Raw genomic sequence first — 222,519 nt, 5'->3', positions numbered from 1 at the left:
CTTCTGCGCGTTCTGCAGGCCGGCGGGCAGCGCGATGCCGCACACGCTGCCGGTGGCCTGGTAGTCCTTCCAGCCGCTGCCGGCCAGGTAGCCGCGCACCACGGCTTCGACCAGGATCGGCTTGAGGCGCTTGACCACCACGGCGCGGCCCCTGACCTGCTCGACCTCGGCCGGGCTCACCACGCTTTCGGCGGTCACGCCGGTCTCGTGGTTCGGCACGATGTGGGCCAGCTTCTTGAACCAGAAATTGGCCATCTGGTTGAGCACGCGGCCCTTGCCGGGAATCGGCTCGCCCAGGATGACGTCGAACGCGGACAGGCGGTCGGAGGTGACGATCAGCAGCTTGTCGTCGCCGACGGCGTAGTTGTCGCGGACCTTGCCGTGGCCGAGCAGCGGCAGCGAAGTGATGGAGGACTGATAAAGGGCGTTGGACATGGTGGTTCCGATAAAACGCGGCGCCAGGCGCGCGGCCTGGAAAAGCGTCGTCCCCGGCGGCCCCCGCGCCGGGGACCCGGCTGGAGACGCAGGGCATACGTTGGCGCCGCCGGCACGCCGGCGGCGCGGACTGCAATTTACTGCACGACCTGCGCGAGCGCGCCCGACTTGTACTGCTGGGCGATCGCGTCGAGCGAGACCGGCTTGATCTTCGAGGCCTGGCCTTCGCAGCCGAACGCGACGTAGCGCGCCTTGCACACCAGCTTGGCCGCTTCGCGGGCCGGCTTGAGGTATTCGCGCGGGTCGAACTTGCTCGGGTTCTCGGCGAAGAAGCGGCGGATCGCGCCGGTCATGGCCAGGCGGATGTCGGTGTCGATGTTGATCTTGCGCACGCCGAACTTGATCGCTTCCTGGATTTCCTCGACCGGCACGCCGTAGGTTTCCTTCATGTCGCCGCCGAACTTGCGGATTTCCTCGAGCAGTTCCTGCGGCACCGAGGACGAGCCGTGCATCACCAGGTGGGTGTTGGGGATGCGCGCGTGGATTTCCTTGATGCGGTCGATCGCCAGGATGTCGCCGGTGGGCTTGCGCGTGAACTTGTAGGCGCCGTGCGAGGTGCCGATGGCGATGGCCAGCGCGTCGAGCTGGGTGGCCTTGACGAAGTCGGCGGCCTGCTCGGGGTCGGTCAGCAGCATGGAGTGGTCGAGCTTGCCTTCGGCGCCGATGCCGTCTTCCTCGCCGGCCTCGCCGGTCTCGAGCGAGCCCAGGCAGCCGAGCTCGCCTTCGACGGTCACGCCGATGGCGTGCGAGAGCTGCACCACCTTGCGGGTCACGTCGATGTTGTATTCATAGTCGGACGGGGTCTTGCCGTCTTCGCGCAGCGAGCCGTCCATCATCACCGAGGAAAAGCCCAGGTCGATGGCGGCCTGGCAGACCGCCGGCGACTGGCCGTGGTCCTGGTGCATCACCACCGGGATGTGCGGGTAGGCCTCCACCGCGGCTTCGATCAGGTGGCGCAGGAAGTGCTCGCCCGCGTACTTGCGCGCGCCGGCCGAGGCCTGCATGATCACCGGCGCGTTGACTTCGTCGGCGGCCTGCATGATGGCCTGGACCTGCTCCAGGTTGTTGACGTTGAAGGCCGGCAGGCCGTAGCCGTTTTCGGCGGCGTGGTCGAGCAGCTGGCGCATCGATACGAGTGGCATGTCAAAACTCCTAAAGAAAAAATGGGGTGTCTCGGTATTTCGCTCGGTTCTTCGTATTCGTATTGTCGCGGGCGCCCGCCTGCCCTTCCGCTCGGCAAGACACAGACCCCGGCATCAGGCGCCGACCCTGACGATCTTCAGCGTGTTGGTGCCGCCGGGCTGGCCCATCGGCTCGCCGATGGTGAGCACGATGAAGTCGCCGCGCTGCACCACGCCGCGCGCCAGCAGCAGCTCCTCGGCCTGCTCCAGCGCGGTGTCGCGGTCGGTGCTGGCTTCCAGCGGCAGCGCCACCACGTTGCGGTAGAGCTGCATCTTGCGCTGCGAGGCCAGGTTGGGCGTCATGGCGTAGATCGGCACGTGGATGCGGTGCCGGCTCATCCACAGCGCGGTGGCGCCGGAATCGGTCAGCGCGGCGATGGCCTTCACCTGCAAATGATAGGCGGTGAACAGCGCACCCATCGCGATCGACTGGTCGATGCGGGCGAAGGTCTGGTTGAGGAAATCGGTGTCGAGCTGCACCACCTCGGATTTCTCGGCTTCCACGCACACCGCGGCCATCGCCTCCACGGTTTCCACGGGGTAGCGCCCGGCGGCGGTCTCGGCCGACAGCATCACGGCGTCGGTGCCGTCCAGCACGGCGTTGGCCACGTCCGAGACCTCGGCGCGCGTCGGCACCGGGTTGACGATCATGCTCTCCATCATCTGGGTGGCGGTAATGGTCAGCTTGTTGGCCTCGCGCGCGAGCCGGATCATGCGCTTCTGCAGCGCCGGCACCGCGGCGTTGCCCACTTCCACGGCGAGGTCGCCGCGCGCCACCATGATGCCGTCGCACGCCTGCAGGATCTCTTCCAGCACGCCCGGGCGGATCGCCTCGGCGCGCTCGATCTTGGCGATCATGCGGGTCTTGTGCTGGTGCGGCTGGCCGGCCACGGCGGCCAGCTGGCGCGCCATTTCCATGTCGGTGGCGTTCTTGGGGAAGCTCACCGCCACGTAGTCCGCGCCCAGCGCCATCGCGGTCTTGATGTCGTCCATGTCCTTGGCGGTCAGCGCCGGCGCCGACAGGCCGCCGCCCTGGCGGTTGATGCCCTTGTTGTTGGACAGCTCGCCGCCGATCTTCACGGTGGTGAAGATCTCGTGGCCGAACACGCGCTCGACCACCAGCACGATCAGGCCGTCGTTGAGCAGCAGCAGGTCGCCCGGGCCGACGTCGCGCGGCAGGTCTTCGTAGTCGAGGCCGGCGCGCTCCTGGTTGCCGAGCGCGCAGGTCGCGTCGAGGACGAACGGATCGCCGGCCTTGAGCGTGATCTTGCCCTGCTCGAACTTGCCCACGCGGATCTTGGGGCCCTGCAGATCGGCCATGATGGCGACCTCGCGCCCGCACGCCTGGGCCGCCTCGCGCACCAGGCGGGCGCGCTCGAGATGGTCCTGGGCCGTGCCGTGGGAGAAGTTCAGGCGCACCACGTCCACGCCCGCCGCGATCATGCGCGTGAGCACCTCCAGCGTGCTGGAGGCGGGGCCGATGGTGGCGACGATCTTGGTCGAGCGGGTCATGAACACTGTTTCCTTGGCTTGTGGCCGGCCCGGTCCGGTGGCCGCGCGGTCCAGCATGGTCGGGCCGCCGGCGCCATCTCGTGGATGGGCACCGGCGGCGTCATCACAGGCGCCGCGCGGCGCGCGGCGCGTGCCGGCTCAGCCTGCCGCGCGCTGCTCCAGCACTTCGAAGGCCGGCAGCTTCTTGCCTTCGAGGAATTCCAGGAACGCGCCGCCGCCGGTGGAGATGTAGCCCACGCGGTCGGCGATGTTGTACTTGGCGATGGCCGCCAGCGTGTCGCCGCCGCCGGCGATGGAGAACGCCTTCGACTCGGCGATGGCGCCGGCCAGCACCTTCGTGCCGTTGCCGAACTGGTCGAACTCGAACACGCCGACCGGGCCGTTCCACACGATGGTGCCGGCGGCCTTGAGCTGCCCGGCCAGCATCTGCGCGGTCTTCGGGCCGATGTCCAGGATCATGTCGTCGTCGGCCACGTCCGCGGCGTCCTTGACGGTGGCCGCGGCGGTGGCGCTGAATGCCTTGGCGCACACCACGTCGACGGGAATGGGCACCGAGGCGCCGCGCGCGGCCATCAGCTCGATGATGGCGCGCGCGTCGGCCACCAGGTCCGGCTCGGCCAGCGACTTGCCGATCTTCAGGCCGGCGGCCAGCATGAAGGTGTTGGCGATGCCGCCGCCGACGACCAGATTGTCGACCTTGTCGGCCAGCGTCTTGAGAATGGTCAGCTTGGTCGAGACCTTGGAGCCGGCGACGATGGCCACCAGCGGGCGCGCCGGCTGGCCCAGCGCCTTGCCCAGCGCGTCGATCTCGGCCGCCAGCAGCGGGCCGGCGCAGGCCACCGGCGCGTACTTGGCGATGCCGTGCGTGGTGGCCTCGGCGCGGTGGGCGGTGCCGAACGCGTCGTTGACGTAGACGTCGCACAGCCGCGCCATCTTCTGCGCGAGTTCGTCGCTGTTCTTCTTCTCGCCCTTGTTGACGCGGCAGTTTTCCAGCAGCACCACTTCGCCGGGCTTGACCTGGCTGACCTCGCCGGTGCCGTCGACCCAGTTCTGCACGAGCCTGACCGGCTTGCCCAGCAGTTCGGACAGGCGCGCGGCCACCGGCGCCAGCGAATCCTCGGGCTTGAACTCGCCCTCGGTCGGGCGGCCCAGGTGCGAAGTCACCATCACCGCGGCGCCGGCGGCCAGGCAGGCCTCGATGGCCGGCACCGAGGCGCGGATGCGGGTGTCTTCGGTGATGTGGCCGGCGTCATCCTGGGGCACGTTCAGGTCGGCGCGGATAAAGACACGCTTGCCGGCGATTTTGCCTTGGGAGATGAGATCGGAAAGACGCAGGACAGAGGTCATGGCGATGTGGAAGAGAGCGAAAATCGGGGAAATTCGGCATTTTACCTGAACGCAACTACCGTTTTGCGCGTTTTGGGCGCCGTCTTACCCAACCTCCGGGTTAGCCGCCGATCACAACCGGAGGCAAAGCTGCCGCATCCCCGCGACATCCCCCCTGAACGGGGGGTGAAAGATTCGCCGGCTGTCTCGTAACCTGCGCCACAGCGTGCATTGTCTCTACAAAGGGGCACGCGAAGACCAAGCCAGAGGCCCGCGATACCAGGCAAAGCCAGGCAATATCAGACGGGACCCACGGCACCAGGCCGGACGCGCTTTCGGGAAGCGGCGCCGGCGCCACACGGCACATGCCGTTGTCGCGATGCGGGGGTAATCATGAACGAGGACATGCACGGGGCAATCCGTGGCTTGTACGAAGGCATTCTCGACGCGCAGGCCTGGCAGCGCAGCCTGCACACCATCAGCAGCTTCGCCGGCTGCGCGCATGCGTCGATGATCGTGCGCGACACCGACCGCGACCTGATGACCGTCAGCGAGATGGTGCGGCCCGTGCACGAACTGCTCGCCGCCTACGAAGGCGAATTCCACGAGATCGACCCGGGCAAGCTGTTCGCGCAGAAGCTCTCGCCCGGGCAGTGGTACATCGACGCGCGCGACTTCGGCGAAGGCGCCATGCGGCGCAGCCCGTTCTACCGCGACTTCTTCCACCGCTTCGACCTGTGCTCCTACGCCGCCTGCCTGGTCGAGCGGCAGCCGCACTACGAAGTGTATTTCGCCCTGCAGCGCTCGTTCTCGCAGGGCGTGTTCACCGAGGCCGACACGCGCGCGCTGGACTGGGCGCTGCCCCACATGCGCACCGCGATGGCGATGCGCGACCGCACGCTCGGGCTGACCATGCAGGCCCGGTTGTCGGCGCAGGTGCTGGAGCGCGTGTCGTTCGGCCTGATCGCCTTCTCGGCCGAGCGGCAGGTGCTGCTGAGCAACGCCCTCGGCGAGCGCTGGGTGCGGCGGCTCGACCCCGCCGGCAAGGCCAGCGAATGGCAGCTCGGCCGCCCGCTGGCCGACATGGTGGCCGCCGCCTGCGCCGCGCACAGCCCGCAGCCGGCCCAGGCGGCGCTGGCGCGCCACCCCGACGGCGCCAGCGCGCAGGTGATCGTGCTGCCGCTGCCGCCGTCGCACCGCTTCGCGCTGCCGTGGCAGAAGCCGGCGGCGCTGGTGGTGATCCATGAAGACGGCGCGTCGGCCGCGCACCTGCCCGGGCTGCTGCGCGACCTCTACGGACTGACGCCGGCCGAGATCCGGCTCGCCGCCCTGCTGGCCACCGGCATGGGCCTGCCCGAAGCCAGCGAGCGCCTGCGCGTGCGCCACGAGACCGCGCGCAGCCAGCTCAAGGCGGTATTCCTCAAGACCGGCACCGGCACCCAGGCGCGCCTGGCGCGGCTGCTGACCCGGCTGGGCGCGGCGCTCGGGCCGGGGCCGGAAGCCGGTGGCGGCGACAGCGGCGACAGCGGCAAGCCGGACTGACCGGCCCCCGGCGGGGCTCAGGCGAACAGGCGCAGGCCCGTGTACACCGCCATCCCGGCCGCGATCATGCCGACCATGCGCCGCGTCAGCAGGTAGAACCCCAGCGCCACCGCGCCGGCCACCAGCTTGAAGTTGCCCGGCGCCACCGAGAAATGCCCCTGCCACGTCATCAGGTCCGGCAGGATGATGGCCGCCAGCGCGGCCGCCGGCGCATAGCGCAGCGCGCGCTGGAGGCGGTCCGGCACGCTCACGCGCTCGCCCGCCATCAGGAACAGCGCGCGCGTGACGATCGTCACCAGCGCCATGCCGGCCAGCGCGACCCAGATCTGGAAATGGCTCATGCGCGGTCCTCCGCCGAAGGCGCCGCGCCGGCACGCCCGGCCCCGGCATTGCGCCGGCGGATGCCGCGCAAGGTGGCGCGCGCCGCCAGCTCGTCGCTGGCCATGCCCGCGGCGATCGCCCCCACCACCGCCGCCACCAGCCCGAGCCGGTAAGGCAGGTCGAAGCACAGCAGCGCCAGCGTGGCCGCCACCGCGACCGCCAGCAGCGTCGAGCGCGAGCCGATGGTGGACACCATCACCGGGATCAGCGCCATCGTGCCGGCCAGCGCCAGCCCCCAGCTGTCCGGAAACGCGCTGGCCAGCACGATGCCGACGATGGACGAGACCTGCCACATGACGAAGTTGGTCAGCGCCATGCCCCAGAAATACCCTTCCTTGCCCGGCTCGTAGCCCGGCGTGGCATAGCGCTGCATGAAATAGACGAAGTGCAGGTCGCCGTTGAACGACCCCAGCAGCGTGCGGCGCCACAGCGGCAGATGGCTGAAATGCGGCTGCAGCCCCGCGCTGAAGATCACGAAGCGCAGGTTGACGACGGCCGCCGTCAGCCAGATCGTCCATAGCGGCAAACCCGCCGCGAACAGCGGCAGCACCGCCAGCTGCGCCGACCCCGCGTAGACCAGCAGCGACATGCCGATGGCCTCCGGCACCGTCATGACCGACTTGCTCATCGCCACGCCCGTCACCAGCCCCCACGAAAACACCGCCGGCAAGGAAGGCGCGAAATGACGCGCGCCATCGACGAAACCCGCCCGTTCGGCCGGATCGAAACGCTGCCAGGCACGCTGCAGCGCCTGGGGAGACTGGAAGGTCATGATGCGAGGGATGGATGGGGCGGCTGCGCCGGGCAGGCAAGCCCGCGCAGGCAAGCGGCCATTATAGAGCCACCCCGCACCCTCGTAAGCATCCGCTTAACAGGAATAAGGCAGGAGCAAAACAGGGAAAAGACAAGGGAAAGACAAGAAAAGACAGGCAAACCCCAGGATTCCCGGCGCGCCCCACGGCAAAGCGAAGCGAGCCGTGGAGGGGGTCAGGTCCCGTATGCGGCGCCTCGCCGGCGGACCTGGAAGAGCGGAGAAGAGGGGCGCATGTCTGAGGATCGCCTTGAGGCGATCCGAGTTTGCGCCCCGGCCGCTCTTCCAGGTTCGACGGCGAGGGGGTGTCGCCGCATCCGGGTCGCCTTTTTTGCCTACTTTCTTGGCGAGACAAGAAAGTAGGTCGCCTCCCCGCAGGGGAGGTGAAACCGCCGTTGACGTTGAAGGGGAAAAACGCCAGCCAGCACCAACCAAATCAATCGATCGAAGCCCCCACACTCTTCACCACCCCCGCCCACTTCTTCCGGTCCGCCTTCACCGTCTCCCGGAACTGCTCCACGGTCTCGACGCGCGGCGAATTCCCCGCCTCGATCAGCTTCTGCCGGATCGCCGGCGTTTCCAGCGCCACCTTGACCGCGTCGTTGATCTTCTTGCTGATCTTCGGATCGAGCCCCTTCGGCCCGAAGAAACCGAACCAGATGGTGCTGTTGAAGCCCGCCAGGCCGCTCTCGGCGATGGTCGGCACTTCCGGGATCACCGCCACGCGGCCCTTGGTGGTCACGCCGAGCAGGCGCACCTTGCCGGCGCGGTATTGCGGCAGCACGCTCTGCACCTGGTTGAAGATGCAGCAGACCTCGCCCTTGAGCACGGCCTGCAGCGCGTCGGGGCCGCCCTTGTACGGCACGTGCACCATGTCCAGCCCGGCGCGCGCGTTGAACTCGGCGAAGGCCAGGTGCGTGCCGGTGCCGTTGCCGGTGGAGGCGTAGTTGTACTTGCCGGGGTTGGCCTTGACCTTCTCGATGAATTCCTTGACCGACTTCACGTCGATCACGGCCGGGTTCACGGTCAGCACGTTGGAGACCTCGACCAGCGGCGCCACCGGCGTGAAGTCGGCCTCGGCGTCGAACGGCAGGCTCTTGTACAGCGCCGGGTTGATGCCGTGGGTGGCGGCGGTGCCGAGCAGCAGCGTGTAGCCGTCGGGCTTGGCGTGGGCCACCACTTCGGAGGCCACGTTGCCGCCGGCGCCGGGCCGGTAGTCATAGATGATGGTGGTCTTGAGCGACTTCTGCAGCGACTCCTGCAGCGTGCGGCCGACCATGTCCACGCCCGAGCCGGCGGTGAAGCCCATCAGGATGGTGATCGGCTGGTTCGGCCATGCCGCGCCCTGGGCGCGGGCCGGCGCCGAAAGTGTGGAAACGGCGCAGATCGCCGCCAGCGCGCCGAGACCGGCGGCCAGGCGCGAAGCGCGGGTGCTGAATGGGAAGCGGCGGGAAGCAATGCGGAACATGGGGGGCACCGTCGGAAAAAAGGATCGCGGGAGTTCAGGGCGAAGCAAGGCTGGGGCCAGGGGCGCGCGGCCGGGGTCTGCGCCCCGGGCCAGGACAGCAAGATACCAACGATCCGCCGCATCACCAACGATCCAGATCGCTTGAAGGTATGCCATGTTGGCATAAGCAGACATGACGTACCGGGCCGCGCCGCGGGCCGGCTCAACGGCGCAGCAGCCCCACCAGTTCGTCGATGTCGGGCAGCGCCGCGGTGCCGTCCATCGCCGCGCCGCCCTCCTCGCCGGCTTCCAGGATGCCGTCGGCCAGCGCGCGCTTGCCGTGGTGCAGCGTGAGGATGCGCTCCTCGATGGTGCCGGCGCTGATCAGGCGGTACACCGTGACCGGGCGCTGCTGGCCGATGCGGTGCGCGCGCCCCATCGCCTGGTCCTCGGCGGCGGGGTTCCACCACGGGTCGGCGATGACGACGTAGTCGGCCGCGGTCAGGTTGAGGCCGAAGCCGCCGGCCTTCAGGCTGATCAGGAAGACGTCGCCCTCGCCGGCCTGGAAGGCCGCCACGCGCCGGGTGCGCTCGGCCGCCGGGGTGGCGCCGTCGAGGTATTGCCAGGCCAGCCCGGCGCGCTCCAGGCCGTCGCGCAGCAGTTGCAGGAAATCGACGAACTGGCTGAACACCAGCGTCTTGTGGCCGTTGGCGGCCAGCTCGCCGGCCAGTTGCACGAACGCGCGCAGCTTGGCGCCGTCCTGCCCGGGATTCCCGAGGTCCAGCTCCGGCGTGACCAGGCGCGCGTCGCAGGCCGCGCGGCGCAGCCGCATCAGTTGCGCCAGCACGTGGATGCGCGCATCGGGGGCCGGCTGGCCTTTCAGCTGGCCCTTCCCGGCGCCGCGCGCCGGCGCGGCCACCGCGGCCTCGGCCTCGGCCAGCGCCTGGCGGCGCAGCGCCTCGTAGTGGGCGGCCTCCACCGCGTCGGGCTCCACGCGCAGGACCAGCTCGGTGCGCGGCGGCAGCTCGTCGAGCACCTGGGCCTTGGTCCGGCGCAGCACGAACGGCGCGATCATGCGGCGCAGCCGCAGCGCGGCCTCGCGCACGCCGTTGCGCTCGACGGGCACGGCGAAATGCTCGTTGAAGCGCGCCAGCGAGCCGAGCAGGCCGGGATTGCAGAAGCGCATGATGGACCACAGCTCGGCCAGCCGGTTCTCGACCGGCGTGCCGGACAGCGCCATGCGGAAGCCGGCCTTGAGCGCGAAGATGGCCTGCGCGCGCCGCGCGGCGGCGTTCTTGAACGACTGCGCCTCGTCGGCCACCACGGTATGCCATTCGCGCTGGCAGAACGCGGCGCGCGCCTGCAGCAGCAGCGTGTAGGTGACAATCACCACGTCGAACGGGCCGGCCTGCGCCAGCAGCGCCCCGCGCTCGCCTTCGGCGGTGTTCTCGCCATACAGATGCACGCGCAGCGTGGGCGCGAAGCGGCGCGCCTCCTCGGCCCAGTTGCCGCACACCGAGGTCGGCGCGACCACCAGCGCGGCGCCGCCGGGGGCGCGTGCCAGCATCACGGCCAGCGCCTGCAGGGTCTTGCCCAGCCCCATGTCGTCGGCCAGGCAGGCGCCGAAGCCGGCCTCGGCCAGCGACATGGCCCAGCGGTAGCCGTCTTCCTGGTAGGGCCGCAGCTCGGCCGCCAGGTTGGCGGGCAGCGCGGCCAGGCTGGCGCGCGCGCCGCGCAGGCGCCGCGCGCGCTCGCGGAAATGGCTGTCGGGGTCGACGCCGGCGCCGGCCAGCACGTCGTCCAGCCAGGGCGCGGCCATCAGCGGCACCTGGATGCCGTCGCGCGCGCCGTGCGCCACGCTGGCGAGGTCGCGCAGCCGCGCGCGCAGGCTGCGCGTGAGCGCCACGTAGACGCCCTGCCCCATCGGCATGAAGCGCCCGGCGTGGCTGGCGGCCCAGGCCAGCAGCTCGCCGAGCTGCACCACCAGCCCTTCGGCCACGCGCAGCTCGCCGACCAGCTTGAACCAGGCGCTTTCGGTCTCGATGCGCACCGCCAGCTGGGCGATGTCGGCGCCGGTCACGCGCACTTCCTTGCCGCGCGGCCATTCCAGCGCCTGCACGCCGGCCAGCCCGGGCAATGCCTCGACCACCGACAGCGCCTCTTCGGGGTCGGTCAGGGTCCAGTCGTATTCGCCGCTGTCGGGCGCGCGCGGCACCAGGAAGGGCAGCGCGTCGAACACCTCGGCCACGTTGGCGAGCTCGGCGGCGAGGTCGCGCTGGGTGGCGAGCGACTCGCCCCGCACCGCGGCCATCAGCCGCTCGCGCCCGCCGCCCGGCGCCAGGCGCGGGCCCAGCGGCCCCAGCGGCGTCACCACCAGGCGCAGCGCGAGGCCCTCGCCGAGCGGCGCCAGCTCGGCGCGCAGGCGGCTTTCGGTCTCGAGCTCGCGCGTGCCGCCGCCGAGGTCGGAATGCACCTGGAAATGCCCCGACAGCGCGCGCAGCGTGGCGTCGAGCTGGCCCTGCGCCTCGGCCGGCACGGCCAGCCCGTCGGCGATCAGTTGCGCGGCGCCCTGCTGCGCCGGCGTGAGGCGGATCACGCGCAGGCGCTGCGAGCCTTCGCGCAGCACGGTGATCTGGCGCAGCGCCTCGGCCTCGGCGCGGCTGCCGGCCGGCAGGAAGCTGTCCAGCGCCGGCGCCTCGCGCAGCGGCGGCGACACGCGCAGGGTGTAGCGCGTGCGGTCGCGCACCACCTCCAGCGTGGGCGCGCCTTCTACCACCTCGAGGGTCTGCTCGGGCGCCTGCGCCAGCACCACGCCCGGATGGCCGACCAGCGCCAGCACGGCGGCGGCGCGGTCGAGCACGTAGCGGCGGCGCGAGGACTGGTCGCGCCGGATCGCGCGCGCCACGCGGGCGTCCCACGGCTCGAGCCGGTCGTCTTCGGCCAGCTTCGCCAGCGGCAGCGGGCGCGGCTTGTTCCAGCCGCGCGGGCCGCGCGCCTGCTCGAGCGGCTCGATGGTGCCGACCGCGCCGTCGGCGTCCAGCGTCACCGCCCACAGCAGGCGGCTGGCGCTGGCGCCGTCGGGCGCGCGCGTCTCGCCGGCCAGCGCCTGCAGCGCGTCGAGCGCCAGCCGCCAGCTTTCGCGGCGCTGGCCGGCGAAGAAGTGCGCGGGCACCGGCTCCCCGTCCGCCAGCGCCACGGCGCCGTCCAGTTGCCGGCCGAGCCAGTCCATGCCGCAGGCCTGCAGCCGCTCGCGCAGGCCGGCCACGGCGCGGACGCGCTCGGCTTCGGGCTGGCGGCGCCCGCTGGCCGGCACGCCGTCGCCGAGCCACGCGCGCAGCAGCACGCGCCAGAACTGCGCCAGCGGCGGCACCTCGGGCGCCAGCGCGAAGGCGGCTTCGTCCAGCCGCGCGTCGCCGCGCTGCGCGTCGAGCGCGTGGACCCACAAGCCCCAGCGCCCGCGCGCCGCCGGCGTGCGCGTGCCGGCTTCCGCCTGGCAGAAGCGGCGCGCGCGCTCCAGGTGGACGGGCGCGCGCTGCGCCAGCAGCGCCAGCGGGTAGAACGGCGCCAGCGCGGGGCCCAGCAGCCCGGCGCGCTCGCCGGTCTCGGCGCGGATCTGCCTGAGCGCCGCCTCGAAGCCGGCCTGGGCGCCGGGCCAGTCGCCTTGCTGCAGGCGCGCGAGCGCGCGCTGCGCCAGGTCGTCGCCGCTGCCGCCGCTGGCCGGGATCAGCGCCAGCGCGCCGGGCGCGTCGCCGGCGAACAGCAGGCCCTGGGCCAGCGCGCCGCGGATGTGCGGCGGCACCGCCGGCGCATCGGCCCGCGCGCAGGCCAGCGCGTAATCGAGGCAAGGCCGCAGGCGCGGGTCCCAGTCGTAGAACAGCACGTCCAGCCCGGCCAGCACGATGTGCCAGCGGTAGGGCAGCGCCACGCGGTCCAGCAGCCGCGCGTCGCCGGCCGCCAGCAGGGCGTCGACCAGCGCCCGCGCCTGCCCGGCGCGGTCGCCGGCCAGCATCAGCAGGGGCTCGACGACCTGCTCCGGCGCGCCGGAGAACAGCGCGTCGCGCAGCAGCGCGGTCAGCGGATCGGCGTGGGGCGTGGCGGGAGGAAACGAAGGCGGCATGGGTACGGCAGCGGACACAATGTGACGATTTTAAGCCGCACCGGCGCCGCGACCGCGTTGGCACCGGGGGTCCCGGGGTTTACAATGTCGCTTTTGTATTGCTGACGACGCACACGGAGAAAACCATGTCGATGGCGGATCGCGACGGAAAAATCTGGATGGATGGCAAGTTGATCGAATGGCGCGACGCCAAGATCCACGTGCTCACCCATACCCTGCACTACGGCATGGGCGTGTTCGAGGGGGTGCGCGCGTACAAGACGCCGGACGGCACCGCGATCTTCCGCCTCAAGGAACACACCCGCCGCCTGTTCAACTCCGCCAAGATCTTCCAGATGGCGATGCCGTTCGACGAGGCCACGCTGGCGCAGGCGCAGCGCGAGGTGGTCAAGGCCAACCAGCTCGAATCCTGCTACATCCGCCCGCTGGTGTGGATCGGCTCGGAAAAGCTCGGCGTGTCGGCCAAGGGCAACACCATCCACGTGGCCATCGCCGCGTGGCCGTGGGGCGCCTACCTGGGCGAGGAAGGCATGGAGCGCGGCATCCGCGTCAAGACCTCCTCGTTCACGCGCCACCACGTCAACGTCTCGCTGGTGCGCGCCAAGGCCAGCGGCTACTACATCAACTCGATCCTGGCCAACCAGGAAGCCACCAGCCTCGGCTACGACGAGGCGCTGCTGCTCGACACCGAGGGCTACGTCAGCGAAGGCTCCGGCGAGAACGTGTTCGTGGTGCGCGACGGCGTGATCTACACGCCCGACCTGGCCTCGTGCCTGGACGGCATCACGCGCGACGCCATCCTCACCATCGCGCGCGACCTCGGCATCCCGGTGCGCGAGAAGCGCATCACGCGCGACGAGGTCTACTGCGCCGACGAAGCCTTCTTCACCGGCACCGCGGCCGAAGTCACGCCGATCCGCGAGCTCGACGACCGCATCATCGGCGAAGGCCGCCGCGGCCCCGTCACCAAGCGCGTGCAGGACGCCTTCTTCGCCGCCGTGGGCGGCACCAGCGAGCAGTACAAGCGCTGGCTGACGCTGGTCTGAGCGCGGCCACGCAAGCCTGCCGCGGACGCACCGAACCCAGCCGCCGGGCCAGCGCCCGGCGCCCCCTGTTCCCCACAAGACCAACACCATCCTCGCAAGACCATGACGCAAACCGCCTCCGTAATCGAAATCGGCGCAGAAGACCTTCCGCTGCACTGCCCCACCGGCAACACGCCCGCCTGGAACTACCATCCGCGCGTTTTCCTCGACGTGGTGGACACCGGCGAAGTGAAGTGCCCGTATTGCGGCACCGTCTACAAGCTCAAGGCAGGCACCGTCATCAAGGGCCACCACTGACGCACTCCACGCCTGACCGCACCGTCCCGATGCTCCGGCCCGCCTCCAGGCGCGCCGGAGCGTTGGCGTGCGCGGCGCGCGCGGCCGGCCTGCCCGCCGGCACCGTCAGCGCCTGCATCACGCCTTTCTTTCCGGCAGCGCCCCATCCATGAAAAAAGCCCTCGTCATCGCCCCCAACTGGATCGGCGACGCCCTGATGGCGCAGCCGCTCTTCTCGCTCATGAAGGCGCGCCATCCGCGCCTGCTGATCGACGCCCTCGCCCCCAAATGGGTGGCGCCGGTGCTGGCGCGCATGCCCGAGATCAACCAGGTGTTCCCGAGCGAGCTGGCGCACGGCAAGCTGCAGCTCTCGGCGCGGCTGATGTTCGCGCAGCAGCTCAAGAACGAAGGCTACGACGCCGCCTACGTGCTGCCCAACTCGCTCAAGTCGGCGCTGATCCCGTGGCTGGCCGGCATTCCGCTGCGCGTCGGCTACCGCGGCGAGGCGCGCTTCGGCATGCTCAACATCCGCCACGCCAACCCGCCGCGCGACCAGCGCCCGCCGATGGTCGAGCACTACGCGCGGCTGGCGCTCAAGCCCGGCGCGCGCCTGCCCGAGGACCTGCCCGAGCCGCGCCTGCGCACCGACCCGGCACGCATGGCCAAGACCGCCGAGCGCTTCGGCATCCCGCCCGGCACGCGCCTGATCGCGTTCTGCCCGGGCGCCGAGTTTGGCCCGGCCAAGCGCTGGCCGGCCGCGCACTTCGCCGAGCTGGCGCAGATGCTCAAGCGCTCGTTCCCCTACGCGCAGATGGTCACGCTGGGCTCGCCCAAGGACGCGGAGATCGCCGCCGAGATCGTCGCCGGCGCGCCGTTCGTGCGCAACCTGTGCGGCCAGACCTCGCTGGACGACGCCGTGGACCTGCTGGCGCTGGCCGAGGGCGCGGTCTGCAACGACTCCGGCCTGATGCACGTCACCGCGGCGCTGAACCGGCCGCAGGTGGCGGTGTTCGGCTCGAGCGACCCGCGCCACACGCCCCCGCTGTCGCAGGCTGCTAGTATCATGTGGCTGCAGCTCGAATGCAGCCCTTGCTTCAAGCGCGAGTGTCCCCTGGGCCACTTGCGATGCCTGAAAGACATCGAGCCGGAAATGGTGTTCGTGGAGCTGCGCAAGCTCCTGCACCGCGCCTGACGCACCAGCCCGACGCACCTGATGCCGGCCCCCAAGTCCGTGTCGATCCGGCCAACGAATCCCTGAGCCCTGTCACCATGCCTCGTTTTGCCCGCCTGTTCGATTCCGCCGAAGACATTGTCGAAGCCTTTCGCGAAGCCATGAAACTGCGCGACGCGGACGGCGCGCTGCGCCTGTGGCTGGACGAGGACTCGGTCACCTGCGTGATGCCGGACGGCCAGCGCCTGATCGGCCACGAGCAGCTGCGCCAGGCATTCGCCCAGTTGCTCGACCTGCAGCCGGTGCTGATCGACGTGATCGAGACCAGCAGTCACGCCTCGCTCGGCGTGGCCATCTTCGACGTGACCGAGGCGCTGCGCTTCGGCGGCGACCGCGTCGAGGCGGACCTGTACGTGCACACCACCTACGTGCTGATGCAGAACCACGAAGGCTGGCGCCTGGCCCATATCCACTGCAGCCCGGCCAACGCCGCGCAGGTCGCCGCCGTCAGCACGGCACCGGGGCAGGCGCTGCACTAGCCGTGCCCGGCAGCATGAACGCATCCGGCGCGAAGGCATTCGGCGGCGGCCGCCGCATGCCTTGGTGGCTGTCCGGCGGCCACGCCCAGACCATCATCCCGGCGCGCTTCACCCGGCGCCCGCGCGCGGCCTTCCGGCGCGAGCGCTGGAGCGCGCCCGACGGCGACTTCATCGACCTCGACTGGACCACCCACGCGGTCACGCCCGGCACGCCGCTGCTGGTGATGTTCCACGGCCTGGAAGGCAATTCCGGCAGCCACTACGCGCAGGCCATGATGCACGCGCTGGCCGCGCGCGGCTGGCAGGGCGTGGTGCCGCATTTCCGCGGCTGCTCGGGCGAGCTCAACCTGGCGCCGCGCTTCTACCACTCCGGCGACGCGCAGGAGATCCGCTGGATCCTGGAGCGGCTGCGCCGCGAATACTGCGCGCACGGGCGCAGGCTGCTGGCGGTGGGCATCTCGCTGGGCGGCAACGCGCTGCTGCGCTACCTGGGCGAGGAAGGCGGCGGCGCGCGCTTCGTCGATGCGGCCGCCTCGGTGTCGGCGCCGCTCGACCTGGCCGGCGGCGGCGCGGCGCTGTCGCAGGGCTTCAACATGCTCTACACGCGCATGTTCCTGCAGACGCTCAAGCGCAAGTCGCTCGACAAGCTGCGCCAGTATCCCGGCCTGTTCGACCGCGCCGCCATGCTGGCCAGCCGCGACCTGTACGCCTTCGACAATATCGTGACCGCGCCGCTGCACGGCTTCCGCGACACCGACGACTACTGGGCGCGCGCCTCCAGCAAGCCGGTGCTCGGCGCCATCGCCGTGCCCACGCTGGTGCTCAACGCGCGCAACGATCCCTTCCTGCCGGCGCGCTACCTGCCCGGCCCCGCCGACGTCGGCGCGCAGGTCCGGCTGGAGCAGCCGGCGCACGGCGGTCACGTCGGCTTCATGACGCCGCGCGAAGATCTGCTGCGGGCCTTGCCGGTGCTGCCGTATGCTGGCCATATCGAGTGGCTGCCGGCGCGCATCCTGCAATTCTTCGACAGCGTGGCATAGCCCCGCGGCCGGCGAGGCGGCCCGCCGCGAGGCGCGCCACAGAGGAGACAAAGATCATGGACGAGACAGTCAAGCAAGCGATGGCCCGCTGGCCCAACGTACCCAACTGCTACGGCTGGCTGGCGCTGGACCGGCGCGGGCAATGGCGCATGCGCAACGAGTACGCCCAGCAGCACGGCCTGTCCGGCGACCCGATCCGGCACGAGGCGCTGGTCGCCTTCATCGAGCGCAACTACCAGCGCGACGAGCGCGGCGCCTGGTACTTCCAGAACGGGCCGCAGCGCGTGTTCGTGGCGCTGGCCTACGCCCCGTGGATCGTGCGGCTGCACCAGGGCCGGCTGCACACCACCACCGGCCGCGCGTTCGCGCTGCGCGGCTGCCTTGCCGACGAGCAGGGCAACGTGGTGCTGACCGGAGAGATCGAGGCAAGCGAGGCGGAAGGCGGCGGCGGCATCGCGGCCGCGCTGCTGCACGACCATGACCTCGACGCCTTCAGCAGCGCCTGCACCTGGCATGGCGAGGCCTGCGGCGGCGATCTCGGCGTGTTCCACTTCGACGGCGCCGACGTGCCGATCGAGCCGGTCGCGCAGGACGAAGTGCCGGTCCGCTACGGCTTCGTGCGCCAGCCGGCGCCGCCGGCGGGCGAAGCGGCGGCCTGAGTGACCTCCTGAACGGCCGCCTGAACGGCCGCCCGAACCGCGGCCGCGGCTAGTTCGGCATGCCCTTGTTGTCCTGCTTTTCCTCGCGGAACTGCCGCTCGAGCTGGTGCAGCCGCGCGTCCACCTCGGACAGCGTGTAGAAATCCCCGTCGCCAGCCTTGCGCGCGATCTGCAACTGCTCGATGGCGGCCTGGTAGGCGCCGTCGATGGCGTATTTCTCGGCCAGCGCCTGGTGCTGCTGCACGCGCCGGCCCTGGCCCGCGTAGGCGCGCGCCAGCATGTCCCACCACTCGGCGCGCGAGATGTCCTCGCGCGTGCGCTCGCGCAGGAAGGCCACCGCCTGGTCCAGCCGCCCCGCCCCCAGCAAGGTCGCCGCGTAGCTCACCGCCACCGCGTGCGAGAGCGGGAACGCCCTCATCGACGCCGCGGCCTGGTTGAGCGCATCCTGCGGCCGGCCCTGCGCGCGTGCCAGCTCGATCGCCATCACGTCCAGCATGGGGCTGCCGGAGGTCGCGCCGGGAATGGTGCCGTAGAGCCGGCGCGCCTCCGCCAGCGACTGCTCGGCGGCGGCGTTGCGGCCCAGGCGCTGGTCGGCGAAGGCCATGCCGTAGTACAGCGCCGGCACGCGCGCCGGCGCCGCCGAGGGCAGTTGCGCCTGCAGCGCGGCGCGCACGTTCTGCAGGTCGCTCGGCGTGGTTTCCTGGATGATGCGCGAGCGCACGCGCGCGAACTCGTATTCGGGCGTGCTGCCGACGTGGCGCACCGCCACGTGGCTGACGCGGTCCTGCATGTCGGCGATGCGCTCCGAGGTCAGCGGGTGGGTGCGCACATAGGCCGGCACCGAGTTCTCCGAGATGCCCATCACGCGCTGCAGGCGCTTGAAGAAGTCCGGCATACCCTGCGGGTCGAAGCCCGCCGCGGTCATGATCTGGAAGCCCACGCGGTCGGCCTCGCGCTCGGCCCCGCGCGAGAACGACAACTGGTTGGCGACCGCCGCCGCCTGCCCGCCCATCGCCAGCGCCGAGGCCGCGTCGCCGCTCTTGGTGGCGGCCAGCCCGGCCAGCACCATCGACGCCAGCGAGATCCACATCGACTGGTCCTGCGAGGTGATGCCGCGCGCGATGTGCCGCTGCATCACGTGGCCGATTTCGTGGCCCAGCACCGAGGCCAGCTCCGACTCGGTCTCCGACTGCACCAGCAGGCCGGTATGCACGCCGATATAGCCGCCGGGCAGCGCGAAGGCGTTGATGGTGCGGTCGCGCACCGCGAACAGCTCGAAGCCGGTGGCGAAGGTGCCCGAGCCGGTCGAGCCCGAGATGTTCTGCCGGCGCGCCGCCTGCACCAGGCGGTAGCCGAGCGCGTTCAGGTAGTCGGCCAGCAGCGGGTCGACCACGTAGTCCGGGTCGCGCCGGATGTCGCGCATGATGTGCTCGCCCAGGCGCCGCTCCATGTCGGGCGTCAGCGATGCCGTGGAAGGGTCGCCGAGGTCGGGCAGCTGCACGCCGCTGCCCTCCACCACGGTGTTGTTGGTGCGCAGCCCAAACTCGGACTTCTGCCCCGCCTTCACGCTGCGGTTCAGGTTGTCGTAGACCTGGTCGCTGCTGTCGCCGCCATAGACGGCGTCGGCGGCCGTGCGCGCCGGATCGTTGAGCAGCGCGCGCTGCTGCGGCCACGCGGGCAGGGCCACCGTCAGCGCCAGCAGCGCCGCGAGCGAGCGGCGCGCCAGGCTAGCCGAAGCGCGGGAAATGCGGGAAGCGGCGGCGCGGGCATGCCGCGGATGCATCCCAGGCGATGTCGGGCAGGCCTGTCGGGCGGGCGAGGAGAGCGCTCCGCGGAGCGTTGGATTCTTGCGCATCTTGCTATGATAGCGGCCTCCGGAAACCATTCCCATCGGGCGCGCCCAAGGCGGGCCCGACAGGTCCCCGATGCCGCCCAGGCCGCGCGCCAACTGGCGCGGCGGGCCTACGGCCAGTCCCCGGCATTGCCGCAACTCCCCTTCGATTCCCGCCCACGCCATGAGCCAGCTCACCCACTTCGATTCCGCCGGACAAGCCCATATGGTCGACGTCGGCGCCAAGGCGCACAGCCACCGCGCGGCCCTCGCCACCGGCACCATCACCATGCTGCCGGCCACCTTCGCGCTGGTGCGGGACGGCAACGCCAGGAAGGGCGACGTGCTCGGCATCGCCCGCGTGGCCGCCATCATGGCCACCAAGCGCACCTCCGACCTGATTCCGCTGTGCCATCCGCTGGCGCTCACCAAGGTGGCGGTGGACTTCGCCCTCGACGAGGCGGCCTCCGCCGTGCGCTGCACGGTGCGCGCCGAAACCCACGGCCAGACCGGCGTGGAAATGGAAGCGCTGACCGGCGTGCAGGTGGCGCTGCTGACCATCTACGACATGTGCAAGGCGGTGGACCGGGGGATGGTGATGGGCAACGTGAAGCTGCTGGAAAAGCATGGCGGGAAGTCGGGGGATTGGGTGGCGGGCGGTTGAAGCGCGCCGGAACACGGTCCGACGCGTGGGATCACTCCCGCGCCGGCCATGTATCGTATCCGTTGCGTGCGCGTCTGGTTTTCTTACCGTGCATGACACGGTCTTACGGCCCGTGCCATTCCGCTGTAACAAGCGTAACGCCGCATTTCGCCAGCCGCGAGGCACGCGCCACATCGGGAAAATTGGTATTCAATGCAGTCAGGGAGCGCTGTTGTGCTACCCGCGGGGCGCGGCCCCGCATCAATCCAAGGTGAGCAAGATGAACGGGCGTAGGGTTGGCCAGATAGTGCTGGTGTTGGCGGCGCTGGGTGCGAGCGGAGCCGCTTTGGCGGCCCGCGGCGGCGGGTGGCACGGCGGCGGCGGATGGCATGGGCATGGGGGAGGATGGCACGGCGGGTGGCATGGCAACGTGGGGGTCGTGATCGGCCCCGGTTTTGGCTATGGCTACGGCTGGGGCTACCCGTATCCGTACTACGCTCCGCCGTATTACTACCCGCCGGTGGTCGCGGTGCCGTCGGCGCCGCCGCAATACATCGAGCAGGGCCAGGACGGCCCGGTCGACATGGGAGGCGGCGCGGGTGCCGCCGCGCCGGCGCCCGAGCAGGCGTTCTGGTACCACTGCAGCCAGCCGGACGGCTACTACCCGTACATCAAGGCGTGCCCGGGCGGCTGGCAGAAGGTCCCCGCCCAGCCCCCGGCCTGACGCGATGCCGCTGTGGCATGCGACGACGCGCGGCACCGCCGGTGGCCGCGCGAGACGATTTGTTGACCAGTATCGAGGTACCCAGATGAAAGCGTTCACCCGCCCGGGCCTGTGCAGGCGGCCCGTTCTGCTGGCTTTGCCCCTGGCCGCGCTGGCGCTGGCCGGCTGCGCCGTGATGCCCAGCGGCCCGAGCGTGATGGTGCTGCCGGGCACGGGCAAGAATTTCGACCAGTTCCGGGCCGACGACTATAGCTGCCGCCAGTTCGCCTTCGGGCAGGTCGGCGGCGTCACCGCCAACCAGGCCGCCACCGGCAGCGCGCTCGGCAGCGCGGCCGTCGGCACCGCGCTCGGCGCGGCCGCCGGTGCGGCGTTCAACGGCGGCTCCGGCGCGGCCGTGGGCGCCGGCGTGGGCCTGCTGACGGGCGCCGCGGTCGGCGCGGGCAATGCGCAGGCGTCCGGCTACGGCAGCCAGCGCCGCTACGACGCGGCCTACGTGCAGTGCATGTACGCCAGCGGCCACCGCGTGCCGGTCTATGGCCAGATGATGTCCTCGTCCCCGCGGCCGCCGGCGCCAACCTACTACTATCCGCCTCCGCCGCCGGGCTACGCGCCCCCGCCGCAGTAAGCGGCGCCTGGCCGCCACGCTGGTCCCCGCATCCCGCGCACGCGCCGGCCCCGAGGCCGGCCGCGGCGCGGGATGCGTCTATGCGGGGCCATCCTCTGCATCGCCTTCCGCATCATGGGCCGGCGCCGGGCCGGGCCACGCCTTGCTGCGCGCCTCGACCCAGTCGCAGAATTCCCGCGGCCGCGCGGCCGCGTCCACGCCGGCGCAGGCACGCGCCACCTCGGCGAACTGCCGGGCCTCGTCGCCGGCGTAATAGAAGCGCAGGCGCTCGAGCCACGCACGGCCCTGCGCGGGGTCGCCGGTCAGCGCGAGCAGCCACGCGGTGCGCGCGATCAGCGTCGGCGTGGGCAGCAGGTGGACCGCGGCGATATGCGGGCCGAGCAGTTGCGCGGCGTTGGCCGCGGTGATGACCGCATCCTCGGCCGCGTCGGACTCGGCCGCCTGGCGGAACCAGCGCTGCGGCATGGGCAGCGCGGCCCGGTGCCCGGCGTGCGCATACTCGCGCGCCTCGGCGCGGCGGAAGTCCATCCACATGGTCGCGAGCACGGTGGCGGACACACCGGCGAAGACCAGGCCCGCCAGCACCGCCGCCGCGCGCGGCAGCCGCGCATGGCCGAAGCCGGACGGCTCCAGCCAGCCCAGCATGAAGCAGAACGGCAGCAAGAAATACAGGTAGTGCAGCGGGTACTCCAGCATCGAATGCGCGCCCAGCATCGCCAGCCACGTCAGCACGAGGACGGTCTGCGCGCGCTCCGGCGCGTCGCCGCGCCACAAGCGCCGGTAGACCACGCGGCCCAGCCACGCCAGCAGCGACAGCAAGGCGCCGGCCGCGCCCACGATGCCGGTCTTGGCCAGCAGGTCCAGCACGGCGTTGTGGGCATGCAGCGACATCTCCACCCTGACCCCGACCTGCGCCATCTGCTGGAACTGCGCCCAGCCGAACTCGCCCCAGCCCACACCGAGCCACGGATGCGCGCGGAACATCGCCCACGCGTGCGCCCACAGCGCGCCGCGCGCCGAAAGCTGGTCGGCGCCCTGCAACTGCGCCACCGTGTCGAACAACCGCCAGCCCATCGCCTGACCCGCGCTCTTGATCGCGGGCTGCAGGACCAGCAGCATCGCCACCATCGCCACCGCGGCGAACACCAGCCCGGCCGGGCGGCGCATCGGGTTGGGCCCGCGCTGCCGCACGCCAGCGCCGGCGCCCTGCCCCCACGCCAGCCACGCCGCCACCAGCGCATAAGCCGCGGCCAGACCCACGTGCAGCACGCCCGTGCGCGAACCCGACAGCACGATGCCGCTCTCCAGCAGCAGCACCGCCGCCAGCCACGCCGGCGCGCGCAGCCAGCCGCGCGCGGCCAGCCACACCGCCGCCGCCAGCGCCAGCCCCTCGACCGTGGCCTGGTGATTGGGCTGGTTCAGGTTGCCCCACAGGCGACGGTTGTCATCGTAGAAATAGGTCGACACCAGCCCGAACGTATCCGGCTCCAGGCCGAAGACCTGCACCCACTGCGCCAGCGTGCCCAGCAGCCCGGCCACCAGCCACGCGGTGGCCAGCGTATCGGCCAGCGCCTGCCGCTCCTGCGCGGACGCCGCCCGGCCCTGCCGCCACGCCGCCCACATCACCGCGGCGGCCAGCGCCAGCGTCAGCTCGGTGATCAGCCGGCTACCGGGAACATCGGCCATGCCAACGAGGCCCTGCGCAATGCCGGTGGCGATGAGCCAGAGCGGGAAGAGGATGATCCAGGGGAATCGGGCCGGCTCCGCCCGACCGGCGAGGCCGCCGGCCTGCCGGGGCGTCACGGCCCCCAGCACGATCACGGCAAGCGCGAACAACAGCGCGGCAGTCCATTCGCCATAGAAGGTGGCAAGCGGAAGCGTGTGCCGCGAGACCAGCAGGGGCACGACGAGCGCGGCGGCGAGGAAACTGAGGGGAATGGCTGACCGGGAGGGCAGCATGCGGGTGCCTTGTTATGCCGGGTTGGCAAAAGGCGGATGATAGCTTGGGGGATGGGAAAAGAAAAAGCGCCCCAGGGGGCGCTTCGCTATCTCACTACGAATTGGTTAGATCTTGGGGCGATATTGCGCATCCAGCGTTGACGCTGCGCCAATCGACCAAGTGGCAGCACCGACATCGAAGCTCCCCGTCAGGACCAATGTCTTACCCGCCAGATTCTTGGGAACATTCGAAGCAGCGGCCGCATATGTGATCGTGACATCCGCGGTCTGCGGCGTGGCACCCACGGCGCTGGTTCCCTTGACCCCCACCTTCAAGACCAGGGGGCTGGTGATAGCGGTGTCCACCGGAACGCCCAGCGCGGCGGCACCGGCAGCCGTGGTGCTGTCTGCAGTGCTGATATCACCGTTGGAAGCTGCAAGTGCAATGGCCGTCTTAATCGGACCGGCCAAGCTCAGGCCTTCCGTCGCCTTTGCCTTGATGGTGTAATCCTGATACTGCGGAATCGCAATCGCCGCCAGGATACCGATGATCGCAACCACGATCATCAGTTCGATCAGCGTAAAGCCCTTCTGGACACGGCGGCCCAGTTTCTTCAGTTGAACCCGTTGTTGCATGATTGACCCCTCGAAGGAATTTTGGATACAAATAGAAACATCTTGTTTCATGTGATGCTGCACAATCTTTAGCAGTTTGCGTGCCAGCCCGGCGCCCCTTGAACTCTCGTTGGCAGGTGACAATTTTCGCCACTTCAGAGCACTCCTAGCTTTGACAGCGCGCAAATTTTGTCACTTGCGATGACGCAGACAGTCAGTAAACCGAGGGTTTCGCTTAATTCAGTACGAAAGCACACTGAATTCACAACCAGATTCCTGTCTCGGAAAACGCAACGGGCGGCTCCAGGGCCGCCCGTCCCGCGGTGCGACAAGAGCACCGCCCCGCCTGATCGCGATCCCGCCCCTGCGAGCGGGACCGGCATCAGGCCGTCACGCCGGCTGCGCCGCGCGCTTCTGCATCAGCTTGCCGATCACCACCACCAGCGCGGCGCCGACGATGCCGAACACCAGGTGTGCGTGCGGCACGTGCATTTCGAACCAGGCGGAGTCGACCGGATCGCTCACCAGCATTTCGCCGGCGAGGTAGCCCAGCAGCGCGGCGCCCAGCACGATGATGATGGGGAAGCGGTCCATGACCTTGAGCAGGATGGTGCTGCCGAACACGATCAGCGGGATGGACAGGCCCAGGCCCAGCACCAGCAGCATCAGCTGGCTGCCTTCCGGCCCCTTCTGGGCGGCGGCGGCCACGGCAACCACGTTGTCGAGCGACATCACGAGGTCGGCGATCAGGATGGTGCGGATCGCGGCCCAGATATTTTCCTTGGCGGCGTGGCCTTCTTCCTCGTCGTCGCCGGTCAGCAGTTGCACGCCGATGTAGACCAGCAGCGCGGCGCCGACGATCTTGAGGTACGGCAGGCTCAGCAGCTTGACCGCAGCCACGGTCAGGATCACGCGCATGACGATGGCGGCGGCGCTGCCCCAGAAGATCGCTTTCTTCTGCTGCGCGGGCGGCAGGTTGCGCGAGGCGAGCGCGATCACCACGGCGTTGTCGCCGGAGAGCACGATGTTGGTCAGGATGATGGATCCCAGCGCGATCCAGAATGCGGTGGAGGACAACAATTCCACGGTAAAGCTCCTCGAGTTTCTTGAATTATGGTTCGAACGCCGCATGGCGACGGGCGATGCGCAACCGATGATGTTCAGCCAACGACAAAATTCGGATGTCTGATTTTTCAGACATGAGATTTACCGTATCAAGCTTTCGATTCGGTTTCAATCGCCTTCCCGCCCGCCTCGGGAGATACCCTAGGTTCCTGGCGTCCCAGAATGACGCGCCCCCGCACGAAGGCGGGGGCATCGGTGGCCAGCGGCGCGGCTGCCCTGGGGCAACCGCGCGCCGGCCCGGTAATTCTCCCGCCCTCGCGGGCGGGATTCACCAGACAGCGGCGATTACAGGATCGACTTGAGCAGGCGGCCCATTTCCGACGGATTCTTGGTGACCTTGATGCCGCAGGCTTCCATGATTTCCAGCTTGGCCTGCGCCGTGTCGGCACCGCCCGAGATCAGCGCGCCGGCGTGGCCCATGCGCTTGCCCGGAGGCGCGGTCACGCCAGCGATGAAGCCGACCACCGGCTTCTTCATGTTGTCCTTGATCCATTGCGCGGCGTTGGCTTCGTCCGGACCGCCGATTTCGCCGATCATGACCACGGCGTCCGTTTCGGGATCGTCGTTGAACATCTTCATGATGTCGATGTGCTTCAGGCCATTGATGGGGTCGCCACCGATGCCCACTGCCGACGACTGGCCCAGGCCCAGCGCGGTCAGCTGGCCCACGGCTTCATAGGTCAGCGTGCCCGAGCGCGACACCACGCCGATGCGGCCCTTGCGGTGGATGTGGCCCGGCATGATGCCGATCTTGATTTCGTCCGGCGTGATCAGGCCAGGGCAGTTCGGTCCGAGCAGCAAGGTCTTCTTGTTGCCCTTACGCATCTTGTCCTTGAGCTCCATCATGTCGCGCACGGGGATGCCTTCGGTGATGCAGACCACCAGGTCCAGGTCGGCGTCGACGGCTTCCCAGATCGCGGCGGCGGCGCCCGCGGGCGGCACGTAGATCACGGAAACGGTGGCGCCGGTGGAGTCCTTGGCGTCCTTCACGCTGGCGTAGATGGGAATGCCTTCGAAGTCTTCGCCGGCCTTCTTCGGGTTCACGCCCGCCACGAAGGCGTTCTTGCCGTTGGCGTAGTCGCGGCAGCCACGTGTGTGGAACTGGCCGGTCTTGCCGGTGATGCCCTGGGTGATGACCTTGGTGTCTTTGTTGATCAGAATCGACATGCTGTAATCCTTTGCTTGGCTCGTAGCAGCGCGGGGCCAGGCCCGGCGCGCCGCTCGCGTTCGCGTTTTGTTGGCGTTCGTGCGTCTTGGCTTACTTGCCCGCGGCCGCGGCCACCACCTTCTGGGCGGCCTCTTCCATGGTGTCGGCAGCGATGATGGGCAGGCCCGAGTCGGCCAGCATCTTCTTGCCGATCTCTTCGTTGGTGCCCTTCATGCGCACGACCAGCGGCACGGACAGCGACACGGCCTTGGAAGCAGCGATCACGCCCTCGGCGATCACGTCGCAGCGCATGATGCCGCCGAAGATGTTGACCAGGATGGCCTTCAGGTTCGGGTTCTTCAGCATCAGCTTGAAGGCTTCGGTCACCTTCTCGGTGGTGGCGCCGCCGCCCACGTCGAGGAAGTTGGCCGGCTCGCCGCCGAACAGCTTGATGGTGTCCATCGTGGCCATCGCCAGGCCGGCGCCGTTCACCAGGCAGCCGATGTTGCCGTCCAGCGAGATGTAGGCCAGGTCGAACTTGGAGGCTTCGATTTCGTTGGCGTCTTCTTCGTCCAGGTCGCGGTAGGCGACGATTTCCGGGTGGCGGAACAGGGCGTTGGAGTCGAAATTGAACTTGGCGTCGAGCGCGATCACCTTGCCGTCGCCGGTCAGGATCAGCGGGTTGATTTCCGCCAGCGATGCGTCGGTTTCCCAGAACGCCTTGTACAGGCCTTGCAGGGCCTGGCGGGCTTGCGCCACGCTCGCGTCGGGCACGCCGATCTTGCGCGCGATGTCGTCGGCATCGGCGTCGGCCAGGCCGGTGGCCGGGTCGATGATCAGGGTGTGGATCTTTTCCGGGGTGTGGGCAGCGACTTCCTCGATGTCCATGCCGCCTTCGCTGGAGGCCATCAGGGCCACCTTCTGCGATACGCGGTCCACCACCAGCGAAACGTACAGTTCCTTCTTGATGTCAGCGCCTTCTTCGATCAGCAGGCGGTTGACCTTCTTGCCTTCCGGGCCGGTCTGGTGCGTGACCAGGGTCATGCCGAGGATGTTGGTGGCGTAGGTCTTGACCTCGTCGATGCTCTTGGCCACCTTCACGCCGCCGCCCTTGCCGCGACCGCCCGCGTGGATCTGCGCCTTGACGACCCAGACCGGGCCGCCCAGTTGCTCAGCAGCCTTCAGGGCCTCTTCGACCGAGAACGCGGGGATGCCGCGCGGAACCGGCACATTGTATTTGCGCAGGATTTCCTTGCCTTGGTACTCATGGATATTCATGCGTGTTTCCTTTCGGGTAGGCGTAAAAGTGTGGAGATGGAATCTCGGCGTTTTGCAGGCCGTGCGGCTTAGCCGGAGGTGCCGGTGAGCCTGCGGGAGTCGGCGCCGCCGTCGGCGGCGGCGAGCGCCTCCGCTGGCTGCGCCGCCGGGATCGGGGACCCTTCGGCCCTGATCCTCGGCTTCGGCTGGTGACCATACCAGCGCGGGTAAAACTGGCGCACCACCTCACCTTCGAAATGCAGGGCATGGCAGCCGTGCAACTGGTAAGGCGGTTCGGGATTGGTGTCTTCGGTGCCGGCGTCGCGGATGTTGAAGACGTCGCCGGCGAAAGCCTGGATCGCGGTGGTCGGCAACACGCCGGCCAGCTCGGTCAGGTGGGTGCAGCCGGCCACGCCCGACAGGCGCTCGCGCACCGCCTTGCGGAAACCCTTCATCAGGTTCAGGCCGATCAGCTTGCGGTAGGCCGGGCCGATGGTGTCGCACTGGCCGGGATACGGCACCCAGTCGGAGCACGCCTCGGCGTCCACCACGTTCATGCGCAGGTCGATGGTGACGCGCAGCCACAGGTCGTGCAGCGGCTGGCCGACCGGGCGCACGCCGCCGCCGGCCAGCGGAATGTCGCGCGGCTTGGTGTCGGTCAGGCGCGCCTCGATGTCCCACAGGCCATCGTCCCTAAGATAGGCCTCGGCCGTGATGGCACGGCGATGGCGCAGGGAACGGTTGACGGGCGGGGAAAGCGGCATAACACCAGGCTGGAGCGGGGGAACAGGCGGCTAATGGATATGACCAGGAACGGCTTAACAGACACGACTCAGAACGACTCAGGACGGCTGGGCCGGGAAACCGCAGGATTTTAACATGCCGCACAAGTTTGACCGGGAACAAACTGTGCGGAGTGCCGTTGCCGGCGATTGTCGTCCCGCGGATGGCCTGCTGCGGTGCGGGAATGCGCGGCGCAAGGCGCTCGGGCGGCGCTCGGGCGACGGGCGGAACGGATGCCGGGCGCGGTGAATACGCCTACTGCCAAAGCAGGTATGCGCCCCGTGCCGGTGCATGGCAGCGTCGCGGCGGCACCCTCCGTGCTGCGGTCGCACAACGCCGCGCGCGGCGTCAGTCGCTACCGTCCAGCCACTCGTCGGCGCCCTTGATAATCTGGCTCACCACGGCGCGGGAGAAGCCGCGGGCCACCAGGAAGCGGATCTGCTTTGCCCGTTCCTCGGGCGTGGCCGGCGGCGCGCCGAAGCGCTTCTGCCAGACCGCGCGGCCGCGCTCCAGTTCGGAATCGCGCAGGCGCTCCTGCAGATCCGCCAACTGGTCGCCGCCAAGCTGGTGGGTGCGCGCTTCCTGCATGACCCGGGCCGCGCCGTAGCGGCTGGCGCGGCGGTGCACCAGGCTGTCGACGAAGCGCGCGTTGGACAGCCAGTTCTCGCGCTCGAGCGCATCCAGCAATTGCTCGAGCGCCTCGGGCGATTCCGCATGGGGAGCCAGCTTGCGGGCCAGCTCCACCCGGCTGTGCTCGCGGCGCGACAGGTAGCCGACCGCGCGGGCCTTCAGCGAAAGGGGAGGACGAGTGGCCATGAAAGAATGCGGCGCGATGGGAAGCGGCGCGAATGCAACGGTGGAATGTATCTGCCTGGCGCGGCGCCGAACCGGCGACGGCAAGCAAGCGACGACTGACAAGCAACAACCGGCAAACAACGGCGGGCAAGCAATAGCCGGCAACCGCCAGCAATCGCGGCCACCGGCGAGTTGCGGCCGCGGAATGCACACCGGGGCGGCGCGTGCCAATGCACGCGCCGCCCCGGCCGGGATCAAGCGAAATCAGGCGAGATCGAACAAAACAGCAGGCAAGAAAACGGACGAGAAAGCCCGCGAAATCGACGGACCACCGACCGCCGGAGCCAGGCTCAACTCCAGCCGGCCCCGATGGCCCTCCGATGCCCTCAACGCGCCCCGCCCGGCCCCGCTCAGCTCGCGTCGGCCGTCACCGCGGCGGCCGGCGTGCCGTTCATCAGTGCCACGCCCAGCGTCTCGCGCACCTTGTTCTCGATCTCGTCGGCGATGTCGGGATTCTCGCGCAGGTATTCGCGCGCGTTGTCCTTGCCCTGGCCGATCTTCTCGCCCTTGTAGCTGTACCAGGCACCCGACTTCTCGACGATCTTGGCGTCCACGCCGAGGTCGATGATCTCGCCCTGGCGCGAAATGCCCTGGCCGTAGAGGATGTCGAAGAACGCCTCGCGGAACGGCGGCGAGACCTTGTTCTTGACCACCTTGACCTTGGTTTCGTTGCCGATCACGTCGTCGCCCTTCTTGATCGAGCCGATGCGACGGATGTCCAGGCGCACCGAGGCGTAGAACTTGAGGGCATTGCCGCCGGTAGTGGTCTCGGGCGAGCCGAACATCACGCCGATCTTCATGCGGATCTGGTTGATGAAGATCACCAGGCAGTTGGTACGCTTGATGGTGCCGGTCAGCTTGCGCAGCGCCTGACTCATCAGGCGGGCCTGCAGGCCCGGCAGCGAGTCGCCCATCTCGCCTTCGATTTCGGCCTTGGGCACCAGTGCCGCCACCGAGTCGATCACGATCAGGTCGACCGAGCCCGAGCGCACCAGCGCGTCGGTGATTTCCAGGGCCTGCTCGCCGGTGTCCGGCTGGGAGATCAGCAGGTCGCCCACGTTGACGCCGAGCTTGCCGGCGTAGTTGACGTCGAGCGCGTGCTCGGCGTCGATGAACGCGCAGGTGCCGCCCAGCTTCTGCATCTCGGCCACCACCTGCAGCGTCAGCGTGGTCTTGCCCGACGATTCCGGACCGTAGATCTCCACCACGCGGCCGCGCGGCAGGCCGCCCACGCCCAGCGCGATGTCCAGGCCCAGCGAACCGGTGGACACGACCTGGATGTCCTGGTCGATTTCGGCTTCGCCCAGTTTCATGATCGAGCCCTTGCCGAACTGCTTCTCGATCTGGGCCAGCGCGGCCGCCAGCGCCTTCTGCTTTTCGGCGCTTACGCCAGCACCCGCCTTCTTGCCGTCATCCATGGTCGTCCTTCCGTCAATGGTGTATAAATAGGCCGCATGTGGCGCGCTGCCTGCTTTTGCGGGCTTGCGCCCGCCCCGCCGCCCGCCCCGGTACGCGACCCGCCCGTGGCATCGGCGCGCAGCATGAGAGGCGGCGGAAAAATCCGGTAAATGCCGGCCGCGCACAATGCGACCGGAACAAGCGGGTACTGTATAAAAAAACAGTATGCTTGGCAAGCCCTGCCCGCACCGCCGGCGACACCCGGTGGCAAAGGGGCGACAAAGCCGAGCCTGGGTGGAGACAACCATGCGTATTCTGATCGCTGAAGATGACGACGTGCTGGCCGACGGCCTGACGCGCTCCCTGCGCCACTCCGGCTATGCCGTCGACCACGTGGCCAGCGGGATGGAGGCCGATTCGGCGCTGTCCACCCAGACCTTCGACCTGCTCATCCTCGATCTCGGCCTGCCGCGCCTGCCCGGCCTGGAGGTGCTCAAGCGCCTGCGCGCGCGCGGCGCCATGCTGCCGGTGCTGATCCTGACCGCCGCCGACGGCGTGGACGAGCGCGTCAAGGGGCTGGACCTCGGCGCCGACGACTACATGGCCAAGCCGTTCGCGCTGTCCGAGCTGGAAGCGCGCGTGCGCGCGCTGGTGCGGCGCGGCGCCGGCGGCGGCGCCACGCTAACGCACCACGGCCCGCTGGCCTTCGACCAGGTCGGCCGCATCGCCTACCTGAACGAAGAGATGCTGGACCTCTCCGCGCGCGAGGTGGGCCTGCTGGAAATCCTGCTGACCCGCACCGGGCGGCTGGTCTCGAAGGAACAACTGGTGGACCACCTGTGCGAATGGGGCGAGGAAGTCAGCAACAACGCCATCGAAGTCTACGTGCACCGGCTGCGCAAGAAGATCGAGGTGGGCGGCATCCGCATCGCCACGGTGCGCGGCCTGGGCTATTGCCTGGAGAAATACCAGGCCGCCGCGGTGCACGGCTAGCCGGCCGGGAGACCTCGCCTATCCTGCCGCCCGCCCCGCGTCGCTCTTCCGGCCTGCCCGCCACGGACCACCCGAACCCTTCCCCATGAGCCTGCTGCGACTGCCCCGGCGGCGCGCGCGGGCCGCCCGGCCCGCCACGCCGCCTCCCGACTCCGCCGCGCCCGATGCCAGTCCTGGCGACGAAGCGCTGGCCGAGGCGCTGCCCCATCTGGAGGACAGCGCCGGCCACCCGTCGCCGCGCTCGCTGTTCGGCGAGATCCTGGACTGGATGCTGGCGCCGCTGCTGCTGCTCTGGCCGATGAGCATCGCCGTGACCTACCTGGTGGCCAAGTCGATCGCCAACGGGCCGTTCGACCGCTCGCTGGAGGCCAGCGCCATCGTGCTCTCGCAGCAGGTGCGCGAGGTCAACGGGCGCGTCACGCTGCAGCTGCCGCTGTCCGCGCGCGAGATCCTGCGCGCCGACGAGAGCGACAACATCTACTACCAGGTGGTCGGCACGCACGGCGAGTTCGTCGCCGGCGACAACGACCTGCCGCTGCCCAGCGAGGAAGACCGCGGCCACGCCGGGCTGGTGTCGCTGCGCGACGACCGCGTGGCCGGCAACGACGTGCGCGTGGCCTATACCTATGTCGACCTCAAGCACGGCAGCGACACCCAGCCGGTGCTGGTGCAGGTCGGCGAAACGCTGGACAAGCGCGCGCGCCTGGCCAATGAAATCATCAAGGGCGTGATCCTGCCGCAGTTCGTGATCCTGCCGCTGGCGGTGGTGCTGGTGTGGTTCGGCCTCACGCGCGGGCTGGCGCCGCTGAACGCGATCCAGCAGCGCATCCGCGCGCGCAACCCCGGCGACACCAGCCCCATCGACGAGCACGCCGCGCCGCAGGAGATCACGCCGCTGGTGGCGTCCTTCAACGACCTGCTCGCGCGCCTGGACATGTCGGTGCAGACGCAGAAGCGCTTCATCGCCGATGCCGCGCACCAGATGAAGACGCCGCTGGCCGGCCTGCGCATGCAGGCCGAACTGGCCCAGCGCGAGCAGACGCCGGAGGAATTGCGCAAGTCGCTGGCGCAGATCGCCGGCAGCTCCGAGCGCACCGCCCACCTGGTCACGCAGCTGCTGTCGCTGGCGCGCATGGAGAACCTCGCCGGCGCCGGCAGCATGGCGCCGCTGGACCTGGGCGCGCTCGCGCGCGAGGTGGTCAAGGACTGGCTGCCGCAGGCGTGGGCGCGCCGCATCGATCTCGGCGTCGACGCCGACGATCATCCCGTCATGGTGCAGGGCAACCGCCTGATGCTCACCGAGATGCTCAACAACCTGATCGACAACGCGATCCGCTACACGCCCGCCGGCGGCCATGCCACCGTGCGCGTGCGCGCCGACGCGTTCGAGCCGTTCGCCTACCTCGAGGTGGAAGACACCGGCCCCGGCATTCCGGTGGCCGAGCGCGAACGCGTGATGGAGCGCTTCTACCGCGTGCTGGGCACGCAGACCCAGGGCAGCGGCCTGGGCCTGGCCATCGTGCGCGAGATCGTGCAGCAGCACGGCGGCGACGTCGCCATCGTCGACAACGTCTACCAGACCGAGCCGCGCCTGGCCGGGGCGTGCTTCCGCGTCACGCTGCGCCGGCCCGTCGCTGGGGATGCCGCATGAGCGATACCGGCCAGTCGCCCGTCGAGCCTGCGGCGCACGTTCCGCCCATCTCGCCTGTTCAGCCTACGCCGCCCATGCCGGCCGGCCAGCCCTCTCCTGCCGCGCGCCGCGCATGGCGCCACAACCTGCGCTGGATCGCCGTGCTGCTGACGATCTGGTTCGTGGTCACGTTCGTGGTCGCCTGGTTCGCGCGCGAGCTGCGCTTCGACTTCTTCGGCTGGCCGTTCTCGTTCTGGGTCGGCGCGCAGGGCGCGCTGGTGGTCTACGTGCTGATGGCGGCGCTCTACGCATGGCGCATGAACCTGACGGCCGACGAAAGCGATGACGGAACCGCCACCCCGGCCGTGCCCCGCGATCGCGGCCAGGATGCTGCATAGCAGGAAAACCGCGGCCGCCGCGCCCAGTGCGGAAGCGGCCCGCCGACAAGGCCGCAAGGCATCGCGCCGCAGCAATCGCGGCGCGTTTTTTTGCCTAGCGTATACCCCGAGCGTTTAGTGGCGAACGGGGCGGAAATTGTCAGAACGCAGTAAGTTTCGCCTCCCACAATCCATTGAACTTCGGTGGCTGTGCTGTGTCCGCGCCACGCGTGCCCGCTGCCCACCCGAACGATTCCGATCTCAAAACGGAGGAGACAATGGCTAACGCGCAGAACGTAGCGATGCCCGGCGGCAGCGCCCAGGGTTCGGCAATGACAGCCGAAGAGAAGAAGGTGATTTTCGCCTCCTCTCTCGGCACGGTATTCGAGTGGTACGACTTTTATCTCTACGGTTCGCTGGCGGCCATCATCGCCAAGCAGTTCTTTGCCGGACTGGACCCCACCGCGGCGTTCATCTTCGCGCTGCTGGCCTTCGCCGCCGGCTTCATCGTGCGGCCGTTCGGCGCGCTGGTGTTCGGCCGCCTCGGCGACATGATCGGGCGCAAGTACACCTTCCTCGTGACCATCCTGATCATGGGTTCGTCGACCTTCATCGTGGGCCTGCTGCCGGGCTTCACCACGATCGGGTGGGCGGCGCCGATCATCCTGATCGCGCTGCGCATGCTGCAGGGCCTGGCGCTCGGCGGCGAGTACGGCGGCGCGGCCACCTACGTGGCCGAGCATGCCCCGCACGGCAAGCGCGGCGCGTACACGGCATGGATCCAGACCACCGCCACGCTCGGCCTGTTCCTGTCGCTGATCGTGATCCTGCTGTGCCGCAACCTGACCGGCGCGGCCTTCGACGACTGGGGCTGGCGCATTCCGTTCCTGGTCTCGATCCTGCTGCTCGCGGTATCGGTCTACATCCGCCTGTCGATGAACGAATCGCCGGCGTTCCAGAAGATGAAGGCCGAAGGCAAGACCTCCAAGGCGCCGCTGACCGAAGCGTTCGCCCAATGGCGCAACCTCAAGATCGTGATCCTGGCGCTGGTGGGCCTGACCGCCGGCCAGGCCGTGGTCTGGTACACCGGCCAGTTCTACTCGCTGTTCTTCCTGACCCAGGTGCTCAAGGTCGACGCCACCACCGCCAACCTGCTGATCGCGGGCGCGCTGGTGATCGGCACGCCGTTCTTCATCTTCTTCGGCTCGCTGTCCGACAAGATCGGCCGCAAGTGGATCATCATGGCCGGCTGCGCGCTGGCGATGCTGACCTACTTCCCGCTGTTCAAGGCGCTCACCCACTACGCCAACCCGGCGCTGGAACGCGCGCAGCAGACCGCGCAGATCGTCGTCACCGCCGATCCCAAGCAGTGCTCGTTCCAGGGCAGCCCGATCGCCCGCGAGATCGATTTCCGCAGCTCCTGCGACATCGTCAAGCGGACCCTGGCGCAAGCCTCCGCCAGCTATGAAGTGGTGGAAGCCCCGGCCGGCACGGTGGCCTCGGTGAAGATCGGCGACAAGCAGATCGACGCCTTCAACGCCTCGCTGGATACCGCCGGCCACAGCTTCGACGACGCCAGCAAGAAGCAGATCGCCGCGTTCAAGAAGGAAGTGGGCAGCTCGATGGCCTCGGCCGGCTACCCGACCAAGGCCGACCCGGCGCAAATGAACACCATCATGGTGCTGGTGGTCCTCGTCATCCTCGTCATCTACGTGACGATGGTGTACGGCCCGATCGCCGCCATGCTGGTGGAGATGTTCCCGACCCGCATCCGCTACACCTCGATGTCGCTGCCGTATCACATCGGCAACGGCTGGTTCGGCGGCCTGCTGCCCACCATCTCCTTCGCGCTGGTGGCGCAGAACGGCAACATCTACTACGGCCTCTGGTACCCGATCATCATCGCCGGCGTGACGCTGGTCCTCGGCTCCCTGTTCGTGCGGGAAACCAAGGACCTCGACATCTACGCCAACGACTGAACGGACCTCGCGCATACGCGGCCAGCAGGCTGCAGGAATACGCAGGCAAGACTGACCCGGTAATCAGTCGCTCCAGCCTGCGGGCCGCAAGGTCCGCCGGCTTTTTTTTGCGCACACGGCCTACGCGGCCCGCGGCGGCGTCCTGAAACTTTTTCAGGGAAGGTGTTGACAGCGTTGAAAGCCCAGGTATAATTTCGGTCTTCAACGGCGAATTAGCTCAGTCGGTTAGAGCGACGGAATCATAATCCGCAGGTCCGGGGTTCGAGTCCCTGATTCGCCACCAGTATTTGAAAAGGGTTTCCAGGCAACTGGAAGCCCTTTTTTCTTGTCTGCGATTTGCCTGCGGTTGCGCAAAACCGATTCTCGGCATAGCACTGCCGGCACGTCCTCGCCGAGTGCGGCCCAATCCCAGCCCACAGCGCCAGTTCGGCCGGCACCGCGTTCCGTCCTGAACAAGGCTGGCACTTTCCCCGCGGTGATGAGGGAGCCCATACGCAGCACCCTGCGCTTGAACACGTCGCCAAGCATCCTCCCCCCTCGATCATCCAACCAACGAAACAAACCAACTTCCCATTGACAATAAATAGATGACCGACTATCTTAAAATCCGTCCTAACCCATAGCACGATCCACCATGCCAAGACCCGCCAATCCCGAAGTCCGTTCCCGCCTGCTGGCCGCCGGGCGCGACGTGGTGCTCGAGCTGGGCTTCAACGGCTGCGGCGTGCAGGACATCACGGCCGCGGCCGAGGTGCCGAAGGGCTCGTTCTACAACTACTTCGACAGCAAGGAGTCATTTGCCGGCGAGATCCTCGAAGGCTACTGGCTGTCGATCGAGGCCAGGCACGGGCCGCTGCTGTACGATGCGCGCGTCCGGCCGCTCGAGCGCGTTGCGCGGTTCTTCCACGCCTTGTCCGAGGACCACCGCCGCCATGATTTCACGCTGGGCTGCCTGATCGGCAACCTGTCGCTGGAGCTGTCGAACAACAGCGCGGAAACGCGGCAGGTATTGTCCGGCGTGCTGGGCCGCTGGGAAAGCGCGCTGGGCGCCTGCCTGCGCGAAGCGCAGGAGCGCGGCGATCTGGCGGCCGGGCAGGATCCGGACGCGCTCGCGGCGATTCTCGTCGAAGGCTTCGAAGGTGCGGTGATGCGCGGCAAGGTCGAGCGCAGCGGCGCGGCGCTCGCGCGTTTCGAGAGCCTTGTCCTGCCGCGCCTGCTGCGCTGATTTTTTTTCCGCTTTTTATAAACCGACTGGTCACTTATAAAAGAGACCGGCCGCATCCGGCGGGAGCCGCCCGCCAGTCCCCGAAGCACCAACCCATCCCGAGCACAGAGGAATGTCATGACCCAGCAAAGCAACTCCGACGCGAACCAGCAGGCCGCGGCCAGCCCCTACGCCGATCCGGCGAACCCCGCCTTGCCGGCGACCGGCTTCAGGCTGGACCTCACCAAGGCCGCGCTGGTGGTGGTCGATCCCCAGAACGACTTCCTGAGCCCGCAGGGCGCAACCTGGTCGATGGTCGGCGCCAGCATCACGGAGAACGACACGGTGGCCAACATCGGCCGGTTGTTCCAGGCCGCCAAGGCCGCCGCGATCACGGTCGCCGTGTCGCCGCACTACTACTATCCCCAGGACCACGAATGGCATTTCGGCGGCCCTCTGGAGAAGGTCATGCACAGCATCGGCATGTTCGACCGCAAGGGCTCGCTCACCGTGGACGAGTTCGAGGGTTCCGGCGCCGACTTCCTCGAGGAATACAAGCCCTACATCCTCGACGGCAAGACCGTCATCGCCTCGCCGCACAAGGTCTATGGCCCGGAGACCAACGATCTCGTGCTGCAGTTGCGCAAGAAAGGCGTCTCGCAGGTCATCCTGGCCGGCATGGCAGCCAACATGTGCATCGAGTCGCATCTGCGCGAACTGATCGAACAGGGCTTCGAGGTCGCCGTGGTCCGGGACGCCACCGCCGGCCCGCGCCTGCCCGACGGGGACGGCTATCTGGCCGCCATCATCAACTACCGGTTCCTCGCGCACGCGCTGTGGACGACCCGGGAAGCGGTGGCGCAACTCGCGTAGCGCGGCCGGGAGCGGCACGGCGCGCCGTGCCGCTCCCGACGGCGCCTCTCCTCCATCGCAAACGCCTCCGCGAACGCCTTCGCAAACGCAGGCCGGACCCCATGCCGCATATTCCCAGCCGATACGGTCATTTCGTCTTTGGCGTTCTCCAGTCGGGACTGACCTGCGCGATCGCCGCGGCCATCGCGAACCTGCCCTTCGTCGCTGAAGGCACCTTCATCGGTCACTGGCTGCGCTCGTGGGCCATGTCGTGGCTGGTCATGCTGCCGGTCGTCGTGTTGGCGGCGCCCGTCATCCGCCGCGCCGTGGAGCGCATCACCCGGCCGGAGCGATAGCGATGGCGGCAGCGCGGCGCAAGCGTGGAAACACGCGGGCGTGCCTGATCGCTTTCCCTAGCTGCCGTGGCGAATCTCCGCCGCTACACTGGTCCCGCTCATTCGACACAAGCGCCCGACCGGAAGAGTTGGAGGAGAAACCCGCCAAGAGGATGCACCAGAAAGAGCCGCTTCGAGTCCGCCGCACGGGCTCTTTTTTTTTGCCCTCAGTCCGGCACCACCGCCGTGACTTCGATCTCCACCTTGGCGCGGTCCTCGATCAGCGCCGAGACCTCCACCGCGGTCATGGCCGCGTTGAAGCTGCCGATGATCTCGCGGAAGGCCTTGCCGATCTCCGGGTAGGCGGCCACGTAGGCGCGCTTGTCGGTGACGTACCAGGTCATGCGCACGATGTGCTCGGGGCGGGCGTCGCCGGCCGCGAGCACCGCGACGATGTTCGACAGCGCCTGGCGCACCTGCCCCGCGAGATCGTCGGTGTGGAACACGCCGTCGGCATCCCAGCCGATCATGCCGGCCACGAACACCGTGCGGCCGCGCGCGGATACGCCGTTGGCGTAGCCGCGTGGGCGCGGCCAGCCGGGAGGAAGGAGGACTTGCATGACGGTTGGCTCCAGGTCGGTTGGGTTCTGGTCGGTTGCCTGACGGTCAAGCCCGCGCTCATTGCGGCCCGTGCAGCTTGAAGCGCTGCAGCTTGCCGGTCTGCGTGCGCGGCAGCTTGTCGGTGAATTCGACGGCGCGCGGGTATTTGTAGGGCGCCACGGTCTGCTTGACGAAGTCCTGCAGCGCCTTCGCCATCGCCGCGTCGCCGGCCTGCCCCGGGCGCAGCACGACGAAGGCCTTGACGATCTGGCCGCGCTCGCCGTCGGGCACGCCGATCACCGCGCACTCGGCCACGGCCGGATGCAGGATCAGCGCGTCCTCCACCTCGGGCGCGGCGATGTTGTAGCCGGCCGAGACGATCATGTCGTCGGCGCGTGCCTGGTAGAAGAAATAGCCGTCGGCATCCATCAGGTAGGCGTCGCCGGTGAGGTTCCAGCCATCGCGCACGTAGTCGCGCTGGCGCGCGTCGGCCAGGTAGCGGCATCCGGTCGGACCCTGCACGGCAAGCTGGCCCACGGTGCCCGGCGGCACTTCGCGGCCGTCGGCGTCCACCACCCTGGCGCGGTAGCCTGGCACCGGCTTGCCGGTGGCGCCCGGGCGCGCGCCGCACTCGTCGTGCGAGATGAAGATGTGCAGCATCTCGGTCGCGCCGATGCCGTCGATCAGCTCGATGCCGGTGGCCTCCTTCCACAGCGCGCGCGTGGCCGCCGGCAGGACCTCGCCGGCCGACACGCATTTGCGCAATGGCGTGCGCCGCACCTCGATGCTGCGCGCGGCCAGCGTGCGGTAGGACGTGGGCGCGGTGAACAGCACGGTGGCGCCGAATTCGCCGATGCCGTCCAGCAGTTGCGGCGGGCTGGCCTTCTCCAGCAGCACCGTGGAGGCGCCCAGCGACATCGGGAACAGCACCAGCCCGCCCAGGCCGAAGGTGAACGCCAGCGGCGGGCTGCCGATGAAGACGTCGTCCTCGTTCGCGCGCAGCACGTGGCGCGGCCAGCAGGCGCAGATGGCCATGACGTCGCGGTGGTAATGCATGGTCGCCTTGGGCACGCCGGTGGTGCCCGAGGTGAAGCCGAAGATGCAGGTGTCGTCGGCCGCGGTGTCGACGTTGTCGAAATGCGGCGAGGCGCGCTCCATCGCCGCTTCCAGGCTGTCCGGCCCGTCGTAGTTGAAATGGCGGATCTGGCGCAGCGCCGGCGCGTCGAGCGCGGTCAGGCGCAGCTCGGCGGCCAGCGCCGCGTCGCACAGCGCGTGCGTGACGCGGCCGATCGCGGCGATGGCCTTGAGCTCCTTGGCGCGCAGCAGCGGCATGGTGGCCACCGCGATGCCGCCGGCCTTCATCACCGCGAACCAGCACGCCACCAGCATGGGGTTGTTGGGCGCGCGCAGCAGCACGCGGTTGCCCGGCACCAGCCCCATGTCGCGCACCAGCACGTTGGCGATGCGGTTGGCCTTGTCCCGCAGCTCGGCGTAGGTCCACGCCAGCCCCGGCGCGCGGATGCAGATGCGCTCGCCGCGGCCCTGCCCGACGTGCCGGTCGAGCAGCTCGGTGGCGCAGTTCAGGCGCTCGCCGAACTGCAGCTCGGGCAGCTCGAACCGGTACGCCGGCTGGAGTTCGGCCGGCGGCAGGTTGTCGCGGGCGAACGTGTCGACGTGGGCGCTGTCGGCCATGTCGCGGTCTCCTCGGTGCGGTGTGGATGGTCGCCGTGCGTCAGTTCGCCGAAGCGGCTTTCTCGCGCGCGAAGTTCGCCTCCATCTGGGCCTTGGCCGAGCGGTACTGGCGCGGCCAGTCCACCGGCGCGTAGCCGATCTTGGCCGCCTCGGTCAGCGTCCACGCCGGGTTGGCCAGGTGCGGGCGCGCCACCGCGCACAGGTCGGCGCGGCCCGCGGCGAGGATGCTGTTGGCGTGGTCGGCTTCGCTGATGGCGCCCACGGCGATGGTCGGGATGCCCGCTTCCTGGCGGATGCGGTCGGCGAACGGCGTCTGGAACATGCGGCCGTAGACCGGCTTCTCCTTCTTGCTGACCTGGCCCGAGGAGCAGTCGATCATGTCGGCGCCCGCGGCCTTGAACGCGCGCGCGATCTCCACCGCGTCGTCCGGTGTGATGCCGCCCTCGACCCAGTCGTGCGCGGAGATGCGCACCGACATCGGCTTGTCCTGCGGCCACGCGGCGCGCACCGCGGCGAACACCTCGAGCGGATAGCGCAGGCGGTTGGCCAGGCTGCCGCCGTATTCGTCGGTGCGGTGGTTGGTCAGCGGCGAAATGAAGCCCGACAGCAGGTAGCCGTGCGCGCAATGCAGCTCGAGCCAGTCCACGCCGATCTCCGCCGCGGCCTTGGCCGCGTTGACGAACTGCGCCTTGACTTCGTCCATGTCGCGCCGGGTCATCTCGCGCGCGGTCTGGCTCACGCCTTCGAGATACTGCTGCGGCGAGGCCGCCATCACCGGCCAGTTGCCGGACGCCAGCGGCTGGTCGATGCCGTCCCAGGCCGCGCGCGTCGACGCCTTGGCGCCGGCATGGCCGATCTGCATGGCGAACTTCGCGTCGGTGCTGGCATGGATCCACGAGACGATGCGCTGCCACGCCGCCTGCTGCCGCGGCGTGTACATGCCCGGGCATCCCGGCGTGATGCGGCCCTCGGCGCTGACGCAGGTCATCTCGGCGAACACCAGCCCGGCGCCGCCCATCGCGCGCGCGCCCAGGTGCACGAGGTGATAGTCGCCGGGCTCGCCGTCCACGGCCGAGTACTGCGCCATCGGCGAGACCACGATGCGGTTCTTGAGCGTGACCCCGCGCACCGTGTACGGCGTGAACATCGGCGGCGGCGGCGCGCTGCCGTCGGCCACCGGCACGCCCGCGCGCCGCGCCAGCCAGCGCTCGTAGCCTTCCAGCCACGGCTGGTCGCGCAGGCGCAGGTTCTCGTGGCTGATGCGCTGGCTGCGCGTGAGCATGGAGTACATGAACTGCGGCGGCTCGAACTGGTCGCAGTAGCGCTCGCCGCAGACCTCGAACCATTCCATCGCGTTCCACGCCGCGTTCTGCAGGCGCAGCGTCTCGATGCGGCGCGCTTCCTGGTAGCGCGTGAGCACGGCCTCGATCTGGTCGGGGCTGTCGCCGAGCAGGCGGAACTGCCGGGTCAGCTCGATGGCGTCCTCGAAGGCGAGCTTGGTGCCCGAGCCGATGGCGAAGTGCGCGGTGTGCACGGCGTCGCCCATCAGCACCACGTGGCTGCCGTGCGCATTGCGCAGCCACCACTGTTCGCACACCACGCGCTGGAAGTTGAGCCACGCCGAGCCGCGCAGGTGGCGCGCGTTGGTCATCAGCGGGGCGCCCTTGAGGTTGGCGGCGAACAGCTTCTCGCAGAAGGCGATCGACTGTTCCTGGTCGGCCTTGTCCAGCCCGTGCGCGAGCCACACGTGCTCGGGGCATTCGACGATGAAGGTGGTGGTCTTGTCGTCGAACTTGTAGATGTGCGCCTGGAACCAGCCGTGCTCGGTCTTCTCGAACAGGAAGGTGAAGGCGTCGTACAGCTTGTGCGTGCCCAGCCAGATATAGCGGTTGGGCCGCACCACCACGTCGGGCCGGAAGGTCCCGGCGTACTTGTCGCGGACGCGGGAATTGATGCCGTCGCTGGCGATGACGAGATCGGCGTCGGGATAGTCGGTGTCGGAGTCGGCCTCGGTCTCGAACACCAGCTTCACGCCAAGCTGCTCGCAGCGCTCCTGCAGGATGTTGAGCAGCTTCTTGCGGCCGATGCCGACGAAGCCGTGCCCGCCCGAGCGGATCACCTGGCCCTTGAATTCCAGCTCGATGTCGTCCCAGTGGTTGAAGGCCTGCTGGATCGCGTCGGCCGTGACGGGGTCCCAGCGGCGCATGTTGTCCATCGTGGCGTCCGAGAACACCACCCCCCAGCCGAAGGTGTCATAAGGCTTGTTGCGCTCCACCACCACGATCTCGTGCCGCGGGTTCTGCTGCTTCATGAGCAGCGCGAAATACAGGCCCGCCGGGCCGCCGCCGATGCAAACGATCTTCATCACCAGGTCTCCTTGAGCTTGCGCTCGTCCGTTGCGCTGTTCCGGCCGCTGTTCCGGCATCCGGCCATTCAGCTGTTCCGTTATCGTGGGGCGCAATTTAATTTAGATCTATATAGTTTATATGTCAAGTAATTATGCGGACGCGGTCCCCGGCGGGATGAGGAGGAGATGCAGGAAGAAGCGCGGGAAGGCAGTCGGGTGCCGCCCGACCGCGGCGCGGGAAATGGCCGGCCAGCCACGTGGCGCGGCGGACGGAACGATCCGCGCCGCCGCGCCATGTGCGCCCTGCCCGTCCCGTCAGTCCGGCCGCGCCTGCTCGAAGGCCTGCCGCAATTGCGCCGCCAGCCGCATCAGGTGCGGCCTGAGCTCGCGGCTGGCCGCCGCCACGCCGGCGCGCGTGGAGGTGCTGACGTTGAGCACGTGGAGCGGATAGTGGCCAAGCTGCATCGGCGTGGACAGCGCCACCACCTCGGGCTGCCAGCCGGCGGCGCACCAGCCGTGCCGCTGCACGTGGTCGATGGCCTCGAGGATCTCCGCTTCCAGCTCGGGCCAGTGCGCGGAGAAGCGCTGGCGGAACTGCCGCATCAGCGCCTCGCGCTCATGCGCGGGCGCGGCCGCCAGCCAGGCGCGGCCCAGCGAGGTCAGCGCGATGGGCACGCGCTGGCCCGTCACCACGTTGCGCAGCGACACCTTGCGGCTGTAGCGGATCGATTCCAGGTAGACCATCTCGTCCTGGTCGGCCATCGCCAGCCCGACGTTGATGTGCTCGGCCTGCGCCAGCTCGCGCATCAGCGGCGCGGCCAGCTGCAGCACGGTGGAGCCGGTGCGCATGGCGTGCGCCAGGCTCAGCACCGGCGCGCCGAGGCGGTAGGCGCGCAGGTCGGGGTCGTATTGCAGGAAGCCGGTCTCGACCAGGCTTTGCGTCAGGCGGCTGACGGTGGAGCGCGCCAGCCCGGTGCGCTCGGCCAGCTCGCCGTTGCCGAGCACCTCGGAGCCGGGCCGGAACGCGCGCAGCAGCGCGATGCCGCGCTCCAGCGAGCGGTTGGCAAGCTGGCTGGCAGGCCGCCCGCGCGCGCGGCTGCTTGCATCCTCCGAATCCACTGCGGCCTCCGATGGCATGGGGCGCCGCATTTCCGCTGGACGGAAATGCGGCGCCGAGGGCAGCAGTCTGGCACAGACCGGCCCGGCGCGCGAGCCCCCGGCGCGAGTCCCGGCTAGGCGATGACCGCCACGCCGTCGGCGGCGCGCACGCCCTGCCCGGCCGGCAGCACGAACACCGGGTTGATCTCGGCCTCCACCAGCCGCTCGCCGAGCGCGGCGGCCATGCGCGAGAACGCGACGATGGCCTCGGCCAGCGCCGGCACGTCCGCCCTGGGGCGGCCGCGGTAGCCGTCCAGCAGCGGCCACGTCTTGAGCTCGCGCGCCATCGCCGCCGCCTCTTCGCGCGAGAGCGCGCCGCCGGGCGGCAGCAGGCGCAGGGTGGTGTCCTGGAACAGCTCGGCGGCGACGCCGCCCATGCCGAGCAGCACCGCGGTGCCGAGCGCGTCGCGGTGCAGGCCAAGGATCATCTCGACGCCGCCGCCGACCATCTCCTGCACCAGGAAGCGCTCCGGCTCGCGGCCGGTGTGGCCGGCCACCTCGGCGCGCATCGCCGCCAGCCGCGCGGGCACGTCCTGCGGCGCCACGCCGACCGCCACGCCGCCGACGTCGCTCTTGTGCGTGATCTCCGACGACAGGATCTTCAGCACCACGCGCTCGCCGAGCGCGCGCGCGGCGGCCTGCGCCTGCGCATCGTCGCGCACCACCGTCTCGCGCACCGTGGGCACGCCGAAGCGCGCGAACAGCGCCTTGGCCTGCGCCTCGTCGAGCGAGCCGGACGGCAGGTCCGCGATGCCGGCGGCGGGCGCGACAGGCGCAGCCAACGCCTGCTCCGCCGCCGCGCGCAGGCGCGCCGCGTCGAGCATCGCGCCCAGCGCCGCGGCGCAGCTTTCCGGTGCGCTGAAGGCCGGCACGCCGCGCTGGTTCAGCACCGCGGCCACGTGCGGCGCGTGCGGGCTGACGTAGGCCAGCACCGGCTTGTCGCTGCCCGGCAGGCAGTCGCGGATGGCGTCGGCCATCAGGTCCGGCATGGCCAGGCCGGAGGAGCCGACGATCACCGCCACGGCGTCGTAGCCCGGGCTGTCGAGCAGCGTGCGGATGGCCGCGCGCAGCAGGTCGGGCTGCAGGCCGGCCAGCGTGACGTCGATCGGGTTGCGGTCCAGCGCGGCGTGGTCGCCGTTCTGCAGCGCGCGCAGCTGCGCCGCGGTGGCCGCGTCGGGCGGCGGCGTCTCGAAGCCGGACACGCCCAGGCTGTCCGACACCAGCGTGCCGGCGCCGCCGGTCGAGGTCAGCACCGCCACGCGCCGGCCGCGCAGCACGCGCCCGGCCGCCAGCGCAGCGGGAATGTCGATCAGGTCGGCGAAGGTCTGCGCGCGGATCACGCCGACCTGGCGGAACAGCGCGTCGTACATGCGGTCGGCGCCGGCCAGCGCGCCGGTATGCGAGACCGCCGCGCGCGCGCCGGCCTCGGAGCGGCCGATCTTGAACGCCACCACCGGCTTGCCGGCGGCCGCCGCCTTGAGCGCGGCGGCGCGGAAGCGCGCCGGGTCGCGCACGCTTTCCACGTACAGCGCGATCACGCGGGTGGCTTCGTCGTCGGCCAGGTAGTCGATGAAGTCGGCCAGGTCGAGGTCGGCCTCGTTGCTGGTGGAGACCAGCTTGGACAGGCCGATGCCGCGCGCCGCGGCGCGCGACAGCAGGGCGCCGAGGATGCCGCCGCTCTGCGACACCACGCCGATGCTGCCGGCCGGGAAATGCTCCATCTCCAGCGCGCCGCTGGCCGACAGCGGAATGCCGTCGGTCACGTTGACCAGCCCGATGGTGTTGGGCCCGAGCAGGCGCATGCTGCCGGCCGCCTCGACCAGCTCGGCCTGGCGGCGCGCGCCCTCGGCGCCGGTCTCGGTGTAGCCGCTGGCCAGCACGATGGCCGCGCCGGTGCCGCGCGCGGCCAGCTCGCGCACGGCGTGCTGCGCGCGCTCGGCGCCGAGCAGCACGATGCCCACGTCCGGCACCTCGGGCAGCGAGCCGATGTCCGGGTAGCAGCGGATGCCGCCGATGGTGTCCACCTTCGGGTTGACCGGGTAGATGGCGCCGCCGAAGCCGTGCCGCGTCAGGTAGGACACCGGGCGGCCCGAGGTCTTGGCCGGGTCGGCCGAGGCGCCGATGACCGCCACGCTGCGCGGCTTGACCAGGCGCGCGATGGCGGAAGCGGTGGAGGCGGTGGCCGCGTTGGAAATCAGGTCGGATGCCATCGCGTCAGCCCTTCGCCGCGGCCGCGGTCTTGTTGAGGAAGGCCAGCACCGACGCGCGGTGCTCGCTGCTGGTGTAGCAGATACCCTGCGCCTGGCTGCCCTGCGCGAACACCTGCCCGGCCGGCAGCTCGAAGCTCTGGTTGAGGATGGACTTGCCCAGCGCCAGCGCGGTGGGCGAGCCGTGGCTCAGCTCCGCCGCCCAGTTGCGCGCGTCGGCCAGCAGCGCGTCCGGCGCGCTCACGCGGTCGGCGATGCCGAGCCGCAGCGCCTCGGCCACGTCCACCTTGCGTCCGCTGAAGATCAGTTCCTTGGCCCTGGACAGGCCGGTGCGGCGCGGCAGGAAATACATGCCGCCGCCGTCGGGGATCAGCCCGCGGTGGATGTAGGACCAGGCAAAGCTGGCGCTCTCCGAGGCGACCACGAAGTCGCAGGCCATCGCCATGTCGGCGCCCAGCCCGGCGGCCGCGCCGTTGACCGCGGCGATGGTCGGCTTGGGCATGTCGTGCAGCAGCGCCACCGAGTGGTGCACGCGCTGCTGGCGCGCCCAGCCGTTGAAGCCGACCTCGCCCTGCGGCGCGTCCATGCGCTTCTGCATGCCGGCCACGTCGCCGCCGGCGCAGAAGCCCTTGCCGCTGCCGGTCAGCACCAGCGCGCGGATGCCGCGCTCGGCGGTGACGCGCTCCAGCGCGTCGATCAGCTCGCTGCGCATGTCGTCGGTGATGGCGTTGCGCTTGTCGGGGCGGTTGAGGGTCAGCACGGCGATGCCGTCCTGCGTTTCCAGCTCGATGAAGGAATAGTCGGTCATGGTGTGTCTGGCTGCGGCTCGGTTCAGTTGATGGTGATCTTTGCATCTTTGACGACCTGGCTCCAGCGCGCCTGCTCGCCGCGCACGTAGCGGCCGAACGCCTCCGGCGTGCCGGGGCTGACGATCAGCCCCTCGGCGTCGGCGCGCTTGCGGAAGGCGTCGGTGGCCACGGCCTTCCTGGCCGCGGCGTTGAGGCGGGCGATGACCGGCGCCGGCGTGCCGACGGGCGCGAACAGCCCGTACCAGCTTTCCGCCACGTAGCCGGGCACGCCGCTCTCGGCAATGGTCGGCACCCTGGCCAGGTCGGGGCTGGTGGAGCGCTGCGCGCTGGTCACGCCGAGCGCGCGCAGCTTGCCGGACTCCAGCAGGTTGCCGACCGCCGAGGCGGTGGCGAACATCAGGTCCACCTGGCCGCCGAGCAGGTCGGTGATGGCCGGGCCGGCGCCGCGGTAGGGAATGTGGTTGAGGTTGACCTTGGCCAGGCTCTTGAACAGCTCGCCGGCGAGGTGCGCCGAGGTGCCGGGTCCCTGCGAGGCGAAGGAGATCTTGCCGGGGTTGGCGCGGGCCGCGGCGATCAGGTCCTGCACGGTCTGGTACGGACTGTCCGGGCGCACCACCAGCACGTTGGGCGAGCGGCCCACCAGCACCACCGGCGCGAACGCCTTGTCGGTGGCGTAGGGCAGCTTGGGCTGCAGGCTCGGGTTGACGGCGTGCGCGAAGGTCGCCATCACCAGCGTGTAGCCGTCCGGCGCGCTCTTGGCCACGTTGTCGGTGCCGATGATGGTGCCGCCGCCGGGCTTGTTGTCGACCACCACGGGCTGGCCGAGGTCCTGCGACATGGCCACGCCGATGGTGCGCGCGATCAGGTCGGTGCCGCCGCCCGGGGAGAACGGCACCACGATGCGGATGGGCTTGTCGGGAAAGGCCGCCGTGGCGGTGGCCGGCAGGCACGCGGCGGCGAGGGCCAGCGCGGACAAGCACGCGCCGAGCGGCGCGGCGGATAGCGCGGCCAGCCTGCTGGCGACGCGACGGGAAAGGGAATGCACTGTCGTCTCCGTGGAATCCGGGGCACCGTGCGCCAGCGGCGCGGTGCCCCGTTTGTTGGAGACGAGAATAGGCCCGCGCGCCCCGCTTTGCAGCCCTTCAATTCCGTTCGGTGGAATTGAAAAGGCGGCGCGGCGGTGCGCGCGGAGCCGGCCGGGCCGGCTAGTCGCGCATCTTGGCGCGCTCCATCGACATCTGCGTCGGCATCATGTTGACGTTGGCGTTATGCATGACCCACAGCGAGCCCGCCACGATGATGGCGATCAGCAGCGCGCTGCAGATGAAGATGGCGGTGTTCTGGCGCTGGTCGCGCGCGGCGCCCATGTGCAGGAAGAACACGAGCTGCACCAGCAGCTGCACCACGCACAGCGCGACGATGGCCGCCAGGCCCAGGTGGCGCGGCACCACGTCGAGCATCACGGCGCCGAACGAGGCGAAGGTCAGCAGCACCGACAGCACGAAGCCGACCACGTAGCCCTTGAAACTGCCGTGCGCGGCGTCGGCGGCGCCGGCCGGGTGGAGATGCTTGGTCTTCATACGAACTCACGCAGGTAAACGAAGGTAAAGACGCAGATCCAGATCAGGTCCAGGAAGTGCCAGAACATGCTCAGGCAGTTCAGGCGGCGGCTGGTGACGCCGTCCAGGCCGAAGCGCTTGATCTGGTGCATCATCACGGCGATCCACACCAGCCCGCAGGTCACGTGCAGGCCGTGGGTGCCGACCAGCGTGAAGTACGAGGACAGGAACGCGCTCACGCCGGGGCCCGCGCCGCGGTGCAGCAGCTCGGTGAACTCGTACAGCTCCATCGCGATGAAGCCGGCGCCGAGCAGGAAGGTCACGCCCAGCCAGCGCACCACCATCTGGCTGCGCCCGGAATGCATGTACAGCATCGCCACGCCGAAGGTGAAGCTGCTGAGCAGCAGCAGCATGGTCTCGCCCAGCACGAACGGCAGCTCGAACAGTTCGCGCCCGCTCGGCCCGCCGGCGGTGTTGCCCGCCAGCACGCCGAAGGTGGCGAACAGCACCGAGAAGATCAGGCAGTCGCTCATCAGGTAGATCCAGAACCCGAGCGTGGTCTTGGTGCCGTCGTCGTGATGGGCGTGGGCGTGCGAATGCGCGTGCGTGTGCGCGGTCATGGTATTGCTCATGGTTTACGCCGCCTCCTGCAGCTTCGCGTAGCGCGAGTTCTCGATACGCTCGACTTCCGCCGCCGGCACGTAGTAGTCCACGTCGCGGTCGTAGCTGCGCAGGATGAAGGTGCCGATCATGCCGGCCAGCGCGACGATGGCCAGCGGCCAGATGTGCCACACCAGCGCGAAGCACAACACCAGGCTGAAGCCGGAGATGATGATGCCGGCGCCGGTGTTCTTCGGCATGTGGATGTCCTCGTAGCGCGCGGGCTGCACGTAGGCGCGGCCGCTTTCCTTGTCGTCCCAGTGCTGCTCGAGCGAGGTGATGTGCGGCACGTGGGCGAAGTTGTAGAACGGCGCCGGCGAGGCCGTGGCCCATTCCAGGCTGCGGCCGTTCCACGGGTCGCCGGTCGGGTCCATGTTCTGCTTGCGGTCGCGCACGCTGACGTAGAGCTGGATCAGCAGCGCCAGGATGCCGGCGCCGATGATCACCGCGCCGCACAGCGCCACCACCAGGTAGGGATGCCAGTCGACGTTGGCGTAGTGGTTCATCCGGCGCGTCATGCCCTTGAAGCCGAGCACGTAGAGCGGCATGAAGGCCAGGTAGAAGCCCACCAGCCAGCACCAGAACGAGATCTTGCCCCAGCGCTCGTTGAGGGTGAAGCCGAACACCTTGGGGAACCAGAAGCTCATCGCCGCCAGGCAGCCGAACACCACGCCGCCGATGATGACGTTGTGGAAGTGGGCCACCAGGAACAGGCTGTTGTGCAGCACGAAGTCCGCGCCCGGCACCGCCAGCAGCACGCCGGTCATGCCGCCGATGGCGAACGTCACCATGAAGCCGATGGTCCACAGCGTCGACGAGTGGTAGCGGATGCGGCCGCGGTACATCGTGAACAGCCAGTTGAACAGCTTGACCCCGGTCGGGATCGAGATGATCGAGGTCATGATGCCGAAGAAGGCATTGACGTTGGCGCCCGAGCCCATCGTGAAGAAGTGGTGCAGCCAGACGAAGAACGAGAGGATGCCGATCGACGAGGTGGCGTACACCATCGACTTGTAGCCGAACAGCGGCTTGCCCGAGAACGTCGAGATGATTTCCGAGAACGCGCCGAAGCACGGCAGGATCAGGATGTACACCTCGGGGTGGCCCCAGACCCAGATCAGGTTGATGTACATCATGGCATTCCCACCGAGCTCGTTGGTGAAGAAATGCATGCCCAGGTAGCGGTCGGCGGTCAGCAGCGCCAGCGTCGCGGTCAGCACCGGGAACACCGCCACGATCAGGATGTTGGTGATCAGCGCGGTCCACGTGAACACCGGCATCTTCATCAGGTTCAGGCCGGGCGCGCGCATGCGCAGGATGGTGACGATGAAGTTGATGCCGGTCAGCGTGGTGCCCAGCCCCGATACCTGCAGGGACCATATGTAGTAGTCCACCCCGACCGTCGGACTGTAGCCGAGCTCCGACAGCGGCGGGTAGGCGACCCAGCCAGTGGCGGCGAAGTCGCCGACGAACATCGACAGCATCACCAGCACCGCGCCCGCCACCGCCAGCCAGAAGCTCAGCGAGTTGACGAACGGGTAGGCCACGTCGCGCGCGCCGATCTGCAGCGGCACGATCACGTTCATCAGGCCGAGGATGAACGGCGTGGCCACGAAGAAGATCATGATCACGCCGTGCGCGGTGAAGATCTGGTCGTAGTGATGCGGCGGCAGGTAGCCGGCCGCGTCGCCGTAGGCCAGGGCCTGCTGCGCGCGCATCATGATGGCGTCGGCGAAGCCGCGCAGCAGCATCACCAGCGCCATGATGATGTACATCACGCCGATCTTCTTGTGGTCCACCGAGGTGAACCACTCGGTCCACAGGTACTTCCACTTGCCGAAGTAGGTGATCGCGCCGAGCAGCGCGGCGCCGCCCAGCAGGACGACCGCCAGCGTGCCCATGATGATCGGCTCATGGTACGGGACGGCGTCGAGGGTGAGTTTTCCAAACATGGCTTATAGCTCCGTGGCCGTGGCGCCGGAGCGCGGAATCGAGACTTGCGAAAGGTCCCGGGAGGCGGGCGCGGCAGCGGGCGTGGCAACTGTCACGGCGGCGGGCGCGGCGGCGGCCTCCAGCGTGACCGGGCTGTTCGCGCGGCAGATCGCGTCGCCGCCCTTCATGTACTTGTTCACCACGCCGGCGAACAGCGCCGGCGCCACGCTCGAGTACAGCGTGGCCGGGTCCTTGCTGCTGGGGCGCTCGAGCATGCGGAAGGCCTTCTCGTCGAGCGGCCGGGCGGACTGCTTCGCCTCGGCGATCCAGCGCTCGAAGTCGGCGCGCGAGGTGGCGAAGGTCTTGAAGTGCATGTCGGAGAAGCCCTGCCCGCTGAACGCGGCGGACTGGCCGAGATACACGCCCGGCGTGTCGGCGATCAGGTGCAGGCGCGTCTGCATGCCCGCCATCGCGTAGACCTGGCTGCCCAACTGCGGGATGAAGAAGGAGTTCATCATCGACTCGGCCGTGATCCGGAAGTTGACCGGCGTGTCCACGGGGATCGTCAGCTGGTTGAGCGAGGCCACGCCGTACTGCGGATAGATGAACAGCCATTTCCAGTTCAGCGCGACCACCTCCACTTCCACCGGCTCGGCGGCCGACTCGATGGGCCGGTACGGGTCGAGCTTGTGCGTGGTGTCCCAGATCAGGATGCCGAGGAAGATCACGATCACGCACGGGATGGTCCACACCACCACCTCGATGGCGGTGGAGTGCGCCCACTTCGGCGCGTAGGTCGCGCGCGTGTTGGAAGCGCGGTAGCGCCAGGCGAAATACAGCGTGAGGACGATGACCGGAATCACCACCATCAGCATCAGCGCGAGCGAGATGACGATGAGCGATTTTTCCTGGTGCCCGATGGCGCCCTTCGGGGAGAAGAGTTCCATCGAGCAGCCGTTGAGCAGCAGCGCCGCTGCGGCTCCGCAGGCCAGCGCGGAGCCCGGCAGCTTGCCGGCCCACGCCTTTGCCCGGGCATGTAGGGGGCGCCGGATCGCCATGGCTGGCCCGGCCGTCGATTTGCGCATATCTGAATCACCTTAGTTATGCATCACATAACCTATGCACTTGTCGGGACGGAATGCCACGGCACGCGGAATACATGGGGCGAGGGCTTGCTGCGAGCGACGGCCGCCACGAAGGCGGGAGGGCATACAAAACGGCTCAATGTATGGCTTAATGTGATGCGGTGCCGGATCTTAAGGTAAGACAAAAGCCATACAACGAGGGTTTATGCCTAGAAAATCCACCCCACGAGAGCCAGCCACGGAAACCGCCGCGCGGCCGGCGTGGCTACCCGATTTCCGCCCCGGCAAGGGCGCGCGCTACCTGCAGGTGGTGGCCGCGATGGAGCAGGCCGTGGCCGACGGCGGGCTCAATCCGGGCGACCGCCTGCCGCCCCAGCGCCAGCTCGCCGAGCTGCTCGGCGTGGACCTCACCACCGTGACCCGCGCGCTGGCCGAAGCCAAGCGCCGCCACCTGGTGGAGGCGCGCGGCGCGCTCGGCACCTTCGTCGCCGCGCCCACGGTGGAACTGGCGCAGATGGTGGACCTCAGCATGAACGTGCCGCCGCCACCCGAGGGGCTCGACTTCGACGACCTGCTGCGGCGCGGCATGTCGCAGGTGCTGATGCGCACCGACGCCAACCTGCTGATGACCTACCAGCTGGGCGGCGGCAGCAGCCCCGACAAGGCCGCCGGCGCGCTGTGGCTGGCGCCGATGCTGGGCGAGGTGGCGCCCGCGCGGCTGGTCGCCTGTCCCGGCGCGCAGGCCGCGCTGGCCGCGCTGATCCTCGCGCTCACGCCGCCCGGCGGCACCATCGTCACCGAGCCGCTGTGCTACCCGGGCCTGCGGCTGGCTGCCGAGCAGCTCGGCCGCGCGGTGGCGAGCGTCGCCGCGGACGACCAAGGCATGCGCCCCGACGCGCTGGAAGCGGCCTGCCGCGAGCACGGCGCGCGCGTGGCCTACCTCAACCCGACCTCGCAGAACCCCAACGCCCGCACCATGCCGGCGCAGCGCCGCCGCGACATCGCGCGCGTGGCCGAGCAGCGCGGCATCGCCATCATCGAGGACGACCCGTACTGGCTGCTGACGCCGCACGCGCCGCCGCCGCTGGCGCACTACTCGCCCGCGCACGTCTATTACATCGCCACGCTGTCCAAATGCCTGAGCCCGGGCCTGCGCACCGCCTACCTCGTCACGCCGCCGGCCGCCGACCAGGACGCGGTGCTGGCCGCGCTGCGCTCGTTCGCGCTGATGTCCACGCCGCTGTCCACCGCGCTGGCCACGCAATGGGTGCACGACGGCACCGCCCTTGCGCTGCTGGGCGACATCCGCGCCGAATGCGCCGCGCGCCTGGCACTCGCGCGCGGCATGCTGGGCAGCCTCGGCCACCCGCCTTCGGCCGGCATCCACATGTGGCACCTGCTGCCGAGCTACTGGACCTCGCGCGAGCTGACCCAGGCCGCGCACGCCGAAGACCTGCGCGTGACCGCCTCCGACGCCTTCCACTCCGGGCCCAACCCGCCCAACGCGATCCGCATCTCGCTGGGCGGCGTCAAGGAGCGCGCGCGCCTGGCGCTGGCGCTGAAGAAGCTGGCCGACCTGCTCGCGCGCATGCCGCGCCAGCACCGCGAGATCGTGGTGTAGCCGCGCGCCGGGGGCGACAGCGAGGTACCGCGGGAATACTGCGGGAATACCGCGGGACTATTGCGGGCGTGCCGCGCAGATGCGGCGGCTTGCGCTGATCCGGTCATATTCGCCGGATCTGATTCTTTCCGCGCGCGCGGCGCGGCCGTAAAGTCCGCCTGTCCAGACCTCCCCCCGAACGGCATTTCTCCCCCGGCAATACCTTGCCCTGGGGGACGGGATGTCTCGTCCTCGCGATGTACCAACTCTTCGTATCGAAAGGATGCCCGGCCTGCGCCACGCTCGCGCTGTTCATGCAGGACGCCGGCATCGCGCACACCGTCCATGAACTGGCCTCGCCGCGCCACGCGGCCGAAGTGCTGCCGCTGCTCTCCGACGCCGACCCGCGCTGCCCCGCGCTCGCCATCGACGACGAAGGCGCCACCGGGCTGGCCGATTGCCTGCGCCTGCTCGCCGCGCGCCATCCGACGCTGGGCAGCTTCGAGCGCGCGCGGTTGTCGGACGCGCAGCGCGACCTCGTGGACGGCGTGCTCAGCGGCCGCATGCTGATGGCGCGCACCCGCCAGTCGTTCTCGGCGGCGCTGCTGGCGCTGGCCGACGCCATGCGCGACTGGAGCGCGAGCGTGTCGCAGTCGCGCCATCACCTCGGCCTGGCCGTGCCCTACTTCGACCTCGGCATGGCCGGCCGGCTCGCCTCGGGCACGATCCGGGTGTGGGAAGCGGCGGGCCTGCAGGACGCCGCGCGGCAAGCCGCGAGCCGCTTCCCGCGCGGCTTCGAGAACGACTACCTGGACCGGCTGCGGCGCACGCGCAGCTGGGTCTACTGGAGCGGCGCGGCCGGGCTGGCCGGCACGGCGCCGGCAAGGCGGCTGGCGGCCAGATAAGCCTTATACAAACCCTGCGCGGCGGATTGCCGCATGTGGCAATCCGCCGCGCCGCCTCAGACGCCGAGGCGGGCCTTCAGGGCATCGGTGGACAGCGCGCCCTCGAAGGTCTGCGCCTGCCCGCCCTCGCCCGCGAACACGACGAACGGCACGCTGGTGATGCCCAGCCGCAGGAAGTATTCGGTATTGGCCTTGACCTGCGCCAGCGCCTGCTCGGGCAGCGCCATGCCGGCGGTGTCGAGCCCGCGCTGCGCGGTCGCCAGCGTGGCCTCGTGGCTGTTCATGGTCTTCACCGCGTCCTTGCTGGCGAGCAGCGCGGCGCCCTGCTGCGCGGAGCGCTCCGGCGTCAGCAGCGCCACCGGGATCCAGGTGAAATGCACCGAGGACATCAGCGGCGTGGCGGCCTTCCACAGCTCGCCGCAATGCGGGCACTGCGGGTCGAAGAAGATGTAGACCTTCTTCGCGCTGAGCAGGTTGCCGGCGCTGAATCCCTTGGTCTCGGCGGCGATGGCGTCCACCGAGATCGCGGTCGCCGGCTGCGCGGCGGCCGATGCCGGGGCCGTGCCCTGCGCGTCGGGCGCGGACTTGCCGCAGGCGCCGAGGGCGAGGACGAGAAGGGCTGGGAGGAGGAGTTTTGCGTACATGGCGTCCGATGGTGGAGGAGCGGTTCCGGCGCGGGCCGAGGTGGCTCGTGCGCATCGGTTCCCAGTGTACGTGCGGGGGAGTGCTCCGTATTTAGGACTTGTCCTAAATTGGCGGGGGTGCTGGATGGGGCTGGTGTGTTGGGTAACACCGTTGGCTTCGCTTGATGTGGCTCCTAGCCGAACCGCCCCTCTCCCCGCCCCTCTCCCCGTGAGGGGAGAGGGAGGACACCTTGCTTGGGCTGGCTCGCGCGGCGTGGGCCCGTTCGCGGGCTTCGTCAATCGCTTCAGGTTTGCTCCCCTCTCCCGCGTGCGGGAGAGGGGTCGGGGGAGAGGGCAGGCGCCCGCGAATGCGCCGCGCCCGCCCGTCAAACCCGACAGCTCAGAACGACGGCACCATCGCGCCCTTGAACTCGCTCTTCATGAACTGGCGCACTTCCTCCGACTGGTACGCCGCCACCAGCTTCTTCACCCACGGCTTGTCCTTGTCCTGCGTGCGCACCACGATGATGTTGGCGTACGGGCTGTGGATGTCTTCCAGCGCGATGGCGTTGCGCAGCGGCTGCAGGCCGGCCGCCAGCGCGTAGTTGGTGTTGATCACGGCAGCGGCCACGTCGGGCAGCGCGCGCGCGAGCTGCGCCGCGTCGAGCTCGACGAGCTTCAGCTTCTTCGGGTTGTCGCTCACGTCTAGCGGCGTGGCGTTGACGCCGTTGCTGCCCACGCCCGGCTTGAGCTTGATCACGCCCTGCGCGGCCAGCAGCAGCAGCGCGCGGTTCTCGTTGGACGGGTCGTTGGGCACCGCCACCTTGGCGCCCGGCGGCAGGTCCTTGGGCGACTTGAGCTTCTGCGAGTAGATGCCCAGCGGCGAGATGTAGGTGTAGCCCACGCTCGTCATCTTGTAGCCGCGCTGCTTGATCTGGCTGTCGAGGTACGGCTGGTGCTGGAAGCTGTTGGCGTCGAGGTCGCCGGCGTCGAGCGCGGCGTTGGGCTGCACGTAGTCGTTGAACTCCACGACCTTGACGTCGAGGCCGTTGCGCCTGGCCACTTTCTGGACCACCTGCCAGACCTGCGCGTCGGGGCCGCTGACGGTGCCCACGCGCACGGCCTGCTCCTGCGCCAGCGCGGCGCCCGAGACGGCGATGCCGAGCGCGGCCACGGCCGCGGCCAGCGTCTTGCCGAGGGAAAAACGGGAATAGGGGAAAGGAGTGATTGCCATGTTGTGCTTCGAATAATGAGAGACCGGCCGGCCGGACCGAAGGCAGGCCGGCTCAGCGCTCGCCCATTGTATGCGCTTCGACCTTTGGCGCGCCCTGCCAGCCGCCGCCGAGCGCGAGGAACAGGCTGATCTGGTCGAGCGCGACCTGGCTTTGCGCCGCGGCGAGCTGGGCCTCGGTGCTGGCCAGCGTGCGGTCCGCGTCGAGGCTGGACAGGTACGGCGAGCGGCCGGCCTGGTAGAGCTGGCGGTTCTGGCGCGCGGCCTCGCTGGCCTTGTCGCGCGCGTCGCGCAGCGCGCCGGCGCGCTCCAGCTCGCGCGTGTAGCTGCTCAGCGCGGTCTGGGTCTCGCGCAGCGCCTTGAGCACCACGCCGTCGAAATGCGCCAGCGCGGCCTCGGCGCCGGCCTCGGTGCCGTGGATGCGCGCGCGCGTGCCGTTGGTCGGCAGGTTCCAGGTGATGAGCGGGCCCACGGTCCAGTGCGCGGTCTGGCCCTGGCCGAGGTGGTCGAGAATGCCGCTCAGGCCGGTGGAGGCGCCGATGCGGATGGACGGGTACAGGTCCGCCGTGGCCACGCCGATCTTCGCCGTGGCGGCGGCCAGCTCGCGCTCGGCCTGGCGCACGTCGGGCCGGCGCTTGAGCAGCGCGGCGCCGTCGCCCACCGGCAGCGGCTGGGTCAGGCGCGGCTCCTCATGGCAGGCGTATTCGGCGCGCGACTCCGCGGTGGGCGGCTTGCCCAGCATCACCGCGAGACGATAGGCCGCGCCGTCCTGCTCGGCCTTGAAGCGCGGCAGGTTGGCGCGCAGCGCGTCGGACTGGGCCTCGGCGCGCAGCAGGTCGACCGGCTGGCCGCGGCCGGCCTCGACCATCTTGCGGGCGATCTCCACGCCGCGGTTCTGCAGCACGAGCTGGTGCTCGGCCACTTCAAGCTCGTGCGTGGCGGCGCAGCCCTGCACGTAGGCGCGCACGGTCTCGGCCGCCACCACCACGCGGGCCTGGTCGAGCGCGGCGGCGCTGGCCTGCGCGCCGGCCAGCGCGGCTTCGTCCGCGCGCGCCAGCTTGCCGAAGAAGTCGATCAGGTAGGAGACGTTGAGCCCCACGTCGCCGAAGTTGAACACCGGGATCTTCTCTTCGTGCAGCAGCGGCTCGCCGGCGATCTGCCCGCGCGCCACGCTGGCGCCGAAGGCGCCCTGCGGCAGGTTCTCCGACTCCACCTCGTGATAGACCGCGATGGCGCGCTTGAGGTTGGCCGAGGCCACGCGCAGGTCGGTGTTGGCGGCCAGCGCCTGCTGCACGAGCTGGTCGAGCTTCGGGTCGTCGTACAGGCGCCACCAGCCGTCCGGCACCTCGCCGACGGAGACGGCCGCGTTGTCGGCGCCGAGCAGCGCGCCGTTGGCAGCCGGCGCATGGATGGCGGCATCGTCCGGCACGCGGTAATCGGGGCCCACCGTGGTGCACGCGAACAGCAGCGGCACCAGCGCCGGCAGCAGGGCCAGGCGCAGCGCGTTCATCGCGCCGCTCCCTGGCTGGCCGCGGCCGGGGCCGAGGCGGCCTTGCCGCTCTCTTGCGCCGGACCCTGCGCCGAACCTTGCGCGCGCGCCTCGCGCACCGACACGGTGGCGGTGCGGCCCGCCACCAGGCGCAGGTCGGGCGGCGGCTCGTCCAGCACGATGCGCACCGGGATGCGCTGCGCCAGCCGCACCCAGTTGAAGGTCGGGTTGACGTTGGGCAGCAGGTTCGAGCCGTTGGTGCGGTCGCGGTCCTCGATGCCGGCGGCGATGCTCTGCACGTGGCCGTGCAGCACGCGCGACTCGCCCATGATGCGGATGTCCACCGGGTTGCCGATGTGGATGCCGTGCAGCTTGGTTTCCTCGAAATAGCCTTCCACGTGGAACGAGTTGGCGTCCACCATCGACAGCACCGGGCGGCCGGTGGTGACGTAGTCGCCCAGGCGCGGCAGGCGGTCGTTGACGTAGCCGTCCACCGGGCTGAGCACGCTGGTGCGCGTCAGGTTCAGGCGCGCCAGGTCGACCGCGGCCTGCGCCTGCTGCACGGCGGCCTCGCCCTGCTGGACCTTGGCCAGGCCTTCTTCCACCACTTCCTTGGAGACCACTTCCGAGAGCGTCTGGCTGCGGCGCGACTCGCGCCGCGCCTGCGCCAGCGTGGCGCTCTGCGCGGCCAGCGTGGCCTGCGCCTGCTGCAGCGCCAGCGCGAAGCGGTCGCGGTCGATCTCGAACAGCGGCTGGCCGCGCCGCACGAGCTGGTTGTCCTTGACCAGCACCTTGGTCACGAGGCCCGACACGTCCGGCGCGATCTGCACCACGTCGGCGCGCACGTGGCCGTCGCGCGTCCACGGCGCGATGGTGTAGTAGTCCCACAGGTGCTTGACGACGACCACCGCGACCGCGGTGACGACGAGGGTAAGGACCACAGGTCCGAGCGTGCGAAGATTCAGTTTCATGACTGCAGCCGATGCGCGAGGTAGACGACGCCACCCAGCACGATCACGTAAAACGCCAGATTGAACAGCGACCGGTGCCAGACCAGCCGGTAAAAGCCCGTGCGCGCCAGCACGGCGCGCGCGCAGGCGGTAATCAGGAAAGCCACCAGCATCCATGCCAGCAGGCTCGGGACAAACACGCCGTAGACGTCGATCTCGCCGCTCATTGCGCGCCTCCGCGTGGGTAACGGTTATTCATTGCCATGACCATCATCGGCTCCCGGCCGGACCGGACGGCGGCGGCAGCGGTGCCGGCGGCGCCGCGGCGAACAGCGCCACGTGCATCTCCACCAGCGCCGCGAACGCCTCGCGCGAGGCATGGTCGGCGCGCGTGGCGACGGCGCGGATGGCCTTGCCCATGCGCTCGCGCAGCACCTGCGGCGGCGCCTCGGCGCGCGCGTCGAGGCGCGCCTGGTAGTAGCTGGCCACGCCGTGCAGCACGCGCCGCACGGCATGCTGGTGGTCCGGCGCCAGGTCCGGCATCTCGCGCTGCAATGCCAGCGTGCTCAGCTCCACGCGCACTTCGGAGAAGCCGTCGGTGGACAGCTCGCTCTCGCTGGCGGCCAGCCGCGGCACCAGTTGCGCCAGGCGGTCCAGCATGCGCGCGCGCAGGTGGGCGTGCTCGCCGGGCTCGCGCCCGGTGGCGTTGCGGGCGATGTCGTCCCAGCTCGCGCGCACCAGCCGGCGCGCCGCCACCCGGGTGCCGAACGGGCGGAACACCAGGGTCCAGATCAGCGCGAACAGGATGCCGGCGATGCCGGCCACGTTGCCGTTGAAGAAGGCCTGGAAGTCCGCGCTGTAGGCGCCCTGGATGCCGATGTCGTTGGCCGTGATGACCGCCAGCGGCAGGCCGATCAGGGCCAGCCGCGGCTGCGCCATCAGCACGCCGATCGCCAGGTAGGGCGCGGAGAACATCAGCACCAGCATCTCGAAGTCGTGCGCATTGGGCAGCACCAGGAACAGGTAGATGGTGGCGATCACCAGGCACACCACGTTCCAGGTGAAGAACGAATGGATCATCGGCGCGGGCTCGTCCAGCGCCGCGAAGAAGCAGCAGGCGACCGCGCCCAGCGCCACCGCGCCGGCGCCGTCGGCCCAGCCGGACCAGATCCAGATCATGCCCATGCTGAAGATGGCCAGCGCCACCGTCACCGTGGAAAACAGCAGCATGCCGTGGTCGTAATGGCGCGCGGCGCCGACTTCCCAGCGCCGGAACGCCGGCGTCCACTCCGCTTCCGGCGCGGCCGCGCCGACGCGGCGCTGCAATGCCACGCAGTCCTGCCACAGCTCCATCAGCTCGCGCAGGCGGCCCTCGGCGGTGGCGGCCAGCGCGTCGTGCCAGTCCGGGCCGCGCGCGCCTTCGGCGCCATCGCTGGCCTCTGTGGCATCGAGCCGGGCCTGCGCGTCCGCCATCGGCGACGCCTGCGGCAGCTCCAGCTCGGGCAGCGGCGCCTGCGCGCCGCCGGCGATCCACTTCTGCACCCGCGCCATGTTGCGCGACAACCGCCCGGGCATGCCGGCCGGGTTCTGGTGCAGGGCTTCCACCACCGCCGCCAGCGACGACAGCACCGGCAGCAGCATGGTCATGCGCCCGCGCAGCTCCTGCGCCTGCCGCACGCGCGCGGCGGTCTCGGTGTCGTAGGAAAGCTGGCTGATGAGCTGGTCCAGCGCCAGGATGTCGGCCGCCAGCCGGTGCCGGCTGTGGTGGCGCGAGACCTTGGCGGCGGCGTCCGCGCACAGCATGTCGGTGGCCCACAGCGCGGCGTCGCCGAGCCACTGGGCCGAGCGCTGGCGCAGCACCGTGGCCACGTCGGCCGGGAACAGCAGCGAGCCGACCACGCTGGCGCACAGGATGCCGATGCAGATTTCCTCGGCGCGCGCCACGGCGATGTCGAAGATGCCGCCGGGGTCGTTGACCGAAGGCAGCGCCACCAGCGGCAGCGTATAGGCCGCCAGCATGAAGACGTAGCTGCGCGGCGTGCGGTGCAGCAGCGCCACGTACAGCAGCACGCCGGTCCACACCGCCACCGCCGCCATCAGCAGCGCCGGCGCGTTGACCAGCGTGGGCACCATGACCACGGCGGCGGCCGCGCCCAGCAGCGTGCCGAGCACGCGGTACAGCGCCTTGGAGCGCGTCGCGCCGGTCAGCGGGTGCGCCACGATATAGACGGAAGCCATCGCCCAGTACGGGCGCGGCAGGCCAAGATAGAGCGCGATGAACAGCGCCAGCATGGCGGCCACGAAGGCTTTGAAGGAAAAGAGCCAGTCTCTTCCGGAAGGCCAGGTCATCATTGCCGTCAGGATTCCGTGAGGCCGGAGATGGTGATGTTGCCGGCATTGCCGCCCGCGGCGGCGGCCGCGCGCGAGAGCGCGTCGAGCACGCGCAGCGCGCCTTCGAAATCCTGCTCCGTCAGGCCCGCGAAGACATCCGCGCGCAACTGCTTGAGCTCGGCCTCGATCTTGGTGGCGAGTTCCTCGCCGGCGTCGGTCAGCCACAGCGCGTTGGCGCGGCGGTCATTGGCGTCGACCTCGCGGCGCACCAGGCCCGCGGCGGAAAGCTGGTCGACCAGCCGCACCAGCGACGCGCCTTCCAGCCCCACGTAGTCGGCCAGCGTGACCTGCCGCACACCGCCGCCGAGGCGGCGGATGAACAGCAGCGGCCCGGCCGCGGCGGCGGAGATGCCGTAGGCGGTCACCGCGCCCTGCGAGATGTGACGCCATTGGCGGCCGGCCAGCATGAGCTGGCCAGTGAAGGCGAAACGGAGGGCGTCGAGCGGGGGCATGGAGGGAATGATAGCAACCATATAGTTAGGTTGCAAACTATTATCCTGCTAACCATTCCGGCGGAAGGGGTTTTGTCGGGGGGCAGGCATCCGCGCCCGCGCCGCCCTTCCGTCCTCGCCGGCACGCCACCGCACATCACCGCCACGCCACCGCCACACCCGCACCGCGGCGCCGGACCCGCCGCGGTGCGCGAATCTGGTTATCATGGCCCGCATCGCCACCGCCCGCCGCCTTGTCCGCATCCCCATGCGCAACCGCATCAACGAAGAGATCACCTTCCGCAAGCTCGAAGTCCTGCTCGCGTACATGGAAGCCGGCAACCTCGCCAAGGCCGCCGAGGCGCTGGACGTGAGCGCGGTCAGCGTGCACCGCGCGCTGCACTCGCTCGAGGAAGGCATGCGCTGCGCGCTGTTCCGCCACGAGGGGCGCAGCCTGATTCCCACCGAGGCCGCGCACGTGCTGGCCGAGATCGCCGGCGAAGTGATCAAGACCATGTCCGACGGCATCCGCGCCACGCGCGAGGCGGCCGGCTATTCGGCCGACCACCTCAAGATCGGCTCGCTGTATTCGCTGACCATCCGCACCGTGCCGGAAGTGGTGATGGGCATCAAGCTGCGGCGCCCGGAACTGCAGCCCGAGCTGGTGCTCGGCTCCAACGCCGACCTGCTGTTCAAGCTCAAGCAGGGCGCCATCGACGCGGCGCTGATGGCGGTACCCGAGCCCGACCCGGAGGTCGAGTCGATCGCGCTGTTCGAGGACGAGATCCACTTCGCCGCGCCGGCCGAGTCGGCCTACGCGCGCCAGGCGTCGGTCGACCTGCACGCCTGCCGCGACGAAGCCTTCGTCTCGCTCAGCGAAGGCTTCGTCACCTTCCAGGGCTTCGTGGAAGCCTTCCGCATCGCCGGCTTCACGCCCAAGGTGGTGATGAAGACCGGCGACATCTTCTCGCTGATGAACCTCGTGAGCGGCGGCGTGGGCTACGCGCTGCTGCCGGGGCGCGTGCGCGACATGCTGCCGCACAAGGTGACGCTGATCCCGCTGTCGCCGCAATACCGGCTGCGCCAGCGCATCGGCCTGAGCTTCCTGCGCCGGCGCGAGCGCGACCCCAACCTGCTCGCGCTGGCCGCGGTGTGCCGGCTGGCGATGCGCGAGCGCGAAGGCTAGCCGACCGCCGCCTTGGTGGCCAGGAACAGCAGCGACGGCCCCAGCAGGCAGCCCAGCCCGGTGTGGAACGTGGCAACCAGCGCGCCGTAGGGCACCAGCCGGCGGTCGGTCGCGGCCAGCCCGGCCGAGACGCCGCTGACGGTGCCGGCCAGCCCGCCGAACACCATCGCCGCGCGCGGGTTGTTCAGGCCGAGGAAGCCGGCCGCCATCGGCGTGCCGACCATCACGATGATGGCCTTGATGAGACCGGTGGCGATGCTCAGCGCGATCACGTCGGAACTGGCGCCGAGCGCCGCGCCCGTGACCGGCCCGACGATGTAGGTCACGGCGCCAGCGCCGATGGTGGTCATGCTGACCGCGTCGCTGTAGCCAAACGCGCGCGCCACCGCCGCGCCGACGATGAACGGCAGCACGGTGCCGAGCAGCAGCGAGACCGCGCCCACCAGCCCGGCCTTGCGCGCTTCCGTGACCTGCACCTCGAACGCGGTGGCGACGATGGCGAAATCGCGCAGCATGGCACCGCCCATCAGGCCGATGCCGGAGAACAGCGAGAGGTCGGCCAGGCCTTTTTCCTTGCCGGTGACGATGCCGCCGTAATAGGCCAGCAGCAGGCCGATGACGATGGCGATGGCCGAGCCGTGCACGCGGCCGAAGGTCAGCCAGCGCGACAGCCGCGACGACAGCCACATGATGATGCCGACCGCGGCGAAGGCCGTGACCAGGCCGTTCTGCAGCAGCACGGCCTGGAACATGTGCGGGATGGAATGCATGATGGCGGCTCCTCAGTGCGTGGAGACGGCGGCGCCGTCGGCGTCGAGCGGCGGCAGCGGCGCATGGTCGCCGGTGCGGCTCAGCACGGCGATGCAGCCGGCCGACACCAGCACCGCGCCGAACGCGGCGAGCAGCGCGACTGGCCCGCCGCGCAGCGCGGCGACCACGTTCTGCTGCGCCGCCATCGCCACCACCACCGGGATGTACATCGCGCCCCAGAAGCCCACGCCGGCCTCGGTCTCGCGCGGCAGCAGGCCGCGCCCGTGCAGCCACAGCCGGATGCCGATGAGCAGCAGCATGGCGATGCCGACGCCGCCCACGTTGGCCTTGACGCCGATGGCCACGCCGAGCAGTTCGCCGAGGAACAGGCCGGCGAGATGGCAGACCGCCAGCAAGGCGGTTCCGTAGATGATCATGGTGCTTGTCTCCAGATGGCCTGCCGGCGTGCTTGCGCGCAGGCTGTTTTTGCGGGTGCGCGGAACGCGCCGCGCCATGCGGGCTTCCGTCACGGTCTACCTTAGGCAGGCCGCCGGGGCGCATCAATCAACCCGGCGGACGGATCGTTAGCTTGGCGCTAACTGCGGCAGTGGGCGGTGACGGGCGGCGGCGGCCCGGCGGCACACATGCGGCGCACATGCGACACACCCGCGCCGCGCACGCGGACGGGCGGCGGCGCCGACACTTACGCCCGGAGTAACGATGCCGCGGCGGGCGTCATTGCTTGCGCCGCGCCGGCCCCCTATCGTGGTGACATTCCCAGCCACCACACAGGGCAGACGCGATGCCGAATCCAGCCACCGACCGACAATGGGACACCCGCCGCGCCGGCAAGCGCCAGCGCCAGGCGCGCGGCGCGGCCTTCGCCAACGGCCGCGTGGTGCCCACCGCCGACATCGTCCCGTTCCTCGAAGCCATCGCCGCGCCGGGCGACCGCGTGGTGCTAGAAGGCAACAACCAGAAGCAGGCCGATTTCCTCTCGCGCGCGCTGGCCGAGGTGGACCCGGCCAAGGTGCACGGCCTGCACATGATCATCCCGAGCGTCAGCCGGGTCGAGCACCTGGACCTGTTCGAGCGCGGCATCGCGCGCAAGCTGGACTTCGCCTACGCCGGCGCGCAGAGCCTGCGCATCTCGCAGTTCCTCGAGGACGGCCAGCTCGAGATCGGCGCCATCCACACCTATATCGAGCTGTACGCGCGGCTCTACGTCGACCTCACGCCGGACATCGTGCTGATCGCCGGCTACAAGGCCGACCGCGACGGCAACCTCTACACCGGCCCCAGCACCGAGGACACGCCCGCGCTGGTGGAAGCCGCCGCGTTCCGCGACGGCATCGTGGTGGCGCAGGTCAACGAAATCGTGGACGACCCCGCCGGCCTGCCGCGCGTGGACATTCCCGGCTCGTGGATCGACTACGTGGTGCAGGCCGACCGGCCCTTCTTCTGCGAGCCGCTGTTCACGCGCGACCCGCGCCTGATCAAGCCGGTGCACGTGCTGATGGCGATGATGGCGATCCGCGGCATCTACGAGCGCCACCAGGTGCAGTCGCTCAACCACGGCATCGGCTTCAACACCGCGGCGATCGAGCTGATCCTGCCGACCTACGGCGAGTCGCTCGGCCTCAAGGGCAAGATCTGCAAGCACTGGGCGCTCAACCCGCATCCCACGCTGATCCCCGCGATCGAGTCGGGCTGGGTGGAGAGCGTGCACAGCTTCGGCAGCGAGCTCGGCATGGAAGGCTACGTGGCCGCGCGCCCGGACATCTTCTTCACCGGCGCCGACGGCTCGCTGCGCTCGAACCGCGCGCTCTGCCAGCTCGCCGGCCAGTACGCGGTGGACCTGTTCATCGGCTCCACGCTGCAGATCGACGGCGACGGCCATTCCTCCACGGTCACGCGCGGGCGCCTGTCGGGCTTTGGCGGCGCGCCCAACATGGGCCACAACCCGGGCGGGCGGCGCCATGCCACGCCCGCGTGGCTGGACCTGATCGAGACCGGGGATCCGCTCGCGCGCGGGCGCAAGCTGGTGGTGCAGATGGTGGAGACCTTCCAGGCCGGCGGCAAGCCGACCTTCGTCGAATCGCTCGACGCGGTGCAGGTGGCCAGGGACAGCGGCATGCCGCTGGCGCCGGTGATGATCTACGGCGACGACGTCACCCACGTGCTGACCGAGGAAGGCATCGCCTACCTGTACAAGGCGCGCTCGCTCGAGGAACGCCGCGCCATGCTGGCGGCGGTGGCCGGCGTCACGCCGGTCGGCCTGCGCCACGACCCCGCCGCCACGCGCCGCATGCGCAGCGACGGCCTGATCGCGCTGCCCGAGGATCTCGGCGTGCAGCGCGGCCAGGCCACGCGCTCGCTGCTGGCGGCGAAAAGCATGGCCGACCTGGTCGACTGGTCGGGCGGGCTGTACCAGCCGCCGGCTCGCTTCAGGAGCTGGTGATGGCAAGCCCCGCCCTGCTCGCGCGGCCCGATGCGGGCCTGCCGCCCGCCGCCGCCATGCTGGCCGACCTCGCCGTGGCCGCGCTGCTCGACGAGGCCGCGCTGTCGCCCAAGCCCGGCCTGGTGGACGGCCGCGGCAGCGGCGCCCATGCCGACCTCGACCTGGACCTGATGTGCCGCTCGGCGCGCGCGCTGCATCCCGCCTTCGCGGCGATGGCCGCCGCCGGCCTGCGGGCCGCGCGGCCTGGCGTGGCGCTGCGCGAGACGCTTGGCGCGCTGGGCCGCGAAGCGGAGGCCGCGATGATGCGCGCCACCGGCGGCGTCAACACGCACCGCGGCGCGATCTGGAGCCTGGGCCTGCTGGTCGGCGCCGCTGGCTGGCACCAGCAGTCGCGCGCCACCCGCTCGCCGCATTCCGTCCATGCCGTGGCGCGCACCGCCGGCGCCGTGGCGCGCCTGCCCGACCGCCACCGCCCCGCGCGCACCGGCCACAAGGGCGAGCGCGCCTGCCTCGACTACGGCGTGCGCGGCGCGCGCGGCCAGGCGCAGGCCGGCTTTCCGCACGTGCTGCGCGCCGGCCTGCCCGAGCTGCGGCGCAGCCGCGCGCGCGGCGACGCCGAGCCGAGCGCGCGCGTCAACGCGCTGCTGGCGATCATGAGCCGGCTCGACGACACCTGCGTGCTGGCCCGCGCCGGCCGCGACGGGCTGGCGCTGATGCAGTCCGGCGCGGCGCGGGTGCTGGCCGCCGGCGGCATCGCCACACTGCCCGGGCGCCGCCTGCTGCGCGCGCTGGAGGCCGGCATGCTGGCCTGCAACGCCTCGCCCGGCGGCGCCGCCGACCTGCTCGCCGCCACCTTTTTCCTCGACCGCCTGCCGCTGGCGATGGCATCGCTCGACGCCGCCCCCGCCAGCCTGCAAGGAGACAAGTAAATGGAACAGCTTCAGTTCGAATATCCCGCCGGCGCGCCGGCCGGCCGCCGCGTGCTGGTCGGCGTGGTCGGCTCCGGCGACCTCGAGGTCCTGGTCGAGCCCGGCAGCGCCGGCACCACCGTGATCGACGTCACCACCTCGGTGGACGGCTACGGCAAGGTGTGGGACGCGCAGCTCGCGCGCGTGTTCAAGGCCGGGCCGCGCGCGGCCATGCGCATCCGCATCCACGACTTCGGCGCCACGCCGGGCGTGGTCGGCATGCGCCTGGCCGAGGCGTTCGAAGCGCTGGACGCATCCGCCGACGACAACAGCAAGGAGCAGCCATGAACCATCCGTCGCTGCTCGAACGCGAGAGCTTCGTCGAGCTGGGCGCGCGCGCCCGCGCGCATGCGCTGCTCGATGCCGGGACCGTGCGCGAACTGGCCGGCCCGTTCGACGGGCTGGTGTCGCCGTGGCTGGCGCGCCAGGGCGTGGTGCCGCAGGCCGATGACGGCGTGATCGTGGCCAAGGGCCGCATCGACGGCCACGGCGCCGTGGTGCTGGCCATCGAAGGCGCGTTCCAGGGCGGCAGCCTGGGCGAGGTCGGCGGCGCCAAGATCGCCGGCGCGCTGGAGCTGGCCGCGCAGGACAACCGCCGCGGCGTGCCCACGCGCGCGGTGATCCTGTTCGAGACCGGCGGCGTGCGCCTGCAGGAGGCCAACCTCGGCCTCGCCGCCATCGCCGAGATCCACGCGGGCATCGCCGACCTGCGCCGCTACCAGGCGGTGGTCGGCGTGATCGCCGGGCAGGTCGGCTGCTTCGGCGGCATGTCGATCGCCGCCGGGCTGTGCAGCTATCTGGTGGTCACGCGCGAGGCGCGGCTCGGCCTCAACGGCCCGGCCGTGATCGAGCAGGAAGCCGGCGTGGCCGAATACGATTCGCGCGACCGCCCGTTCATCTGGAGCTTCACCGGCGGCGAGCAGCGCATCGCCACCGGGCTGGCGGACCGCTACGTGGAAGACGACAGCGCGGCCATCCGCGCCACCGTGCGCGCGCTGCTGGCGGCCGGGCCGCCGGCCACGCACCGCAGCGAGCGCTACGCGCATTACCTGGCGCGGCTGCGGTCGTACGATCCGGCGTGCCAGCCGGAGCCGCAGACCGTGCGCGACATCTACGCCGACGGAGCCTCGTCATGAATATCGCAACCGCAATCGCAATCGCAACCGCGACCGAGACCGCAAACCCCGCCGCCAGCCGCGGCGCCGCCTGGCTGGCCGCGCTGAGCGGCAACGCCGCGCGCGTGGCCGGCTACCCGGCCAGCGTGCAGGTGGCCGATGCCGCCCTCGGCGGCCAGCCGGCGCGCTTCGTCGCGCTGGTGCCCGACCCGGCCAGCGCGTGGCCGCGCGCGCGCCACGGCGAGGCCGGCGTGATCGAAGGCTGGTCGCTGGCGCGCGCCGTGCACGAGGTGGTGCAGGCCGACCGCGACGCCGCCATCAAGCGGCCCGTCGTCGCCATCGTCGACACGCCCAGCCAGGCCTATGGCCGGCGCGAGGAAGCGTTCGGGATCCACCAGTCGCTGGCCGGCGCCGCCGGCGCCTACGCGCAAGCGCGGCTGCGCGGGCACCCGGTCATCGCGCTGCTGGTCGGGCCCGCCATGTCGGGCGCCTTCCTCGCGCACGGCTACCAGGCCAACCGCCTGCTCGCGCTCGACGACGCCGGCGTGGAAGTCCACGCGATGGGCAAGCAGGCCGCCGCGCGCATCACCATGCGCAGCGTGGAAGACCTGGAAACGTTCGCCGCCAGCGTGCCGCCGATGGCCTACGACATCGGCAGCTACGCCACGCTGGGCCTGCTGTGGCGGCGCATCCGCGTGGGCCACGCGGCCGCGCCCGATGCGGCCGACCTCGATACCGTGCAGGGCGCGCTGCTGGCCGCGCTCGCCGACATCCTGGCCGACCCGCAGCGCGACCTGCGCAGCCGCCTGGGCGGACCCAACCGCCAGGCGTCGGGCCGCGTGCGCGAAGTGCTGGCGCGGCAGTGGGATGACTGACGCGCCCCGCGCCCGCAGGCCATGACCGCATCCGCCCCGCTGCCGCACGACCTGCTGTGGCTCGCCGATCCCGCCGCCTTCGTTGCGGACCATGCGGACCGCGCGGACTGCGCGCTGCCCGCGTGGGCGAGCGCCGCGTGGCTGGCGCAGGCGCCGCTGGTGGTGCGGCGCGCGCGCGCCGATGCGCGCGGCCGCATCCCGGTGGGCCTGCGCGGCGTCACGCGCGCGCAGCGCCACGCCGCGTGGCTGCCCGCCGCGCAGGTGGCGCGCGCCGTCACGCCGCGCAGGATCGCGCGGCTGGCGCGCTGGCGCGAGCATCCGCGCCGGGCGCTGCCCGCGCTGGCCGCGCTCGCGCGCGCCGCGCCGCTGCTGGACGCCATGCGGGTGGACTGGGGCGTGGCCGGCAGCGTGGGCTTCAGCCTCGCGTCGGGCCTCGACCTGCTGCACGAGGGCAGCGACCTCGACCTGCTCGTCACCGCCGCCGCGCCGCTCGCGCCGCCTGCGGAGCGCGCGCTGATCGCGCTGCTCGACGATCCCCGCCTCGACATCCAGGTCGGCACGCCGCGCGGCGCGTTCGCGCTGCGCGAGCGCGCGCGCACGGGCGGGCGCGTGCTGCTCAAGACCGCGGACGGCCCGGTCATGTGCGACGACCCGTGGCTGGCGCCGGCGGCACGCCCATGAGCACCATGAGCACGCTGTTCACCTTCCCCGGCCAGGGCGCGCAGCGCGCCGGCATGCTGCACGCGCTGCCGGACCACCCGGCCACGCGCGCCACCGTGGCCGAGACCAGCGCGGCGCTCGGCGAGGACGTGCTGGCGCTGGACAGCGCGGCGGCGCTGGCCTCCACCGTGGCCGTGCAGCTCTGCCTGCTGACCGCCGGCGTGGCGACGGCCCGCTGCCTGCTGGCCGAAGGCGCGCGGCCCGACGCGGTGGCGGGCCTGTCCATCGGCGCCTATGCGGCGGCCGTGTGCGCGGGCGTGCTGGAGCATGCCGACGCGGTCCGGCTGGTGGCGCTGCGCGCGCGGCTGATGGCGCAGGCCTATCCGCGCGGCTACGGCATGACGGCCATCCTCGGGCTGGAGCGCGCGCCGCTCGAACGCATCGTGGCGCGGGTATGCGCGCCGGCCGCGCCGGTCTACCTGGCCAACTTCAACGCGCCGATGCAGATCGTGATCGCCGGCGCCGAGGCGGCGATGGCGCGCGTGGCCGAACTGGCGCTGGCCGCCGGCGCGCACGCGGCCAAGCCGGTGGCCATCAGCGTGCCCTCGCACTGCGCGCTGCTCGACGCGCAGGCCGCCGAGTTGGAGCGCGCCTTCGCCGGCGTCGCGGTGGCGCGGCCGCGCCTGCGCTACTTCAGCGCCAGCGCCGCGCGCGAGCTGCGCGACCCGGCGCGCATCGCCGCCGACCTCGCGCGCAATCTCGCCGTGCCGGTGCGCTGGCACGAGACCATGCTGCTGGCGCGCGAATGCGGCATGCGGCTGGCGGTGGAGATGCCGCCCGGCAACGTGCTCACGCGGCTGGCCGCGCCGCTGCTGGCCGGCGGCATCGCCGTGGCCTGCGCCGACACGCGCCTCGACAGCGTGGTGGCGCTGTGCGCGCGGGAGGCCCGGCAACAGGCGGGACGGGACTAGGCCAATGGCAGAGCCGTGCTGTACAGCACCTGCTTGAGCGCGAAGCTCGAGCGGATGTTCGACACGCCGGGGATGCGCGTGATCTGGTCGATGATCAGCCGCTCCAGCGCCTCCACGTCGGGCACGATCACGCGCAGCAGGTAGTCGGCGTCGCCCGACATCAGGTAGCACTCCATCACCTGCGGCAGCGCCGCGATGCGCCGCTCGAACACGTCCAGGCTTTCGCGCCGCTGCTTGTCCAGCGAGACCTGGATGAACACCACCACCTTCAGCCCGAGGCGGCGCGCGTCGAGCAGCGTCACCCGGCGCGAGATCACGCCGCGCTTCTCCAGTTGCTTGACGCGCGCCAGGCACGGCGACGGCGACAGGCTGACGCGGCTGGCCAGCTCCACGTTGGTCAGGCTGGCGTCGCGCTGCAGCTCGTTGAGGATGCGGATGTCGGTGGCGTCCAGTTCCAGGTCTTCCAGCACGTTGCACTCCAGTTCGATCGAATGACGGCATTCTATGCCGCCATGCGCGATCCATGCAGCGAACTTCGGTTTTTGCTGCGGCGCACCAGAACGTAGACTTTCCGGGTCGCCCAGGTGCATTCGCGCGCCGGGCGCAAAGGACGTTTCCGCACTGGCGGCACCGCAATACGAGTCGAAGCATGCAAGCAGCACAACAAGGATGGCGCCGGTTCGTTCCGCTGGCCTGCGCCGTGGCGATCTGGGGCGGCAACTGGCCGGTGATGAAACTGGGCCTGACCCACGTCAGCCCGCTGTGGTTCGCCGCCGCGCGCTTCGTCTCGGCCGCGGCGATCAGCTTCGTGGTGCTGGGCATGCTGCGCCGGCTGCGGCTGCCGAGCCGGCAGGAATGGCCGCTGGTGATCGGCGTGGGCCTGCTGCAGATGGCGGCCTTCACCGCGCTGGCGCTGTGGGCGCTGCAGTACGTGCCGCCCGGGCGCGCCTCGGTGATCGCCTATGCCACCTCGGTGTGGGTGATCCCGCTGTCGTCGCTGGTGCTCAAGGAGCGGCTGTCGCGCCCGCAGTGGATCGCCACCGGGCTGAGCTACGCCGGCATCGCGCTGATGGTGGCGCCGGCGCTGGGCGGCTGGCAGCTGCATACGGTGGTGGGGCTGGCGATGCTGCTCGGCGCCTCGCTGGCGTGGTCGCTCAGCATCATCCAGCTGCGCGCCAGCCGCGCGGTGCGCCTGGGCGCTGACATGATTCCGTGGGAGACCGCCGTGGCCTCGGTGCCGCTGGTGCTGCTGGCGCTGCTGCGCGACGGCGCGCCGCATTTCCTGTCCATCCCGGAGATCTGGCCGCTGCTGTTCTACACCGGCCCGCTGGCCACCGCGCTGACTTTCATCGTGGTGCTGAACATGACGCAGGCGCTGCCGCCGGCGGCCACCTCGGTGGCCATGCTGTGCGTGCCGGTGATCGGGCTGATCGTCTCCGCGGCGGCCTTCCACGAGCGCATCTCCGCCGACCTGTCGGCCGGGCTGGCGCTGATCGCGCTGGGCGTGGCCACCACCGCGCTGGCGCCGTGGCTGGGCCGGCGCATGCCGTGGCGCAGCGCGTAGGGGCAAACCGAGCGCGGACCCGGGCGTGGACGTTACACCCGGACACAGTTGTATTGGGCCGCTAATACCTGGCGCCAGAGCGACCGGCTAAAGTGCAGTCACTTGCCAACCGGAGCTGCCCCCGTGCGAAACATCGCCACCCTTTGCACTTTTGCCGCCGTCGCGGTTTCCACCGCGCTGGCTTCGAGCGCGGCCAGCGCGCGCGTCGACGTGGACATCGGCATCGGCGTGCCCGCGCCGGTGTACGTCGCGCCGGCCCCGGTGTACCAGCCGGCCCCGGTCTACCAGCCCGCGCCGGTCTATGCGCCGGCGCCCGTGTACGTCGCGCCGGCGCCCGTGGTGGTGGGCCCCGGCTACTACGGTCCGGGCTACTACGGCCCGGGCTGGCGCGAGCGGGCCTGGCGTGAGCGCGAATGGCGCGAGCGGCGCTGGCGCGATCACCATGACGATCACGAGCACGACCGGTACGACGATCGCGGGCGCGAGCGCGAATGGCGCCGCTGAAGCCCGCCGGCGCGGGGCCGCGCTGAGCCGCCGGGCCGGCGGCGCCTGCCGGCCGTGCAGCCCGCGCGTACCCCGCCTCATGGCCCGCTTCATACCCGCCGCATGACCCCATCGGCCGGATGGATATTCAAATTTCCTGAATATCGAATACGAGACGGCACCGCATCGCGGCAAGGCCGCGGATCTATTCTTGATGGCATGGAAGCGCGAACGCTTCTGCCGATTTCAACAAAGAACGATCCGCCATGACCATCACCACCACCCGCCTGCTGCTCGCCGCCGCCCTCGCCGGCGCCGCCCTGCTCTCGCTCAACTCCGCCTTCGCCGCCGACGCGCGCGGCGCCGATGCCGGCCACGGCCACGGCCATGCGCGCGGCGCCGCGCGCGCTGCCGGCGGCGCGGATGCCTTCGGCGGCGGCGCCCGCACCGTGGTCAACGAGTACCCGTTCGGCTTCGCCGTCTGAGCCGCGCGCGGGTGCACGCCATGACCTTCAAGGAAAGCGCCCTCATCCTGGCCGGCTGGCTGGCCGCCTGCATCGGCAGCGGCTACCTCGCCGGCTTCGCCGCGCAGGTGCTCCAGAACTAGGCGCGCCGCGCGGGCGGACGCCGGGCCGCTACGGCCCCTGCTCGTCCGGCGCGCGCGCGAAGCCATGCTCGCGGCGCGCGATGGCGCTGGCGAGCCCATATTCGGCGGCGAACAGCAGCACCAGCGCGGCGATGGCCAGCGCGCCGAGCGCCAGCCGGTAAACGATCCAGGTCGACATGACGGCAAGCCGGGGGAAAGCCCGGCGCAATGTTCCTGCCTGCAGCGTAGGCGCGGCCGCATCAAGACTGCGCATCGATGCGGCCGCCGCGCGCAAAGAACGCCTAAAAAATGTTCGGTGTCAAGTATTTTCAAGGCATCCCATTTGGCCTGAAACCTTATACGAGACAGCAAGTTAGCTCTGTATCGTGCCACCCGATGGCACCTCGGCGGTGTGGGCTAGGTGCCACATGAGAGCGTTGGGAGAGAAAGCCGGATCGCGCTACATCGGACACGGAGTGCAGCGTCGGCAACCGACCTGAACTCCCATATTACCGGCTTCCCAAACGAAGAACGCACGGCCTGGAGCCGCGCGTTCTTCATTAAATCTATGTCGGAGCATCGTCATCCTGACTTCGGGGTGGCGACGGCCTTGGCCTTGCCACCCCGCTTGAATCCCCGATCCCCCGCCATGAAGGCTTCGAGCATGTGCGGGATCAGCGTGGCCGCATCGACCGCTTCGCCATAGGTCTGCGCATGAAGAGCGGCGTACCGGTCTAGATCCATTTTCAGGCTGGCTGGACAAGCGAATGTCAGCTTGGTGCTGCTGGTCGATGGCAGCGGCCCAAGCCGGAGTTTTCTGGCCATGTTCATCGGGCACCTCCACGCTGAAGAAAGAGCGGCTGGTAAGGTCGAACCTGTAAATCCCTTGCCACGATGATCCGCACCGGCAACCCCGGCCGCGCTGTCAGCGTCGGCTGGATGTTCATGTTGCGCCGGGTCATCTCCTGCCCCACTTGGTTCACACTGTCCTGCAGACCATCGCGCCCGGCAATGACGATGCGGTTGCCGTTCTGCCGATTCTCCGGCGCGGCCAACTCGGCGCCGATACCCAGCAGCGTGGTCAGCGCCGCCCCGGCAAAGATGCGGCCCCAATGCTGATCCACTTCATCCTCCAACCCTGCGTAGCCCGCAGGATCGGTGCCGACAAGGTTGTCGAGCGTCAGCGAGGATGTGTCTGGCAAGATGATCCGGTTCCACACCATCTGCACCCGGCTCTGCCCGAAGCTCACCTGGCTGTTGTATTTGCCCAAAATGCGCGAGCCCTGCGGAATCAGCAGGAACCTGCCCGTAGCCGTGTCATAGACCGGCTCCGTCACCGTGGCGATCACATCGCCCGGCAGGTCGGACTTGATGCCTGTGACCAGCGCCGCTGCGATCACCGTCCCGGCCATCACCTGGTACGGCGAGGCTGGCATTTGGAGATTGCCGGAATTGCGAGTCTCCTTGGAGCCGCCTTTCAGGAACGCCTCTTTCTGGTCTTGCCGGTTCTGCACGGTGGTGGGATCACTGGGCTGGGCCGCCGTCGAGGCCGGACCGGCCGCCAGCGGATCGAACCCTGCCAAGGCGTTGGCCATGCCGGGTGCTCCGGGCGCCGCCTGCGCGACAGCGCCAGCGGCTTGGCCCGGCTTTCCCGAGCGGAAGAACACCGCCGAAGCCGCCGCCGCTTCGGCCTCCTTGCGCAAGGCGTCGTTGGGATCATGTCCCGGCGGCATGTAGGTGGGCTGCTGCGCCGCCACGATGGCCGGCCCCAGGTCGCCCGGCAGCGGCGGCCCCAGCTCGGGCGCCTTCGGCAGTTTCGAGTAATCGGACGGCAACCCATCCAGCCCTTCGGACTTTGAGACCCGATCCACGTTGTACAGCTCGTTCTGCCAGCCTGCGCCGCGCCGGTGCGGCTGCAGGGCCCAGATCGTGGCCCCGAGCACGGCGACCGACAGGCCGCCGGTGAGCATGGCCAGCGTGCGCCGGTTCAGGCGCGTGACCGGGCGCGGCTGGGCGCGCAACGCCATCGCTTCGGGCGCCGCCTTGCCCCCCTGAGAAGTGGCATGGTCGGGGGTGTTGTCTTGGCTCATGCTCAATTCCTCCGTGCCACGCCATCGGTGCGCTCAATTCGCACCACGGCGCCCTTATCGCCACCCAGGCGCAGCTCGGCCGCACCAAACAGCCGATCCACGATGTAGTACGGCGAGCGGAAGCGGTAGTTCACCAGTTGTCCGTCGCCTTGCGCGCCGATCACGAACATTGGCGGTAGCTCGCCTTGAGCGATGCCCGCCGGAAACTGGATATAGACCTTCTCGCCATCGTCAAAGGCCCGCAACGGCTTCCACGGCGGATTGCTGCCGCTGACCGCGTAGCGGAAACGGATCTTCTCCAGCGACAGCCCGGCATCGACCGGCGCGGCGGCGCTGGCCGCTTGTGCCTGGCGCTGCAGGGCCAGCATCCTGTCCTTGGGGTATTCCCAGGACACCGAAGCCATCCATGTCTTCTCGGTCGAAGTCAGTTCTAGCAGGTAGGTGCGCCGACTGGTCGTGATGACCAAATTGGTCTTGAGGCCCGAGCGGATGGGCTTGACCATCACATTGACGCGCAGCGCATCGCCGCTGCCGCTCGATGTGTCGCCCACGATCCAGCGCACCGTGTCACCGGCAGCCACCGTCACCAGTTCCTCGCCCGGCTGGAGCGCGATCACGGTCACGCGACCCACGGCCGCATAGACCTGGTACAGCGCGCCATCAGTGAACGGCCAGACCTGGATGGCGTTCACATAGCCCTCGCGTGTGGGCGCAACACGGGCCTCCGTGTTCGCACGGGTCACGCGCACCTTCTCGTCGGGCGATTCCAGTGTGGCCTTGGCATCACCGGCCAGCGGCTTCATCTGTCCAGGCAGTGCCAGCACCTCGGGCACGGTCACGACCTCCACGGGCTTCGGCGCCTCGGGCAGCGGCTGGGCCTGCACCGGCCCATCCAACGAGATGGATGGCGGCGGAGTCCCCTGCGTGGCGCAGCCCGAGAACAAAACGGTGGATGCCAGTAGGATCACAGGCAAGGCGGGTTTACGGAAATGTCCATTCATGGTTTTGCTCCTTCGTTTCCTTCCAGCTCGCGGCTCCACGCCAGCCCGTTGACGTAGATACCCAGCGGGTTCTTGCGCACGCGCTGCTCCGTGCGCGGGGTCTGCAGCACCGTGGAGATCACCGCGTTCCAGCGCTCGGTGCGATCCAGCGCGCCGTTGACGAAGCGCGTCTCGGTCCAGCGCACGTTGAAGGACTGGTCGCTGGCGCGGGTCACGCTGGACACCTGCACCGTCACCGACTCCTTGCCGATGCGCGAGAACGGATCAGCCACCCGCGCGTACTCATTGAGCACCACGGCGCCCTTGTCCGTGGTGTAGTCATAGGCATCGAGCCAGTTCTGCCGCACCACGATGGGGTCGATGGACAGCGAGCGCACCAGGCCGATGAAGCGGCCCAGGTGGTAAGCAATCTGCGCATCGCTGGGCTGGTACGGCGTGGCGGCTTCGCCGACAGCGCGCACCTGGCCCGCGTTGTCCACCTCGATCACGTAGGGCGTGACGATGGACTGCGCCGAGCGCCAGACCAGGCCGCCGGCCATCAGCACCGCCAGCGTGAGGCAGCCGAAGGCCATAAGCCGCCAGTTCTTCGCCTGCACGCGGGCCGAGCCGATGCGGTCGTCCCAGACCTGGGCGGCGGATTGGTACGGGGTGGCAGGCTGCGGCGTATCGGCGTAGCGCACCTGCGGTCGTTTGAATCGCATGGGAGTTCTCCTTATGAATCGGAATCACGAAGGCTTGGCCCCTGGCTGGAGCTTCCGCCGTCGCCGCCGCGCAGCGTGTGGGCGGCCGTGGTCGCGGCATGGGTGAGCTGCTGCCTGCGGTGCAGGCGCTTGGCCCAGGCAGGCTGTTCGTTGGATGGAGGCGCATCTGCGGCATCAGCGCCAGATGCCGGCGCCTCATCCGGCCGGAAGGCCGCTGCCACGCGCTCCTTCATCGAGCGTGCGCCGTCGGCTACCTTTTGCCCGGCGGTCTTGGCCACGTTGCCCGCGCCAGCGGCAGCGCCTTGGATGCCACTGCCTGCGGCCGTAGAGCCAGCATCGAAAGCCGCCTTGGCGCCGCGCGCGCCGCCGGCCGCAAGGCGGGCTGCACCAGGTGCCATCCGCGCCCCTGCAGCCACGGCGCTGCCGACGCCAGCAGCCGCAGCCCCGACGCCAATGGCAGCGCCTGCGGCCCCCAGCGTTGCTCCGGCCATCGCACCGGCTCCAAGCTGTGGCCCGCCGGACACCAGCCCGGTGGCAATGCCCGGCCCGAAGATGCCCAGGGCCAGCATGGACAGCGAAGCCAGCATGATGACCAGCGCCTGGTCGATGGAGGGCTCGGCACCTGCGGGAATCCTGAACTCGGCAAACAGCCCGGTGCCGATCCCCACGATGACCGCGAGCACCAGCACCTTGATGCCCGAAGACACCACATTGCCCAGCACCTTCTCGGCCAGGAACGCCGTCTTGTTCCAGAGGGCGAACGGCACCAACACGAAGCCCGCGAGCGTGGTCAGCTTGAACTCGATCAGCGTCACGAAGAGCTGCACCGCCAGCACGAAGAAGCACAGGAGGACGATGCCCCACGCGAGGAACAGCACCACGATGGAGGTGATGTTGACGAACACCTCCGGGAAGCCCGCCATCTGCTTGATCTGCTCCAGGATGGGGGCCGCCGCGTCGATGCCGGTCTTGGCCAGCCGCCCCGGCTGCAGGAAGTTGCCCATGCTCACGCTGGAACCGCTGGCCGTCAGGCCCAGCCCCGCGAAAGAGCGAAACACCACGCCCGCGAGCATGTTGAAGTTGCCGATGATGTAGGCGAAGGCGCCCACATAGAGCACCTTGCGGATCAGCTTGGCGATCACGTCCTCGCCCTGGCCGCTGGCATGGCCCATCGCCCAGAACAGTCCGGCGAGCGTCATGTCGATGACGATCAGCGTGGCTGTCAGAAACGCCACCTCGCCCTGCAGCAGCCCAAAGCCCGAGTCGATGTAGCGCGAGAAAACATCGAGAAAGCGGTCGATGACCGATACGTCGTTCATGGCCCGGCCCCGTCAGCGGTTGTAGAAATCGACGGGGTGCGGCGTGTATGGCGTTCCAGAGCCCAGAAAGCGCCGCGTGATTTCGCGCCCGCGCTCCGTGGCCGCGGCCTGCCGCGCCTGCTCCAGCGATACGGCGCGATCCTGCGTGAGCTGCAAGCGTTGCGTCTGGATCGACTGCTTGGCCTGCAGGGCCAGCAACTGGTTCATGGCCTGCATCGCTTGCAGCGCGCCCACGGCCGATTGGCTCTTACCCACGAGGTCAGCCAGCACGGCCTCGTCATCCTTGAGGTTCTGCGAGGCCTGGGCCTGCATCTGCATCGCGGTCTGCAGGCTGGTGAGCGTGTTCTTCCAGCGTTCCTGCGTGTCCCGGTACATCTGGTCGCCGCTCACGGTGGCAGCGTACTGCTCGGGATACAGGCGCTTGAACTCCTTGTCCATGTTCGTCACGTCGTAGGCCAGGCCCTTGGCCTGGTCGATCAGCCGCTGGGTCAACGCCAGGTTGGCGCGCAACTGACCGACCACGCTGGATGGCAAGCTCGCCAGGTTGCGCGCCTGGTTCTCCAACATCTTGGCCTCGTTCTGCAACTGCTTGATCTGGTTGTAGAGCTGCTGCAGCGTCTGGATGGCCGTCAGCATGTTCTGCACGAAGTTGGACGGATCGAACACGATGAGGGCCGCCGCGGGCTGGGCGAACATCAGGGAGCCGGTCAGGACGGCGGCGATTGCGGCGGGAAGGATGCGGGTTTTCATGGTGAGTTCTCCTGCGGGTGGGAAGGAAACGAGGACAGCAGTTCGGCGGCCCAATGCAGGCCGCGATGGCGCAGCCAGGTGGCCGCGAACGGGGTGGAAGCGGAAGATGTGGAGGTGGTGGCGGCAGCGAGCACCGCGTCGATGTCGCGCTGGTCTTGCGGCGTGGACGCACCCGCGAAGGCCAAGGTCGCGGCGCCCAGGTCGAGGTCGAACAGGCGATTGCCGAGACGCGACTGGTAGTAGTAGTCCCGCTTGGGCTGTGCAGTCGCCACGATCTCGATCTGGCGGCTGTTGAGCCCGAAGCCTTCGTAGATCGTGCGAATCTGCGGCTCGGTCGCCTGCGGGTTGGGCAGGAAGATGCGGCTCGCGCAGCTCTCGATGATGGCCGGCGCGATGCTCGAATCCTTGATGTCCGCCAGGCTCTGCGTGGCAAAGATGACGCTGACGTTCTTCTTCCTGAGCGTCTTGAGCCACTGGCGGATGTGCGCCGCAAACACCGGGTCATCGAGAAACAGCCACGCTTCGTCGAGGATCAGCAGCGTCGGCGCACCGTCAAAGCGTTCATCGAAGCGCGCAAAGAGGTAATGCAGCACGGCCATGACAGCGGCCTTGCTGTGCATCAGTTCCTCCATCTCGAAGCACTGCACGGAACCAGCGCCCAGGCGATCCGAATCCGCATCCAGCAACTTGCCGTGTGCGCCACCTAGCACATAGGGCGCCAGCGCTTGCCGCAGTGCGTTCGATTGCAGCAAGACGGAAAGCCCGGTCATCGTGCGCTGCTCCAGCGGAGCACCGGCGAGACTGCCGAGTGCCGACCAGATGGCCACCTTCTCGTCGGGGCCGACCGCGACACCCTCATGCCGCAAGCGGCCTTCGAGCCATTCGGCCGCCCAGGTGCGATAGCCCTCGCGGTCGATGCGGGCGAGCGGCTGGAAGGCAATTTCTCCATCCGTGCCCAGGTCGTAGTGCTCGCCGCCCAGGCCCAGGATGGTGGCGCGCATCGAGCGCCCCATGTCGAAGGCGAAGATGCGCGAGCCGCGATAACGACGGAACTGCATCGCCAAGGTGGCGAGCAAGACCGACTTGCCCATGCCCGTGGGGCCGGCCACCAAGGTATGGCCCACGTCGCCAATGTGCGTCACCAGCCGGAACGGCGTTGCCCCCTCGGTGCGCGTGACGATCAGCGGCGGGCCGTCGAGGTGGTCGTTCTTCTCCGGCCCGGCCCATACGGCGGACACCGGCATCAGATGTGCCAGATTCAGCGTCGAGATGATGGGCTGGCGCACGTTCGCGTAGGCGTGCCCCGGAATCGACGATAGCCAGGCATCCACGGCATTGAGCGTTTCGGGGATCGTCACAAAGCCGCGCCCCTGGATGACGCGTTCCACCATGCGCAGCTTCTCATCGGCCTTCGCCGGGTCGGCATCGAGCACCGTCACCGTGGTGGTGACATAGCCGAAGGCCACTTGGTCGCTGCCCAGCTCCTGCAACGCCGCATCGGCATCCGCCGATTTTTTGCTCGCGTCGGTATCGACCAGCGGGGTTTCCTGCTGGAAGATGGTTTCGCGCAGCAATGCGATGACGTTCTTGCGCTTGGCGAACCATTGGCGGCGCAGGCGGGAAAGCTCCTTTTCCGCATCGGCTTTGTCGAGGCACAGGAACCGGGTTGACCAGCGATACGCAAAGCCGAGGCGGTTGAGGTCATCCAGAATCCCCGGCCAGGTCGAGGTCGGGAAGCCGCGCACCGTCGCCACGCGCAGGTGCTGATCGCCCAGCATGGGCGCCAGCCCGCCAATGAGCGCGGAATCGGCCAGCAGCGCATCGAGATGGAATGGCACTTCCGGCACACCGACGCGATAGCACCGCGTGGAGATGGTCGAGTGCAGGTAGGTCAGCGTCTGGCTGTCATCGAGCCACGCGATCTCCGGCATCACGCCATCGAGCAGGTCAAAGATGCGATCCGTTTCCGCGACGAAGGCCGTCAGGCGCTCGCGCCAGTCCACGCCTTCGGTCGGACGGTTCTCGTAGAGCAGGCCCGCCGCGCGGGCGCGTGCCTCCTCGGGCGGCAGATACATCAGCGTCAGGTGGTAGCCGCTCTCGAAGTGGTTGCCCGAGTCCTGGAAGGCGGCGCGGCGTTCCTCGTCTACCAGCCACGACAGCGGCTCGGGAAACTCCGAGTGCGGGTAGTTGGCGGCGGGCCGGCGCTCGGCTTCGATGAACAAGGCCCAGCCCGAACCCAGCCTGCGCAACGCGTTGTTCAATCGTGCTGACGTAGAGATCAGCTCGCCCTGCGTGGCACTGTCGAGGTCGGGGCCACGAAAGCGCGCCGTGCGCTGGAACGAGCCATCCTTGTTCAGCACGACGCCCGGCGCAACCAGCCCGGCCCAGGGCAGCCAGTCGGCCAGCAATGCGGGCCGCTGGCGGTATTCGGCAAGGTTCAGCATGGCATTCCCCTCACACGTCCAGCAGCGGCCGGTGCTTGATGTGGCGGGCGAAGACCTGCATGAACTGCGGATCGACGCGCGCGCCCCAAACCGCCAGCGCATGACCGACGATCCAGAGCACCACGCCGGGAATCCACATCTGCAAGCCCAGGCCCACGGCAGCGGCCAAGGTGCCGTTGGTGATGGCCACGGTGCGCGGAGCGCCGCCCATCAAAATCGGCTCGGTCAGCGAGCGATGCAGCGGCACCTCAAAGCCGGGAGCGAAGCCCTGCACGCCATCGTGGGCCGCGTTCATACGACGGCCCCGCCCGAGAAGCTGAAGAACGACAGGAAGAACGAGGACGCGGCAAACGCGATCGACAGACCGAAGACGATCTGGATCAGCTTGCGGAACCCGCCCGAGGTATCGCCGAAGGCCAGCGCCAGGCCCGTGGCGATGATGATGATGACCGCGATGATCCGGGCCACCGGCCCCTGGATGGATTCGAGGATGGATTGCAGCGGCCCTTCCCAGGGCATCGAGGAACCCGCGGCCTGGGCGGTGCCCGCAAGCAGCAGCATCAGCGCCGCGAGCATCAAGCCTTGCATGGCCGGGCGAGCCAGGTTATCCAGCCGCGCGGGCCGGCGAAGAGGATTTGCGGAAGTACGGAAAGCAGGAACGATCATCTGCGTCATGGCAGTTCTCCAGAGTGGTCAGGGGACGGGGAGGAAAGGTCGGACTGCGGCAGCAGCTCCGGGAATGGAGCCTCCAGTGCATCCGCCAGTTGGTAGCCCACGCCATCGAAGCCGACGACGCGGGCGATGCTCTCGATGCGGCGCTTGCGCCCGCGCCCGGCGATGTGGATGACCACATTGACCGCTTCCGCGATCAGCGCACGGGGCGGGTTCACCGCCACTTCGAGAATCAGTTGCTCCAGGCGCAGCAATGCGCCCAGCGCGGAGCCGGCGTGGATGGTGGCGACGCCGCCTGGATGGCCGGTGCCCCAGACCTTGATGAGATCCAGCGCCTCGGCGCCGCGCACCTCGCCGACGACGACACGATCCGGGCGCAGGCGCATCGAAGACCGCACCAGCTCGGTCATGGACACCACGCCCTGGCGTGTGCGCAGCGGTACGTGGTCGCGGGCTGCGCATTGCAGCTCCACCGTGTCTTCGAGCACCAGCACGCGGTCGCCGGTGGCGGCGATCTCGGCCAGCAACGCATTGGCCAGGGTGGTCTTGCCGGTACTCGTCCCACCGGCGATCAGGATGTTCTGGCGCTCGCGCACAGCGCGCACCAGCAGGCCCGCCTGTGCGGCGGTCATCATCCCGTCCTCGATGTAGCGCGACAACGGGATCACGCCGAAGGCGCGCTTGCGCAGCGCGAAGGCTGGCCCCGGTGCAGCGGGCGGCAGGATGCCCTCGAAGCGTTCGCCGGTTTCCGGCAGCTCGGCTGTCAGCAGTGGCTGACCCCGATGCACTTCGGCGCCGACGTGGGCAGCCACGAGGCGGATGATGCGTTCGCCATCGGCCTCGGACAGCTCCACGCCCATCGGCGCGCGGCCCGTGGACAGGCGATCCACCCAGAGCGTCCGGTCGGGATTGAGCATGATTTCCACCACGTCCGGGTCTTCGAGCGCGGCAGCGATCAGCGGCCCCATTGCCGTGCGCAGCATCTGGATGCGGCGATCCAGCGATGTGGCCGTGAAGGAGGAAGGAACGGCGCTCATGAGGCTCGCTCCTGTGCTTCGGCCGTGTCCGCCATCCGCATCGGATCGGGATTCAGTTCGTCCACCACGTCGCGCACCAGACTGCGCCCACGCAGCAGGTGGCGGCCAAGCTGTTCGACAAACTGCTCGAAGCGGGCCTTACCCTGGGCGCGGGCGGCGTCCTGATGGGCCTCGGGAACAGGTGTGCTGACGGTCAGGAAGTAGCGGATGAACAGCGCCAGCGTTTCGATGGCAATGTTCTGGTCGCGCTCCAGGCGCTCGGCGTGGCGCGACAGGCGATCCAGTCGCTTGGCGATGGCGGCTTCGCGCTGGTCGCCAGCGTCGGGCGACAGCCACGATGCAAGCGCTGCCGCGACGATGCTGGACTTGGACACGCCCTTGGCGGCGGCCAGTTCGTCGAGCCGCCTGGCGTGCTCGGGCTGGATGAAGAGATTCAAGCGGTGCTGACTCATAGCGCGATTCCGTCGTCAGGGTCGAGGGATGCCAGCCGGGCCGTGCGCTGCAGGGCCGGGTCGAGCTGGCGCGGGAGGGAGACCGAAAGAGGCAAAGGCATGTCGTCGTCATCGAGCAGCCCGAGGTCGGCTGCGGGCGCAACCAGGTCGGGGTCGTAGGCGACGGTCTCGGAGAGTTCGGGCTGACGGCGCGGGCCGCCGTCATCGGTCGAACCCAGGTGCTCCAGGCCATCGGCCGATGCCGCGGCCGGTGCGACGGGCACGGCGGGAATCGCCAGCCCACTCCAGTCATCCGCACGGGCCGGCGGCACGTCGGCATAGCGCCCCGCGGCGAGCACCGGCGGCGGCAGCACCCGTCGCTTGAAGTTGGCGTCCGCGTAGTAGCGCAGCTTCCTGGCCTTGATCGGCGCCACGCTGGAGACCATCACCACCGCCTCGTCGGGCGGTAGCTGCATGACTTCGCCGGCCGTCAGCAGCGGGCGGGCTGTCTCCTGCCGTGACACCATGAGGTGCCCCAGCCAGGGCGCGAGCCGATGGCCGGCATAGTTGCGCTGCGCGCGCAGTTCGGTGGCGGTTCCCAGTGTCTCGGATATCCGCTTGGCGGTGCGCTCATCGTTGGTGGCGAAGGTCACGCGCACATGGCAGTTGTCCAGGATCGAATGGTTCTGGCCGTAGGCCTTATCGATCTGGTTCAGGCTCTGCGCGATCAGGAAGCTGCGGATGCCGTAGCCCGCCATGAAGGCCAGCGCCGTCTCGAAGAAATCCAGCCGCCCGAGCGCGGGGAATTCATCGAGCATCAGCAGCAGCTTGTGGCGGCGCTCGATGCCATCGGAGCCGTCAAGCGATTCGGTGAGGCGTCGCCCGATCTGGTTGAGGATCAGGCGGATCAGCGGCTTCGTCCGCGAAATGTCCGAAGGCGGCACCACCAAGTACAGCGACACCGGATGCTCGGCCGCGATCAGGTCAGCGATGCGCCAGTCGCAGCGCGACGTGACTTCGGCCACCGTAGGGTCGCGGTAGAGGCCCAAGAACGACATGGCCGTGGACAGCACGCCCGAGCGCTCGTTGTCGCTCTTGTTGAGCACTTCGCGCGCCGCTGAAGCCACCACCGGATGCGGGCCACCACCCTCCTCATTCACGAGGTGGGGCGTGGTCATCATGCGGTGCAAGGTCAGATCGAATGGGCAGGCAGGATCGGAAAGGAAGTTCGCCACGCCGCGCAGCGTCTTGTCTTCGCCCGCGTAGAGCACATGCAGGATGGCTCCAACCAGCAGCGCATGCGAAGTCTTCTCCCAGTGGTTGCGCCGCTCCAGTGCGCCTTCTGGATCGACCAGGATGTCCGCGATGTTCTGCACGTCGCGCACCTCATGCCCGCCGCGCCGCACTTCGAGCAGCGGGTTGTAGGCCGCCGACTGGCTATCCGTCGGGTTGAACAGCAGGCAGTGCGAGAAGCGCGAACGCCAACCTGCGGTAATGCTCCAGTTCTCGCCCTTGATGTCGTGGATGACGGCGGATGCGGGCCACGACAGCAGGGTCGGCACCACTAGGCCCACACCCTTGCCCGAGCGGGTGGGCGCGAAGGTCAGGACGTGTTCCGGGCCTTCATGGCGCAGGTACTGCTGGCGATGCAGGCCGAGGAACACGCCCGCGGACTGGTCAAGGCCCGCTTTGTGAATGTCCTCCGCGTTGGCCCAGCGCGCAGAGCCATAGGTCGTGACCAGCTTGGACTGGCGCGAGCGCCAGATCGACATGCCGATGGCGACCAGCACCGCGAACAGGCCACTGCCCGCTGCAATGACCCCGCCCACGTCGAAGACATGCGGCGCGTAGGCATCGAAGAAGAACCACCACTCGAACAGGCGCCACGGGTGATAGACCGGCGTGCCGAGGAAATCGAACCACGGCGATCCCAGGCGTAGCTGGTACCCCAGAGCCGCTGCCGTCCATTGCGTGGCGCTCCACACTCCGGCGATCACGATGCCGAATACGACGGCAATCTGACCGAACAGCACGTTCGTCCCTTGCATGATCCTGCCTCCGAGAACGGCACAACAACGTGCCGCCCCTATCAGGATCAATGCCATAGGGAGTACCGGTCAAAGACTGAAATCGCCGGGATTAAGGCTTAAAAAGCCATAGTTCTTGCTGTGGCGAAGACAATAAAAATGCCGCAGGCACAAAGGCGCTGCGGCGTATCGAGGTAACAGTGCGCAAGCTGTCGCAGAAGCGCGACGCCGGTGCGCCTTGCGTGGGCTACGGGGCTTTCTTCTGCTCCGGCCTGTCGCCGAAGAAGCGCCGTTCGGCGGCTGCGGCTGCGCGCATGCAAAGTTCATCGCCGATCTTCGCGCGATCTTCCTTGCATTGGCGCTGGATTTCCTTGATGCGTGCGGGGTTCGCCACCAGCTCATCCACTGTCTCTGTAGGATTGGCAGGACCACAGGCCGTCATCACAACGGCAATCACGGACATCACGATTTTGTTCATGGCGAGCGTCCTTTGGATTTCGGATTCACGAATCGGTCACGTTATCGGCACCAGCCGAATCCATGGTGACGACACGTTGAATGAACCGGGTCAGCATCGGTGACGGTTCAGTATCTCGACGCAGCAGATAAGTTGTCAGCATGGGTGGCGTTCCCGCCAACTGACGGGCCTTGACTCCAGGCTCTTTACTGGATGCGATATGCGCTGCACCTGCCAGACCAACCGCCAGTCCTGCGGATACCAGGGCCATCATCACGTCGAAGGTGGCAACGCGCTGGAGGATCTGCAACTCCTCGTCCCGCTTCTGCAGGATGCGGTCTATCTGGCGAGTATGCCCCTGGCATGCGGCCGGGTCGCCGAGCACCAACCGTTGCTGCAACACCATCTCCAGCGGAATGCGCCGGTGCTCCAGCAAGGGGTGGCGCAAAGACAGCGCCACCATCAATTCGTCATCCCACGCGGGAGTCGTCACGATGCCGTCGCCTACCTCGTCCGCCATAGACAAGCCCGCGTCGTACAGGTCTTCTTGCAAGCCTCTGATCTGCTGATCCAGTGGTACCTCGAACAGGCGGATTTCTACTTCGGGCTCTTCCTCGCGGCTACGGGCCAGCAAGGCAGGCAGCCGCGATGGCGTGATACCGTCGGACAGGGCAATGCGCAACTGGCCATGAAACCCACTGGCGGCCGATTTCGCACCATCGCGCGCTTGTTCCAGTGCCTCAAAGATACGTGGAACCCGCTCCAGAAATACTTTGCCGGCATGAGTCAGTCGAATGTTGCGTGTGGTACGGGTGAATAGCTTTGCTCCTAGTTCGTCTTCCAGATCTTTGATGGCACGGGATAGAGGTGACTGATCCATATGCAGTTTTTCTGCAGCCCGAGCAAAGTGAAGCTCCTCGGCGACCGTGAGAAAGTAGCGTAAATGTCTAAGCTCCATTGGAAAATTTTCCATTCCTGCGACACGCAAGCCCCCCCCGGATTCTTGGGACTTTGAAGGCGGAGAATACCGGTCGTAATGCCGATGTACCAATATATCGAGCCTGTAAGTCGTTGTCGGCGAGTTAGCGACTGAGTGCGATTACTACAAGACCCGCTTCATTGAACTAGTGGTACCTTGTTGACAATCGAAGATGGTCTGAATAGCACATTTGATTCCGCCATGGTTGATGGATCGATAGCAGCAATTTCGGTAAAACAGGGATTCAATATACTCGGCACTTCTTGGCTATCGCAACTTGCCGCGCCTGCCTCAAGGGCCGCTCGCAGTTCGAACAAATACTGGCGCAGCAAGGCCATAGTCATGCTCCTATTTAGATAATTGCTGTCATCTCCGGCACGGCGGCAAACAGGTCCGCCTCCAGCCCGTAGTCGGCCACCGAGAAGATCGGTGCCTCCGGGTCCTTGTTGATCGCCACGATCACCTTGGAGTCCTTCATGCCCGCCAGGTGCTGGATGGCGCCCGAGATGCCGCAGGCGATGTACAGCTGCGGCGCCACGATCTTGCCGGTCTGGCCGACCTGCAGGTCGTTGGGGGCGTAGCCCGCGTCCACCGCGGCGCGGCTGGCACCGATGGCGGCGCCCAGCTTGTCGGCCAGCGGGGTGATGACTTCCTTGAACTTCTCTTCGCTGCCCAGCGCCCGGCCACCCGAGACGATGATCTTGGCGGCCGTCAGCTCGGGACGGTCGCTCTTGACGATCTCGGAACCCACGAAACTGCTCTTGCCGGAGTCGGCGACGGCGGCGACGGTCTCGACCGCTGCTGCGCCACCGGTGGCGGACGCGGCGTCGAAGCCAGTGCCGCGCACGGTGATGACCTTGGTGGCGTCGCCCGATTGCACGGTGGCGATGGCGTTGCCGGCGTAGATGGGGCGCTCGAAGGTGTCGGGGCCGTCGACCTTGGTGATGTCGCTGATCTGCGCCACGTCGAGCTTGGCGGCCACGCGGGGGGCCACGTTCTTGCCGCCGGCGGTGGCTGGGAACAGGATGTGGCTGTAGTTGCCCGCGATGGCCAGCACCTGGGCGGCGATGTTCTCGGCCAGGCCGTGCTTCAGGCTCGCGCCGTCGGCGTGGATGACCTTGGCGACGCCAGCGATCTGGGCGGCGGCGGCAGCGGCGGCGGCGGCGTTCTCGCCGGCGACGAGCACGTGCACGTCACCGACGCAGGCCTTGGCGGCCGTGACGGTGTTGAGGGTGGCGCTCTTGATGCTTGCGTTGTCGTGATCTGCAATAACGAGTGCGGTCATGGCTGGTGTCCTTTCGATGTTGTTGTGATGAGCCTTAGATGACCTTGGCTTCGTTCTTGAGCTTGTCAATGAGGGTGGCCGCGTCGGGCACCTTGACTCCGGCGCCGCGCTTGGGCGGCTCGCTGACCTTCAGCGTCTTGATGCGGGGTGCCACGTCCACGCCCAGTTCCTCGGGCTTGAAGGTGTCCAGCTGTTTCTTCTTGGCCTTCATGATGTTGGGCAGCGTGACGTAGCGCGGCTCGTTCAGGCGCAGGTCGGTGGTGATGACCGCAGGTATGTTCAGCGCCAGGGTTTCGAGGCCGCCGTCCACTTCGCGGGTCACGTTCACCTTGTCGCCAGCGATCTCGACCTTGGAGGCGAAGGTGGCTTGCGGCAGGTCGGCCAGCGCCGCCAGCATCTGACCCGTCTGGTTGCAGTCGTCGTCGATGGCCTGCTTGCCCAGGATCACGAGGCCGGGCTGTTCCTTTTCGATCAGAGCCTTGAGCAGCTTGGCCACGGCCAGCGGCTGCAGTTCTTCATTGGTCTCGACCAGGATGCCGCGGTCGGCGCCGATGGCCATGGCAGTGCGCAGCGTTTCCTGGCACTGGGCCACGCCGCAGGAGACGGCGATCACTTCGGTGACCACGCCTTTTTCTTTCAGGCGCACGGCTTCCTCAACAGCAATCTCGTCGAAGGGGTTCATGCTCATCTTGACGTTGGCGATGTCCACGCCGCTGCCGTCGGACTTCACACGCACCTTGACGTTGTAGTCCACCACGCGTTTTACGGATACGAGAATTTTCATGAGAGGATTTCCTATTGAGGTTCAGGCCACCGAGGGCATGGCCTGGAGCTCGCTTGCTGCGCGCTGCGCACGCGAAGTGATCATCACCGTTGCCTCGCCCTCGATGACTACGGTGTCCTTGACTCGGCAGACCGTGGACAGCACTGCCCGTGCCTTGGCCACCTCCACCGACAGTACGGTGACCGCGGCATGAACGGTGTCGCCCGGTTTGACAGGCACCTTGAAGCGCAATTGCTGCCCCAGATAGACCGTACCTGGCCCCGGCAGCCGGTTTGCGACCGCTGCAGAAATCACGCTGGCCGTCAGAAAGCCGTGCGCGATGCGTGCGCCAAATCGCGTCGTGGCCGCGAACTCTTCGTTGAGATGTACCGCATTGGTATCGCCGGAGACGCCAGCAAACATCACGATGTCCGCTTCGGTAATGGTCTTCGAGAAGCAGGCGTTCATGCCCGGCTGCAGATCCTCGACGTCGTAGCCATTCAGGTCGTTCATCGTCTATATCTCTCAGAGCTGGTCGTCCGACAATGCCAACGTGCTGGCCGCGCCATGGACCACGATGTCGCGCAGCGCGGAGGCCTCCACCAGGATGTGCGTCGCATAGTGGCTGGCCGTGATGCGCTTGGCCCGCAGAAAGCCCGCATCGCTGGAATCCGCCGCCAACTGCGCCGTGGCGGCTTCGGCCATGCGCGCCGACAGCCAGCCACCGATCACGGTGCCCGCCAATCGCAGGAAAGGCACCGCCCCCGCGGCGCAGTCCTGCGGCTGCGCGTCACTGTGGGCCAGCTGCCAGTCAGCCCCGTCCTCCAGAGCCCGAACTGCTCTCATCAACGCGTCGCCGATGGACGAGAGCTCCGGGTCGCGCGCATCCATCAACTGGCGCGCATCGCTGTCGATACGTGTCAACAAGCCCTTCAGCGTGCGTCCCCCCTCGCGTGCCAGCTTGCGGCCGATCAGGTCGTTGGCCTGGATGCCGGTGGTACCTTCATAGATCGTCGTGATGCGGGCATCGCGGAAGTACTGCGCGGCCCCGGTTTCCTCGATATAGCCCATGCCGCCATGAATCTGCAGGCCATCGGAGGTGATGCCCTGTGCGCTGTCGGTGCACCAGCCTTTGACCACAGGCGTCAGCAGGCCAACCAGGGCCTGTGCCTGCGCGCGCTCCTGCGCATCGGGGTGTCCGGCGACGCGGTCCATCTGGCCGGCACAGAAATAGGCCAGCGCGCGCATGGCCTCGGTGCGCGCCTTCATGTCCATCAGCATGCGCCGCACGTCGGGGTGGCCAGCGATGGTGCTGCTGCCGGCCAGCGCCGGCTTGCCCTGCACGCGCTCGAGCGCATAGGCCCGGGCATGCTGGTAGGCACGCTCGGAAACGCCCACGCCCTCCAGCCCGACGTTCAGCCGTGCGTGGTTCATCATGGTGAACATGCACGCCAGCCCCTGGTGCGGCTCGCCGACGAGATAACCGATCGCGCCCCCGTTGTCGCCGAAAGTCATAGAGGCCGTGGGGCTGCCGTGGATGCCCAGCTTGTGCTCGATCGAGGTGCAGGCCAGGTCGTTGCGTTCGCCCAGGGAGCCGTCGTCATTGACCAGGAACTTCGGGCACAGAAACAGCGAGATGCCTTTCACGCCCGGCGGCGCATCGGGCAGCCGGGCAAGCACCAAGTGCACGATGTTCTCGGTCATGTCGTGCTCGCCCCAGGTGATGAAGATCTTGTTGCCGCTGATGCGGTAGTGATCCCCCTCGGGCACGGCGCGGCTGCGCAGCGCGGCCAGATCGGATCCGGCCTGCGGCTCGGTGAGATTCATGGTGCCGGTCCAGCGGCCGGCGACCATGGGCTCCAGAAAGCGCTGCTTGAGCGCCTCGCTGCCGTGGTGGGCAATCGCCTCCACGGCACCGAGCGTGAGCATCTGGCACAGGCTGAAGGCCAGGTTGGACGATTTCCACATCTCCAGCACGGCGGTGGACACCAGCGTGGGCAGTCCTTGACCGCCCCACTCTGTGGAGGCCGGCATTCCAATCCAGCCGTTCTCGCAGAAGCTGGACCAGGCCTCGCGAAAGCCATCGGCGGGCGTGACCTCGCCATCGTGCCAGCGCGCGCCCTGCACATCGCCCGTACGGTTGAGTGAATCCAGCACGCCGGCGGCATAGTGGGCTGCCTCCTGCAGGATGGCCTCGACCAGGTCGGGTGTGGTCTCTTCATGGCCGGGCTGGGCGCAGATCGCTTCCAGGCCTCCGACTTCCTTCATCGTGAACAGCATGTCGCGCAAGGGCGCGGTATAGACAGACATGGCGGACTCCTTTGATGGTAGCGATCAAGCGTTTTGCGGTGTCGGCTGCAACGGGCGCAGTTCTGGCACGGCCTCTTGCGGAGTCGCCGACGTCGGGCCGCCGTACTTGATAAACGCCAGGGCGATTGCGCCGAGGACTCCGAAACCGCCGATCACCAGGAAGTTCTGTTCCAGCGGTAGTTCCAGTGCGACGATCTGGCCGATCAGCAGAGGCGCCGCAATAGCACCCAGGCGCCCTACGCCGGAGGCCATGCCGATACCGGTCGAGCGGATGGACATCGGGTAGAACTGCCCGCAGAAGGCATAGGCCACCAGTTGCGCACCAGTGGTGCAGGCGCCGACCGCGCCAATGATCAGATAGCGCACCTCGGTCAAGGTCTGGAACGTCATCAGGTACAGCAGCACGCCGCCCAGCGCATACATCGCCACCAGCACCCACTTGATGTTGAACTTGTCGGCGAGCCACCCGCCGCACACGGCACCGATGATCGCGCCAACATTCAGCGCGATCACGAAGCTGAGGGCAGACCCCAGGCTGTAGCCAGCCATCGCCATCAGCTTGGTCAGCCAGCTACTGAGCGCATAGACCATGAACAGACCCGAGAAGAAGGCGACCCAGAACAGCGCCGTGCTCAGGCCCCGCCCGTCCTGGAAAAGGCGGGTAACCGGTGCACCTGCCATGCGGTCAGCTGCCGGCACGAAGAACTGGGCGTCCGCCGGGTGCTTGCCGCCCGGCTGGAGATGGCGTGCCACTTCGGCTAGCTCACCATTGCGACGCTGAGCGATCAGGTAGGTCATGGACTCCGGCACCAACTTCAGGATGAACGGAACTAGCAGCACGGGCACCCCCGCCGCGATGAACACGGCCTGCCAGCCATACTCGCCGATCAGTTGCTTGCCCAGCACCGCAGCCAGGATGCCGCCCAGTGCGTAGCCCGAAGTCATCAGTGCCGTCATCAGGCTGCGGATCTTCTTGGGCGAATACTCGACCATCTGTGCCACGATGACCGGGAGCACGCCACCAATCCCCAAGCCAGCAATGAAGCGCACCACGCTGAAGCTGATGGGGTCCTTGGTGAATCCGGCGGCCGCAGTGAACACACTGAACAGCATGACACCAATGGAGAGGGCCCAGCGACGACCAATCCGGTCGGACAGCGTGCCCAGAACCATAGCACCGAACATCATGCCAAACAGCGCCGAACTGGCCATGAAACCGGCAGTCGATGCGTTCACGCCCATCTGCTGCATGATGGACGGCAGGGCGATGCCCACCACGGCGATGTCATAGCCGTCAATGATGAGAATCAACAGGCACCATAGAAGCACCTTGGCATGAAAGCGGTTGAAGCGAGCGTCGTCGGCGAGCTTCTGCATGTCGATTTGGCACACGTGTTTGTCTCCTTTGAACTTGGCTCCGGATCGTGGGGACGGCGGTCATCGCCGCACCGCTACATATCGTCCAGCGCACGCAAGGAATCGTAGGTGCCGGTGCAGCAATCCGCGATGACGAAGCGCCCCGATCGAATGACAAACGGCCCCTTTCTGAGGGCCCCGTCAAGTGCGCCAAGAGGTCAAGCGTCAAGCAAAATTGAGATGAACCCTGTCGAGCATCTGTGAAAGGTGCCACTTCAAGACCAGTTTGAATCACACCGGCTTCCGTGGAGGCTCAACTCCTGAGAGGATTGAGTCATGAACACTAAAGCTGCTCGTTTTAGCCCTGAGGTACGTGAACGTGCCGTACGTTTGGTGCAGGAATGCCAAGCGGATTACGCATCGCTGTGGGGCGCATGTGAATCGATAGCCCCCAAGATTGGCTGCTCTGTCAGCACCTTGCATGGATGGGTGCAGCGCAAAGAAATAGATGCAGGCCAACGCCCAGGATTGACCACGGATGAACGTGAGCGGCTCAAGCAACTGGAGCGAGAGAACAAGGAACTGCGCCGAGCCAATGACATCCTCAAGGCTGCGAGCGCTTTTTTTGCGCAGGCGGAGCTGGACCGTCGCATCAAGAGTTAATTGACTTTGTAGACCAGTATCGTGATGCCTATGGGGTCGAGCCAATTTGCAGGTTGCTGCAAATTGCCCCATCGGGCTACAGGCGCAGAGTTCAACAAAGAAACTGCTATTGGCTGCGCTGCAAGCGCAGCCAATCAGATGAAGAACGTTGCAGTCATATTCAACGGGTGTGGCACGCCAATTGGCAGGTGTATGGTGCCGTCAAAGTTTGGAAGCAGATGCACCGAGAGGGCTTGACCATTGCCCGCTGCACAGTGCAACGCCTGATGCGCAAGCTGGGCCTTGAAGGCGCTAGACGAGGCAAGAAGGTGCGTACGACACGCCCAGATGTGGCACGGCCAAGCCCGCTAGACCTGGTCAACCGCCAGTTCACAGCTCAGCGCCCTGACCAGCTTTGGGTTGCAGACTTCACCTATGTATCTACATGGCAAGGGCAGATGTTTGTGGCCTTTGTGATTGATGTGTATGCACGCCGCATAGTGGGCTGGCGGGTCAGCAGCCATATGCGTACGGACTTTGTGGTGGATGCTTTGGAGCAGGCTCTGTATGCACGGCAGCCGTCCAGCGACACCAAACTGATTCACCACTCCGACAGGGGGAGTCAGTATGTGTCCATTCGCTACACCGAACGCTTGGAAGAAGCTGGACTGATGCCTTCAGTGGGCAGCACTGGCGACTCCTACGACAACGCCTTGGCCGAAACCATCAACGGTTTGTACAAAACGGAAGTTATCTACAAACGAGGGCCGTGGAAAACAAAGGAATCACTGGAGCTGGCAACGCTGCAATGGGTGCACTGGTTCAACCATGACAGGCTGCTGGAATCTATAGGACATATACCGCCAGCGGAAGCTGAGGCAAACTACTGGAGGCAAGTTGCCAATACCGTGCAGGCTAACGCCTGCACTTCAACAAACTAGCCTCCACCAAACCCGGTGCGATTCAGTTCGCAAACAAGGTGTTCAAAGGACCGAAGGCCATACACGGCGCGCTGGTGCAAATACCCATTGCTCTCGAAACACCCCCCCACAAAGAACCCAGTCAATGACTGGGCTTGATTGGGTTGCTTCTACATCCTTGAGGGCAAATTAGCGCATCAGGCGAGCCGATAGCGCATGGCGCCGTCTTCATCCTCTGCAGACACGATTTCCCCACGCTGGTCGAGATAGTTCAGGTGGGCGAGTGTCTCTCCGGTCGCGAGGTTGAGGTGCATTTGCTCCGCAACAGTGGACGAACGGTACAAGACGCGAACTAGGTCGATGACCCTTAAAGGCTGCGCAAGTTGTTGCCTGACACGGTCTGTGCCTTTCACGGCGCTCGCACGTAGTTGCTCCAACCGTAGGTGCAGGCCATAGAAAGGTTCGTTGTGGGCAGGCAGAACCAAGACGCTCCCAGGTACGCGTTGCAGCAATCGGTCGATGGAGTCGAGCCAGCCCTGCAAAGGATTAGCATGCGGCTCGGTGGCGTACACGGAGGTATTGGAACTGATCCTGGGAAGAACCTGATCTCCCGATATCAGCAAATCCAGTTCGCGCGAGTAAAAGCACGCGTGCTCGGGAGAATGTCCTGTGCCAACAATGACCTCCCATTCCTGATTCCCGATCCGCAACATCTGACCATCCGTGAGCCGTACAAAGCTGTCAGGCAAAGGATGAATCATTTTGCCGAAGTCACCAAACCGAGTGCGATACTCATCGACCTCGGTGTCGCTCCATCCGGCTCTCCGGTAGAAGCGAACACCATCGACTGGCGCTTCCCGCCCTGAATCGGCAAGCATCACCCGACAGCTTAAATACTCGTCTCGTGTCATCCACAGCGCGCATTCGAAGCGACGTGTCAACCATCCCGCCATGCCCACGTGATCCGGGTGCATGTGCGTCGCCATTACACGGGAGACAGGACGGCCTGCTAGCGGCCCCTGAGGAGCGAACAAGGCGAACCATGCGTTCATTACGTCCACGCTACGAATTCCGGTGTCCACGACCGCCCAACCAGAACCATCGCTCAATACCCAGAGGTTGATGTGATCCAGGGAAAACGGCAGCGGCATGCGTAGCCACAGCACACCTGGCTTGATTTCAATGGCTTGACCAGGCAGCGGGAGATGAGAGAACGGATACGAGAGTGCCGGGGCTGCGTCGGTCATGATGCTTGGTTTACATTCTGGCAATGCCGCTTCAATGGTGCACAGCCATCACTCTTATGCTGTGCGAGTTCATTTTTAGCTTAAGGTCAGCACTGACAAGTGACAATGACGAATGACCTCGATAGGCTGACGGAAAACGTCTGCGTCCTGGCGCAGCCAGTCACTGCGCTGCCGTCGGTGCAACCCCCAACGGCGGTCAACAGTCTCTTGAGCGCACAAGAGCCTCGCCCGAAGCAGGCCACGGCCCCGGTAGCCATGAAGGCGCCGATCTCCTCGGCGGCCAAGCTGAAATTGGTCGGATACCTCTATGTAAGGTACTGCTTGGTGCGCGAGCGGGCACGGTAGGCTCCCGGCGCGCTGCCGGTCCAGACCTTGAAGGCGCGTTGGAAGGCGGTGCTGTCGGTGAAGCCCAGGTCAGCGGCGATGGCGGCGAGCGAGGCTTCGCTGCTGGTCAGGCGTACGATCGCCATGTCGCGCCGCAGTTGGTCCTTTAGCGCCTGGAAAGAAGTGCCCTCGGAGGCCAAGTGCCTCTGCAACGCACTCACCGACATGTGCAGGCGCTGCGCAGTGATGGCCAGATCAGGCCATTCGGGACTGGCCCGCTGCAGCACCATGCGGACCCGCGCGCTGGCGCTGCGCTCGTTCAGGTACGGCCCCACCACGTTGCCTGGCGTGGCGCGCAGGAAGGACTGCAGCGCGTCCCGATCGCGCCGCACCGGCTGTTTGAAGGCATCGGCGTCGAACCAGGCGGCCGTGCGCGGCTGCCCAAAGCACAACGTGCCGGAAAAGATGCGTTGGTAGTTCTGCGCGTGAGGTGGCGGCGCAAAGTTGAAGTCGAAGCGCTGCGGCACCAGTCGGCCGCCGTGCAGCCATACCAGCAGTCGCCAGAACACGCGCAGCAGATGTGCGTGCAGGAAGTCGGCATGCGCGCCCGGGCCGCCACGCATATCGAGCGCGACACCCGTCAGCCTGCCCTCAGTCACGGGGACTAGCGCCACATCGTCCTGCAGCAAAGCAAAGGATTCACCCAGGCGGCGCAGGGCGAACGACAATGAGTGGGCAGTGAACGCACTGCGCACCATCAGTGCGAAGCTGCCCGGGCGCATCGGCCGCCCATGCAGGTAGCCCAGGCACTCGTCGTTCAGGCTGTCCTTGACGGCGATGAACAGCGCGTTGAACTGCTCCACGGTCACGCGCGACTCCTCCAACTCCAGCAGCGATTCACTGATGCCCGCGCGCCCCAGCACACCTACCAGCCATTCTGGCGTGGCCAGCCCCTTGCCGCGCGCACCGTCCAGCAGGCCATGCACGGCAAAGATGGGAGCGGTTAAGACGGGTTCCAGCATGGCGTGTGATTCTAAGGGGCCAACGCCGGTCGCATAGGCCGAAAGAAGTTAATTGTCAGTTGATTGAGGTAATCCGCCATCGCCCTTGCAGGGGCCAATTACTACGATTGTGTCATCCCCAAAACATTTCGGCAGTGGCACTGCGCGGAACGTCCGATGCGGGGACAGAAGCCAACATATAAGGAGACGCTCTCATGTTGCCACAGCTTTATCGCCACGCCTGGATGGACGGCGAGATCGACGCATTTCGCGAGCAGGTGCGCCGCTACGTTGCCGCCGAATTCACGCCCCGGCTCGATGAATGGCGCCGTCAGGGCTACATCCCGCGCGAGGTCTGGCGTCCATTCGGCGAGATGAGCTTTCTGCTGCCCGAGATGCCCGAGACCTATGGAGGCGCCGGCGCCAGCCTTGCCTACCAGTTGGTGGTGCAGGACGAGCTAGCCAAGGCCGAGATGCCAGTCAATATCGCGGTGCACACCATCGCTTCGCACTACATCCTGGACTTCGGCACGGAAGCGCAAAAGCAGCGCTGGCTGCCCAAGGTGACGAACGGCGAGATGCTGGCCGCCATCGCGATGACCGAGCCGGGTTGCGGCTCGGATCTAAAGGCCATTTCCACCCGGGCCCGCCGTGACGGAGACCACTACGTGATCGACGGCGCCAAAACCTTCATCACCAACGGCTTCACTGGCAACCTGCTGATCGTCGCGGCGCGCACCAGCGGCGCGGGCAGCAAGGGGGTGTCGCTGTTTGTGCTGGAAACCGAGAATCTGCCCGGCTTTCGCGTTGGCCGACTACTGGAGAAGATCGGCATGCAGGCATCGGACACGGCGGAGTTGTTCTTCGACGGCGTGCGCGTGCCAGCCGACCAACTGCTGGGCGAGGTCGAAGGCAAGGGCTTCGGGCAGTTGATGGGCGCGTTGCCCTACGAGCGCATGCTCATTGCCGTGCCGGCGGCCGCCACTATCGAGCAGGCACTGGCCGTCACGGTGGAGTACACGAAGCAGCGCAAGGCCTTCGGTGCGCCCCTCTTCGATATGCAGCTCACGCGCCAGAAACTGGCTGAGGTGGCCACTACCGCGCATGTGGTGCGCAGCTTCGTCAACGACTGCACCCAGCGCCTGTTGGACGGCACGCTGGATAACGAGGCCGCCTATATGGCCAAGTGGTGGTGCACCGAGCAGCAGTGCCGCGTGGTGGACGAATGCCTCCAATTGTTCGGCGGCTACGGCTACATGGCCGAGTACCCGATCGCGCGGATGTATGCCGCTTCGCGAGTGCAGAAGATCTATGGCGGCGCCAACGAGGTCCTGAAAGACCTGGTTTCGAGGAAGCTGTGAACATGTCGCACACGTTGCATACGCTGCAGATGCCGCTGCACGGCGTCCGCGTGGTGGAGTTCGAGGGCATAGGGCCAGGCCCGCTGGCCGCCAGGATGCTAGCTGACATGGGCGCCGAGGTGATTACGCTGACACGCGCCGAGCAGGCCGCTGCGGCGCGGCGGCTGGGCGGGGCGGTGGAGAACCCGCTGCGCCGCGGCAAGACGGTCGAGGTCATCGACCTGAAGTCGCCCGAAGGCAAGGCGCGTGCCCTGGACCTGATCGCTCAGGCAGACGCCTTGATCGAAGGCTTTCGCCCCGGTGTGATGGAACGGTTGGGCTTCGGCCCCGCCGAGTGTGCGGCGCGCAACCCCAGGCTGGTCTACGGCCGCATGACGGGCTGGGGCCAGGACGGCCCGCTCGCCCAGGCCGCCGGACACGACATGAACTACGTCGCGCTGACCGGCCTGCTGTCGCTGTCGGCACACAAAGGGCAAGCGCCCATCGTTCCGCCCACGGTACTCGGGGACGCGGCCGGGGCGCTGGGCATGGCTTTCGGCGTCGCCTGCGCGCTGGTCGATGCGCGCGCCACCGGCCGCGGCCGGGTCGTGGACGCCGCCATCGTTGACATCGTGGCAATGCTGGGCACCCTGGTGCACTGGATTCGCGCCAATGGGCAGATCGATGGCGCGCAGCCGAGTCCGTTTCACGATTCGCCGTTTTATGACGTGTACGCCTGCGCCGACGGCGGCTTCATCAGCCTCGGCGCGATCGAGCCGCCTTTCTACGCCTTGCTGCTGTCGAAGCTGGGCCTGGCGGACGTGGAGCCTGCCGACCAGTACGACACGGCAACGTGGCCGGCGCTGAAAGAGCGCATCGCAGCCCTCATCCGCAGCCAGCCCCGAGCGCACTGGTGCGCGCTGCTCGAAGGCAGCGACGCTTGCTTTGCACCCGTGCTCAGCCTCGCCGAGTCGGTGCAGCATCCGCATAACGCGGCACGGGGCATCTACCAGATCACCCCCTCCGGCGCCATCGAAGCGGCCCCGGCCCCACGGTTCCAGGCACTCGACACAACTACCTAGGAGACAAGCACATGACCGAAACCGTCCAGCCCACCAAGCCTGTCCGCGGCTGCCCGTCCACCACGGGCAACGAGCGCCAACTGAACACCACGACGCTGATCCGCCACGCTGCACGCACCCATGGGGATCAGGAGATCGTGTATCGCACACCCGGCGGCGGCTGGGACCGCTACACCTATGCCGACTGCTACGCACGCGTCTGCCGCAGCGCCAATGCGCTGCGCGCGCTCGGCGTCGAGCCGGGCGACCGGGTCGGCGTCCTGGACTGGAACAGCCGGCGCCACTTCGAGCTGTACTGGTCCATCCCCGGCCTGGGCGCGGTCATGCTGCAGATGAACCTGCGCCTGGGCCCCGAGGACCTGGGCTACGTTGTCGGCCATAGCGACGTGTCCTACGTTTGCGTGGACGAATCATTGCTGCCTATTGCCGAATCCGTCGCAGCGAACTCGCCCCAGATCAAGGGCTGGATCGTTATGACCGAAAAGCCGCTGGACCAGGTCAAGACCACGCTGGCGCCGCTGCTGCACTACGAAGACCTGCTGGCCGCCGCCGACGCCAAGATCGACTGGCCCGAGATCGACGAAACCTCGGCTTACAGCGCCTGCTACACCACCGGCACCACGGGCAAGCCCAAGGGCGTGTACTACTCGCACCGCGGAATCTACCTGCATTCCACGGGCATGGCCACCAACATGGGCATGACGCTGGACGACTGCGTCATGCTCATCACGCCCATGTTCCACGGGCAGTGCTGGGGCCTGCCGCAGGCGGCCACGCTGCTGGGCGACAAGATCGTGCTGCCGGGCCGCTACGCCGCCGAGGACACCAAGCCATTGGTCGACACCATGATCGCCGAGGGCGTGACCATCACCAACGGCGCACCGGCCATCTTCCAGCCTATGCTGCAGTACATCGAGACGTTGCCGGTCAAGCCGGACTTCAGCCGCATGCGCATGCTGTCCGGCGCCACCGAGCCACCTCTGTCGATGATGATCGGCTTTTACGAACTGACGGGTGCCGAGGTGGTGCACGGCTACGGCGCCACCGAAGCCACGACGCTGGTGGCGGTCAACCGCCTCAAGTCCACGCTCAAGAAGCGCCTGACCCAGGACGAGCAGTGGAACCTCAAGCGCAAGCAGGGCCTGATCCTTACCGGGGTGGACATCCGCATTCTCGATGCAGACGACCAGGACCTCCCGCACGACGGACAGTCGGCTGGCGAGATCTGCCTGCGCGGCCCCTGGATCACGACCAGCTATCACGACATGCCGGATTCAGGCGACCGCTTCCTGGAGGGCGGCTGGTGGCGCTCGGGCGATGTCGGCACGGTGGACGAGAACGGCTACCTCAAGGTTACCGACCGCATCAAGGACGTGATCAAGAGCGGCGGTGAATGGATCTCATCCATTGACATGGAGAACCTGCTCATGGGCCATCCGGCTGTGCGTGACGCCGCAGTGGTCGGCATTCCGCATGCTAAGTGGCAGGAACGGCCGCTGGCCCTGGTGGTGCTGAAGCCCGGTCAGCAGGCGACCCAGGAACAACTGCAGGAACACCTGAGCAGCGCGTTCGCCAAGTGGCAGTTGCCGGACCAGGTTCTGTTCGTCGAAGCCATCCCCAAGACCAGCGTCGGCAAGCTCGACAAGAAGCGCATACGCGTTGAGCATGCGGACCGCTACGCCGAGTGAGCCAACCTTTTGCTACAGGAAAACAACATGAATGACCATGAACCCGTCATCGTCGGTGCGCTGCGCACCCCCGTGGGCAAGCGCGGCGGGCGCTTGCAGAAATGGCACCCCGTTGATCTGCTGGGTGAGACGCTGCGTCAGCTGGTCGAGCGCTCCGGCATCAACCCCGCCGATCTGGACGATGTGATCGTCGGTTGCGTGCTGCAGTGGGACCAGCAGCACGGCAATCTGGGCCGGCATGCCGTGCTGGCGGCGGGGCTGCCAGAATCCGTCCCGGCGGTGACGGTCGACCGGCAATGCGGCTCCGGCCAGCAGGCGGTGAGCTTTGTCGTGCACGGTATTCAAGCGGGCGCCTACCAACTGGCCATCGGCGCCGGGGTAGAGTCGATGTCGCAGGCGCCCATGCCGCCGTCATTCAAGCCCGGCGCGCCGCTCGGCGCGCAATACAGCCCGCGTGAGCTGGCGCGCTACCAGGGCAACCCGCTGATACCGCAAGGCGCTTCGTCGGAGTTGATGAACAAGCGCTTCGGCCTCACGCGCGAGGCGCTGGACGCCTTCGCCGTGCGCAGCCATCGGCGCGCCATTGAGGCTTCGCGGGCTGGTCGTGTCCAAGACCAACTCGTGCGGCTGCATGAGGATCCGACCGACCCAGACAGCCCGCTCGTCACCGCCGACGAGGGCATGCGCGCCGACCCCAACCCCGAGAAGATGGCTACGCTTAAGCCCGTGTTTGCCGCAGACGGCGCTACAACGGCTGCTAACTCCTCGCAGATCAGCGACGGCGCCGCCGCGCTGCTGATCGCCAGCCGCGCCTACGCCCAGCAGCACGGCCTGAAGCCGCGTGCGCGCTTCGTCAGCACCGCAGTGGCGGCAGCCGACCCTGTCATCCAGTTCACTGCTGTGCTCGATGCCACCCGCAAGGCGTTGAAGGAATCGGGGCTGACCCCGGCCGACATCGACCTGTTTGAAGTCAATGAGGCATTCGGCGGCGTGCCGCTGATGTTCCAGCAGGAATTCGGCATTCCGGACGACCGCCTCAACGTCAATGGCGGCTCGGTGGCCATCGGCCATCCGCTGGGCTCCACTGGCGCGCGCATGCTCACCGACCTGCTGTGCGAGCTGGAGCGCCGAGGCGGCCGCTATGGCTTGCAGACCATCTGCGAGGCTTCGGGCACGGCCAACACCACCATCATCGAGCGCCTGGCATGAACGAGGCCACCATGAGCGAAGCCAGCGAAGTGCTCGTCAGCCGCGAAGGCGCCATCGTCACCTTGATCATCAACCGCCCGCGCGCGAAGAACAGCTTGAACCGCGCAGTATTCGATGGCCTGCGTGCACAGCTCGTGCAACTGCGCGACGACGATGCCGTACGCGCGGTCATCATCACCGGCGCCGAGGGCGTGTTTTGTGCAGGGGCCGACATCACGGCCTTCGACTCTCTGCGCGCCGAACCGCTGCTGGGCGACCGTGCGGCGGCAGGTGGCCACTTCTGGGCGGAACTGGAGCGCTTCCCTAAGCCCGTCATCGCAGCCGTGGAAAAGCTCGCGCTGGGCGGCGGCACGGAACTGGCGTTGGCCTGTGACATTGCTATCGCTGGCGAGTCCACCAAGTTCGGCGTGCCTGAAGTCAAGCTGGGCGCCATTCCCGGGGCCGGGGGCACCCAGCGTCTGATCCATGCCATCGGCAAGTCCAAGGCTATGGCCCTGCTGCTGACCGGCGATTTCATCGACGCCCGCAAAGCCTGCGATGCGGGCATGGTCGCCGAGGTGACGGCTGACGGCCAGGCCCTGCCGACGGCGTTGGCGATGGCCAACCGGATTGCATCCAATTCGCCGCTGGCCGTGGCACTGGCGAAAGATGCGGCACTGGCCAGCTTTGAAACTCCGCTCGCGCAAGGCCTGGAGCATGAGAAGCGTAATTTCCTCGTCGCTTTGCATTCGGCCGACAACCTGGAGGGGCAAGCCGCATTCCTCGGCAAGCGCCTCCCCCACTTCACGGGCCAATAGCGCCTGTCTCTCATCCATCGAGCAAAAATCATGCAACTCAATTCCGACATCTCCGCCGTCATCACCGGGGGCGCTTCCGGCCTAGGAGCTGCCACGGCCAGGCGCTTGGCCAGCCATGGTGTCAAAGTCGCCATCTTTGACATGAACGAAGCCATCGGCCAGGCGTTGGCCAGCGAACTTGACGGTGTTTACTGCAACGTGGACGTGACGTCCGAGGAGCAAGTGGACGCCGCCTTCGCCAAGGCCCGCGCGGCCATTGGACAGGAACGCATTCTGGTCAACTGCGCCGGTACTGCCGATGCCGTCAAGACGGTCAGCCGCGACAAGAAAACCGGCGAAATCCGCCCATGCCCAACAGATCGTTTCAATCGCATCATTCAGATCAACCTAGTGGGCACCTTCCGCTGCATCGCCAAGTCAGCCGCGGGCATGTTGACGCTCGCGCCGCTGGCCGATGGCGACCGCGGCGCCATCGTCAACACTGCGTCGGCCGCCGCACAGGATGGCCAGGTTGGCCAGGCCAGCTATGCTGCCAGTAAGGCTGCCATCGTGGGCATGGCCTTGCCGATTGCGCGCGACATGATGGACGAAGGGATCCGGGTCAACACCATCATGCCGGGGATCTTCGGAACACCATTGCTGCTGGGCCTGCCGGACAACGTCAAGCAGGCGCTGGCGGCCAGCGTGCCCTTTCCCAAGCGTTTGGGCGATCCCGATGAATTCGCGCAGGCCGTCGAGTTTCTCGTCACCTGCGGCTACATGAACGCCGAGTCCATTCGGGTGGATGGCGCTATTCGCATGGCGCCGCGCTGACGCCTGAAATCTTGGCCCATCAGGAAGCGTCATGTCCGAAAATTCTGTCATTCTCGAAAAGCATGGTGCTGTTGCGACCATCACACTCAATGCGCCTCAGAAAAAGAATGCGCTGAGCACGTCTGTCGTCAACGTGCTAGCTGGCGTCATTGCAGACGTCGAACGTGACGGCTCGATTCGCGCTTTGCTGCTGCGCGGCGAGGGCCGGATGTTCAGTTGCGGCGGCGACATCGACGAAATGGCGGCAGCAGGCGAAGCGTTGTCTACCTTGGTCGATGACGAATTGAGGGTGGTCGAACGCATGATTCCTCAATTCGCCAGCCTGCCATTCCCGGTGGTCTGCGCCGTACAAGGCGCGGTCGCTGGAGGCGGCCTCGGACTAGCATTGGCCTCTGACTACCTGATTGCCGCAAGTGGGACGAAATTCGTGGCGGCCCACACCGGCCTTGGATACGCGGGGGATTTCGGCATCAGCTGGCTCCTGCCGCGCGCAGTGGGCGGACGACGCGCACGCGACATGATCCTGACCAACCGCGTGGTCGGTTCGGATGAAGCCTTGGCCTGGGGATTGGTCGAGAAAGTAGTTCCGGGCGAGAGCCTGCTGGACGAAGCGCAGCGCATGACGGTGCAATTCTCGACCGGTCCTACGCATGGTTATGCGGGCGCCAAGCGCCTGCAACTTGCTGCCTTCGAGAGCGGTCTGGTGACCTCATTGAGGTTAGAGGCGGCCGAAATGAATCGGGCCTCGAAAACCACGGATTCGCTGGAAGCGGTCCACGCGTTCGTCGCAAAGCGAGTGCCTCAGTTTACCGGACGCTGATCGGTTGTAGACGCATCCAGTTGGTGGAGTTCAATTGCCGTTGGCGTCAGGTAATGGATAAACCCAACTGGCGTCGGATTTGCCAGGATACAGTGCCACCATGTATCTGTGCAGAAATCAGCATGCCGAGTCGTTGTTCGATGACCGGCTTCCACGGCACCAGGCTGAACCCCATACCGTCATCCAGCATCGCGTAGCGCCCGCTGGCCAGCATGAGGCTGCGGCGGTAGATACCCGCCACGCGCTGCCCCTCAGCTACCGGACGATGCTCCAAGCCCGTATCAGCGGCAATGTCCTTCGCGGCCTGCGCCACTTCCCGATTGCGCAACGCGCCCAGCAGATTGCGCGCCAGGATCACGCGCTGGCCGCGCCGCTCGGCCAGTCCCTGTTCGGCCAGGAAATCGGCGCGCTGCTGTAGCGCCTGCTTGGCCTCGCCGCCAAAGCCCAGGTCACCCAGACCGGAGCCGCCGCCGATCAACTGCTGATCCAGCCAGGTGGCACCGATCACGCGGGCCTGCCGCTCGATGGGCAGGTGCGATTTCAGCTCCACGGCCACGCCGCCCAGGCGCTGCGCGTCGTACTGGCGGCCACGCTCAGGCAAGTCACCGGGCACCTTCCATAGTCCCTCAGCGACGCGCTCCACGATGCCCGCTCGGCGCAGGGCTTCAAGGCGGCGGACATGGGCCGCAACCACTTCATGCGGGTCGCGGCCATCCTTGGCCTGGCCTTGTGCAATGGCCAAGTGATGGTCGGTGCGGTACAGCCCATTGGTCGCCAGCGCGGTGATGGTCTTGTCCGCTGCGCGCACCTCGGCGGAGCCTTTCACCTCGACCACTGCGCTCATGGGGTACTGCTCCAGTTCCGTCCTGGGCGGCAGCGCCACATAGTGGGCCTTGCCGTCGATGCCATCGACCACCAGATAGCCCCGGTCGTACAGTTCGTCGGCCAGTCCTTTGCCCGCCACGCGGCCGATGATGGAGTGTCCATCCTCGCCCGGTTGGAACACGGCCAGGTCACGCTGCTTGCCGCCCATCGCGCGCTGCATGGTGCGGATGATGTCGCCACGTTCTCCCATGGCCCGCAAGGTTTTCTCGGCATCGGCATGCACGGCCCAAGTGCCGGGCTGGGTCTGCGTGGCAAGCCCCATGCGTTGAAGCCGCTGCAAGCGCCCGACCAGCAGCAGACGCTGGCGTTGCAGTTTGGGTTCGTTGAAGCGCTCGACCTTCACCAGGCCGTCCACCGCCTCGCGCTGGAGGGTGCGATCCAGGCTCGTCCACCGCTCCTGTTCCACTTCGCGGGCTAGGGTGCGCTGGATCTCCAGCTCGGTGCGCGGCCCCAGCCATTCGGTGGCCAGTTCCATCGCCCGCTCGCGCATGCCGCGGGTGATGTACTCCTGCGAAATGATGAGATCCTTGCCAGTGTCGTCCTTGCCGCACAGCACGACATGGGTGTGCGGGTTGTCGGTATTCCAGTGATCGACCGCCACCCAATCCAGGCGGGTGCCCAGGTCGGCCTCCATGCGCTGCATCAGGTGCCGGGTGTAGGTGCGCAGGTCTTCGAGCTGCTCCGCATCCTCGGGCGAGACGATGAAGCGGAACTGGTGGCGGTCGCCCTTGCCACGCTCCTCGAAGGCGGCCGTGTCCGCCTCGTCGGTGATGGCGCCATAGGCACGGCCCTGTCCACCCTGGCGGTCCACGCCTTCGCGCTCGATGTAGCGCAGGTGCTGCACGGTGGAGCGGCCGCTGGCCTGCTGCAAATACACCAGCCGCACCTTGACCGTGGCCCGGCGAGAAAGCGCCGTCAACGACTGGCCCGTGAAGCGGGCTGCGACATGACCGCGCCCCAGGCGCGAACCGGGGGGCTTGCCGGTGGTCTTGCGCCCCCGGCCAGAGACGCCAGCGGCCTTGCTCGTCTGGCGCAGCACCTGGGCAATGAAGGTGTCGCCGCGCTGCCTGGGCTTGCTGGGCCGCACGCGAAAACGGTCATCGTCACCGGGATTTCCGCGCTGGCTCATGATGCAGTCCCCACCAAGCCCATCGCGCCCGAGCGCATGCGGCACACGGTATTCCCAATGCCCGCAAGGCCTTGGGGCTGCTGGCGGCACGAAGCCACCTTGTGGCGAGTGCCGCCCCCAACCCACGTGCAGACTGGCTTTGCGCGCGCCGTGGTGCCGCGCCCTTCAATCTTGCCTTCCGCCTTTGCCCCTCGCTGGCGCTCCGGGCAGCGGCGGCCCGGTGGCGCTGCTGCACGAGCAGCCAGCGCGCCGGCGAACGCGAACACGGCCACAGGCCGGGCGCGTTCGAGGCAAGACGCCTGCACGTTGGATTGCTGCGCCGAAGGCAGCGCGAAGTGCGGCGCGGATGCGCTCGCACTGCACGCGCGACGACACGGCGACGGACAGCAGCACGACATGCTCGATGGCACGACGAGATGCAAGGCAACGTGCAGCGAGTCGGCGGCCATCATGGGCGCGACTCCAGCCAGACCGGATGCGCAACGCCGATCACGGCCGCTGCACTGACCGGTCCGAAGTAGCGGCTGTCGAACGACGCCGGATTGGTGACACTGAGCAGAAACAGCTCGCCGGGCCGAAGGCGGCGGCACTGCTGCCAGGATGGCAGCGGCCGGCCCCAGCGGTCGGCAGATAGCACGGCGGCCGAAGGCACGCCGTCGATGCGGACGCTGCCCCCAATGATGCAAACCTCCTGCGGTGCGACCGCGCCCACGCGCTTGAGCAGCGGGATGCGCGTCGGCAGGTAGCCGCGCTGCGCAGCGAGGGCGGCAGCCTCGGCGGGCAGCGGCACCAGCACGATGCTGCCCACGGACAGCGGACGTGGCGGTGAGCTGGCGCGATGGTCGAGCGGATCGACGCGATACCAGCCGACAGCCACGCTATCGGACGGGTTGTAGGTCAGGCGCGGCAGCGGATGCACGAAGGACGCCCAGGCCAGCGCAGCGAGGCCGCAGGCGGAAAGGCCCGCCAGTACGAGGCGAGCGCGCAAATGTGCGCGGGGCGAGCGAGGACGCGGCCCGGTGCCGGAAGTGAAAACGGCGGTCATGGCAGCGCCCTCCCGGCCAGCCAGGCGGCGTGCCGCTCGGCGCTGTATTCGGGCAGCGGCAGGCGCGCAGCGAGCCGGTTGGCAAGCGTGCGCCAGTACGCGGGCGAAGCGGCAGCGGGCGCGATACCCAGCGCGTCGATGCTGTCGATGCGTTCCAGCACGGCACGCACCGCGTTCTCACCTTCGGCGTGCAGCAGCAGGCGTGCGCCGGGCCGCACGCCGGGGATGCGCTGCACGTCGTCCAGCGGCGTGGCGGCCTGCATCACCATGAGCTGCCAGCGCACGGTGCCGTAGTCATTGGCGTGCCAGCGGATGCGGCAGAACATCGTGCCCGGTAGGAACACGGCGCTACGCCGCCAGCGGTCGAGTTGGAGTGTGCGCGCGGGTTCGCCGAAGCGCAGGTAGAGCTTGAAGCGCGATTCGATGTAGGCCAGCGCCACGCGCGTCAGCGGCGTGCTGGCGGACTGGCTGGAAGGCGCTGCGAGCGCAGCCGTAGCCGCGATGGCGGCAGGCGCGGAGGCAGGCGAAGCAAATGCAGTCATGGTGCGTTCTCCCTGCGGTGCTCGGGAAATTCCCGCTCCAGCAGACCGCGCAACAGCTCGGCCACGGTCACGCCCTGCGTGAAGGCCGACACCTTGATGCGCGCCCGCATTGCGGGCGTGATGTCGAGGGTCAGGCGGGCCGTGTAGAGGTCGCCCTTACCCAGCGCATCGGCATCGCCCTGGCGAATCCACGCCTCGGCGTGCGGATTCGCCGGCGGACGCGCGCCGATGCCGACGCGCTTTGCCGTGCGCTTGCTGTTCGGTGGCGGCTTCGCGGTCATGGCGTCCACCGCAGCAGTTCATCCACCAGCGCAGTGATTTCGCGCGCGGCGGCGCTATCGGGCGCCGTCTCGCGGGCGAGCCGGCCAGCGGCCACGCTGTCGGCGAACACGATGCGTTGATGCACTTCCGAGCGCAGCGCAGGAAGCGGCTGGTCGGCGAGCGCCTGGCGCGCTTCGCGTCCGATCACAGTGGTGCTCACGCGCCGGTTGATGACGAAGGCCGCGCGCAGCGCAGGCCGGAATACCTGCGCCTCGCGGATCAGTGCCACCATCTCGGCGCTGGCCCACAGGTCATAGGGGCTGGGTTGCACGGGGATCAGCACGCGCTCGGCCGCCAGCAGCGCGGAGCGTGCCAAGGCGGCGATGCGCGGCGGGCCGTCGATGACAACGTGATCGGCCCGCCTGGCGAGTTCTGGCGCTTCTTGGTGCAGCGTTTCGCGTGCAAGGCCCACGGCGCTGAACAGTCGTGGCAAGCCTTGCTGGCTTCTGCGCTGTGTCCAGTCCAGCGATGAACCCTGCGGGTCGGCGTCCAGCAGCACGACGTGCTGGCCGCGCATCGCCAGCTCACCGGCGATGTGGGTGGCGAGCGTGGTCTTGCCCACGCCGCCTTTCTGGTTGAGCAGCGCGACGATCATGGCCTGGCCCTCCACGTTGGAAAGCCCGGCTGTTGCTGCTGTGCGTGGTGCCGCTCGGCGGTTTTCCACCGGCGTGCGGCGCTTCTACTATCAGTTAGATGATTTAAGTTAGGGAAGTTAGAGGGGCCGTAGACCCGCGCCGTTATTGGGTTTTCTGGCGATTCGTACTCCTGATAGCACGATAGCCGTACTCCCGATAGCACGATACTCCGTACTCCTGATAGCACGAGCCCGTCCACAAGCTGCGCACCGTTTATCCCCGTGCCGTGAACGGCACGGGCCGAAAGGTCAGCAGCTCGGCGCCGTTGTCCGGCATTCGCTCGATGCCCAGGACGTAGCCGGGCATCGACTGCCGCGCGACCAGCGTGCGCAGGTCGTAGGCGAAGTCCGAGAAGCGCGTGGCGCTGCCCGATTTCCGATACAGGTGCCGGAAATCGAATTGCCAGCCGCCCGGTTGGCGCCCGCCGTGCTTGCGCACCAGCCGGTACAGCCATCGCTCGATCCCGCCCGTGAGCCGGAAATACGCCGGGTCGATGGTCAGTACCAGGGCGGCATCCATGACGCCCGCGTAAAACCAGTCCGGCAGGATCAGCTCCAGCCCCAAGGGCGTGCCCTTGGCATCGGCCAGTTCCTTCCATTCGTTGATCCACGAGAAGCGGTGCAGCCGTCTTCCCGTGGTTTCCCGGATGGACGTGGCCACCGTGGTGGATTGCAGGCGATCCAAGGCCGCTTTGAGGCGCTGGTAGTCGCGCAGCGACGTACCGCGCCCGATGAAGCGCAGGATCTCGTAAGGCGTGGCCTGCATCAGCCGCGACGGGCGCAAGCCCGCATCGCGCGCTTCCACGATCTGACTGGCCGCCCAGATCAGGATGTCCGCATCCCAAATCGTGGCGATGCCGTGCTCCTGCGTGCCCTCCACGCGGATCGTGATGCCGCTGGCCCGGAAGTCGATCGGCGCGACGCGCCGCGACTTCGCCAGCGAGAAGAACGGAAAGGCCATCAAGTCCTGACTGTCGCGCGGCGCCATGTCGCCCGGCAGGGCGCGGAACAGGTCGAGCTGTTCGCGCTCTGGCACGAGCCGCTGCCGGGACGGCAGCGCAGGGCTGGACATGGCGAAGGCCACCCGCGCGCAAGCGATCAGCGCGCACGGCTGTCCGCCGAGTGCTGCTCGGCATACTCGGGATCGGACGTGCTCTCGAAGCTGCGATCCGCAGCCCAGGCATCGAGGTCGGCCACGGCGTACATGACGCGTCGGCCGAACTTGCGGAACTTGGGGCCGCCACCCAGCACGCGCTGCTTCTCCAGCGTGCGCGGCGACAGACGCAGGTAGTCGGCGGCTTCGTCGTTGGTGAGGTAACGCTGCGGCTGCGCAGCGGTAGTGGCAGGAGCGGCGGCAGGCCGCAAGGGAGCGGGACGCATGATGAGAGCCTCCATAGCTTTCAAAGCTCCGGCCGCACAGCGCAACCGGATGGAGGCAGTCTCAGAAAACGAAGCCCTCTTGCTCAGGGTCGTTTTGCGCTCTCTTCAAAACGACCCTTCTCAAGCAGCGGTAGTTGTGCTAGGCGGCGATAGCCGCCGCGCATCAACGCATCGCCGCGCCGTACCAGGCGGCGCACCTTGGAGCGCAGGCCGCCGTCGCTGTACCAACCGGCCGCGGCGTCCACTCCGAACAAGCCTTCGGCCACGTCGCGCAAGGACGCGCCCGCCAGGGTCGCGTCGAGCGCCTGCAGGGTGTGCAGTTCCAGCAGCGCAGCAGGCGTCGGCCTGGGCCTGGTTCGCGCGGTGCTGGGCGCGTGACCGAGCGCAGGCGCGGCGGCGCCACCGCGATGGGCGTAGGCGACAGCCATGCCGTCTTCCAGTCCGGGCGCCAGCGCATAGCGCTGGCAATGGCCGGCACTGCGCGCGATCAGCGCCAGTCGCTGGCCATCGTGGAGCAGGTGCTTGTGGCCGGGGATGTTCCAGAAGTCGAAGGCCACAGCGTCAGGTGGCGGATCGGTATCAGGGTGGAGCTGCACCACGGCAGCATGGCCGGGGAGCCAGGCCGCATGCGCATCACGCGCATCCAAGGCTGGGTCTTCCAGCAGGCGCAATCCCCAGCGATGCGCAGCATTGGGGCGGCGCGCACGGCGCATCCAGTCAAGCCGGTAGTCAGGATGGCGGCGCAGGTACTCCCAAGCCAGTGCCAGCACGTCCAACCACAGGATGTAGAGGTAGGCCGCAGTGGGATACCAGTGCGCGACATGATGAGGATTGACCATGACCGAAGCTCCCGTCGAATAGCAGGAACGTCGCCACGGCGTCAGACATGCAGGAGCCTTAAATCAAGGTAGAAATCCGGTTAAGCTGTATCTGTTGGTGTCAAGGCTAATTGGCTCCGGCGTGTTGCGAAATCCGTCCGAATGCGACGGCCGCCCGACTTAGAAATGTCATGCGGCACGGAATACCGTGCCGCAACTCCCGCGAAGGATCGTGGCTATTTTTCGCATGAGGGCACTATTTCGGTGCAAGAGTGCGGATTCAGACTTTGCGGGTCTGGAGCAAGACCGAAATAGCCTTAATGCGCCCGGCTTGAGCGCGAATAGCTCAATCGACGATAGAGCCGTTTTCCTGCGCCAGCCGCAGGTATTCCGACAGCGGGCGCGCCGCCTGGAAGTACAAATCCCGCGCTACGGGCTGCTTGCTCGGGCCGACGATGGAGGCCAGGTCGGACAGCTTGATGTGACCCAGCTCGGGCATACCGATGCCCACGTCCATGACGCCCCAAGCTGTATCGCCGTCGGCAGGATCGAGCGATGCCAGCAGCCAGATCGCGTGGGCGTCGGGAGTGAATAGCCGCACGACCGGCAACGGGTCGTGAGGTTCACCGGCGGCGACCCGCTGCCCGTTCTCCAGCAGCGTGGCGCGCTGCTCCTCGGTTACGAGGGGAGCCTTCATCGGGGTGCTCCTGTTCCAACATGGCATGTCGGTTTTGCGTTTCCACGAAAGCCGTGGAAACACGAAAGCGCAAAAGCTCAATTGTAGAAATCTGCAAAGGCACGTTGGCGGTTTTCCGGTTCCACCGGAATCCGCAGAAGCGGATTTCCGTAAAAGCACGAAAAAGGGCCAAAAGCATGAATGAGTTAAAGATAACGTGGTTTTAATTGTGCTGCGAATTGACGCTTCTGTCTATGCAGAAGCGATCCATCCAGCGCGGCCGACCGGCCGGCACCACCACCTACGATGCCGAGTTGGCGCAAGCCTTCGGCGCGGCGGTGCGTGCGCTGCGGACGGAGCGTGGCATCGCGCAGGAATCGCTGGCGAACCTCGCCGGCATTGAGCGTTCGCACATGGGTAAGGTTGAGCGCGGCGAACACATGCCCACGCTGGCGATCATCTTCAAGATCGCCAGTGCGCTCGAATGCAGCACGGCAGTGCTGATGAGCGAGGCTGAGAGCCAGCTCGCAGCAGCGGCCCAGCCGTAGGCGCTGGGCCACCGATCCGGCGCAGCCGGTTCGGGGACTTCAGGGGCGCCGAGCATCGCGCGGCGGGGATAGGCCGCAGGGCTTTCCCCTGGAGGCAAGCGCAGCGCGCAGCGCCACCGGCGCGAAGCTGCGATAGGGATTGAAGCCGAATGGCCATGACGGCGAAGTCGGCATGGGGCGCAGCCCGCAAAGCCCGGTCGGCGCAGTGCGCCGAATCGCCCTATATCCGCCTTGGCAACCCGAGGTCATTGTGATGCTGCCCGGCCACCACCATCACGAAGCTGGGAAAGCCAAGCCTTCCTGTATGCCGATCCAAGCAGCACTGCGCCCCGCCACGTGGGCGGGGCGCTGCGGCGGTCACGCCGCCTAGGGCTTGCTGCGCGACCAGATCAGGTCGTGCGTGCCGTTCTCGCCTTCGATCAGGCGGGCGTAGACCGTGGCCGGGAACGAAGGATCGTCGAGGGTCACGGAGATGTACTCCCGCCCGGCCTCGCTGGTCTTCTTCCACGCCGCGCCGATGTCGTGACTGGCGGCCTGCAGGCGGAAGTCCGGGGCCTTCTCGTTGTCCCCCTTGTCGTTGGGAACCAACTTGACCTTGACGTTGAGCGTCAGGGTGCGAAGCGTGCCGGCGAAGCCGTCTTTGTCTGCGGTGAAGGTGCCGATGTTGGCCATGATGTTTTCTCCGTTCGGTTGAACAAGGTTCGCGCCCATCGCGTCCTTGTTGTGATCCGGCCGGCGGGGGACGGGCTGGCTGCACCGCTTGCGGTCGCAACGCAGTGGAGAGCCGGGAGGCGAAAAGAATTTGTCCCGCGAGGAATGCGCGCAGCGCAGGGGAAATTGTTTTCGCTGGACGGTTGCAGCAATGAAGCCCGAGGCGCAGCCGCGCCCCCGCCAGGATTCACAACGAGACAAGGACGCATTGGGCCGAACCGCTCCGAAAGGAGACAGGGCTGGCTCGGCATCCCCGCACGAAGGCTGCACCGGCTCGCCCACTGACGCGGGCCAGGTCAACCATCCGACGACAAGCGAGAACGCCCCGGCCGCACCTTGCGGCGCCGGTCTTGAGGCGTGGCGTGGAAGCTCCATAGCGATGCCGGGCGGGATGTCCGTGAACCGTCCTTCGTGACGTGATGGGCGAGAACCGCCAGCGTTGAGGACGGCACGCATTCGCACAACCTGCCGCAGCAAGCACCAGCGTGTTTGCCAGCCCTGTCCATTGCAGCGGAGCGCTGGCCTGGCCGATCCGGCGGTATCGAGGGGTGCCAAGCTCGCGCGGCAGGGATGGGCCTTGTGCCGATCCCCTAGAGGTAAGCGCAGCGCCGCTGGCGCGCAGGCGTGAGGGATTGAAGCTGGATGTGCAACCTTTCGGTCGCACGGGCGAAGTACAACTCTTCTGCGACGACAGGGAAACAGGGAAAGTGGCGAAATTTTATCGGTATCACCTTATTCTTCACGAATCACGATGATCGGACTCTCCAGCCTTCCAATATCCCTTGGCGCTAACACTGTGTCTCGGGAGCTCCCTGTCTTGAAGGTAGTGAAGTTTCAGCTTTTTTATGGCTGCGGATTCACCTGCCATCCAGATGTAGCCTGGACCGGTCGGTAAAGGACGGTGCAACAGCGACTGACATAGCGTCAGTCCGGGTTCCGATTGGGCGTTCATCCACTGAACCCGCAATCGGGCAGGGCTGTCGATCGGCTGCCGGTCATCCCCTGACGGCACCTCGACATACGCCTTGGCGTTGATACCAGAAGGCAAACGGCGTGCAATGCTCTGGATGCCAGGCAACGCCGTGGCATCCCCCGCGAACATGACCCAGCGCGCATCACTGGGAAGCAGAAAGCCGCCACTGCGGGGCCAGAGTCGCCGCCTGCACCGTGCAGGACGAAATCCAGATCCAGTGTTCCTGCATTGAAATCAATGTTTTGTATGGTGTAGGCCCGGCCGTCACCCGAGGGAAGAAAAACTTTCACCCACGCTGCCGGTTCGTTGGCTCCCGCGACTTTGAGAAATTCGGCAACCTCAGAGCCTCCAAGTGTGATCCGTTGCATATGGGGCGTCACCGAACGAACCGCCTGCACGGTTCCGACTGCTCTTTCGGTACGAGGCCTTGGCATGACTTCAGGCATGGTGGCCTCCCTTGGGTGCGGAAATCAGCAGTTGCAAAGCAACGAGAGCCGACAGGGCGACCGCAACGGCGCCCGCAAGGTAGACGGCCTCAATGTGCCATGCGCCTGCCACGGCCCCCAGCACCGGGCCGGTGATGCCCAGGGCAATGTCGAGAAACGCCACATAAGCCCCCATGGCCAAGCCCCGACTTTGTGGAGGCGCCCGGCGCACGGCTTCCACGCCAAATCCCGGAAAGGCCAGCGAGTAACCGAATCCCGTCAGCGCAGCGCCGGCGTAGGCAACGGTAGGGCTCTGGGCGCCCCAGATCAGCAACTGCCCAACGGCTTCGATCAGCACACAAACCAGCGCCACGCTGGCGCCGCCGAGCTTGTCGGACAAGTGGCCGAAAAAGATGCGCGCGGCAATGAACGCCAGGCCGAAGGCGGTGAATGCCAGTGAGGCGTTGCCCCAGTCTCGGGAAGCGAACAACAGGGCAATGAACGCCGTGATGACCCCAAAGCCCACGCTGCACAAGGCCAGCCCCAAGCCCGGGTGCCACACCATCCCCAGCACCTTGTAGAAAGGCGTGCGGCGGACAGCCGTCGGGGCAGTCGCCCGAACGTTGGCAATCAGTGCCAATGCCAACAGGGGAAGAACGACGGCAGCCACTGAAATGCCGGCGAAGCCATATCCACCTTGAATGGCGATACCCATGGGCGCACCCACCGCGTAGGCGCCGTACATCGCCATGCCATTCCATGCCATGACCTTGCCTGCGTTTTGCGGGCCCACGAGTCCGATCCCCCAACTCAAGGAGCCGGTGACGATCAGGCTTTCGCCGCAGCCGAGCAGCACCCGCCCCAACAGCAGAACCCCAACCGAGGCGGCAGGTGACGAGACGAAGGCCAGCGACGCAAGGTAGGCCACACCTGACGCCGACGCCACCAGAAAGCCCGTGACCACGGACCGTTTGGCCCCACGCGTGTCGGAGAGGTTGCCTGCCCAGGCGCGAGAGAGCAGGGCCGCGGCGAACTGCGCGCCAATGACCACACCCACCACCAGCGTGCTCATGCCCAATGTGCTGGACACATGCAGGGGAAGCACCGGCAGCGGCAAGCCGATGGTGAGAAAGCTGACGAACACCGCCAGTGTGATCGGCAGCAACTTGAGAAAGACGTTGGCGACAGGTGGCGGATTTGCCACCTTGGTCGCCCCCGTGTGAGAACGAGAAGACATCAACAACTCCAAACATGAGCATTTGCTCGACATATGGAATAATATGAGTCATTGCTCACGTTGAAAACTCGCGTTCGGATGATCCCCATGCCACCCTTGCCTCAGCCACGCCGCGTCCCCCGCCAGAGCCGTTCTCGGGCCTTGGTGGACGCCATACTTGAAGCAACGGCTCGCGTTTTGACCGAGCGCGGCTATGCCGGAGCCAACACCAATCTGGTGGCCGAGCGCGCTGGCGTGAGCGTGGGTTCGGTCTATCAGTATTTCCCGAACAAGGATTCGCTCATCACGGCGCTCCATGAGCGGCATGCGGTGGAAATGCACGCAGCCATGGAGACCGTGCTGGCAAGCGCGCATCCACTGGACCTGAGAGGGAAACTGGCGGCCATCGTGCGTGCGTGGCTGGCGGCACACCAGGTCGCCCCTGAGTTGCATCGCGTACTGGAAAAGGAATTTCCTTTCTTCGATGCTCCGCCGGAGCAAAGCACGGCTGACCAAAGCATTCAGCACCGCATTCGCCAGTTGCTGGAAGACCACCAAAGCGAGGTCGTGCTGCAGGACCTGGAACTGGCGACATGGGTTGTACTGCGAACCATGGAATCACTGATCCATGCGGCGGTCATTCCGCCTGGCGCCCCTTGCCCCGCCCAGCAAGTCGAGCAGGCCATCGTCGAAATGCTGGCCGGCTATCTGTGTGGTCCGCAAAGACGTATGGTCTAAGCCTGCTGCCCTCTGCAATAGGCCACCAGATCCGCGATAGACAGTAGGGATCCTCCGTCATCATCACCGACAGTCACTGCCACAAGGTCAAAGATTGGTACGGTCTGGGGCTGATCTCCGTCATACCTGCAAGGCAAGGACAAGGCATCGGCTCGCGTCTGATGCAACAGGCGCTGGCCGAACCCGCGTACTACGCGCGCTTTGGCTTCCAAGCGCATCCGGGCCTGCAACTGCCGGGCCGCCCGGCTATTTCGTGGCACTGGCCTTCCACGGGCCAGTGCCCGAAGGCGTCGCGCAATACAGCGATGCCTTCAACGCCGCCGCCTGAGCCAGCGCGAAGGCGGCGACGTTCTGATGGGCTGTTGGCCTTGAACACCGGGCGCGGCCACCGCCGCGCCCGGATTTTTGAAGTTCACCGCGCCCAGGACGGAACGGCCTGGGCGCGGTGCTGACGACGGTTATTCCTTCGTCTCGATGATCCACCACACGGCGCGCGCCAAGGCGCGGCCCGTGATGGGATGAATGTCGGTGAGGTCGGCGCGGGCCGACCAGCCCGAGGGCGGGAGGTGGCCGCGCACGTCGCCATCGCCGTGCCAGCGGCGAGCGCGCACCGTGCCGGGGGCGTAGCTTGCCGCCATGCGCGGGCGGCTGCTGGTGATGCGGGTCATGGGGGCTTCTCCTTCCGGCGAAGCGCCCCGGTCGAGGCCGGGGCGCTTGCCTTCGGCGCGGGTCAAGCGGCCAGCGCCTCGGCGGTTTCATCCGCCATTGCTTCGGCATCTTCCGGGGCGTCCTGCTCCGGGCCTTCGGCCTTGAAGATGGCAGGCATCCAGCCCGTGCCATCGGCCAGCCGCTCGGCCTCGCTGGCAATGTCGGCCTTCTTCAACTTCGCCAGCCGGGAAACCTGATTGGGCGCGTATTCGCCCACGGCTTGCAGAACTGCCGCTTTCGGAACGTGCTTGAAATACCCCTCGGCGGTCGGCTGCCACCATGCGGCCATGTCGAGGCCCACGGCCTGCGCCAGTTCCTCGCCGGGTTGCTGCGCCGTGGCGCGGGGCATCACCACGTCCACCGTGGAAGCCACGCACACGGCCAGCAACCGCACCAGTTCGTCTTGCGGCTTCGTCAGCAGCACGGCGAACAGTTCGGCGCTGTCTTCCGGCAAGGCTTCCCCGGCCACCTGTTGCAGTTTGCGCAGCGCCACGGCGGCAGGCGATTCCGGCCAATCCGGGGCCATGCCTTCCAGCCGGTCTTGCAGTTTGAGGCCCACGCCCAGCGGCAGAGAATCACGGTTGAGGCCGTAGCGCCTTTCCTGCAAGACGGTCTGCACCATGCCATGCACCACGGCAGCCAGCGCAGCTTGCGGATGACGTGCGACTTCGATTTGCAGCGCGGCGGTGCGGTGAGCGCTCAAGCGTTGCGCCAGCCGGTCGGACATGGCGACGCTCTTGGGTTGCTCGTCGTCCTCGCCTTCGTCGTCGTTCTCGGCGTCCGGGTCGCTGAAACCTTGGCGCAGCTTTTCAAGCGTGCGCAGCGCCTTGGCCTCGGCCTCACGCATCAGGCCGCGATGAATGACGGCCTCGCCGTTGCGGTCGATGGTGACGATGGCACCGGCTGCGGCCTTCACATTCGCGCCGTAGTCCTGCAAGCCATCTTCCAGCGCCTGCAACTGCTCGCCCACGGCTTCACCTTCCTCCTGCAAGGCGTCGGCCTTTTCCTCGTCGTCGGCATCCATCGCGGCGTCCACGGCTTCACCGATGGCCCGCATTTTCTCTTGCAGCTTTTCGATGCGTTGCGCTTCGCGCTTGTTTGGCTCGCGCCGTTCCCTCGGCGCACGCTGGAAGGCGTGCAGGTCGGCATAAGTTACGCCCGGCGTGGCGTCCACCCACGCCCAACCCTCGGCGCGGACAGTGGCGGCAATGCCTGCCAGCTTGTCTTGCGCCAGCCGTTCCAGCAGCGCGGCGTCGTTGAGGTACACGCCCGCATCGCCTTCCGCGAACAGGTCACGGCGGATGCCGCCGCCTGCGGCTTCGTAGCTGTCCAGTCCGACGAAGCGCACCAGCGGATGCCGGTAGGCGTCGATTTCCCTTTCGGTGAGGCGTTCGCGCAAGTGCGAGGGATGGCGCTGCCACTGCGGCGCATCGTAGAACGCGCTTTCCTGCGCGGCGTGGTCGTCGGTGATGGCAAGTGCCATCAACTGGTCAAGGCTCACGGCATCGGCTCGGTAGTCGGCCATCAAGCGCGGCGACACGTTGGCGAGCTTCAAACGGCGCTGCACCACCAGCGGCGTGACGCTGAAATCCGCTGCAATGTCCTCGATGGGACGGCCTTCGGCCACCAGCGCGGCGAAAGCCTCGAACTGGTCTGCCGGGTGCATGGCTTCGCGCTGCACGTTCTCGGTCAGACTGGCGGTGCGGGCCGTGCCATCGGCCACCTGCAAGCAAGGCACCTCCCAATCCTTGGCGATGCGGTGTTTCTTCGCCAGCAGCTTCAACGCGGCGAGGCGACGGCCACCGGCCACGACTTCGTAATGCTCGCCATCGGCAGATGCAATCACGATGAGGTTTTGCAGCAGGCCCACGCGCTGGATGCTTGCGGCCAGTTCAGGGATGGACATGCGCGGGGTCTTGCGCACGTTGCGGCCCGTGGGGCGCAGCACCAGCCGCGACAGTGGAACCAAAATCAGGTTCTTGGTCGGGTCGGCAGCTTCCAGCGGGATAGCTGCGGCGGTATTGACGGCGCGGGCTTCGGTTTGGGTAACGGCGTTCATGGTGTATCTCCAATCGAGTGAAACAAGGGAATGGAGGGGAAACCGCCCCTCCGACGGGGGGACGGTTCAGGCTTTCAACTGGCGCAGGCCATCGGCCAGCATCCAGAGGGCGCGATTGAGGCGCACATCGGAATCAATGCCCTGCACCGGGCGGGTCTGCTGGCGGCGTCCGTTGGCGCTGCGGCCATGCAATCCGCCCTTGGTCAAGTTCTCCTGCGTGCGGTTGAACACGCTCCACAGGTCGGGGCGGCGGTCATCGAACCGGCGCGGCATCAGGATTTGCGATTCGGTGATGGGCGCGGGCTTGTTGTCGGTGGGGTCGTACTTGAGGGCCAGCGCGGAACGGGCGAACACTTCGGCTTCGCCTTCGTCCAGCTTGATCGCGCGCATGGCATCGCGGGATTCCTTCACCCGCTCGAAGCCGCTCAATACCTCGAAAGCGCCTTCGATGACGGAACCGGCCACGTCGCCTTTGTGGGGTACGCGCACGTCCGCCACGGTGTCGCCGCAGACAAGGCCATTGCTGCAAACGAAGCGGAACATCCCCGCCAACATTTGATAGCTGCTCGTGCCGTCATGCGAGTTCAGCAGCACGATTTCGTTAGCCTCCGCGCCGTTGATCTGGTTGGCATGGCGCAGGCGCAGCATGTGTTTGGTGTGCTCGCGCTTGCCTTCATCGCGCACGCGGGTTTGCGTCACCATGAAAGGCTGGAAGCCTTCTTTGCGAAGCTCGGTCAGGACGGCAGCGGTCGGGATGTAGCTGTACCGTTCGGAACGGCTCTCATGCGGGGCGTCCGCGAAGATGGACGGGGCCACGCTGCGAATCTGGTCATCGGACAGCGGGTAGTCGCTGCGCAGCGAAGGGGAACGGGAAGCGAAACGGGATGCGAGTTGCATGGTCTTTCTCCTGACAAAAAGAGGTTTGCTGTTCACACCGCAAACCGGATTCCTAGATTCGGAGCCCAGCCTTTCGGCTGTTCGGTGCGGTCGGCACGAGGAACCCGGTTGGCCCTGTTGCCACCGTCTTTCCTGAGTTCATCGCCCGCGACGGTCAGGAGCGCGCGAACGGGCGCCGTCAAGGAAACAAGCGCAGGGTTGGTGCGGCCCGCAGGCGTAGCCGAGGACACGGCCCTGCGCGCCTTGACGGCGCACGGGCGCGGGCTACAGTCGCGGACAAGGTGATGAAGTCAGGGGAGACGGCTGGACAAGGCAACGGCCATCCCTGTGTGCTGAACCGCACGCAAGCGAAGCGCGCAGGCCCGAAGCTGGAAGCCGGGCCGAGGCGTCAGCCGAGCGGAGCGAGGGAACGATGGAAGCCCGACAGGGGCGAAACCCCGCAGGGGGTTCGATGCGCAGCACGACAGCGCGACCGGCCATCCCCCAGGTGGCCGGGGACGCCCAGCCTTCAACGCAAGATCAGGACGAGTCCACGCAAGGCATCGTGAATCTGCTGCGAATGCGGTCTGGCCGATCCGGCGCAGCCGGGTCGGCGGTGTTCAGGGGCGCCACGCCTGCGCGGCGGGGATAGCCCGCAGGGCTTTCCCCTGGAGGGCAAGCCGAAGGTGCGCAGGCATCGCGCCGCATGGGCGCGATGCGAAGGGCGTCCCTCGACGCCCCAGGCCCGGATCAGACAACGATCCGCCCAGCCATCCGCGCATCGCGCGCATAGGCGCTCAACCGCTTCTCGGCCCGAAACGACAGGTCGCGCTCAATCGGCAGGCCCAACCCGCCGCGCACCGTCGCCAGCTCACCCAGGCTGACCCAGCCGATTTCCGGCTCACCCAGCCCCAGGTCGCAAAGACCGAAGGCGTGGTCGTGGTCATCAGGATCAATCTCGGTCAGCAGCCAGGTCGCGCCGGCGTCCGGCGTGAACAGCTTGACCACGGGTGCCGGATCGAAGTCCGGGTTCTCCAAGGATTCGCGGCCGTTGGCCAGCAGCACAATGCGCTGCTCGTCAGTGATGAGTGCGTTGTTCATGGTGAACTCCTGAAAGGTTGCCGGGCGGAATTGCCCAGCCCTTCCAGGGCACGGCGCAGCGCAAGCAGTCAAAGATCGAAGACGGCCGCCAGGCCGCAAGCGCCTCCGGCGCGCAGTCATTGACGGCGAGCACGCCGTGGCACGATGAAGGGAACAGCAAGACCGCCTCCCTCACACCTCCATGCTCCTCGGTTTTCCGCAAGCGAAGCGCGCAGGCCCGCATGGGCCGGAGTTGCGCCACCAGACGCAGCAAAAAGGGGGCCGAAGCCCCCTCGGTCAAATCAGGCCACGTTCGGCAAATGACGCGGCGCTGTTGCCCGCGACGACATGATCCAGCGTGACAACATCCACCAGCGCCAGCGCCTCCTTGAGCCGCTGAGTCAGTGACCTGTCGGCGCCGCTCGGTTCGGGATTTCCGCTCGGGTGATTGTGCGAAACAATGACCGCCGCCGCATTGAGCCGCAGCGCCTCCTTGACCACCTCGCGCGGATGCACCGATGCACTGTCGATGGTGCCGTGGAACATCTCGACGTATTCGATCAGGCGATGCTTCGTATCCAGAAACAGCACCGCGAAGACTTCGTGCTCGTAGCCCGCCAACTTGGCACACAGGTACTCCTTGACGGCCGCCGGTGAAGTGAACGAGGCACCGCGCTGCATCTTGTGCTCGATGACCTGGCGCGCGGCCTCCAGCACCTGCTCGGCCGTCGCCAAGAGGTAGTGGCCCTGCGCGTCGCGCACCATCAACGAGGCGTCGAACGAGGAAAAGGTCAGTTGCGACATGATCGTGCTCCGGTTGCTCGGGCGGAATTGCCCGGAACCGTCGCCAGCACGGCGCAGCGCAAGCAGTCAGGGGTCGCAGACGGCCACCAGGACGCAAGCGCGCACCCGCGCGCGCCGCCCTTGACGGCGAGAACGTCGTGATACGGTGAAGGGAACAGCCAGGCCCGTCCAATGCACACATTCGATGCTGGCAAGCGCAGCGCGCAGGCCCAGAAGGGCCGGAGGCGTCAGCGATTTGGAAGGCTGGCGATAGACAGTCCCGCAGGGATGAGCGGGCAGCGAACCTGGAGCAGCGCGGCCCGGCTTTGCCGGGGCGTTGTTGCACAAATCGTTGCTCAGCAAGCTGTAGGCTTGCTGCATGAGCCAGCCCCGTAAGCCCCGCTACCGAACCACCAACTGGAAACAGTACAGCGCAACCCTTAAAGCTCGGGGCTCTTTGACGGTGTGGCTGGACAAGCGCATGTGCTGGTTTGCCGCTGCAAGCGGCAAACGCGGACGCAGTCCGAAGTTCTCTGATGCCGCTATTCAATTTTGTTTAACGCTCAAGAACTTGTTTTGCCTGGCACTCAGGCAAACCACCGGGCTAGTCGAGTCGGTACTGCACTTGTATGGGCTTGCTTGGCCAGTACCGGACTTCAGTACGCTGTGCAGGCGGCAACTCGATTTGAATGTCCAGATTCCGTATACCCGCAGTAAAGTTGGCTTACACCTACTAGTCGATTCAACAGGAATCAAATTCCTGGGTGAAGGCGAATGGAAATGCAAAAAGCATGGCCCTGAGCGCCGCCGTCAGTGGCGCAAGCTGCACATCGGCATTGACGCCAAGACACTGCAGATTCGAGCCATCTGTGTGACCTCGAACAACGTCAGTGACGCTGCAGTGATTCCTGATTTGCTACAGCAGTTGCCTGCGGATGAAACGCTAGAGAGTCTGACGGGGGATGGTGCATACGACACACAGCCAGCCTACGAAGCTGTCATCAGGCGTGGTGCTATCCCAATCATTCCTCCACGCAAGAATGCTCGAATTCGTAGGGGAAGTGTCTTTGAGTACCGCAATGCAGCCATTACTGCATGCAGGCGGCTAGGGCGTAGTATCTGGAAGCGCTGGATTGGCTATCACCGGCGAAGTTTGGTGGAAACCAAGATGCACTGCATCAAGCGACTGGGCGAGCGTGTGATGTCTCGAACCTTTGAGCGACAAGTGAACGAGCTGCATATTCGAGCAGCCATACTGAACCGATTCACTGAGCTGGGCCGTCCTCAGACGGCAGCCGTGGCATAGCCACGGCTGGGGTTGGGGGTAACTCGCCTCAAACTGGATTTATGCAACAACGCCCAAACCTTCCAAGGCATACCGCGCCAGTGCATGGCCCTTGTCGGCGCACAGGATCAGGCCCACGGGCGGGTTCTCATCGGGATAGGCCCAATGCTCCTTGGCATAGTTGCAATACATGTGCATCTGGCCTACGTCCGCATGGGTCAGGCTGCCCAGTTTCAAGTCGATGATGACCAGGCAGCGTAAGCGCCGATGGAACAGCAGCAAATCGACCCGATACCAGGTCTGGTTGATGCGCAACCGGCGCTGCCGACCGATGAAGGTGAAGCCTTCACCCAGCTCCAGCAGGAAGTCCTCCAGCCGCCGGATCAGGGCGGTTTCAAGATCGGATTCCGAATACTCGTCCTTGAGGTCGAGGAACTCCAGCACATACGGGTCTTTGATGGTGTCGTTGGGGGTGACGACATCCTCGGGCATGGGCACCGCGCCCTTGACCAGCATCGCCGCCTTGTTCTTCGACAGCGCCGTGCGCTCGTAGAACTGGCTGCCAATCTGCCGGTCAAGCTGGCGCACGCTCCAGCCGCCGCGCAGCGCCTCGGCCTCGTAGAAGCGGCGGGCGTGTTCATCCTTCACCGACAGCAGCCGCACGTAGGCCGACCACGGCAGCGTGAACACCTGCGCCAGCTCGCCCAAGGCCAATTTCCGAGACGCTGTCTCGGATTTCTCGGCGGGCAGCCCGTCCCCCGATTTCCGAGACAATGCCTCGGAAATCACCGGCCGGGGATAGGCGGCGAAGAACCGCCGCATGTTCTCCAGGTTGTCCGGGCTGAACCCGCGCCCGAAGCGCGCGGTGAGGTCGGCGGACAGTCGGGCAATCAACTGTTCGCCGTACCCTGCGCGCCGCTTGCCCTGTTGCTCGGCCTCCACGATGCGGCGGCCAATCTCCCAATAGCTTGCCGTCATCAGCGCATTGACGCTGCGTGCCGCCGCCTGGCGCGCAGCGCCAAGCAGCTCCACAATGCCGCTGTGGATGCCGGCGTAGCCGGCAGGCAGGGCCGCGCCTTTTTCCTTGGGTGTCCGGGCGCTCATGCCGTGGCCTCCTGGGGCTGCTGTTGCCGCGCACCGGTAATGGCCTGGCGGCGGCTGGCCACCAACTCGGCCGCGTCGCGCACCGGCTTGTCCTCGGTGTGGACGTAGTGCATGAACATCGCCACGGTCTTGTGGCCCGTCAGCTTCATGCCTACCTTGGTCGGCACGCCCGAATTGGCAATGTCGGTGGTCGAGCGGTGGCGAATGCCATGCGTGCCGACGTGCGGCACGCCGGCGGCCTTGAGCGCCCGGCACCAGCCGCCGTAGTGCTCGCCAAAGGTCAGGTGCTTGTCCGGGTCGTTGGGCGACGGCAGGACATACGGGCAGCCTTCCCGGCGCGGCGCCGTCGAAAGCAGCCGATAGGCTTCCGCGCTCATGGGTTTGGACATGCCGCCGGTCTTGCTGTCGGGCCAGACCACACGGCGGTTCTCGAAGTCCAGCCAAGCCCATTCGAGTGGGCAGATTTCGGAGCGCCGGGCGGCAAACTCGAATTGCAGCCGGATCGCCAGCGGGATGACGTAGTTCTCCAGCCCTTCGGCCTCCAGCTTGTCCAGATGGCGGTAGATCAGCGTCAGTTCGCCGTCCACAATGAGCCGGGTTTCCTTGCCCGGCGGAAACATCGGGACATGGCGGCACGGGTTGGTGCCGTCCGGGCGGTAGCCCCACACTTCGGCCAGATTGAACATCTTGCGCAGCACGCCGAATGCCTTGTTTGCCTCAGTGGGCTTGTACGAGAGCTTTTCCATCAACCCGGCAATGTCGGGGCGCTTCACGTCCTGTACCTTCTTGCGGCCTAGCAGCGGGATGATGCAGCGGTCGATGACGCCCTGATAGCCTTCCTGCGTGCTGGGCTTGTTGCGCTTCTTGGAATAGTCCTCCATGAACTTCGTGCACAACTCAGCCATCGTGGGCGCTTTGCGCGCCTCGGCCTTGGCGCCGCCGGGGTCGCCGCCCCGGCGAACCTCGGCCAGCCAGTCCTGCGCCATGACGCGGGCCTGTTCAACCGTCAGTTCCCCGAACAAGCCCAAGGCGGGCTTGCGGCGTTCCCCAGCGTTTGTGCGGTACTGAAGCATGAACACCCGACGGCCCGCCGGGGTGATCTTACAGAGGAAGCCGGGCACCACGGTATCCCGCAGTTCGATAGCCGTGGCCTGGGGTTGTGCCGCCTCTACGGCGGTCTTGGTGAGCTTGATCTTTGCCATGATGACTCCTTGGAACGACCCGATTCCAAGAGCCACATAGGAGCGGCGCGGGGGGAAGCCGGGTCAGGTTTCAGAAAGCACCGGCATATGATGGACGCGCGTAAGTTATTGATAAACCTGCTGTATCGGGCTACAGCGCAGTCCAGCGAAATGTCGGGTTGGAGTCATCGTGAAATAAAAAACCCGCCGGCGGCGAGTGCCGAAATCGACATAACTTGATCTGGATCCTGGCAGGCGCCTGCCATCGGTGCCATCATTGCCCGCAATGGCCGCCCCCGGCTGTCCGCACGCCGTCCCGGCCTGCGCCCCGGGGCGCAGCCACGCCAGGACAACCGTTGCCCAATCAGGAGATCGCCCCATGACCAATATCGTGCTTGCCACCGATGGTTCGCCCTTTGCCGATGCCGCCGCGCGCTTCATCATCGAAGGCCGCCTGCTGCAGAGCGGCTTCACCGTGCACGTGGTGCACGTGACGCCGGAAGTCACCGGACAGGTACGCGCCTTCGTCAGCAAGGAAACCATCGACGCCTGGCACCAGGAGGAAAGCGACAAGGCCATGAAGTCGGTGTCGGACATTCTCGCCGCGGGCGGCGTCGCCTTCGAGCGCCACGCGCTGCACGGCTTCGCGCCGGAGCGCATCGTGGCCTATGCCACCAGCGTGGACGCGCAGGGCATCGTCATGGGCACGCACGGGCGCGGCTCGTTCTTCGACGCGGTGATCGGCTCGGTGGCGGGCCGGGTGCTGGCGCATGCGCCGTGCCCGGTGGTGCTGGTCAAGGCGCAGGACAAGAAGTAAGGCCTGCGCGGTCCGCGCCGCTTGCTTTAGGCCGCGCTTGTGCCCGCGCTTGTGCCCGGGCTGATGTCCGGGTCCGGCCGGGCTTCATGCCGGCCAGAGCGGCGGCTCGTCCATCAGCGCGACCTGCTCGCGCAGTTCGAGGATGCGGTCCTGCCAGTAGCGCGCCGTGCCGAACCACGGAAAGGCCGTGGGGAAGGCCGGGTCGCGCCAGCGGCTGGCCAGCCACGCGCTGTAGTGCAGCAGGCGCAGCGTGCGCAGCGCCTCGATCAGGTGGAGCTGGCGCGGATGGAATTCCGCGAAATCCTCGTAGCCGGCCAGGATGTCGGCCATCTGGCGCTGCATCGCGGCGCGGTCGCCTTCGAGCAGCATCCACAGATCCTGCACGGCCGGGCCCATGCGGCTGTCGTCGAAGTCGACGAAGTGCGGGCCGGGCGGACGCGCGCCGGCTTGCGACGCCTCTATCCACAGCACGTTGCCGCGATGGCAGTCGCCATGCAGGCGCAGCAGCGGCAGTTCGCCGGCGCGCTCGTAGCAGCGGCGCGCGCCGTCGATGGCGAGCGCCGCCACCGCTTCCCAGGCCGGGCGCAGGTCGTGCGGAATGCAGTCGTGCGCCAGCAGCCAGTCGCGCGGGGCCACGCCGAAGGTGTCCACGTCGATGGCCGGGCGCGCGACGTAGGGCCGCGTGGCGCCGACCGCGTGGATGCGGCCGATGAAGCGGCCGAGCCAGGTCAGCGTGTCGGCGCGGTCGAGCTCGGGCTCGCGCCCGCCGCAGCGCGGGAACACCGCGAAGCGGAAGCCCGCGTGCGCCAGCAGCGTGCGGCCGTCGCGCGCGATGGCCGGCACCGCCGGGATCTCGGCGTCGGCCAGTTGCTGCACGAACGCGTGTTCTTCCAGGATGGCGGCGTCGCTCCAGCGGCCGGGCCGGTAGAACTTGGCCACCACCGGCGCGCTGTCTTCGATGCCGACCTGCCAGACCCGGTTCTCGTAGCTGTTGAGCGCCAGCAGGCGGCCGTCCGGCTGGAAGCCGGCGGCTTCCAGCGCGTCGAGCAGCAGGTCCGGCGTCAGGCCGGCGTAGGGCACGCCGCCATCATCGACGCCATCGCCCGTACCCGGAAGATCGAAGCCTGAGCTGGACATGATGCGCGGCCGCCGTGGGGGAATCAGCGGCCGGTCTTGCGCTGGCCGCCCAGCAGCGCGGCTTGCGGCGCCGGACGGCGGCCCTGGCCGCCGCGCGGCTGCGCGACGTTGCCGTTGACGTCGCCGCCACCGTTGCCGCCGCGGCCACCGCCGTTGCCGTTACCACCACCATTGCCATTGCCGGCGGCGCGGTTGCCGTTGGCCTGGCCGTTGCGCGGCGCGCCCTGGCCGGCCTGCGCCGGACGGCCGCCGCCCTGCGCGGGACGCTGGCCCTGCGGCTGCGGCGCGCGGCGCTGGCCTTCGGCGCCGGCCGGCGCGGCGGTGCCGCGGCCTTGCGGCGCGCGGGCCGGACGCTGCTGGCGCTCGCCGCCTTCGGGCGCGCGCGCGCGCGGCTGGCCGCCGCCCGCGGGGGCCGGGGCGCGGCCACGGCCGCCACCACCGCCACCACCGCCATTGCCCTGGCCGCGGGCCTGCCGGCCCTTCTGGATCGGTTCGGGCGGGATCGACGGATCGACCTCGAAGCCCGGCAGCACGGTCTTTTCGATCTGGCGCTTGATCAGGCGCTCGATGTCGCGCAGCAGGCCGGCCTCGTCCACGCACACCAGCGAAATAGCCTCGCCCTCGGCGCCGGCGCGGCCGGTGCGGCCGATCCGGTGCACGTAGTCTTCGGGCACGTTGGGCAGGTCATAGTTGACCACGTGGGGAAGCTGGTCGATGTCGATGCCGCGCGCGGCGATGTCGGTGGCCACCAGCAGACGCAGCGTGCCGGCCTTGAACTCGGTCAGCGCGCGCGTGCGCGCGGACTGGCTCTTGTTGCCGTGGATCGCCAGCGCCGACAGGCCGTCCTTGTCGAGCTGCTCGGCCAGGCGGTTGGCGCCATGCTTGGTGCGCGTAAACACCAGCACCTGGTGCCAGTCGTTCTCGCGCACGAGATGGGCCAGCAGTTCGCGCTTGCGCTCGCGGTCCACCGGGTAGACGCGCTGCGCCACCGTTTCGGCCGTAGTGTTGCGGCGCGCCACCTCGATCGAGGCGGGGTTGTCGAGCAGCCGGTCGGCCAGGCCGCGGATCTCGTCCGAGAAGGTGGCCGAGAACAGCAGGTTCTGGCGCTTCGGCGGCAGCACGTTGAGGATCTTGCGGATGTCGTGGATGAAGCCCATGTCGAGCATGCGGTCGGCTTCGTCCAGCACCAGGATTTCCACGTGCGAGAGATCGATGGTGCGCTGGGACAGGTGGTCCAGCAGGCGGCCAGGCGTGGCCACCACGATGTCGACGCCGCGCTTGAGCTGCTCGATCTGCGGGTTGATGCCGACGCCGCCGAACATCACCATCGAGCGCAGCTTGAGGTACTTGCCGTAGTTGCGCACGCTTTCCTCGACCTGCGCCGCCAGTTCGCGGGTGGGCGTGAGGACCAGGGCGCGCACCGGCAGGCGCTGGCCGCGCGCGGGTTCGCGGCTGGCCGGGGATTCGGACAGCAGTTGCAGCAGCGGCAGCGTGAAGCCGGCCGTCTTGCCGGTGCCGGTCTGCGCGCCGGCGAGCAGGTCGCCGCCCTTGAGGATGGCGGGGATGGCCTGCGCTTGAATCGGGGTCGGCGTGGTATAGCCCTGTTCGGCCACTGCACGCAGGAGCTTGTCGGACAAGCCAAGTTCGGAAAAAGACATGAATTGACGCTTCGGCCGCCCTTTGCGCACGCGGTGCGCCAATCGCGGGGGCGACGTGAGTGAGAAAACCGAAAACCGGCCAACACGGCCGGCGAAGCGAGGCGACTGCCCCCGCTTCTTTGGAGGAAAGACCGCTAGTGTAACAGCCTGGCGTCCGCGCGCAGGGGCCAACCTCGTTTGCGGCAAGATCCCGGCGCCGCCGCCCGCCGCGGCCCGGCGGGCAAACCCCGAAAAAAAGCGCCGCCCCCTGCGCTATGATGCTGCCAGCCAAGCCTTGCCCCGCCTGGCCCGTGGCCGCGGCGCGGGCGGGCGGCGGCGCATCCCCCCTCGCCCCCGGATGCAGACACGATGCGGTTCCGATTCATCGAAGACCAGGAAGTCACCCTTTTCACCGCCATCCCGGTGGGGATCGCCGCCGCCATCGTCACCACCCTGTTCAAGGAGGCGCTGGACGCCAGCGGGCTGGCCATGTTCGGCACGCGCGCCGACATCGTCACCGTGTTCGCCGGGCTGGCGCTGGCCTGGCGCGTGGCGATCCCGACGCTCGGCGGCGTGGTGGCGGGCCTGCTGCTGAGCGCCGCCGCGCGCCTCAACGCGGCCCAGCCCGGCGTGTCCGACTATATGGAAGCGGTGGCCAGCGGCACCGGACGCCTGCCGGTGCGCATCACGCTGCTGCGCGCGCTGTCCTCGTTCTGCTCGATCGTCACCGGCAGCTCGGTCGGCAAGGAAGGCGCCATGATCCAGCTCGCCGCGCTGTGCGGCTCGGTGTTTCCGTCGGCGCGCGGGCGCCCGGGGCCGGACGGCGACACCAACCTGCGGCGCATGCTCACCGCCTGCGCCGCCGCGGCCGGGCTGGCCTCGGTCTATCACACGCCGCTCTCGGCGGCGGTGTTCGTCGCCGAGGTGGTGTTCGGCGCGGTGGCGGTGCAGCGGCTGATGCCGCTGTTCCTGGCCTCGGTGGCCGGCACCGTGGTCAGCCAGCTGCACGGCGGCCTGCAGCCGCTCTACCCGGGGCTGAGCGTGCCGTCGGACCTGCTGCACCCGCCGATGCTGCTGGCCGCCGCGCTGCTGGGCGTGCTCGCGGGCGTGGCCGGCGCCGGCTTCATGCGCGCCTCGGGCCTGGCCAGGGCCGCCTTCTCGCACGTGCCCGGCGGGCTGGTGCCGCGCCTGGCGCTGGGCGGCGCGCTGGTGGGCGTGCTGGCGATGCGGGTGCCGGAGGTGGTGGGCAACGGCTACTACACCATCCAGTCGATCCTGCAGGCGCATGCGCTGAGCGTGCCGCTGGCGGCGGTGCTGCTGGCCAAGCTGGCGGCCACGGTGCTGAGCATGGGCTCGGGCGCGGTGGGCGGGGTGTTCACGCCGTCGCTGTTCGTGGGCGCGGCGCTGGGCCAGTTGCTGGCGCCGGCCGTGCCGGGCGGCGCCGGCGCGCCGCTGCTGCCGCTGGTGGGCATGGCCGCCTTCCTGGCCGCCACCAGCCAGGCGCCGCTGATGTCGGTGCTGATGGTGTTCGAGATGACGCTGGCGCCGGCGCTGCTGCTGCCGGGCATGATCGGCGCGGCGGCGGCGTACTACACCGCCTCGCGCTGCCAGACGCTGTCGCTCTACAGCGTGGTGGCCGAGCGCACCCAGGCCTCGGCCGCGGCCGAGCGCGCGCGCGCCCTGACGCTGGCCGGGCTGTGCGACCCGACCGACACCATCATCGGCCCCGACGCCACGCTCGCGCAGGCCAGCGACAAGTTCGCCGAGACCGGCACGCGCTATCTGTACGTGGTGTGCCCCGAGGGCCGCCTGCTCGGCGCGCTGTCGATCCACGCCGTGCAGCGCGCGCTGCGCGAGCAGCCGGGCGCGGCGCTGGCGGCGCTGTGCGAGCGCGACTTCCCCACGCTGACGCCGGAGTCGCACCTGCCCGACGCGCTGCAGCTGTTTACCCACCACGCGCTCAACCGCATCCCGCTGGTGCGCGACGCGGCCGGGCGCGAGCTGATGGGCACGGTGTCGAAGCAGCGTGTGCTGCAAGAGGCATCCAGCTTGTTCTAGCGGCGGGCCCGCGGGGCGCCAGGGATGGCGCGAGCGGGTAGAATGGCGGGTTGCCCTTTGCTTGCCGAAGCCTTGCCGAGGCTGTTCCGAACCGTTCCCGAACCTCTCGCCGGAGCCCCCATGCCAGCCAACCGCGCCGCGCGCCGCGCGCCGACCATCCGCGCCTGTCTGCTTGCCGCCACGCTGGCCACGCTTGCGGCGGGCGCCGCCCTGTTGCCGGCCGGCGCGCTGGCGCAGGTGCCGCTGCGCGTGATTCCCGCCGACGCGGCGCGCGCGCAGCTGGTGCTGGCCACGCCGTCGGCCAGCGCGCCGCTGTCGGCCACGCTCGACGGCAAGGCCGTGGGCGTGGCGCCGGGGCTGCGGCTGTTCGGCACCGACAACCAGTTGCTGCCGGTCGCCGCGGTGGCCGGCCAGAAGCTGCCGGTGCGCTTCAGGCTCGATCTCTACGGCCAGTTGCTGACGGCGTGGGTGCTGAGCGAGCAGGAGCAGAAGGAGAAGACGGCGCAGTGACCGCCGTCCGTGGCTGCCATTCGTGGCTGCAATCCGCGGCCACGACCGCATTCGTCCCCCAAACCCTGATGCCCCCAGGTAAACCACTGAGACCGGCACCATGAAGAAAGTATTCATCAAGACCTACGGCTGCCAGATGAACGAGTACGACTCGGACAAGATGGTAGACGTGCTCCACGCCACCGACGGCCTGGAGAAGACCGACAACCCCGAGGACGCCGACGTGATCCTCTTCAACACCTGCTCGGTGCGCGAGAAGGCGCAGGAGAAGGTGTTCTCGGAGCTGGGCCGCATGAAGGCGCTCAAGGCGCTCAAGCCCGAACTGGTGATCGGCGTGGGCGGCTGCGTGGCCAGCCAGGAAGGCGCGGCCATCGTGCAGCGCGCGCCCTACGTGGACGTGGTGTTCGGCCCGCAGACGCTGCACCGCCTGCCCGAGATGATCAACCGCCGCCGCCAGACCGGCCGCTCGCAGGTGGACATCTCGTTCCCCGAGATCGAGAAGTTCGACCACCTGCCGCCGGCGCGCGTGGAAGGCCCGAGCGCGTTCGTCTCGATCATGGAAGGCTGCTCCAAGTATTGCAGCTACTGCGTGGTGCCCTACACGCGCGGCGAGGAAGTCTCGCGCCCGTTCGAGGACGTGCTGGCGGAGATCGCCGGCCTGGCCGGGCAGGGCGTGCGCGAGGTCACGCTGCTGGGCCAGAACGTCAACGCCTACCGCGGCGCGATGGGCGGCACCAGCGAGATCGCCGACTTCGCGCTGCTGATCGAGTACGTGGCCGAGATCCCCGGCATCGAGCGCATCCGCTACACCACCAGCCACCCGAAGGAATTCACGCCGCGCCTGATCGAGATGTACGCGCGCTGCCCGAAGCTGGTCAACCACCTGCACCTGCCGGTGCAGCATGCCTCGGACCGCATCCTGATGGCGATGAAGCGCGGCTACAGCGTGCTGGAGTACAAGAGCATCATCCGCAAGTTGCGTGCGATCCGCCCGGACATGTCGCTGTCGTCGGACTTCATCGTCGGCTTCCCCGGCGAGACCGATGCCGACTTCGACAAGCTGATGGCGATGATCGAGGAGATCGGCTACGACACCTCGTTCTCGTTCATCTTCAGCCCGCGCCCCGGCACGCCGGCGGCCAGCCTGTCCGACGACACGCCGCACGAGGTCAAGCTCAGGCGCCTGCAGCACCTGCAGGCCACCATCGAGGAAAACGTGCAGCGCATCAGCCGCGGCATGGTCGGCACGGTGCAGCGCATCCTGGTCGAAGGCCCGGCGCGCAAGGACCCGACCGAGCTGCACGGCCGCACCGAGAACAACCGCGTGGTGAACTTCGCGCTGCCCGGCGTGCCGCAGGCCGGCCGCGACCGCCTGGTGGGCGAGATGGTGGAGGTGGCGATCACCGAGGCCTTCCCGCACTCGCTGCGCGGCGAGATCGTGGTGCGCCAGTAGCGCCGCGCGAACCGCGCCCATGCAGACCGGAACGACAAGAACAAGACCGCCCAGATGAAGATCCCCTCAGCCGAATTCGTCGCTCCCAAGGACGACAACACCCGCCTGCAGAACCTGTGTGGGCCGCTGGACGAGAACCTGCGCCAGATCGAGCAGGCGCTCGACGTCACCATCCAGCGCCGCGGCCACCGCATGACGGTGCGCGGCGCCTACGCGCGCGAGGCCGCCGCGGCGCTCGAGCGCTTCTACAACCAGGCGCGCGGCGCGCTGTCGATCGACGACGTGCAGCTCGGCCTGGTGGAGGCGCGCCAGTCGGCCGCGCACGGCGGCTACGTGCCCGAGGGCGCCGATGCCGCCGAGGCCGGCACGGGCGAGGACAGCTCGCCGGTGCTGCACACGCGCCGCACCGGGCTGCAGGGCCGCACGCCGATGCAGCGCGACTACCTGCGCAACATCCTGGCCCACGACCTGACGCTGGGCATCGGCCCGGCCGGCACCGGCAAGACCTACCTGGCGGTGGCCTGCGCGGTGGACGCGCTCGAGCGCGACGCGGTCAAGCGCATCGTGCTCACGCGCCCGGCGGTGGAGGCCGGCGAGCGCCTGGGCTTCCTGCCCGGCGACCTGGCGCAGAAGGTCGACCCCTACCTGCGCCCGCTCTACGACGCGCTCTACGACCTGCTCGGCTTCGACCGCACGCAGAAGATGTTCGAGCGCCAGATGATCGAGATCGCGCCGCTGGCCTACATGCGCGGGCGCACGCTCAACCATGCCTTCATCATCCTCGACGAAGCGCAGAACACCACGCCGGAGCAGATGAAGATGTTCCTCACGCGCATCGGCTTCGGCTCCAGGGCGGTGATCACCGGCGACACCACGCAGATCGACCTGCCGCGCGGCCAGAAAAGCGGCCTGGTGGAGGCGCAGCACGTGCTGCGCGACGTGCGCGGCGTGGCCATGACGCGCTTTACCAGCATCGACGTGGTGCGCCATCCGCTGGTGGCGCGCATCGTGGATGCCTACGACGAATACCATGCCCAGCACCGGGATGCCTGACCGAATGACCGTAAACACCAATATCAAGAACGCCGCCGCCAGCCTGATCCTGTTCGACGCCGACGGGCGCGCGCGCAAGACCCAGGCGCATGCGCTGCGCGTGCAGCTGGCCGACGGCCGCAGCCTCACCGTGGACCTGTCGCAGGCCGCCGACGGCGTGCTCGCGCTGCTGGCCGAGCACACCGACGACCGCCAGCAGGCCGGCCTGCTGGTGCGCCCGGACAACCACGACGCGCTCTCGGTGGCCGTCACCGCCACCCCGCTGGTCACCACCACGGGCACGCCCGCCACGCCGCCCGAACTCGACCTCGCGCTACAGTACGGCAACGGCATGCGGGGCCGCCGCGGCCTGCCCACGCAGCGCAAGGTGCAGACCTGGGTGAAATCGGCGCTGTACGCCGACGCCGCGCTGACCGTGCGCTTCGTCGGCGAGGAAGAAGGCCGCGGCCTGAACCGCAGCTACCGCGGCAAGGACTACGCCACCAATGTGCTGACCTTTGCCTACGCCGAGCACGAGTCCGATCCGGTCAGCGGCGACATCGTGCTGTGCTGCCCGGTGGTGGAGCGCGAAGCGCGCGAGCAGAAAAAGCCGCTCGAGGCGCACTATGCCCACCTGATCGTGCACGGCGTGCTGCACGCGCAGGGCTACGAGCACGAGGACGACGCCGAGGCCGAGGAGATGGAGGCGATCGAGACCGAGACCCTGCAGGCGCTCGGTTTCGCCGATCCCTACCTCGTGCGCGGCAAGGCCGCCTGAGCCCGCCGCGCCCGGGGCCGCGCGGTGCGGCGCCCGCGCCGCACGGCCTTGCGCTGTCACGGAACGCAAACTCTTTTGGTGTATCCTTTGACCGATCTCCACCACGCGCTCGCCGCGCCATGAACGACCCTTATCCCAGTTCGAAGCCAGTCGACCGACCCCGATCCCTGCTCGAACGGCTCTCGGATTTCATCTCCCCCGAGCCCGAATCCCGCGTTGAACTGCTTGCGGTGCTGCAGGATGCGCACGCCCGCAACCTGATCGACGCCGACTCCCTCTCCATGATCGAGGGCGTGTTCCAGGTCTCCGAGCTGACCGCGCGCGACATCATGGTGCCGCGCGGCCAGATGGACATGGTCAACATCGCCGACGCGCCGGACAGCTTCATCCCCTTCATGCGGCAGACCGCGCACTCGCGCTTTCCCGTCTACGAGGGCAGCCGCGACAACGTCATCGGCATCCTGCTGGCCAAGGACCTGCTGCGCTACTACACGGACGAACAGTTCGACCTGCGCGAGACCCTGCGCCCGGCGGTCTTCATCCCCGAATCCAAGCGCCTGAACATCCTGCTGCGCGAGTTCCGCATCAACCGCAACCACATCGCGATGGTGGTGGACGAGTACGGCGGCGTCGCCGGGCTGGTCACGATCGAGGACGTGCTGGAGCAGATCGTGGGCGACATCGAGGACGAGTTCGACCTCGACGAGGACCACGACAACATCGTGCAACTGCCCGACGGCGGCTGGCGCGTGCACGGCCTGACCGAGATCGAGCAGTTCAACGAAGTCTTCGGCACCCACTTCTCCGACCAGGACGTGGACACCGTGGGCGGCCTGCTGAGCAACCACCTCGGCCACGTCCCGCACCGCGGCGAGGTGGTGGTGCTGCCGCCGGTGCGCTTCGAGGTCCTGCGCGCCGACGCGCGCCAGGTACACCTGCTGCTGGTGCGCCGCGAGGCGCCCGCCGTGCCGTCCGGCCTGGACGGCGCATGAGGAGCCCGTTCCCGGACCGGACCGGTGCGGCCGCAGCCGGGCGCGAACGCGCGCGCGGCGCCGGCCTGCCGCGCCTGCTGCTGGCCGCGGTGCTCGGCGTGGCCCACACCCAGGCCTACGCGCCCCACACCTGGTGGTGGCTGCAGCTGCTGTCGCTGGCCGGGCTGGTGGCGCTGGTCGCCGACGCGCCGCGCGCGCGCGGCGCCGCCGCCACCGGCTACGCCTTCGGCCTGGGCTGGTTCCTGTCCGGCGTGTGGTGGCTCTATATCAGCATGCACGTCTACGGCGAGATGCCGGCCTGGATGGCGCTCCTGGCCGTGCTGCTGTTCGCCGCCTATCTCTCGCTCTACCCGGCGCTGGCCGCCGCGGCCTGGCACTGGCTGGGCGCGCGCGCGCGGGCTTCGGCGCTGCTGATGCCGCTGGCCTTCGGCGCCACGTGGGGCCTGTCGGAATGGCTGCGCGGCGTGGTGTTTACCGGCTTCCCGTGGCTGGCCAGCGGCTATGCCCACAGCGACGGTCCGCTGGCCGGCTTCGCGCCGCTGGTCGGCGTGTACGGCATCGGCGCGCTGGCCGGCGCCGTGGCCGCGCTGCTGGTGGCGGCGGTGCGCGGCTTTGCCCGCAACGACCGGCGCGATGGCCGGCGCGGAGGCTGGCTCGCGCTGGCGGTCGCCGCGGCGCTGCCGCTGGCCGGCGCGGCGCTGGCGCCGCTGGCCTGGACCACGCCGGCCGGCAAGCCCATCTCGGTGCGGCTGCTGCAAGGCAACGTGGCGCAGGACATCAAGTTCGAGCCGGCCGGCGTGCAGCGCTCGCTGGAGCTGTACCGCGACCTGATCACGGCCACGCCGGCCGACCTCGTGGTCACGCCGGAAACCGCGTTCCCGGTCATCCTGCAGGACCTGCCGGTGGACATCGCCATCGCCGTGCGCGACTTCAGCGCGGCCAGCGGCACCACCGTGTTGTTCGGCGCGGCCGGCGCGGACTCGCCGGTGGACTTCACCAACAGCGTGTTCGGCCTGGGCCCGCTGACGCAGCAGCTCTACCGCTACAACAAGCACCACCTGGTGCCGTTCGGCGAGTTCATCCCGTTCGGCTTCCACTGGTTCGTCGACATGATGAAGATGCCGCTCGGGGATTTCCGCCGCGGCGGGCTGGACCAGGCGCCGCTGCCGGTGCGCGGCATCATGGTGGCGCCCAACATCTGCTACGAGGATCTGTTCGGCGAGGAAATCGCCGAGACCCTGCGCAGCCAGCCGGTGCCGGCCAACATCCTGGCCAACGTGACCAACCTGGCGTGGTTCGGCGACACCATCGCGCTGGACCAGCATCTGCAGATCTCGCGCATGCGCGCGCTGGAGACGCGCCGGCCGATGCTGCGCTCGACCAACACCGGCATGACCGCCGTGGTCGCGCCCGACGGCGTGGTGAGCGCGCGCCTGCCCACCTTCACGGTCGGCACGCTGACGGCCACCGTGCAGGGCACGCAGGGCTTCACGCCGTTCGTGCGCTGGGGCAACGTGCCGGCGCTGGCGGGCTGCGTGCTGGTGCTGGCCGCCGCCTGGCGGCGGCGCGCGCGCGGCTAGGCAGCGGGCCCGGGCCGGGCTAGGCCGAGACGCCCGCCACGGCGGACAGCAGCGCGGCGGCGATCATCACGGCGATGGCGACGAGATAGGGCTTGCGAGAAAGAAGCGACATGACCAGTGTCCCCGTTTGGGTGTCCGTGTGGATGAATTCGGATGGTTCGGCCGCTGCGGCAGCAATGACGACGCTGCGCGCGGCTCTGCCTAATACTGTATACAAAAACGCTATCGACAAGTATCGGCAGGGACTTTAGGGGGCTTCGGTGTTTACCCGATTCGTTGCGGAGCGCCGACAGCGCCCCCGACAGCGCCCCGATGCCACCCGAAACGCCCCGCCAGCGCGCCATGACATGCAAGGGCCGTGCCGATGACGGGCCTGGCGGAAAAAACCGATAGAATTCAGGGTTTGGCACGAACTCCGTGCGACGCCCCGGCGACTTCTGGCGACTTTTGCCGCCGCGGCGGCGCCCTCGCCTGCCGGCCCTGCATGATCGAGCACCCCATGCGGGCCCCTACTTGTCTTCGCCGTCGTCTTTGCCGTCTTCGCCTATGCTGACCTTCCAACAAATGATCCTCACCCTGCAGTCCTACTGGGACCGGCAGGGCTGCGCACTCTTGCAACCCATCGATCTGGAGGTCGGCGCCGGAACCTCGCACGTGCACACCTTCCTGCGCGCGATCGGGCCGGAGCCGTGGCGCGCCGCCTACGTGCAGCCGTCGCGCCGCCCCAAGGACGGCCGCTACGGCGAGAACCCCAACCGCCTGCAGCACTACTACCAGTACCAGGTGGTGCTCAAGCCGGCGCCCGAGAACATCCTGGAGCTGTACCTGGGCTCGCTCGAGGCGCTAGGCCTGGACCTCAAGCAGAACGACATCCGCTTCGTCGAGGACGACTGGGAGAACCCCACGCTGGGCGCCTGGGGCCTGGGCTGGGAAGTCTGGCTCAACGGCATGGAAGTGACCCAGTTCACCTACTTCCAGCAGGTCGGCGGCATCGACTGCAAGCCGATCACCGGCGAGATCACCTACGGCATCGAGCGGCTGGCGATGTACCTGCAGAAGGTCGAGAACGTCTACGACTTGGTCTGGACCGAGTGGGAAGAGAACGGCAAGACCCGCCGCCTGACCTACGGCGACGTGTACCACCAGAACGAGGTGGAGCAGTCCACCTACAACTTCGAGCAGAGCAACACCGAGATCCTGTTCCGCCATTTCGCCGAGCACGAAGCCGAGGCCAAGCGCCTGATGGGCGCCGCCGAAGGACAGGAAGCCGAGGCCGCCAGGCGCCTGCCGCTGCCCGCCTACGAGCAGCTGCTCAAGGCCGCGCACACCTTCAACCTGCTGGACGCGCGCGGCGCCATCTCCGTCACCGAGCGCGCCGCCTACATCGGCCGCATCCGCAACCTGTCGCGCTCGGTCGCGCAGGCCTACTACGAATCGCGCGAGGCGCTGGGCTTCCCGATGTGCGACCGCGAGGCCGCCGCATGACGCGCGCCGCGCGCGGCGCCTGGCGCCGGGGCGCTGCCCTGGCGGTGCTGGCCCTGGCCGCGCGCGGCGCGGCCGGCGCCACCGTGCCCGTGCCCAGCCCGCAGGCGCTGTACCTGCCGGCCGACCTGTCCAACGTGTGCGAGGCCAACCCGCAGGCGCTGCAGCAGGCCATCGACCGGCACTGGCATGGTGCGTTCGGCCCCAACAACGCGCTCGACCAGTGGACCCAACTGGTGCGCACGTTCTCGTGCGACCTGTCCGGCTCCAAGGACCTGGGCTGGCACCGCGTGCCGCTGCGCGCCTACGAGAGCGCGATCCGCTACCCGCTGACCTGGACCGAGACACAGACCGTCAACGGCCGCGTGAAGCGCCTGGTCAAGACCTATTATTCCGCTGCGCAACTGCCGCCCCGGATCGATTTCTGGGTCAGCGGCCGCATCGACGAGATCCGCTACGACCGGCGCCTGCGCCGGCTCGACGCGCGCTTCTTCGCGCCGCGCCCGGGCGCGGGCGCGTCCGGCGCGCGCGGCAGCAGCCCCGCCGGCGCGGACACGCAGTGCGTGGCGACCACGCTGCAATTCCGCCAGCAGAACGGCCTGTGGCTGCTGTCCGGCGTAGAACCCACTACCGCACCGCGCTGCTGACGCGCAGCGCGTGCCCCAACTTGCTGGAAACGATTCATGTCGCAACTCCTGACCGATTCGAACGATACGCTGCTGATCGAGCTGTTCACCGAAGAGCTGCCGCCCAAGGCGCTGGCGCGCCTGGGCGAAGCCTTCGCGCAGGGCCTGTTCGCCGGCCTCTCGGCGCAGGGCCTGCTGGGTGACGGCGCGGCCGTGACCGCGTTCGCCACGCCGCGCCGCCTGGCCGCGCAAGTGACCCGCGTGCGCCGCAACGCGCCCGACCGCGAGCAGCGCGAGAAGGTGCTGCCGCTGTCGGTGGCGCTCGACGCCAACGGCGAGCCGACCCCGCCGCTGGCCAAGAAGCTGGCCGCGCTGGCCAGGTCGGTGGGCGTGGAATCGATCGACTGGCGCAGCCTGGAGCGCGCCTCCGACGGCAAGGCCGACGCCTTCTTCCACCGCTACACCGCGCGCGGCGCCGAGCTGGTCGCGGGCCTGCAGGCGGCGCTCGACGACACCATCGCCAAGCTGCCCATCCCCAAGGTGATGAGCTACCAGCGCCCGGACGGCAGCACCGTGCACTTCGTGCGCCCCGCGCACCGCCTGATCGCGCTGCTGGGCGCCGAAGTCGTGCCGGTGACGGCGCTCGGCCTGCAGGCCGGCCGCACCACGCAGGGCCACCGCTTCCTGTCCGACGGCGCGATCGAGATCGCCCACGCCGGCGAATACGCCGCCGTGCTGGAAAGCCGGGGCCGCGTGCTGGCCAGCTACGCCGCGCGCCGCGAGCGCATCCGCGCCGCGCTGCTGGAACAGGCCGGCGACGACCGCGTCATCATGCCCGACGCGCTGCTCGACGAAGTCAACTCGCTGGTGGAATGGCCGGTGGTCTACGCCTGCCATTTCGAGGAAGCCTTCCTCGAAGTGCCGCAGGAATGCCTGATCCTGACCATGCAGACCAACCAGAAGTACTTCGCGCTGACCGACGCCGCCGGCCACCTGCGCAACCGCTTCCTGATCGTCTCCAACCTGGCCACCGACACGCCGCAGTCCATCATCACCGGCAACGAGCGCGTGGTGCGCCCGCGCCTGGCCGACGCCAAGTTCTTCTTCGACCAGGACCGCAAGAAGACCCTGGCCTCGCGCGTGCCGCAACTGGGCAGCGTGGTCTACCACAACAAGATCGGCTCGCAGCTCGACCGCGTGCAGCGCCTGCAGCAGATCGCCGGCCACATCGCCGACGCGCTGGCCGCGGCCGGCATCGCCGTGGACAAGGCCGCCGCCATGCGCGGCGCCGAGCTGGCCAAGGCCGACCTGCTGACCGACATGGTCGGCGAGTTCCCCGAGCTGCAGGGCACGATGGGCACCTACTACGCGCGCCACGACGGCGAGGCCGAGGAAGTGGCGCTGGCCTGCTCCGAGCACTACCGCCCGCGTTTCGCCGGCGACGCGCTGCCGGCCGGCCCGGTGAGCCTGGCCGTGGCGCTGGCCGACAAGCTCGAGACCCTGGTCGGCATCTGGGGCATCGGCCTGTCGCCGACCGGCGAGAAGGATCCGTTCGCGCTGCGCCGCCACGCGCTGGGCATCCTGCGCATGCTGGTGGAGACGCCGCTGCCGCTGGCGCTGGACACACTGCTGGAGATCGCGCAGCAGTCGTTCGCCGGCATCGCCGCGGTCAAGCCCGCGCAGGACGCCATCGCCGACTTCCTCTACGACCGCCTGCGCGGCTACCTCAAGGACAAGGGCTACACCACCAACGAGGTGGAAGCGGTGGTGAGCCAGCGCCCGCGGCGCCTGGACGACATCCTGGCCCGCCTGGAAGCGGTGCGCACCTTCGCCGCGCTGCCGCAGGCCGAGGCGCTGGCCGCGGCCAACAAGCGCATCACCAACATCCTGCGCAAGAACACCGAGCCGGTGGGCCAGGTGCAGCCCGCGCTGCTGCAGGAAGCCGCCGAGAGCGCGCTGCATGCCGCCGTCGAGAGCGTGCGCCCGCAGGTGGAGGCCGCCTTCGCCGGCGGCGACTTCGCCGCCGCGCTGCGCGACCTGGCGCAGTTGCGCGACGCGGTGGACCGCTTCTTCAACGACGTCATGGTGATGGCCGAGGACGCGCAGCTGCGCGCCAACCGGCTCGCGCTGCTGGCCTCGCTGCACGTGCTGGCCAACCGCGTGGCCGACATCTCCAAGCTCGCCGCGTAGGCGGGCGCACCGAACCGGGAGGCCATCATGCCGCAGACTCCGCCCAAGCTCGTCATCCTCGACCGCGACGGGGTGGTCAACCTCGACAGCGACCAGTTCATCAAGACGCCGGACGAATGGATCGCCATCGAAGGCAGCCTGGAGGCGATCGCCTCGCTCAACCAGGCGGGCTACCGCGTGGTGATCGTCAGCAACCAGTCCGGCATCGGCCGCGGCCTGTTCGAGATGAGCGCGCTCAACGCCATGCATGAAAAGATGCACAAGGCGCTGGCCCATCTCGGCGGGCGCGTCGACGCCGTGTTCTTCTGCCCGCATACCGCCGCCGACGGCTGCGACTGCCGCAAGCCCAAGCCCGGCATGCTGGAGCAGCTGGCCGAGCGCTTCGGCGTGGAGCTCAAGGGCGTGTCGCTGGTGGGCGACTCGCTGCGCGACCTCGAAGCCGGCGTGGCGGTGGCCTGCGCCCCGCACTTGGTGCTGACCGGCAAGGGCCGGGAGACCCTGGCCAAGGGCGGCCTGCCGGCCGGCACGCTGGTCCACGATGACCTGCGCGCGTTCGCGCGCTGGCTGCTCACCGGCGACGGCGCCCCGCGCCTGGCCGCCTCCTGAATCCCCTGCGCCCTTTCGCCCTTTCCCCGCACCGATGATCTTTCTCCGCTCCCTGCTGTTCGCGCTGTACCTGCTGGTGCTGACGCCGCCCTACGCCTGCGCGTGCTTCATCGCCTTTCCGTTCATGAGCGCCAACCGCCGCTACGCCTTCGTGCGCGGCTGGCCGCGGCTGGTGATCGCCGCCGCCACGCTGATCTGCGGCATCCGCTACCGCTTCGAGGGCTACGAGAACTTCGACGGCGTGCTCGACAAGCCGGTGGTGGTGCTGTCCAAGCACCAGTCGGCCTGGGAGACCGTGGCCTACGTCGCCACCATGCCCAAGCCGATGTGCTTCGTGTTCAAGCGCGAACTGCTGATGGTGCCGTTCTTCGGCTGGGCGCTGGGCATGCTCAAGATGGTGCACATCAACCGCAAGGAAGGCACGCGCGCGTTCGCCTCGGCCGTGCGCCAGGGCCGCGAGCGGCTGGCCGAGGGCGCCTGGATCATCATGTTCCCGGAAGGCACGCGCACGCCCGCGGGCATGGAAAAGCCGCGCTACAAGAGCGGCGGCGCGCGCCTGGCGGTGGAGGCCGGCGCGTGGGTGGTGCCGATCGCGGTCAACTCCGGCCGCCTGTGGCCGCGCAACGCCTTCATGAAGTACCCTGGCACCATCACGGTCTCCGTGGGCGCGCCGATTTCCTCGGCCAACAAGACCGCCGACCAGCTCAACCAGGAGGTGGAGACGTGGATCGAGCAAGATATGCGTAGAATCGACGCCCAGAGCTACCGGAGCCGCGAGCCCGCATGAAATTGCTGCGCCAATCCCCCGATGCCCCTGGTTCCCAGATGGAGCTGCCGCTGTCCGACGCCCTCGCGGGCGACGGCGCGGCATCCGGCGCGGCGCCGGGCGGATGCACACCGGCGCAGCCCCTCCTGCCCGGCGCCCAGCCCTGGCCGCTGCCGCAGCCCAACGCCCGGCGCCTGCAGGTGGGCGAACGCAGCGTGCACTACACGCTCAAGCGCTCGTCGCGCCGGACCATCGGCTTCACCGTCGACGACCGCGGCCTGTCCATCACCGCGCCGCGCTGGGTGACGCTGGCCGACATCGAATCCGCGATCCTCGAAAAGCAGCGCTGGATCTTCAACAAGCTCGGCGAGTGGCGGCACCGCGAAGCCCGGCGCGTGCTGCCCACCGTGCAATGGCGCGAAGGCGCCAGCCTGCCCTTCCTGGGCCAGGCCATCACGCTGCAGCTCGAGTCCCCCGCCGGCATCCTGCTGTTCGACGCCGACACCCGCGTGCTGCACCTCGCGCTGCCGCCGCACGCCGACGAGCAGCAGATCAAGGACCGCGTGCAGGGCTGGCTGCAGCATCAGGCCAGGCGCCTGCTGTCCCAGCGCCTGGACGTCTACGCCGAAAAGCTCGGCGTGCGGCACAGCGCGTTCGCGCTCACCTCCGCCGCCACGCGCTGGGGCAGCTGCACCGCCGACGGCAAGATCCGGCTGAACTGGCGGCTGATGCATTTTCCGATGTCGATGATCGACTATGTGGCGGCGCATGAGCTGGCGCATCTCAAGGAGATGAACCATAGTCCCAGGTTCTGGGATACGGTGGCGTCGATTTTTCCCGAGTTTCGGGATGCGAGGGCGCAGTTGCGGGCGCATCCGCCGGAGTTGTTGCCGACTTTTTGAGAGGGGGTTTGACGTTGATCTGCTTAACTTCAAAGTCAACTTCAACGGCTTAACGTCAAAATCCACTTCAAAGTCAAAGTCAAAGGCTTTCGCTCCCCCGGAGCGACCTACTTTCTTTTCCCCGAAAAGAAAGTAGGCAAAGAAAGCGGGCTGCCTGGCCGGCAGGGGCAGAGCCGAACAGGGTTACTGGTTGTTGGTGGTTTCGTGGTGGGGGCGGTGGTTCTGCTGGCATCCTGCCGTTACCAGTTCGGCTCGCCACGAACTTGCTGGCGGTGGTGGTCGCGGGGTCAGACCTATGATGGCGGACGCACTGCTGATTCGGGCATCTGCCGTTACCGGCGCGAGCCACCACGACATAGCACCCTCGTGGTTTCGTGGTGGGCATGGTGGACCCAGCGCGGGTGCGTTGGGTTACTGGAACCGGGATTGCTTTTCAGGCGTCCGGCACTGCGCTCAAATGGGGACCACCGCGCCCACCACGAAACCAGCACCGTTTCTATGACGTACCCATCCGCCCCGGTCGCGGCAGCAGCTTGAGGGGCCTGGGCCTACGCCATCATGCAGCGCCACCACGAATCGAACACCACCCGAGAGACAGTGGCCGCCAAAACCGGTACCGGCAGAATCCCAGCAGAACCACCACCTCCACCACGAAACCACCAACCCGAGAAACCCTGTTCGGCTCTGCCCCTGCCGGCCAGGCAGCCCGCTTTCTTTGCCTACTTTCTTTTCGGGGAAAAGAAAGTAGGTCGCTCCGGGGGAGCGAAAGCCTTTGACTTTGATGTTGACGTTCAGCAGTTGACGTCATGCAGCCACCTTTGAAGCCCACCCCCATCCCGTCTAAAATACCCCCCTCCCCCCCCCCCCACCAACAACCAAACCCCAAAAATGCGTCTCCTCCACACCATGCTCCGCGTCGGCGACCTCCAGCGCTCGATCGACTTTTACACCCGCATCCTCGGCATGCAACTGCTGCGCCAGAGCGACAACCCCGAATACAAGTACCGCCTGGCCTTCGTCGGCTATGGCCCGGAATCCGAGACGGCCGTGCTGGAGCTGACCTACAACTACGGCGTCGACAAGTACGAAATGGGCACCGCCTACGGCCACGTCGCGCTGGAGACCGACGACGCCGCGGCGGCCTGCGAGCGTATCCGCGCGGCTGGCGGCAAGGTCACGCGCGAGGCGGGCCCGGTCAAGGGCGGCACTACCGTGATCGCCTTCGTGGAGGACCCGGACGGCTACAAGATCGAGCTGATCGAGCGCCACTCCACGCGCGACGCGGCGCGTCCTTGAGGTGGGCGCGCCGGCGCTGAGCCGCCGTCCGCTGGACGGCACCGCGATCGGCCTGATGGTGCTGCTGTGCCTGGTCTGGGGTCTGCAGCAGGTGGTGATCAAGATGACCGCGCCGCTGATGGGCGCGGTGCTGCAGGCGGGCGTGCGCTCGGCGGTGGCGGCGCTGCTGGTGCTGGCCGGCATCGTGCTGGTGAACCGGCGCGCCTGAAGCGGCGCGGCGCGCCTTCCCGAAAAACTCAGAAGCGGAACGTGCCCAGCGCGTCGCGCACTTCGTCGAGCGTGCGCTGGGTGATGCCGCGCGCCTGCTCGGTGCCGTGGCGCAGGATGTCGAACACGTGCTGCGGGTCCTTGGCGAGCGCTTCGCGGCGCTCGCGGATCGGCGCCAGCAGCGCCTGCAGCACGCCTTCGAGCCGGCGCTTGAGCACCATGTCGCCGAGGCCGCCGCGGCGGTAGTGCGCCTTCAGTTCCGCCACTTCGTCGGCGGCCTCGTCGAACGCATCGAGGTAGGTGAACACCACGTTGCCTTCCACCTGGCCCGGATCGGACACCTTGAGGTGGCTGGGGTCGGTGTACATGCGCATGACCGCTTCCTTGATCTGCTCGGGCGTGGCCGCGAGCGGGATCGCGTTGCCCTGCGACTTGCTCATCTTGGCCTTGCCGTCGACGCCGGGCAGGCGGCCGAAGCGCGGGATCAGCGCGGCGGCCTCGGGCAGCACGTCGCGCCCGACCTGGTGGTTGATGCGGCGCACGATCTCGTTGGTCTGCTCGATCAGCGGCGCCTGGTCCTCGCCCACCGGCACCACCTCGGCCTTGAAGCCGGTGATGTCGGCGGCCTGCGCGGCCGGGTAGCACAGGAAGCCGGCCGGGATGTCGCGGCCGAAGCCGCGCGCCTGGATCTCTTCCTTGATGGTCGGGTTGCGCTCGAGGCGGGCCACCGTGACGAAGTTCAGGTACAGCAGCGTCAGCTCGGCCAGCGCGGGCAGGTAGGACTGCACCGTGATGGTGGTCTTGGCCGGGTCGATGCCGACCGCCAGGTAGTCGAGCGCCACCTCCAGCACGTTGCGCCGCACCTTGTCGGGATCGTGCGCGTTGTCGGTCATGGCCTGGGTGTCGGCCAGCAGCAGGTATTGCTGGTGGGAATCCTGCAGCGCCACGCGGCTCTTGAGCGAGCCGACGTAGTGGCCGAGGTGGAGCTGGCCGGTGGGACGGTCGCCGGTGAGGATGACCTTGCGCCGGGGCGCCTGCGTTTCGCTAGTCATGGCATTTCCTTGGGAGGGGTGGCGCCGCGCAGCGGTCCGGCGGGGCGATGCGCCTGCCGGGCGGGCTGCGGCGGCTGAAGTCGGGATCGGTGGATCTGTCGGTGGATCTGTCGGTGAATGTCCGGTCGATGACGGCGCGCCGCTCGCTTCAGCGGCGGCGCCAGCGACGGACGCGGAGCATACGGGTCGGCATGGCGCGCATCATCGCAACGGCCTCACGCGGCGGGCAGTTCGAGCTGGCGCGCCAGCCCGACGTAGTCGGCCACCGGCACTTCCTCGGCGCGCCGGCTCAGGTCGAAGCCCAGCGCGTCGAAGTCGACCTGGTCGCGCAGCATCGACAGCGTGTTGCGCAGCACCTTGCGCCGCTGCGAGAACGCCGCGGCGACCACGTCGCCGAGCACGGTCAGGTCGCAGGCCGGATACGGCGAGCGCAACTGGCCGTCGGCCTGGCGCGGCCACGGGATCATGCGCACCACGGCGGAGTCGACCTTGGGCGGCGGATTGAACGAGGCCGGCGGCACGTCCAGCACGTGCTCCATGTGGTAGCGCACCTGCAGCATGATCGACAGCCGGCCGAAGGCCTTGCTGCCGGGCTCGGCCACCATGCGCTCCACCACTTCCTTCTGCAGCATGAAATGCTGGTCGCGCACGAGGTCGGCGAAGGCGGCGAGGTGGAACAGCAGCGGGCTGGAGATGTTGTACGGCAGGTTGCCGACGATGCGCAGCGGCTTGCCGGCCTCGTGCAGCTTGCCGAAGTCGAAGGCCAGCGCGTCGCCGGCATGGATGGTCAGGCGCTCGCCATAGCGGCGGCGCAGGCGCTCGACCAGGTCGCGGTCCAGCTCCACCACCTGCATCCGCGGCAGGCGCTCGAGCAGCGGCTGGGTCAGCGCGCCGAGGCCCGGGCCGATCTCGACCAGGGTGTCGCCCGGCTGCGGGTCGATGGCGCTGACGATGCCGTGGATGATGCCGTCATCGACCAGGAAGTTCTGCCCGAATCGTTTGCGGGCCACGTGGCCCTGATGTACGTTGGAACGCATAGCTCTCTCGTCGGCTCTCGCCGGGCCTCAGCGGGTTGCCGCCGGCACGGCGCGCGGGCGGCCGCCGGCGTGTCCGGCCATGACGATGGCATTGCGGATCGCCTCGATCATGCTGCCGTGCTCGGCGCGGCCGCTGCCGGCCAGGTCGAGCGCCGTGCCGTGGTCGACCGACGTGCGGATGAAGGGCAGGCCCAGCGTGATGTTGACGCCGTGCCCGAAGGTGCCGTACTTGAGCGGCGCGAGGCCCTGATCGTGGTACATCGCCAGCACGCAGTCGGCGCCGTCGAGGTGGCGCGGCTGGAACAGCGTGTCGGCCGGATAGGGCCCGCGCGCGTCGATGCCGGCGTCGGCGGCCGCGGCCAGCGCGGGGATGATGACGTCGATTTCCTCGTGGCCCATGTGGCCGCTCTCGCCGGCGTGGGGGTTGAGCCCCGTCACCAGGATGCGCGGGCGCTCGATGCCGAAGTGGCGGCGCAGGTCGGCGTCGACGATGGCCAGCGTCTGCACCAGCATGGACACGTCGATCGCGTCGGGCACCGCGCGCAGCGGCAGGTGGGTGGTAGCCAGCGCCACGCGCAGCACGGCGTTGGCGTGCGCGGGCTGCGGGCCGGCCAGCATCATCACCACGCGCGGCACGCCGGCGCGCTCGGCCAGGTATTCGGTGTGGCCGGTAAACGGCACGCCGGCGTCATTGATGGTGCTCTTCTGCACCGGCGCCGTGACCATGCCGGCGTAGCGCGCGGCGCCGTCCGCGCCGGGCGTGCAGCCGTCGATGGCGTGGTCCAGCAGCGCCAGCACGTAGTCGCCGTTGCGCGCGTCGAGCCGGCCGGCATGGCACGGCACCGACAGCGCGATGTCCTCACTCGCCACGCTGCCGTCGGCCAGCCGGCGGGCCCACGCCTGCGCCACGCCGAGCGCGGCGGCGCGCTCGGCCAGCAGGCGCGCGTCGCCGATCACGTGGAAGCGCGCCTGCGGGTACTCGCCGGCCATCTGCAGCAGGGCGCCCACGGTGATGTCGGGGCCGATGCCGGCAGGCTCCCCGGTGGTGATGGCCAGCGCGAGCGGTGCGGACATGGCGGCGGCGCGCGCGCTCAATTCTCGGAACGCTGGCGGTTGACGCGGTATTCCACGTAGGCCGCCTGGCGCAGTTGGCGCTGCCAGTCTTCGTAGGCCGCGCGGATCTTCTGCTCGCGCACTTCGGCGCGGGCGAAATCGCGCTGCTTTTCCGGCGTGATCTCGGTTTCGCGGCGGTCGAGGACCTGGATCAGGTGCACGCCGAACTGGCTGACCACCGGCTCGGATACCTCGCCCGGGCGCAGCCGGCTCATGGCCTGCTCGAACTCGGGCACCAGCTCGCCGGGCGAGACCCAGCCGAGGTCGCCGCCGTTGGAGGCGGAGCCGTCCTGCGAGAAGCGGCGCGCGGCGTCGGCGAAATCGCCGCCGTGGGTGATGCGGTCGCGCAGCGTGGACAACTGGCGGCGCGCCTCGGCTTCCGGCATGTTGGGGCCGGTGCGGATCAGGATGTGGCGCACCTGGGTCTGGGCGATGCGCTCGCTGGCCGCCGGGTTCGGCGCCGCGGCCGGCGCGGTGCGCTTGGCCACCAGCTTGAGCACGTGGAAGCCGTTGGCGCTTTCGATCACCTGCGGCGCCACCGCGCCCACCTGCAGGTCGAGCACGGCGTTGGCGAACAGCGCCGGCAGGCGGCCGATCTCGCGGAAGCCGAGCGCGCCGCCCTGGGCCGCTTCCGCCGAGTCGGAGGCTTTCGCCAGCTGGGCGAAGTCGGCGCCGCCCTGGACCTGCTTGAGCAGGCCCTCGGCCTTGGCGCGCAGCGCGGTCTTCTGGGCGTCCGAGGCGTCTTCCGGCACGCGCACCAGGATCTGGGCGACGTTGTACTCGGTCGGGCCGCTGCCGGCGGCGCCCTGGCCGCCGCGCGCGGCGAGATAGTTGTCGATCTCGCCGTCGTAGACCTGGACCTTGGAGTCGACCTCGCGCTCGCGCAGGCGGATCACCTGCACCTGCTTGCGCAGCTCGTCGCGGTACTTGGGCCAGGCCATGCCGCTGCGCTCGACCTGCGAGCGCAGGTCGGTCACGCTCATGCGGTTCTGCTGCGCCACCGACTCGACCGCGCGGTCGACTTCCTGGTCGGTCACCTTGATGCCCGCGTCCTGCGCGGCCTGCGTCTGCACGCGCTCCATCACCAGGCGCTCCAGCACCTCGCCGAGCAGGTCGGCGCGCGCCGGCACCGGCCGGTTGGCGGCGCGCAGCTGTCCCTCAATCTCGTCGGCGCGGTCCAGCAGCTCGCGCCGTGTGATCACGCTGCTGTCGACGATCGCCACCACCTCGTCCACCAGCTGCGAGCGCTGGGCGGTGGCGCCGGGCTGCGTCACGCCCAGGCGCGGCTGGCTCGGCGAAGTGGCGCTGCTGTCGCCCGCCTGCGGCAGGAAGATGCCGGTGGCGCGCGGCTGGGCGCCGGGCGCCTTGAGCTGCGCCGCGGCAGGCAGCGCGAAAGCGGCCAGCAGCGCGGCCAGCAGCAGGCTATGCCAGCCGGTCAGGCCGGACGGCAGGTGGGACAACGCGGTGCTTTCTTGACGTTTCATCATGGTCCGTCATTCGTAATGGTCGAGCTGGGATGGAATCACCGGACTGGCGGTGACGGGCTCATAACCCGGCACGTTCAGCCGCAGTATATCCAGCGGATTGGAGCCGATCTTGGACAGCCCGCGGAACTCCACCTGGAAGAAGATCCGTCCGGTGTAGCCGTTCGTCGTGTTGCGGAAGCGCTGGTAGACCACCCGTCCGACCCAGCAGTCGGCCGCGTATTCGACCCCGGCGAGCGCGTCGACGAGCTGGCTCGCGCTCATGTCGAACGCGACCCGGCCGATGCCGTAGGTGCGCTGGGTCAGCGGCCACTGGCTCGACAGCTCGAGCTGGTCGATGGCGGTATCGTCCGTCACCGAGGTCGGCCGGCGGTAGCGGTAGCCGATATTGAACGTCTTGCGCGCCTCGGGACGCCACGAGAAGGCGATATTCGAATAAATCACACGGTCGCTGTCCGGGTTGTACTGCACCCCGGTATCGAGATAATAGCCCCGGAACAGCTGGACCGTGGCCGCCGCCAGCAGGTCGGAGTAGCCGGCCTTGCCGATCGGGTCGGTGCCGCCGATCTGCACGCGCTGGCCGGTCAGGTCGAAGCGCTGGGCGATGGTGCCGCGGAAGCGCTCGATGCCGGTGCCCGCCTCGATCAGGCGCGTGGTCACGCCAGCCGTGATCTTGTTGTTGTCGGCGATGCGGTCGTAGCCGGTAAACGGGTTCTCGCTGAAGATCTGGCCGTAGCCGAAGTCCGACTGCACGGTATCGAACAGCGGGAACAGGCTCTGGTCGCGGAACGGCGTGTAGACATAGAACAGGCGCGGCTCGAGCGTCTGCACGTAGTTGACGCCGAACAGCCGGCTCACGGTCGGCGCGTCGCGCTCGAAGGTCATGCCGGAGTCCACGCTGAAGGTCGGCAGGTTCCGGTTCAGCGTGTTGGGCGTGCCCGCCGCGATCGAGCCCGGCTCCATCTGGTACTGGGTGGCGTTGAACGACACCTTGGGCGTGACGAACCAGCCGGGCCGCACGATCGGGTAGCTGATCGACGGCTGAATGAACAGGCGGTCGCCTTCGGGCTGCTGCGCGCTGCCCGCCGACAGCGGGATGCGGAAGCGGCTGAAGTCGGTCTCCACCTGGATGTCGAAACCGCCCAGGTCATAGCGGATGTACTTGCCGTTCAACTGCGGCACGCGCTCGTAGGAAGGCCCGCTCGGCGGCAGCGTCTGGAACTTCTGCACGCGCGCCAGCAGCGAGAAATCCTGCCAGTTGTAGGTGATGCCCCCTTCCTGGTTGTATTGCAGTTGCGTAGCCTGCACCACCGAGCGGCTCAGGTCGTTCGGATACTGGGCATCCGACACCTTGTTCACGTTCACATACGCGGCCAGCCCGGGGGCGAGCGTCTGCACATGCTGGATCGAGTACGACCAGCGGTTGGTCTTGGTCTTCTGGTCGTCCGGCAGGAACTCGGCGCGGATGCGCCCGGCGTAGCCGCTGCCGATATAGCGGTAGTCGCTGCCGAGCTGGAAGCCGCGCGAGCTCACCACGCGCGGAAAGACCGTCAGGTCGCGGTTGGGCGCGATATTGAAGTAATACGGCGCCGTCAGGTCCAGGCCGGACGAGGAACTGTAGCCGAACAGCGGCGGCAGGAAGCCACTGTGGCGGTCGCTGTTGAGCGGGAAGCTGAACACCGGCGCGGCCATGATCGGCACGTCGAAGAAGCGCAGCACGCCGCCGTAGGCGGTGCCGACCTGTCGATCGTTGTCGATGTCGAGCGTGCGCGCGCTGAAATACCAGTCCGCGTTGTCCGGCGAACAGGTGGTATAGGTGGCGTGCTGGATCGTGCTGACGTCCTTGTCGAGGAAGTCGATGCGCTCGGCCTTGCCCGAGCCGCCGGTCTGCTGGAAATAATAGTCCGGCGACAGCATGTAGCCTTCGTTGGCCTCGACCTTGAGCCGGGCTTCCGGGCCCACCGCCAGCGAGCCGCCGCGCGACAGGCGCGCGTTGCCGTGCACGAAGGCCTCGTCGCTGTCCTGGTCGTAGGTGAGCTTGTCGCCCTTGACCACGCCGCCCGCGCGGCGCAGCTCGGCGTTGCCCTCGAGCTCCACGCCGCGCTGGTTGTAGCCGTTCATGCGGTCGCCCGAGACGAAGGTCGGCGGGTTCTCGCCGGGCGCCGCCGGCGGGGCCTGGGGGCCGCCGGGCTCGGCCAGGCGCGGCACCAACTCGCCGGAGACCGGCGGCGCCTCGGGCACCTGCGCGGCGGCGGGCTCGGCGACCGGCAGGTCGGGAATGACCGAACTCGCTGTCTGCGCCTGCGCGCACACCGACCATCCGGCCATCGCCAACACGAGCGGGCGCAGTGCGCTGCCGGGCAGTCGCGCCGATGTCTTGCTTGCCTTCTGGTGCGGTGATCGTCGTTGTTCGGTCATGCGAGCGGGTCATGGGTCAGCGCGACGGCGGCGGTCCAGTGGCCGCCAGCCGCCGCCGGAGCAGGCTTTCCGGGCAAGGCAAGCCCACCCGGGGCCGCCCCGGGGCCCGGTGCTGGTCGGGTATTATACGGGGCATCGTATTCTCCCTTTCCGGCATGGCAGCACATCCTCTCGACCCGCGTCTCGACCAGCTCAAACTGTGGGTGTCCGGACTCGGTCCGGCCTGGTCGGTCGACCCCGCCTCCTGCGTGCCGGCCTCGGCCGACGCCAGCTTCCGGCGCTACTTCCGCGCCCGCACCGGCAATCCGGCGCATCCGAGCGTGATCGTGATGGATGCGCCGCCCGCGCAGGAAGACTGCCGCCCGTTCATCCACGTGGCCGGCCTGTTCGGCGACGCCGGCGTGACCGTGCCCAAGGTGCTGGCGCAGGACCTGGAGCAGGGCTTCCTGCTGCTGAGCGACCTGGGCAACACCACCTACCTGTCGCGGCTCGACACCGCCAGCGCGCGGCAGCTGTACGGCGACGCCGCGGCGGCGCTGGTGCGCATCCAGGCGGCCACCCGCCCCGGCACCCTGCCCGCCTACGACCAGGCGCTGCTGCAGCGCGAGCTCGACCTGTTCCCGCAGTGGTACGTGGCGCGGCACCTCGGCGTCACGCTCACGGCGGCGCAGCAGGAAGGCCTGGCCGAAGTGATGCAGGCGCTGCTGGCCAACAACCTCGCGCAGCCGCAGGTCTACGTGCACCGCGACTACCACTCGCGCAACCTGATGGTGCTCGAGGGCGAGGCCAATCCCGGCATCCTCGACTTCCAGGACGCGGTGATCGGCCCCATCACCTACGACGCGGTCTCGCTGTGGCGCGACGCCTACGTCGAATGGGAAGAAGAGGCGCAGCTCGACTGGCTGATCCGCTACTGGGAGCGCGCGCGCAAGGCCGGCCTGCCGGTGGCCGGCGATTTCGGCGACTTCTACCGCGACTTCGAGTGGATGGGCCTGCAGCGCCATCTCAAGGTGCTCGGCATCTTCGCCCGCCTGTACCACCGCGACGGCAAGGACGGCTACCTCGCCAACCTGCCGCTGGTGCTGAAATACGCGCGCCAGGTGGCCGGCCGCTACGCCGAACTGCGCAAGCTGGTACGCCTGTTCGACGCCCTCGACGGCGTCGAGCGCCCGGTCGGCTACACCTTCTGATGGCCGCCGCACAAGGCGGGCCCGCCGCCTCGCCCGCCGGGCCCGCCGCCACCCGCCGCGGCGAATGGTGGGCCGGCGTGCGCGCGCTGGCGCCGATGCTGCTCGGCGTGGTGCCGTTCGGCCTGATCTATGGCGTGCTGGCGGTCAACGCCGGCATGCCGGCGTGGCTGGCCTGCGCCATGAGCGCGGTGGTGTTCGGCGGCGCCTCGCAGATGATCCTCACACAGTTGTGGGCGGCCGGCACGCCGGCCGTGCTGATCGCGGTCACGGTGGCGATGGTCAACCTGCGCCACGCGCTCTACTCGGCCAGCATCGCGCCGGCGCTGGCCCACCTGCCGCGCCGCTGGAAGGCGCTGGTGGCCTACCTGCTGACCGACGAGGCCTTCGCCGCCATGACGCGCCGCCTGGCCGACGACGGCGAGCGGCGGCGCTACCGCCACTGGTTCTTCTTCGGCGCCGGGTTCTCGCTGTGGGCGAGCTGGCAGGTCTCGACGCTGGCCGGCGTGCTGGTCGGCGCGCAGGTGCCGCGCGACTGGCCGCTCGACTTCTTCCTGCCGCTGACCTTCATCGCCATCATCGTGCCCGGCATCCGGCACCGCTCGCATGGCGCGGCGGCGCTGGTGGCCAGCGCGCTGGCGGTGGCCTGCTTCGGCATGCCGCACAAGCTGGGCCTGATGGTGGCGGCGCTGGGCGGCATCGCCGCCGGCATGCTGCTGCGCGGCGGCGGCCAGCGCAAGCACGGCGCCACGGAGCCCGCGGCATGAGCCAGATGACCTTGCTGCTGGTGTTCCTCGGCGCCGGCCTCGCCACCTTCCTGATCCGCCTGTCCTTCATCGCCGTGGAAGGCCGGGTGCGGCTGCCCTCGTGGTTCCGCACCGCGCTGCAGTTCGTGCCGGCGGCCATGCTGTCGGCGCTGATCGCGCCCGACCTGCTGATGCGCGGCGGCCGGCTCGCGCTCGGCCTGGACAACGCGCGCCTGCTGGCCGGCCTGGTGGCCATCGTCATCGCCGCGCGCACGCGCAGCGTCGGCTGGACCATCGCCGGCGGCATGGCCACGCTGATCGGCCTCACCTGGTGGCTCGACCACCTGCCGAAATGAACGCCAACGCGAACGCACCGGAGCCCGCCTTGAAAGCCATGATCTTCGCCGCCGGGCGCGGCGAGCGCATGCGCCCGCTGACCGACGCCCGCCCCAAGCCGCTGCTGCCGGCCGGCGGCAAGCCGCTGATCGTCTGGCAGATCGAGGCGCTGGCGCGCGCCGGCTTCACCGACATCGTCATCAACCACGCATGGCTCGGCCAGCAGATCGAGGACGCGCTCGGCGACGGCGGCCGCTTCGGCGTGCGCCTGGCCTACTCGGCCGAGGCCAGCGCGCTGGAGACCGCCGGCGGCATCGCCCGCGCCCTGCCGCTGCTGAGCGCAGCGCCGGCGCGCGGCGACATCTTCCTGGCGGTGTCGGGCGACATCTTCACCGACTTCGACTACCGCGCGCTGCTGCCGCGCGCGCGCGCGCTGGCCGGCGCGCCCGAGCCGCGCATGCACCTGGTGATGGTGCCCAACCCGCCGTTCCATCCCGGCGGCGACTTCGCGCTCGGCGCCGACGGCCTGCTGCGGCCCGCCGGCAGCGCCGGCGCGGCCAGCCTGACCTTCGGCAACATCGGCCTGTACGACACGCGCATGTTCGCCGACATCGAGCCCGGCCGGAAGGTCGCCATGACGCCCTACTACCGCGCCGCCGTGGCCGCCGGCCTGGCCAGCGGCGAGCGCTTCGACGGCGCCTGGGAGAACGTCGGCACCCCGGCCCAGCTTGCCGGCCTGGACGCCGCCCTGCGCGCCGCGGCCGGCGCCGGCGCCGCGCCGCCGCGCTGACCCGCCGATGGCGGCGGCGTAGAATCGAGCCTGTTCCCCCCAACATCCACGTGGCCACACACATGACCGCTCCCGACCCCGCCCTTCTTTCCGCCTGTCGCGGCCGCCGCGCCCGCGTGCTGCAGCAGTTGCGCGCCGCCGGCGGCGGCGTGGCGATCCTGCCCACCGCGCCGGAAGCCATGCGCAACCGCGACAGCGACTACCCGTATCGCCACGACAGCTATTTCTATTACCTGACCGGCTTCACCGAGCCGGAAGCGGTGCTGGTGCTGGTGGCGCCGGCCGCGGGCCCGGAGCGCTGCATCCTGTTCTGCCGCCCCAAGCACGAAGAGCGCGAGATCTGGGACGGCTTCCGCCACGGCCCGGAAGGCGCGCAGGCCGCGTTCGGCTTCGACGCGGCGCATTCGGTCGAGGAGATCGACACGCTGCTGCCGCCGCTGCTGGCCAACCACGCCGTGCTGGCCTACCCGCTGGCCGCCACCACCCGCACCGACATGCAGGTGCGCCGCTGGCTCGACGCGGTGCGCATGCAGGGCCGCGCCGGCGTGACCGCGCCGGCGACCGCGCTCGACATCCGCACCATCCTCGACGAGATGCGCCTGTTCAAGGACGCCGGCGAGATCGCGGTGATGCGCCGCGCCGGCGAGATCTCGGCGCAGGCGCACGTGCGCGCCATGCGCGCGTCGCGCCAGGGGCTGCGCGAATACCACCTCGAAGCCGAACTGCTCTACGAATTCCGCCGCCACGGCGCGCAGAGCGTGGCCTACAACTCGATCGTCGCCACCGGCGCCAATGCCTGCGTGCTGCACTACCGCGCCGGCCCGGCCGAACTGCGCGACGGCGACCTGTGCCTGATCGACGCCGGCTGCGAACTCGACAGCTATGCGTCGGACATCACCCGCACCTTCCCGGTCTCGGGCCGCTTCTCGCCGGCCCAGCGCGAGCTCTACGACCTGGTGCTGGCCGCGCAGGAAGCCGCCATCGCCGAGACCCGCCCCGGCGTGCCCTACAACGTGCCGCACGACGCCGCCACGCGCGTGCTGGCGCAGGGCATGCTCGACAGCGGCCTGCTCGACGCGAACCGCTGCGGCAACGTCGACGACGTGCTCGCCAGCGGCGCCTACCGCCAGTTCTACATGCACCGCACCGGCCACTGGCTGGGCATGGACGTGCACGACGTGGGCGAATACCGCGTGCCGGGCGCCGCGCCGGCCGAAGGCGAACGCCCGTGGCGCCCGCTCGAGCCCGGCATGGTGCTGACCGTGGAGCCGGGCATCTACGTGCGCCCGGCGCCGGATGTGTCCGAGCGCTTCTGGCACATCGGCATCCGCATCGAGGACGACGCGGTCGTCACCGCCGCCGGCTGCGAGCTGATCACGCGCGGCGTGCCGGTCAAGGCCGACGAGATCGAAGCCCTCATGCGCGAGGCGGGAGGTGCGCGATGATCGGCTGGCTGCGCAAGGTCCTGCCCGGCGCCGGCCGCGCCGACGCCCTGCGCGCGCGCGGCTACGATCCGTCGCAGCCGTTCGTGATCAATCTCTACGATGACCGCGTGGTGGTGCACCGCCCCGACGGCCAGCGCGAGGAAGTCGAGTGGGACGCGCTGGAGCGCGTGGTGGTGCGGGTCTCGAACCGCGAGCCGTGGGCCGGCCCCGCCTGGCTGATCCTGGTCGGCGACCCGGCCGCCGACGGCGCCCGGCGCGGCTGCGTGGTGCCGATGAACGCGGTCAACCAGGCCGCGCTGGTGGAGCGCCTGCAGGCGCTGCCCGGCTTCAGCCAGTCCAAGCTCGACAACGCGCTGCGCGACGCCGCGGCCGGCAAGCACCGCACCGACGCCAACCTGTGGAAGCGCGGCGCGCAGCCGGAGCCGGCCGCGAGCGATGCCGGCGCGGCGGACCCGGCAAGGCAGGCGGACGCGGCGGACGGCACGCATGCGCCCGGCGGCCACTGACGACATCATGGACGCGGATATCGCCATCGTCGGCGCCGGCCCGGTCGGCCTGTCCCTGGCCTGCCTGCTGCTGCGCACCAGTCCCTGGCGGGTGGCGCTGATCGACGCCGCCACGCCGGCGCGCGCGGCGCGCGACCCGCGCGCCATCGCGCTCTCGCACGGCAGCCGCCAGCTGCTCGAGCAGATCGGCGCATGGCCGCGCGCGGTGACGCCGATCGAACACATCCATGTGTCGCAGCGCGGGCGCTTCGGCCACGTGCGCCTGCACCACGACGACTACGCCGTGCCGGCGCTCGGCTACGTGGTGCGCTACGGCGAGCTGTGCGGCGCGCTCGAGCGGGCGCTGGCCGCGGCCGCGCAGTCCGTGCCGGACGGCGGCGCGCGCCTGCTGCGCGCCTACGACACGCACATCGGGCACACCGGACAGCACGACGATCCCGCCGGGCTGGTGCGCCTGAGCGGCCACGCGCACGAGCAGCAGCCCGCCGTCTTCACCGCGCGGCTGGCGGTGCAGGCCGAGGGCGGCCTGTTCCAGCCGCAGGCCGACAAGGACCAGGGCAAAGACAAGGACAAGGACAAGGCCGCGCCGCGCGCGCGCGGCGGCCCGGTGTTCCGGCGCGACTACGGCCAGACCGCCATCATCGCCCACGTGATCTGCTCGCGCCCGCAGCCGGGCTGGGCCTGGGAGCGCTTCACCGAGGAAGGCCCGCTGGCGCTGCTGCCCTATGAAGAACAGCACGGCGAGCCGGGCTACGCGCTGGTCTGGTGCTGCCCGCCGGAACAGGCGGCGCGCCGCCTGGCCCTGCCCGACGCGGCGTTCCTCGCCGAGCTGGAGCAGGCGTTCGGCGCGCGCATGGGCCGCTTCACCGCGATCGGCAAGCGCCACGCGTTCCCGCTCGGGCTCAATGCCGCCCAGGTGACGGTCGACGGCCGCGTGGTCGCGGTCGGCAATGCCGCGCAGACGCTGCATCCGGTGGCCGGCCAGGGCCTCAACCTGGGGCTGCGCGACGCGTTCGCGCTGGGCGCCGCGCTGCGCGCCGAGTGCAGCCCGCAGGCCTTGCAGGCGTTCGCCGGGCGGCAGCGGCTGGACCGCGCCGTGACCATCGGCGTGACCGACATGCTGCCCCGGCTGTTCGGCGTGTCCTACCCGCTGGCCGCGCATGCGCGCGGCGCCTCGCTGGCGGCGCTGGCCTGCCTCGGGCCGCTCAAGGATGCGCTGGCGCGGCAGATGATGTACGGCATGCGGCGCTGACGCCGCCGGGGCCGCGGCAACGCGCGCTGCGGGGCGCTGCGGGGCGCGCGGCCGCGCTGCGCCACGGTCCCGCCGCCGGCCGTCGCGGCGCCCTTGCGATTATTTGCTCAAAACTTAAGCAACCCGCCCGGTTTGGCGGTAAAATCCTGCCCTCGCACATGCCCCTGGAAGTCGCCGAACCTTGCGCCGAGCATGGTTTCGGCAGGGCATGCCATTTCATTTTTGTCTCGTTGCGGGCCGCCTTGCCGGCCCCCCGCCAGTCTCTATCGTGCAAATCGGACCGCACCTGCTCCGCAACAATCTGTTCGTCGCGCCCATGGCCGGCGTGACGGACCGTCCCTTCCGCCAGCTCTGCAAGCGGCTGGGCGCGGGTTATGCGGTGTCGGAAATGGTCGCGTCCAATGCGCAGTTGTGGAAGAGCGAGAAGACCATGCGGCGCGCCAATCACACTGGCGAAGTCGAGCCGATCGCGGTGCAGATCGCCGGCGCCGAGCCGTCGATGATGGCCGAGGCGGCGCGCTACAACGTCGAGCGCGGCGCGCAGATCATCGACATCAACATGGGCTGCCCGGCCAAGAAGGTGTGCAACGTCGCCGCCGGCTCGGCGCTGCTGCAGAACGAGCCGCTGGTGGCGCGCATCGTCGCGGCGGTGGTCGCCGCGGTGGCCGAGGTCGATCCGCGCGTGCCCGTCACGCTCAAGATCCGCACCGGCTGGGACCGCCAGAACCGCAACGCGCTGCGCGTCGCGCACCTCGCCCAGGAAGCCGGCATCAGCATGCTGACCGTGCACGGCCGCACGCGCGCCGACCTGTACAAGGGCGAGGCCGAGTACGAGACCATCGCCGCGGTCAAGGCGTCGGTCTCGATCCCGGTGGTCGCCAACGGCGACATCGACTCGCCGCACAAGGCCAGGCACGTGCTGGCCGCGACCGGCGCCGACGCCATCATGATCGGCCGCGCGGCGCAGGGCCGGCCCTGGCTGTTCCGCGAGATCGCGCACTATCTCGACACCGGCGCGCTGCTGCCGCCACCCGAGGTGGCCGAGATCCGCGCGATCATGAACGAGCACCTCGAAGACCACTACGCGTTCTACGGCGAGTTCACCGGCGTGCGCACCGCGCGCAAGCACATCGCGTGGTACACGCGCGGGCTGGCCGGCGCCAACCTGTTCCGCCACCACATGAACACGCTGGACAGCAGCACCGCCCAGCTGGCCGCGGTCAACGCCTTCTTCGACCAGCAGGCGCTGCTGTCGGACCGCCTGGTCTACGTGGACGAAGGCGCGGCCGGCCCGGACGGCGACGAAGACGACCGCAACGGGTCGAACAACAACAAGAACGGGGAGTTGCTTGCCGCATGAGCCGCAACGCTATCGACCAGTGCATTCGGGACAGCCTGAGTGCCTATTTCCGCGACCTGGACGGCGAAGAGCCGTCGAACATGTACAACATGGTGCTCGAAGCCGTGGAGCGGCCGCTGCTGGAAGCCGTGATGGCGCGCGCCGAGCGCAACCAGTCGCTGGCCGCCGCCTACCTGGGCATCAATCGCAATACGCTGCGCAAGAAACTGCAGCAGCACGGTTTACTTTGAAGCGTTCCCCACAGCCATGATCAAGCAAGCTCTTCTCTCCGTATCCGACAAGACCGGCATCGTCGACTTCGCCCGCGAGCTCAACGCGCTGGGCGTGGCGCTGCTCTCCACCGGCGGCACCGCCAAGCTACTCGCCGAGGCCGGCCTGCCGGTCACGGAAGTGGCCGACTACACCGGCTTCCCCGAAATGCTCGACGGCCGCGTCAAGACGCTGCACCCCAAGGTGCACGGCGGCATCCTGGCGCGCCGCGACCTGCCCGAGCACATGGCCGCGCTGGCCGCGCACGACATCCCCACCATCGACCTGCTGGTGGTCAACCTGTACCCGTTCCAGCAGACCGTGGCCAAGGACGACTGCACGCTGCCGGACGCGATCGAGAACATCGACATCGGCGGCCCCACCATGCTGCGCTCGGCGGCCAAGAACCACCGCGACGTCACCGTGGTGGTGGATCCCGCCGACTACGCGCCGGTGCTGGCGGAAATGCGCGCCAACGCCAACAGCGTCGGCTACGACACCAACTTCCGCCTGGCCACCAAGGTGTTCGCGCACACCGCGCAGTACGACGGCGCCATCACCAACTACCTGACCAGCCTCGGCGCCGACAAGTCGCACCAGGCCCGCAGCGCCTACCCGCAGACGCTCAACCTCGCCTTCGAGAAGGTGCAGGAAATGCGCTACGGCGAGAACCCGCACCAGTCGGCCGCGTTCTACCGCGACCTCAAGTCGTTCGACGGCGCGCTGGCCAACTACGCGCAGCTGCAGGGCAAGGAACTGTCGTACAACAACATCGCCGACGCCGACGCCGCGTGGGAATGCGTCAAGTCGTTCGACGCCGCCTACGGCGCGGCCTGCGTCATCATCAAGCACGCCAACCCGTGCGGCGTGGCAGTGGGCGCCAGCGCGCTGGAAGCCTACGAGAAGGCCTTCAAGACCGACTCCACCTCGGCCTTCGGCGGCATCATCGCCTTCAACGTCGAGCTCGACGAAGCCGCCGCGCAGGCGGTAGCCAAACAGTTCGTCGAAGTGCTGATCGCGCCGTCGTTCACGGCCGGCGCGCGCGCGGTGTTCGCCGCCAAGCAGAACGTGCGCCTGCTGGAGATCCCGCTCGGCAAGGGCGTGAACCCGTATGACTTCAAGCGCGTCGGCGGCGGCCTGCTGGTGCAGGGCCCGGACGCCAGGAACGTGCAGCGCGAAGAACTGCGCGTGGTGACCAAGCGCCATCCCACCCCGAAGGAAATGGACGACCTGATGTTCGCCTGGCGCGTGGCCAAGTTCGTCAAGTCCAACGCCATCGTGTTCTGCGGCGGCGGCATGACGCTGGGCGTCGGCGCCGGCCAGATGAGCCGCGTGGACTCCGCGCGCATCGCCAGCATCAAGGCGCAGAACGCCGGCCTGACGCTGGCCGGCTCGGCGGTGGCGTCGGATGCGTTCTTCCCGTTCCGCGACGGCCTCGACGTGGTGGTGGACGCGGGCGCCTCGTGCGTGATCCAGCCCGGCGGTTCGGTGCGGGACGATGAGGTGATCGCGGCGGCGGATGAGAGGAATATTGCGATGGTGCTGACTGGGACTCGGCATTTCAGGCATTGATTGGCCTGATTTGAGCGACGGGCGGTTTTTTTGGCCGCGTTGGCGCTTGAACCCAAAAGCTGTATGACATCCCCGCTGCGCGGGGCTGCCAGTGTGGTGGTCAAGTAATCTTGGACACTTTTCTGGCCACTTCTATCTTTAAATTCTCGTACTCGGCAGGCGGCATGTTCATCGCGGCCGAGTGCAATCTCTGTTGGTTGTAGAAGAACAGCACGTAGTTCGTGATGTCCGCCTGTGCCTCCGCGCGGTCGCAGTAGATCCGGTCGCGGATGCGCTCGCCCTTCAGGCTGCAGAAGAAACGCTCGACGACCGCGTTGTCCCAGCAGTTGCCCGCCCGACTCATGCTCGGTGTGATCCCTTCTTCGCGCAACAATTCCTGGAACGCATGGCTGGCATACGGGCTGCCCTGATCCGAGTGAAACATCAGGCCCTCGGCCGGCTGCCGGCTCGACAGCGCGATTCTCAGTGCCCTCACCACTAGCCGCGTGTCGGCCGAATTCGAGTAAGCCCAACCCACCACCCGCCGCGAGAATAGGTCCATCACCACGGCCAGGTACAGCCAGCCTTGCTGCGTCCAGATGAAGGTCACATCTCCAGCCCACACCCGGTTCGGTTGCGCGACGACAAACTGCCGGTTCAATCGGTTCGGCGCTATGGCCGAGGACTTCCCGCCCTTCGAGTAATAATGCTTGCGAGCCTTCCGGACCGCGACCTGGGCTTCCCGCATCAATCCTCTGGCTCGATGGCGTCCGACAGCATGGCCTCGTCTGCGCAGCTCCTGCGACATGCGGCGGCTGCCGTAGCTTTGCCCACTCGTCTCATGAATCGCCTGGACCTGACCCATCAGCGCCTCACGTTGGGCACGCGGCTTGGCTTGCCGGGCCTTCCACGCGTAGTAGGTGCTGCGCGGCATGCCCAGGGTCTCGCACACCACCGCCACCGGCCAGACCTTCTCCGCCTGTTCGATCACTTCGTATTGCGATCGAGTTCCTTGACGAAGAAGGCCGTGGACTTTTTTAGGATGTCGCGCTCACGCTCCAGCCGGGCCACTTGCCGCTCCAGATCCCGGATGCGGCGCTGGTCGGGCGTCAAGCCCGTCGGGTCACTTGTGGTCGGTACCGGCTTCGCCTGGCGATTGCCAATCCAACGACGAAGCGCTGTCTCACCAATGTCCAGTGCCTTGGCGGCATTGGTCACTGAATATCCCTGCTCTAGCACCAAGTTCACTGCGTCGGCCTTGAACTCGTCGGAGAAATCTCTGCGTCCCATCATCACCTCTCTAGTTGACCGGAAGTCTACCTTTTGAAGTGTCCAGGATCATTAGACCACCACACCAGTCACTTTCTTTTGTCTGAAAAGAAAGTAACCAAAGAAAGCAGACCCCTTGCAGGGGGGCCGGGCGCTCAGACCTTATGTCTGGTGGTGGTTTCGTGGTGCGGGCGTTGGCTTCGATGAGACTGCTGACGCTACCGGTTTGCTCGCCTGCGGCGTCGCAAGCGAAATTGGATTCGTGGTGGCGCTGCATGATGGCGGAGGTCCAGGCCCTTCAGGCTGCTGCCGCGACCGGGGCGGATGCACACGGCATAGGAATGGTGCTGGTTTCGTGGTGGGGACGGTGGCCCCACCACAAGAGTACCCGCTGACACCCGCGCCCCGGTCCACCACGCCCACCACGAAACCATGCGGGTGCTATGTCGTGGCCGCCCGAGCCGGTAACGGCAGATGCCAGCTCAAGAACCACATCCACGCCCTGCCGCCGCCAAAACACGGGCACCGTGCCAAGGGTCTGGCCCTCCGCCCAGGAGTCTGCTTTCTTTGGTTACTTTCTTTTCAGACAAAAGAAAGTGACTGGCAGCCCCGCGCAGCGGGGATGTCATATGGCCTTTGGGTTCAAGCACCAACAACCGCCCGCAAACCCCAACCGAGTAATAGACCACCCCAATATCACCAGCAAGAATCCGCAAAAGCAATGTCATACTGACACCCTCTCCAAGCCACGCGGCCAGGTCCCAAGCAGACACCCCAAATCCCATGCGTATCCTCGGCATCGACCCCGGCCTCCGCACCACCGGCTTCGGCGTGCTCGAAAAGCACGGCAGCAAGCTCAGCTACATCGCCTCGGGCACCATCAAGAGCGATGGCGAGAGCGATCTGCCCTCGCGTCTCAAGACGCTGTTCGACGGCATCAGCGAGGTCGCGCGCACCTATGCGCCGGACTGCGCCGCGATCGAGAAGGTGTTCGTCAACGTCAACCCGCAATCCACGCTGCTGCTGGGCCAGGCCCGCGGCGCGGCGATCTGCGGGCTGGTGGGCCAGGGCCTGCCGGTGTTCGAGTACACCGCGCTGCAGCTGAAGGTGGCGGTGGTCGGCTATGGCCGCGCCAACAAGGAGCAGGTGCAGGAGATGGTGATGCGCCTGCTGAGCCTGAGCGGCCGGCCCGGTTCCGATGCGGCCGACGCGCTCGGCGTGGCGATCTGCCATGCCAACGGCAGCAATACGCTGGGCGCGCTGACGGGCCTCGCGCCCGAGCTGGTGCGCAAGGGCATGCGCGTGCGGCGCGGCCGGCTGGTCGGCTGATCGTCTTTCCGGGCCGCTTACAATCGGACGGTTGCCCGCCCGAGGATGCCCATGTTCCGCCTGCCCGCCGACTTCCGTCGCCTTCGCGCTTGCGCGCGCCCGCGCCTGCCATGCCTGGCCGCGCTGCTGCCCGCGCTGGCCGCCGCGGTCCTGGCCGGCTGCGCCGCGCCGCCGGTGGCCACCGCGCCGGCTCCCGCCGCATCGCCGGCGCCGGCCGCGCCCAGGGCGCTGGTGATCGGGCATCGCGGCGCCAGCGCGCTGCGCCCGGAACACACGCTGGCATCCTACGCGCGCGCCATCGAGGACGGCGCCGACGCCATCGAGCCGGACCTCGTGACGACGCGTGACGGCGTGCTGGTGGCCCGCCACGAGAACGAGATCGGCGGCACCACCAATGTCTCCACGCTGCCGCAGTTCGCCGGCCGCAAGCGCATCAAGGTGATCGACGGCGAGCGCCTGGACGGCTGGTTCACTGAGGACTTCACGCTGGCCGAACTGAAGACGCTGCGCGCGCGCGAGCGCATCCCGCAGCTGCGCCGCGCCAACACGCAGTACAACGACCAGTTCGAGATCCCGACCCTCGACGAGATCATCGACATGGTGGCCAGCGCTTCGCGGCGCAGCGGCCGCGTGATCGCCCTGTACCCCGAGACCAAGCACCCGAGCTATTTCCGCGGCATCGGCCTGCCGCTCGAGGAAAAGCTGGTGGCCACGCTGCGCGCGCACGCCTATACGCGCAGCGCGCCGGTGTACGTGCAGTCGTTCGAGAGCGGCAACCTGCGCGAGCTGCGCCAGCGCCTGGGCGCCGGCATGCCGAACGTGAAGCTGGTACAGCTGATGGGCGGCGCGCGCGGCCGGCCCGCCGACTGGCGCCTGGCCGGCGACACCCGCACCTACGCCGACATGATGACGCCCATCGGCCTGCGCGAGGTGGCCAGCTATGCCGGCGGCATCGCGCCGGAGAAGTCCAGCGTGGTGCCGCGCGACGCCGGCGGCGGCCTCGGCGCGCCCACCGCGCTGGTGCGCAACGCCCATGCCGCCGGGCTGCTGGTGCACCCGTACACGTTCCGCCCCGAGAACAGCTTCCTGCCGCGCGGCCTGCGCACCGGCGGCGACGATGCCACGCGCAGCCCGGACGGCATGGTGCGGGAGGTGCAGGCCTTCCTGGCCGCCGGCGTCGACGGCGTCTTCACCGACGACCCGGCGCTGGGCCGCCGCGCCGTCGACACCCTGGGACGCTGACCCGCCGCTCGGCTACACTGGCGCCCACTTTCGCTTTCGCCGCACACACCAGACACCATGATCGGACGCATCGCCGGCACCCTCATCGAGAAGAATCCCCCGCACCTGCTGGTCGACTGCCACGGCGTCGGCTACGAGATCGACGTGCCGATGAGCACGTTCTACAACCTGCCCGCGGTGGGCCATCCGGTCACGCTGCTGACCCAGCAGATCGTGCGCGAGGACGCGCACCTGCTGTACGGCTTCGGCACCGCCACCGAGCGCAATGCGTTCCGCGAGCTGATCAAGATCACCGGCATCGGCGCGCGCATGGCGCTGGCCGTGCTGTCGGGCATGTCGGTCGGCGAGCTGGCGCAGGCCATCACGCTGCAGGAGGCCGGGCGCCTGACGCGCGTGCCGGGCATCGGCAAGAAGACCGCCGAGCGCCTGCTGCTCGAGCTCAAGGGCAAGCTCGGCGCCGAGCTCGGCCACGCGCCGGGCAGCACCCCGGTACACGACAACGCCGTCGACATCCTCAACGCGCTGCTGGCGCTGGGCTACTCGGAGAAGGAAGCGGCGCTGGCCATCAAGCAGGTGCCGGCCGGCACCGGCGTGTCGGACGGCATCAAGCTGGCGCTGAAGTCGCTCTCCAAGGGCTGAGCGGCCGCGGGCAGGCGCGGCCGGCGCGGGTAGCGCGGCCCGGAGGGGCTACAATCGAGCCACTTCGCCCGTAGCACACCCATGATCGAAACCGACAAGCTGGTCCCCGACCGCGGCAGCGACCGCGTGATCGCCCCCACCACCGCCTCCCCCAGCGAGGAGGCCTTCGAGCGCGCGCTGCGCCCGAAGCTGCTCGACGAATACGTCGGCCAGGAGAAGGTGCGCGGCCAGCTCGACATCTTCATGCACGCCGCGCGCAACCGCCGCGAGGCGCTCGACCACGTGCTGCTGTTCGGCCCGCCGGGCCTGGGCAAGACCACGCTGGCGCACATCATCGCGCGCGAGATGGGCGTGAACCTGCGCCAGACCTCCGGCCCGGTGCTGGAGCGCCCGGGCGACCTCGCCGCGCTGCTGACCAACCTCGAGGCCAACGACGTCCTCTTCATCGACGAGATCCACCGCCTCTCGCCGGTGGTGGAGGAAATCCTGTACCCGGCGCTCGAGGACTACCAGATCGACATCATGATCGGCGAGGGGCCGGCCGCGCGCTCGGTCAAGCTGGACCTGCAGCCGTTCACGCTGGTCGGCGCCACCACGCGCGCCGGCATGCTGACCAACCCGCTGCGCGACCGCTTCGGCATCGTCGCGCGGCTGGAGTTCTACACCGCCGAGGAGCTCGGGCGCATCGTCACCCGCTCGGCGCAATTGCTCAATGCCCGCATCGACCCGCTCGGCGCGCTGGAGATCGCCCGCCGCGCGCGCGGCACGCCGCGCATCGCCAACCGCCTGCTGCGGCGCGTGCGCGATTTCGCCGAGGTCAAGAGCGACGGCACCATCACGCGCACCACCGCCGATGCCGCGCTGGCCATGCTCGACGTGGACGCGGTCGGCTTCGACCTGATGGACCGCAAGCTGCTCGAGGCCATCCTGCACAAGTTCGGCGGCGGCCCGGTCGGCGTGGACAACCTCGCCGCGGCCATCGGCGAGGAGCGCGACACCATCGAGGACGTGCTGGAGCCGTACCTGATCCAGCAGGGCTACCTGCAGCGCACGCCGCGCGGGCGCATGGCCACGGCCGCCGCCTACCTGCACTTCGGCCTGCCCGCGCCGGGCGGCGAGGCCGAGCCGGCGCCCTGAGGCGCGGCGGCGACGGCCGCGCGGTGCCGCGTATCCCGTGTTAAATGTTTTCGTTGCCCGCAGACAATTCTTTCGTCGCGCGTTGCTGGCGGCTGCCTGCCTGTTCACAATGGCTTAGTTCCGGCCGCCGCGAGGCGGTACCGGCCTGGCGCCGCATGCCGGGCGGCCGGCCCCGTTCGTACCTGACAGGAGAGAGCACATGAATCGACGCCAGTTTGTGACCCGGATGGCGGGCTCGGGCCTGCTCGTGGCCACCGCCTTCACCGCGGGCTGCACCACCACGGGCACCAATGCGCCAACCGACGCAGCGGCCAAGCGGCAGGAGATCAACGCGGGGGCCGACGGCGCGCTCAACCGGCTCTACGGCACCACCAGCAGCGCGCGCGAGCTGGCCGCGCGCGCCCAGGGCATCCTGGTCTTCCCGCGCGTGCTGTCGGCGGGGCTGGTGATCGGCGGCGAATATGGCGAAGGCGTGTTGCGTGGCCGCAGCGGCGCCCCGGTGGGCTACTACCGCACCACCTCGGCCTCGGTGGGCCTGACCGCGGGCGGGCAGTCCAAGTCGGTCATCATCATGTTCATGACGCCCGACGCCTACAGCAAGTTCCTCAACAGCAGCGGCTGGACCGTGGGCGCGGATGCCAGCGTGGCGCTGGCCAAGATCGGCGCCAACGGCTCGATCGACACCAACACCGCGCAGCAGCCGGTGATCGGCTTCGTGCAGACCAACGCCGGGCTGATGTTCGACATCTCGCTGGACGGCTCCAAGATCGGCAAGCTGGACCTGTAGTCCGGCGCGCGCCTCCCGGCGCGCGAGCGAGGCGGACGCGGCGCGAACACGGCGGCGGCATGGCTGGCATAATCGCCACACCGCCGCCCCTGGAACCGCCATGACCACATCGAACGCCACGCCCGGCCATACCGGGCGCGTCTACCGCTACTACGATCTCGTGATGGTGGCGTTCGTCACGGTCCTGCTGTGCTCCAACCTGATCGGCGCGGCCAAGGCGGCCCAGGTCACGCTGCCGCTGATCGGCCCGGTGACCTTCGGCGCCGGCGTGCTGTTCTTCCCCATCTCCTACATCTTCGGCGACGTGCTGACCGAGGTCTACGGCTACGGGCGCGATCGCCGCGTGGTGTGGGCCGGCTTCGCCGCGCTGGCCTTCGCCACGTTCATGAGCCTGGTGGTGCTGAAGATGCCGGTGGCGCCATTCATGAGCGACTACCAGAAAAGCCTGCAGGACGTGTTCGGCAACACCTGGCGCATCGCGCTCGGCTCGCTGATCGCGTTCTGCTGCGGCAGCTTCGCCAACAGCTATGTGCTGGCCAAGATGAAGCTGTGGACCGAGGGGCGCTGGCTGTGGACGCGCACCATCGGCTCCACGCTGGCCGGCGAGCTGGTCGACTCGTCGCTGTTCTACGTGATCGCGTTCTACGGCATCTGGCCGCTGGAGAAGGTGATCCAGGTGGCGATCGCCCAGTACATCCTGAAGACCGGCTGGGAGGTGGTGATGACGCCGGTCACCTACAAGGTGGTGGGTTTCCTCAAGCGCGCCGAGCGCGAGGACTGGTACGACCGCAACACCGACTTCACGCCGTTCCGGCTGCGCGTGTAGCGCTGCCAGTGATGCCCGAGGCTAGGGCACGCGGCGGTCCACCTCGTCGAGCGCCAGGTCCTGCAGGTGGGCCACGTCGGCCCACTGCATCACGGTCAGGCGCTGACTGTCGCAGCGCAGCCGGTTGATGCTGGCGTTGAGCAGCTCGTGCTGGCGCGGCGCTTCGAGCGTCATGTCGTTGGCTTCCCGGTAGAGGCAGTCGAGCACCCCGCCATGCGCGACCAGCGCGATGCGCTCGCCCGGATGGCGGCGCGCCAGCGCCAGCGCGGCTTCCACCGCGCGCTCGTGGAAGGCCAGCAGCGATTCGCCGCCCTGCGGCGCGTAGTCCGGCACGCGCGCCTGCCAGCGGGCGAAATCCTCGGGCGAATTCTCCGCCACCTCCGCGTAGGTGCGGCCTTCGAGCGCGCCGTAGCAGCGCTCGCGCAGCCGCGCGTCGGGCCGCACCGTGATGCCGAGCGCCTCGGCCAGCGGCGCCGCGGTCTGCATCGCGCGCGACAGGTCGCTGGCATAGACCGCGTCGATCGGCTCGCCGGACAGCGCCTGCGCCAGCGCGTCGGCCTGCGCCACGCCGGTGGCGTTGAGCGGGATGTCGAGCTGCCCCTGCAGGCGCCGCTCGCGGTTCCACGCGGTCTCGCCGTGGCGGATCAGGATCAGGTGGGTGAAGGCCAGCGAATGCGGCCCGGGCAATTGCGACATGCCGTTTCCTTTCTCTTCCTTGCGTTTGCCTGCGACCCTTCGCGGACCCTGCCGGCATGGCCGGCGGGGTCCGCGGCCGCGCACGGCCTCGCGCGGCCTGTCGTGGCCCGTTGTGGCCTGTCGCAGCCTATTGCGCCGGGCCGGACAGCTGCGGGTTCAGCGTGTAGGTGCCGGTGATCGCCGCCTGCGCCAGCACGTGGCCGCGGATCGCCTCGCGCACCTGCGCGCCGGTGAAGGTGCCGTCGAGCGGCAGGCGGTCGACGTCGAGCGCGTAGACGGTGAACACGTAGTGGTGCAGCAGGGTGTCGTTCCACGGCGGGCAGGGGCCGTCGTAGCCGTAGTAGTCGCCCTTCATGTCGGGGTCGCCGGCGAACCAGCCGGTGTAGTCGTTGAGGCCGTGGCGCAGGCCGCCCGCCGCCGCGGTGCCGCCGGTGGCCTCGGGGCCGGGCTTGCCGCGCGCGATCACGCCGTCGCTGTGGCTGCCGGCGGAGATCGAGCGCAGGCCAGGCGGGATGTCGACCAGCACCCAGTGGAAGAAGTCCACGCGCGGCAGCGAGGCCGGCACTTCGCGGCCTTCCTGATTGACGTCGTCGCCGCGGCTCGGCACGTCCGGGTCGTGGCAGATCAGCACGAACGAGCGCGTGGCGGCCGGCGCCTCGTCCCAGTGCAGGTCGGGATTGCGGTTGCCCGACAGCGCCACGTGGGTGGCGGGATCCATCGCGCCGAAAGCGAAATCGACCGGGATGGGACCGTTGTCGCCGAATGCCTTGCTCCAGATCTTCATGTATCTCTCCTTGCTGATTTGGGCGCCGCGCGCGGCGCGGCCAATGTGAGGGTCGGCGGACTCAGGCCGGCGGCACGCGCAGCCAGAAGGTCACCGGGCCGTCGTTGACCAGGCTGACCTGCATCATGGCGCCGAATTCGCCGGTCTGGACCTCGCCGTGCGCGGCGCGGGCGCGCTGCACGAAATGGTTGTAGAGACGCTCGCCGTCGGCCGGCGCGGCGGCCGGGGTGAAGCTCGGGCGGGTGCCGCTGTTGGTGTCGGCCGCCAGCGTGAACTGCGACACCACCAGCAGGCCGCCGCGCGTGCCGCGGCCGTCGATGTCCTGCACCGGCAGGTTCATCTTGCCGTTGGCGTCGGAGAACACGCGGTAGGACAGCAGCTTGGCCAGCAGGCGCTCGGCCTGGGCTTCGGTGTCGCCGCGCTCGGCGCACACCAGCGCCAGCAGGCCGGCGCCGATTTCGCCGGTGGTGCGGCCTTCGACCGTGACGCGGGCCTGCGAGACCCGCTGGATCAGCGCGATCATGGACGGCTCCGGCGCGCGCTCACGCCAGCGTCACGCGCGCGAAGCGGCGCTTGCCGACCTGCACGACGTAGCTGCCGGCCTCGACCTTGAGCGCCTTGTCGCTGACCACGGCGCCGTCGATCTTGACGCCGCCCTGCTCGATGTTGCGGTTGGCCTCGGAGGTGGACGGCACCAGGTTGGCCTGCTTGAGCAGCTGCGCGATGCCCAGCGGCGCGCCGGACAGGCTGACCGCCGGGATGTCGTCGGGCACGCCGCCGCGCGCGCGGTGGTTGAAGTCTTCCAGCGCGCGCTCGGCGTCGGCCGCGCTGTGGAAGCGCGCGACGATCTCCTGGCCGAGCAGCACCTTGCAGTCGCGCGGGTTGCGGCCCAGCGCGATCTCCTGCTTCATCAGGTCGATCTCGCTCAGCGGGCGGAACGACAGCAGCTCGAAGTACTGCCACATCAGGTCGTCGGAGATGCTCATCAGCTTGCCGAACATGTCGCTCGGGGCCTCGGTCACGCCGACGTAGTTGCCCTTGGACTTGGACATCTTCTCCACGCCGTCCAGGCCGACCAGCAGCGGCATGGTCAGGATGCACTGCTGCTCCTGGCCGTACTCCTTCTGCAGCTCGCGCCCGACCAGCAGGTTGAACTTCTGGTCAGTGCCGCCGAGCTCGAGGTCGGCCTTGAGCGCGACCGAATCGTAGCCCTGCATCAGCGGGTAGAGGAACTCATGGACCGAAATCGGAATCCCAGAACGGAACCGCTTGGTGAAGTCGTCGCGCTCCATCATGCGCGCCACGGTGTACTTGGCCGCCAGCTCGATCATGCCGCGCGCGCCGAGCGGGTCGCACCATTCGCTGTTGTAGCGGATCTCGGTGCGGTCCGGGTCGAGCACCAGGCTGGCCTGGCGGTAGTAGGTCTGGGCGTTGGCCTCGATCTGCTCGCGCGTGAGCGGGGGGCGCGTGGCGTTGCGCCCGGACGGATCGCCGATGGTGGAGGTGAAGTCGCCGATCAGGAAGATGACCTGGTGGCCGAGGTCCTGCAGCTGGCGCAGCTTGTTGAGCACCACGGTGTGGCCGATGTGGATGTCGGGCGCGGTCGGGTCCAGGCCCAGCTTGATGCGCAGCGGCACGCCGGTCGCCTCGCTGCGCGCGAGCTTGGCCAGCCACTCGGACTCGACCAGCAGTTCGTCGCAGCCGCGCTTGGACACCTCCAGGGCGTGCATCACGGTAGGCGTGAGGGGGTAGGAGGTGGCGGCGCCGGAGGAAACTTCAGTCATGACGTAAGTCTTTGAAAAACATGAGAATTCAGACGCGTACGAAAAACAGCCAGCGGCCGCATTTGGTATAATCCGCGCTTCTTGTGCCGGCGGGACGCTCCCGTTGGCCAACCGCCATTCTACGGCGGCAAACCAATATGGCACGCGCCGCACCTCGGGGGAGGAAGGCAGACGAAGCAGATCGTCGCGGCAGCGCAGCCCGAACCAAAGAGTGAATTTTACGTGATGTGGTCCAGACTCCGCGAAGTTTTCGCGCGTGAGCTGGTGGTTCTCGTCGATCCGACCAACGCCCTGCACGCGCGCCGGCGCAAGCAGCTCACGGCGGCGGTCGGCACGGTGTTTACGCTTGGCATGGCGGCCGCCATGGGCGTGGCGCCGCGCAACGCCTACGACGACCCCCTTGCGCCGCGCATCCGGGAAACCATCCGGCTGCCCGACCTGCGCGACCAGCTCGAGCAACTTACCGAAACCGACGCCACCTTCGTGCGCGAGGCGCGCATGCTGCGCGGCGACACCATCGCCACGCTGCTCAAGCGGCTCGGCATCGACGATCCCGACGCGCAGGCCTTCATCCGCGGCAACGCCACCGCGCGTGGCCTGTTCGCGCTCGAGCCGGGCCAGAACGTGCAGGCCGAGGTCGACCAGGACAACCTGCTGGTGTCGCTGCAGGCCAACCTCGGCGGCGACGCGCAGTCCTCGCGCGAGCTGGTGATCGAGCGCGCCGGCGACGCCGCCACGCCGGCCTACAAGGCGCGCGTGCAGTCGGTGAAGAACGACGTGCACTACGAGATGCTGTCCGGCGCCATCGCCGCGGGCGGCTTCTTCAAGGCCATGGACGACGCCGACGTGCCCGACGACGTGGTCGCGCAGATGATCTCGATCTTCTCCGGCGTCATCGACTTCCACCACGACATCACCGCCGGCGACCGCTTCCGCATCGTCTACGAGGCGGGCTACCGCGACGCCGCCTTCGTGCGCAACGGCCGCGTGGTGGCGGTCGAGCTGATCAACCACAACCAGCTGCACCAGGCGCTGTGGTACGCGCCCGACGGCGGCGCGCAGGGCGCCCAGGGCGCCTACTACACCTTCGACGGGCGCAGCATGAAGCGGCCGTTCCTGCGCTCGCCGGTGGAGTTCTCGCGGGTGTCGTCCGGCTTCGGCGGGCGCAACCATCCGCTGCATCACAACTGGGCGCAGCACAAGGGCGTGGACTTCGCCGCGCCGACCGGCACCAAGGTGATGGCCACCGGCGACGGCGAGGTGGAATTCGTCGGCCAGCAGAACGGCTACGGCAACATCGTCATCCTCCGGCACCACAGCGGCTACGCCACCTACTACGCGCACCTGTCCGGCTTTGCCGGCATGCAGCGCGGCCAGCATGTGTCGCAGGGGCAGGTCATCGGCTACGTCGGCCAGACCGGCTGGGCCACCGGGCCGCACCTGCACTACGAGTTCCGCGTCAACGACGTGCCGCTCAACCCGCTGGCCATCGCCGCGCTGGACACGCCGGCGCTGACCGGGCCGGCGCGCCAGCAGTTCCTCGCCTACTCCAGCGAGCTGCTCAGCCGCATCAACGCGCTGCGCACCTACAACGTGGCCTCCATCAACAACTGAGCCAGCATGCCGACCTCCGCGTCCCCGCCGTCCGCCTCCGACCGCTTCATCGGCATCATGTCCGGCACCAGCATGGACGGCGCCGACGGCGTGCTGGTCGATTTCTCCGGCGCGCGGCCGGCGGTGCTGGCGGCGGCGCACCAGCCCTTCCCGGCCGAGCTGCGCGAGGCCTTCGCCGCGCTCCAGCAGCCCGGCGCCGACGAGATCCACCGCGAGGCGCTGGCCGCCAACGGGCTGGCGCGCGTCTACGCCGGCTGCGTGGCGTCGCTGCTGCGCGACTCGGGGCTGGCGGCGGCGGCGATCGCGGCCGTGGGCGCGCACGGGCAGACCATCCGCCACCGGCCCGGCCTCTACGACGGCACCGGCTACACGCGCCAGAGCCAGCAGCCCGCGCTGCTGGCCGAGCTGTGCGGCATCGACGTGGTGGCGGATTTCCGCAGCCGCGATGTGGCCGCCGGCGGCCAGGGCGCGCCGCTGGTGCCGGCGCTGCACCAGGCGCTGTTCGGCGCCGCCGGCGAGACGCGCGTGGCCTGCAACATCGGCGGCATCTCGAACATCAGCGTGCTGCCCGCCATCGCCGGCGGCCAGGGCGGCCAGGCTCCCGTCAGCGGCTTCGACTGCGGCCCCGGCAACGTGCTGCTCGACTACTGGATCGAGCGCCACCACGGCCAGGCCTTCGACGCCGGCGGCGCCTGGGGCGCCAGCGGCAGCATCGACCACGCGCTGCTGGCGCGCCTGCTGGCCGAGCCCTATTTCAGCGTGGCCCCGCCCAAGAGCACCGGCCGCGACCTGTTCCACCCGGCCTGGCTGGAAAGCCATCTCGCCGCCCACGGCGCCGCGCTTGCGCCGGCCGACGTGCAGGCCACGCTGGCCGCGCTCACGGCCGAGGCCATCGCGCGCGACGTGCGCGCGCACGCGCCCGGCGCCGCGCGGCTCATCGTGTGCGGCGGCGGCGCGCGCAACGGCTTCGTCATGGCGCTGCTGGCGCGCGCACTGCCGGGCGTGGCCGTGCAAAGCTCGGACGACTTCGGCGTGCCGGTCTCGCAGGTCGAAGGCATCGCCTTCGCATGGCTGGCGCGCCAGATGCTGCTGCGCGCGCCGGGCAACGTGCCGACCGTCACCGGCGCGGCCGGCCCGCGCGTGCTGGGCGCGCTCTACCCGCGCTAAGACGGCGCTTCCTAGAAGGCGCTTCTTGCCGCTACGGCCTCACGCCGGCTGCGCATGGCCGGCCTCGCATGTCCACTGGATGAAGGCCTCGGCCACCGGCGACGGCCGCATGGCCGGCGAGCGCGCCAGCACCACGCGCTGCGGCGCCACCGCGTCGCGCAGCGGCAGGCAGGCGATCGGCTCGCCGTCGTAGCTGTGGTCCCCGGCCGGGCGCGTGCACGACAGCGCCACGCCGTAGCCATGCGCCACCAGCCCGCGCTGCATCTCGAAGGTCTGCGTGTACTGGTGCAGCTGCGGGCGCAGGCCGTGGGCCCAGAACAGCGACAGGAAATACTCGCGCGTCTGCGCGATGTCCTCCAGGATCAGCCGCTCCGAGGCCAGTTCGGCCAGGCTGACGTCCGCCTGCCCGGCGCGCGCGTGGCCCGCCGGCAATAGCGCATAGGGCGCCAGCCGCGCCACCACCCAGCGCGCGATGCGCTGGTCGAAGCCGAGATCGTAGGTCAGCGCCAGCTCCGCCTTGCCGGCGGCCAGCGTGCGGTGCACCGTCGCCAGGTCCGCCTCGAACAGCGTCACCGAGACCTCCGGATGCCGGCGGCGAAAGCCGGCCAGCAGGCGCGGCGCATAGTAGGCGCCGAGATCCTGGAAGCACGTCAGCGAAAGCTGCCCGCGCAGGCCGCGCCCGGCGGCCCCGTGCGCGCCGCCGGCGCCCAGGCCCGCGGCCAGCGCCAGGATGTCGCGCGCGCGGCCGAGCAGTTGCTGGCCGGCCGGCGTCAGTTCCAGCCCGCGGCTGACCTGGCGGCGGAACAGCGTCTCGCCGAGCGTTTCCTCGAGCTGCGCGATCGCCAGCGACACCGACGGCTGCGACACATGGCGCGCCCGCGCGGCGGCGCTGATGCTGCCGTGCTCGGCGGCGGCCACGAAGTATTCGAGCTGGCGGAAGGAGAAACCAATCATGATTTCCAATACTACAGCATAGGAAATATATGCTTTTCCTATCCCCAGGCAGCCGCGATACTCGCTCCATCCCCGCCCCACGCCAGCCGGAAAGGACCATCGTGACCCTCTCGCCAGCCCCCTCGGCCGCCCTCCCGGCCGCCCTCTCGCCGGCCGACATCGAAACCTACCAGCGCGACGGCGCGCTGGTGCTGCGCGGCGCCTTCGCCGGCTGGGTGGCCGCGCTGCGCGATGGCTTCGAGCAGAATCTCGCGCAGCCCGGTCCGTTCGCGATCGAGAACGTCGGCGGCGGCGAGCGCGGGCGCTTCTTCGAGGACTACTGCAACTGGCAGCGCATCGCGCCGTTCGCCGACTTCATCCGCCGCTCGCCGGCGGCGGAGATCGCCGGGCGGCTGATGGGGGCCGACGCCGTGCAGATCTTCCACGAGCACATCCTGGTCAAGGAGCCGGGCACGGCCAAGCCCACGCCCTGGCACCAGGACCTGCCCTATTACTGCGTGGAAGGACTGCAGACCGCGAGCTACTGGATTCCGCTCGACCCCGTCACCCGCGCCAACACCTTGCGCGTGGTGCTCGGCTCGCACCGCTGGCCGCGGCTGGTGCGGCCCAAGCGCTGGGCCAGCAACGAGAATTTCTACGCCGGCGACGACCTGTTCATGGAGATGCCCGACGTGGAAGACGGCAGCCACGCGATCCTGGTGCCGGAGCTGGAGCCCGGCGACGCGGTGGTGTTCGACTTCCGCACCGTGCACGGCGCCGCCGGCAATACCGGCAGCGGCCGGCGCCGCGCGTTCTCGGCGCGCTTCCTCGGCGACGACGTGCGCTACCTCGCGCGGCCGGGCCGGACCTCGCCGCCGTTCCCGGGCATCGGGCTGGCCAGCGGCGAGCGCATGCGCGAGGACTGGTTCCCGGTGGTGTGGCGCCGGCCTTCGTAGATCGGCCGCGCCTCGTGCTGGTACGGGACGGCGGCCCATGCCGGGTGCATGAAAACAAAAAGCGCACCGAAGTGCGCTTTTTTACTGCTGGCCGGTCGGGCGTTCGTCAGACCGAGAACGAAGAACCGCAGCCGCAGGTGGTGGTGGCGTTGGGATTCTTGATCACGAACTGCGCGCCGTTGATGTCTTCCTTGTAGTCGATCTCGGCGCCCACCAGGTACTGGTAGCTCATCGAGTCGATCAGCAGCGTGACGCCGTTCTTGTTGAGGGTGGTGTCGTCCTCGTTGACGTCTTCATCGAAGGTGAAGCCGTACTGGAAGCCGGAACAGCCGCCGCCCTGCACGAAGACGCGCAGTTTCAGGTCGGCATTGCCCTCTTCCTCGATCAACTGCTTGACCTTGTCGGCAGCGCTGTCGGTAAAGACAAACGGAGCCGGCATGTCCTCGGTAACGGGTGCCTCTGCGACTGCGTTCATGGGGTTCTCCTGTTTAGATACGCCTGTATTCTAAGCGCATCGGGAAGATCGTGCCGAAACCCCGCAACTTCAAGGGCTTCTGCCGCCGCCGGCCCGCCGCGCGTGCGCCATCAGGCGGTTTTCTGCGCATCCCCGGCCGCATCCGCAACGTCCGCAACATCCGCAACATCGGCGGCATCCGAAGCGTCCGCCGCGCCGCTGGCCAGCGACAGGTTGGGCAGCGCCTTGGGCTCGCCGGTGCCGAGCGGCACCAGCCGCCCTTCGACCAGCGCGCCCTGGTGCATTTCCAGCGCCGCGTAGTGCACCTCGCCGTACACGCGCGCGTGCGGCTGCAGTTCCAGCAGCTCGGCCGCGTGGACGGGGCCGGTCACGGTGCCGTTGAGGATCAGGTGGCCGACGCGGACCTCGCCCTCGACCACGCCTTTCTCGCTGATGACCAGCATGCTCGACTGCTCGGCCAGCGCCGTCACGTTGCCGCGCACGCGGCCGTCCAGGCGCAGGCCGCCCGAGAACGTGAGGTCGCCCTGGATCACGGTGTGCTGGCCGATCAGCGTATCGATCGCCAGGCCCTTCTTCTTGGAAAAAAACATAGGTCCTTTTGCCCCTCTCTGGAGTTGCCGGCCGCGGCGGCCTTACGGCAGGGCCGTCTGGGTCGCGCGTAACTGACCGTTCTGCAAAATTCGTACCGTCACCGCCTGCACCGCGGCGCCTGCGGGCAGCGCGAACGTCCCCTCGATGCGCTGGTAGTGCGTGAGGCGCAGGTCCGGCAGCGCGCCGGCCTGGTCCTCGCCCAGGTTCAAGGTGACGGGCTGGCCGTCCCGCACCAGCGAAGCCACCAACTGTAACTCACCGCGAAACTCGGGCAGGGACGAGAACGCCTTCGAGCCGCCCTGCATGACAAGTAACCGATAGTGCATCTTTTGTGTGTCAGCTTCATCAACGCTGACCCGGAAGCTGCGCACGTGGATGCCCGAGGTATTGCCACTGGCGGGCAGCAGGCTCTCGAAGAACGCCAGGTCTTCCTGGAGCTGGGCAACCTCGCCCTCCGCCGTCTTGAGCTGCTGCGCCAGCCCGCGCTGCGCGCCGCGCGCCATCTGCAACTGCGCGTCGGCGGTATTGGCCGCGGCCTGCAGGCGGTCGCGCTCGGCCGAAACCGCCGCCACCTGCCCGCGCAGCGCCCTGTTCTGCGCCGCCATGTCCGGCCCCGCCGCGCCAACCGCGCGCCGGCCGGCGTAATACGCCCCTCCCGCCACCGCCGCCACCAGCGCGGCCACCAGCGCCCCGCCCAGCACGCGCACCGGCCACGGCCGGTGCGAGCGCACGGCCAGCGGCCGCGACATCGGCGCGCGACGCGGACGCAGCAGGCGGTATTTCATGCGCTGCGCCGGGGCCGCGCTGGCGGTTGGGTCATCTGAGGTTCTCCGGGCGGGAAGTGCCGGAATTGTATCCGGGAAGAGGCATTGGCATTATAAAGCGCGCGTGACACCTGCCTCGCGCCGGGGTCGGCGCGGGTGGCACGGCCGGCCGGCAAAAAAAAACCGCACGGCGAACCGTGCGGTCTTTCTGGCTCGGCCAGATCCGGTGAACCGGACCTGCCGGACACGATCAGCGCTTCGAGAACTGCTTGCGGCGACGTGCCTTGTGGAAACCGACCTTCTTGCGTTCCACTTCGCGCGCATCGCGCGTGACGAAGCCAGCCTTGGACAGCGTGGGCTTCAGGGTCGCGTCGTAGTCGATCAGCGCGCGGGTGATGCCATGGCGAACCGCGCCGGCCTGGCCGGTTTCGCCGCCGCCGGTCACGTTGACCTTGATGTCGAAGGTCTGTGCGTTGGCGGTCAGTTCGAGCGGCTGGCGCACGATCATCAGCGAGGTTTCGCGAGCGAAATACTCATTGATGGGCTTGCCGTTGACGATGATGTCGCCCTTGCCCGACTTGATGAAGACACGAGCCACAGCGCTTTTGCGGCGGCCGGTACCGTAATTCCAGTTTCCGATCATGGATGGCCCCCTTAGATTTCCAGCGCCTTAGGCTGCTGCGCTTCATGCGGATGCTCGGCTTCGGCGTACACCTTCAGCTTCTTGATCATCGCATAGCCCAGCGGGCCCTTGGGCAGCATGCCCTTCACAGCCTTTTCCAGGGCACGGCCCGGGAAACGCTGCTGCATCTTGCCGAACGTCGTTTCGTAGATACCGCCCGGGTAGCCCGAATGGCGATAGTACTTCTTGTCCGTTTCCTTGGTACCCGTGACACGCAGCTTGGCTGCGTTGACGATGATGATGTAATCACCCGTGTCGACGTGCGGAGTAAATTCCGGCTTGTGCTTGCCGCGCAGTCGGCGTGCCACTTCGCTGGCAACACGGCCGAGGACTTTGTCCGTCGCGTCAATCACGTACCAGTCGCGCTTTACCTCTGCAGGCTTGGCGGAAAAGGTCTTCATGATTTTTCCTGAGACTTGTAGAACTGCCCGTAACGTGACGCGCACCGCCTTGCTTGTGATCGCTGATCGGTGCTGGCGCCGTCGGCCGGTCCTCGGGACCTGGCCTTCTCCTGCTTGTATGTGCAGGCTCTCCCTGAATTCCTTTTCCGCGGGCATGACGGAAAAGCCCTCGATTATACTGTCGTTTTTGGCGCAGGCACAAGCAAAGTCTGGGCTCCGCGTCAAGACGGCATGTGCCGGGCGACGGCGGCGGCACTTCGATGGGCGCGGCCGGATGCCGGCGGGAGGTAGACGGGTGCGGGAAGGCGAAAAAAAACCCAAGCCATGAGCTTGGGTTTGAATCCACCAAAGGAGGAGGGTGGAGGAGACACCTGGAGAGCGACGGGGCCTGGCTGGCGGTGCGGCCGGCGAACCGGGAAGTTCGCTTTCGCACTCTGGCGAGTCCTGCATGCCGTCGTTCAATGATTGAAATTATACATGAGCGCCCTTCCGGCGCAAGAAAATTTGCAGTGCGGAATGGCGTTTTGCATTGTAAAAAATTGCGACACGGCAAAAACATAGTGCATTAATCAATAGAATCAAATACTTATGACCGATTTCGCCTGTCATCAAACCGTCATCTTAGAGGAAACCCTCAGTCTTGAGCCGGATCTGATGCGTCCTGACCACACATTGGCAAGTGGCATATACTAAAAAATCAAGTTTCGAAATCGCGTGTTCGTGATCGGATACGCACTCACCAAAGCGCAGGATCGAACAAAATGGAATGCAAAGTAACTTGGATGGGCGGCGACGGCATGACCTTCGTGGCCGAGACCGGCAGCGGCCACGTGGTCGCGATGGACGGTGCGCGCGAGGGCGGCGGCCACGACCTGGCGCCGCGGCCGATGGAAATGGTGTTGCTGGGCACCGGCGGCTGCACCGCCTATGACGTCGTGCTGATCCTGAAGCGCGGCCGGCAGGACGTGCGCGGCTGCAGCGTGAAGCTGGAAGCCGAGCGCGCCGGCGAAGACCCGAAGGTGTTCACGCGCATCAATTTCCATTTCACCGTGACGGGCCGCAACCTCAATGCCAGCACGGTCGAGCGCGCCATCCAGCTGTCGCACGACAAGTACTGCTCGGCGTCGATCATGCTGGCCAAGACGGCCGAGATCACGCACACGGTGGAGATCGTGGAAGGGTAAGCGGTAAGCGCGAGGATGGGCGCGGACCGGCATGGCGGCCGCACCTTCCATTGTCCCGGGCGGCATGCGACGCGCAATGCGCGCCGGCCGGGACGGAAGAATCGGGAAGCAAAGCAGGCCGATAAGCCGGATTCTGTGCGCGCCACCCGCCTTGCGGCCGGCGGCGCGTGACAACCATTCCTCTAGGCCGGCCGTTACCGGCCGGCTCCAGCTCCCTACCCGCAGGCTCAGCGGGCCGCCTCGATGCCTGCCTATTTGGGATTGCTCCAGGTGGAGGTTACCGCGTTTCACCCTTGCCGCCGAGCGAACTCGGCGGCAAGACTCGTCTCTGTGGCCCTATTCCGCACGTTGCCGTGGATGGCTGTTAGCCAACACCCTGCCCTGTGGAGTCCGGACTTTCCTCCCCTTGCACCTTGCGATGCAAGCAGCGATTGTCTGTCCTGCTTTGCGGCCCGCAGTCTAACACCGTTTGGCCCCGGCCCGGCCTGGCGCGCGCGGCCCGGGCGCTAGGCCGCCGCGGCGCGCCGGCCCGGACGGAACACGGCGGCATCCGCGTAGAAGTCCGGATCGCGGTTGGCATCGCACCAGCCCGGGATGCCCAGCACGGGCAGCGGCGCGAAATCGCGGCTCGACAGCGCGCGGCGTTCGAGCGAGGCGGCCACGGCCGCATCGAGCGTGCCGGGCAACTCGCCGCCCGCCGCGGGCGGCAAGGCCAGCGGCCACGCGTGCGCGGTCAGGGCCTTGTAGGGCCGCGCCAGCTTTTCCAGCAGCGCGTGGCCGAACGGCACCACGGCGCAGCCGGCTGCCTCCCAGTCCGCGCGCCGCGCCACGAACAGCGTGTGCCAGCCGAAACCGCGCAACGCGCTTTCCAGCCTGCCGTCCGTGCTCAGGAACAGGATGGCGTTCTCGTCGAACAAGGTGGCGGCGTCGCGCAGGGCGCCGCGGCGCGGCTGCACGCCGGCGGCGGCGATCGTCTCGGCCTGGAGCCGGTTCAGCGCGCGCTTGGCCTGGGGGAAATGCAGCCAGACCAGCGCGTTGAAGACGTCGTGCAGGTTGTCGCGCGTGGGCACCGCGCCGGTGGCGAAGATATGGGCCTCGTAGGCGGTGCCGGCAGGAAGCTCGGCCTGCGGCACGAAGCGCAGCGGCAGGCCGCGCGCGTTGCGCAGGCCTTGCCGCGCGCTGAGCTCGCAGAGCGCGGCGCGCAGGTCGGCGCCGGCTTGCAGCGCGCCGGCCAGCGCCGCGCCGACCCGTGCGAACGGTTTGTACCAGGGCCGCGTCCAGTCGATCTCCGCCACGGCGCCGGCCACGGGCGGCGTGCCGCCCCGCTGCTGCGTCACGGCCGCGAGGCTCAGTTGGCCTTCCAGCGCAGCGTCTCGCCGCCGCGCAGCGGCACCAGCGTGGTGTCGCCGTACGGCAGTTCGGCCGGCAGTTGCCACGCCTCGCGCGTCAGCGTCAGCGTGCCGCCGTTGCGCGGCAGGCCGTAGAAGGCCGGGCCGTTGAAGCTGGCGAACGCTTCGAGCTTGTCCAGCGCGCCGGCGGCCTCGAAGGCCTCGGCGTAGAGCTCCATCGCGTGCAGCGCGGTGTAGCAGCCGGCACAGCCGCAGGCATGTTCCTTGAGGCCGCGCGCGTGCGGCGCGCTGTCGGTACCGAGGAAGAAGCGCGGGCTGCCGGACACGGCGGCGGCCACCAGCGCGGCGCGGTGGATCTCGCGCTTGAGCACCGGCAGGCAGTAGTAGTGCGGGCGGATGCCGCCGGTGAAGAGCGCGTTGCGGTTGTACAGCAGGTGATGCGCGGTGATGGTGGCGCCGACCGGGCCTTCGGCGTCGCGCACGTATTCGGCGGCGTCCTTGGTGGTGATGTGCTCGAAGACCACCTTGAGGCCGGGGAAGTCGCGGCGCAGCGGCGTCATCACGCGGTCGATGAAGACGGCCTCGCGGTCGAAGATGTCGATGTCGGCATCGGTCACTTCGCCGTGCACCAGCAGCGGCAGGCCGGCGCGCTCCATCGCCTCCAGCGCGCTCGCGCAGCGGCGCAGGTCGCTCACGCCGGCGTCGCTGTTGGTGGTGGCGCCGGCCGGGTAGAGCTTGACCCCGTGCACGAAGCCGCTGGCCTTGGCCGCGACGATTTCCGCGGCCGGGGTGTTGTCGGTCAGGTACAGCGTCATCAGCGGCTCGAACGCCATGCCGGCCGGCAGCGCGGCCAGGATGCGCTCGCGGTAGGCCGCCGCCTGCGCCACCGTGGTCACGGGCGGCTTCAGGTTCGGCATGATGATGGCGCGGGCGAACTGGCGGGCGGTGTCGGGCAGCACGGCGGCCAGCGCCGCGCCGTCGCGCAGGTGCAGGTGCCAGTCGTCCGGGCGGGTGATGGTGAGGGTCTGGGTCATGGCTTGGTGTGGCTCGGGTGGCCGGCCGCCGGTGGCGGCCAGCGCTTTCGCGGGGGATTACAGGATCAGGATGGCGCGGTAGTCGTTCACGTTGGTGCGCGTGGGGCCGGTGATCACGAGGTCGCCGGCGGCGTCGAAGAAGCCCCAGGCGTCGTGCGCGTCCAGCCGCGCGCGCGCCGGGGCGCCGGCGGCCTGCGCGCGCGCCGCCGTGGACGGGTCCAGCAGGGCGCCGGCGTTGTCCTCGGAGCCGTCGATGCCGTCGGTGTCGGCCGCGATGGCGTACACGCCGGCGGCGCCGTCGAGCTCCAGCGCCAGCGACAGCAGGAACTCGGCGCAGCGCCCGCCGCGCGGCTTCGTGCCGGCCGCGCCGCCGCCCGCGGGCAGCGTCACGGTGCATTCGCCGCCCGAGATCAGCGCCACCGGCGCGGCGAACGGCGCATTGTACGCGCGTATCTCGCGCACCAGCGCGGCGTACACGCGCGCCACTTCCTGCGCCTCGCCGGTCACGGTGTCGCCCAGCACCACCGGCTGGATGCCGCGCGCGCGGAAGACCTCGGCCGCCGCCGTCAGGCTGCCGTGCGCCGTGGCGATCACGCGGTTGTCGACGCGGGCGAACAGCGCGTCGCCCGGCTTGGGCGTTTCCGCCACTTCGCCGCGCGCGCCGCGCTCGAGGTAGGCGCGCACCGCCGGCGGCACCGTGGCGCCGTGGCGGCGCAGGATGTCCAGCGCGTCGCCGTAGGTGCTCGGGTCCGGCACCGTGGGGCCGGAGGCAATCGCGCTCGGGTCGTCGCCGGCCACGTCGGAGACGATCAGCGTCGTCACCGGCGCGCGGCTGGCCTGGGCGAGCCGCCCGCCCTGGATGCGCGACAGGTGCTTGCGCACGATGTTCATCTCGGTGATCGGCGCGCCGCAGCGCAGCAGTTCCTGCGTGGTGGCCTTCAGGTCGGCCATCGCGATGCCTTCGGCCGGCAGCGACAGCAGGCTCGAGCCGCCGCCCGAGACCAGCACGATCAGACGGTCGTCCGGGCCGAGCGCGGCCACGCAGGCCAGGATCTCGGCCGCGGCGCGCTCGCCGGCTTCGTCGGGCACCGGGTGGCCGGCCTCGATCACGCGCACGTGCGCGGTCGGCAGGCCGTGGGCATAGCGCGTGACCACCAGCCCTTCGATGACATGGCCCGGGTCCAGGCGCGCATAGGCCTGCTCCACCGCCAGCGCCATCGAGGCGGCGGCCTTGCCCGCGCCCACCACCAGCGTGCGGCCGCCCGGCTGCGGCGGCGGCAGATGGTCCGCCACGATGCGCAGCGGATCGGCCGCCGCTACCGCTGCCTGGAAGGTGTCGAGCAGCAGGGCCCGCGCGTCGGCCGCGCTCACAGCGCCTCCGCGATGGCCTGGCCCAGGTCCGCGGTGCCGGCCTTGCCGCCGATGTCGCGGGTCAGCGGCGCGTGTTCCGGGCCGGCCGCCAGCACCTGCTCGATGGCGCCCAGCACGGCCGCGCCGGCTTCCGCGTGGCCCAGGTGCTCCAGCATCATCGCGCCGCACCAGATCTGGCCGATCGGGTTGGCCACGCCGCGCCCGGCGATGTCGGGCGCCGAGCCGTGCACCGGCTCGAACAGGCTGGGGAAGGTGCGGTCCGGGTTGATGTTGCCCGACGGCGCGATGCCGATGGTGCCGGTGCAGGCCGGGCCCAGGTCGGAAAGGATGTCGCCGAACAGGTTGCTGGCCACCACCACGTCGAACCAGTCGGGATGCTGGACGAAGTGCGCGGTCAGGATGTCGATGTGGTACTTGTCGACCTTGACGCCGGGATAGCCGGCCGCCATCGCCTCCACGCGCTCGTCCCAGTACGGCATGGTGATGGAGATGCCGTTGGACTTGGTGGCCGAGGTCAGATGCTTGCCCGGGCGCTTGTTCGCCAGCTCGAAGGCGAACTTGAGGATGCGGTCCACGCCGGTGCGCGTCATCACCGTTTCCTGGATCACCACTTCGCGGTCGGTGCCGGGGAACATGCGTCCGCCGATGCTGGAATACTCGCCCTCGGTGTTCTCGCGCACCACGTAGAAATCGATGTCGCCGGGCTTGCGCGGGTTGCCGTCGCGGTCCACCAGCGGGCTGCGGATGCCGGGCATGAGCCGCACCGGGCGCAGGTTGACGTACTGGTCGAACGAGCGGCGGAACTGCAGCAGCGAGCCCCACAGCGAGACGTGGTCGGGCACGGAATCGGGCCAGCCCACCGCGCCGAAATAGATCGCGTCGTACTTGACCAGGGTGTCGAACCAGTCGTCCGGCAGCATCTTGCCGTGGCGGGCGTAGTAGTCGCAGCTGGAAAAGTCGAACTGGTCGAACTGCAGGTCGATGCCGAAACGCCGCGCGGCGGCGTCCATCACGCGCAGCCCCTCGGGCATCACTTCGGTGCCGATGCCGTCGCCAGGGATGACTGCGATCTTGTATTTGCTCATGTCTCGAAAAGCCCGCTGAAGGTGTACAGGACGAATGGTTGTCGGGAAGATCCGGCGGCGGCCGGGCGGCATGCCGGCGGCGCGCGGGAAAACCGCGAGGCGCGACGCGCTTGGCAGAAAACCCGGGCTGGCCGGATAATGGAACATTCTATTGCAATCCGGCAGCCTGCTGCCGGTCCGGTGCCCCGCCATGTGCCAGCTGCTCGGCATGAACTGCGCCACGCCGACCGACGTGACGTTCTCCTTTACCGGCTTCGCCGCCCGCGGCGGCGTCACGGACCACCATGCCGACGGCTTCGGCGTGGCGTTCTTCGAGGACAAGGCCTGCCGACTGTTCATCGACAACCAGTCCGCCGGCACCTCGCCGGTGGCCGACCTGATCAAGCGCTACCCGATCAAGTCCAAGAACGTCATCTCGCATATCCGCAAGGCGACCCAGGGCACCGTGCTGCTGGAGAACTGCCACCCGTTCATGCGCGAGCTGTGGGGCCGGCACTGGATCTTCGCCCACAACGGCGACCTGAAGAACTTCTCGCCGTTCCTGTCCGGCGTCTACCAGCCGGTGGGCGACACCGACAGCGAACTGGCCTTCTGCACGCTGATGCAGGGCCTGCGCAAGCGCTTCCCCGGCTCGCAGCCGCCGCTCAACGAGCTGTGCCACGCGCTGGCCGACATCACGCGCGAGATCACGCTGCACGGCGTGTTCAACTACCTGCTGTCCAACGGGCAGGCGCTGTTCGCGCACTGCTCCACGCGCCTGTACTACATCGTGCGCCAGTGGCCGTTTTCCACGGCGCACCTGATCGACGCCGACCTGTCGATCGACTTCGCCCAGGTCACCACGCCCGACGACCGCGTGGCGGTGATCGCCACCGCGCCGCTGACCGACAACGAGACCTGGACCGCGTTCGCGCCGGGCGAGCTGATGATGTTCGAGGAAGGCCGCTCGGTGATGACGCTGTCGGTGCCGATCCCGCCCGAGGTGCAGGCCAGGAACGCGGCGAACAGCGCCTGCACCTGAGGTGCCGGTTTGCTCCCCTCTCCCGCGCAGTGGGAGAGGGGTTGGGGGAGAGGGCGGGGGCTGGCGAATGCTGGCGCGCTGGAAAAAACCGGCGGCTTCGTCCGCGGTCATCATGCCGGACAACACCGTTGGCCCCGCTTCTTGTGACTCCTGGTCAAACCGCCCCTCTCCCCGGCCCTCTCCCCGTGAGGGGAGAGGGAGGACACCTTGCTTGGGCCAGCTCTGGCGGTGTGGGCCCGTTCGCGGGCTTCGTCAATCGTCCGGGGGGAGACAACATGCGGCAACCGACCGTCTTTGCCGGCGGATAAGAAAAGGGACGCCTCGGCGTCCCTTTTCATGGCTTGCCGCCTCGGGCGGCCATCCAATCTCAATGATGCAGGATCTTCGACAGGAACTGCTTGGCGCGCTCCGAGCGCGCGTCGATGTTGCCGAAGAACTCTTCCTTGGGGCAGTCCTCGACGATCTTGCCCGCATCCATGAAGATCACGCGGTTGGCGACCTTGCGCGCGAAGCCCATTTCGTGGGTCACGCACATCATGGTCATGCCTTCCTGCGCGAGCTGCACCATCACGTCCAGCACTTCGTTGACCATTTCCGGGTCCAGCGCCGAAGTGGGCTCGTCGAACAGCATGCAGATCGGGTCCATCGACAGCGCGCGGGCGATCGCCACGCGCTGCTGCTGGCCGCCCGACAACTGGCCCGGGAACTTGGCCGCCTGGCTCTTCAGGCCGACCCGCTCGAGGTACTTCAGGCCCTTGGCGGTGGCTTCCTCCTTCGAGCGGCCGAGCACCTTCACCTGGGCGATGGTCAGGTTCTCGGTGATCGACAGGTGCGGGAACAGCTCGAAGTTCTGGAACACCATGCCCACGCGCGAGCGCAGCTTGGGCAGGTTGGTCTTGGGCGAGCCGACCGAGGTGCCGTCGACCAGGATGTCGCCCTTCTGGAACGGTTCCAGCGCGTTGACGGTCTTGATCAGGGTCGACTTGCCGGAGCCCGACGGACCGCACACCACCACCACCTCGCCCTTGGCGACCTTGGTGGTGCAATCGGTCAGCACCTGGAAGGCGCCATACCACTTGGAGACGTTGTTGATTTCAATCATACGGCCACCTTTTTCTGGTAACGCTTGACCAGCAGAGATGCGGAAAAACAGATTATGAAGTACACCAGCCCGGCGAACAGCAGCATCTCCACGATGCGGCCGTCACGCTCGCCGATGCCGTAGGCCTGGCCGAAGAAGTCGGCCAGCGCGCTGACGTAGACCAGCGACGTATCCTGGAACAGGATGATGCCCTGGGTCAGCAGCAGCGGCACCATGTTGCGGAACGCCTGCGGCAGGATCACCAGCCGCATGGACTGGCCGTAGGTCATGCCCATCGCCTGCGCGGCGAACATCTGCCCGCGCGACACGCTCTGGATGCCGGCGCGAATGATCTCGGAGTAGTACGCCGCCTCGAACAGCGCGAACGCGATCAGCGCCGAGGTCATGCGCAGGTCCGACGCCTGCGACAGGTTGAACGTCTTCTGCAGCACCTGCGGGATGATCAGGAAGAACCACAGCAGCACCATCACCAGCGGGATGGAGCGGAAGATGGTCACGTAGCCCTGCGCGAACCAGTTCAGCGGCTTGACCGAGGACAGGCGCATCATCGCCAGGATGGTGCCCCAGACGATGCCCACCACCACCGCGGTGACGGTGATCTTGAGCGAGACCATCATGCCCTCGCCCAGCACTTCCAGCGTGGTCGCGTTGATCGAGCTGAAATCGAATGAATATGCCATGACGGGTCCTCTTACTTGCCACCGATGAAGCCGGGCACGCGGGTGCGCTGTTCCACCCAGCGCATGAGCAGCATCACGACGAGATTGATCAGCGCGTACATGATGGTCACGGCGATGAAGGACTCGTACGGGCGCGCCGTGTAGTCCACCAGTTGCCGGCCCTGCGCCGCCAGTTCCAGCAGGCCGATCGTGGACGCCACCGCGGAGTTCTTGAAGATGTTCAGGAACTCGGAGGTCAGCGGCGGCACGATGACGCGGAACGACATCGGCAGCAGCACGAAGCGGTAGGTCTGCGCCAGCGTGAAGCCCATCGCCAGGCCGGCGTTGCGCTGGCCGCGCGGCAGCGAGTTGATGCCCGAGCGCACCTGCTCGCAGACCCGGGCCGCGGTGAACGTGCCCAGGCAGAACATGGCTGCCAGGAACTGCTGCGCGAACGGGTTCATCTGCTTGAACATCTCGCCGCCGGGCAGCAGCTCGGGCATGACGAAGTACCAGATGAACAGCTGCACCAGCAGCGGAATATTGCGGAAGATCTCGACGTAGGTCGCGGCAAGGCCGGACAGCCACTTGTTGGGCACCGTGCGCAGCACGCCGAGCACCGAGCCGATGACCAGGGCGATGATCCATGACGAGAGCCCGAGCGCCAGCGTGACCTTGAGCCCGGAAATCATCCAGTCAAGGTAGGTCTCGTTCTGGGCGGCCTGCTCGAGGAATACCCCCCAATGCCAGCTGTAATTCATGATGAGTCCTCAAAAAGAAACGGAAGGACATGCCTTCCGTTTCGCACAACCGGAATCCCAGGATCAGTCGAGCGCCTTGTCATTCGGCGTCTTGAACAACGCCTTCATGTCTTCGGACAGCGGGAAGTCCAGGTTCAGGCCCTTGGGCGGCACCGGCTGCTGGAACCACTTGGTGTACAGCGTGTTGATCGAGCCGTCCTTCATCATGCCGGTGATGACGGTGTCCGACAGCTTCTTGAACGGTGCGTCATCCTTGCGGATCATGCAGCCGTAGGACTCGCGCGATTGCGGCTTGGCCACCACGATCCAGTCGGCCGGGTTCTTGGCCTTGGCGCGCTCGCCGTACAGCAGCGCGTCGTCCATCATGAACGCGACCGCGCGGCCCGATTCCAGCGTCAGGAACGACTGGCCGTGGTCCTTGGTGCTGATGATGTTCATGCCCAGCTTCTGGTCATCGTTCATCTTGCGCAGCAGGCGTTCGGACGTGGTGCCGGCGGTGGTCACGACGTTCTTGCCCTTGAGGTCGGCCCAGTCCTTGATGCCGCCGTCCTTCTTCACCATGATGCGGGTGCCGATGATGAAGATGCTGGTGGTAAACGATGCCTGCTTCTGGCGTTCGAGGTTGTTGGTGGTCGAGCCGCACTCGATGTCGATGGTGCCGTTCTGCAGCAGCGTGATGCGGTTCTGCGAGGTGATCGGGATTTCCTTGACCTGCAGGTTCGGCAGCTTCAGTTGGTCCTTGATGGCTTCCACGATCTTGACGTTGATGTCGTAGGAATAGCCGACCTGGCGCACGCCGCCCAGGTTGTAGTTGAACGGAATCGACGATTCGCGCACGCCAAGCGTAATCACACCGGTGTCTTTGATCTTCTGCAGCGTGCCCGTCAGTTGCTCGGCGGCTTGCGCGGTACCGCACAGCACGCCGGCTGCAATCATCAGGGAAGCCAACTTGGCAACATTCATAACATCTCCTTGACCATGAAGAGAAGAAAGGCGGGACTCTAACAAAAAACCACCCGCCGACGAAATAGTATTGCGCAGGCATGCACTCAAGACAACGGGTTTTTCCCCTAGCAAAGCCAATATGGGCATGGTTTGCGGGGAGATCGCACCCTGTTGCGGCCCGGATACGGACCCGTTGCCGGCCGGCCGTTTCCTCCCGGCAACACCGGGGAACGCCGGAAAGCGCCGCGGACCGGCTTCCGCGCGGCCGTCATCGGACGGTCACATGCCGCATGGCCGCCGCCGCTCCCGTCAGCGCGGCTGGCGACACCATACGACAACGCGGCTGCCGGAACATCCGGCAGCCGCGTTACCGACACCCGACTGGATTGCTGCAATGCAGCATCACCCTCCGGCGACGCCGCGGCAGCAAGCCGCCCCGACCATCAGGGGTAGAGGCCGCGCATTTCGCGCGCCTGCAGGATCCGCGTGCAGGCCACGATGAACGCGGCCGTGCGCAAGGTAACCTTGTTTTCCTGAGCGATCTGCCAGATCGCACGGAAAGCCTCTTGCATGATTCGTACCAGGCGCTGGTTGATCTCCTCCTCGGTCCAGAAGAAGCTGGAGAAATCCTGCACCCATTCGAAGTACGAAACCGTGACGCCGCCGGCGTTGGCGATCACATCCGGTGCCACCAGGATGTTGCGCTCGCGCAGGATGTCGTCGGCTTCGGGCGTGGTCGGGCCGTTCGCACCTTCAATGACCATCCGTGCCTTGATTTGGGGCGCGTTCTGCGCGGTGATCTGGCCTTCCAGCGCGGCCGGGATCAGGATGTCGCAGTCGACCTGCCAGAACTGCCCGCTGGAGATGGTCTCGCCCTGGAAGCCGTCGATGGTGCCGCTGTGCGACGCATATTCCATCATGGCGGGCACGTCCAGGCCGGCCGGATTGTACAGCGAGGTGCGGTGGTCCTGCACCGCCACCACGCGGGCGCCGGCCTCGTGGAACAGCTTGGCCGCTACCGCGCCGACGTTGCCGAAGCCCTGCACCGCCACGCGGGCGCCGCGGATCTCCAGCCCCAGGTTGCGCGCCGCCTCGGAGCCGACCACGAACACGCCGCGGCCGGTGGCCTCGTGGCGGCCCAGCGAGCCGCCCAGCGAGATCGGCTTGCCCGTCACCACGCCGGTGGCGGTGCTGCCCGAGTTCATCGAATAGGTGTCCATCATCCACGCCATCACCTGCGCGTTGGTGTTGACGTCGGGCGCCGGGATGTCCTTGTTGGGCCCGATGATGATGTTGATCTCGCTGGTGTAGCGGCGCGTGATGCGCTCCAGCTCGCCGTGCGAGAGGGTGCGCGGATCGACGCGGATGCCGCCCTTGGCGCCGCCGTAGGGCACGTTGACCGCCGCGTTCTTGACCGACATCCAGGCCGACAGCGCCATCACCTCGGACAGCGTCACGTCCTGGTGGAAGCGCACGCCGCCCTTGCCCGGGCCGCGCGACAGGTTGTGCTGCACGCGGTAGCCTTCGAAGTGGGCGATGGTGCCGTTGTCCATCTCGATGGGCACGTCCACGATCAGCGCGCGCTTGGGGCGCTTGAGCGTCTCGACCCAGCGGGCCAGCGAGCCCAGGTAGGGCGTGACGCGGTCGACCTGCTGCAGGTAGGTGCCCCAGGGGCCGAGGGCCTCGGGGTTGAGGTAGGAAGGCAGCGTGTGGGATGAAGCGGCGGCGTTGGAGAGGACGGATGAGGGTACGGCGGAAGACATCGTTGGGTCTCGGTGTGAAGGTGCCGCCAGCTTAGAGGAGGCGGCCCCGCCGAAGCCAATGCCGTTTGGTCATCCCGCCGCGCATGTTATGCAAGCCGCGCATAACGTTGCCCGCGGCGCCGCGCGCCTACGCGGGGGCGCCTCCCGTGGCGCCGGCGGGCGCGCCGGCCTGCCACGCGCCCGGCGCGGGCAGGCTGCGCGCGGCCACCGCGTTCCAGACGCGGTCCACCAGCCGGCGCTTGTTGCGCAACTGCGCGCTGCGGCGCTCGCCGGCCTGCTCGCCCGGCTTCTCGCGGTACAGGCGGATCTCCATGTCGATCGACAGCGGCAGCCCGCGCGCCGGCTCCGCCCGCACCAGCCGGTGGTGGGCGATCTCGTCGCGCACCGCGCTCTCGGGCAGGAAGGCCATGCCGTGCCCGGCCAGCGCCATCACCTTGAGCGCCTCGGCCATGTCCGTCTCGTAGCATTTGTCGAGCTTGAGCTTGTCCGCGGTCTCGCCCAGCAGCATGTCCACCATGCGCCCGAGGAACGCGTTCGGCGTGTAGCTGAGGAACGGCACCGGCTTCTTGTCGGTGCCGGGCAGCCGGTACAGCGGCTTGCCGGCGGCGTCGGGCACGCTGTACGGCGACAGCCGCTCGATGCCAAGCACCAGCATGTCGTAGTGCGCCGGGTCGAGCTGGATGGCCTGGCGCGCGTGGTGGTAGACCATCACCAGGTCGCAGCCGCCGTCGACCAGCGCCAGCACCGCGTCGTGCACGTTGAGCGCGCGCAGCCGGCACGGCAGCGTGCCGATCTCGCGCTCCACCGCCTTGAGCCATTCCGGGAAGAAGGTCAGCGACAGCGTGTGCGGCACCGCGAATTCCAGCACGTGGCCGTTGGCCGAGCGCTGGCCGCGCATCAGCGCGCGCGTCTCGCTGACCTGCGCCAGCATCGCCAGCGCCTGCTCGTAGAACACCTTGCCGGCCGGCGTCAGGCTGGTCGGATAGCTGGAGCGGTCGATCAGCTCCGTGCCCACCCAGGACTCCAGCGACTGGATCCGGCGCGAGAACGCGGGCTGCGTCACGTGGCGCTGCTCGGCCGAGCGCGAGAAGCTGTGCGTCTCGGCCAGGCTGACGAAGTCTTCAAGCCATTTGATTTCCATGAGGCGGCATTATCCACCGGCTGCCCGCGTCCGGCGCAGCCGCGGGAATGAAATTCCACCTTCTTGCCTTTTGGTGGAATGAGATTACACTTCCAGGCAGATTTGCACGACAAGACGCACGTGTTTGCTAAAGGCCCGGCGCTATGATGGTCGCAGACCAACAAGGAGCCCGACATGGCCACCCAGCAAGCCGGCGCGGCCGATGCCGCCCACCGCCAGACCCCGCATCCCGGCCTGTTCGCTCCGCTGTCCGCGGGCATGTCCTCGGCGTTCGCGGCCAGCGCGCGCCTGGTGGCGCAGGGCATCGAGGACAGCCTGCCGGATGCCGCCGCGCTGCTGGCGCTGCTGCCCGAACCGCTGCGCGCCGGCTCGCCGCACGGCTATGTGCGCCACCTGGTCCACGCCGACCCGCTGGCGCGCTACGCGGCCATGCTGCTGGTGTGGCGACCCGGCCAGCACAGCCCGGTGCACGGCCACCAGACCTGGTGCGCCTACCGCGTGCTGCAAGGCACGCTGCACGAGCGCCACTACCGCTGGGACGCGCAGGCGCGGCGCGCGCGGCTGTGCGGCGAAATGCCGCGCGCGGCGGGCGACACCTTCAGCGTGCCGGCCGGCCTGCGCCACATCCACGCGCTCGGCAACGACGGCACCGAAGTAGCCGTGTCGCTGCACATCTACGGGGTGGACCAGGAACACATCGGCAGCGGTGTGAACCTGCTGGTCGACGCGGCCTGATTCCGGGCCGGCGCGGCCGGGCACCTGTCACGCTGCATGCCAGGAAAACACCGCCCGAACATGGACCGCTACGACCGCCAGATACTCGCCGCCCTGCAGGAAGACGCCACCGTGCCGGTGGCCGAACTCGGCGAGCGCGTCGGCCTGACCTCCACGCCGTGCTGGCGGCGCGTGCAGAAGCTGGAGGAAAGCGGCGTGATCCGCAAGCGCGTGGCGCTGCTCGACCCGGCCCTGCTCAACGTGGGCGTGACCGTGTTCGTCTCGGTCCGCACCAACCAGCACAGCGCCAGGTGGCTCAAGACCTTTCACGAGCTGGTCGCCTCGATCCCCGAAGTCACCGAGTTCTACCGCATGGCGGGAGACACCGACTACCTGCTGCGCGTGGTGGTGCCGGACATCGCCGCCTACGACCGCGTCTACAAGAAGCTGATCCAGGGCGCGGAGCTGGCCGACGTCAGCTCCAGCTTCGCGATGGAGCAGATCAAGTACACCACCGCGCTGCCGCTGGATTACGCCGACTAGATCTCCGCGCCATCCAGCGAAGCCGAAAGGGAGAGGGGAACAGACCCCGGGCACCAACAGCACGTCCAACAACCTCCATAGCCGTCCAAGAACCCCGCATTAGCCCCTGATTTTGCTGGATTCTTTCTTTTTGGGCATCCGACGATGTCCAACTGGATCCGAAAAAGCTGATGGTATATTCGTTAGTACCTACTCCTCCCTGTTGGTATCAATCGCCCCAAGAGCCTCACCGACCTGGCCGTCCGCAATGCCAAGCCCCTGGACAAGCAGTACAAGATAACTGACGGCGACGGCATGTTTCTGTTAGTACAGCCGAGCGGCGGAAAATATTGGCGGCTCGCCTACCGCTACCTCGGCAAGCAAAAGACATTGGCCCTGGGCGTCTACCCCGAAGTGAGTCTGGCTTCAGCCCGACAGCGGCGCGCGGAGGCACGCGAGAAACTGGCAGTAGGATTTGACCCCGGGGAACTCAAGAAAAGCGACAAGCACACTGCCCGCTTGGCAGCGGAAAACTCGTTCGAGGTGGTTGCAAACGCATGGATCAAGGAGCACGGAAGCACCGTGACTCCCAAACAATGCGAAAAAACACTCTAGCGCCTCAAGAACGATGTCTATCCCTGGCTGGGAAAGCGCCCGATTACCGAAATCGAGGCCCCAGAAATCCTGGCGGTGCTGAAACGGATGATGGCCGAGGAGCGCGTTTCACCGAGCACCGCGTGTGCAGCGAAATTCCGCCGGGTGTTTCTCTACGGCGTCAAGGAAGGGCTCTGCATCAGCAACCCCGCCGCGGCTCTGGTCAAGGCGATCCCACCAGCGAAAGCCACGCACTTTGCGTCGATCACCGATCCGGCAAAGGTTGGTGAAATGCTTCGGCCTTCGATGGCTTCAGCGGCACCTTCACGGTTCTATGCGCCCTCAAGCTGGCACCGCTAGTATTCGTCCGGCCGGGGAATTGCGCAAGGCGGAATGGGCTCAATTCGACCTTGAAAAAGGGGAGTGGCGCTATCTGGTTACAAAAACCAAAACGGAACACCTCGTTCCGCTCGCCACGCAGGTCATTCAAATCCTCAAAGAACTGCAAGCGGTGACCGGTAACGAGCGGTATGTGTTTCCGGGGGGCTCGCTCCAGGCAGCGCCCTATGAGCAATGCTGCGATCAACGCTGCGTTGCGCCGGCTTGGCTACGACACGCACACGGAGATTACCAGCCATGGCTTCCGTGTGATGGCGCACACCATTCTTCATGAAGAATTGGAGCAAAAGCCCGAGGTGATCGAGCACCAGCTCGCGCACTCAGTTCCCGATGCACTCGGCGCGGCATATAACCGCACTAAATTCATTAAGGACCCGCGAGTGATGATGCAGAAGTGGGCAGACTATCTGGATCAACTCAAGGCTAGGGCGAAGATCATCCCGTTGCTGGCGGTAAGCGCAACATGACCTGATAGCGGCTGGATCCTCATTGATGCGCATGATGCGCACTCAGCTACGAATCCGCATTGTCCAGCGGCTAGAGCGACCCCCTGAGACGCTGGACACAGTCTCCCACTTACAATAGCGGAAGTTGGCTCTTCTTGTTTCTAAGCGGTCACACAGATCAGCGAAAAACCTTTCTTTTTGCCCGACGCGCCCGCGGCTCGCGCATAACCCCAGCTAGTTAACGGCAGCCATGCCGCACGACTTCACCCCGCTTTAGGAGGGCGGCCGTTCCAGGGGCCATCCCGCAAAATCGGGGGCCGCGCGAGCGCTGCATGCCGCGCTCGCGCGCATGAATGAGTTGCCGCCAGCTGGCGGCGATTTCTCTCTTGAAACGACAAGAACGACGGATGAGTATAAGCCCGGAATCCCCGCGAGACATCTACCTGAACGTCTCGCGCGAAGTAGAGAGTATTTTGCGAAGGCTTGGCAGCGCATCGGAGGACCAGCAGGTATTGGAGGCCAAGAAGAATACCCGCGCCATCCTCGAGAAGTTCCAGCGAGACATCGAAGGCAATATCGCCGGGCTCGAGCGCCATGCCGAATGGGACACCTTCACCATCGCCTTCTACGGCGAAACCAATGCCGGCAAGTCGACCATCATCGAGACGCTGCGCATCATGCTGGGGGAACAGAGCAAGGCTAAGGCTCAGCAGGCCTTCCGGACACTGCGGGAAGAACTTTGCGTCAGCGAGGAGAATCTCGAGGCCCTGCGCCAACGAATCCGGCAGGGCGACGCACTGCTTACCGAGTTGCAGGCGCGCCTTGACGGACTCGTGTCGTACTATGATGAGCAGGAGCAGGCCTGCCGCGACGAGATCCACCGCCTGCATGCACTGGTGGTCGAGAAAAAGAGAACGGCGACACTCTGGCAGAAATTCCTGAACCGGCTGCGCCAGTTGCCTGAAGAACAGACCTTTACCGGTGCAGAAGCCAGCCTGAGGGCCCTGCTCGCCGAGAGGAACGGCGCCGTCGAGGACGTCGCGCGGCAGCAGCGCGAGACGCTGGATACAAAGCAAGCTGCCGAACGGGAACTCGAACGCGTGGAGCGCGACCAGCACAAGCTGGAATCGCTGGCCGACGGCGTAATCATCGGTAACGGGCGCTCCGACTATACGCTCGAGACCCGAGGCTATGCATTCGAAGCTGGTGGCCACAAATTCACCTTGCTCGACGTTCCCGGCATCGAAGGCAAGGAAGCCATGGTCATGGACGGCATCCGCTCGGCAGTGCAGAAGGCCCATGCCGTGTTCTATGTGACGGGCAAAGCTGCGGCTCCGCAGAAAGGCGACGAGCATACCAAGGGCACGTTGGAGAAGATCAAGGAACACCTTGGCACGCAGACCGAGGTCTGGACCCTCTTCAACAAGCGCATCACCAACCCCATGCAGCTAGAGAAGGGCGGGCTCGCCAGCCAGGACGAACTCGAGAGCCTGCAGGACCTCGACGAAAAAATGCGCGAGCAGCTCGGCGAGCACTACCAGCGCGTCATCCCGCTGAGTGCCCAGCCCGCGTTCCTAGCCGTTGCCGACTGCCTGGTGCCCGGCTCACAGAATGCCAAGAGCAAGGACAAGTTCCTCGCTAGGCTCAAGCCCCAAGAACTGCTGCAGCGCTCGAACATGGAGCAGTTTCGCGAGCTTCTGGCCGGCAACCTGGTGCACGACTATAAGACCAAGATCAGACGCTCCAATTTCAACAAGGCCAACCAAGTGGTCAAGACGGCGGCGGATGAGGTCGCCAGGATCCAGCGTGATTCGTTCAAGCCGCTGGGACAGCAGCTAAAGCAGGACGCAAATGGCTCCCGCGAGCAACTGACCATCGCGCTCCGAACGCTTAAGACACGCCTGGAAACAGAAGGTGAACGGACGATCACCGGTTTCAAGAACGCCGTGCGCAGGCGCATTTACGCGCGCATCGAGTCCGACATCGGCAACGATATCTTCAAGAACGCGCTCGAATCCTGCATCAGGATCGAGCAGGCCAGCCTAGAACAGCGCCTGCCCGGGCTGATGGAGGCCGAACTGAAGACCTTCAAGGCGGAGATCGCAGAGGTCGTCGAGCAGTTCCAGCAATACGCCAGCGAGTTGGTCGAGACCTACGGCAAGATCGGCATGGGCCAGTTGGACAGCTCGTTCGAGCTGAAGATCAGCATTGACAACGGCCTCAAGATATCCAACCTGCTTGGCTCGCTGGTCGGCGGAGTGCTGATGATCTGGAACCCGGCCGGGTGGGTCGCGCTGACGATCGGCGCCATCACGCTGCTGGTCAGCCTCGGCAAGGCCCTCGTCGGCTTCTTCAGCTCCAGCTACAAAATGTCCCAACAGCGCAAGTCGGCCGACCAGAACCTGGAGACCATCGCAGACAAGATGCGCGACTCGCTGCGCGGAAGCCTGACCGCCGCCTTCCGCGAACTGGAGGAAAACGTCGAGATCATTAAGGAAGCGCTGAACGAGCCTGTCCGCCAGGTTGACGAAATCAGTGCGACGCTGCTCAAGTCCGTGGCGGAGCTAAAGAAACTATCCAAAACCATCGAAGCCGTAGGTGCACAGTAAATGGAAAAGACCCTAGACACCTTCAAGGCGCAACAATCCCGCGCCGTGGACATCTTGGAGAAGCTTCAGGGCTTCCTGCAACAAGGCGAAAGCGTCGGCGTGCAGATCGATCCGAACCTAAAGGCCAAGCTGCAAACGGCCATCCAGGACGTAGCCGAAGAAAAACTCAGGATTGCACTAGTTGGCGGCTTCTCGGAGGGCAAGACCTCTATCGCTGCGGCCTGGATGGAGCAACTGGACAAGTCCACCATGAAGATCAGCCACAAGGAATCGTCCAACGAAGTGAAGGTGTACGACGTGGGCTCCGATTTCGTACTGATCGACACCCCCGGGCTGTTCGGCTTCAAGGAACAATACAATGCGCAAACCCACCTCGTGGAGAAGTACAAGGACATCACCAAGAAGTACGTGAGCGAAGCCCACCTAGTGCTGTACGTAATGAACTCGACCAACCCCATTAAGGAAAGCCACAAGGAAGACCTGATGTGGCTGTTCCGCACGCTGGACCTCCTGCCGCGCACGGTGTTCGTGCTGAGCCGCTTCGACGAAGTCGCCGACGTGGAAGACGAGCGGGAGTACCGGGAAAGCCTGGCGGTCAAGCGCGACAACGTCAGCGACCGCCTGCGCAACCTGATCTGCCTGGACGCCGTCGAGACGGCCGCTCTGGCGATCGTCGCCGTGGCGGCAAACCCGTTCGACATGGGCACTGAGTACTGGCTGTCAAACCTGGGCAAGTTCAAGACGCTCTCCCACATCGCCACGTTGCAGGCGGCCACGTCAGAGAAAGTCAAGGCCAACGGCGGCGCCACAGCCATTGCCGAGGCCACAAAAGCGAGCGTCATCCGCGACGTCCTGACCAAACAGCTGCCAGTGGCGGTCGCCAACGACGAGAAGATCGGCCGTGAGGTGGACAAGCTCGAAGCGATGAACACCAGGCTGGCCCGGCAGCTCGCTTCGACCGAGGGCAAGATCTCGGCGGTGCGCGTAAGCCTTCGCGAGTTCGTCTCCGACTACTTCACGGACTTGATCCTGCAGGCAAAGGGGGCGAGCCTGGCCACCTTCACCGAATTCTTCGAGCGCGAAGTGGGCAACAACGGCATCGTGCTGACGACGCGTCTGCAGAACGAGTTCGAGCGCCAACTGCAGGCGGTCACCCTGGAAGTCAGCAAGATGAAAATCGGTTTCAACACAGAAATCAACCACTTCAATGGTGCGGTCAAAGTGCTCGGTAAGCAGGGCCTGGCTACATGCTCAAGAGCAACCTGATCAATAACTCCACGGTGCTGGCGACACGGGATGGCATCGTCGCCATTGCAAAAACGGTCGGAGTAGACTTGGGCAAGATGCTGAAATTCAAGCCCTGGGGAGCCGTCAATCTGGCCAAAGGAATCAACGGCGTGCTGGCCTTCGCGGGCCTAGCCCTGGAGGCCTGGGATAGCTGGGAGCAGGCCAAGCGCGAGGAGAAGTTCCGCGAGTCGATCGAGATGATGGTCGCGAACTTCAACATCCAGCGGATGGAACTGCTGCAGTTGATCGACGGGGTGCACTTCGTCGACCACTTCTTCTCCGAATACATCGAACTACGCAGCAACGTGGCGGAGGTGCAACTGGACGTGGCGCAGCGTCGGCAGCAGCGCGACCGCTTCAATGCATGGCGCCAAGCAGGCGAAGCCATCGACGCCGAGTTCACCGTCCTGCAGGACTGATCTGCCCAAGTCGTGCTCGCGCTCAAAGCACGCCAATGACATCGGCGACGACAACTGCGTCTGCACCATCTGGCATTTGTACTCCGCCGAGAAGCGGCGCCTTGGCTCCCGACGATAACGACCTTCCTGATCCTTAGAGCCCGTTTGAAAATTCAAGGATGGGCGACTCTGCGTAGCAGAAGTCCGCCCATTGCGATATAGACCATTGCCTCGGACACGTCGGGACGTCGCTCGTAGTCCCTGACCAGGCGACGCCAGCGAATCATCCAGCCGAAGGTAAGTTCCACTACCCAACGCCGGGGCAGAACTGCCAAGCCGACCTGATCCTCGCGGCGACGCACCACCTCGACGACAAAGTCGGGCGTCGCGGCTTTATCCGTCAGCGCGCGACGATCGTACGCGCCATCAGCAAACAGATGTTTCAGGCCCGGCCAACGCCTCTTCAAGGCCTCCAGTACCGTCACTACCCCTGTACTGTCGGCAATGCCTGCAGGCGTCAGGTTCACCATCAGCAGCCGCCCATTTGTATCCACGGCAATATGCCGCTTGCGCCCGACGATCTTCTTCGCAGCATCGTAGCCGCGCTCTTTCGCCGCTGGCGCCTTCACCGATTGGCTATCCACAACACCAGCGCTGGGGCAAAGCTGGCGGCCGTCCAACTCCCTGTCGAGCATCAGTACAACATCGTGGAGCGTGCGAAACAGGAACCTGCGCATCAGTCGGCGAAACCACCAATACACCGTTTGCCAGGCCGGGAAGTCCTTGGGCAGCATTCGCCAGCCGCAGCCCGAGCGCACCAGGTATCGCAGCGCGTTGATGACTTCGTGCAGGTCGGCCTTCCTGCGTCGCCCACGCTGGGCTGGCTTCGGCAGCAATCCTTCCATCGCAGCCCATTCCACGTCTGTCACGTCGCTCGGATATCGCTTTGCCTTGGCCGCCATACTTGCCTGCCGTTCTCGATGTTCTTTCTTCCACATCCGAACGTCAGATCACATCTGCGGCGAATTTTCAAACAGGCTCTCAGCATGGGATTCGGTTCTTGGGACAAGCTCACTCAGGAAGATATTCGACATAGTTGTAGGTGCCCCGTCCCTATACGAACTGCCGGCCTTCGTGTGTTCACAGGCTATCGGCAGAGCATCGTAAAATTTAAGTGAGGGGCTGTACCCCCAGCGGTCCGGTGGAAGTCTTGAGGCAGCGATAGACAACATCGGCAGACGCGAGGTAAGGCTTGGGAAACGTTGGTACTTTTGATAGTACTCCTGGAATGAAAATATTTTTTATTCCAATAAATTCAGATACTTATACTTACAATTCGAGTCCGACCCCGGCCTCAGCTACCTCAACGACCTCTGCTGCCTCGGCCACGTCGGGCACTGCGTCGCCCCATCACTCACCCGCGATTGGCCCACCCCGTCATCCGCCGCTCCACCACCGCGAAGAACTCGTACATCACCATCGCCATCACGGCGATCACCACCAGCCCGGCGAAGGCCAGCGGCATCTTCATGGCCGAGCCGGCCGACACCAGCAGGTAGCCGATGCCTTCGTTGGCGGCGTTCATCTCCGACACGGTGGTGCCGACGAAGGCCAGCGTGATGGCCACCTTGAGCGAGGCGAAGAAGAACGGCATCGAGCGCGGCAGGCCGATCTTGAGCAGCACGTCGGTGCGCTTTGCGCCAAGCACGCGCAGCACGTCCTCCAGCTCGGGCTCGAGCGTGGCCAGGCCGGTGGCGATGTTGACCATGATCGGGAAGAACGAGATCAGGAACGCGGTCAGGATGGCCGGGCCGGCGCCGAGGCCGAACCACACCACCAGGATCGGCACGAAGGCGGCCTTGGGCAGCGCGTTGAACGCCGTCATCAGCGGATAGCCCGCGGCGTAGGCCAGCTTCGACGAGCCCATCACCAGCCCCAGCGCCACGCCCACCACGATGGCCAGGGCGAAGCCGACCATCGTGGTCCAGAAGGTGCGCCAGGCATGCCCGGCGATCACGTCCCAGTATTCGAACAGCGCGGCGACGATCGCGCGCGGGCTGGGCAGGATGAAGTCCGACAGGTCGAACGCCAGGCACGCGCCCTGCCACAGCGCCAGGACCGCGGCCAGCAGCAGCCACGGCGCCACGCGCTGCACGCGGCGCTGCCGCGCGGCGCTCATCGGGGAAGAGAAGGTGCTCATGGTCAGTGCTGCCTCACGTGGCCGATCTTCTCGCGCAGCGCGTGGACCAGATCGGCGAAGGGTTCGGTATAGGTCAGGTCGAGGTCGCGCGGGCGCGGCAGGCCGATCTCCTTGCGCGTGAGGATGCGCCCGGGGCGCTGGCTCATCACGTACACGGTGTCGGCCAGGAACACCGCCTCGCGCAGGTCGTGCGTGACCAGGATCACGTTGAAGCGCCGCGCCTGCCACAGGTCGCGCAGCACGCACCACAGCTCCTCGCGCGTGAAGGCGTCGAGCGCGCCGAACGGCTCGTCAAGCAGCAGCATGCGCGGCTCGTGGATCAGCGCGCGGCAGATCGAGGCGCGCTGCTGCATGCCGCCGGAAAGCTGCCACGGATACTTGTCCTCGTAGCCGGCCAGCCCCACCGTGCGCAGCAGGTCGCGTGCGCGCGCCGTGTATTCCTCGCGCTTTTCGCGCAGCGTGGCGCGGTAGGGCTCGACGATCTCCAGCGGCAGCATCACGTTCTGCAGCGTGGTGCGCCACGGCAGCAGCGTCGGCGCCTGGAACGCCATGCCGACCATGTTGAGCGGCCCGTTCACCTTCCGGCCGGCGATCCTGACCACGCCGCGCGTGGCCGGCCGCAGGCCGGTGGCCAGCTTCATGAAGGTGGACTTGCCGCAGCCCGAAGGCCCGACGATGGCGATGAACTCGCCGGGCTCGACCTGCAGCGAGATGTCCTCGACGGCGAACTCGCCCTTGCGGGCCAGCTCGTCGTTATAGGCCAGCCACACGCGGTTGAACTCGACGAAGGGCCTGTCCGCCGGTTCCGCCGGTTCCGCGGGTTCGGCCGGCGCCAGCGCGCGCGGCGATGCGTGTCCGGCCGTCATCGCAGCACGTCCAGTTCGGCGGCCGAGGGCAGGTAGGCATCGGTCCACAGCGCGTCGGGATCGATGCGGCCCTTGGTGCCGAACGCGTCGGCCACCTGCGACGCCATCAGCGACAGGCGCGGCTTGCTGACGCGGCCGAAGCCCTCGGCGCGCGCGTCGGGCGACTTGACCGCGCTGTCCAGCGCCAGCTTCAGGCGCCGGACCTCGAGCTTCTCGTCGATGATGCCGTCGCGCGCCTTGACCGCCTTGACGCCGTCCTCGGGCCGGGCGATCACGTCGCGCGCGGACCTGGCGAACGCGCGCAGGAAGGCCTTCACGGCTTCCGGGTTCTTCTTGATGAATTCCTCCGAGGCGATCACCGCGTTGCCGTACAGCTTCACGCCGTACTGCGGATACGGCAGCACCACGATGTCCTCGTCCTTCACGCCGCGCGCATTGAGGTTGAGGATGGAGGTGAACGAGAAGCCGGTGATGGCGTCGAGGTCGCCGCGCGCGAGCATGGTCTCGCGCAGGGCCGGATCCATCGCCTGCCAGTTGAAGCTCGCCGCCTGCAGCCCGTTGGCCCTGGCGAAGATCGGGAAGGCGCGGCGCCCGGCGTCGAACACCGGCGCGCCGAGCTTCTTGCCGGCCAGGTCGCGCGGCGCCTTGATGCCGGACTTCTTCAGCGCCAGCACGGCCGCCGGCGTGTTGTTGTAGACCATCATCACGGCCACCGGCTTGTTGCGCGCGTCCGGGTTGTTGCCGTAGAACTCCATCACCGAGGCCAGGTCGGCGAAGCCCATGTCGTAGGTGCCGGAGGCCACGCGGTTGACCACGTTGCCCGAGCCGTTGCCAGCGTCGATCGACACGTCGAGCTTCTCGGCCTTGAAATAGCCCTTCTGCTCGCCCAGCAGGAACAGCGCGGACGGCCCCTCGAAACGCCAGTCGAGCTGGAAGCGGACCTTGGTCTGGGCATGCGCGTGGCCGGCGAATTGCGTCGACAGCACCAGCGCGGTGCCGAGCGCCATGCCGAGCTGCAGCATGCGGCGGCCCAGCGTTGGCGCGGCGGACGCGGCCGGCGCGGCGGTGGCGGCGGCAATGACTTCGATCGGGTTGGCGGCACGGGATTGCGGCATGGACTCTCTCTCCTGTTGATCGTTTTCGTGGAGAGTCCGTCTGCAAGCGGCATGCCATGCGAAGGCGCACCAGGCCTGGGCGAGCCCGCATCGGTTTGTCGAACCGGACTTGCGCAAGCCGATGCGCCGGCGCCGTTTGCCGCGCCGGATTGTCGGCAATCCGCGCGTGCGGATTGCGCGGATTGCGCGAATTGCGCGCGCCGGGCGTGTCCGCCCCGCCGCCGCTTCAGGCGATCAGATGTTCAGGCGTCCTGCGTGGCGTCGCCGGCCTCGACGGCCAGCGTCGCGTCTTCCACCGGCGTGGCGTTCTGCGCGGCGCTGCGCGCCTGGATGCGCCACATCTCGGCGTAGCGGCCATCCATGCGCATCAGCTCGGCATGGGTGCCGCGCTCGACCACGCGGCCGTGGTCCATCACCAGGATCTGGTCGGCGTGCACCACGGTCGAGAGCCGGTGCGCGATCAGCAGCGTGGTGCGGTTCTGCGCCAGGCGGATCAGCTCGGCCTGGATGGCCTGCTCGGTGCGCGAGTCGAGCGCCGAGGTGGCTTCGTCGAACACCAGGATGGGCGGGTTCTTGAGCAGCGTGCGCGCGATCGCCACGCGCTGCTTCTCGCCGCCCGAGAGCTTGAGGCCGCGCTCGCCCACGGGCGTGTCGTAGCCCTGCGGCAGCTCGCGGATGAAGGTATCGATCTGCGCCGCGCGCGCGGCCGCGATGACTTCCTCGTGGCTGGCCTCGGGCCGGCCGTAGGCGATGTTGTAGTAGATGCTGTCGTTGAACAGCACGGTGTCCTGCGGCACGATGCCGATGGCGCGGCGCAGGCTGTCCTGCGTGACCGCGCGGATGTCCTGCCCGTCGATCTCGATGGCGCCGCTGCCCACGTCGTAGAAGCGGAACAGCAGCCGCGCCAGCGTGGACTTGCCCGAGCCGCTGTGCCCCACCACTGCGGTGGTGGTGCCCGCCGCGATGGTGAAGTCGACGTCGTCGAGGATGGTGCGGTTGCTCTCGTAGCCGAAGCCCACGTGGGCGAAGCGCACCGCCGCGCCCTGCACGCGCAGCGCCGGCGCGCCCGGCGCGTCGGCCACTTCGCGGTTGGTGCCCAGCAGCACGAACATGCGGTCCATGTCGGTGGTGGCCTGCTTGATCTCGCGGTAGATCACGCCGAGGAAGTTCAGCGGAATGTAGAGCTGGATCATCAGCGTGTTGACCAGCACCAGGTCGCCCAGCGTGAGCTTGCCCGCGGCCACGCCCACGGTGGCGCGCCACAGGATCAGGATCAGCCCGGTGGCGATGATGGCCTGCTGGCCGAAGTTGAGGAAGGACAGCGAGTTCTGCGAGCGGATCGCCGCCGAGCGGTAGGTCAGCAGGTTCTCGTCGTAGCGGCGCGCCTCGTACTCCTCGTTGCCGAAGTACTTGACGGTCTCGAAGTTGAGCAGCGAGTCGATCGCCTTCTGGTTGGCGCGCGAATCCAGCTCGTTCATCCTGCGGCGGAAGTGCGTGCGCCACTCCGTCACCACGATGGTGAAGACGATGTAGCTCACCAGCGCGCAGCCGGTGATGGCGGCGAACCAGATGTCGTAGTGCAGGATGAAGAAGCCCATCACCAGCCCCATCTCGACCAGGGTCGGCAGGATGCTGTAGAGCGAATACGAGATCAGCGACTGGATGCCGCGCGTGCCGCGCTCGATGTCGCGGCTCATGCCGCCGGTCTGCCGCTCCAGGTGAAAGCGCAGCGACAGCGCGTGCAGGTGGCGGAACACCTGCAGCGCGATCTCGCGCACCGCGCTCTGCGTGACCTTGGCAAACAATATCTCGCGCAGCTCCGTGAACAGCGTGCCGGACAGCCGCAGCACGCCGTAGGCCACGATCAGCCCGACCGGCACCACCAGCAGCGCGGCGGCGCTGCCGGCGGGCACGTTCATGTTGTCCACCAGCTTCTTCATCAGCACCGGCACGCCGAGGTTGGCCACCTTGGCCGCCACCAGGCAGACCAGCGCCAGCATCACGCGCCATTTGTAGTGCCATACGTAGGGCAGCAGATTGCGCACGGTCTGCCAGTCGCTGCGTGGCACGCCGGACTTGGCGAACAGGGAGGAAGCGGGCCGGGCGGGGGACGGCTCGGCCGGCGGGGAATAGCGTCGCATACGTTAGAATTCGGGCGAATATGCGATTGTGGCAGAGATCGGCCCGGCTGGCCGGCGCCACCCTCGCATCCGCCCGACCGCGGCCACGCCGCGATGCCGGCGCCGCACGGCGGCCAACGCACTCCGGCACGCATCGCCCGGCCCCGCGGCACGGCGCCGCCCCAACCCTGTCTCTTCTGCCCCAGCCATCATGACCCAAGCCATCGACCACCCCTGCCTGCCGCCCGGCAAATATCCCGCGCTGCGCGTCGTCCCCATGCCGGCCGACGCCAACGTGCACGGCGACGTGTTCGGCGGCTGGATCATGGCGCAGGTCGACCTGGCCGGCTCGATCCCCGCGGTCGAGCGCGCCCAGGGCCGCGTGGCCACGGTGGCGGTCAACTCGTTCCTGTTCAAGCATCCCGTCTTCGTCGGCGACCTGGTGAGCTTCTACGCCGACATCGAGAAGACCGGCCGCACCTCGATCACGGTGTCGGTGGAGGTCTACGCGCAACGCATGCGCCACAGCAACGAGATCGTCAAGGTCACGGAAGCCACGCTGACCTACGTGGCGACCGACGACAGCCGGCAGCCGCGCGTGCTGCCGGCGATCTGACCGCCCTCCCCGGCCGGACTGCCGCCCAGGCGGCCGCCTGAATCCTCGCGGGAATCCCCGAGGACACGCCGCCAGCACCATCGACAGCGCCGCCGCCATGCCGCCGCCCGGCCCGCCCCGGGCCGCCGGCGCGCGGCCGGCCACCCGGCAGGTGCACGCTCTCCGGTTGAAAAGCGGAAATTTCCCTCCGTGAATTGGGCTGCTTCCGAGTCCCCGGCCTGTCTTTCGATCCTTAAATACGAATGATTATCAATCGTGTTTCTGGAGCAAAGAATGAGCAGCTACATAAAATCCGTCGCGCTGCCGCCGCGCCGCCCCCTGGCTTGCACCGTGCTGGCGATGGCGGCCTGCGCCGCGCCGGTCCTGGCCGAGGACCGCGAACGGCGAGGCCGGCACGTCGAGCTGGAAACGGTCACGCTGCGCGAAGCGCTCCTGCCGGGCGCCAAGGTGAACGCCTCGGGTTCGGCCAAGTACGCGATGCCGCTGCTGGACACGCCCCAGACCATCTCGGTGGTGCCGCGGCAGGTGATGGAGGAGCAGAACGCGCTGAGCCTGCGGCAGGTGCTGTCCAACGTTTCCGGCATCACCTTCAACGCCGGCGAGGGCGGCGGCGGCTCGGGCGACAGCATCAACATCCGCGGCTTCAGCGCCAACGCCAACATGCAGGTCGACGGCCTGCGCGACAGCGGCCAGAACAACCGCAGCGACCTGTTCAACCTGGAGGCGGTCGAGGTCATCAAGGGGCCGAACTCGGTGTTCGGCGGCGCCGGCACCACCGGCGGCAGCATCAACATGATCAGCAAGCAGCCCGGGGCGGACAGCTTCACGCACGCCGGCGCGGGCCTCGGCACCGACAACTTCCGCCGCCTGACGCTGGACACCAACCAGGTGCTGCCGTGGGGCGCGGCATCGACCGCGGTGCGCCTGAACCTGATGGCGCACGAGAACGACGTGCCGGGCCGCGGCCCGGTCGACCGGCGCCGCTGGGGCGTCGCGCCGTCGGTCGTGTTCGGCCTGCGATCGCCCACGCAGCTGACCCTGAGCTACTTCCACCAGCGCGACGACAACCTGCCCGACTACGGCGTGCCGGCGCTCAACGGCCACCCGCTGGCCGGCGCGGGCCGCCACGGCTACTTCGGCTGGCGCAATCTCGACAAGGAAGACATTACCACCGACGCGATCACCGCCCGGCTCGAACACGAGTTCAGCGACAGGCTCAAGCTGCAGAACCTGACGCGCTACTCGCGCCTGCACCGCGACACCGTCATCTCGGCCTCGCACGTCGACCAGACCGGGCTGCCGCCCGGGCGCTACAAGCCGGCCGGCCCGCAGGGCTACGGCCGCGATTCGACCACCGCCATGTGGATCAACCAGACCAACCTGACCGGCCGGTTCGATACCTTCGGGCTGGCGCACACGCTGGTCGGCGGCTTCGAGATCTCGCGCGAGACCTACGAGCGCGGCACCTATTCCTACAATCTCTCCGGCCACTACCCCGCCGGCGGCTACGACCTGCGCAACCCGCCCGGCTTCTGGAGCGGCCCGGCCAACCGGCAGGACAGCGGCTACAACCGGACCTGGCTCGACGTGAAGGCGCTCTACGCGCTCGACACCATCGCCCTGGGCAAGGCCTGGGACCTGAGCCTGGGCATGCGCTACGACTGGATGGACGGCAGTTCGCAAAGCACGCCGGCGGGCAAACCCACCGAGCGCGCGGACAGCGCCGACCGCCAGCTCAGCACGCGCGCGGGCGTGGTCTTCAAGCCCACGGACAACGGCCGCGTCTATGCCGCCTATGGCACCGCCTTCAATCCGTCCGCCGAGCATCTCGTCACCACCGGCTCGGGCGTGGACAAGAACACGGCCTCGCTCGCGCCGGAAAAGAACAGGACCTTCGAGGCCGGCACCAAATGGGAGTTCATGGCGCGGCGCCTGAGCGTCAACGGCGCGCTGTTCCAGGTCGACAAGAACAATGCGCGCGAACGGCTGGCCGACGGCAGCTACGCGCTGGCGGGCAAGCAGCGCGTGCGCGGCGTGGAACTGGGCGCGGCCGGCAAGCTGACGCCGCAATGGGACCTGCTGGCCAGCTACACCTACCTGAACAGCGCGACGCGCCGGTCGCCTCTCGCGCCCGCGCGCGAAGGCAAGGCGCTGGCCAACACGCCGGCGCATTCGCTCAGCTTGTGGACCACCTACCAGCTTGCGGCCGGCTGGACGCTCGGCTACGGCGCGCGCTACGTCGGCAGGCGCAACGTGACCTCGGCCGGCGACGGCAAGCTCGGCAGCTATTTGGTGCACAACGCCATGCTCGGCTATGCGCCGAACAAGCGCCTCCGGTTCCAGCTGAACGTCGACAACCTGTTCAACAAGGCCTACGTGGAGCGGGTGCGGCAGTCGCTGGGCAGCGCCTCGCGCTCGTCGGCGCTCGAATACGGCGACGGCCGCGCCGCCGTCCTGAGCGCGGTCTACTCGTTCTGACGCCTCAGTCGAAGCGCGAGAAATCCGGGCGGCGCTTCTCGAAAAACGCGGTGAAGGCCTCCTTCGCCTCCGGCGCCTGCAGCATGCGCCGGAACGTCTCGCCTTCCTCCTGCATCCGCGCCTGCACCGCGGCCATGTCGCCGCCCTTCATCAGGCGCTTGGTCGCGCGCAGCGACGAGGCCGGCAGCGCGGCCAGCTTGCGCGCCTGCTGCAGCGCGAACTCGTGCAGCTCGGCCACCGGCAGCACGCGCGTGACCAGCCCGATCTGCTGCGCTTCGTGCGCGCCAAAGGCTTCGCCCAGCAGCAGCTTTTCCGCGGCGCGCTGGTAGCCCAGCAGGCGCGGCAGCAACAGGCTCGAAGCCGCTTCCGGGCACAGCCCGAGCTGCGCGAACGGCAGCGACAGCCGCGCCGTCTCGGAGGCGTAGACCAGGTCGCAATGCAGCAGCATGGTGGTGCCCACGCCGACCGCCGGCCCGCTCACCGCGGCCACCAGCGGCTTGCCGGCCTGGCTGATCTGCTGCAGGAACTGGAACACCGGCGCCGGCGGCTCGCCCTCGCCGCCGGTGGGCGGGCGCTTCATGAAGTCGTCGAGGTCGTTGCCGGCGGTGAAGACCTCGGGCTTGCCGCGCAGCAGCACCACGCGCACGGCCGGGTCGGTCTCGGCCGCGCGCAGCGCGTCGGCCATCGCCTGGTACATCGCCGCGGTGATGGCGTTCTTCTTGTCGAGCCGGTCGAACTCGATGGTCAGGATGCCCTGCCCGATGGTGGTGAGAATGCTCATGGAATGTCCGCTCCTTGCTGGCCGGCCCGGCGCTGTTGTACGACGGGCCGGGAGAATGGCAAGACGGGCCACGGCGGCACGGCGCGAGTCCGTGTTCCGTGGCCCGTCTCGACTACGTCGCCCGCGGCGCGTTCAGACGCGCTCGAAGATCCCCGCCGCGCCCATGCCGGTGCCCACGCACATCGTCACCATGCCGTACTTCAGGTCGTGGCGGCGCAGCGCGTGCACCACGGTGGCCGAGCGGATCGCGCCGGTGGCGCCGAGCGGGTGGCCCAGCGCGATGGCGCCGCCCATGCGGTTGACCTTGTCCGGATCCAGGCCAAGGTCGCGCGTCACCGCCAGCGCCTGCGCGGCGAAGGCTTCGTTGAGCTCGATCCAGTCGATCCGGTCCTGGGTCAGGCCCGCCGCCTTGAGCGCGGCCGGAATCGCTTCCTTGGGGCCGATGCCCATGATCTCGGGCGGCACGCCGCGCACCGCGAACGAGACGAAGCGCGCCAGCGGCACCAGGTTGAACTGCTTGAGGATCTTCTCCGAGACCAGGATCAGCGCGCCGGCGCCGTCCGAGGTCTGCGAGCTGTTGCCGGCGGTGACGCTGCCCTTGCTGGCGAACACCGGGCGCAGCCGGGCCAGCCCTTCGAGCGAGGTCTCCGGGCGCGGGCCTTCGTCGAGCGCGATGGTGCGCGTCTTGACGTCGACCTGCCCGGTGGCGAGGTCGGGAAATTTCTCCACGATCTCCACCGGCGTGATCTCGTCGGCGAACTCGCCGGCCTGCTGCGCGCGGATCGCCTTCTGGTGCGAGGCCAGCGAGAACGCATCCTGGTCCTCGCGGCTGACCTGCCACTGACTGGCCACCTTCTCGGCGGTCAGGCCCATGCCGTAGGCGATGCCGATGTTCTCGTCGCGCGCGAAGATCGACGGCGACATCGACGGCGAGTTGCCCATCATCGGCACCATGCTCATCGACTCCACGCCGGCGGCGATCATCACGTCGGACTCGCCCACGCGGATGCGGTCGGCCGCCATCGCCACCGCCGACAGGCCCGAGGCGCAGAAGCGGTTGACCGTGATGCCGCCCACGCTGACCGGCAGGCCCGACAGCAGCGCGCCGATGCGCGCCACGTTCAGGCCCTGCTGGGCCTCGGGAATCGCGCAGCCGACGATGGCGTCCTCGATCAGCGCGGGATCGAGCCCGGGCACCTGCGCCACGGCCGCGCGCAGGATGGTGGCCAGCAGGTCGTCCGGGCGGGTGTTCCTGAACGCGCCCTTGGGCGCCTTGCCGATCGGCGTGCGGGTCGCGGCAACGATGTATGCGTCTTGCAGTTGTTTCATGATGTCGGTTCCTCGCTTGCCTTAGTTGCGCACCGGCTTGCCGGTCTGCAGCATGCCCATGATGCGTTCCTGGGTCTTGCCCGTGCCGAGCAGATCGACAAAGGCGCGGCGCTCCAGCGCCAGCAGCCATTCCTCGCTGACCAGCGAGCCGGCCTCCACGTCGCCGCCGCACACCACCTCGGCGATGCGGCTGGCGATCAGGAAGTCGTGCGCGGAGATGAAGCCGCCGTCGCGCATGTTGGCCAGCTGCGCCTTGATGGTGGCGATGCCCGAGCGGCCCGCCACCGGCACCAGCGCCGGCAGCGGCGCGCGGTAGCCGGCGTCGGCCAGCGCGCGCACGGTGTTCTGCGCCACGTGCAGCAGCTCGTGCACGTTGAAGACGATGGCGTCCGACGGCTGCAGGTAGCCCATCGCGCGCGCCTCCAGCGCCGAGGCCGAGACCTTGGCCGTGGCCGCGCTCTGGAAGCGTCCGGTGACGAACTGCAGATAGTTGGTGCTGCCGGCGGCCTGCGCCGCGCGCGCCGCGGCCAGCACCGCCTCCTTCAGCCCGCCGCCGGACGGCACCAGCCCGACGCCCACTTCCACCAGGCCGACGTAGGTCTCCAGCGCGGCCACGCGCGCCGCCGAATGCAGCATCAGCTCGCAGCCGCCGCCCAGCGCGATGCCGGACGCCGCCGCCACCACCGGCACGGCGCTGTACTTCACGCGCATCATGCCGTCCTGGAACGTCTTGACGAAGGGCTCGATGCCCTTGGCGCCGCCCATCATGAAGGCCGGCATCGCGGCTTCCAGGTTGGCGCCCGCGGAGAACGGGCCGCCCGGCGCGCCCAGTTGCAGCGAGGTCGGCTGCCACACCACCAGGCCCTTGTACCCGGCCTCGGCGAGGTCGACCGCGCGCGTGAGGCCGGCGATCACGTCCGGCCCGATGGTGTTCATCTTGCTCTTGAACGAGACCACCAGCACGTCGTCCTGGCCTTCGCTCACCCAGATGCGCACCGCGTCGTTCTCCTCCACGGTGCGGCCGGCCTTGCGCGGATCGGCCGCGGCCGTGCCCTTCAGGGCGGCGCGGAACACCTGGCGCTGATAGACAGGCAGCTCGGCTCGCTTGACGAAGGCGTTGGCCGCGGGCGACCACGAGCCCTGCGCGCCATGCACGCCCTGGGCCTCGGCCACGGGGCCGGAGAACACCCATGCCGGCAGCGCGACCTTCGCCAGCGCCTTGCCCGCATCCACGTCTTCCTTCACCCAGTCGGCCACCTGCTGCCAGCCGGCCGCCTGCCAGTCCTCGAACGGACCGGAATTCCAGCCGAAGCCCCAGCGGATCGCCAGGTCGATGTCGGCGGCCGAGCCGGCGATCTGCTCGAGATACACGGCGATGTAGTGGAACACGTCGCGGAACACCGCCCACAGGAACTGCGCCTGCGGGTTGGTTGACTCGCGCAGCAGCTTGATGCGCTCGGCCGGCTCCTTCTTCAGCATGCGCACCACGATCTCGTCGGCCTTCTTGCCGGCGTCGACGTACTGGCCGGTCTTCGGGTCCAGCACCTTGATGGCCTTGCCTTCCTTCTTGTAGAAGCCGGCGCCGGTCTTCTGCCCCAGCGCGCCCGCGTCCACCAGCCCCTTGAGCACGGCCGGCGTCTTGTAGACCGGCGCGAACGGGTCGTCCTGCAGCGTGTCCTGCATGGTCTTGATGACGTGGGCCATCGTGTCCAGGCCCACCACGTCGGCGGTGCGGAAGGTGGCGGACTTGGCGCGGCCCAGCTTGGCGCCGGTCAGGTCGTCCACCACGTCGAACGGGATGCCGTACTTCTCGGCCTCGGCGAACACCGCCAGGATCGAGAAGATGCCGACGCGGTTGGCGATGAAGTTGGGCGTGTCCCTGGCGCGCACCACGCCCTTGCCGAGCGTGGAGGTCAGGAACGTTTCCAGGCGGTCCAGGATGGTCGGCTGCGTGGCGGCGGTCGGGATCAGCTCGACCAGATGCATGTAGCGCGGCGGGTTGAAGAAGTGCACGCCGCAGAAGCGCGACTTGAGGTCCGCGTCGAAGCCGTCCGACAGCGCGGTGATCGACAGGCCCGAGGTATTGGTGGCGAAGATCGCGTGCGGCGCGAGATACGGCGCGACCTTCTTGTACAGGTCGTGCTTCCAGTCCATGCGCTCGGCGATCGCCTCGATCACCAGGTCGCATTCCTTGAGCAGGCCGATGTCGTCCTCGTAGTTGGCGACCCGGATCAGCGCGGCGTCTTCCTTGATGCCGAGCGGTGCCGGCGACAGCTTCCCGAGGTTCTCGACCGCCTTGAGCGAAATGCCGTTCTTCGGGCCTTCCTTCGCAGGCAGGTCGAACAGCACCACCGGCACGCGGGCATTGACGAGATGCGCCGCGATCTGCGCCCCCATGACGCCGGCACCCAGCACGGCGACCTTCTTGACGATGAAATTGGACATGCGCGCTCCTAGGAGAAGTGAGCGTTGAGAAGAGAGGGGGTTGCCCGCGTGCGTCCGGTCATGCTGGCGGCTGGCTCCCCTCTCCCGCAAGCGGGAGAGGGGTTGGGGGAGAGGGCGGGCGCTCGTTCAGGCGACGTCGCCTGTCGAACCGCCGGCCCTCTCCCCCGGCCCCTCTCCCATTGCATGGGAGAGGGGAGCCAACCTGCCGCATCGCCGGAAGCGCACGCGCAATGGCAACCGCGAAGATCAGAACAGATCCGCGTCCAGCGCCATCAGGCTGGCCGAGCCGGCGCGCGCCTTGCGGATCTCGGCGGCGGTCTCCGGCAGCAGCCGGGCGAAGTAGAAGCGGGCCGTGGCCAGCTTGCTGGCGTAGAACTTGTCGCCGCCGGCTTCCTTGTCCAGCGCGATGCGGGCCATGCGCGCCCAGAAGTACGAGAACACCAGGTGGCCCACCACGCGCAGGTAAGGCACCGCGGCGGCGCCGACCTCGTCGGGGTTGGCCATCGCCTTCATGCCGATTTCCATGGTCAGCTTCTGCACCTTGTCGCCCAGGTCGGCCAGCGGGTTGACGAACTCCTGCATGGCTTCACTGGTGCCCTCCTGCTCGACGAACGCCTGCACGATCTTGCCGAAGGCCTTGAGCTTGGCGCCCATGTCGCCGAGGATCTTGCGGCCCAGCAGGTCCAGCGCCTGGATGGTGTTGGTGCCTTCGTAGATCATGTTGATGCGGGCGTCGCGCACGTACTGCTCCATGCCCCACTCGGCGATGTAGCCGTGGCCGCCGAACACCTGCATGCCTTCGTTGGTGGCGGTGAAGGCGTTGTCGGTCAGGAACGCCTTGATCACCGGCGTGAGCAGCGCCACCAGGTCGCCGGCCTCCTTGCGCACGGTTTCGTCCGGGTGCGACAGCTCGCGGTCGATCTGCAGCGCAGTCCAGTAGCTGAACGCGCGGCCGCCTTCGGCGTAGGCCTTCTGCGTCAGCAGCATGCGGCGCACGTCGGGGTGCACGATGATCGGGTCGGCCGGCTTGTCCGGCGCCTTGGGGCCGGTCAGCGCGCGCATCTGCAGGCGGTCCTTGGCGTAGGCCAGCGAGTTCTGGTAGGCCACCTCGGTCAGGCCCAGGCCCTGCATGCCCACGCCCAGGCGCGCCGCGTTCATCATCACGAACATGGCGTTGAGGCCCTTGTTGGGCTCGCCCACCATCCAGCCGCGCGCGCCGTCCAGGTTCATCACGCAGGTGGCGTTGCCGTGGATGCCCATCTTGTGCTCGATCGAGCCGCACTTGATGCCGTTGCGCTCGCCGGGGTTGCCGGCCGCGTCCGGGATGAACTTGGGCACCACGAACAGCGAGATGCCCTTGGTGCCCTGCGGCGCGTCCGGCAGGCGCGCCAGCACCAGGTGGATGATGTTGTCGGAGAGGTCGTGCTCGCCGGCCGAGATGAAGATCTTGGTGCCGGTGATGCGGTATGCGCCGTCGGCCTGCGGCTCGGCCTTGCTGCGCAGGATGCCGAGGTCGGTGCCGCAGTGCGGCTCGGTCAGGCACATGGTGCCGGTCCACTCGCCGGACACCAGCTTGGGCAGGTAGGTCTGCTGCAGTTCGGGCGTGCCGTGCGCGTGCAGCGCCTCGTAGGCGCCGTGCGACAGGCCGGGGTACATGGTCCACGCCTGGCTGGCCGAGTTCAGCATCTCGAACAGCGCGTTGTTGACCAGGATGGGCAGGCCCTGGCCGCCGTATTCGGGGTCGCAGCCCAGCGCCGGCCAGCCGGCTTCCACGTACTGGCGGTAGGCTTCCCTGAAGCCCTTGGGCGCCGTCACCACGCCGTCGCCGACATAGGTGCAGCCTTCGCGGTCGCCGCTCTGGTTGAGCGGGAACACCACCTCGGAGCAGAACTTGCCGGCCTCCTCGAGCACCTGGTTGATGGTCTCCGCGTCGACGTCGGCGTGCTTCGGCAGCGCCTTGAGTTCGGCTTCCACGCCGAGCAATTCATGGAGCACGAACTGCATGTCGCGCAACGGTGCGGTGTACTGGCCCATCAAAGACTCCTTGGAGGTATCTGTAAAGCCGCCACGCCGCCCGTGCACGATCCCGGCACGGAACGCCACGCGGCGTCAGGTTCGGTAAGACTGGATCAACTTGTTGAGCGCGACCATCGCAAGCTCGGCGCTGGCGGGCAGGCGCAGGAAGCGGGCGTCATGATGCAAGCCTAGCTCAAGGCTGTACATCTCGAACAGCATCAGGCGCGGATCGCAGTCCGCGCGCAGGTGCCCCTCTTCCTTGGCCTGGTCGATGGCGCGCGTGAGCGCGGCGCGCCAGATGGTGACGCTCTTGACCAGCTCGTCACGCACCGGGCTTTCCGCGCGGTCGTCGTATTCCACCGCCCCGCTGATGTAGATGCAGCCCGTGGTCACTTCCTGGATGCGTTTTTCCATCCAGCGCCGCACCATGGATTGCAGCCGGGGCAGCCCGCGCGGCTCGTGCAGCGAGGGGTAGAACACCTCCTGCTCGAAACGCCGGTGATACTCGCGCACCACTTCCACCTGCAGGTCCTCGCGCGAACCGAAATGCGCGAACACGCCGCTCTTGCTCATCTGCATGCGTTCCGCGAGCAGCCCGATGGTCAAACCCTCGAGCCCGTCGCGGGACGACAGTTCCAGCGCGGCATCCAGAATCGCCACGCGCGTCATTTCCCCCTTGCGCATGGGCGCGGGGGACGCGGAAGCGGCGGATTCGAGACGGGCAGACTGGTGTCGCATGATTTTTCTCCGTTCTTGGCGGCGCGATTCCTGTTCGCGGCCGCGCAATGACCCTGACGTAATGCTGATTTACGCTGCCCGGCGGCCCTGAAGACGCTGCCCGGCAGACGCGAATGCACGCAGTCTAAGGCAAAAAAGAACGGTCGTTCAGATTATTGTGATGGCGCCCCGCGGCGGCAAGCATTTAATTAGACCGGCGTTTCTAAACGCAGCGGCCGGGTTCGGTGCGGCGCAACAAGCCGGGGCATGGCGACGCGGCGCCGCGCCCGCGCTTCGCTGCGCCGCCGCCACCGCAGAGCAGCAGGCGGCTGGCCGGCCGCGTCAGTAGCGCCCCGTCACCCCCGCCACCACCACGCCGATGCGCAGCACCATGTACGCGGCCCAGCTACCCAGGCGGCGCAGCGCGGAGCGGCGCGCGTGGGTGGCGGCCTTGACCTCGCTGCTGCGCGTGGCGATGGCGCGCTCCAGCTCCTGGCGCAGGCCGGCGCAGAAACCGGCGTCGTAGACCGCGACGTTGGCCTCGCGCGCGAGCAGCAGGCTGAAGGGATCCATATTACTGGAGCCGACCGTGGCCCAGGCATCGTCCACCACCGCCACCTTGGCGTGCAGGAAGCTGTCGGCATATTCGTGGATCTCCACGCCGGCGGCCAGCAGGGTGGCGTAGAGCGCATGCGTGGCGTAGTGCTGGAGCCGGTACTCGACCATGCCCTGCAGCAGCAGGCGCACCCGCACGCCGCGCTCGCGGCAGGCCAGCAGCGCGCGGCGCATCTTGTAGCCGGGCAGGAAATAGGCATTGGCGATGATGACCTCGCGCCGCGCGCTGCCCAGCGCCTGCAGGTACTGGCGCTCGATGGCGCGGCGGTTGCGCAGGTTGTCGCGCAGCAGCAGCGCGGCGCGCATGCCGCCGGCCACGTCCTGGCGCGGCAGCGGCAGGTCGGTGATGAGCGGGAATTCGGCCGCCACCCCGGCCAGCCCGACGCTGCGCATCTCGCCGCGCAGCGTGAGCTGCCACCACAGGCGCTCCGCGCTCAGCGCGATCTGGCCGACCAGCGGGCCGCGCACCTCCACGGCGAAGTCATAGCGCGGGCCCAGGCCGGCGCTCTCGAACGGGCCGTGGTTGTGGTCGTCGATGATGTTGATGCCGCCGACGAAACCGACCTGCTGGTCGATCACGGCGAGCTTGCGGTGCAGCCGGCGCAGGTTGCGCCGCGCCAGGCGAAAGCCGCGCAGCGGGCGGAACACCTTGAGCGCCACGCCGCCGTCGCGCAGGCGCGCGGCCAGCGCGGCCGGCATGTCGCCGGCGCCGAAGCCGTCCACCACCAGCCGCACGGTCACGCCGCGCGCGGCCGCGCGCACCAGCGCGCCGGTCACGGCCGCGCCGACCTCGTCGTCGGCGTAGATATAGGTTTCCAGCGAGACCGAGAACACCGCGCGGTCGATGGCGGCGATCAGCGCCGGGAAGAACTCGGCGCCGCCGCGCAGCAGCCGCACGGCATTGCCGCCGAGCGGCTTGCCGCGGCGCCACTCGGAGCGCAGCGGGCCGGCCCGGCGCGGCGCCTGCGGCGGCGCGCCCGCATCGGCATCGGCGTCGTCGCGCAGCGCGGCGATGCCGGCGCGGGACGGCGGCACCGGGCAGGCGTGCGGATGCGGATGCGGGGGCGAAAGCGGCGGCATGGGGCACATTATCAGGCACGCCGGTGTCATGCGCATGTTCCGCGCCGCGCGCGCCGTTCTCTGCTATCTTCGGCGCTTTATCCCGCCACGCGCCCCCATATCGTGAAGGTTTTCGGTATTTCCGGCTCGTCCGGCAGCGGCAAGACCACGCTGCTGGACCGGCTGATCCCACATTTCGTTGCCGCCGGCCTGCGCGTGGCCGGCGTCAAGCATACCCACCACGGCTTCGACCCCGACACGCCCGGCAAGGATTCCTGGCGCATGCGCGAGGCCGGCTGCGCCAACGTGGTGCTGGTCGGGGCGCGCCACCTGACGCTGATGCGCCACTACCCGGAAACCGAACCCTCGCCCGAACTGGCCGACGCGCTCGCCGTGCTGCCCGCCGCCACCGACCTGGTGCTGGTGGAAGGCTACAAGCGCAGCAGCTTCCCCAAGCTGGAGGTCTACCGCCCCGCGCTGGGCCGCCCGCCGCTGTGGGCCGGCCTGCCCGGCGTGGTGGCCGTGGCCACCGACGAGCCGCGGACAGTGGCGGCGGCCACCGCGCTGCCGGTGCTGGACCTGGCCGACCTGGACGCCATCGCCGCGCTGGTGCTCGCGCAGGCCAGCCCCGCTTGCGGGACTCGCCAGGCGCAATAGGCCCGGCCACCGCTGCCAGAACCACCTGCGGTGGCGCCACGGCAGGGCAACGCGCTTCCCGGAAAAAACGAACGGCGGCCTCGCGCGCCGTCAGGCGCCGCCGCCGTCGGTGCGCGCGAGCGGCCGCTCCGGCACCGCGATGCGGGCCAGCTCCGCCATCAGCGGCACGTGGTCGGAGCGCTGCGCCCAGTCGCGCCCGGTCAGCGCGCTGGCGCGCTCGATCTCGAAGCCGCGCACGTAGATGCGGTCGAGCTGCCACCACGGCATGTGGCTCGGGAACGTGTGCAGGCGCGCGCCGCCGGCGTGGGACACCTCGGTGGCGCCCAGCGTGGAGCAGATCAGGTTGTCCAGCCGGTGGTTCCAGTCGTTGAAGTCGCCGGCGATGACCAGCGGCGCCTCGGCCGGCACCACGTCGCGCACGCGCTTGACCAGCGCCTCGGCCTGGCGCGCGCGGCTGCGCGCGAACAGGCCGAAGTGCACGCAGATCAGGTGCGCCTCGGTGCCGTTCATGTCCGCCACCGCGTGCAGCAGGCCGCGCTGCTCGAAGCGGTGGTCGGAGATGTCGAGGTTCTCCGACATCAGGATCGGGTGGCGCGACAGGATCGCGTTGCCGTGGTGGCCGTGGTCGTACACCGCGTTGCGCCCGTACACCGAGTGCGGATAGGCGTCGGTGGCGAGGTAGTTGAGCTGGGTGTGGTCGGCGTCGAACAGCTCGGCGGCCACCAGGCGGTCGTTGCGGTCCTGCACTTCCTGCAGGAACACGATGTCGGCATCGACCGTATGCAGGCCGGTGCGCACGTTCTGGATGCGCGGCTTGCGCGCGATGCCGGTCACGCCCTTGTGGATGTTGTAGGTGACCACACGCAATCTCATGAATCGGCTCCACGCGGCGCGCGCAGGCCCTGCACGCGCCAGTCCAGTTGCAGCACGGCTTGCGCGTTGCTGCTCGAAAAGCAGCGCGCGGCGGCTTCGCGCCACGGCAGCCACTGCCATTGCAGGTGTTCGCGCGGCGCCAGCGTCACCGGCACCGGGCGCGCCACGCGCAGGCCGAACCAGTGCTCGGTGTTGCGCGTCACGCCGGGGGCGTAGCGGTGGCGCCACTGCGGGTAGATTTCGTAGTCGAGGGTGTGCTGCCAGTCTTCGAGCCGGTGCTCGGCGGCGACGAGGCCGGTTTCCTCGACCACCTCGCGCGCGGCGGTCATGGCCAGCGGCTCGTCGGGCGCATCCAGGCTGCCGGTGACGGACTGCCAGTAACCGGGCCGGTCGGCGCGCTCCAGCAACAGCACTTGCAGGTCCGGCGTATGGATCACGACCAGCACGGATTGAGGAATCTTGTAGGGCATGGGATGGGGGCGGGCAACGACCCCAAGCTTACCGCAGATGGACGCGGCCGCCACGGGAAAACACGGTGGCGCCGTGGTTCACGGAAGGCTTCGGCGCGGTCCCGCCCGGTACTCAGGCGGCGTGCACGCTGGACTGGGACGGCGGCTCGGCGGATGGTTGGGCCGGCGCCTCGCGCAGCCAGGTCTCGAACACGCCCGGCGAGTCGCCGTGGCCCCACGCCGCGCGCAGCTGCTGCATCAGCGGCGTGAGCGCCTGCGTGTAGTCGCGCGAGGCCGCGTTGGCATGCGCGGCGAGGCGGTCGGCGGCCTGCCGCGCCTGCGCATGGAGCTGCGTGCGTTCCTGCCCGATCTCCTTCTCGCGCACGCCCAGCGCGTTGTACTTCTGGATCAGGAAGCGGTGGTAGTCGCCGGGCTCCACGCCCTGCCCGGCCTGCGCGTTGGCCTGCTCGAAGCGCATCACGATGCTGGTGGTTTCCTGCTCGACGTGGGCGGCCTCGTCGGCCAGCGCCTGCAGCGCGTCGGCCAGCCGCATGGCCTCGCGGCGCTCGTCGCGCAGTTGCGCGGCATGCTCCTCGAAGCTGCGCTGCGCCGCCAGGTAGGCCTGCACCACCGGCTGCGGCGCCACCACCAGCAGCGGATCGGCGCCGCCGGCCCGGCCGCCCGGCAGCAGCGCGTCGTCGGCCACGCGCAGGTTGCCCAGGTCTTCCAGCCAGCGCCCGCGCGCCATCACGGTGCCGACGGTATCGAGCGCGACCCGGCGCAGCGCCTCGGCGCGCTGCAGCTCCACCGGCTCGGACTGGGGTGCCGCGCCCGCGCCGCCGCTCTGCGCGGCATGCGCGATCTCCGGCACGCAGGCCGCCACCGTGGTGGCCACCGACTCGGACATGGCGATGGCCGAGCGGCGCACCGCGCGCCGCAGCTCGAAACGCGCCAGCAACATCATCGCCAGCCCGGCCACCAGCCAGGTCAGGATGGTTTCGGCATGGGCCAGCAAAAACTGGCGGATCAGTTCTATATCCAGGGACACGGCAGATTCCTCCCGCGCGGCCGGCGTGCCTTCGAAACGGGCTTGCGGCTTCGCGCCTAAAGGAAGAAGACCGGGGGCCGGGACCCTTCGTTCCGCGATGTAACAATTGGAAACCAGCCGGGGCGGGGGCGGCGCTACGCCGCCCCCGGAACGCCGCCGGCCCGCGCGTTCAGGCGCCCGCCTGCGCCTTCAGCCAGGCCTGCTCGCCGCCGGCGCGCACGATCTCCACCAGCGCCGGCGACATGGCGCCGAAGCCGCCGCGCGTGCCGCGTGTGTGGTTGAGCACTTCGCCGCTGATGAAATCGACCTCGATGTC

210 protein-coding genes, 1 tRNA gene, 1 other RNA gene, 2 pseudogenes and 1 other annotated feature (2 of these 215 cut by a window edge) are annotated in these 222,519 nt (G+C 68.2%); of the genes and pseudogenes, 89 read left to right on the top strand and 125 right to left on the bottom strand.

Translation table 11 applies throughout. The features are described 5' to 3' along the window. The 4 genes from ACWTPI_RS03820 to ACWTPI_RS03805 form a co-directional block, all read right to left on the bottom strand. Window positions 1–435 carry the start of a phosphoribosylaminoimidazolesuccinocarboxamide synthase gene (locus ACWTPI_RS03820; protein WP_020204427.1) on the bottom strand. Its footprint begins 474 nt before the window's first position, so 435 of the gene's 909 nt are visible here — the first part of the coding sequence; it begins with the start codon at window positions 433–435; its stop codon lies beyond the left edge, outside the window. Between the two features lie 137 nt (window positions 436–572). Next, complete coding sequence (fba, locus tag ACWTPI_RS03815) at window positions 573–1,637, bottom strand: class II fructose-bisphosphate aldolase (RefSeq protein ID WP_029043902.1); 1,065 nt, start codon at window positions 1,635–1,637, stop codon at window positions 573–575. 114 nt (window positions 1,638–1,751) lie between these two features. Beyond that, on the bottom strand, window positions 1,752–3,188 hold the full coding sequence (pyk, locus tag ACWTPI_RS03810; protein WP_020204425.1) for a pyruvate kinase: 1,437 nt from the start codon (window positions 3,186–3,188) through the stop codon (window positions 1,752–1,754). A 138-nt stretch (window positions 3,189–3,326) separates the two neighbouring features. Then, the gene (locus ACWTPI_RS03805; RefSeq protein WP_454730982.1) at window positions 3,327–4,535 is read right to left on the bottom strand and encodes a phosphoglycerate kinase; all 1,209 of its coding nucleotides are present in this window, start codon (window positions 4,533–4,535) and stop codon (window positions 3,327–3,329) included. A gap of 372 nt (window positions 4,536–4,907) precedes the next feature. On the opposite strand from ACWTPI_RS03805, the gene ACWTPI_RS03800 reads away from it, so the two are divergent. Continuing rightward, entirely contained in the window at window positions 4,908–6,056 is a 1,149-nt protein-coding gene (locus tag ACWTPI_RS03800; protein ID WP_454730981.1) for a helix-turn-helix transcriptional regulator, read from the top strand. A 17-nt stretch (window positions 6,057–6,073) separates the two neighbouring features. Here ACWTPI_RS03800 and ACWTPI_RS03795 read toward each other — a convergent pair whose 3' ends face one another. The 4 genes from ACWTPI_RS03795 to ACWTPI_RS03780 all read right to left on the bottom strand — a co-directional run bounded on the left by ACWTPI_RS03795 (window position 6,074) and on the right by ACWTPI_RS03780 (window position 11,924). Next, the gene (locus ACWTPI_RS03795; protein ID WP_020204422.1) at window positions 6,074–6,397 is read right to left on the bottom strand and encodes an AzlD domain-containing protein; all 324 of its coding nucleotides are present in this window, start codon (window positions 6,395–6,397) and stop codon (window positions 6,074–6,076) included. After that, entirely contained in the window at window positions 6,394–7,209 is an 816-nt protein-coding gene (locus ACWTPI_RS03790) for an AzlC family ABC transporter permease (protein WP_454730980.1), read from the bottom strand. Before ACWTPI_RS03790 ends, ACWTPI_RS03795 begins: the two co-directional genes overlap by 4 nt. Window positions 7,210–7,684: 475 nt before the next feature. Next, window positions 7,685–8,716, bottom strand: a complete 1,032-nt coding sequence (locus ACWTPI_RS03785; protein WP_020204419.1) for a Bug family tripartite tricarboxylate transporter substrate binding protein — start codon at window positions 8,714–8,716, stop codon at window positions 7,685–7,687. Between the two features lie 202 nt (window positions 8,717–8,918). Further along, entirely contained in the window at window positions 8,919–11,924 is a 3,006-nt protein-coding gene (locus ACWTPI_RS03780) for a DEAD/DEAH box helicase (protein WP_454732447.1), read from the bottom strand. A 1,013-nt stretch (window positions 11,925–12,937) separates the two neighbouring features. On the opposite strand from ACWTPI_RS03780, the gene ACWTPI_RS03775 reads away from it, so the two are divergent. The 6 genes from ACWTPI_RS03775 (at window position 12,938) to ACWTPI_RS03750 (ending at window position 17,543) form a co-directional block, all read left to right on the top strand. Next, the gene (locus ACWTPI_RS03775) at window positions 12,938–13,858 is read left to right on the top strand and encodes a branched-chain amino acid transaminase (RefSeq protein ID WP_020204417.1); all 921 of its coding nucleotides are present in this window, start codon (window positions 12,938–12,940) and stop codon (window positions 13,856–13,858) included. A 102-nt stretch (window positions 13,859–13,960) separates the two neighbouring features. Further along, window positions 13,961–14,155, top strand: coding sequence for a zinc-finger domain-containing protein (locus ACWTPI_RS03770; RefSeq protein ID WP_020204416.1), 195 nt, complete (start codon window positions 13,961–13,963; stop codon window positions 14,153–14,155). 148 nt (window positions 14,156–14,303) lie between these two features. Continuing rightward, window positions 14,304–15,326 carry a lipopolysaccharide heptosyltransferase II gene (gene waaF / locus ACWTPI_RS03765; RefSeq protein WP_020204415.1) on the top strand — a complete coding sequence of 341 codons (1,023 nt, stop codon included), beginning with the start codon at window positions 14,304–14,306 and terminating at the stop codon, window positions 15,324–15,326. 77 nt (window positions 15,327–15,403) lie between these two features. Continuing rightward, a complete protein-coding gene (locus tag ACWTPI_RS03760; RefSeq protein WP_020204414.1) occupies window positions 15,404–15,844 on the top strand; it encodes a YybH family protein in 441 nt (146 codons plus the stop codon). Between the two features lie 14 nt (window positions 15,845–15,858). Beyond that, the gene (locus tag ACWTPI_RS03755; RefSeq protein ID WP_454730979.1) at window positions 15,859–16,884 is read left to right on the top strand and encodes a YheT family hydrolase; all 1,026 of its coding nucleotides are present in this window, start codon (window positions 15,859–15,861) and stop codon (window positions 16,882–16,884) included. A gap of 56 nt (window positions 16,885–16,940) precedes the next feature. Further along, window positions 16,941–17,543: a DUF2946 family protein gene (locus tag ACWTPI_RS03750; protein ID WP_020204412.1), complete on the top strand. Its 603-nt coding sequence runs from the start codon at window positions 16,941–16,943 to the stop codon at window positions 17,541–17,543. 49 nt (window positions 17,544–17,592) lie between these two features. On the opposite strand, the gene ACWTPI_RS03745 is transcribed toward ACWTPI_RS03750, so the two are convergent. Continuing rightward, a complete protein-coding gene (locus ACWTPI_RS03745) occupies window positions 17,593–19,326 on the bottom strand; it encodes a M48 family metalloprotease (protein ID WP_454730978.1) in 1,734 nt (577 codons plus the stop codon). 232 nt (window positions 19,327–19,558) lie between these two features. On the opposite strand from ACWTPI_RS03745, the gene moaC reads away from it, so the two are divergent. The 3 genes from moaC to ACWTPI_RS03730 all read left to right on the top strand — a co-directional run bounded on the left by moaC (window position 19,559) and on the right by ACWTPI_RS03730 (window position 21,366). Then, window positions 19,559–20,038 carry a cyclic pyranopterin monophosphate synthase MoaC gene (moaC, locus tag ACWTPI_RS03740; RefSeq protein WP_454730977.1) on the top strand — a complete coding sequence of 160 codons (480 nt, stop codon included), beginning with the start codon at window positions 19,559–19,561 and terminating at the stop codon, window positions 20,036–20,038. Between the two features lie 409 nt (window positions 20,039–20,447). Beyond that, window positions 20,448–20,741, top strand: a complete 294-nt coding sequence (locus tag ACWTPI_RS03735; RefSeq protein ID WP_370552782.1) for a hypothetical protein — start codon at window positions 20,448–20,450, stop codon at window positions 20,739–20,741. 85 nt (window positions 20,742–20,826) lie between these two features. Then, window positions 20,827–21,366 carry a glycine zipper family protein gene (locus ACWTPI_RS03730; protein WP_052165950.1) on the top strand — a complete coding sequence of 180 codons (540 nt, stop codon included), beginning with the start codon at window positions 20,827–20,829 and terminating at the stop codon, window positions 21,364–21,366. 78 nt (window positions 21,367–21,444) lie between these two features. On the opposite strand, the gene ACWTPI_RS03725 is transcribed toward ACWTPI_RS03730, so the two are convergent. From ACWTPI_RS03725 to recA, 8 genes are all read right to left on the bottom strand, one after another. Continuing rightward, a complete protein-coding gene (locus ACWTPI_RS03725) occupies window positions 21,445–23,325 on the bottom strand; it encodes a Wzy polymerase domain-containing protein (RefSeq protein ID WP_454730976.1) in 1,881 nt (626 codons plus the stop codon). A 105-nt stretch (window positions 23,326–23,430) separates the two neighbouring features. After that, entirely contained in the window at window positions 23,431–23,940 is a 510-nt protein-coding gene (locus ACWTPI_RS03720; RefSeq protein ID WP_454732446.1) for a pilin, read from the bottom strand. A gap of 369 nt (window positions 23,941–24,309) precedes the next feature. Then, window positions 24,310–25,005, bottom strand: a complete 696-nt coding sequence (locus tag ACWTPI_RS03715; RefSeq protein WP_020423857.1) for a TerC family protein — start codon at window positions 25,003–25,005, stop codon at window positions 24,310–24,312. Window positions 25,006–25,329: 324 nt separating this feature from the next. After that, window positions 25,330–26,211 (bottom strand): succinate--CoA ligase subunit alpha, encoded by an 882-nt coding sequence (gene sucD, locus ACWTPI_RS03710; protein WP_020204405.1) that lies wholly within the window; start codon window positions 26,209–26,211, stop codon window positions 25,330–25,332. Window positions 26,212–26,302: 91 nt separating this feature from the next. Further along, on the bottom strand, window positions 26,303–27,469 hold the full coding sequence (gene sucC / locus ACWTPI_RS03705; protein WP_059410582.1) for an ADP-forming succinate--CoA ligase subunit beta: 1,167 nt from the start codon (window positions 27,467–27,469) through the stop codon (window positions 26,303–26,305). A gap of 68 nt (window positions 27,470–27,537) precedes the next feature. Next, window positions 27,538–28,212 (bottom strand): DUF2889 domain-containing protein, encoded by a 675-nt coding sequence (locus ACWTPI_RS03700; RefSeq protein WP_059410581.1) that lies wholly within the window; start codon window positions 28,210–28,212, stop codon window positions 27,538–27,540. Between the two features lie 367 nt (window positions 28,213–28,579). After that, window positions 28,580–29,047: a recombination regulator RecX gene (recX, locus tag ACWTPI_RS03695; protein WP_454730975.1), complete on the bottom strand. Its 468-nt coding sequence runs from the start codon at window positions 29,045–29,047 to the stop codon at window positions 28,580–28,582. A gap of 389 nt (window positions 29,048–29,436) precedes the next feature. After that, window positions 29,437–30,504, bottom strand: coding sequence for a recombinase RecA (gene recA / locus ACWTPI_RS03690; RefSeq protein ID WP_020204401.1), 1,068 nt, complete (start codon window positions 30,502–30,504; stop codon window positions 29,437–29,439). A 286-nt stretch (window positions 30,505–30,790) separates the two neighbouring features. On the opposite strand from recA, the gene ACWTPI_RS03685 reads away from it, so the two are divergent. The 8 genes from ACWTPI_RS03685 (at window position 30,791) to ACWTPI_RS03650 (ending at window position 37,875) form a co-directional block, all read left to right on the top strand. Continuing rightward, window positions 30,791–31,477 carry a response regulator transcription factor gene (locus tag ACWTPI_RS03685; RefSeq protein WP_020204400.1) on the top strand — a complete coding sequence of 229 codons (687 nt, stop codon included), beginning with the start codon at window positions 30,791–30,793 and terminating at the stop codon, window positions 31,475–31,477. Window positions 31,478–31,562: 85 nt separating this feature from the next. After that, window positions 31,563–33,128 (top strand): sensor histidine kinase, encoded by a 1,566-nt coding sequence (locus ACWTPI_RS03680; RefSeq protein ID WP_020204399.1) that lies wholly within the window; start codon window positions 31,563–31,565, stop codon window positions 33,126–33,128. A gap of 74 nt (window positions 33,129–33,202) precedes the next feature. Next, a complete protein-coding gene (locus ACWTPI_RS03675) occupies window positions 33,203–33,505 on the top strand; it encodes a DUF4212 domain-containing protein (RefSeq protein WP_454732445.1) in 303 nt (100 codons plus the stop codon). Window positions 33,506–33,762: 257 nt separating this feature from the next. Next, window positions 33,763–35,463, top strand: coding sequence for an MFS transporter (locus ACWTPI_RS03670; RefSeq protein WP_029043897.1), 1,701 nt, complete (start codon window positions 33,763–33,765; stop codon window positions 35,461–35,463). A gap of 206 nt (window positions 35,464–35,669) precedes the next feature. After that, window positions 35,670–35,746: transfer RNA gene (locus tag ACWTPI_RS03665), tRNA-Met, on the top strand. Window positions 35,747–36,097: 351 nt separating this feature from the next. Beyond that, the gene (locus tag ACWTPI_RS03660) at window positions 36,098–36,688 is read left to right on the top strand and encodes a TetR family transcriptional regulator C-terminal domain-containing protein (RefSeq protein ID WP_454730974.1); all 591 of its coding nucleotides are present in this window, start codon (window positions 36,098–36,100) and stop codon (window positions 36,686–36,688) included. Window positions 36,689–36,805: 117 nt separating this feature from the next. Further along, on the top strand, window positions 36,806–37,540 hold the full coding sequence (locus ACWTPI_RS03655) for a cysteine hydrolase family protein (RefSeq protein ID WP_454730973.1): 735 nt from the start codon (window positions 36,806–36,808) through the stop codon (window positions 37,538–37,540). A 101-nt stretch (window positions 37,541–37,641) separates the two neighbouring features. Then, window positions 37,642–37,875, top strand: a complete 234-nt coding sequence (locus tag ACWTPI_RS03650; RefSeq protein WP_059410576.1) for a DUF2798 domain-containing protein — start codon at window positions 37,642–37,644, stop codon at window positions 37,873–37,875. Window positions 37,876–38,081: 206 nt separating this feature from the next. Here ACWTPI_RS03650 and ACWTPI_RS03645 read toward each other — a convergent pair whose 3' ends face one another. The 11 genes from ACWTPI_RS03645 to cyoA all read right to left on the bottom strand — a co-directional run bounded on the left by ACWTPI_RS03645 (window position 38,082) and on the right by cyoA (window position 51,903). Next, the gene (locus ACWTPI_RS03645) at window positions 38,082–38,474 is read right to left on the bottom strand and encodes a RidA family protein (protein WP_454730972.1); all 393 of its coding nucleotides are present in this window, start codon (window positions 38,472–38,474) and stop codon (window positions 38,082–38,084) included. A 58-nt stretch (window positions 38,475–38,532) separates the two neighbouring features. Further along, a complete protein-coding gene (locus ACWTPI_RS03640) occupies window positions 38,533–40,146 on the bottom strand; it encodes an AMP-binding protein (protein WP_454730971.1) in 1,614 nt (537 codons plus the stop codon). Window positions 40,147–40,186: 40 nt separating this feature from the next. Then, a complete protein-coding gene (locus tag ACWTPI_RS03635) occupies window positions 40,187–42,511 on the bottom strand; it encodes a bifunctional salicylyl-CoA 5-hydroxylase/oxidoreductase (protein ID WP_454732444.1) in 2,325 nt (774 codons plus the stop codon). Between the two features lie 297 nt (window positions 42,512–42,808). Further along, entirely contained in the window at window positions 42,809–43,612 is an 804-nt protein-coding gene (locus ACWTPI_RS03630) for an IclR family transcriptional regulator (protein ID WP_020423895.1), read from the bottom strand. 113 nt (window positions 43,613–43,725) lie between these two features. Further along, window positions 43,726–45,861, bottom strand: coding sequence for an acetate--CoA ligase family protein (locus ACWTPI_RS03625; protein WP_454730970.1), 2,136 nt, complete (start codon window positions 45,859–45,861; stop codon window positions 43,726–43,728). 4 nt (window positions 45,862–45,865) lie between these two features. Continuing rightward, window positions 45,866–46,666 carry an enoyl-CoA hydratase/isomerase family protein gene (locus tag ACWTPI_RS03620; protein ID WP_454730969.1) on the bottom strand — a complete coding sequence of 267 codons (801 nt, stop codon included), beginning with the start codon at window positions 46,664–46,666 and terminating at the stop codon, window positions 45,866–45,868. Window positions 46,667–46,689: 23 nt separating this feature from the next. Continuing rightward, window positions 46,690–47,643, bottom strand: coding sequence for a tripartite tricarboxylate transporter substrate binding protein (locus ACWTPI_RS03615; RefSeq protein ID WP_454732443.1), 954 nt, complete (start codon window positions 47,641–47,643; stop codon window positions 46,690–46,692). A gap of 229 nt (window positions 47,644–47,872) precedes the next feature. Continuing rightward, window positions 47,873–48,247: a cytochrome o ubiquinol oxidase subunit IV gene (gene cyoD, locus ACWTPI_RS03610; RefSeq protein ID WP_454730968.1), complete on the bottom strand. Its 375-nt coding sequence runs from the start codon at window positions 48,245–48,247 to the stop codon at window positions 47,873–47,875. Then, complete coding sequence (gene cyoC, locus ACWTPI_RS03605; RefSeq protein WP_454730967.1) at window positions 48,244–48,858, bottom strand: cytochrome o ubiquinol oxidase subunit III; 615 nt, start codon at window positions 48,856–48,858, stop codon at window positions 48,244–48,246. Before cyoC ends, cyoD begins: the two co-directional genes overlap by 4 nt. Window positions 48,859–48,861: 3 nt before the next feature. Further along, a complete protein-coding gene (gene cyoB / locus ACWTPI_RS03600; protein ID WP_454730966.1) occupies window positions 48,862–50,838 on the bottom strand; it encodes a cytochrome o ubiquinol oxidase subunit I in 1,977 nt (658 codons plus the stop codon). A 3-nt stretch (window positions 50,839–50,841) separates the two neighbouring features. Beyond that, complete coding sequence (gene cyoA / locus ACWTPI_RS03595; RefSeq protein WP_155888215.1) at window positions 50,842–51,903, bottom strand: ubiquinol oxidase subunit II; 1,062 nt, start codon at window positions 51,901–51,903, stop codon at window positions 50,842–50,844. Between the two features lie 205 nt (window positions 51,904–52,108). Here cyoA and ACWTPI_RS03590 point away from each other — a divergent pair, with 205 nt between their 5' ends. Next, a complete protein-coding gene (locus ACWTPI_RS03590) occupies window positions 52,109–53,524 on the top strand; it encodes an aminotransferase-like domain-containing protein (RefSeq protein WP_454730965.1) in 1,416 nt (471 codons plus the stop codon). A gap of 236 nt (window positions 53,525–53,760) precedes the next feature. After that, complete coding sequence (locus tag ACWTPI_RS03585; protein ID WP_454730964.1) at window positions 53,761–54,408, top strand: hypothetical protein; 648 nt, start codon at window positions 53,761–53,763, stop codon at window positions 54,406–54,408. A 56-nt stretch (window positions 54,409–54,464) separates the two neighbouring features. Here ACWTPI_RS03585 and ACWTPI_RS03580 read toward each other — a convergent pair whose 3' ends face one another. From ACWTPI_RS03580 to ACWTPI_RS03550, 7 genes are all read right to left on the bottom strand, one after another. Continuing rightward, window positions 54,465–55,052, bottom strand: a complete 588-nt coding sequence (locus ACWTPI_RS03580) for a DsbC family protein (protein WP_454730963.1) — start codon at window positions 55,050–55,052, stop codon at window positions 54,465–54,467. A 379-nt stretch (window positions 55,053–55,431) separates the two neighbouring features. Continuing rightward, complete coding sequence (locus ACWTPI_RS03575) at window positions 55,432–56,265, bottom strand: MetQ/NlpA family ABC transporter substrate-binding protein (RefSeq protein WP_059410565.1); 834 nt, start codon at window positions 56,263–56,265, stop codon at window positions 55,432–55,434. Between the two features lie 52 nt (window positions 56,266–56,317). Beyond that, on the bottom strand, window positions 56,318–57,772 hold the full coding sequence (locus ACWTPI_RS03570) for an efflux transporter outer membrane subunit (RefSeq protein ID WP_454730962.1): 1,455 nt from the start codon (window positions 57,770–57,772) through the stop codon (window positions 56,318–56,320). Then, window positions 57,769–58,722, bottom strand: a complete 954-nt coding sequence (locus tag ACWTPI_RS03565; RefSeq protein WP_454730961.1) for an efflux RND transporter periplasmic adaptor subunit — start codon at window positions 58,720–58,722, stop codon at window positions 57,769–57,771. The genes ACWTPI_RS03570 and ACWTPI_RS03565 overlap by 4 nt, the downstream gene beginning before the upstream one ends. Beyond that, entirely contained in the window at window positions 58,719–58,928 is a 210-nt protein-coding gene (locus ACWTPI_RS03560; protein ID WP_020205178.1) for a DUF1656 domain-containing protein, read from the bottom strand. The genes ACWTPI_RS03565 and ACWTPI_RS03560 overlap by 4 nt, the downstream gene beginning before the upstream one ends. A gap of 43 nt (window positions 58,929–58,971) precedes the next feature. Next, a complete protein-coding gene (locus ACWTPI_RS03555; RefSeq protein WP_454730960.1) occupies window positions 58,972–61,053 on the bottom strand; it encodes an FUSC family protein in 2,082 nt (693 codons plus the stop codon). A 5-nt stretch (window positions 61,054–61,058) separates the two neighbouring features. Beyond that, a complete protein-coding gene (locus ACWTPI_RS03550; protein WP_020423897.1) occupies window positions 61,059–61,544 on the bottom strand; it encodes a MarR family winged helix-turn-helix transcriptional regulator in 486 nt (161 codons plus the stop codon). Between the two features lie 247 nt (window positions 61,545–61,791). Here ACWTPI_RS03550 and ACWTPI_RS03545 point away from each other — a divergent pair, with 247 nt between their 5' ends. Next, complete coding sequence (locus ACWTPI_RS03545; protein WP_029044070.1) at window positions 61,792–62,709, top strand: LysR family transcriptional regulator; 918 nt, start codon at window positions 61,792–61,794, stop codon at window positions 62,707–62,709. Here the strand turns inward: ACWTPI_RS03545 and madM are convergent. Both madM and madL read right to left on the bottom strand, forming a co-directional pair. Beyond that, the gene (madM, locus tag ACWTPI_RS03540; RefSeq protein WP_454730959.1) at window positions 62,706–63,479 is read right to left on the bottom strand and encodes a malonate transporter subunit MadM; all 774 of its coding nucleotides are present in this window, start codon (window positions 63,477–63,479) and stop codon (window positions 62,706–62,708) included. The genes ACWTPI_RS03545 and madM overlap by 4 nt on opposite strands. Window positions 63,480–63,491: 12 nt before the next feature. Next, window positions 63,492–63,896 (bottom strand): malonate transporter subunit MadL, encoded by a 405-nt coding sequence (madL, locus tag ACWTPI_RS03535; protein ID WP_059410610.1) that lies wholly within the window; start codon window positions 63,894–63,896, stop codon window positions 63,492–63,494. Between the two features lie 365 nt (window positions 63,897–64,261). Here madL and mdcA point away from each other — a divergent pair, with 365 nt between their 5' ends. Genes mdcA through mdcH form a run of 7 tightly spaced genes read left to right on the top strand, consistent with a single transcriptional unit; the run spans window position 64,262 to window position 70,509 of the window. After that, window positions 64,262–65,920 carry a malonate decarboxylase subunit alpha gene (mdcA, locus tag ACWTPI_RS03530; protein ID WP_454730958.1) on the top strand — a complete coding sequence of 553 codons (1,659 nt, stop codon included), beginning with the start codon at window positions 64,262–64,264 and terminating at the stop codon, window positions 65,918–65,920. Further along, complete coding sequence (locus ACWTPI_RS03525) at window positions 65,920–66,849, top strand: triphosphoribosyl-dephospho-CoA synthase (protein ID WP_454730957.1); 930 nt, start codon at window positions 65,920–65,922, stop codon at window positions 66,847–66,849. The genes mdcA and ACWTPI_RS03525 overlap by 1 nt, the downstream gene beginning before the upstream one ends. Then, the gene (locus ACWTPI_RS03520) at window positions 66,850–67,176 is read left to right on the top strand and encodes a malonate decarboxylase subunit delta (protein WP_020205186.1); all 327 of its coding nucleotides are present in this window, start codon (window positions 66,850–66,852) and stop codon (window positions 67,174–67,176) included. Continuing rightward, the gene (locus ACWTPI_RS03515; protein WP_454730956.1) at window positions 67,173–68,024 is read left to right on the top strand and encodes a biotin-independent malonate decarboxylase subunit beta; all 852 of its coding nucleotides are present in this window, start codon (window positions 67,173–67,175) and stop codon (window positions 68,022–68,024) included. The genes ACWTPI_RS03520 and ACWTPI_RS03515 overlap by 4 nt, the downstream gene beginning before the upstream one ends. After that, window positions 68,021–68,878, top strand: a complete 858-nt coding sequence (gene mdcE / locus ACWTPI_RS03510; protein ID WP_454730955.1) for a biotin-independent malonate decarboxylase subunit gamma — start codon at window positions 68,021–68,023, stop codon at window positions 68,876–68,878. Before ACWTPI_RS03515 ends, mdcE begins: the two co-directional genes overlap by 4 nt. A gap of 21 nt (window positions 68,879–68,899) precedes the next feature. Next, window positions 68,900–69,559 (top strand): malonate decarboxylase holo-ACP synthase, encoded by a 660-nt coding sequence (locus ACWTPI_RS03505; RefSeq protein WP_454730954.1) that lies wholly within the window; start codon window positions 68,900–68,902, stop codon window positions 69,557–69,559. 5 nt (window positions 69,560–69,564) lie between these two features. Next, on the top strand, window positions 69,565–70,509 hold the full coding sequence (gene mdcH, locus ACWTPI_RS03500; protein WP_043367084.1) for a malonate decarboxylase subunit epsilon: 945 nt from the start codon (window positions 69,565–69,567) through the stop codon (window positions 70,507–70,509). Here the strand turns inward: mdcH and ACWTPI_RS03495 are convergent. Next, entirely contained in the window at window positions 70,506–70,976 is a 471-nt protein-coding gene (locus ACWTPI_RS03495) for an Lrp/AsnC family transcriptional regulator (RefSeq protein WP_029044072.1), read from the bottom strand. The genes mdcH and ACWTPI_RS03495 overlap by 4 nt on opposite strands. A 182-nt stretch (window positions 70,977–71,158) precedes the next feature. Between ACWTPI_RS03495 and ACWTPI_RS03490 the strand changes: the two genes are divergently transcribed. The 3 genes from ACWTPI_RS03490 (at window position 71,159) to ACWTPI_RS03480 (ending at window position 73,041) form a co-directional block, all read left to right on the top strand. Then, the gene (locus ACWTPI_RS03490; protein ID WP_029044073.1) at window positions 71,159–72,073 is read left to right on the top strand and encodes a DMT family transporter; all 915 of its coding nucleotides are present in this window, start codon (window positions 71,159–71,161) and stop codon (window positions 72,071–72,073) included. 123 nt (window positions 72,074–72,196) lie between these two features. Beyond that, window positions 72,197–72,577: a hypothetical protein gene (locus tag ACWTPI_RS03485; protein WP_020205193.1), complete on the top strand. Its 381-nt coding sequence runs from the start codon at window positions 72,197–72,199 to the stop codon at window positions 72,575–72,577. Between the two features lie 245 nt (window positions 72,578–72,822). After that, window positions 72,823–73,041 (top strand): hypothetical protein, encoded by a 219-nt coding sequence (locus ACWTPI_RS03480; protein WP_454730953.1) that lies wholly within the window; start codon window positions 72,823–72,825, stop codon window positions 73,039–73,041. A 150-nt stretch (window positions 73,042–73,191) separates the two neighbouring features. Here the strand turns inward: ACWTPI_RS03480 and ACWTPI_RS03475 are convergent, their stop codons facing one another. From ACWTPI_RS03475 to ACWTPI_RS03375, 21 genes are all read right to left on the bottom strand, one after another. Next, entirely contained in the window at window positions 73,192–73,341 is a 150-nt protein-coding gene (locus ACWTPI_RS03475) for a hypothetical protein (protein ID WP_020205196.1), read from the bottom strand. 383 nt (window positions 73,342–73,724) lie between these two features. Then, window positions 73,725–73,973 carry a DUF2274 domain-containing protein gene (locus tag ACWTPI_RS03470; RefSeq protein WP_008642645.1) on the bottom strand — a complete coding sequence of 83 codons (249 nt, stop codon included), beginning with the start codon at window positions 73,971–73,973 and terminating at the stop codon, window positions 73,725–73,727. Beyond that, window positions 73,970–75,232, bottom strand: coding sequence for a TrbI/VirB10 family protein (locus tag ACWTPI_RS03465; protein ID WP_034201268.1), 1,263 nt, complete (start codon window positions 75,230–75,232; stop codon window positions 73,970–73,972). The genes ACWTPI_RS03470 and ACWTPI_RS03465 overlap by 4 nt, the downstream gene beginning before the upstream one ends. A 2-nt stretch (window positions 75,233–75,234) precedes the next feature. After that, the gene (gene trbG / locus ACWTPI_RS03460) at window positions 75,235–76,233 is read right to left on the bottom strand and encodes a P-type conjugative transfer protein TrbG (RefSeq protein WP_008640770.1); all 999 of its coding nucleotides are present in this window, start codon (window positions 76,231–76,233) and stop codon (window positions 75,235–75,237) included. Next, window positions 76,230–76,934, bottom strand: coding sequence for a conjugal transfer protein TrbF (gene trbF / locus ACWTPI_RS03455; RefSeq protein ID WP_008640769.1), 705 nt, complete (start codon window positions 76,932–76,934; stop codon window positions 76,230–76,232). Before trbF ends, trbG begins: the two co-directional genes overlap by 4 nt. Before the next feature lie 11 nt (window positions 76,935–76,945). Continuing rightward, window positions 76,946–78,253, bottom strand: coding sequence for a P-type conjugative transfer protein TrbL (trbL, locus tag ACWTPI_RS03450; RefSeq protein ID WP_034201269.1), 1,308 nt, complete (start codon window positions 78,251–78,253; stop codon window positions 76,946–76,948). Between the two features lie 12 nt (window positions 78,254–78,265). Next, window positions 78,266–79,003 carry a P-type conjugative transfer protein TrbJ gene (gene trbJ / locus ACWTPI_RS03445; protein ID WP_008642622.1) on the bottom strand — a complete coding sequence of 246 codons (738 nt, stop codon included), beginning with the start codon at window positions 79,001–79,003 and terminating at the stop codon, window positions 78,266–78,268. Next, complete coding sequence (trbE, locus tag ACWTPI_RS03440; protein WP_008642621.1) at window positions 79,000–81,447, bottom strand: conjugal transfer protein TrbE; 2,448 nt, start codon at window positions 81,445–81,447, stop codon at window positions 79,000–79,002. Before trbE ends, trbJ begins: the two co-directional genes overlap by 4 nt. Before the next feature lie 10 nt (window positions 81,448–81,457). Then, window positions 81,458–81,742 carry a VirB3 family type IV secretion system protein gene (locus ACWTPI_RS03435; protein ID WP_008642620.1) on the bottom strand — a complete coding sequence of 95 codons (285 nt, stop codon included), beginning with the start codon at window positions 81,740–81,742 and terminating at the stop codon, window positions 81,458–81,460. Beyond that, window positions 81,739–82,122 (bottom strand): TrbC/VirB2 family protein, encoded by a 384-nt coding sequence (locus tag ACWTPI_RS03430; RefSeq protein WP_008642619.1) that lies wholly within the window; start codon window positions 82,120–82,122, stop codon window positions 81,739–81,741. The genes ACWTPI_RS03435 and ACWTPI_RS03430 overlap by 4 nt, the downstream gene beginning before the upstream one ends. Continuing rightward, window positions 82,119–83,156: a P-type conjugative transfer ATPase TrbB gene (gene trbB / locus ACWTPI_RS03425; RefSeq protein ID WP_008642618.1), complete on the bottom strand. Its 1,038-nt coding sequence runs from the start codon at window positions 83,154–83,156 to the stop codon at window positions 82,119–82,121. The genes ACWTPI_RS03430 and trbB overlap by 4 nt, the downstream gene beginning before the upstream one ends. Continuing rightward, window positions 83,153–83,608, bottom strand: a complete 456-nt coding sequence (locus ACWTPI_RS03420; RefSeq protein ID WP_008642617.1) for a ribbon-helix-helix protein, CopG family — start codon at window positions 83,606–83,608, stop codon at window positions 83,153–83,155. The genes trbB and ACWTPI_RS03420 overlap by 4 nt, the downstream gene beginning before the upstream one ends. Continuing rightward, window positions 83,605–85,635 carry a conjugal transfer protein TraG gene (locus tag ACWTPI_RS03415; protein WP_008642616.1) on the bottom strand — a complete coding sequence of 677 codons (2,031 nt, stop codon included), beginning with the start codon at window positions 85,633–85,635 and terminating at the stop codon, window positions 83,605–83,607. Before ACWTPI_RS03415 ends, ACWTPI_RS03420 begins: the two co-directional genes overlap by 4 nt. Before the next feature lie 226 nt (window positions 85,636–85,861). Next, complete coding sequence (locus ACWTPI_RS03410) at window positions 85,862–86,092, bottom strand: EexN family lipoprotein (RefSeq protein ID WP_008642615.1); 231 nt, start codon at window positions 86,090–86,092, stop codon at window positions 85,862–85,864. Window positions 86,093–86,117: 25 nt separating this feature from the next. Then, window positions 86,118–87,029, bottom strand: coding sequence for a LysR family transcriptional regulator (locus ACWTPI_RS03405; RefSeq protein ID WP_008642614.1), 912 nt, complete (start codon window positions 87,027–87,029; stop codon window positions 86,118–86,120). Between the two features lie 158 nt (window positions 87,030–87,187). Beyond that, entirely contained in the window at window positions 87,188–87,388 is a 201-nt protein-coding gene (locus ACWTPI_RS03400) for a hypothetical protein (RefSeq protein ID WP_124988613.1), read from the bottom strand. Window positions 87,389–87,402: 14 nt separating this feature from the next. After that, window positions 87,403–88,335: an electron transfer flavoprotein subunit alpha/FixB family protein gene (locus ACWTPI_RS03395; protein ID WP_008642612.1), complete on the bottom strand. Its 933-nt coding sequence runs from the start codon at window positions 88,333–88,335 to the stop codon at window positions 87,403–87,405. A gap of 34 nt (window positions 88,336–88,369) precedes the next feature. Next, window positions 88,370–89,119, bottom strand: coding sequence for an electron transfer flavoprotein subunit beta/FixA family protein (locus ACWTPI_RS03390; RefSeq protein WP_008642611.1), 750 nt, complete (start codon window positions 89,117–89,119; stop codon window positions 88,370–88,372). Between the two features lie 21 nt (window positions 89,120–89,140). Then, window positions 89,141–89,611, bottom strand: a complete 471-nt coding sequence (locus ACWTPI_RS03385) for a MaoC family dehydratase (protein WP_008642609.1) — start codon at window positions 89,609–89,611, stop codon at window positions 89,141–89,143. 12 nt (window positions 89,612–89,623) lie between these two features. Beyond that, window positions 89,624–91,408, bottom strand: coding sequence for an acyl-CoA dehydrogenase (locus tag ACWTPI_RS03380; protein WP_034201270.1), 1,785 nt, complete (start codon window positions 91,406–91,408; stop codon window positions 89,624–89,626). A 24-nt stretch (window positions 91,409–91,432) separates the two neighbouring features. Continuing rightward, window positions 91,433–92,800, bottom strand: coding sequence for an MFS transporter (locus ACWTPI_RS03375; RefSeq protein WP_017234568.1), 1,368 nt, complete (start codon window positions 92,798–92,800; stop codon window positions 91,433–91,435). Between the two features lie 300 nt (window positions 92,801–93,100). Between ACWTPI_RS03375 and ACWTPI_RS03370 the strand changes: the two genes are divergently transcribed. Further along, a protein-coding gene (locus tag ACWTPI_RS03370; RefSeq protein ID WP_226145690.1) for an IS3 family transposase occupies window positions 93,101–94,347 on the top strand; the annotation gives its coding sequence in 2 pieces (ribosomal slippage) (window positions 93,101–93,392 and window positions 93,392–94,347; 1,248 coding nt in all). Further along, window positions 93,382–93,498 (top strand) — a sequence feature (AL1L pseudoknot). Its footprint overlaps the gene before it by 117 nt. A 176-nt stretch (window positions 94,348–94,523) precedes the next feature. Here ACWTPI_RS03370 and ACWTPI_RS03365 read toward each other — a convergent pair. Together ACWTPI_RS03365 and ACWTPI_RS03360 are read right to left on the bottom strand one after the other, a co-directional pair. Further along, window positions 94,524–95,573 carry an MBL fold metallo-hydrolase gene (locus ACWTPI_RS03365; protein WP_021025934.1) on the bottom strand — a complete coding sequence of 350 codons (1,050 nt, stop codon included), beginning with the start codon at window positions 95,571–95,573 and terminating at the stop codon, window positions 94,524–94,526. A gap of 305 nt (window positions 95,574–95,878) precedes the next feature. Continuing rightward, window positions 95,879–96,919 carry an AraC family transcriptional regulator gene (locus ACWTPI_RS03360; RefSeq protein WP_034201272.1) on the bottom strand — a complete coding sequence of 347 codons (1,041 nt, stop codon included), beginning with the start codon at window positions 96,917–96,919 and terminating at the stop codon, window positions 95,879–95,881. A gap of 194 nt (window positions 96,920–97,113) precedes the next feature. Between ACWTPI_RS03360 and ACWTPI_RS03355 the strand changes: the two genes are divergently transcribed. The 7 genes from ACWTPI_RS03355 to ACWTPI_RS03325 are packed head-to-tail and all read left to right on the top strand — an operon-like array spanning window position 97,114 to window position 104,647. Further along, entirely contained in the window at window positions 97,114–98,259 is a 1,146-nt protein-coding gene (locus ACWTPI_RS03355) for an acyl-CoA dehydrogenase family protein (protein ID WP_008642589.1), read from the top strand. Between the two features lie 2 nt (window positions 98,260–98,261). Further along, window positions 98,262–99,320 (top strand): CaiB/BaiF CoA transferase family protein, encoded by a 1,059-nt coding sequence (locus ACWTPI_RS03350; RefSeq protein ID WP_008642587.1) that lies wholly within the window; start codon window positions 98,262–98,264, stop codon window positions 99,318–99,320. Between the two features lie 11 nt (window positions 99,321–99,331). Further along, window positions 99,332–101,008: a long-chain-fatty-acid--CoA ligase gene (locus ACWTPI_RS03345; RefSeq protein ID WP_008642585.1), complete on the top strand. Its 1,677-nt coding sequence runs from the start codon at window positions 99,332–99,334 to the stop codon at window positions 101,006–101,008. A 27-nt stretch (window positions 101,009–101,035) separates the two neighbouring features. Beyond that, complete coding sequence (locus ACWTPI_RS03340; RefSeq protein ID WP_008642583.1) at window positions 101,036–102,217, top strand: thiolase family protein; 1,182 nt, start codon at window positions 101,036–101,038, stop codon at window positions 102,215–102,217. After that, window positions 102,214–103,014, top strand: coding sequence for an enoyl-CoA hydratase/isomerase family protein (locus ACWTPI_RS03335; RefSeq protein ID WP_008642581.1), 801 nt, complete (start codon window positions 102,214–102,216; stop codon window positions 103,012–103,014). The genes ACWTPI_RS03340 and ACWTPI_RS03335 overlap by 4 nt, the downstream gene beginning before the upstream one ends. Window positions 103,015–103,044: 30 nt before the next feature. After that, window positions 103,045–103,827, top strand: a complete 783-nt coding sequence (locus ACWTPI_RS03330) for an SDR family oxidoreductase (protein WP_008642580.1) — start codon at window positions 103,045–103,047, stop codon at window positions 103,825–103,827. 31 nt (window positions 103,828–103,858) lie between these two features. Beyond that, window positions 103,859–104,647 carry an enoyl-CoA hydratase/isomerase family protein gene (locus tag ACWTPI_RS03325; RefSeq protein WP_008642579.1) on the top strand — a complete coding sequence of 263 codons (789 nt, stop codon included), beginning with the start codon at window positions 103,859–103,861 and terminating at the stop codon, window positions 104,645–104,647. 46 nt (window positions 104,648–104,693) lie between these two features. Here ACWTPI_RS03325 and ACWTPI_RS03320 read toward each other — a convergent pair whose 3' ends face one another. The 9 genes from ACWTPI_RS03320 to ACWTPI_RS03280 form a co-directional block, all read right to left on the bottom strand. Further along, entirely contained in the window at window positions 104,694–106,661 is a 1,968-nt protein-coding gene (locus tag ACWTPI_RS03320; protein WP_008642578.1) for a relaxase/mobilization nuclease domain-containing protein, read from the bottom strand. A gap of 448 nt (window positions 106,662–107,109) precedes the next feature. Next, on the bottom strand, window positions 107,110–107,706 hold the full coding sequence (locus ACWTPI_RS03315; RefSeq protein WP_034201273.1) for a S26 family signal peptidase: 597 nt from the start codon (window positions 107,704–107,706) through the stop codon (window positions 107,110–107,112). After that, complete coding sequence (locus ACWTPI_RS03310; protein ID WP_034201274.1) at window positions 107,703–108,248, bottom strand: DUF2840 domain-containing protein; 546 nt, start codon at window positions 108,246–108,248, stop codon at window positions 107,703–107,705. Before ACWTPI_RS03310 ends, ACWTPI_RS03315 begins: the two co-directional genes overlap by 4 nt. Beyond that, window positions 108,245–108,529 carry a hypothetical protein gene (locus ACWTPI_RS03305; RefSeq protein ID WP_034201275.1) on the bottom strand — a complete coding sequence of 95 codons (285 nt, stop codon included), beginning with the start codon at window positions 108,527–108,529 and terminating at the stop codon, window positions 108,245–108,247. The genes ACWTPI_RS03310 and ACWTPI_RS03305 overlap by 4 nt, the downstream gene beginning before the upstream one ends. Further along, window positions 108,526–109,164, bottom strand: coding sequence for a ParA family partition ATPase (parA, locus tag ACWTPI_RS03300; RefSeq protein WP_034201276.1), 639 nt, complete (start codon window positions 109,162–109,164; stop codon window positions 108,526–108,528). The genes ACWTPI_RS03305 and parA overlap by 4 nt, the downstream gene beginning before the upstream one ends. A gap of 253 nt (window positions 109,165–109,417) precedes the next feature. Then, entirely contained in the window at window positions 109,418–110,275 is an 858-nt protein-coding gene (locus tag ACWTPI_RS03295) for a replication initiator protein A (protein WP_034201277.1), read from the bottom strand. Window positions 110,276–110,301: 26 nt separating this feature from the next. Next, window positions 110,302–110,583: a helix-turn-helix transcriptional regulator gene (locus tag ACWTPI_RS03290; protein ID WP_034201895.1), complete on the bottom strand. Its 282-nt coding sequence runs from the start codon at window positions 110,581–110,583 to the stop codon at window positions 110,302–110,304. Window positions 110,584–110,666: 83 nt separating this feature from the next. Then, window positions 110,667–111,422 carry a DUF2285 domain-containing protein gene (locus ACWTPI_RS03285; RefSeq protein ID WP_034201278.1) on the bottom strand — a complete coding sequence of 252 codons (756 nt, stop codon included), beginning with the start codon at window positions 111,420–111,422 and terminating at the stop codon, window positions 110,667–110,669. A 325-nt stretch (window positions 111,423–111,747) separates the two neighbouring features. Then, on the bottom strand, window positions 111,748–112,098 hold the full coding sequence (locus ACWTPI_RS03280) for a DUF2958 domain-containing protein (RefSeq protein ID WP_034201279.1): 351 nt from the start codon (window positions 112,096–112,098) through the stop codon (window positions 111,748–111,750). Between the two features lie 233 nt (window positions 112,099–112,331). Between ACWTPI_RS03280 and ACWTPI_RS03275 the strand changes: the two genes are divergently transcribed. Next, window positions 112,332–112,625 (top strand): helix-turn-helix domain-containing protein, encoded by a 294-nt coding sequence (locus tag ACWTPI_RS03275; RefSeq protein ID WP_034201896.1) that lies wholly within the window; start codon window positions 112,332–112,334, stop codon window positions 112,623–112,625. A 366-nt stretch (window positions 112,626–112,991) separates the two neighbouring features. Here the strand turns inward: ACWTPI_RS03275 and ACWTPI_RS03270 are convergent, their stop codons facing one another. From ACWTPI_RS03270 to ACWTPI_RS03255, 4 genes are all read right to left on the bottom strand, one after another. Then, entirely contained in the window at window positions 112,992–113,297 is a 306-nt protein-coding gene (locus ACWTPI_RS03270) for a DUF736 domain-containing protein (protein WP_034201280.1), read from the bottom strand. Between the two features lie 778 nt (window positions 113,298–114,075). Next, window positions 114,076–114,396 (bottom strand): siderophore-interacting protein, encoded by a 321-nt coding sequence (locus ACWTPI_RS03265; protein ID WP_226145693.1) that lies wholly within the window; start codon window positions 114,394–114,396, stop codon window positions 114,076–114,078. After that, entirely contained in the window at window positions 114,285–114,677 is a 393-nt protein-coding gene (locus ACWTPI_RS03260; RefSeq protein ID WP_230626791.1) for an SIP domain-containing protein, read from the bottom strand. The genes ACWTPI_RS03265 and ACWTPI_RS03260 overlap by 112 nt, the downstream gene beginning before the upstream one ends. 70 nt (window positions 114,678–114,747) lie before the next feature. Continuing rightward, on the bottom strand, window positions 114,748–115,971 hold the full coding sequence (locus tag ACWTPI_RS03255; protein ID WP_034201897.1) for an arabinose transporter: 1,224 nt from the start codon (window positions 115,969–115,971) through the stop codon (window positions 114,748–114,750). Window positions 115,972–116,148: 177 nt separating this feature from the next. On the opposite strand from ACWTPI_RS03255, the gene ACWTPI_RS03250 reads away from it, so the two are divergent. Further along, window positions 116,149–116,688: a TetR/AcrR family transcriptional regulator gene (locus ACWTPI_RS03250; RefSeq protein ID WP_233474124.1), complete on the top strand. Its 540-nt coding sequence runs from the start codon at window positions 116,149–116,151 to the stop codon at window positions 116,686–116,688. A 458-nt stretch (window positions 116,689–117,146) separates the two neighbouring features. Here the strand turns inward: ACWTPI_RS03250 and ACWTPI_RS03245 are convergent, their stop codons facing one another. From ACWTPI_RS03245 to radC, 5 genes are all read right to left on the bottom strand, one after another. Next, window positions 117,147–117,356 (bottom strand): hypothetical protein, encoded by a 210-nt coding sequence (locus tag ACWTPI_RS03245; protein WP_034201282.1) that lies wholly within the window; start codon window positions 117,354–117,356, stop codon window positions 117,147–117,149. A gap of 62 nt (window positions 117,357–117,418) precedes the next feature. After that, window positions 117,419–119,455, bottom strand: coding sequence for a ParB/RepB/Spo0J family partition protein (locus tag ACWTPI_RS03240; RefSeq protein ID WP_034201283.1), 2,037 nt, complete (start codon window positions 119,453–119,455; stop codon window positions 117,419–117,421). Window positions 119,456–119,521: 66 nt separating this feature from the next. Then, window positions 119,522–120,352 (bottom strand): DUF932 domain-containing protein, encoded by an 831-nt coding sequence (locus tag ACWTPI_RS03235; protein WP_034201284.1) that lies wholly within the window; start codon window positions 120,350–120,352, stop codon window positions 119,522–119,524. A 729-nt stretch (window positions 120,353–121,081) separates the two neighbouring features. Next, window positions 121,082–121,432 carry a DUF2958 domain-containing protein gene (locus ACWTPI_RS03230; RefSeq protein WP_034201285.1) on the bottom strand — a complete coding sequence of 117 codons (351 nt, stop codon included), beginning with the start codon at window positions 121,430–121,432 and terminating at the stop codon, window positions 121,082–121,084. A gap of 276 nt (window positions 121,433–121,708) precedes the next feature. Then, window positions 121,709–122,215, bottom strand: coding sequence for a RadC family protein (gene radC / locus ACWTPI_RS03225; RefSeq protein WP_034201286.1), 507 nt, complete (start codon window positions 122,213–122,215; stop codon window positions 121,709–121,711). A gap of 358 nt (window positions 122,216–122,573) precedes the next feature. Between radC and ACWTPI_RS03220 the strand changes: the two genes are divergently transcribed. After that, window positions 122,574–123,500 carry an IS5 family transposase gene (locus ACWTPI_RS03220; protein WP_080747387.1) on the top strand — a complete coding sequence of 309 codons (927 nt, stop codon included), beginning with the start codon at window positions 122,574–122,576 and terminating at the stop codon, window positions 123,498–123,500. 39 nt (window positions 123,501–123,539) lie between these two features. Here ACWTPI_RS03220 and ACWTPI_RS03215 read toward each other — a convergent pair whose 3' ends face one another. Continuing rightward, window positions 123,540–124,583, bottom strand: a complete 1,044-nt coding sequence (locus ACWTPI_RS03215; protein ID WP_046196821.1) for a PDDEXK nuclease domain-containing protein — start codon at window positions 124,581–124,583, stop codon at window positions 123,540–123,542. Next, entirely contained in the window at window positions 124,580–125,785 is a 1,206-nt protein-coding gene (locus ACWTPI_RS03210; RefSeq protein WP_034201287.1) for a tyrosine-type recombinase/integrase, read from the bottom strand. The genes ACWTPI_RS03215 and ACWTPI_RS03210 overlap by 4 nt, the downstream gene beginning before the upstream one ends. A gap of 358 nt (window positions 125,786–126,143) precedes the next feature. Between ACWTPI_RS03210 and ACWTPI_RS03205 the strand changes: the two genes are divergently transcribed. Beyond that, window positions 126,144–126,581 (top strand): universal stress protein, encoded by a 438-nt coding sequence (locus ACWTPI_RS03205; RefSeq protein WP_059410505.1) that lies wholly within the window; start codon window positions 126,144–126,146, stop codon window positions 126,579–126,581. An 84-nt stretch (window positions 126,582–126,665) separates the two neighbouring features. On the opposite strand, the gene ACWTPI_RS03200 is transcribed toward ACWTPI_RS03205, so the two are convergent. After that, window positions 126,666–127,718 (bottom strand): serine/threonine protein kinase, encoded by a 1,053-nt coding sequence (locus ACWTPI_RS03200; protein WP_454730952.1) that lies wholly within the window; start codon window positions 127,716–127,718, stop codon window positions 126,666–126,668. Between the two features lie 23 nt (window positions 127,719–127,741). Further along, window positions 127,742–129,376, bottom strand: a complete 1,635-nt coding sequence (locus ACWTPI_RS03195; protein ID WP_454730951.1) for a DEAD/DEAH box helicase — start codon at window positions 129,374–129,376, stop codon at window positions 127,742–127,744. A 348-nt stretch (window positions 129,377–129,724) separates the two neighbouring features. On the opposite strand from ACWTPI_RS03195, the gene ACWTPI_RS03190 reads away from it, so the two are divergent. The 15 genes and pseudogenes from ACWTPI_RS03190 to ACWTPI_RS03120 form a co-directional block, all read left to right on the top strand. After that, window positions 129,725–131,413: a ClcB-like voltage-gated chloride channel protein gene (locus tag ACWTPI_RS03190; protein ID WP_454730950.1), complete on the top strand. Its 1,689-nt coding sequence runs from the start codon at window positions 129,725–129,727 to the stop codon at window positions 131,411–131,413. 120 nt (window positions 131,414–131,533) lie between these two features. Continuing rightward, a complete protein-coding gene (locus tag ACWTPI_RS03185; RefSeq protein ID WP_059410502.1) occupies window positions 131,534–131,923 on the top strand; it encodes a hypothetical protein in 390 nt (129 codons plus the stop codon). Window positions 131,924–132,023: 100 nt separating this feature from the next. After that, a complete protein-coding gene (miaB, locus tag ACWTPI_RS03180) occupies window positions 132,024–133,376 on the top strand; it encodes a tRNA (N6-isopentenyl adenosine(37)-C2)-methylthiotransferase MiaB (protein ID WP_020206598.1) in 1,353 nt (450 codons plus the stop codon). Window positions 133,377–133,430: 54 nt separating this feature from the next. Next, window positions 133,431–134,429 (top strand): PhoH family protein, encoded by a 999-nt coding sequence (locus ACWTPI_RS03175; protein WP_454730949.1) that lies wholly within the window; start codon window positions 133,431–133,433, stop codon window positions 134,427–134,429. A 4-nt stretch (window positions 134,430–134,433) separates the two neighbouring features. Continuing rightward, the gene (ybeY, locus tag ACWTPI_RS03170) at window positions 134,434–135,186 is read left to right on the top strand and encodes an rRNA maturation RNase YbeY (protein ID WP_059410499.1); all 753 of its coding nucleotides are present in this window, start codon (window positions 134,434–134,436) and stop codon (window positions 135,184–135,186) included. A 119-nt stretch (window positions 135,187–135,305) separates the two neighbouring features. Beyond that, window positions 135,306–136,178, top strand: coding sequence for an HlyC/CorC family transporter (locus ACWTPI_RS03165; RefSeq protein WP_059410498.1), 873 nt, complete (start codon window positions 135,306–135,308; stop codon window positions 136,176–136,178). Next, window positions 136,175–137,758 carry an apolipoprotein N-acyltransferase gene (lnt, locus tag ACWTPI_RS03160; RefSeq protein WP_454730948.1) on the top strand — a complete coding sequence of 528 codons (1,584 nt, stop codon included), beginning with the start codon at window positions 136,175–136,177 and terminating at the stop codon, window positions 137,756–137,758. The genes ACWTPI_RS03165 and lnt overlap by 4 nt, the downstream gene beginning before the upstream one ends. Before the next feature lie 546 nt (window positions 137,759–138,304). After that, entirely contained in the window at window positions 138,305–139,243 is a 939-nt protein-coding gene (gene glyQ / locus ACWTPI_RS03155; RefSeq protein WP_020424012.1) for a glycine--tRNA ligase subunit alpha, read from the top strand. Further along, complete coding sequence (locus ACWTPI_RS03150) at window positions 139,240–139,887, top strand: hypothetical protein (RefSeq protein WP_059410496.1); 648 nt, start codon at window positions 139,240–139,242, stop codon at window positions 139,885–139,887. The genes glyQ and ACWTPI_RS03150 overlap by 4 nt, the downstream gene beginning before the upstream one ends. A 36-nt stretch (window positions 139,888–139,923) precedes the next feature. Further along, window positions 139,924–142,056 (top strand): glycine--tRNA ligase subunit beta, encoded by a 2,133-nt coding sequence (gene glyS / locus ACWTPI_RS03145; RefSeq protein WP_454730947.1) that lies wholly within the window; start codon window positions 139,924–139,926, stop codon window positions 142,054–142,056. 27 nt (window positions 142,057–142,083) lie between these two features. Then, a complete protein-coding gene (gene gmhB, locus ACWTPI_RS03140; RefSeq protein WP_454730946.1) occupies window positions 142,084–142,662 on the top strand; it encodes a D-glycero-beta-D-manno-heptose 1,7-bisphosphate 7-phosphatase in 579 nt (192 codons plus the stop codon). Between the two features lie 34 nt (window positions 142,663–142,696). Beyond that, a complete protein-coding gene (locus ACWTPI_RS03135) occupies window positions 142,697–143,449 on the top strand; it encodes a lysophospholipid acyltransferase family protein (protein WP_020206609.1) in 753 nt (250 codons plus the stop codon). Then, a complete protein-coding gene (locus ACWTPI_RS03130) occupies window positions 143,446–144,330 on the top strand; it encodes a M48 family metallopeptidase (RefSeq protein WP_029044374.1) in 885 nt (294 codons plus the stop codon). The genes ACWTPI_RS03135 and ACWTPI_RS03130 overlap by 4 nt, the downstream gene beginning before the upstream one ends. Window positions 144,331–145,218: 888 nt before the next feature. Next, window positions 145,219–145,626, top strand: coding sequence for a lactoylglutathione lyase (gene gloA / locus ACWTPI_RS03125; RefSeq protein ID WP_029044337.1), 408 nt, complete (start codon window positions 145,219–145,221; stop codon window positions 145,624–145,626). 55 nt (window positions 145,627–145,681) lie between these two features. Next, window positions 145,682–145,804: pseudogene (locus ACWTPI_RS03120) on the top strand (DMT family transporter); the annotation flags it as partial. Between the two features lie 58 nt (window positions 145,805–145,862). Here ACWTPI_RS03120 and trpS read toward each other — a convergent pair. The 5 genes from trpS to ACWTPI_RS03095 form a co-directional block, all read right to left on the bottom strand. Next, window positions 145,863–146,885: a tryptophan--tRNA ligase gene (trpS, locus tag ACWTPI_RS03115; RefSeq protein WP_454730945.1), complete on the bottom strand. Its 1,023-nt coding sequence runs from the start codon at window positions 146,883–146,885 to the stop codon at window positions 145,863–145,865. 215 nt (window positions 146,886–147,100) lie between these two features. Then, window positions 147,101–147,922, bottom strand: coding sequence for a 16S rRNA (adenine(1518)-N(6)/adenine(1519)-N(6))-dimethyltransferase RsmA (gene rsmA, locus ACWTPI_RS03110; RefSeq protein ID WP_454730944.1), 822 nt, complete (start codon window positions 147,920–147,922; stop codon window positions 147,101–147,103). Between the two features lie 27 nt (window positions 147,923–147,949). Next, window positions 147,950–148,996 (bottom strand): 4-hydroxythreonine-4-phosphate dehydrogenase PdxA, encoded by a 1,047-nt coding sequence (gene pdxA, locus ACWTPI_RS03105; protein WP_454730943.1) that lies wholly within the window; start codon window positions 148,994–148,996, stop codon window positions 147,950–147,952. A 17-nt stretch (window positions 148,997–149,013) separates the two neighbouring features. Beyond that, the gene (locus ACWTPI_RS03100; protein WP_029044335.1) at window positions 149,014–150,519 is read right to left on the bottom strand and encodes a peptidylprolyl isomerase; all 1,506 of its coding nucleotides are present in this window, start codon (window positions 150,517–150,519) and stop codon (window positions 149,014–149,016) included. 9 nt (window positions 150,520–150,528) lie between these two features. Beyond that, window positions 150,529–152,937: an LPS-assembly protein LptD gene (locus tag ACWTPI_RS03095; RefSeq protein ID WP_454730942.1), complete on the bottom strand. Its 2,409-nt coding sequence runs from the start codon at window positions 152,935–152,937 to the stop codon at window positions 150,529–150,531. Window positions 152,938–153,092: 155 nt separating this feature from the next. On the opposite strand from ACWTPI_RS03095, the gene ACWTPI_RS03090 reads away from it, so the two are divergent. From ACWTPI_RS03090 to purH, 10 genes are all read left to right on the top strand, one after another. Beyond that, a complete protein-coding gene (locus ACWTPI_RS03090; RefSeq protein ID WP_454730941.1) occupies window positions 153,093–154,127 on the top strand; it encodes an aminoglycoside phosphotransferase family protein in 1,035 nt (344 codons plus the stop codon). After that, on the top strand, window positions 154,127–154,891 hold the full coding sequence (locus tag ACWTPI_RS03085) for an AzlC family ABC transporter permease (RefSeq protein ID WP_059410492.1): 765 nt from the start codon (window positions 154,127–154,129) through the stop codon (window positions 154,889–154,891). Before ACWTPI_RS03090 ends, ACWTPI_RS03085 begins: the two co-directional genes overlap by 1 nt. Beyond that, entirely contained in the window at window positions 154,888–155,226 is a 339-nt protein-coding gene (locus tag ACWTPI_RS03080) for an AzlD domain-containing protein (protein WP_454730940.1), read from the top strand. The genes ACWTPI_RS03085 and ACWTPI_RS03080 overlap by 4 nt, the downstream gene beginning before the upstream one ends. 29 nt (window positions 155,227–155,255) lie before the next feature. Further along, window positions 155,256–155,996, top strand: a complete 741-nt coding sequence (gene murU, locus ACWTPI_RS03075) for an N-acetylmuramate alpha-1-phosphate uridylyltransferase MurU (protein WP_454730939.1) — start codon at window positions 155,256–155,258, stop codon at window positions 155,994–155,996. 62 nt (window positions 155,997–156,058) lie between these two features. Then, window positions 156,059–157,441 (top strand): aminopeptidase P N-terminal domain-containing protein, encoded by a 1,383-nt coding sequence (locus ACWTPI_RS03070; protein WP_454730938.1) that lies wholly within the window; start codon window positions 156,059–156,061, stop codon window positions 157,439–157,441. After that, window positions 157,438–157,947, top strand: a complete 510-nt coding sequence (locus tag ACWTPI_RS03065; protein ID WP_454730937.1) for a hypothetical protein — start codon at window positions 157,438–157,440, stop codon at window positions 157,945–157,947. Before ACWTPI_RS03070 ends, ACWTPI_RS03065 begins: the two co-directional genes overlap by 4 nt. Then, entirely contained in the window at window positions 157,928–159,199 is a 1,272-nt protein-coding gene (locus ACWTPI_RS03060) for a UbiH/UbiF/VisC/COQ6 family ubiquinone biosynthesis hydroxylase (protein ID WP_454730936.1), read from the top strand. The genes ACWTPI_RS03065 and ACWTPI_RS03060 overlap by 20 nt, the downstream gene beginning before the upstream one ends. A 268-nt stretch (window positions 159,200–159,467) precedes the next feature. Continuing rightward, window positions 159,468–160,559: a tRNA dihydrouridine synthase DusB gene (dusB, locus tag ACWTPI_RS03055; protein WP_020206442.1), complete on the top strand. Its 1,092-nt coding sequence runs from the start codon at window positions 159,468–159,470 to the stop codon at window positions 160,557–160,559. Next, entirely contained in the window at window positions 160,556–160,789 is a 234-nt protein-coding gene (locus tag ACWTPI_RS03050) for a Fis family transcriptional regulator (protein ID WP_017225335.1), read from the top strand. The genes dusB and ACWTPI_RS03050 overlap by 4 nt, the downstream gene beginning before the upstream one ends. A 16-nt stretch (window positions 160,790–160,805) precedes the next feature. Next, entirely contained in the window at window positions 160,806–162,380 is a 1,575-nt protein-coding gene (gene purH, locus ACWTPI_RS03045; RefSeq protein ID WP_454730935.1) for a bifunctional phosphoribosylaminoimidazolecarboxamide formyltransferase/IMP cyclohydrolase, read from the top strand. A 100-nt stretch (window positions 162,381–162,480) separates the two neighbouring features. Here the strand turns inward: purH and ACWTPI_RS03040 are convergent. After that, a protein-coding gene (locus ACWTPI_RS03040) for an IS3 family transposase (RefSeq protein WP_454732439.1) occupies window positions 162,481–163,649 on the bottom strand; the annotation gives its coding sequence in 2 pieces (ribosomal slippage) (window positions 162,481–163,391 and window positions 163,391–163,649; 1,170 coding nt in all). Window positions 163,650–164,411: 762 nt separating this feature from the next. Here ACWTPI_RS03040 and ruvC point away from each other — a divergent pair. From ruvC to ACWTPI_RS03010, 6 genes are all read left to right on the top strand, one after another. Continuing rightward, the gene (gene ruvC, locus ACWTPI_RS03035; protein WP_020203204.1) at window positions 164,412–164,957 is read left to right on the top strand and encodes a crossover junction endodeoxyribonuclease RuvC; all 546 of its coding nucleotides are present in this window, start codon (window positions 164,412–164,414) and stop codon (window positions 164,955–164,957) included. 51 nt (window positions 164,958–165,008) lie between these two features. Further along, the gene (locus ACWTPI_RS03030) at window positions 165,009–166,199 is read left to right on the top strand and encodes a glycerophosphodiester phosphodiesterase (RefSeq protein WP_454730934.1); all 1,191 of its coding nucleotides are present in this window, start codon (window positions 165,009–165,011) and stop codon (window positions 166,197–166,199) included. A 57-nt stretch (window positions 166,200–166,256) separates the two neighbouring features. Further along, window positions 166,257–166,838, top strand: coding sequence for a Holliday junction branch migration protein RuvA (gene ruvA, locus ACWTPI_RS03025; protein WP_020203202.1), 582 nt, complete (start codon window positions 166,257–166,259; stop codon window positions 166,836–166,838). Between the two features lie 81 nt (window positions 166,839–166,919). Further along, window positions 166,920–167,975, top strand: coding sequence for a Holliday junction branch migration DNA helicase RuvB (ruvB, locus tag ACWTPI_RS03020; protein ID WP_454730933.1), 1,056 nt, complete (start codon window positions 166,920–166,922; stop codon window positions 167,973–167,975). A 199-nt stretch (window positions 167,976–168,174) separates the two neighbouring features. Further along, window positions 168,175–168,762: a BPSL1445 family SYLF domain-containing lipoprotein gene (locus ACWTPI_RS03015; RefSeq protein ID WP_059410488.1), complete on the top strand. Its 588-nt coding sequence runs from the start codon at window positions 168,175–168,177 to the stop codon at window positions 168,760–168,762. 100 nt (window positions 168,763–168,862) lie between these two features. Further along, window positions 168,863–169,588: a queuosine precursor transporter gene (locus ACWTPI_RS03010; RefSeq protein WP_020203198.1), complete on the top strand. Its 726-nt coding sequence runs from the start codon at window positions 168,863–168,865 to the stop codon at window positions 169,586–169,588. Between the two features lie 21 nt (window positions 169,589–169,609). Here ACWTPI_RS03010 and ACWTPI_RS03005 read toward each other — a convergent pair whose 3' ends face one another. The 4 genes from ACWTPI_RS03005 to tyrS form a co-directional block, all read right to left on the bottom strand. After that, window positions 169,610–170,284, bottom strand: coding sequence for a histidine phosphatase family protein (locus ACWTPI_RS03005; protein WP_454730932.1), 675 nt, complete (start codon window positions 170,282–170,284; stop codon window positions 169,610–169,612). A 127-nt stretch (window positions 170,285–170,411) separates the two neighbouring features. Then, window positions 170,412–171,068, bottom strand: coding sequence for a YbhB/YbcL family Raf kinase inhibitor-like protein (locus ACWTPI_RS03000; protein WP_454730931.1), 657 nt, complete (start codon window positions 171,066–171,068; stop codon window positions 170,412–170,414). 61 nt (window positions 171,069–171,129) lie between these two features. Then, a complete protein-coding gene (gene dtd, locus ACWTPI_RS02995) occupies window positions 171,130–171,591 on the bottom strand; it encodes a D-aminoacyl-tRNA deacylase (protein ID WP_020203195.1) in 462 nt (153 codons plus the stop codon). A gap of 19 nt (window positions 171,592–171,610) precedes the next feature. After that, complete coding sequence (tyrS, locus tag ACWTPI_RS02990; protein ID WP_059410485.1) at window positions 171,611–172,852, bottom strand: tyrosine--tRNA ligase; 1,242 nt, start codon at window positions 172,850–172,852, stop codon at window positions 171,611–171,613. A 225-nt stretch (window positions 172,853–173,077) separates the two neighbouring features. Between tyrS and ACWTPI_RS02985 the strand changes: the two genes are divergently transcribed. Next, complete coding sequence (locus ACWTPI_RS02985; protein ID WP_454730930.1) at window positions 173,078–174,466, top strand: M23 family metallopeptidase; 1,389 nt, start codon at window positions 173,078–173,080, stop codon at window positions 174,464–174,466. A 6-nt stretch (window positions 174,467–174,472) separates the two neighbouring features. After that, window positions 174,473–175,633 (top strand): anhydro-N-acetylmuramic acid kinase, encoded by a 1,161-nt coding sequence (locus ACWTPI_RS02980; RefSeq protein WP_454730929.1) that lies wholly within the window; start codon window positions 174,473–174,475, stop codon window positions 175,631–175,633. A 39-nt stretch (window positions 175,634–175,672) separates the two neighbouring features. Here the strand turns inward: ACWTPI_RS02980 and ACWTPI_RS02975 are convergent, their stop codons facing one another. Further along, entirely contained in the window at window positions 175,673–176,587 is a 915-nt protein-coding gene (locus ACWTPI_RS02975) for a LysR substrate-binding domain-containing protein (RefSeq protein WP_454730928.1), read from the bottom strand. Window positions 176,588–176,688: 101 nt separating this feature from the next. On the opposite strand from ACWTPI_RS02975, the gene ACWTPI_RS02970 reads away from it, so the two are divergent. Beyond that, a complete protein-coding gene (locus tag ACWTPI_RS02970) occupies window positions 176,689–177,522 on the top strand; it encodes a phytanoyl-CoA dioxygenase family protein (RefSeq protein WP_454730927.1) in 834 nt (277 codons plus the stop codon). Window positions 177,523–177,628: 106 nt separating this feature from the next. Here ACWTPI_RS02970 and erpA read toward each other — a convergent pair whose 3' ends face one another. The 5 genes from erpA to rplM form a co-directional block, all read right to left on the bottom strand. Continuing rightward, window positions 177,629–177,997, bottom strand: a complete 369-nt coding sequence (gene erpA / locus ACWTPI_RS02965) for an iron-sulfur cluster insertion protein ErpA (RefSeq protein WP_029043650.1) — start codon at window positions 177,995–177,997, stop codon at window positions 177,629–177,631. A 110-nt stretch (window positions 177,998–178,107) separates the two neighbouring features. Continuing rightward, on the bottom strand, window positions 178,108–178,587 hold the full coding sequence (locus ACWTPI_RS02960) for a bactofilin family protein (RefSeq protein WP_454730926.1): 480 nt from the start codon (window positions 178,585–178,587) through the stop codon (window positions 178,108–178,110). Window positions 178,588–178,629: 42 nt separating this feature from the next. After that, entirely contained in the window at window positions 178,630–179,373 is a 744-nt protein-coding gene (locus tag ACWTPI_RS02955; protein ID WP_029043649.1) for a DUF6776 family protein, read from the bottom strand. Window positions 179,374–179,602: 229 nt separating this feature from the next. Beyond that, window positions 179,603–179,995: a 30S ribosomal protein S9 gene (gene rpsI / locus ACWTPI_RS02950; protein ID WP_017226024.1), complete on the bottom strand. Its 393-nt coding sequence runs from the start codon at window positions 179,993–179,995 to the stop codon at window positions 179,603–179,605. Window positions 179,996–180,006: 11 nt separating this feature from the next. Then, window positions 180,007–180,435, bottom strand: coding sequence for a 50S ribosomal protein L13 (gene rplM, locus ACWTPI_RS02945; protein WP_011296658.1), 429 nt, complete (start codon window positions 180,433–180,435; stop codon window positions 180,007–180,009). Window positions 180,436–181,196: 761 nt separating this feature from the next. Between rplM and ACWTPI_RS02940 the strand changes: the two genes are divergently transcribed. Then, window positions 181,197–181,619 (top strand): OsmC family protein, encoded by a 423-nt coding sequence (locus tag ACWTPI_RS02940; RefSeq protein WP_029043648.1) that lies wholly within the window; start codon window positions 181,197–181,199, stop codon window positions 181,617–181,619. Window positions 181,620–181,725: 106 nt separating this feature from the next. Here the strand turns inward: ACWTPI_RS02940 and rnpB are convergent. The 5 genes from rnpB to ACWTPI_RS02915 form a co-directional block, all read right to left on the bottom strand. After that, window positions 181,726–182,066: RNase P RNA component class A (rnpB, locus tag ACWTPI_RS02935), an RNA gene on the bottom strand. A gap of 59 nt (window positions 182,067–182,125) precedes the next feature. Next, window positions 182,126–182,956 (bottom strand): DUF3025 domain-containing protein, encoded by an 831-nt coding sequence (locus ACWTPI_RS02930; RefSeq protein ID WP_454730925.1) that lies wholly within the window; start codon window positions 182,954–182,956, stop codon window positions 182,126–182,128. 11 nt (window positions 182,957–182,967) lie between these two features. Next, window positions 182,968–184,002, bottom strand: a complete 1,035-nt coding sequence (gene pyrC / locus ACWTPI_RS02925; RefSeq protein ID WP_454730924.1) for a dihydroorotase — start codon at window positions 184,000–184,002, stop codon at window positions 182,968–182,970. Window positions 184,003–184,059: 57 nt separating this feature from the next. Further along, a complete protein-coding gene (locus ACWTPI_RS02920) occupies window positions 184,060–185,373 on the bottom strand; it encodes a glycerate kinase type-2 family protein (protein ID WP_454730923.1) in 1,314 nt (437 codons plus the stop codon). Further along, window positions 185,370–186,458, bottom strand: a complete 1,089-nt coding sequence (locus ACWTPI_RS02915) for a tartrate dehydrogenase (protein ID WP_020203182.1) — start codon at window positions 186,456–186,458, stop codon at window positions 185,370–185,372. The genes ACWTPI_RS02920 and ACWTPI_RS02915 overlap by 4 nt, the downstream gene beginning before the upstream one ends. Before the next feature lie 190 nt (window positions 186,459–186,648). Between ACWTPI_RS02915 and ACWTPI_RS02910 the strand changes: the two genes are divergently transcribed. Then, window positions 186,649–187,479: a class II glutamine amidotransferase gene (locus tag ACWTPI_RS02910; protein ID WP_059410478.1), complete on the top strand. Its 831-nt coding sequence runs from the start codon at window positions 186,649–186,651 to the stop codon at window positions 187,477–187,479. Window positions 187,480–187,846: 367 nt separating this feature from the next. Here ACWTPI_RS02910 and ACWTPI_RS02905 read toward each other — a convergent pair whose 3' ends face one another. The 6 genes from ACWTPI_RS02905 to ACWTPI_RS02880 all read right to left on the bottom strand — a co-directional run bounded on the left by ACWTPI_RS02905 (window position 187,847) and on the right by ACWTPI_RS02880 (window position 193,850). After that, window positions 187,847–188,581 (bottom strand): amino acid ABC transporter ATP-binding protein, encoded by a 735-nt coding sequence (locus ACWTPI_RS02905; protein ID WP_454730922.1) that lies wholly within the window; start codon window positions 188,579–188,581, stop codon window positions 187,847–187,849. Continuing rightward, window positions 188,578–189,261, bottom strand: coding sequence for a glutamate/aspartate ABC transporter permease GltK (gene gltK, locus ACWTPI_RS02900; RefSeq protein WP_020203179.1), 684 nt, complete (start codon window positions 189,259–189,261; stop codon window positions 188,578–188,580). Before gltK ends, ACWTPI_RS02905 begins: the two co-directional genes overlap by 4 nt. Window positions 189,262–189,272: 11 nt before the next feature. After that, window positions 189,273–190,001, bottom strand: a complete 729-nt coding sequence (locus tag ACWTPI_RS02895; RefSeq protein WP_020203178.1) for an amino acid ABC transporter permease — start codon at window positions 189,999–190,001, stop codon at window positions 189,273–189,275. Between the two features lie 63 nt (window positions 190,002–190,064). Then, the gene (locus ACWTPI_RS02890) at window positions 190,065–190,964 is read right to left on the bottom strand and encodes a glutamate/aspartate ABC transporter substrate-binding protein (RefSeq protein WP_029043645.1); all 900 of its coding nucleotides are present in this window, start codon (window positions 190,962–190,964) and stop codon (window positions 190,065–190,067) included. A 425-nt stretch (window positions 190,965–191,389) separates the two neighbouring features. Beyond that, window positions 191,390–192,709: a Glu/Leu/Phe/Val family dehydrogenase gene (locus ACWTPI_RS02885; protein WP_020203176.1), complete on the bottom strand. Its 1,320-nt coding sequence runs from the start codon at window positions 192,707–192,709 to the stop codon at window positions 191,390–191,392. Window positions 192,710–192,836: 127 nt separating this feature from the next. Further along, entirely contained in the window at window positions 192,837–193,850 is a 1,014-nt protein-coding gene (locus ACWTPI_RS02880; RefSeq protein WP_059410477.1) for a LysR family transcriptional regulator, read from the bottom strand. A 174-nt stretch (window positions 193,851–194,024) separates the two neighbouring features. Between ACWTPI_RS02880 and ACWTPI_RS02875 the strand changes: the two genes are divergently transcribed. The 7 genes and pseudogenes from ACWTPI_RS02875 to ACWTPI_RS02845 all read left to right on the top strand — a co-directional run bounded on the left by ACWTPI_RS02875 (window position 194,025) and on the right by ACWTPI_RS02845 (window position 200,840). Beyond that, a complete protein-coding gene (locus ACWTPI_RS02875) occupies window positions 194,025–194,585 on the top strand; it encodes a cysteine dioxygenase family protein (protein WP_020203174.1) in 561 nt (186 codons plus the stop codon). Window positions 194,586–194,645: 60 nt separating this feature from the next. Beyond that, window positions 194,646–195,107, top strand: a complete 462-nt coding sequence (locus ACWTPI_RS02870; protein ID WP_020203173.1) for an Lrp/AsnC family transcriptional regulator — start codon at window positions 194,646–194,648, stop codon at window positions 195,105–195,107. A 207-nt stretch (window positions 195,108–195,314) separates the two neighbouring features. Further along, window positions 195,315–195,701, top strand: a complete 387-nt coding sequence (locus ACWTPI_RS02865) for an Arm DNA-binding domain-containing protein (protein ID WP_454732442.1) — start codon at window positions 195,315–195,317, stop codon at window positions 195,699–195,701. A 27-nt stretch (window positions 195,702–195,728) separates the two neighbouring features. After that, the gene (locus ACWTPI_RS02860; protein ID WP_454732441.1) at window positions 195,729–196,040 is read left to right on the top strand and encodes a phage integrase central domain-containing protein; all 312 of its coding nucleotides are present in this window, start codon (window positions 195,729–195,731) and stop codon (window positions 196,038–196,040) included. Between the two features lie 206 nt (window positions 196,041–196,246). Then, entirely contained in the window at window positions 196,247–196,546 is a 300-nt protein-coding gene (locus ACWTPI_RS02855; RefSeq protein WP_454730921.1) for a tyrosine-type recombinase/integrase, read from the top strand. Between the two features lie 365 nt (window positions 196,547–196,911). Then, window positions 196,912–199,134: a hypothetical protein gene (locus tag ACWTPI_RS02850; RefSeq protein ID WP_454730920.1), complete on the top strand. Its 2,223-nt coding sequence runs from the start codon at window positions 196,912–196,914 to the stop codon at window positions 199,132–199,134. After that, window positions 199,135–200,840 (top strand): annotated as a pseudogene (locus ACWTPI_RS02845) (LeoA/HP0731 family dynamin-like GTPase). A gap of 152 nt (window positions 200,841–200,992) precedes the next feature. On the opposite strand, the gene ACWTPI_RS02840 reads toward ACWTPI_RS02845, so the two are convergent. From ACWTPI_RS02840 to ACWTPI_RS02820, 5 genes are all read right to left on the bottom strand, one after another. Continuing rightward, window positions 200,993–201,817 carry an IS5 family transposase gene (locus ACWTPI_RS02840; RefSeq protein ID WP_454730919.1) on the bottom strand — a complete coding sequence of 275 codons (825 nt, stop codon included), beginning with the start codon at window positions 201,815–201,817 and terminating at the stop codon, window positions 200,993–200,995. Between the two features lie 416 nt (window positions 201,818–202,233). Continuing rightward, the gene (locus ACWTPI_RS02835) at window positions 202,234–203,019 is read right to left on the bottom strand and encodes an ABC transporter permease (protein ID WP_081651405.1); all 786 of its coding nucleotides are present in this window, start codon (window positions 203,017–203,019) and stop codon (window positions 202,234–202,236) included. Window positions 203,020–203,021: 2 nt separating this feature from the next. Then, entirely contained in the window at window positions 203,022–203,885 is an 864-nt protein-coding gene (locus tag ACWTPI_RS02830; protein WP_454730918.1) for an ABC transporter ATP-binding protein, read from the bottom strand. Continuing rightward, the gene (locus tag ACWTPI_RS02825; protein ID WP_454732440.1) at window positions 203,882–204,907 is read right to left on the bottom strand and encodes an ABC transporter substrate-binding protein; all 1,026 of its coding nucleotides are present in this window, start codon (window positions 204,905–204,907) and stop codon (window positions 203,882–203,884) included. The genes ACWTPI_RS02830 and ACWTPI_RS02825 overlap by 4 nt, the downstream gene beginning before the upstream one ends. 335 nt (window positions 204,908–205,242) lie before the next feature. Further along, on the bottom strand, window positions 205,243–207,141 hold the full coding sequence (locus ACWTPI_RS02820; RefSeq protein ID WP_020203169.1) for an ABCB family ABC transporter ATP-binding protein/permease: 1,899 nt from the start codon (window positions 207,139–207,141) through the stop codon (window positions 205,243–205,245). A gap of 190 nt (window positions 207,142–207,331) precedes the next feature. Here ACWTPI_RS02820 and ACWTPI_RS02815 point away from each other — a divergent pair, with 190 nt between their 5' ends. Both ACWTPI_RS02815 and ACWTPI_RS02810 read left to right on the top strand, forming a co-directional pair. Beyond that, a complete protein-coding gene (locus ACWTPI_RS02815) occupies window positions 207,332–207,736 on the top strand; it encodes an acyl-CoA thioesterase (protein ID WP_020203168.1) in 405 nt (134 codons plus the stop codon). Between the two features lie 273 nt (window positions 207,737–208,009). Then, window positions 208,010–210,214 carry a TonB-dependent receptor gene (locus tag ACWTPI_RS02810; RefSeq protein ID WP_454730917.1) on the top strand — a complete coding sequence of 735 codons (2,205 nt, stop codon included), beginning with the start codon at window positions 208,010–208,012 and terminating at the stop codon, window positions 210,212–210,214. Window positions 210,215–210,218: 4 nt separating this feature from the next. On the opposite strand, the gene ACWTPI_RS02805 is transcribed toward ACWTPI_RS02810, so the two are convergent. The 6 genes from ACWTPI_RS02805 to clsB all read right to left on the bottom strand — a co-directional run bounded on the left by ACWTPI_RS02805 (window position 210,219) and on the right by clsB (window position 219,197). Further along, the gene (locus tag ACWTPI_RS02805; protein WP_020203166.1) at window positions 210,219–210,995 is read right to left on the bottom strand and encodes an enoyl-CoA hydratase; all 777 of its coding nucleotides are present in this window, start codon (window positions 210,993–210,995) and stop codon (window positions 210,219–210,221) included. 132 nt (window positions 210,996–211,127) lie between these two features. Next, window positions 211,128–212,327, bottom strand: a complete 1,200-nt coding sequence (locus ACWTPI_RS02800; protein ID WP_029043644.1) for an acetyl-CoA C-acyltransferase — start codon at window positions 212,325–212,327, stop codon at window positions 211,128–211,130. Between the two features lie 18 nt (window positions 212,328–212,345). Next, complete coding sequence (locus ACWTPI_RS02795; protein ID WP_454730916.1) at window positions 212,346–214,769, bottom strand: 3-hydroxyacyl-CoA dehydrogenase/enoyl-CoA hydratase family protein; 2,424 nt, start codon at window positions 214,767–214,769, stop codon at window positions 212,346–212,348. Window positions 214,770–215,015: 246 nt separating this feature from the next. Beyond that, window positions 215,016–216,803: an acyl-CoA dehydrogenase C-terminal domain-containing protein gene (locus tag ACWTPI_RS02790; RefSeq protein ID WP_454730915.1), complete on the bottom strand. Its 1,788-nt coding sequence runs from the start codon at window positions 216,801–216,803 to the stop codon at window positions 215,016–215,018. Window positions 216,804–216,878: 75 nt separating this feature from the next. Further along, a complete protein-coding gene (locus tag ACWTPI_RS02785) occupies window positions 216,879–217,469 on the bottom strand; it encodes a TetR/AcrR family transcriptional regulator (protein WP_029043643.1) in 591 nt (196 codons plus the stop codon). 375 nt (window positions 217,470–217,844) lie between these two features. After that, window positions 217,845–219,197 carry a cardiolipin synthase ClsB gene (gene clsB / locus ACWTPI_RS02780; protein ID WP_454730914.1) on the bottom strand — a complete coding sequence of 451 codons (1,353 nt, stop codon included), beginning with the start codon at window positions 219,195–219,197 and terminating at the stop codon, window positions 217,845–217,847. Between the two features lie 102 nt (window positions 219,198–219,299). Between clsB and mobB the strand changes: the two genes are divergently transcribed. Beyond that, window positions 219,300–219,833 carry a molybdopterin-guanine dinucleotide biosynthesis protein B gene (gene mobB / locus ACWTPI_RS02775; RefSeq protein ID WP_059410509.1) on the top strand — a complete coding sequence of 178 codons (534 nt, stop codon included), beginning with the start codon at window positions 219,300–219,302 and terminating at the stop codon, window positions 219,831–219,833. A gap of 90 nt (window positions 219,834–219,923) precedes the next feature. On the opposite strand, the gene ACWTPI_RS02770 is transcribed toward mobB, so the two are convergent. The 4 genes from ACWTPI_RS02770 to ACWTPI_RS02755 form a co-directional block, all read right to left on the bottom strand. Next, a complete protein-coding gene (locus ACWTPI_RS02770) occupies window positions 219,924–220,706 on the bottom strand; it encodes an endonuclease/exonuclease/phosphatase family protein (protein ID WP_043366615.1) in 783 nt (260 codons plus the stop codon). Continuing rightward, window positions 220,703–221,176 (bottom strand): dihydroneopterin triphosphate diphosphatase, encoded by a 474-nt coding sequence (gene nudB / locus ACWTPI_RS02765; protein ID WP_454730913.1) that lies wholly within the window; start codon window positions 221,174–221,176, stop codon window positions 220,703–220,705. Before nudB ends, ACWTPI_RS02770 begins: the two co-directional genes overlap by 4 nt. Window positions 221,177–221,288: 112 nt before the next feature. Further along, window positions 221,289–222,203 (bottom strand): hypothetical protein, encoded by a 915-nt coding sequence (locus ACWTPI_RS02760; RefSeq protein ID WP_454730912.1) that lies wholly within the window; start codon window positions 222,201–222,203, stop codon window positions 221,289–221,291. A gap of 169 nt (window positions 222,204–222,372) precedes the next feature. After that, on the bottom strand, window positions 222,373–222,519 hold the 3' portion of the coding sequence (locus ACWTPI_RS02755) for a 3-isopropylmalate dehydratase small subunit (RefSeq protein ID WP_020203156.1). Its footprint extends 381 nt past the window's final position; 147 of the gene's 528 nt are visible here — the last part of the coding sequence; its start codon lies beyond the right edge, outside the window — the gene reads right to left on this strand; its stop codon occupies window positions 222,373–222,375.

This window comes from Cupriavidus ulmosensis (assembly GCF_977008105.1).
Note: the sequence above shows the minus strand (reverse complement) of the source record. Positions and strands in the feature narration are given on the sequence as shown.

Bases quoted from the DNA above. Each gene is read 5' to 3' on its own strand.
- fba (WP_029043902.1), bottom strand. From the start codon at position 1,637: ATGCCACTCGTATCGATGCGCCAGCTGCTCGACCACGCCGCCGAAAAC.
- pyk (WP_020204425.1), bottom strand. From the start codon at position 3,188: ATGACCCGCTCGACCAAGATCGTCGCCACCATCGGCCCCGCCTCCAGC.
- ACWTPI_RS03805 (WP_454730982.1), bottom strand. From the start codon at position 4,535: ATGACCTCTGTCCTGCGTCTTTCCGATCTCATCTCCCAAGGCAAAATC.
- ACWTPI_RS03800 (WP_454730981.1), top strand. From the start codon at position 4,908: ATGAACGAGGACATGCACGGGGCAATCCGTGGCTTGTACGAAGGCATT.
- ACWTPI_RS03795 (WP_020204422.1), bottom strand. From the start codon at position 6,397: ATGAGCCATTTCCAGATCTGGGTCGCGCTGGCCGGCATGGCGCTGGTG.
- ACWTPI_RS03790 (WP_454730980.1), bottom strand. From the start codon at position 7,209: ATGACCTTCCAGTCTCCCCAGGCGCTGCAGCGTGCCTGGCAGCGTTTC.
- ACWTPI_RS03785 (WP_020204419.1), bottom strand. From the start codon at position 8,716: ATGTTCCGCATTGCTTCCCGCCGCTTCCCATTCAGCACCCGCGCTTCG.
- ACWTPI_RS03780 (WP_454732447.1), bottom strand. From the start codon at position 11,924: ATGGACTGGCTCGGCCGGCAACTGGACGGCGCCGTGGCGCTGGCGGAC.
- ACWTPI_RS03775 (WP_020204417.1), top strand. From the start codon at position 12,938: ATGTCGATGGCGGATCGCGACGGAAAAATCTGGATGGATGGCAAGTTG.
- ACWTPI_RS03770 (WP_020204416.1), top strand. From the start codon at position 13,961: ATGACGCAAACCGCCTCCGTAATCGAAATCGGCGCAGAAGACCTTCCG.
- waaF (WP_020204415.1), top strand. From the start codon at position 14,304: ATGAAAAAAGCCCTCGTCATCGCCCCCAACTGGATCGGCGACGCCCTG.
- ACWTPI_RS03760 (WP_020204414.1), top strand. From the start codon at position 15,404: ATGCCTCGTTTTGCCCGCCTGTTCGATTCCGCCGAAGACATTGTCGAA.
- ACWTPI_RS03755 (WP_454730979.1), top strand. From the start codon at position 15,859: ATGAACGCATCCGGCGCGAAGGCATTCGGCGGCGGCCGCCGCATGCCT.
- ACWTPI_RS03750 (WP_020204412.1), top strand. From the start codon at position 16,941: ATGGACGAGACAGTCAAGCAAGCGATGGCCCGCTGGCCCAACGTACCC.
- ACWTPI_RS03745 (WP_454730978.1), bottom strand. From the start codon at position 19,326: ATGCATCCGCGGCATGCCCGCGCCGCCGCTTCCCGCATTTCCCGCGCT.
- moaC (WP_454730977.1), top strand. From the start codon at position 19,559: ATGAGCCAGCTCACCCACTTCGATTCCGCCGGACAAGCCCATATGGTC.
- ACWTPI_RS03730 (WP_052165950.1), top strand. From the start codon at position 20,827: ATGAAAGCGTTCACCCGCCCGGGCCTGTGCAGGCGGCCCGTTCTGCTG.
- ACWTPI_RS03725 (WP_454730976.1), bottom strand. From the start codon at position 23,325: ATGCTGCCCTCCCGGTCAGCCATTCCCCTCAGTTTCCTCGCCGCCGCG.
- ACWTPI_RS03720 (WP_454732446.1), bottom strand. From the start codon at position 23,940: ATGCAACAACGGGTTCAACTGAAGAAACTGGGCCGCCGTGTCCAGAAG.
- sucD (WP_020204405.1), bottom strand. From the start codon at position 26,211: ATGTCGATTCTGATCAACAAAGACACCAAGGTCATCACCCAGGGCATC.
- sucC (WP_059410582.1), bottom strand. From the start codon at position 27,469: ATGAATATCCATGAGTACCAAGGCAAGGAAATCCTGCGCAAATACAAT.
- ACWTPI_RS03700 (WP_059410581.1), bottom strand. From the start codon at position 28,212: ATGCCGCTTTCCCCGCCCGTCAACCGTTCCCTGCGCCATCGCCGTGCC.
- recX (WP_454730975.1), bottom strand. From the start codon at position 29,047: ATGGCCACTCGTCCTCCCCTTTCGCTGAAGGCCCGCGCGGTCGGCTAC.
- recA (WP_020204401.1), bottom strand. From the start codon at position 30,504: ATGGATGACGGCAAGAAGGCGGGTGCTGGCGTAAGCGCCGAAAAGCAG.
- ACWTPI_RS03685 (WP_020204400.1), top strand. From the start codon at position 30,791: ATGCGTATTCTGATCGCTGAAGATGACGACGTGCTGGCCGACGGCCTG.
- ACWTPI_RS03680 (WP_020204399.1), top strand. From the start codon at position 31,563: ATGAGCCTGCTGCGACTGCCCCGGCGGCGCGCGCGGGCCGCCCGGCCC.
- ACWTPI_RS03675 (WP_454732445.1), top strand. From the start codon at position 33,203: ATGCCGGCCGGCCAGCCCTCTCCTGCCGCGCGCCGCGCATGGCGCCAC.
- ACWTPI_RS03670 (WP_029043897.1), top strand. From the start codon at position 33,763: ATGGCTAACGCGCAGAACGTAGCGATGCCCGGCGGCAGCGCCCAGGGT.
- ACWTPI_RS03660 (WP_454730974.1), top strand. From the start codon at position 36,098: ATGCCAAGACCCGCCAATCCCGAAGTCCGTTCCCGCCTGCTGGCCGCC.
- ACWTPI_RS03655 (WP_454730973.1), top strand. From the start codon at position 36,806: ATGACCCAGCAAAGCAACTCCGACGCGAACCAGCAGGCCGCGGCCAGC.
- ACWTPI_RS03650 (WP_059410576.1), top strand. From the start codon at position 37,642: ATGCCGCATATTCCCAGCCGATACGGTCATTTCGTCTTTGGCGTTCTC.
- ACWTPI_RS03645 (WP_454730972.1), bottom strand. From the start codon at position 38,474: ATGCAAGTCCTCCTTCCTCCCGGCTGGCCGCGCCCACGCGGCTACGCC.
- ACWTPI_RS03640 (WP_454730971.1), bottom strand. From the start codon at position 40,146: ATGGCCGACAGCGCCCACGTCGACACGTTCGCCCGCGACAACCTGCCG.
- ACWTPI_RS03635 (WP_454732444.1), bottom strand. From the start codon at position 42,511: ATGAAGATCGTTTGCATCGGCGGCGGCCCGGCGGGCCTGTATTTCGCG.
- ACWTPI_RS03625 (WP_454730970.1), bottom strand. From the start codon at position 45,861: ATGGCATCCGACCTGATTTCCAACGCGGCCACCGCCTCCACCGCTTCC.
- ACWTPI_RS03620 (WP_454730969.1), bottom strand. From the start codon at position 46,666: ATGACCGACTATTCCTTCATCGAGCTGGAAACGCAGGACGGCATCGCC.
- cyoD (WP_454730968.1), bottom strand. From the start codon at position 48,247: ATGAAGACCAAGCATCTCCACCCGGCCGGCGCCGCCGACGCCGCGCAC.
- cyoC (WP_454730967.1), bottom strand. From the start codon at position 48,858: ATGAGCAATACCATGACCGCGCACACGCACGCGCATTCGCACGCCCAC.
- cyoB (WP_454730966.1), bottom strand. From the start codon at position 50,838: ATGTTTGGAAAACTCACCCTCGACGCCGTCCCGTACCATGAGCCGATC.
- cyoA (WP_155888215.1), bottom strand. From the start codon at position 51,903: ATGCGCAAATCGACGGCCGGGCCAGCCATGGCGATCCGGCGCCCCCTA.
- ACWTPI_RS03590 (WP_454730965.1), top strand. From the start codon at position 52,109: ATGCCTAGAAAATCCACCCCACGAGAGCCAGCCACGGAAACCGCCGCG.
- ACWTPI_RS03585 (WP_454730964.1), top strand. From the start codon at position 53,761: ATGTACCAACTCTTCGTATCGAAAGGATGCCCGGCCTGCGCCACGCTC.
- ACWTPI_RS03580 (WP_454730963.1), bottom strand. From the start codon at position 55,052: ATGTACGCAAAACTCCTCCTCCCAGCCCTTCTCGTCCTCGCCCTCGGC.
- ACWTPI_RS03575 (WP_059410565.1), bottom strand. From the start codon at position 56,265: ATGGCAATCACTCCTTTCCCCTATTCCCGTTTTTCCCTCGGCAAGACG.
- ACWTPI_RS03570 (WP_454730962.1), bottom strand. From the start codon at position 57,772: ATGAACGCGCTGCGCCTGGCCCTGCTGCCGGCGCTGGTGCCGCTGCTG.
- ACWTPI_RS03565 (WP_454730961.1), bottom strand. From the start codon at position 58,722: ATGAAACTGAATCTTCGCACGCTCGGACCTGTGGTCCTTACCCTCGTC.
- ACWTPI_RS03560 (WP_020205178.1), bottom strand. From the start codon at position 58,928: ATGAGCGGCGAGATCGACGTCTACGGCGTGTTTGTCCCGAGCCTGCTG.
- ACWTPI_RS03555 (WP_454730960.1), bottom strand. From the start codon at position 61,053: ATGATGACCTGGCCTTCCGGAAGAGACTGGCTCTTTTCCTTCAAAGCC.
- ACWTPI_RS03550 (WP_020423897.1), bottom strand. From the start codon at position 61,544: ATGCCCCCGCTCGACGCCCTCCGTTTCGCCTTCACTGGCCAGCTCATG.
- ACWTPI_RS03545 (WP_029044070.1), top strand. From the start codon at position 61,792: ATGCGCAACCGCATCAACGAAGAGATCACCTTCCGCAAGCTCGAAGTC.
- madM (WP_454730959.1), bottom strand. From the start codon at position 63,479: ATGCATTCCATCCCGCACATGTTCCAGGCCGTGCTGCTGCAGAACGGC.
- madL (WP_059410610.1), bottom strand. From the start codon at position 63,896: ATGATCATCTACGGAACCGCCTTGCTGGCGGTCTGCCATCTCGCCGGC.
- mdcA (WP_454730958.1), top strand. From the start codon at position 64,262: ATGCCGAATCCAGCCACCGACCGACAATGGGACACCCGCCGCGCCGGC.
- ACWTPI_RS03525 (WP_454730957.1), top strand. From the start codon at position 65,920: ATGGCAAGCCCCGCCCTGCTCGCGCGGCCCGATGCGGGCCTGCCGCCC.
- ACWTPI_RS03520 (WP_020205186.1), top strand. From the start codon at position 66,850: ATGGAACAGCTTCAGTTCGAATATCCCGCCGGCGCGCCGGCCGGCCGC.
- ACWTPI_RS03515 (WP_454730956.1), top strand. From the start codon at position 67,173: ATGAACCATCCGTCGCTGCTCGAACGCGAGAGCTTCGTCGAGCTGGGC.
- mdcE (WP_454730955.1), top strand. From the start codon at position 68,021: ATGAATATCGCAACCGCAATCGCAATCGCAACCGCGACCGAGACCGCA.
- ACWTPI_RS03505 (WP_454730954.1), top strand. From the start codon at position 68,900: ATGACCGCATCCGCCCCGCTGCCGCACGACCTGCTGTGGCTCGCCGAT.
- mdcH (WP_043367084.1), top strand. From the start codon at position 69,565: ATGAGCACGCTGTTCACCTTCCCCGGCCAGGGCGCGCAGCGCGCCGGC.
- ACWTPI_RS03490 (WP_029044073.1), top strand. From the start codon at position 71,159: ATGCAAGCAGCACAACAAGGATGGCGCCGGTTCGTTCCGCTGGCCTGC.
- ACWTPI_RS03480 (WP_454730953.1), top strand. From the start codon at position 72,823: ATGACCATCACCACCACCCGCCTGCTGCTCGCCGCCGCCCTCGCCGGC.
- ACWTPI_RS03475 (WP_020205196.1), bottom strand. From the start codon at position 73,341: ATGTCGACCTGGATCGTTTACCGGCTGGCGCTCGGCGCGCTGGCCATC.
- ACWTPI_RS03470 (WP_008642645.1), bottom strand. From the start codon at position 73,973: ATGAACATGGCCAGAAAACTCCGGCTTGGGCCGCTGCCATCGACCAGC.
- ACWTPI_RS03465 (WP_034201268.1), bottom strand. From the start codon at position 75,232: ATGAGCCAAGACAACACCCCCGACCATGCCACTTCTCAGGGGGGCAAG.
- trbG (WP_008640770.1), bottom strand. From the start codon at position 76,233: ATGAATGGACATTTCCGTAAACCCGCCTTGCCTGTGATCCTACTGGCA.
- trbF (WP_008640769.1), bottom strand. From the start codon at position 76,934: ATGCGATTCAAACGACCGCAGGTGCGCTACGCCGATACGCCGCAGCCT.
- trbL (WP_034201269.1), bottom strand. From the start codon at position 78,253: ATGAACGACGTATCGGTCATCGACCGCTTTCTCGATGTTTTCTCGCGC.
- trbJ (WP_008642622.1), bottom strand. From the start codon at position 79,003: ATGAAAACCCGCATCCTTCCCGCCGCAATCGCCGCCGTCCTGACCGGC.
- trbE (WP_008642621.1), bottom strand. From the start codon at position 81,447: ATGCTGAACCTTGCCGAATACCGCCAGCGGCCCGCATTGCTGGCCGAC.
- ACWTPI_RS03435 (WP_008642620.1), bottom strand. From the start codon at position 81,742: ATGAACGCGGCCCACGATGGCGTGCAGGGCTTCGCTCCCGGCTTTGAG.
- ACWTPI_RS03430 (WP_008642619.1), bottom strand. From the start codon at position 82,122: ATGACGCAGATGATCGTTCCTGCTTTCCGTACTTCCGCAAATCCTCTT.
- trbB (WP_008642618.1), bottom strand. From the start codon at position 83,156: ATGAGCGCCGTTCCTTCCTCCTTCACGGCCACATCGCTGGATCGCCGC.
- ACWTPI_RS03420 (WP_008642617.1), bottom strand. From the start codon at position 83,608: ATGAGTCAGCACCGCTTGAATCTCTTCATCCAGCCCGAGCACGCCAGG.
- ACWTPI_RS03415 (WP_008642616.1), bottom strand. From the start codon at position 85,635: ATGCAAGGGACGAACGTGCTGTTCGGTCAGATTGCCGTCGTATTCGGC.
- ACWTPI_RS03410 (WP_008642615.1), bottom strand. From the start codon at position 86,092: ATGAACAAAATCGTGATGTCCGTGATTGCCGTTGTGATGACGGCCTGT.
- ACWTPI_RS03405 (WP_008642614.1), bottom strand. From the start codon at position 87,029: ATGGAGCTTAGACATTTACGCTACTTTCTCACGGTCGCCGAGGAGCTT.
- ACWTPI_RS03400 (WP_124988613.1), bottom strand. From the start codon at position 87,388: ATGGCCTTGCTGCGCCAGTATTTGTTCGAACTGCGAGCGGCCCTTGAG.
- ACWTPI_RS03395 (WP_008642612.1), bottom strand. From the start codon at position 88,335: ATGACCGCACTCGTTATTGCAGATCACGACAACGCAAGCATCAAGAGC.
- ACWTPI_RS03390 (WP_008642611.1), bottom strand. From the start codon at position 89,119: ATGAAAATTCTCGTATCCGTAAAACGCGTGGTGGACTACAACGTCAAG.
- ACWTPI_RS03385 (WP_008642609.1), bottom strand. From the start codon at position 89,611: ATGAACGACCTGAATGGCTACGACGTCGAGGATCTGCAGCCGGGCATG.
- ACWTPI_RS03380 (WP_034201270.1), bottom strand. From the start codon at position 91,408: ATGTCTGTCTATACCGCGCCCTTGCGCGACATGCTGTTCACGATGAAG.
- ACWTPI_RS03365 (WP_021025934.1), bottom strand. From the start codon at position 95,573: ATGACCGACGCAGCCCCGGCACTCTCGTATCCGTTCTCTCATCTCCCG.
- ACWTPI_RS03360 (WP_034201272.1), bottom strand. From the start codon at position 96,919: ATGCTGGAACCCGTCTTAACCGCTCCCATCTTTGCCGTGCATGGCCTG.
- ACWTPI_RS03355 (WP_008642589.1), top strand. From the start codon at position 97,114: ATGTTGCCACAGCTTTATCGCCACGCCTGGATGGACGGCGAGATCGAC.
- ACWTPI_RS03350 (WP_008642587.1), top strand. From the start codon at position 98,262: ATGTCGCACACGTTGCATACGCTGCAGATGCCGCTGCACGGCGTCCGC.
- ACWTPI_RS03345 (WP_008642585.1), top strand. From the start codon at position 99,332: ATGACCGAAACCGTCCAGCCCACCAAGCCTGTCCGCGGCTGCCCGTCC.
- ACWTPI_RS03340 (WP_008642583.1), top strand. From the start codon at position 101,036: ATGAATGACCATGAACCCGTCATCGTCGGTGCGCTGCGCACCCCCGTG.
- ACWTPI_RS03335 (WP_008642581.1), top strand. From the start codon at position 102,214: ATGAACGAGGCCACCATGAGCGAAGCCAGCGAAGTGCTCGTCAGCCGC.
- ACWTPI_RS03330 (WP_008642580.1), top strand. From the start codon at position 103,045: ATGCAACTCAATTCCGACATCTCCGCCGTCATCACCGGGGGCGCTTCC.
- ACWTPI_RS03325 (WP_008642579.1), top strand. From the start codon at position 103,859: ATGTCCGAAAATTCTGTCATTCTCGAAAAGCATGGTGCTGTTGCGACC.
- ACWTPI_RS03320 (WP_008642578.1), bottom strand. From the start codon at position 106,661: ATGAGCCAGCGCGGAAATCCCGGTGACGATGACCGTTTTCGCGTGCGG.
- ACWTPI_RS03315 (WP_034201273.1), bottom strand. From the start codon at position 107,706: ATGACCGCCGTTTTCACTTCCGGCACCGGGCCGCGTCCTCGCTCGCCC.
- ACWTPI_RS03310 (WP_034201274.1), bottom strand. From the start codon at position 108,248: ATGACTGCATTTGCTTCGCCTGCCTCCGCGCCTGCCGCCATCGCGGCT.
- ACWTPI_RS03305 (WP_034201275.1), bottom strand. From the start codon at position 108,529: ATGACCGCGAAGCCGCCACCGAACAGCAAGCGCACGGCAAAGCGCGTC.
- parA (WP_034201276.1), bottom strand. From the start codon at position 109,164: ATGATCGTCGCGCTGCTCAACCAGAAAGGCGGCGTGGGCAAGACCACG.
- ACWTPI_RS03295 (WP_034201277.1), bottom strand. From the start codon at position 110,275: ATGTCCAGCCCTGCGCTGCCGTCCCGGCAGCGGCTCGTGCCAGAGCGC.
- ACWTPI_RS03290 (WP_034201895.1), bottom strand. From the start codon at position 110,583: ATGCGTCCCGCTCCCTTGCGGCCTGCCGCCGCTCCTGCCACTACCGCT.
- ACWTPI_RS03285 (WP_034201278.1), bottom strand. From the start codon at position 111,422: ATGGTCAATCCTCATCATGTCGCGCACTGGTATCCCACTGCGGCCTAC.
- ACWTPI_RS03280 (WP_034201279.1), bottom strand. From the start codon at position 112,098: ATGAAGGCTCCCCTCGTAACCGAGGAGCAGCGCGCCACGCTGCTGGAG.
- ACWTPI_RS03275 (WP_034201896.1), top strand. From the start codon at position 112,332: ATGCAGAAGCGATCCATCCAGCGCGGCCGACCGGCCGGCACCACCACC.
- ACWTPI_RS03270 (WP_034201280.1), bottom strand. From the start codon at position 113,297: ATGGCCAACATCGGCACCTTCACCGCAGACAAAGACGGCTTCGCCGGC.
- ACWTPI_RS03260 (WP_230626791.1), bottom strand. From the start codon at position 114,677: ATGCAACGGATCACACTTGGAGGCTCTGAGGTTGCCGAATTTCTCAAA.
- ACWTPI_RS03255 (WP_034201897.1), bottom strand. From the start codon at position 115,971: ATGTCTTCTCGTTCTCACACGGGGGCGACCAAGGTGGCAAATCCGCCA.
- ACWTPI_RS03245 (WP_034201282.1), bottom strand. From the start codon at position 117,356: ATGACCCGCATCACCAGCAGCCGCCCGCGCATGGCGGCAAGCTACGCC.
- ACWTPI_RS03240 (WP_034201283.1), bottom strand. From the start codon at position 119,455: ATGAACGCCGTTACCCAAACCGAAGCCCGCGCCGTCAATACCGCCGCA.
- ACWTPI_RS03235 (WP_034201284.1), bottom strand. From the start codon at position 120,352: ATGCAACTCGCATCCCGTTTCGCTTCCCGTTCCCCTTCGCTGCGCAGC.
- ACWTPI_RS03230 (WP_034201285.1), bottom strand. From the start codon at position 121,432: ATGAACAACGCACTCATCACTGACGAGCAGCGCATTGTGCTGCTGGCC.
- radC (WP_034201286.1), bottom strand. From the start codon at position 122,215: ATGTCGCAACTGACCTTTTCCTCGTTCGACGCCTCGTTGATGGTGCGC.
- ACWTPI_RS03220 (WP_080747387.1), top strand. From the start codon at position 122,574: ATGAGCCAGCCCCGTAAGCCCCGCTACCGAACCACCAACTGGAAACAG.
- ACWTPI_RS03215 (WP_046196821.1), bottom strand. From the start codon at position 124,583: ATGAGCGCCCGGACACCCAAGGAAAAAGGCGCGGCCCTGCCTGCCGGC.
- ACWTPI_RS03210 (WP_034201287.1), bottom strand. From the start codon at position 125,785: ATGGCAAAGATCAAGCTCACCAAGACCGCCGTAGAGGCGGCACAACCC.
- ACWTPI_RS03205 (WP_059410505.1), top strand. From the start codon at position 126,144: ATGACCAATATCGTGCTTGCCACCGATGGTTCGCCCTTTGCCGATGCC.
- ACWTPI_RS03200 (WP_454730952.1), bottom strand. From the start codon at position 127,718: ATGTCCAGCTCAGGCTTCGATCTTCCGGGTACGGGCGATGGCGTCGAT.
- ACWTPI_RS03195 (WP_454730951.1), bottom strand. From the start codon at position 129,376: ATGTCTTTTTCCGAACTTGGCTTGTCCGACAAGCTCCTGCGTGCAGTG.
- ACWTPI_RS03190 (WP_454730950.1), top strand. From the start codon at position 129,725: ATGCGGTTCCGATTCATCGAAGACCAGGAAGTCACCCTTTTCACCGCC.
- ACWTPI_RS03185 (WP_059410502.1), top strand. From the start codon at position 131,534: ATGCCAGCCAACCGCGCCGCGCGCCGCGCGCCGACCATCCGCGCCTGT.
- miaB (WP_020206598.1), top strand. From the start codon at position 132,024: ATGAAGAAAGTATTCATCAAGACCTACGGCTGCCAGATGAACGAGTAC.
- ACWTPI_RS03175 (WP_454730949.1), top strand. From the start codon at position 133,431: ATGAAGATCCCCTCAGCCGAATTCGTCGCTCCCAAGGACGACAACACC.
- ybeY (WP_059410499.1), top strand. From the start codon at position 134,434: ATGACCGTAAACACCAATATCAAGAACGCCGCCGCCAGCCTGATCCTG.
- ACWTPI_RS03165 (WP_059410498.1), top strand. From the start codon at position 135,306: ATGAACGACCCTTATCCCAGTTCGAAGCCAGTCGACCGACCCCGATCC.
- lnt (WP_454730948.1), top strand. From the start codon at position 136,175: ATGAGGAGCCCGTTCCCGGACCGGACCGGTGCGGCCGCAGCCGGGCGC.
- glyQ (WP_020424012.1), top strand. From the start codon at position 138,305: ATGCTGACCTTCCAACAAATGATCCTCACCCTGCAGTCCTACTGGGAC.
- ACWTPI_RS03150 (WP_059410496.1), top strand. From the start codon at position 139,240: ATGACGCGCGCCGCGCGCGGCGCCTGGCGCCGGGGCGCTGCCCTGGCG.
- glyS (WP_454730947.1), top strand. From the start codon at position 139,924: ATGTCGCAACTCCTGACCGATTCGAACGATACGCTGCTGATCGAGCTG.
- gmhB (WP_454730946.1), top strand. From the start codon at position 142,084: ATGCCGCAGACTCCGCCCAAGCTCGTCATCCTCGACCGCGACGGGGTG.
- ACWTPI_RS03135 (WP_020206609.1), top strand. From the start codon at position 142,697: ATGATCTTTCTCCGCTCCCTGCTGTTCGCGCTGTACCTGCTGGTGCTG.
- ACWTPI_RS03130 (WP_029044374.1), top strand. From the start codon at position 143,446: ATGAAATTGCTGCGCCAATCCCCCGATGCCCCTGGTTCCCAGATGGAG.
- gloA (WP_029044337.1), top strand. From the start codon at position 145,219: ATGCGTCTCCTCCACACCATGCTCCGCGTCGGCGACCTCCAGCGCTCG.
- trpS (WP_454730945.1), bottom strand. From the start codon at position 146,885: ATGACTAGCGAAACGCAGGCGCCCCGGCGCAAGGTCATCCTCACCGGC.
- rsmA (WP_454730944.1), bottom strand. From the start codon at position 147,922: ATGCGTTCCAACGTACATCAGGGCCACGTGGCCCGCAAACGATTCGGG.
- pdxA (WP_454730943.1), bottom strand. From the start codon at position 148,996: ATGTCCGCACCGCTCGCGCTGGCCATCACCACCGGGGAGCCTGCCGGC.
- ACWTPI_RS03100 (WP_029044335.1), bottom strand. From the start codon at position 150,519: ATGAAACGTCAAGAAAGCACCGCGTTGTCCCACCTGCCGTCCGGCCTG.
- ACWTPI_RS03095 (WP_454730942.1), bottom strand. From the start codon at position 152,937: ATGACCGAACAACGACGATCACCGCACCAGAAGGCAAGCAAGACATCG.
- ACWTPI_RS03090 (WP_454730941.1), top strand. From the start codon at position 153,093: ATGGCAGCACATCCTCTCGACCCGCGTCTCGACCAGCTCAAACTGTGG.
- ACWTPI_RS03085 (WP_059410492.1), top strand. From the start codon at position 154,127: ATGGCCGCCGCACAAGGCGGGCCCGCCGCCTCGCCCGCCGGGCCCGCC.
- ACWTPI_RS03080 (WP_454730940.1), top strand. From the start codon at position 154,888: ATGAGCCAGATGACCTTGCTGCTGGTGTTCCTCGGCGCCGGCCTCGCC.
- ACWTPI_RS03070 (WP_454730938.1), top strand. From the start codon at position 156,059: ATGACCGCTCCCGACCCCGCCCTTCTTTCCGCCTGTCGCGGCCGCCGC.
- ACWTPI_RS03065 (WP_454730937.1), top strand. From the start codon at position 157,438: ATGATCGGCTGGCTGCGCAAGGTCCTGCCCGGCGCCGGCCGCGCCGAC.
- ACWTPI_RS03060 (WP_454730936.1), top strand. From the start codon at position 157,928: ATGCGCCCGGCGGCCACTGACGACATCATGGACGCGGATATCGCCATC.
- ACWTPI_RS03050 (WP_017225335.1), top strand. From the start codon at position 160,556: ATGAGCCGCAACGCTATCGACCAGTGCATTCGGGACAGCCTGAGTGCC.
- purH (WP_454730935.1), top strand. From the start codon at position 160,806: ATGATCAAGCAAGCTCTTCTCTCCGTATCCGACAAGACCGGCATCGTC.
- ruvC (WP_020203204.1), top strand. From the start codon at position 164,412: ATGCGTATCCTCGGCATCGACCCCGGCCTCCGCACCACCGGCTTCGGC.
- ACWTPI_RS03030 (WP_454730934.1), top strand. From the start codon at position 165,009: ATGTTCCGCCTGCCCGCCGACTTCCGTCGCCTTCGCGCTTGCGCGCGC.
- ruvA (WP_020203202.1), top strand. From the start codon at position 166,257: ATGATCGGACGCATCGCCGGCACCCTCATCGAGAAGAATCCCCCGCAC.
- ruvB (WP_454730933.1), top strand. From the start codon at position 166,920: ATGATCGAAACCGACAAGCTGGTCCCCGACCGCGGCAGCGACCGCGTG.
- ACWTPI_RS03015 (WP_059410488.1), top strand. From the start codon at position 168,175: ATGAATCGACGCCAGTTTGTGACCCGGATGGCGGGCTCGGGCCTGCTC.
- ACWTPI_RS03010 (WP_020203198.1), top strand. From the start codon at position 168,863: ATGACCACATCGAACGCCACGCCCGGCCATACCGGGCGCGTCTACCGC.
- ACWTPI_RS03005 (WP_454730932.1), bottom strand. From the start codon at position 170,284: ATGTCGCAATTGCCCGGGCCGCATTCGCTGGCCTTCACCCACCTGATC.
- ACWTPI_RS03000 (WP_454730931.1), bottom strand. From the start codon at position 171,068: ATGAAGATCTGGAGCAAGGCATTCGGCGACAACGGTCCCATCCCGGTC.
- dtd (WP_020203195.1), bottom strand. From the start codon at position 171,591: ATGATCGCGCTGATCCAGCGGGTCTCGCAGGCCCGCGTCACGGTCGAA.
- tyrS (WP_059410485.1), bottom strand. From the start codon at position 172,852: ATGACTGAAGTTTCCTCCGGCGCCGCCACCTCCTACCCCCTCACGCCT.
- ACWTPI_RS02985 (WP_454730930.1), top strand. From the start codon at position 173,078: ATGTGGTCCAGACTCCGCGAAGTTTTCGCGCGTGAGCTGGTGGTTCTC.
- ACWTPI_RS02980 (WP_454730929.1), top strand. From the start codon at position 174,473: ATGCCGACCTCCGCGTCCCCGCCGTCCGCCTCCGACCGCTTCATCGGC.
- ACWTPI_RS02975 (WP_454730928.1), bottom strand. From the start codon at position 176,587: ATGATTGGTTTCTCCTTCCGCCAGCTCGAATACTTCGTGGCCGCCGCC.
- erpA (WP_029043650.1), bottom strand. From the start codon at position 177,997: ATGAACGCAGTCGCAGAGGCACCCGTTACCGAGGACATGCCGGCTCCG.
- ACWTPI_RS02960 (WP_454730926.1), bottom strand. From the start codon at position 178,587: ATGTTTTTTTCCAAGAAGAAGGGCCTGGCGATCGATACGCTGATCGGC.
- ACWTPI_RS02955 (WP_029043649.1), bottom strand. From the start codon at position 179,373: ATGAAATACCGCCTGCTGCGTCCGCGTCGCGCGCCGATGTCGCGGCCG.
- rpsI (WP_017226024.1), bottom strand. From the start codon at position 179,995: ATGATCGGAAACTGGAATTACGGTACCGGCCGCCGCAAAAGCGCTGTG.
- rplM (WP_011296658.1), bottom strand. From the start codon at position 180,435: ATGAAGACCTTTTCCGCCAAGCCTGCAGAGGTAAAGCGCGACTGGTAC.
- ACWTPI_RS02940 (WP_029043648.1), top strand. From the start codon at position 181,197: ATGGAATGCAAAGTAACTTGGATGGGCGGCGACGGCATGACCTTCGTG.
- pyrC (WP_454730924.1), bottom strand. From the start codon at position 184,002: ATGACCCAGACCCTCACCATCACCCGCCCGGACGACTGGCACCTGCAC.
- ACWTPI_RS02915 (WP_020203182.1), bottom strand. From the start codon at position 186,458: ATGAGCAAATACAAGATCGCAGTCATCCCTGGCGACGGCATCGGCACC.
- ACWTPI_RS02910 (WP_059410478.1), top strand. From the start codon at position 186,649: ATGTGCCAGCTGCTCGGCATGAACTGCGCCACGCCGACCGACGTGACG.
- ACWTPI_RS02905 (WP_454730922.1), bottom strand. From the start codon at position 188,581: ATGATTGAAATCAACAACGTCTCCAAGTGGTATGGCGCCTTCCAGGTG.
- gltK (WP_020203179.1), bottom strand. From the start codon at position 189,261: ATGGCATATTCATTCGATTTCAGCTCGATCAACGCGACCACGCTGGAA.
- ACWTPI_RS02895 (WP_020203178.1), bottom strand. From the start codon at position 190,001: ATGAATTACAGCTGGCATTGGGGGGTATTCCTCGAGCAGGCCGCCCAG.
- ACWTPI_RS02890 (WP_029043645.1), bottom strand. From the start codon at position 190,964: ATGAATGTTGCCAAGTTGGCTTCCCTGATGATTGCAGCCGGCGTGCTG.
- ACWTPI_RS02885 (WP_020203176.1), bottom strand. From the start codon at position 192,709: ATGTCTTCCGCCGTACCCTCATCCGTCCTCTCCAACGCCGCCGCTTCA.
- ACWTPI_RS02880 (WP_059410477.1), bottom strand. From the start codon at position 193,850: ATGGAAATCAAATGGCTTGAAGACTTCGTCAGCCTGGCCGAGACGCAC.
- ACWTPI_RS02875 (WP_020203174.1), top strand. From the start codon at position 194,025: ATGGCCACCCAGCAAGCCGGCGCGGCCGATGCCGCCCACCGCCAGACC.
- ACWTPI_RS02870 (WP_020203173.1), top strand. From the start codon at position 194,646: ATGGACCGCTACGACCGCCAGATACTCGCCGCCCTGCAGGAAGACGCC.
- ACWTPI_RS02855 (WP_454730921.1), top strand. From the start codon at position 196,247: ATGAGCAATGCTGCGATCAACGCTGCGTTGCGCCGGCTTGGCTACGAC.
- ACWTPI_RS02840 (WP_454730919.1), bottom strand. From the start codon at position 201,817: ATGTGGAAGAAAGAACATCGAGAACGGCAGGCAAGTATGGCGGCCAAG.
- ACWTPI_RS02835 (WP_081651405.1), bottom strand. From the start codon at position 203,019: ATGAGCACCTTCTCTTCCCCGATGAGCGCCGCGCGGCAGCGCCGCGTG.
- ACWTPI_RS02830 (WP_454730918.1), bottom strand. From the start codon at position 203,885: ATGACGGCCGGACACGCATCGCCGCGCGCGCTGGCGCCGGCCGAACCC.
- ACWTPI_RS02825 (WP_454732440.1), bottom strand. From the start codon at position 204,907: ATGCTGCAGCTCGGCATGGCGCTCGGCACCGCGCTGGTGCTGTCGACG.
- ACWTPI_RS02820 (WP_020203169.1), bottom strand. From the start codon at position 207,141: ATGCGACGCTATTCCCCGCCGGCCGAGCCGTCCCCCGCCCGGCCCGCT.
- ACWTPI_RS02815 (WP_020203168.1), top strand. From the start codon at position 207,332: ATGACCCAAGCCATCGACCACCCCTGCCTGCCGCCCGGCAAATATCCC.
- ACWTPI_RS02810 (WP_454730917.1), top strand. From the start codon at position 208,010: ATGAGCAGCTACATAAAATCCGTCGCGCTGCCGCCGCGCCGCCCCCTG.
- ACWTPI_RS02805 (WP_020203166.1), bottom strand. From the start codon at position 210,995: ATGAGCATTCTCACCACCATCGGGCAGGGCATCCTGACCATCGAGTTC.
- ACWTPI_RS02795 (WP_454730916.1), bottom strand. From the start codon at position 214,769: ATGTCCAATTTCATCGTCAAGAAGGTCGCCGTGCTGGGTGCCGGCGTC.
- ACWTPI_RS02790 (WP_454730915.1), bottom strand. From the start codon at position 216,803: ATGGGCCAGTACACCGCACCGTTGCGCGACATGCAGTTCGTGCTCCAT.
- ACWTPI_RS02785 (WP_029043643.1), bottom strand. From the start codon at position 217,469: ATGCGCAAGGGGGAAATGACGCGCGTGGCGATTCTGGATGCCGCGCTG.
- clsB (WP_454730914.1), bottom strand. From the start codon at position 219,197: ATGCCGCCGCTTTCGCCCCCGCATCCGCATCCGCACGCCTGCCCGGTG.
- ACWTPI_RS02770 (WP_043366615.1), bottom strand. From the start codon at position 220,706: ATGAGATTGCGTGTGGTCACCTACAACATCCACAAGGGCGTGACCGGC.
- nudB (WP_454730913.1), bottom strand. From the start codon at position 221,176: ATGCCCTACAAGATTCCTCAATCCGTGCTGGTCGTGATCCATACGCCG.